Genomic DNA, 227,369 nt, shown 5'->3' with positions numbered 1-227,369 from the left:
GCCGTCGAGCTCCCACTTCTTGCGGCCGCCGTCGATCAGCTTGACGTCGCGGTGGCCGTAGAGCTTGAAGTACCAGTACGCGTACGCGGCGAACCAGTTGTTGTTGCCGCCGTAGAGGATCACGGTGTCGTCGTTGCTGATGCCGCGGGACGACAGCAGGGCCTCGAAACCGGCCTTGTCGACGAAGTCGCGGCGCAGCGGGTCCTGCAGGTCCTTCTTCCAGTCGAGCTTGACGGCACCCTCGAGGTGTCCGCCGTCGTAGGCGCTGGTGTCCTCGTCGACCTCGACGAAGACGAGACCGGGCTTGCCGAGGTTCTCCTCGGCCCAGTCTGCGGTGACGAGCACGTCGCTGCGGCTCATGGTGGTTCCTCCGGTGTGAGTGCGGGGTGTGCGGATGGTCAGGTGGCGCGGGCCGGCAGGGCCCGCCGGACGGTGAGGTAGAGCTCGCAGCCCAGACAGAAGCCGGTGGCCCCGTTGAGCAGGGCCGCGACGAGCGCGAGGCCGGTGGCGACGGCGCCGACGAGCGGCGCCCCCAGCAGGTAGCCCGCCGCCCCGACGACGGCGAACAGCAGGCCGACGAGCTGGGCGAACCGGACCGGGGCCTCGGGCTCCCGCTCGCGGGCCGGCCCCAGGCGAGGCGCGACGAGGCGCCGGAACAGCACGCCGTAGGGGGCGTACCGCAGGCCGGCGAACGCGCCGACCGCGAACACCGCCGCCTGGACGGCGACCAGCGCGCCGCTGCCGGCGAGCAGGGCGACGGCGAGGACGACGCTGGTGATCCCCGCGGAGAAGCGCGGGCCACGGACATCGATCAGCATGGAGCGAGAGACCTTCGGACGGCGGACAGGGCGCGTCTGGACGGTCGGGACCGTCCTCAGAAGGTCGGACAGAGGCAGCTGCCGACGCGGCACAGGTCAACTGTGCGGCGCGAGGTCAGCAGGGTGCCCACGAGGGAAGAGTAGCCGATCACGAGCCGACCCCGACGTGCGCGTCTATCAGGGCGGTCAGCTCGTCGGGGCGCGGCGCGCCGCTGCTCCGCCCGATCAGCCGCCCGTCCCGGCCCAGATAGAAGAGCGTGGGGGTCCGACGGACGTCGAGCTCGCGCACCTCGTCGAGGTGGCTCTCCGCGTCGACCTGGACCACCGCGAGGCCGGGGCGGGTGCTCTGCAGCTGCTGCAGCCGCGCCTTCGTCGCCCGGCAGGGGCCGCAGAACGCCGTCGAGAACTGGACGACGGTCAGGTCGGCCTCCGCGGGACGCACGCCGAGGCGGTGCAGAGCGGGCGGCAGGCCGCCGGGCTCCCCTGCCGCCGCGGGCGGGATGACGGCGCCGTTCCGCGCGCGCAGCCACCAGGCCGCGACGCCGGTCAGCACCAGCGCGGCGACGAGGACCACCGCACCCGTCCCGCTCATCCTCGGTCGAACCGGCCGCTGCCGAGCGGTATTCCTCAGCCCCCGATCACCGTGTCCCTCGCCTCGAGGCCCACGACGACGCCGTCGTCGGCCGGCATGACGCTGGTGAGCCGCAGGCCGAACGGCAGCGCCGGGACGGCGTAGCGCAGGTCGAGCAGATCGCCGGCCCGCTCCACCAGGAAGTCGGGCAGGTCCACGCCGGCGCCCGCCGCCGTCTCCACGTCGATCACCACGTCGCTCCCGTCGAGGGTCGCCTGCCCGACCGCGGTCAGGGGCACCGTCCGGCCGAACAGCTCGACCGTGCGGGTGATCCGCAGCCCGTCGCCCTCGCGGGCCAGGGTGGTGTCGGCGCCGAGGGCGGTCGCGAGCAGCTCGTAGGACAGCGTCGCCGTCCCGTCGACGCGTTCCACCGGGACCTCCTGCACGGAGCCCGCGAGAACTGCGGACAGCGGCACCTCCACCCCTCGCAGGGCGACGTCGGCCGCCGTTCCCTCCGGCTGCCCGAGCTGGTCGGCGCGCAGCGAGATCCGCACGTCGTCGTAGCGGCCGGCCAGCGCCTGGGTGAGGAACGGGAAACCGGTGATGTCCACCTCGGGCGTGCCGGCGAGCCCGGCCTCCGCCGCGATCTCGCTCGCCACCCGGTCCTCGGCGACGCCGACGGCGACCCGGTCGGCGAGGAAGGCCAGCCCGAGGAGCACGACCAGCACGATCACGAGCGCCGTCAGACGGCGAACCGTCACAGAACGGCCTGCAGCGCCAGGGCGACCGGTCCGCACGCGGCGATCGGGAGGGCCGCCTGCACGACCGCGAGCACCCACGGCGAGGGCACCCCGTCCCTCGAGCGGCTGCCGACCCGACCCTCGTCCGCACCGTCCGAGGTCGCCGCCACGACGACGTAGCTCGCCGCGACGGCCATCAGCCCCGCCACCAGGCCGAGCACGGCACCGTAGGCGAGGGCCGCCGGTCCCCCGGCCGGTTCGCCGAGCCCGCGGCCGAGGAACGTCACCGCCGCGCCGGCGAGCACCGACACGCCCAGGCCCGCGAGTCCACGGGGAACGCCGGGCGCCAGCTGCGGCCGGGGCAGCACCAGGTCCACGAGGTGGCCGGCGACGAGCGCGGCCCCGACGGCGAGGAGCACCACGAGGGCGCGGCCGGTGCCGCCGGGCGCGCGTCCCACCAGCAGCAGCGCCGCGAGGGCCCCGATCGCGCAGAAGAGCAGGACGCCCGCGGAGAGCGACGCGACCAGGTCGTGCCGTGGCCTGCGGAACATCTGCTGGAGGACCACCGCGAGGAAGCCGAGACCGAACACGGCGAGCAGGCCGCCCATGGCGCCACGCCCGGGGAGCACGAGGGCCAGGTCGGCCGCGACGGCGGCCGCCGACCCCACCGCCAGCGACCCGGTGAACCCCTGGATGCCGGTCGTCACCACCCACGCGAGCACCAGGCCCAGCTGCAGCACCAGCACCGCGGCCAGCCGCCCGACGTCGCCCAGGACCTCGGGAAGACCCACGAGCAGCGCGACCGCGAGGCCGGCGAGACCCGCCGCGGGCAGGTGGTGGACCCGGACCGGCAGCGCGGAATCCAGCACGGGGGGGCTCACGGGTCGATCGTCGCAGAACCGCGGCGCCCGATCCGCTCGACAAGCGGACGCGGGCTCTCCGGCGCAACGTCGGCTATCCTCGCCCCAACCTCGACAGTGCTGTCGTAGGTCCATCGACGACGCCGGTCGTCGAGGGCCCCGTGAGGAGACGACATGCGACTCGTACTCATGACCGCGGCACGACAGGCCACGACCGAGGTGTTGCCTGCCCTCGGGCTGCTGCCCCACCAGGTGCGGGTCGTGGCCCCTGAGCTGTCCAGCCTGCTCGACGGCGACTCCGGGGACGTCGTCCTCGTCGACGCCCGGCACGACCTGGTCCGGGCGCGCACCCTGTGCGGTCTGCTGTCCTCCACCGGCGTCGCCGCCTCGCTGATCGCCGTGCTGGCCGAGGGCGGGCTGGTCGCGCTGTCGGCCGACTGGGGTGTCGACGACGTGCTGCTCGACACCGCCGGCCCGGCCGAGGTCGACGCCCGGCTGAAGTGGGCCACCGCGCGCCGGATGGCCGCGACGACACCGGCCGACGGCGGCGACGGCGGCGTCACCCAGGCCGGCGAGCTGGTGATCGACGAGCACAGCTACTCCGCCAAGCTCCGCGGCCGGCCGCTCGACCTCACGTACAAGGAGTTCGAGCTGCTCAAGTACCTGGCCCAGCACCCGGGCCGGGTCTTCTCCCGCGCCCAGCTGCTGCAGGAGATCTGGGGCTACGACTACTTCGGCGGCACCCGCACGGTCGACGTCCACGTGCGCCGCCTGCGCGCCAAGCTCGGCATCGAGCACGAGGCCCTGATCGGCACCGTGCGCAACGTCGGCTACAAGCTGGACCAGCAGGTCGCCGACGCCACGGCCAAGGCTGCCGCCACCTCCAAGGACATCGCGTCCACCTCGGAGGACAGGGCCGACGCCGAGCTGGTCTGATGACCGGGTGAGCACCGACTACACCCTCGACGTCGCGGCCGTCCTCTCGCTGCTGCGCGCCGCCGCGGCCGCCGACGGCGTGCGCCCGCTGTCGGAGGAGAGCGAGCTCCGGCTGCAGCACGGGGGCCGCCCGGGCGGAGGCGACCTGGTGGTCCACGACGGCGACGAGCTCGCCGGGTACGCGCGCCACGACATCGGCACCGACGGCGGGATGGAGGCGGAGCTCGTCGTCCACCCGTCCTTCCGCCGGCGGGGCCACGGCCGCGCCCTGCTGGATCTCCTCGTCGAGCTGGCCGGTGCGCGCCCCCTGAGCCTCTGGGCGCACGGCGACCTGCCCGGCTCGGCCGAGCTGCTCGCGCCCCGGGGCTTCACCCGTGCCCGCGTGCTCCTGCAGATGCGGCGGGACCTCGCCGGCGTCGATCCCGACCCACGCACGCAGCTGCCCGACGGGGTGCACGTCGAGCCCTTCCGGCCCGGCCGGGACGAGCCGGCGTGGCTGCGCCAGAACGCCCGCGCCTTCGCCGCCCACCCCGAGCAGGGCAGCTGGACCCCCGACGACCTGCTGCTGCGGGAGAAGGAGCCGTGGTTCAACGCCGACGGTTTCCTGCTCGCCTGGCGGGGCGACCCCGATGCCGGCGGCGAGCTGCTCGGCTCGCACTGGACCAAGGTGCACCCACCGGGGGATGCCGGCGACGAGGCGGTCGGCGAGGTCTACGTGCTCGGGGTCGACCCCGATGCACAGGGCCTGCGCCTCGGCCGGGCGCTCACCGACCTCGGCCTCGCGCACCTGCGGGGACGCGGCCTCGGGCAGGTGCTCCTCTACGTCGAGGAGGACAACGTGCCGGCGGTCCGGCTGTACGAGAGCCGCGGCTTCGGCCGCTTCTCCGTCGACGTCTCCTGGCGCCGCGACCCGAGCTGATCCGGGGTGGCGCGGCCGCTCAGGCGTCACCCTTGCCCGGTGTCCGCCCGTGCTGTGCGGCCTCAGGCCGACCGGCTCTCCGTCCGGTCCGACTCGATGCCCGGCACGTCGAGCCGGTACCCGACGCGGCGGACGGCGACGATGTCGGCCACCCCGTGCAGCTGCCGTCGCAGGTGCCGGATGTGGACGGCGATCGTGTTCGCCGTGACCGTCTCGCCGCGGGACTCCCAGATCTCCGAACTGATCCGGCCCGGCGACACCACCCCTCCGACGTGCAGCATCAGCAGGCGGAGCAGCTCGAACTCCCGCAGGGGAAGGCGCAGCGGCCGACCCGCCGCCCGGGCCTCGAAGGCCGGCCCGTCGAGCTCGAGCGCCCCCGCGACGAGCACCGAGGCGTCCCGGCGGCGGCGTTCCAGGAGGGCCAGGTGCGCGCGCAGCAACGGCTCGATCTCCTTCCCCCGGTACGGCCGGGACACCACACCGCTCGCCCCCGCCGCGAGGACCGCCCCGGCCCGGTCGGCATCGCCGACGGCGACGCCGACGACGACGGAACCCGCGCCGTGACCGTGGCGGCAGAGGACCGCTGCGACATCGGCGGCCGACACCCCGGGAAGGGTCGCGCTGAGGATCGTCACCACCGGATCGGTCCGGCCCGCCTGCCACAGCGCCTCGGCGCCGTTGTCACAGACCGTCGTCCGAACCCCGGCGCCGACGACCGCCGTCAGGCTCGCGCGCGCCGCGGGGTCCTCGTCGGCCACCAGCACGTCGAGCGCGGCCGGCTCCAGCCAGGAGGCCACCGGACCCGGGAGGCGGCGCCGTTCCCGCCCCGTGCTGCCGCATCGATCCCGGGCCGTCACGGCGATCAGCCGAAGCGGCCGGAGATGTAGTCCTCGGTGCGACGGTCCGCCGGGTTGGAGAAGATCTTGGACGTCAGGTCGTACTCGACGAGCTGACCCGTCCGGTCGCCGGTCCCCTCGGCCGCCTTGGCGGTGAAGAACGCCGTGCGGTCGGCGACGCGGGCCGCCTGCTGCATGTTGTGGGTCACGATGATGATCGTGAAGTCCTTGCGCAGGTCCTCCATCAGGTCCTCGATGCGCGCGGTCGCGATCGGGTCCAGGGACGAGCACGGCTCGTCCATGAGGATCACCTCGGGACGGACAGCGATGGTCCGGGCGATGCACAGCCGCTGCTGCTGACCGCCGGAGAGCCCGTAGGCGGACTGCTTGAGCTTGTCCTTGACCTCGTCCCACAGCGCGGCACCGCGCAGCGACTCCTCCACCAGGTCGTCCATGGAAGACACCTTCATGCCGGTGACGCGGGGGCCGTAGGCGATGTTGTCGTAGATCGACTTCGGGAACGGGTTGGGCTTCTGGAACACCATGCCGATGCGCCGGCGGACCTCGATCGGGTCGACGTCCGAGCCGTAGATGTCCTGCCCGTGGTAGGTGATCTTCCCGGTGACGCGCGCCCCGGTGATGAGGTCGTTCATCCGGTTCAGGCTGCGGAGCACGGTCGACTTGCCGCAGCCGGAGGGCCCGATCATGGCGGTGATCTCGTTCTTCCCGTAGACCAGGGAGACGCCGTGCACGGCGCGGAACTGGCCGTAGAAGATGTCGACGTCCGTGCACTCGATCACCGGCGTCGGCACCTCGGGGAGGTACCGCCCCGAGGCTCGGTCGACCCGGACGTCGATCTCGCGAGCGGACGCGTCCTGCGGGGCTGCGGCAGCGGGCCGCTCGGTGGTGGGGGCGTCGGTGCTGGTCATGTCCGTCCAGTCCGTGGGGGTCGTGCTCCCGGAGGGAGCGGTGGTCACCACTGCCGCTGGTAGCGATTGCGGATGAGGATGGCGAGGGCGTTCATCAGCAGCAGCATCACCAGGAGCAGGATGATGGCCGCCGCCGCGAGCTGCTGGAAATCGGCCTCGGCTCGGCCGGCCCAGTTGAAGATCTGGATGGGCAGGGTCGTGAAGCCCGACAGCAGCCCGTTCGGGTCGAATCGGATCGTGACGAGGCCACCGAGCAGGAGCAGCGGGGCGGCCTCGCCCAGCGCGCGGGACAGCGCCAGGATCGTGCCCGTGGCGACGCCGGGGATCGCCGACGGGAGGGTCTGCCGCCAGACGGTCTGCAGCGGGGTCGCTCCCAGGGCGAGGGATCCCTGGCGGATCTCCGCGGGAACGGCGCGCAGGGCCTCCCGGGCGGTGATGATGATGACCGGCAGGATCAGCAGCGCGAGCGCGATGCCGCCGGCCAGCACGACGCCGCGGCGCAGCCCGATCGACAGGGCGAACCCGGCCGTCAGCAGGCCGTAGACGATGGCCGGCACGGCCGCGAGGTTCTGCAGGTTGACCTCGATGAGGCGGTTGTACCAGCGCCGGGGATCGGCGAACTCCTCGAGATAGACGGCCGCGGCGATCCCCAGCGGGATCGCCATGATCGCCGTGGCAGCGATGACCCACAGCGAGCCGATGATCGCGGCGCGCGCGCCGCCCCGCTCGGGGGCGATCTGGGACGTGTACTGCGTCAGCAGGTTCGAGTCCAGCCGGGGCAGCCCGTCCATCACCGAGGTGATCAGCAGGGTCAGCAGGCACAGGATCGAGAACCCCAGCGCGCACCACAGGGCCACGAGGAACGCGATCGACGCGGGGCTCTTGGCACCGTGCTTCCGCGCCTTGATGGGCTGCGTCGCGAGCTGGCCGATCGTCGCCATCAGTACGCCTCCCGGAACCTGCGGACCAGCCGGATGCTGATCATGTTGATGACGAAGGTGAGAACGAACAGCAGGAGACCCACCGCGAACAGGGTGTTGTAGCTCAAGGTCCCGGGGGTGCTCTCCCCGGTGGCCGTCTGGGCGATGAAGCCCGTCATGGTCTGCCCGGGCTGGGTCGCCCCCGTGACGACCCGGGCCTGGGTGCCGGCGGCCAGGGCCACGATCATCGTCTCGCCGACGGCCCGCGACAGGGCGAGCACGATCGAGGCGGCGATCCCCGACACCGCCGCGGGGAAGACCACCCGGAGGGTGGTGCGCATCTTGTTGGCCCCGAGTGCCAGCGATCCCTGCCGCAGCGACGACGGCACCGCCGACATCGCGTCCTCGGACAGCGAGGCGACCGTCGGGATGATCATGATGCCGAGCACGAGCCCCGCGGACAGGACGCTGAAGGTGCCGACCTCGATCCCCAGCAGGTCCTCGAGGACGAACGGGGCCACGAACGTCAGCGCGAAGAAGCCGTAGACGACGGACGGGACGCCGGCGAGGACCTCCAGGACGGGCTTGAGCACCTTCCGTACCCGCGGTGCCGCGTACTCCGCCAGGTAGATGGCCGCGCCGAGGCCGAAGGGGACGGCGATCAGCAGTGCGATGGCGGTCGTCCACGCCGTCCCGGTGATCAGCGGGACGACGCCGTAGGACTCCTGGCCGGGGAAGCGTGGCGTCCACCGGGTGCCGAAGAGGAACTCACCCACGCTCACCTCCCGGAAGAAGGACAGCGCCGGCAGCAGCAGGGAGACGACGATCCCGATGGTGACCAGCACGGACAGCATCGCCGCCCCCTGGAGGACGACCATCACCGCCCGCTCGCCGTAGCGCGGCGAATGCCGCGCCAGCGAGGAGGGGTCGAACGACTGGCCGCGTCGACCGCCCTGGGGGGCGCCCGCTGCCGGGGGCCCCCCTGCTGCCGTGATGCTGCTCACGACGCTCCTCTGCTCACTGCTTTCCTCCGACGGGCGACCGTGGTGCGCCGACTCAGCCCAGGGACGAGGCGGTCGACTCGAGCGCGCTGCGCTGCTCGTCGTTCAGCGGGATGAACTTCGCCGCCTCGGCGATGGGCGCATCGTTGGCCGCGAAGAAGTCGACGAACGCCTTCACCTGCGGCTTGTCGGTCACGGCAGCGTTGTTGACGTAGATGAACAGCGGGCGGGCGAGCGGGGTGTAGCTGCCGTCCTGGGCCGCCTCGGCGCTCGGGGCGACGCAGCCTTCGCCGCTGTCGATCTCGACCGCCTTGAGCGCCTCCGCGTTCTGCTCGAAGTACGTGAAGCCGAAGTACCCCAGGGCGTTCGGGGACCCGCTGACGCCCTGGACGATGACGTTGTCGTCCTCCGAGGCGTTGTAGTCGGTCCGGCTCACGCCCTCCTCACCGTTGATCTCGCCGGTGAAGTAGTCGAACGTGCCGGAGTCGGTGCCCGGGCCGAAGAGCTCGATCGGCTCCGCCGGGAACTCCGGGTTCACCTGGTTCCACGTGGTGATGGTGCCCTCCGCGGCGGGGCCCCACAGGGTGGCGAGCTCCTCGGTGGTGAGGCAGGTGATGAAGTCGTTCTCCGAGGAGGTGACGACGGTCAGCGCGTCGGTGGCGACCTGGAGCTCGGTGAACTCGATGCCCTCGGTCTCGCAGGCCGCGGCCTCTTCCTCCTTGATGGGACGGGAGGCGTTGGAGATGTCGGTCTGGCCCTGGCAGAACACCTCGAACCCACCACCGGTGCCGGACGTGCCGACGGAGACGTTGACGTCCGGCGCTTCCTCGAGGAAGAACTCGCCGGCGGCGGAGGTCAGGGGCTCCACGGTGGAGGAGCCGTCGACCAGCACCTCGCCGGAGACGCCGCCCTCACCGGTGGCCGAGCCCTCGGTCTGGCCGCCGCAGGCAGTGAGACCGAGAGCGATGAACAGCGTCGCCGGAAGAGCCGTCCGGCGCAGAGTGCGTCGATTCACTGAGGTCTTGCCTCTCTCATGGGGCCCGGAGAACGCGGCCGTGGAGTACCAACGCCGGTCAACCTAGGAAGCGCTCATGAATCGACGACCGAAGCAAGATGAACACCAGGCGAACGACGCCCGCACAGACGGCGCGCCCGAGATGACCCGGATCACCTTCGCGCCCACCCGGTCACCGCTGCGCTCAGCGGCGCCGGGAGCTCAGGTGCAGGTGACGGGGGCGGGCGCCGGCGCGGCCGGGGCCGGGGTCTCGGCCGGCGCGGCCTCCGCCGGGGCGCCGATCGTCACCGGGACCACGGTCGTGTAGCCGGGGCCGATGACGAGCTGGACGGTGTCGCCGATGGCGTCGCTGGGCTGGAGCACCGCCCCGGGCACCGCCGCGGCCACGGTGCGGGCGTGCTCCCCGGCGTTCGGTCCGTGGCGGACGACGCTCTGGTTCACGGTCCCCGGCTCGTTGCCGACCGTCCCGACCCCGAAGCCCTGCTGCTGGAGCGCCGCGGCCACCGTGGCGGCGAGCCCCGTCGTCCCGGTGCCGTTGAGGACGTTCACCGTCACCTGGGCCGGCGCGATGGTGAGCCCCTCTCCGCCGGCCGGGACCGGCTCGGGAGCGGGCGCGGGCTCGGCCTCGGGGGCCGCCTCGGACGCGGGCTCCCCCACCGCCGGCGCACTGCCGGTCAGGAACTCCTTCGGCACCTGCGCACCGGCGACCACCGCGTCGAACAGGCTGCGGGTGCCCGCGCCGTCGAGGAGCACGTAGGCCTGGTCGGTGCCGACCGGCAGGTAGCCGACCTGCGCCACCGGCAGCACCGCGCGCTGCACCGCGTCGCCGGAGAGGTCACCGAGGGAACCGGCCAGGACCCGCAGGTCCGCCAGCGTGGTCTGCGCGTCCACGGTCAGCGCGTCCGCGGCGCGGTTGAGGAACCGGGCGAGGGTCAGCGGGTCGGTCAGCGTGCCGGTCGACATCGCCGCCCGCAGGGTCGACGTGAGGAGCCGCTGCGCCCGCTCGGCCACGGCGGCCCCGGTGACGTCGGCCCCGGTGTCGCCCGGCTGCAGGAAGCCGGCCGCCGTCTCCCCGGACAGCTCGGCCGGACCGGGAGGCAGCGGCAGGGCCGCCGCCGACGTCGCCTCCGACGGGGTGATGCAGACCGCGACGCCACCGAGCGCGTCGACCATCCCGGGCAGCCGGGCGAGGTCGACGCCGAGGTAGTGGTCGATCCGCAGGCCGGAGAGCTGCTGGACCGCCCGCACCATGCAGGAGGGGCTGCCCTCCAGCAGCGACTCCGCGAAGGCCTCGGTGGTCGGGTTCCGCAGCGATCCGTCCAGCGAGCGGCATTCCGGGGTGTCCACCAGGGCGGTCGGGGGGAAGCTCACGAGGACCGCACGGTCCCCGTCGGCGGACACCGACGCGAGCAGGGTGGTCACCGACGAACCGCCGTCCTGGCCGGGCACGCCGGTCCCGACGACGAGGTAGGTCTCGGCGCCCGCCTGCAGCGCCGGGGCCAGGACCTCCGCGCCGTCGGTGGCCAGGGCCTCGACGCGGCCGATCTTCTGGTCGACGTAGAAGTACAGCCCCAGGTGGTAGAGGACGACGACACCGACGGCCAGGGCGAGCGCGGTCAGGAGCCGGCCGAGGCGACGTCGTCCCGGACTCGCGGGGGGCCGGCCCGGGCCGCGCGGCCGCGACTTACGGGGCGGGGCGGCGTCCTCGGGCGGCGGGAAGAGTCCGGGCAGCGGCGGGATCGGTCCGCTGCGCCTGGAGGGCCGGACGTCCGGTTCCCACACCGTGGCGCCCCGCTCGAGCACGGGGACGGGGGGCAGCCCGAGCTGCGGAGTGACCCTCGCCGCTCCGGGGACCGGCGGCAGACCGGCCTGCTGTGCGGGCGGCGGCGCGGCGAGACCCCCCGGCACGGGCGGGAGGCCGGCGCGGACCACGGGCACGTCCTCGGGACGTACCGGCACCGGCTCCTCGACGCGACGCTCCTCGACGCGACGGGCGGCCCGCCGTCGGCCGGTCGTCGGGCCGCCCTGACGGGCCACCAGCTGTTCGACGGTGACCGGGTCGGCGCCCGGAGCGGCGTCGTCATGGGACCGGCGGGTGCGTCCGGGGACGCCGCGGCTCCCCGAGCCGTCCCACGTCGGCTTTTCCCCCACCGGTGTCGACACCTTCTCGTCGTCCGAGCCCTCGTCGTGCCGTCGGTCCCCGCTTCCACCGGCGCGCAGACCGGCGGCCGCGCACGATCGCGGTACCTGGAGGATACGGGGGGAGGACCGGCGACCACGGCGACGCGCGGCAGAATCGACCCGCAGGGCGCAACCGAATAGTGAGCCATGCGGCTGGTGCGTAGCGTGGTGGGCGTGAGACTGCCCTCAGTGCCGGGACCCGCTGACGTCCTCTCCGCGATGGGAGGCGTGCGCGACGGGATCTCCGAAGCGCTCGCCCTGGTCCCCCGGGTCGGTGCGGCCGTCGGCCGGATGGAGGAGCTGCTCTCCCGGGTGGACGGGCTGCTGACCCGCGTGGAGAACGTGGTCGACCGCGCGGACGAGGCCATCGCCGCCGTGGCGGAGACCCGGGCCAAGGCCGACGACGCCATCGCCGGCGTCGCCCAGACCCGGGCCAAGGCCGACGACGCCATCGCCGGCGTCGCCCAGACCCGGGCCAAGGCCGACGACGCCATCGCCGGCGTCGCCGACACCCGGGCCAAGGCCGACGACGCCATCGCGGGCGTCGCCCAGACCCGGGCCAAGGCCGACGAGGCCATCGCCGCCGTTGCCCGGACCCGGGTCGCGGCGGACGAGGCGATCGCCGCCGTAGGGCTGACGACGAGCACCGCGGACACCCTGCTCGCTCGCGGCGACGCGCTGATCGGCCGGGTGGAACCCCTGGTGGGCGGCTACGTCCAGCCGCTCACCGACCTCACGCCGTCGGTCCGCCGGCTGGCCGAGACCCTGGAGCCGCACGAGGTCGAGGCGCTCGTCCGGCTCATCGACCAGCTGCCGCAGCTGGTCAGGCACCTGGACGAGGACATCTTCCCGGTCCTGGAGACCCTCGGGAGCGTCGGCACCGACGTCCACGATCTGGTCGACACCGTGCAGGACCTGCGGCAGGTCGTGAAGGGCTTCCCCGGGTCGCGGCTGTTCCGCCGCCGCGGCGCGGAGGAGATCGCCCAGGAGGAGGCCGACGAGGCCACCCAGGACGGGGCGCGCAGCCCCAGCGCGTGAGTTCCGCCGCCTGAGCGGCCCGCCCGACGTCAGCCGCCGAGGGCATCGGGTTCCCCAGCGGAGCTGTGTTCAGGTAGCCGCCGAAGGCGCCGGTTTCCCCAGCGGAGCTGTGATCAGGTCTCCGTCGGGTGCCCGAGCGCGCGGACGACGTCGCCGATGCGCTCGTAGGTCTCGCCGTCCGGCAGCTTCTCCAGCTCCGCCACGACGGCGTCCGGCGCCTGGTGGTCGCGGGCGGCCTCGACGAGTCCGGGGCCGGTGCTGGGATAGTCCGCGCGATCCAGCCAGCGGGCCAGCTCCGCGCGGACGACCACGGCGTCCGGGTCCATCCCGACCGGGGTGCCGCCCACGAGGGTGTCCGCCGGCGAGACGTCGAGATCCGGGTCGCCCTCGGCGACGGGCTCCGGCTCGGCCCATTCCTGCGCGTGGGTGGATCTGCCGGAGCGCACCATCCCCTCGACCTCGTGCTGCAGCTCCTCGTCGAGCCGGGGGCTGTGCTTGGTGCTCCGCTGGGACGTGCCCGCGAACTGGTCTCCGGTCTCGCTCACAGTGCCTCCTGGTGGCTCGGGGTCGGTCGGTACCGCCCCGTCGGTTCAGTCCTTGTGCAGGGCATCGGGCTTGTGGACCGCCGTGCCGCCGCTCTTCTCGCTCGTCACCTGGTACTGGGGGTCGTCGGGACTGGCCCGCACGGTCCGGCCCGCCGCTTCGGTGTCCGAGGTGATCTTCCGGTCCACCGTGCCCTCGGCCTGACCGCCATGGCTGTTCCAGCGAACGTGGTCGCCCTTCTTCAGGTTCTCGGCCACACGTGCTCCCTCGGTCGCGGACGGACGTCCCCTGCCCCTGCCCGGGGAGGCGGTCACACACACATGAGGTGCCAGCGGGAGAACGTCACCCGTTCGTGAGGACCTCACTCGCATGAGCAATGGCGCGGCCGATTTCGTCACGTAGCGTTGCCGTCGACGGGGTCCACCGCCCGTCCGTGCTGGTAGCGCGGACGTTCCGGTGACCGAGCGTGAGCTCGTACCCCGTCCTCGATCGCCGGCCCGGTCGACCCCATTCCCCCGGGGTCGGCCGGGTCGGCCCTTGTCCGGGGTCCGCCTAGGCTCGGCCGACGTGAGCGCCCTCCCCGACGATCCCGCCGTCGAACGGTCGCCGTCCGACGGTCCGGCCGGGGACGGACTCCGGCCGGTCCACGTGCTGACCGTGACCGGCGTGACCGCGGTGACGCCGGCGGTGCGGCGGGTCGTCCTGTCCGGCTCCCCCGCCGCCGTGGCCGCCGCCGGGCCCACCGTCTCCCTGCTGGTCCCCCGCGTCGGCGACGCCGTGCCGCGCTGGCCCCGGGTGGCCAAGGACGGCCGGATCGTCTGGCCCGACGGCGCCCACGGGGTGAGCCTGCGCAGCTACACCGCCCGTCGGCAGGACCCCGTCGCCGGCGAGGTGGAGATCGACTTCGTGCTGCACGGCGACGGCCCGGCCGCCGCGTGGGCAGCCGCGGCTCTCCCGGGCGCCCCGCTCGGCGTTGCCGGCGGCGGCTCCCTGGGCGATCGCCCCGCCGGTTCCCTGCTGCTCGTCGGCGACGAGACCGCGATCCCGGCGATCAGCCGCATCCTCGACACCGCCGCGCCCTCCACCCGGGGGGTGGTCCTGCTGGAGGTGGCCGGCACGGAAGAGGAGCAGCCGCTCGCCGTTCCGGACGGCATCTCCGTGCGCTGGCTGCACCGCGGCGGCCTGGCACCCGGGGAGAGCACCCTGCTGGCCGACGCGGTGGCGGAGCTCAGCCGGCCCGAGGGGGATGACGTCTTCGCGTGGGTGGCCGCCGAGTCGGCCACCGTCCGCGCGATCCGGGCCGACCTCCGCGCCCGATGGGGGCTCGGCCGGGCCCAGCACCACGCGATCGGCTACTGGCGGCGGGGCCGCGCGATGTCCCCCGCCGGCTGACAGCCCCGGGAGCATCGCAGCGAGCGCCGGCGAGCGAGGAGCGGACCGGGGCTCGGAAGCCGGCACGAGGGCACCGCCGGCTGACAGCACCGGGAGCATCGCAGCGAGCGACGGCGAGCGAGGAGCGGACCGGGGCGCGGAAGCCGGCACGAGGGCACCGCCGGCTGACAGCCCCGGGAGCATCGCAGCGAGCGCCGGCGAGCGAGGAGCGGACCGGGGCGCGGACGCCGGCCGGGGGGCACAACGGGATGCGCGATCTCCAGCCAGTTCACAGGTAGCGTCCAGACCGGCCGCAGCCGACGTGGTCATTCTCGGGGCATGACGACGGCATCCCCACGTGCTACCGGAGGACCCGTGACCGGCAGCTCCCAGAGCGCCCCCGAGGCCCGCCTGCTCGTGGTGGACGACGAGCCCAACATCCGCGAGCTGCTCTCGGCGAGCCTGCGATACGCCGGCTTCGAGGTGGCCACGGCGGCCGACGGGCAGCAGGCCCTGGCGCTGGCGGACTCGTTCCGGCCGGACCTGCTCGTCCTCGACGTCATGATGCCGGGGCTCGACGGCTTCGGCGTCGTCCGCCGGCTCCGGCAGGCGGGGCGGCACACGCCCGTGCTGTTCCTGACCGCCCGCGACGCGGCGGAGGACAAGGTGTCGGGTCTGACCCTCGGCGGCGACGACTACGTGACCAAGCCCTTCAGCCTCGACGAGGTCCTGGCCCGGATCCGGGCGGTGCTCCGGCGCAGCACCGGCGCCCAGCGGGCCGCCGAGGCGCCGCGGCTCTCCTTCGCCGACATCGAGCTCGACGAGGAGTCGCACGAGGTCATCAAGGCCGGCGAGGTCATCGGCCTGTCCCCGACCGAGTTCAAGCTGCTGCGCTACCTGATGGCCAACGCCGGGCGGGTGCTGTCCAAGGCGCAGATCCTCGACCACGTGTGGAACTACGACTTCAACGGCGAGGCGAACGTCGTGGAGTCCTACATCTCCTACCTGCGGCGCAAGATCGACACCACCGAGCCGCGCCTCCTGCACACGATCCGGGGGGTGGGCTACACGCTCCGGCTGCCGCGGGGAACGTGAACGGCGCCCCGGCCGACGTCGCCCCCGCGACCCGCCTGTCGCGGGTGCCGCTGCGGATCACGCTCGTCGCCCTGCTCGTGGTCCTCGTGGCCCTGGCCCTGGTCGCGACCGGCGCCGGGGCCACCGCCATGCTCCGCGGCTATCTCGTGGGCCAGCAGGACGCCGAGCTCCGCACCGTCCTCAAGCAGGCCGAGAACAACGGGAGCATCGTCGCCGCCTGTCTGGCCGAGGACGCGCAGTGGCTGCCCAGCTCGACCTATGTCGCCTGCCTGTCCCCCGACGGTGTGGTGACGGTGCTCGGCAGCCCGCCCGAACGCGGCGAGGACCTGCCCGACGTGCAGGACCTCGGCGAGGACCACTACGGCCGGGACGGCGGCGGGGGGCCCGCGCGTCCCCGCACGGTGCCGTCGGCGGGCGGCGGGGCGGACTGGCGGGTCGTCACCGCCGACCTGCAGGGCGGCCACACGCTCGTGGTCGGCACCGACCTCGGCCGCGACCAGGCCGCCATCGGCCAGCTGGTCGCGCTGCAGGTGGCCGTGGGCCTGATCGTGCTCGTCGTCCTCGGCATCGCCGGGTACCTCCTCGTGCGCAACAGCCTGCGGCCGCTGGCCGGGGTCGAGCGGACGGCCCGGGCGATCGCGGCGGGCGACCTGTCGCAGCGGGTGCCCGAGGGCGACGACCGGACCGAGGTGGGCCGGCTGTCGACGGCGCTCAACGGCATGCTCTCCCGGATCGAGCGGGCCTTCCGGGCCCAGCAGGCCTCCGAGGCGCAGGCTCGCGGCAGCGAGGACCGGATGCGCCGCTTCGTCGCCGACGCCAGCCACGAGCTGCGGACGCCGCTGACCTCCATCCGGGGCTTCGCCGAGCTCTACCGCCAGGGCGCCGTGCGCTCGGAGGACGACGTCCGGCGCCTGATGGGACGCATCGAGGCCGAGGGTGCCCGCATGGGCATGCTGGTCGAGGACCTGCTGCTGCTGGCCCGGCTGGATCAGCAGCGGCCGCTCACCATCGGCCCCGTGGACCTCGCCGAGATCGCCGGCGACGCCGTCCACGACGCCCGCGCCGTCCAGCCGGCCCGTCCCATCGCCCTGCACCTGGACGAGTCGCTCGTCGACGTCCCGGTCGTGCAGGGCGACGAGGCCCGGCTGCGGCAGGTCGTCGGGAACCTGGTCACCAACGCGCTCACCCACACCCCGGCCGACGCCCGGGTGACCGTGTCCGTGTCAGCGGCGGACGACGATCCGGGCGTCCTGGTGCTGCGGGTCGCCGACGAGGGCCCGGGCATGGACCCGGCCGACGCCGTCCGCGCCTTCGAGCGGTTCTACCGCGCGGACACGTCCCGGACGCGGGAGGCCGGCGGGACCGGGCTCGGCCTGGCCATCGTCGCCTCCCTGGTGGCGGCGCACGGCGGGACGGTCGACGTCGTCACCGCCCCCGGGGAGGGTGCCACGTTCGCCGTCCGGCTGCCGCGCAGCGGTCCGGCGGCGCGGCAGCCGGTCGGGGGTGGCGGCGACGCGGCCTAGCCGCCCTGTCACGATCCGGCGGTGACGACGACCGACGCGGGCCCCCCGTACGACGCCGAACTGATGGCCGCCGTCGCCGAGCTGGGCGGCGCGATGCGCGGGCTGGTCGAGGCCTCCGTGGCCACGACCGTGGACGCGGACGAGCTGCGAGCGGCGGCGGACGAGGTGCGCACGGTGACCGGGCGGCTGGCCGCGTCGCGGCGGCCGGCGACCCAGCTGCCCTCGCTGGACGACCCGGTGACCTTCCGGCGCGTCTACAACCCGGTGACCGGAGTCGGCAGTCCGCTGGCCCCGCCACTCGTCATCCGCGCCGCGGACGGCGGCGTGGTGGCCGAGGCGACCCTCGGGCTGCGCTACGAAGGTCCCCCGGGGTTCGTGCACGGCGGGGTCAGCGGGCTGCTCATGGACCAGATGCTCGGCGCGGCGACGATCGCCGCGGGCCTGTGGGGCATGACCGTGCACCTCGAGCTCGACTACCGCGGCCCCCTTCCGCTGCAGACACCCCTGGTGCTGCGGGCCCGGGTGGCGGAGGACGCCGGGCGCAAGACCCTGGTCGAGGGGGGCATCGCGCTCGCCTCCGCCCCCGGGCAGCCGCTCGTGGAGGCCCGCGGGGTCTTCGTGGTGCCCCGGTCCGACCGCCTGGAGGCCTACTTCGGCGCCATCACCGACGCGGCCGGCCGGCCCCGGCCGCCCGGTCGGCCCACCGACGCCACCGCCCTCGAGCGGGACTGACGTGCCATCGGACGACGTCGCGGTCGCGGCGGCCGCGGCCCGCGCGGCGGCCGGGGTGCTGCTCGGCCTGCGCGGCGGGGAGCTGACCGGCCGGGAACTCGGCGACGCCGGGGATGCCGCCGCCCAGCGCGCCGTCGTCGACGTGCTCACCCGCGAGCGGCCGCACGACATCGTCTTCAGCGAGGAGGCCGCCGACGACCCGCGCCGCCTCGACGCCGACCGCGTCTGGATCGTCGACCCGCTGGACGGGACCCGCGAGTACGGCGAGGGCGGCCGGCACGACTGGGCGGTGCACGTGGCGCTCTGGTCGGCCGGCGAGCGGGGGGTGGGTGGGGACCTGACAGCCGCCGCCGTGGCGCTGCCCGCCCTCGGCGAGGTGCTGGTGACCGAGCCGCCGGCCGCCGTCCCGCCGCGCGGGGAGGGACCGGTCCGGATCGGGGTCAGCCGCACCCGTCCCCCCGCCGTCGCCGGCGCCGTCGCGGCAGCCCTCGACGGGGTGCTCGTGCCGCTGGGTTCGGCCGGCTACAAGGCCGTGGCGGTCGCGCGCGGCGAGGTGGACGCCTACCTGCACGCCGGCGGCATGTACCAGTGGGACTCCGCCGCACCGGTCGCCGTGGCCCGGGCCGCGGGGCTGGCCACCTGCCGGATGGACGGCACGCCGCTGGTCTACAACGAGCCCGATCCCTCGCTGCCGGACCTCGTCGTGTGCCGTCCGGAACTGGCCGACCGCATCCTGGCTGCGGTGCGTTCCGCCCGATAGCGGACACTGGACCGGGAATCGGGGCCGCGGCGCGGCGGTTGCCCTTCTTTCGAGCCCCCTTGCTGTCGAGCCCCGGAGCATCTGCGTGACGACCCCCGACTACCGGCTGACCCAGCTGGAGACGCTGGAGGCCGAGTCCATCCACGTGATCCGCGAGGTGGTCGCCGAACTGGAGCGCCCGGTGCTGCTGTTCTCCGGTGGCAAGGACTCGATCGTGATGCTGGAGCTGGCCCGCAAGGCGTTCGCGCCGGCGCGGATCCCTTTCCCGGTCATGCACGTCGACACCGGGCTGAACTTCCCGGACGTGCTCGAGTTCCGCGACAAGCGGGTCGCCGAGCTCGGCGTCGAGCTGATCGTCGCGTCGGTGCCCGACGCGATCGCCGCCGGCACGGTGAAGGAGGAGCCCAACGGCTCCCGCAACCGCATCCAGACGCCGGTGCTGCTCGACGCGGTCGAGGAGCACGGCTTCACCGCGCTGTTCGGCGGCGCCCGCCGGGACGAGGACAAGGCGCGGGCCAAGGAGCGGGTGTTCTCCTTCCGCGACGAGTTCGGCCAGTGGGACCCCAAGAACCAGCGCCCCGAGATCTGGGACCTGTACAACGGCCGGATCCACCTGGGCGAGTCGATCCGCGTCTTCCCGCTGTCGAACTGGACCGAGCTCGACATCTGGCAGTACATCCTGCGCGAGAACATCGCGATCCCCCCGCTGTACCTCGCGGAGGAGCGGGAGGTCGTCGAGCGCCAGGGGATGCTCTACGCGGTCAACGAGTTCATCCGGCCCCGGGACGGCGAGCAGGTGCGCCGCGAGACGGTGCGCTACCGGACCGTCGGCGACGCCAACCTGACCGCCGCCGTCCTGTCGGAGGCGACCACGGTCGAGGAGGTCATCGCCGAGATCGCGGTGACCCGGATGACCGAGCGCGGCGCCACCCGCGGCGACGACAAGGTCAGCGAGGCCGCCATGGAGGACCGGAAGAAGGAGGGCTACTTCTGATGGGCGCCTCCCTCGCGGCCCTCCGGCCCCCGGCGCCACCGGCCGAGCAGCAGCCACACCACGACGGCGAGGAGCACCAGCCCCGTCGTCCAGCCGGCCACCTCCGGCGTGCGCGTCGCACCCACGCCGAGCAGGTCGCAGACCCACTGCGCGACCGCGTAGCCGGCCACGTAGCCGACGAGCACGACCAGCAGGGCGGGCACGGCGGCGACGAAGACGAACATGCGGTCCTTCCAGCCGGGGGGATCCGCTCCAGCGTCCGCCTCCGCCGCGCCGTCCGCCATCGAGCCGCCCGACCGGACAGGAAGGCCCCCTGATGGCTGTCGACCACAGCGCCGCCCGGTCCGGCATCCAGCCCGCGCCGGAGATCCACCCCGAGCCCCCGATCCCCGTGCACTCGCCGCTCGCCGAGAAGGCCCACGACATCGTCCTCGCGCGCAAGGACATCATCCGGATCGCCACAGCCGGATCCGTGGACGACGGCAAGAGCACGCTGATCGGCCGGTTGCTCTACGACAGCAAGGCCGTCTTCGTGGACCAGTACGAGGCGGTCGAGCGGGCCAGCAAGGGCGACTACGTCGATCTGGCGCTGCTCACCGACGGGCTGCGGGCCGAGCGCGAGCAGGGCATCACCATCGACGTCGCCTACCGGTACTTCAGCACCCCGCGGCGCACGTTCATCCTGGCCGACACCCCGGGTCACGTGCAGTACACCCGGAACATGGTCACCGGCGCCTCGACGGCGGACCTCGCGATCGTGCTGGTGGACGCCCGCAAGGGGATGCTCGAGCAGAGCCGCCGGCACGCCTTCCTCGCCTCGCTGCTGCGGGTGCCGCACCTCGTCGTCGCGGTCAACAAGATGGATCTCGTCGACTGGTCGGAGGAGGTCTACGAGGGGATCCGCGACGAGTTCACCGCGTTCGCGGCCAAGCTGAACGTGCCCGACCTGACCGTCGTCCCGATCTCCGCCCTGAACGGCGACAACGTCGTGACCCGGTCGGCGAACAGCCCGTGGTACGACGGGCCGTCGCTGCTGCACCACCTCGAGCACGTGCACGTCGCCAGCGACCGCAACCTGGTCGACGCCCGGTTCCCGGTGCAGTACGTGATCCGCCCGCAGTCCGACGCGTTCCACGACTACCGCGGCTACGCCGGCACCGTCGCCAGCGGGGTGCTGCGGCCGGGCGACGAGGTGCGGGTCCTGCCCAGCGGCCTGACGACGACGATCGCCGGCATCGACGGCCCCCGCGGCCCGGTGGAGGAGGCGTTCGCGCCGATGGCCGTGACCGTCCGGCTGGCCGACGACCTCGACGTCTCCCGCGGCGACCTGATCTGCCGGCCGGCGAACGCGCCGCACGCCACCCAGGACCTCGACGCCCTGGTCTGCTGGATGGCCGACGAGCCGCTGCGCCCGCGGCAGCGGATCGCGGTCAAGCACACGACCCGCACGGTGCGCGGCATGGTCAAGGAGCTGGCCTACCGGCTCGACGTGAACACGCTGCACCGCGATCCGGCGGCGACCGAGCTCGGCCTCAACGACATCGGCCGGGTGAAGCTGCGGACCACCCAGCCGCTGTTCGTCGACGACTACGCCCGCAACCGGGTCACGGGCCGGTTCATCCTGATCGACGAGGCGACCAACGCCACCGTCGGTGCGGGGATGCTGACGCCGGCGGGCTGACGGTGCCGCGCAGCCGCATCTCGGTCCTCCTGCTGGTCGCGGCGATCGTCGCCGTCGCCCTGAACCAGCGCCCGGCGGTGGTGGCCGTGGCCCCGGTGCTCGGGGACCTGCGCGCCGACACGGGGCTGTCCTCCGCGATGGGCGGCCTGCTCACCACCCTGCCCGTGCTCTGCTTCGGCGCGTTCGCCCCGATCGCACCGCGACTGGCGCGGCGGATCGGCCTCGAGACCGCGGTCGCGCTCTCCCTGCTGCTGCTGGCCGCGGGCATCGCGCTGCGACTGCTCCCGCCCGTCGCCCTGCTGTTCGCGGGCAGCCTCCTCGCCGGTGCCGCGATCGCGCTGGCGAACGTGCTGCTCCCGGCCTACGTGAAGCGGGAGTTCCGCCGCCCGGGGGCGGTGATGGGCCTGTACTCGGCCGCGTTGAACGTCGGCGCGGCGGCCGGCGCCGCCCTCACCATCCCGGTGGCCGCAGCCCTGGGGGTGGACTGGCGGTGGGCGCTGGGGTCGTGGCTCGTGCTAGCCCTCGCCGCGCTGGCCCTCTGGCTGCCGGTCGCGGGCACCGGCCATGCGCACCGAACGAGCGAACCGCTCCCCGAGGGAGCGGGCTCCTGGTCGCTGCTCCGCCAGCCGCTGGCCCGGCAGGTCACGGCCTACCTGGGGCTGCAGAGCGTGCAGTTCTACTCGCTCGCCGCCTGGCTGCCCACGCTGCTCGCCGACGCGGGCGTGCCGGTCAGCCAGGGCGGACTCTTCCTCGGGCTGGCCAACATCGTGGGGGCCGCCGGCGCACTGCTCATCCCGGCCCAGGCCGGCCGGATGCGCACCCAGCGTCCGCTGATCGTTCTCGTCGGGCTGGCCTACGTGCTCGGGCTCGGCGGGCTGCTGGTGTCGCCGACCGACGGCACCCTCGTCTGGGTCGCGGCCTTCGGGCTGGCCCAGGGCGGCGGATTCGCCCTCGCCCTGACGCTCATCGTGCTGCGCAGCCCCACCCCGCTGGTGGCCGCCCGGCTCGGGGGTGTCGCCCAGTGCCTGGGCTACCTGGTGGCGGCGGTCGGCCCGCTGGTCCTCGGTGCGCTGTACGACGGGACCCGCGGGTGGACGTGGCCGTTGCTCGTGCTGCTGGCCGCGGTGGCGCCGATGACGTGGGCCGGCTGGGGCGCGGCGCGCGACGTCGTCCTGGACGTCGTCAGCGAAGGGTCACCGGCAGGTGCGCGAACCCCCGCAGGGTCGTCAGGTCCCGCCGGACCGGCCGGCCGCTGACCCGGAGCGCCGGGAACCGCTCGTTCAGCGCGCGCAGCCCGACGACCCCCTCCAGCCGGGCCAGGCCCGCACCCAGGCAGTAGTGGATGCCGCCGGAGAAGGCGAGGTGGTCGCGGGCGTTGGCGCGCCGGATGTCGAACCGGGCCGGCTCGGGGAAGACCTCCGGATCGCGGTTCGCCGCACCCAGCAGGACGGTCACGTGGGTCCCGGCCGGCACCCTCCGGCCGCCGATGTCGACGTCGGTCCTCGGGGTGCGCCCGGTGATCTGGACCGGGCTGTCGTGGCGCAGGACCTCCTCGACCGCCCCGGCCCAGCCCGAGGGGTCGGCGCTCAGTGCGGCCCGCTGACCGGGGTGGGCGTCCAGCAGCACGACGGCGTTGCCGAGCAGGTTCATCGTCGTCTCGAACCCGGCCCCGAGGAGCAGCATCACCATGGCGTGCAGCTCCCGCTCGGTCAGGGCCTCCTCCTCCGGCAGGACCACCAGCCGGCTGACCAGGTCGTCCCCGGGCTCCCTCCGCAGCCGCGCGAAGTGCTCCCGCAGGAAGACGTGCATGGCCCGCAGCGAGCGCTCGGCGCCCGCGTACCGCCGGAACGGGAGTCCGGGATCGAGCGTGGCGGCCGCGGCCGCGCCCCACCGGAGGAACTCCGCTCGGCGCTCGACGGGCACCCCGAGCAGGTCCGCGATGACCAGGACGGGCAGCTGCGCGGCATAGGTCTCGACGAGGTCGACCGGCCCCCTGGTCCGCTCGAGCGCGTCGAGCAGCCCATCGGCGTTCCGCTGCACGGCCGGCTCGAGGTCCGCCGTCGCCCGCGGGGTGAACGACCTGCTCACCAGGCGGCGGAACCGGGTGTGGTCGGGTGGGTCCACGGCCAGCATGGAGGGCGGTTCGGCGACGCCCATGGCGTCCAGTTCGTCGCCGAACCGCAGGGCCCAGCGGATCAGGCCCGGGGCCGCCGACCGGTCCCAGCCCACACCGAAGTGCTCCGAGCGCAGGACCTCCGACGCGACGGCGTGCGAGGTGGTCACCAGCCCGAGGCTGCTCACCGTCAGCGGCCCGCGGGAGCGCAGCTGCTCGTAGAGGGCGTGCGGCTCGTCGCGGACCGCGCGGTCGCGCAGCAGCCGGCCGAGCGGATCACCGCGGCGGGCGCCCCGCGCGAGGTAGACGGCGGGCAGGCCGTGCCGGACGGCCCAGCGCGCGACGGTGCGGGCCGGGCGCAGAGCGGCGGTGGGAACGAGGGCCGTCCGCACCGCAGCCGCCGCCGTCGTCGTCAGCCCTGGTCCGTCGGTGCCGGGGCCGAGCCCGGGTCGCCGTCCCAGTCCTTGCCCGCCACGTCGGCGTTCTCCGATGCGCTGTCGGTCTGACCCGCGACGGTCTCGACCATCTCCTCGTCGGAGAGCCCCGCACCCGCGGGTTCGGTCGTGCTGTTCGGCTCGCTCATCGCGCTGACTCCTTCGTCGGGACGTCGTCACCTGCGCCCGTCCCCGCATCCCGGCGACGGCAAACCCGCCGATCGGTCACCCGGCCGTCGGGCGGAGCTCGAACCAGACCCGCTTGCCGCCGCGGTGGTCCTCGCTGCCCCAGCGGTCGGCGATCGCCTTCACGAGCAGGAGCCCGCGCCCCCGGGGCTGCTCGTGCTCCAGCTCGCGCACCACGGGACGGATCGAGGACCCGTCGGCGACGGAGATCCGGAGCCAGCCGTCGGACACCGCCAGCTCCAGGCTCAGGCTCGCCTCCCCCCGTACGTGGTCGATGACGTTCGCGACCAGTTCGGTCACCAGCAGGGCCGCGTCGTCGAGGTCCTGCGGCACGTCCCAGGCCCGGAGGATCTCGAGCAGGAGGTGCCGCGCGGCGGGAACGCTGCTCCGGGTCGGGGGCAGGTCGATGCTGGCGGTGAGGCTGGACATGCGGCGCTTCCGTTCTCCGGGATGCATGGGCAGCGGCCGTCCACGCCTTCGTGACGCGACCAGGGGCCGGCGCGTGGGACGCCGTTCCGTTGTGCACAATGAATCACGGGGTGCACTCGTTTGGCAACCCCCGTTGCGTGTCACCGGCGTTGCGCGTCATGGCCATTGCACGCAACACCCGTTTCCTGCGGTACCGTCGCAACTGACGGCGCCGTGCCGTCCGCCGAGGACGACGGGATCCACACGTGGCCGGTTCGCCGCAGGACGCCGCTGCCGACTCCGCGACCCGGGCCCTCGAGAGGCTCGTCACGGAACTGGACGCCTGCATCGCCGAGCTCCAGCGTGCGCGTGCCCGCTCGGAGAACCTGCTCGAGAAGCGGCGGGCGGGGCGACCGTGGCTGGAGATCGTGACCGGCGAGGCGCGTCCGCTGGTCGTGGAGAGCATCTCCACCGTGCTGGGCTCGCTGGCGACGGCCGGGCACGCGTGGCGGCTCGAGCAGGCCTCCGCCCTGCAGGGCGAGGACGTGAGCATCAACCGGATCGCCGCGTTGTTCGGCGTCACCCGTCAGCGGATCTCGGCCCTGCTCCGGGAACGGGACGCCGGGCGGTCCCCCGGCGCTCCGCCCGCCTGACCCTCGCCCGGTGACCGGGCGGTGAACAGCGCCCAGCCCACCCAGGCGTGGGCCGCGGCGAAGAGCAGCACCGACAGCGGGCCGAGGACGGGCACGAACGGCCCCTCGAAGGCGGCGAACGCGACCGCCGCGCCGGCGAGGAGCGCCCCGGCTCCACGCGGCAGCACACCGGCCCGCTCCACCGCCACGCCCACGAGCGCGAGGCCGACGAACCACAGCAGCGCGAGCCCGCCCACCGCCCGGACCGTGGCCGAGCCGAGGAGCGGGCCGTCGATGTCCAGCAGGGCGGGGGCCTCCCGGGCCAGCACGGGGAAGGCGAACGCCTCCAGCGCGGCGAGGGACGCGGTCACGACCAGTCCCACGACGGTCAGGATCAGGCCGCCGGCGCCGAGACGGCCCAGGCGCGTCCCGTGGCGGGCGGCCAGGCCCGCCAGTCCCAGGAGGGAGAGGACGGCGACCAGCAGCCCGGCCGCATGGCCGGGCATCCAGAACGCGCTCCTGGACGCTGCCACGAACCCGGTCTCGAAGATGTCCGGGTGCCCGACCACCGGCAGGATCAGCAGACCGGCCAGGACCAGGCCGGCGCCGGACCACCGGACGTAGCTCCGCACGGCTCCTCCCTCGACGCGGGGTGGACCCATGGTCGCGCCGTTCGGCCGGGGGGCACAGGGCTCAGGCGATGAGTGAGTCGATCAGCTTGTAGACGCGCTGCTCGGAGACCGGCCGCGGAGTGCCGACGACCTGGGCGAAGAGTCCGACGCGCAGCTCCTCGATCATCCAGCGCACCCGGGTGACCGGATCGTCGGGCGCACCCGTGGCCGGGACCCGCGCGCGGAGCTGGTCGTACTCCGCGGTCACCGCCGCGACCTGCGCCGTCCAGAGCTCGTCCCGTACCGCGTTGGCCGGCAGCTTCTCCAGCCGGTGCGCCATCCCACGCAGGTAGCGGACGACGTCGGTCAGCCGCCGCCGGCCGGTGGCGGCGACGAATCCGCGGTGCAGCAGCCCGCCCATCTGGCGGCGCAGGTCGGCGATCGCCGCCTCGGGCACCCGCCGCCCCGGCGCGGCCCCGATCGCCACGGCGACCTCGCGGGCCTGGGTCAGCACGTCCTCGACCTTGCGCACCGTGTCGACGGTCAGGGGCAGGAGCTGCGTCTTCGCCGTCGCCACGAGCGCGTCGAACGCGGCCCGGTCGCGCGGAGGGCCACCGGCCGCGGCGATCAGCTCGTCGGCGGCGGCGTCCACGCAGTCGGCGACCAGGTCGGGGATCTCGCCGTCGGGGTTGAACTGCAGGGCGAGCCGGGAGCGCGGGCCGAGCGACTTGACCACCTGCTTCGCCGGCGAGCCCGCCACCAGCACGAGCAGCCGCCGGGCACCGGCCCAGGTCAGCCGGCCGGCCTCGGTCCCGGTCGGGACGACGCGCACGCCGACCGTCGGTCCCTCGTCCACCAGGGCCGGGTAGGCGGTGACCAGATGCCCGCCCCGCCGCACCTCGACGGTGCGCGGCAGGTCCCCGAAGTCCCAGGAGGTCAGCCCGGTCCGCTCGACGTCCGCTGCGGCCCGGGCCAGGCTCGCCCGCGCCTTCGGGGCGACCTGCTCCCGCAACGCGTCGAGGTCCTTGCCGGTGGCCAGCGGGCGGTGGTGGTCGTCGAGGACCCGGTAGGTCGCCCGGAGGTGGTCGGGAACCTGCTCGGGGGCCCAGGCGTCGGGCGGGATCGTGACCGCGGTCGCCCGGCGCAGCTCGCGCTCGAGCGCGGGCAGCAGCGGCTCACCGGGGTCGATGTGCGGCAGCACCTCGCGCACCCGGTCGGGGATCGGCACCAGCCCCCGGCGCAGCTGCTTGGGCAGGGTGCGCAGCAGGGCGGTCACCAGCTCCTCCCGCAGCCCCGGGACCGTGAAGGCCAGCGACTCCGCCGACACGACGCCGTCCAGCATCGCGAGCGGGACGTCGACGGTCACGCCGTCCTCGGCCGTGCCGGGCGCGAAGGCGTAGGAGAGCGGCAGGGTCAGGCCCTGCGTCAGCCGCACCTCGTCGGGATAGTCCTCGACGCGCACCTGCCCGGCGGCCGCTGCGTTGGTGAGCATCGCGGGCGTGAACGTGAGCAGGTCCGGCTGCTGCCGGCGGGCGGACTTCCACCAGCGGTCGAAGTGCCGGGTGGAGACGACGTCGGCCGGGATCCGGGCGTCGTAGAGCTCGAACAGGGTCTCCTCGTCGACGCGGATGTCGCGCCGCCGCGCCCGCTCCTCCAACTCTGCGACCTGCTCGATCGCGCGCTGGTTCGCCGTCCAGAAGGCGTGGTGCGTCGTCCACTCCCCCTCGACGAGCGCGTGCCGGATGAACAACTCGCGGGAGACGACCGGATCGATCGAGCCGTACTGCACGCGCCGGCCGACGACGAGCGGCAGCCCGTACAGGGTGACCCGCTCGGTGGCGACGACGGAGCCCCGCTTCGCGTCCCACCGCGGCTCGGAGTACTGCCGCTTCACCAGGTGCGCCGCGAGCTTCTCGACCTCCTCGGGGTCGATGCGCGCCACGGTGCGGGCGAACAGCCGGCTGGTCTCGACCAGGTCGGCGGCGACCACCCAGCGCGGCGGCTTCTTCGCCAGCGGCGTGCCCGGCGCGATCACGAAGCGGGTGTTGCGGGTGCCCAGGTACTCGCGGCTCGGCCGCTTGTCACCCTTGGCCTGCTCGGCCTGGACGCCGACGTGGGACAGCAGGCCGGCGAGGAGGGCGGCGTGGATGCCGCGCTCGTCAGGTTCGGCCGCCGGCTCGCCGACCGTCATGCCGAGCCGGCGCGCGGTACCGCGCAGCTGGCCGTGCAGGTCCTGCCACTCCCGGATGCGCAGGTAGTGGAGGAACTCGCGCTTGACCGTGCGCCGGAACTGGTTGCCGGACAGGGCGTCCTGCTGCTCGCCGAGGTACCGCCACAGGTTGAGCAGGGCGAGGAAGTCGGAGTGCTCGTGCGCGAACCGGGCGTGGAACTGGTCGGCCGCCTGCTGGTGGTCGGTCGGGCGCTCGCGCGGGTCCTGGATGGTCAGGCCCGCGGCGATGACCAGCACCTCGTCCAGCACGCCCCGCTCGTCGGCCTCGACGACCATCCGCGCCATCCGCGGGTCCAGCGGGAGGGCGGCCAGGGCACGGCCGGTCGCGGTGAGCTTCCCGTGCTCGTCGAGGGCGTGCAGCTCCTCCAGCAGCGCGACCCCGTCGGCCACGGCGCGGCGGTCCGGCGGGTCGACGAACGGGAAGTCCTCGACCGCCCCCAGGTCGAGCGCGGCCATCTGCAGCAGGACCGAGGCGAGGTTGGTGCGCAGGATCTCGGGGTCGGTGAACTCGGGCCGGCTCTCGAAGTCGGCCTCGGTGTAGAGCCGGATCGCGATGCCGTCGGACGTGCGGCCGCACCGCCCGGACCGCTGCCGCGCCGAGGCCTGGCTGACCGGCTCGATGGGCAGCCGCTGCACCTTCGTGCGATGGCTGTACCGGGAGATCCGCGCCGTCCCCGGGTCGACGACGTACTTGATGCCGGGCACGGTGAGCGACGTCTCGGCGACGTTCGTGGCCAGGACGACCCGGCGCCCGCCGTGGGGGGCGAAGACCTTGTGCTGGTCGGCGGCCGACAGCCGTGAGTAGAGCTGCAGGATCTCCGTGTTCGGGAGCGCCCGCTCGGCCAGCGCGTCGGCGGTGTCGCGGATCTCCCGCTCGCCCGCCAGGAACACCAGGACGTCGCCCGGCCCCTCGGCCACCAGCTCGTCGACGGCGTCGACGATCGCGGTGACCTGGTCCCGGTCGGGATCGGCGTCCGGCTGGTCGGGATCGACCACCGGGCGGTAGCGGATCTCGACGGGATACGCCCGGCCGCTGACCTCGACGATCGGCGCACCCGCGAAGTGCGCGGCCACCCGCTCGACGTCGATGGTCGCCGAGGTGATGACGAGCTTGAGGTCCGGGCGCCTGGGCAGCAGCTGGGCGAGGTAGCCCAGCAGGAAGTCGATGTTGAGGCTCCGCTCGTGCGCCTCGTCGAGGATGATCGTGTCGTACTGACGCAGCATCCGGTCGTGCGCGATCTCGGCCAGCAGGACGCCGTCGGTCATCAGCTTGACCAGCGTGCGATCGCCGACCTGGTCGGTGAAGCGCACCTTCCAGCCCACGACCTCGCCCAGCGGGCTGTCCAGCTCCTCCGCGATCCGCTCGGCCACGCTGCGGGCGGCGATCCGGCGCGGCTGGGTGTGCCCGATCCGGCCGCGGATGCCGCGGCCCAGCTCGAGGGCGATCTTGGGCAGCTGGGTGGTCTTCCCGGAGCCGGTCTCGCCGGCGACGATCACCACCTGGGAGTCGCGCAGCGCGGCGGCGATGTCGTCGCGCCGCCGGCTGACCGGCAGCTCGTCGGGATAGCTGATCTCCGGGAGGGCGGCCCGGCGGCGCGCGATGCGCTCCTCGGCGGCGGCGACGTCCGCGGCGATGCGCTCGCGCTGCCGTTCCCGGGCCTGGGGATCCCGGGTGCGACGGAGTCCGTCGAGACGACGGCCGAGCCGGTGCTCGTCCACGAGGGTGAGCGCCGGGAGCCGTGCCCGGAGATCGTCCTGCGGGGCGCTCACGGGCGGACTCGCGTTCCTCTCGGGTGACGGGGGGTGACCGGGACGGGTGGCCGGCTTTCCCAGGATCCCACTGCGGCGGGGATCACCCCGGGATGTCCACCATCGGCGGCTGCCGATCGGTGTACGGTGCACGTAGTTGTTTGCAGCGCGCAACGAGTTGCAGCGTGCACATCATTCTCGGACCATCGGAGATCCCCATGCCCTCGGCGGCCCTGGAGCGGAGCGGCACCGCCGCCCGGCTCGAGCAGGTGCACACCCTCTCCGAGCAGCTCCCCCGGTTCATGCGGCTGGTGCACGCGGTCAAGACGCAGATGGCCACGACGGACAACCGCGACCGGGCGGCCCTCGTCCTGCTCTTCCCGCTGGCCCGCCTCGGCCCGCTGCGGCAGGGCGCCCTCGCCGACGTGGTGCACGCCGACCCGTCCACGGTGAGCAGGCACGTCGCCGTCCTGGTCGAGCAGGGACTCGTCCGGCGGGTGGCCGACGAGGCGGACGGCCGCGCCACCCGGCTGGTGGTCACCGATGCCGGCCACACCGCCCTCGACGCCCTGCGCGCCGAGCGCGAGGCCCATCTGGACCGGGTCACCGCCGGCTGGAGCGCCGACGACCTGGCCACGTTCACCGCCCTGTTCGGCCGCCTCCTCGACGACATCACCGCCACGCTGCCCGGCGGCGAGACCGCCCCCTTCGACCTTCCGAGAGAGAACCGATGAGCCAGAGCACCGCCCGCACGAGCTCGACCGAACGGCGGGACGCCCGAGCGGCGGCCGCCGCGCCGGACGCCAGCGGGGCCTTCACGCACCGCCAGATCGTCACGATCCTCGCCGGCCTCATGCTCGGCATGTTCCTGGCGGCGCTCGACCAGACCGTCGTGTCGACCGCGATCCGGGTCATCGCCGACGACCTGCAGGGCTTCGATCTGCAGGCCTGGGCGACGACGGCGTTCCTGATCACCTCGACGATCACCACGCCGCTCTACGGCAAGCTCTCCGACCTCTACGGACGGCGGCCGTTCTACCTCTTCGCCATCGGCGTCTTCGTCGTCGGCTCCGCGCTCTGCGGGCTCGCCGACTCGATGTACCAGCTCGCGGCGTTCCGGGCGATCCAGGGGATCGGCGCCGGCGGCCTCATGTCCCTGGCCCTGGCGATCATCGGCGACATCGTGCCGCCGCGGGAGCGCTCCCGGTACCAGGGTTTCTTCATGGCCGTGTTCGGCACCTCGAGCGTCCTGGGCCCGGTCATCGGCGGGTTCCTCGCCGGGCAGGACTCGCTGCTGGGGATCACCGGCTGGCGCTGGATCTTCTACGTCAACGTGCCGCTGGGCCTGCTCGCCTTCGTCGTGGTCATGCGGGTGCTGCACCTGCCCCACACGCGCCGCGACCACCGGATCGACTGGCCCGGCGCGCTCGCGCTCGTCACCTGCCTGGTGCCGCTGCTGATCGTCGCCGAGCAGGGCCGCATCTGGGGCTGGGACTCCGGGCGGGCGCTGCTCTGCTACGCGATCGGCGCCGTCGGCCTGGCCGTCTTCGTCCTCGCCGAGCGCGCCTACGGGGACGACGCCCTGCTGCCGCTCCGGCTCTTCCGGAACAGCAGCTTCGCGATCGGCAGCGCGAGCAGCGTCGTCCTCGGCGCCGGGATGTTCGGCGGGATCCTGCTGCTGCCGCTGTACCTGCAGATCGTCCAGGGCTCCAGCCCGACCGTCGCGGGCCTGCAGATGATCCCGCTGGTCGCCGGCATCATGACCGGCGCGATGAGCTCGGGCATCACGATCAGCAAGACGGGCAAGTACAAGGTCTTCCCGCTCGTCGGGACGCTGCTCATCGTCGCGGCGCTCGTCGCGATGTCGTTCATCGTCGGCCCCGACATCTCCGTGTGGGCGCTGGTGCCCTTCATGGTGCTGCTGGGCCTCGGGCTCGGCTTCAACTTCCAGCCGGTGATCCTGGCCGTGCAGAACGCCGTCCGCCCGCACGAGATGGGCGTCGCGACGTCGTCGGTGACCTTCTTCCGCCAGATGGGCGGCACGATCGGGGTCGCGGCCTTCCTGTCGATCATGTTCACCCGGCTGCCCACCGACATCGAGGACGCCGTGACGTCCGCGGCAGCCACGGACCCGCGGATCGGTGCCGCGCTGCAGAGCGGCCAGCTCCAGGGCGGCGCGGACCTGTCCGACACGTCGTTCATCCAGGAGCTGCCGGCGTTCCTCGCGCAGCCGTTCAAGCAGGGCTTCTCGAACACGATCGACCTGGTCTTCCTGGTCGCCGCGGCGGTCGTCGCGCTCGGCTTCTTCGTCCTCCTCTTCCTGCCGCAGGTCGCACTGAGCAACAAGTCGGGCATCCAGGCGCGACAGGACGCCGAGGACGGCGCGGGCGGGCCCGCGGCCGCGCCCGACGAGGCCGTCCAGGCGGTCGGTGCCGCCGCCCCGACCTCGACCGCCCCGCCGGTCGGGAGCCCGGGAGGACCCGCGGCCGAGCAGGGACACCGCCGGGAGGCCTGACGCCGAGGAGTACCGACGTGCGGCGGCGGCGGCACCGGGATGTCCGGTGCCACCGCCGCTGGTCGGTCAGGGCCCGGGCTCGGCGCCCGGGCCGTCGCTCACTCCACCTCGTAGGAGACCGTGCCGTCCTCGTCCACGGTCGCGGCGACCTCGACGCTGTCCGAGGCGTCCTCGGCGTTGCTCACGGTGCACGGGATCGGCGTCCCGACGCCGTCCACGAGGACGGAGTGGCCGTTGACGTGACACGTGCTGACGACCTCCACGCCGGCCACCTCGCCCAGCTGCTCGGTCAGCGACGCCTCGACGGTCGCGACGTCGACGAAGCTGTTCACGCTGGCGACCTCGACGTTGCCGTCGTCGTCGGTCTGGGTGACCGTGAAGGTGATCGGCTGGCCCTCCAGCGACGCCGTGCAGGAGAAGGTCGCCCCCGCCTCCGCCTCGATGTCCGACGGGCAGGAGACGTCGGTCGGCGCGACGCCGGCCTGGTCCTCGGTCGCCTGCGAGATCAGCTGCTCGGCCTCCGTCGAGTCCAAGATCTTGGTGCCGAACAGCATCACCGCACCGACGGCGAGCCCGCCGAGCAGGAAGACGGCGGCGACGATCGCGCCGATGACGGCGCCGGTGCGCCTGCGCGGTGCCGGCGGCTGCCCGAAGCCGGCGGGCGGCAGGCCGGGGCCGACAGGCGGCTGCCCGAAGCCGGAAGGCGGGGAGCCGTAGGCGGGGGCCGGCGGGCCGTAGGCGGGGGCCGGCGGGCCGTAGGCGGGGGCCGGCGGGCCGTAGGCGTGGGCCGGCGGGCCGTACTGCGGCGCGGCCGGGCCGGAGGACGGGCTGGGGTAGGTCTGCTGTGCCATCGTGGTTCTCCTCGTCGAGTGGGGCCGGGGAGACCATGACGGGCACCGCTTGGGGCCGACTTGCCACGCACTAGCGGCCCACTTGAATCGGCCCGCAGGGGCGGACGGATCTCGATCTCGGTGCCGTCGGGCGGTAGGTTCGCCATCGGCCGTCGGGCCGCCGAACGACGGCGGACCCCGTGCTCAATTGACGGCATTCGCGCAACGTCGGGCTGGCGGTGCGGACGCCGGACTGCCACCGTCGTCCCGTGCTCGACGACTTCCGCACCCTCGACGTCGCGGTGCGATCGGCGCACGGGGACGTCACGGTCCACGCGGCGGTCGGCGGCGATGGACCTCCGGTGCTCCTGCTGCACGGGTTCCCGCAGACGCACGTCATGTGGCACCGCGTCGCTCCCGCGCTGGCCCGGTCCCACACCGTCGTAGCCGCGGACCTCCGCGGCTACGGCGACTCGTCACGTCCCCCGGCGGGGGCCGACCACGCCGGCTACTCCTTCCGCGCCATGGCCGCCGACCAGCACGCGCTGATGACAGCACTCGGCCATGAGCGCTACGCCGTGGTCGGGCACGACCGGGGCGCCCGGGTGGCACACCGGCTGGCCCTCGACGAGCCGGACGCCGTCACCCATGTCGCCCTCCTCGACATCCTGCCGACGGCGCACGTCTACGACTCCGTCGACCGGCGGCTGGCCACCGCCTACTACCACTGGTTCTTCTTCATCCAGCCGGCCCCGGTGCCCGAGCGGCTGATCGCCGGCGACCCGATCGGTTACCTGCACAGCCTGCTGGGCGGATGGGGCAGCAGGCTGGACGCGCAGGACCCGGGCGCGCTGAAGGAGTACGAGCGCTGCTTCCTCGACGCCGACGCCCGCTCCGCGATGCTCGAGGACTATCGCGCCGGCGCATCGGTCGACTACGACCTGGACACCGCCGACGCCGCGGCCGGACGCCGGGTGGCAGCTCCCCTCCTGGTGCTCTGGGGATCGCGGAGCGTCGTCGGCAGGGGGCCGGACGACCCGCTGACGGTCTGGCGGACCCGGGCCGGCGAGGTCTCCGGCCACGCCGTCGACGCCGGGCACTTCCTCGCCGAGGAGCGGCCGGCCGAGACGGCGGCCGCTCTGGAGGAGTTCCTCGACTGAGGCGTCACACCAGTTGGCCGGCTGTGGCCGCCCGCGAACGCGCAGTCCTGGTCCCCGCAACCTCGGCCGCCTGGCACAGGTACTGAGGCGCGATCCGTTTGCGGCGACCAGGATCCGCGCCAGCCTGCCGAAGCGAGCCCGCGGACTTTGTCCCGAGCGGACCGACCCTTCCCGAGGCGTCGGCGCCCCTCCTCTGCCCTCGGCGAGCAGCGCAAGGTGACTCGTCCACCTCTGACGTGGAGTTTTGCCGGCTCGGGCCTTGTCTCTGGTCCGGCCACAGCGCGGCCCGTCCGGGCGCGGCCCGTCTCGGCGAGGCGACAGGCGGGCGCGTCGGGAGGCGACACCGTCCGGCTCAGAAGGGTGGTGGATCGTCGTCCGGCACCGCCGCTGTCGGCGGGGCAGCCACCTGCGCCGTCGGCCCGCGTTGGTCGGGTGATTCACGGCCGGGAGGTCGAGTAGTGCGGGTCACCCCAGATGGGGTGGTGACGTGCAGGACGCCGTCGCGATCCATCACGAAGCGCCAGCCCGGCGCGAACGTCTTGAGTCGGTGGTGGCTGCGGCACAGGCAGCAGAGGTTGGAACAGTCGGTCTGCCCGCCGCACCCGTGCGGGACGACGTGGTCGAGATCGGCCGAGCCCGCTCGCTGCCCGCAGTTGGGGAAACGGCAGGCCCGGTCACGGGTGCGGACAAACGCGTCCTGAGCGTCGGTGGGCCAGTAGGCGGTGGTCGCAGCCGGACGGCCGAGCACGGGGCAGCCGCAGTCGCTGTCCGGGTGCTCTCGGCACCCTGCGCGGGCCAGGCGCGCCAGCTTCGAGTGCGACGCGGTGGTCAGCAGGCGCCCCTGGGGGTCGGTGATCGCGAAGGTCAGCGAGCTGCAGTCGGGGGCCTGCAGCCCTAGGAAGCCGAGCTGGGCAATCAGTTCGCGCAGGTGGCCGGCGGTGATCGGCTGCCCGTTCACCGCTCCCGACTGGGCCGACTGCCCGGTGAGTGAGGGCAGCGGCACGGTGATGCTGAGTCGGGCGGTGACGGCAGGGAGGCGGGTATCCCAGGGACGGCGGATGAGATCGGCCAGCACCGCGGCGCGCAGTTCGCCGATCGGTCGAGGGTCACCGTCGCTCTTGAGCATCGCCGCCAACTGGTCGACCACGGCCAGACACTCGGCCGACACCGGGGTGGGCAGATCAGCGGCCAGCGTGCTCATGCCCTGCAGATGTGAGGGGTAGGAGCGCACGTCCGCCTGCCGCTGTGCGTCCTTGCGCCGCATATCGGCCGCATCGGCGTCGAGCTGGAGTACCAGCTCCAACGTCCGGGCCCTCAGCCGGCCGAGCGACAGGCCGGTCGCCTCGGACAGCACCTGGGCCTCGACCGCCCGTGCCATCGCCGGCGCGGTGTGGGCGAGCACGTCGGCAAGGACTTTCGCGCGCGGCTCGTCCAATGTGCCTTCAGCCAGCGCCGCCCAGGTGGCCGGCAGGCTCTGCCGGTAGATCCACGCCCGCCGCGCCAGGTGCGAAGCGCTGCCCCGGCCGCAGTTGAGCACCACCGCGAGTTCGGCCGTGAAGAACTCGGACACCCCCGGCAGCTCGGTGTCCGGAGCCCATGAGCCCCTCTTCGCGCCGGGGTGGTCGGCAGGCGGATCGAGGGTGTCGGGAGTGTCGTCAGCGAGACCCATGACGAGTTCGGCCTCGTAGGCGGCGTCCATCGCCCGACGCGCCTGCACCCGCTGCAACTCGGCGGCCTTCTGCGCCTTGGACAGCAGCGCGACCGGCAACCGGCGATCGGGCAGCGGCACCTCGATCGACCAGTCCAGCAGCAGCCCCTCCACCGACTGCCGACCCCGGATCCGACCCATGCAGCGAACATACGTTCGAGGTCTGACACTTTTCGGCCGGCGCGGGCGCGAACGTCCGCGTCGCAGCGACTGGAGGGAGTCCTCGTCCAACTGGTGGAGGACGGTCGTCGCGGCGTGGACCCGACGCCGTGGCGCAGCATCAGCCCGGCCAGGCGGAGGCGTCGAGCAGTCCGATACGCGAGTTGACCCGCTCGGCCTCCGTCCGGCGGCGGCTGGACGGCCTGGTCCGGCGCATCCTGCTTGGCCTGCGCATGGATGCGGCCAGCCGGAGCGGGTCCTGGTGCTCGACTGCGCCAGACCGGCCCGTAGCCGATCCGCTCCAGCAACCGGACGACCAGCCGGCCACACGGCTCGGGACCGGACCTGCTCGCGGCTTACGCTGGCGCGCGTGGGCTCCTCGCTGATCCTGTCCCGCCGCGACCTGGACTTCCTGCTGCACGAATGGCTCGACGTGGAGTCGCTGACCAAGCGCCCGCGGTTCGCCGAGCACTCGCGGGAGACCTTCGACGCGGCCCTCGACCTGGCCGAGGAGATCGCCACCGAGCACTTCGCGCCGCACAACCGCAAGGCCGACGAGAACGAGCCGCGGATGGTCGACGGCAAGGTCGAGATGATCCCGGAGGTGGGCCGGGCGCTGAAGGTCTTCGCCGAGGCGGGGCTGGTGGCCGGCGAGTTCGACGAGGAGTTCGGGGGCATGCAGCTGCCGCACGTGGTCGGTCAGGCCGTGTTCGCCTGGTTCAACGCGGCCAACGTCGGGACGGCGGCCTATCCGTTCCTCACCACGGCGAACGCGCGGCTGCTGCTGACCCACGGCAGCCGGGAGCAGATCGACACCTACGTGCGGCCCGAGCTCGAGGGCCGCTGGTTCGGCACGATGGCGCTGTCGGAGCCCCAGGCGGGCTCGTCGCTGGCCGACATCACCACGAGGGCCGAGCCCCAGGGCGACGGCACCTACCGGCTGACCGGCAACAAGATGTGGATCTCCGGCGGCGACCACGAGCTGACCGAGAACATCGTCCATCTGGTGCTGGCCAAGATCCCCGGCGGACCGCCCGGCGTGAAGGGCATCTCGCTGTTCGTCGTGCCGAAGTTCCTCGTGGAACACGACGGCTCACTGGGCGAGCGGAACGACGTGGTCCTGGCCGGGCTCAACCACAAGATGGGCTTCCGGGGGACGACGAACACGCTGCTCAACTTCGGCGAGGGCGTGCACACCCCGGGCGGGCGGGCCGGCGCCGTCGGCTACCTGGTCGGCGACCGGCACCGCGGCCTGACCTACATGTTCTCGATGATGAACGAGGCACGGATCGCCGTCGGCATGGGCGCGGCGGTGCTCGGCTACACCGGCTACCTGCACGCGCTCGACTACGCCCGCACCCGCACCCAGGGCCGGCCGGCGGGCGCCAAGTCCGGGCGGGCGGGCGAGGGTCTGTCGGCGCCGGTCCCGATCATCGAGCACGCCGACGTCCGCCGGATGCTGCTCGCCGCCAAGTCCTACTCGGAGGGTGGGCTGGCGCTCGTGCTCTACTGCGCGCGCCTCGTCGACGAGGAGCAGACGGCCGAGTCGCTCGAGGACCGCGCCCGCGCCCACCTGCTGCTGGAGATGCTCACCCCGATCGCGAAGGCGTGGCCGTCGCAGTGGGGCCCGGTCGCCGACGACCTGGCGATCCAGGTGCACGGCGGCTACGGCTACACCCGCGACTACCCGGTCGAGCAGTTCTACCGGGACAACCGGCTGAACCCGATCCACGAGGGCACGCAGGGCATCCAGTCCCTCGACCTGCTGGGCCGCAAGGTCGTCATGCAGGGCGGGGCCGGACTGGCGCTGCTGGCCGCGACCATCGGCGCGACGACGGCACGGGCCGCAGGCACCGAGTGGGCCGGGTTCGCCGCCGACCTCGACGCCGCGGTCGCCCGGCTGGGAGCGGTCACCGCGACGCTGTGGGGCGCCGGCGATCCCGACGTCACCCTGGCGAACTCGCACGTCTACCTGGAGGCGGCCGGCCACGTCGTCGTCGGCTGGCTGTGGCTCGAGCAGGCGATGGCCTGCGGGACGTCGAGGAGCGACTTCCACGACGGCAAGCGGCAGGCCGCGCGGTACTTCTGGCGGTGGGAGTTGCCACGGGTGCAGCACCGCTTCGACCTGCTCGGGGCGCTGGACCGGACGGTGCTGGACACCCCGCCGAACTGGCTCTGAGACGACGCCCGGCTCTGAAAGGCCGGCTCTGGAACGACCGAGCCCCGCTCGCTCCGTGAGGAGCGGCGGGGCTTCGGGCGTTCGGCGATCGTCCGATCAGGCGGCGACCGCACCCACCGGCTCGGCGATCGGGCTGCGCCCACCGCCGGGCTGCTCGGCCCGCAGTTCCTGCTCGTAGCGAGCCGTGGACCGCGTGCCCATGGCGATGACGAGGGCCGTCAGCACCAGGAACCCCAGCAGGAGCACGGCCGGCCACATCAACATCTGCACTTCTCCCCCACGCTGTCGGTGTGCCGCCGCCGGGTCAGGGGCGGCGGCACGTCGTCAGGGGTCTTCTTCCCCAGCCGAACAACGTCTCAATCGTCGATTCGTGATGTTCGCCTGACCGTGTGTGACCAGGTTCACTCCCATCGGCCGATCACACGCGTCTCTTGAGCACCTTCCGCACGTGATCTGATCGGGCCATGACCCCTGCGGCCCAGGCGACGCCGGGGCGCCCGGGTCTGCTGCTCCTGGCACTGTCGCTCGGGGTCACCACGCTGTCCCTGCTGCAGACCCTGGTCGTGCCCGTCCTCGGGGCGATCGCCGACCAGTTGCGCGTGTCCGCCGGCGCGGCCGGCTGGGTCCTGACGGCGAATCTGCTCGCGGCCGCCGTCCTCACCCCGGTGCTCGGCCGCCTCGGGGACCTCCGGGGCGAACGACCGGTGATCCTCGGCATCCTGCTCGCTGTCGCCGTCGGCACCCTGCTGTCCATCGTGGCGACGTCCCTGCCGCTGCTGCTCGTGGGCCGGATCCTCCAGGGCGCCTCCTACGGGCTGTTCCCGCTGTCGATGAGCGTGCTGCGCCGGGAGCTGCCGGCCGCCCGGCTGACCGTGGCCATGTCGGTGGTCAGCAGCACGCTGGCCGTGGGCGGCGTCATCGGGCTGGTCGGGACCGGCCTGCTCGCCGGCGACGGCGCCGACTACCGCCGTCCCTTCTGGATCGGGCTGGTCGTCACGCTGCTGTCGCTGGGGCTCAGCGCGCTGGTCGTGCCGAGGCGACCGGCGACCGGCTCCGGGCGGGTGGACTGGTGGGGGGCCCTCGTGCTCGGCGCCGGTCTGGTGCTGCTCCTGCTGCCGGTGTCGCAGGGCCACGCCTGGGGCTGGGCGTCCCCGGTGACGATCGGCTGCCTCGGCGGGGCGGTGCTCACGCTGGCCGGCTGGATCGTCCTCCAACGGCGGACGACGGATCCGCTCGTCCGGCCCGCGATGCTGGCCGACCGCCGCACCGTGGTCCCGAACGTCGCCGGTCTCATGACCGGGATCGCCCTCTTCGCGTCGTTCCTCGCCGTCCTCTCCTACGTGCAGGCCCCGCCGGAGGTGACCGGTTACGGGTTCGGCGCCTCGGTACTGGAGGCATCCGTGGTCTACCTGCTGCCCGGCGCGGTGGTCGGTTTCCTGGTGGCCCCGTTCGCCGGGAGGCTGGTCGGCCGGCTCGGTGCGCTGGCGACGCTGCTCGCGGGGGCCGCCTCGGGGGTGGCCGGCTTCGTCCTGCTGGCGGTGCTGCGCAGCACCCCCTGGGTCGTCATCGCCGCCGGCCTGCTCACGCAGATCGCGGTCACGGTCGCGTACGCCGCGCTGCCGACACTGATCGTCCAGGCGGTGCGGAAGGAGGAGACCGGCGTGGCCAACGCGGTCAACTCGATCGCCCGTTCGGTCGGGCAGGCCCTCGGGAGCACCCTCGCCGTCACGTTCATCGCGGCGAACCTCGATCCCGCGATCGGCTTTCCCCGCGACGTCGCCTTCACGCTCATCGTGCTGACGGGGGCGATCGCCTCGGCAGCGGTGATGGTGGTGGCCGCGGCCGGTCTGTGGGCCGACCGCCGCGGACCGAGGGCGGAACCTCCGGCCGGCGCCGGAACGACGGCGCCGGGCGGTGCCTGGTCGCCGGTGTCCGGCATTCGCTGAACCGTTACCGGCGCAGGGCATGGAACAGGATCGTCCGGGGCATCGGATGACGGACCGCGTCCCCCGCTCCCGACGGAGAACTTCCCATGGCCCGACCCCCCGGCTCCTCGAGCCACACCGCGGAGACGCACGTCAGCGGTGGAGACCCCGCGCCGGAGACCGACGAGATCAGCGGCACGCGCGCCGACTACGCCCCGACCGGGGCCGACCCCAAGCCCACCACCGGCGGCACGATCAAGCGGACGCTGAAGGAGTTCAGCGAGGACAACCTCACCGACTGGGCGGCCGCACTGACCTACTACGGCGTCCTGGCGCTGTTCCCGGCGCTGATCGCCCTGCTGTCCATCGTCGGCCTGCTCACCGACCCCAAGACGCTCACCGACGCGCTCACCGCCGTCGTCCCCGGGGAGGCCGCCGAGACCCTGAACCCGGTGGTGGAGGGGATCGCCGCCTCCGACAGCAAGGCCGGGTTCGGTCTGATCCTGGGTATCGCCGCCGCGGTCTGGTCCGCCTCGGGCTACGTCAGCGCCTTCACCCGCGCGGCCAACGTCGTCTACGAGACGCCCGAGGGCCGCAAGATCTGGAAGCTCAAGCCGCTGCAGTTGCTGGTCACCCTGATCGGCATCCTGTTCGCCGCCCTGATCCTGGCCATGCTGGTGCTGAGCGGACCCGTGGTGGACGCCGTGGCGCAGGCGATCGGTGTCGGTGACACCGGGCTGACGATCTGGAACGTCGTGAAGTGGCCGGTGATGCTGGTCATCCTCGCGCTGATGATCGCCGTCCTCTACTACTCGACGCCGAACGTGAAGCTGCGTGGCTTCAAGTGGGTGAGCCCCGGTGCCGGGGTCGCGATCCTCGTCGCCATCGTGGCGTCGGCCCTGTTCGCCTTCTACGTGGGCAACTTCGGCAGCTACGACAAGACCTACGGCGCCCTCGCCGGCGTCGTGATCTTCCTGATCTGGTTCTGGCTGATCAACGTGGCGTTGCTGTTCGGCATCGAGCTGGACGCCGAGATCGAGCGGACCAAGGAGCTGAAGGAGGGCGTGCCGCGGGCGGACAAGGAGATCCAGCTCGACGCCCGGGACGACCCGAAGCCCCAGCAGACGACCTGACCGACCACCTCCCTGCCGGTGTCCGGTTGGCTCCGGCACCGGCGGGTAGGGGCGGCGGCACGTCCCTGCTGCGAGGAGGCAGTCGTGCCGAGCACTCCCCCGCCCGTGACCTCCGATTTCTACGACCTGGAAGCTCTGCTCGACGACGACGACCGAGCGGTGCTGCACCGGGTCCGCGAGTTCATGGACACCGAGGTCCAGCCGATCATCAACGAGTACTGGACGAAGGCCCAGACGCCCCGGCACCTCATCCCGGGGATCGCGAAGCTGGGCATCGCGGGGACCCCGTACTCGGGCTACGGCTGCCCCGGGAAGTCCACGCTGCTGGACGGCATGATCGCCATGGAGCTCTCCCGCGGCGACCCGTCGATCTCCACGTTCATGGGCGTCCACGGCGGCCTCGCGATGGGCAGCATCTACCTCTGCGGTTCCGAGGAGCAGAAGGAACGCTGGCTGCCCGCGATGGCCCGGATGGAGCTGATCGGCGCGTTCGGCCTGACCGAGCCCGACTCCGGCTCCGACGTCGCCCGCGGCCTGCAGACCAGGGCCCGCCGGGACGGCGACACGTGGGTGCTGGACGGCCAGAAGAAGTGGATCGGCAACGCCAGCTTCGCCGACCTGGTCATCATCTGGGCGCAGGACGTCGAGACGCAGCGGGTGCTCGGCTTCGTCGTGGAGAAGGGCACCGAGGGCTTCTCCACCGTCGACCTCGAGGACAAGATCGCCCTGCGCGCGGTGCAGAACGCGCTGATCACGCTCGACGGCGTCCGTGTGCCGGAGGAGAACCGGCTGCAGGAGGCCAACGGCTTCAAGGACACCGCCAGGGTGCTGAAGATGACCCGCGCCGGTGTCGCGTGGTCGGCGGTCGGCTGCTCGCGCGGCGCCTACGAGCACGCCCTCCGGTACGCCAACGAGCGCACCCAGTTCGGCAGGCCGATCGCCGGCTTCCAGCTGGTCCAGGACCTGCTCGTGCGGATGCTCGGGAACATCACGGCGTCCGCGGCCCTGTGCATGCGGCTCTCGCAGCTGCAGGACGCCGGCCGGATGACCGACGAGCAGGCGTCGCTGGCCAAGGCGTTCAGCACCGTGCGGATGCGGGAGACCGTCGGCTGGGCCCGCGAGCTGATGGGCGGCAACGGCATCCTGCTGGAGCACAACGTGGGCCGGTTCGTCGCCGACGCCGAGGCGATCTACTCCTACGAGGGCACCCGGGAGGTCAACACCCTCATCGTCGGACGGGCGATCACCGGGCGCGGCGCCATCGTCTGAGCGGTCGTTCCGGCAGCTCGGGATCGGTCAGCGCGTCCCATGCGCCGGCCGACGGCCGGCGCCGCCCGAGGCCCCCTCCGGAGTCTCCTGATGGGGCTGCTCCTGCCCCTGACGCCCTGCCGGGTGGCCGACCCTATGGAACAGTGGACGCGGTTACACCGTGCCGGGGGCGGGGCACGACGACCTCCCCCACGCGCGCCGGCACCGCAGCGCACCGAGGAGATCCGGCATGACCCAGCTCGCATCCGGCCCCGCCGGCACCAAGGCCACGCGGTCCTCCGGACGGAAGCCGGCCGCCAAGAAGGCGGACCCGGGCACGCCGGCGCCGGGCACGCCGGCGACGGACAAGGCGGTATCCGACGAGGCCGCTCCGGACCAGGCGGCGTCGGACAAGGCGGCGTCCGACCAGGCGGTGTCGGACAAGGCGGCGTCGAACGGACAGAAGCGCGCCGACGCCCCGTCCCCGGCCGCCGCGGACGGGGCGTCCGAGGCGTCCGAGGCCGTCATGGGGCTGGACATGCTCCTGGTGGACGCCGCACAGGGGCCGCTGCGCCGGCTGATCCCGCCGGCCGGCACGGCCTTGCGCTTCGGGTCGGCACTCGCCCGGCAGCCGAAGACGGTGGCCGGCCGCGCCGGTGAACTGGCCCGCGAGGTCGCGCGCATCGCCAAGGGCAGCTCGGAGCTCGCACCCGCCAAGAAGGACCGTCGCTTCGCCGATCCCGCATGGTCGGGCAACGGGCTGCTCCGCCGCGCGATGCAGCTGCACCTGGCCACCGCGCGCACGGCCTGGGAGCTGATCGAGGACGCCGACCTCGACTGGCAGGACGACGAGCGGATCCGGTTCACGGCCACGAACCTCGTCGACGCCCTGGCCCCCAGCAACGTCCCGGTGCTCAACCCGCTGTCGCTGAAGGCGGCGATCGACACCGGCGGGAAGAGCGCCGTCCGCGGGGTGAAGCAGATGGTGTCGGACCTGGCGAAGCCCCCGCGGGTGCCGTCGATGGTCGACCCGGACGCGTTCTCGGTGGGCGAGGATCTCGCCAACACCCCGGGGGCCGTCGTCTTCCGGACCGAGGTCTTCGAGCTGATCCAGTACACGCCGACGACGGAGAAGGTCCGCGCCGTCCCGCTGGTCATGGTCCCGCCGACGATCAACAAGTTCTACGTCGCCGACCTCGCCCCCGGCCGCAGCATCGTCGAGCACTACGTCGCCAGCGGCCAGCAGGTCTTCATGATGTCCTGGCGCAACCCCGACGAGCGGCACGCCGAGTGGGACATGGACACCTACGGCCAGGCCGTCATCGACGCGATGGACGCCGTGGAGCAGGTCACCGGCAGCGACAAGGTGACGCTCCAGGGCTTCTGCTCCGGCGGGATCATCACCGCGATGGTGCTGGCCCACCTGGCTGCCACCGGACGCCAGGACCGGGTGGCCGCGTTCAGCCTGGCCGTCACCGTGCTGGACTGGGCGCGGGCGGGCACCATCGCCGCGCTCATGGACGAGGAGTCGGTCAAGGCCGCCACCGAGAAGTCCCGCAAGAAGGGCTACCTGGACGGCGCCCAGCTCGCCGAGGTCTTCGCCTGGCTGCGGCCCAACGACCTGGTGTGGAACTACTGGGTGAACAACTACCTGCAGGGCAAGCGGCCGCCGAACTTCGACATCCTGTTCTGGAACTCCGACACGACCCGGATGACCGCTGGCCTGCACCGCGACTTCATCGACATCTCGATCGGCAACACCCTCACCGAGCCGGGCCGGGCCACCATGCTCGGCACGCCGGTGGACCTGTCAACGGTGACCGTCGACTCCTACATCACCGCGGGGATCGCCGACCACATCTGCCCGTGGCAGGCCTGCTACCGCAGCACCCAGCTGCTCGGCGGGGAGAGCCGGTTCATCCTCTCGACCAACGGGCACATCGCCTCGCTGGTCAACCCGCCGGGCAACCCGAAGTCGACGTTCCAGGTCTCCGACTCGACGCCCGCGGAGCCGGCCGCCTGGCTGACGAGCGCGGAGACGGTGCAGGGCTCGTGGTGGCCGGACTTCATGGACTGGCTCGGGGACCGCAGCGGCGAGGAAGTGCCCGCACCGACGTCCCTCGGTGGCCCGCTCGACGTGCTGGCCGAGGCCCCGGGCACGTATGTCTTCGACAAGTAGGACCTTCCCGCCCGACCCCGGGCACGGGGAGGTCGTCCGGCAGGTGACCGCGGCCGGGCGGACCCTGCGGGTCTCGGTCCGGCGGGGGACGGACCCCTCCCTGCCCCCGTTCCTGCTGATGAACGGGATCGGCGCCAGCCTGGAGGTGCTGCAGCCGTTCGTCGACGCGCTCGACACCCGGCGGACGGTGATCCGGTTCGACGTCCCCGGGGTGGGTGGTTCGCCACGGCCCGTCGTCCCGTACGTGCTGGCGACCTTCACCCCGGTGGTGGCCGCCGTGCTGGACCGGCTCGGGTTCGAGGGGCAGGTCGACGTCCTCGGGCTGTCGTGGGGCGGTGGCCTGGCACAGCACTTCGCCGTCCAGCACCGGCGCCGGGTCCGCCGGCTGGTGCTCGTCGGGACCGGCACGGGCACCCTCATGGTGCCGGCCGACCCCCGGGTGCTGGCCAAGATGCTCACGCCCCGGCGGCACCGGGACCCGGACTACGCGCGCAGCATCGCCGGGGAGATCTACGGCGGCACGATGCGCACCCATCCCGAGCGGGCCGCGAAGGTGCTGCACTCGGCGACGCGGTTAGGCCCGCGGCGCGGCTACTACTACCAGCTGGCCGCGACCTCGGGCTGGAGCAGCCTGCCGTTCCTGCGCCTGATCCGGCAGCCGACGTTGATCGTCGCCGGGGACGACGACCCGATCATCCCGGTGATGAACGCGCGGATCATGGCCCGGCTGATCCCGGACGCCACGCTGCACGTGTACTCGGGCGGGCACATCGCGCTGGTCACCGAATCGCACGACCTCGCGCCGGTGATCGAGGAGTTCCTCGACAGCTGACCGCCGATGCACAGGCCGCTCAGGGCGAATTGTCATACCCGGCGGCCACGATCGGACTCCCACCGCAGCATCGAGGAGTCCCGTGACCGACCACACCGCTCATGGCAGTGACCGTTCCAGTTCCGCCCTCGGCAGGACCTCGGCCGCCGGCGCGCGCCTGCCCGCCCGGCTGCGCCGGCGGCGGGCACTGCTGGTCCCGCCGCCCCCGGTGCGGGCGGCTCGCGCCGCGTCCTGAGGCGTCGACGCGCAGGCGTGTCAAGGCGAGTTGCCCGTACGAGTGACACCGGCGGCGAGTTCGCCGCCCCCGCGTACAGCTTCTCCGGCCACCTGCCGAACACATGGGCAACGACCGGTTCGAGCAGACGGCAGGGCACAGACATGGCGAAGAGTTCGGCAGCGGGCACGGGAGTGCGACCGCTGCTGTCCCGGCTGAACGCCGGGGCTCGCGTGGGGCTGTTCGTCACGCTCCTGGGCGCCGCGGCAGTGGCCATGTTCGTCGCCGTCGTCCGTGATCTCCCGGGGCCGGACGCACCGCTCGACCTGCCGTGGCCGGCCTGGGTCGCCCTGTTCGCCGCCAGCGAGTTCCTGGTGGTCCACGTCCAGCTGCAGCGCGACTCCCACTCCCTCTCCCTCACCGACCTGGCGTTCGTCGCCGGCCTCTACCTGATCGAACCGGCCACCCTCGTGACGGCGCAGGTCGCCGGCGTGGGGTTGACCCTGCTCCTGCAGCGGCGCCAGTTCAGCGTCAAGTTCGCGTTCAACCTGGCGCAGTACGCCCTCGCCGGCTGCCTGGCCACCACCGTCTTCACCGTGCTTTCGCAGGACACCGTCCTGTCGGGCAGCTGGAGCTGGGTCGCCGCCCTGGCCGGCGTCACGGTCTCCACGCTCACCGTCTCCGCGTGCGTCTTCGCGGTGATGTGGCTGTCCGAGGGCGCGCAGGGCGTCGCCGGACTGCCCCGCATGCTGGGCCTGTCCATCGCGTTCGCCCTGGGGGTCGCGGCGGTCGGCCTGCTCGTGGCGACCACCGCCATGCAGAACCCGGCCTCGCTCGGGCTCCTGGCTCTGCCGTCCGTCCTGCTCATCGCCGCCTACCGCGCCTACACCCGGGCCCGCGAGCAGCAGAACAACCTGCGGCTCCTCCACGAGGTGACCTCGCTGCTGTACGACAGCGACGACGCACCCACCGCGCTCACCGACTTCCTCACCGCGGTCCGCGGCGCCTTCCGGGCGCACGGGGCGGAGCTCGTCCTCTTCGGCGAGGAGGACGCCGTCCCGACCCTCAGCCGCAGCCGCGACGGGGAGAAGCCGCTCGCCCTGCTGCCCCTGGAGCACCGCGAGGACGCCGACCGGCTCGTCACCTGGGCCGAGACGACCGGCGTGCCCACCACCCGCACCGGCCTCGATGCGGGCGCCGAGCTGGACCGGTACACCGCCCGGCACGCCCTCAAGGACGCCATGGTGTCGGTGCTCAGCACCGAGGGCCGCGTCCAGGGCCTGCTGCTGGTCTCCGGCCGCCTCGGCGACGTCGGAACGTTCACGAGCAGCGACCTCGAGCTGCTGGAGACCTTCGCCCGGCACGTGGCCACCTCGCTGGACCGGGGCCGCCTCGAGACCGACCTGCGGCGGATCATCGAGCTGCAGGAGGAACTCCGGCACGCGGCGATGCACGACCCGCTCACCCAGCTGCCCAACCGGACGCTGTTCCTCGACCGGACCGAGAACGGCCTCAACCTGGCCGGCCGCAACGGCCAGTGGCCCGCGGTGCTCTACCTCGACCTCGACGGCTTCAAGCCGGTGAACGACACCTACGGCCACCAGGCCGGCGACCTGCTGCTGAAGGTGTTCGCGCAGCGCCTGCACGAGGCGGTGCGCACCGCCGACACCGCCGCCCGCCTCGGTGGCGACGAGTTCGCGGTGCTGCTGCACGGCCCGATCGACGCGGTCGGGGTCGACCAGGTGCTCGCCCGCGTGCGGGAGCAGCTGGACCTGCCGATCGAGCTCGGGGGCGGACGCACCGCCAAGGTCGGCGCCAGCATCGGCATCTCCTTCGGCGGCCCCGACACCGACATCGACACGCTCATCCGGCGGGCCGACCTCGCGATGTACACCGCCAAGCGGAGCGGCCGCGGCAGGTCCGTGTTCTACGACGCCGGACTCGAGGCCCCGGAGGTCCAGCCGGCCGGCATCGAGCAGTGCGCCGCTGCCGACGGACCCGAGCCACGACCGGTTCCCGCCGCACCCTGACCCACCGGACACGTGGGCCGGATCCTCGGTCCGGAGCCGGACCCCTCGACGACTCCGCCGGTGGACGAGCACGATGACGTCTCGGCCGGAACGAGCGTGAGGGGAGCGACATGAAAGACGTCGCGCCGCCGCCGCTGACGATCGTGCGGCCGGGGGAAGGACGGGTTGAGGACCTCGGGGACGGCCTCGGGGTGGCGTTCAAGCTCTGGGGCGAGGACACCGGCGGGTCCATCGCCGTCGTCGAGCACCCGTTCGAGGTCGGCACGCTGGTCTCGGCGCACCTGCACACGCGCGAGGACGAGTACTCGATCGTCACCGAGGGCGAGATCGGCTTCCGGTCGGGCGATCGGGAGGTGGTTCTCGGTCCCGGCGGCTACATCACGAAGCCGCGCGGGGAGCTCCACGCCATGTGGAATGCCGGCCCGGTACCTGCGCGGATGATCGAGATCATCAGCCCGGCCGGGTTCGAGCTGTTCTTCCGTGACGTGGCCGAACTGGCGGCCACGGGCACGGCCGAGCTCCCCGACTTCATCGCCCTCGCGGATGCCTACGGGCTCCAGCTGGGGGAGCCGGACTGGATACCCGACGTCATCACGCGATACGGGCTGACCACGCCCTCCTGGTGAGGCGCGGGGTCGTCCGGCGGGGCGGCAGGAATGGAAGGTCAGTCCGCCAGGCGGATGACGTGGCCGCTCGCGCCACCGAACGCGTCGACGACGAAGCCTCGTGCCCGGAGCACCTCGGCCAGCGCCGTGTTCATCACCCGCTGCACCGCCGTGTCGGCCGCGGCGCCGTGGAGCTGATCGACGCTCATCCGGTCGTGCTGCCGCCAGGTGAGGACGATGCCCAGTCCGGTCTCGGGGGTCAGGCAGGCGCCCCCGGCCTCGCGGTCGGGTCCGGTCGAGTCGTGCAGCGGCAGGCCGGCCTCGGCCAGCGCCGCCGCGACCTCGACCACGAGGGTGGCCAGCGGGTCGTCGTCCGAGAGCCCGGTGTCCCAGTCCTCGGGCAGCCGGTCGAGCTGCCCGCCCAGGTGCGCGAGCCACGCCCATTCCTGCGGTGAGGGCCGGTGATGGAGCACGCCGTCGGCGCGGCGCACCCCGTAGACGGGCCGGACGCTGCCGGACCCGCGGTCCGCGTGCGCACCGGCGGCCCAGCTCGCGTCGGTGCGCTGCGGGAACGGCCCGCCGACGACCCGCCGGGAACCGTCGTCCTCCGAGGCGACCAACCACCAACCCTGGCCGACGCCATCCAGGACCACGCCACCGCTCGACACAGCACTCACGAACAACCACTCCTTGGAAACGGCCAGCACTGGGGAAGTGCGCCGGCCACCCACGCCCATCCATGTGCGCGGTGTGCAGGAAAGGTATGCGCTGAGGCCCCCGGTCCCGCGCTCCCGTCGCCGCGCCGGGACGCCGCGTTCCCGAATCGTTGCCTGGGCGCCGAACGGGGACGGTGACGACCTCGTTCCACAGCTACATGTCGACAGCAGCGACCATCGGCGAGCGTGAACGAGGCCGCGCAGCCCGCAGCGATCCCGTCCCGTGCGGCCGGCGACGGGCGTGTCGCCCGGCCGCCGGCACCGTCACGAAAGGGCCGGTCGCGGGGTGGGGAAGGATCGGTCCCCGAAGAGGATGCGGCGGGCCGCGGCCTGCCCGAACGGCGTGCGCAGCAGCGGAAACGCCGTCGCCGCTGCGGCGGGCGTGCGCACCTGGGCCAGCCCCCGGCGCAGCAGCAGCCTTCCCCGGAAGCGGGCACGGAGGGCGGCTCCGTCGTAGTGCTCCAACGCGTCCGGCCGCCCGGTTCGCAGGGCGTCGTCGAGGACGTCCGCGGCGAGCTCCGACAGCCGCAGGCACGGATCGAGGCCACCGGCGGTGAGCGGGGAGACCGCCCCCGCGGCGTCCCCCACGAGCAGCCCGTCGGCGCAGCTGATCCGGCGCAGCAGACCGCCGACGGGGATCGGTCCCCCGCGCCGCTCGACCTCGGCAGGACGGTCGACGGGGAGTCCGGGCGCCGACGCGCCGAACCTCTCCAAGGCCCGGCGCAGACCGTCGGGAAAGCGCTTGGCATAGCCGGCCACGCCGACGTGGGCATGCCGGCCGTCGTTGACCACCCAGGCCAGGTATCCGGGCGCCAGCGAGGGGTCGAGCACGCAGTGGAACGTCGGGGGCTCGTCGCTGCCGGGGACGTCGAAGACCTCTTCGGCGCCGATCAGCAGGTGGTGGTTGCGGTCCAGGGCGAGATCGCGGGCGACCCGCGAGCGGGCTCCGTCGGCGCCGACGACGAACCGTGCCCGCACCCTGGCCGGCCCGTTCCTCCCGACCAGGAGGACGTCGCCGCCCCGGCGACCGTCGTAGCGGGTGCCGAGCGCCACCCGGACGCCAGCCCCGACCGCGGCGCGTCCCGCTGCCACGTACAGCGGCCCCATGTCCCCCACCCGGAACTCGTCGCGCGCACTGTCCAGGGTCACCGGACGACGCAGGCTCGGCGGGTAGAGCATGACGCGCCGGATCGGCGGGCCGAGGCACTCGGGAGGCAACGGGAAGTCGTCGAGCGTCTTCCGCACGAAGATCCCGGTGGTGCGGACGGCGCCGGTGAGCGTGGGTCGCCGTTCGACCAGCAGGACGTCGTGGCCGCGCTTCGCGAGCAGCGTGGCGGTGTGCAGCCCCGCCAGTCCGGCACCCACGACCAGCACGTCGACGGTCTCGGCGCCCCGAGGCGATGCGTCCTCGCCGGATCCGGTCACCGGTTCGCGTCGTTGCGGATCAGCCGCACCCAGCCGAGCAGCAGCGCGCCGCCGGCCCAGGCGAGCAGGGCCGTGACGGACGACGCCTCCGTCATCCTCGGCACCTCCCCGAGCAGGAGGAACGCCGCGCCGGACCCGGGCAGGACCGAGGCGAACGAGGACATCCACTCGTAGCCGAACTGCGGGAGCAGCACCGGGAGGAGCAGCATCAGCAGGAACCCGGTGACCAGGGCGCCGGCGGTGTTGCGCAGCAGGAAGCCGAGCCCGACGGCGAGCGCCGTGCCGGCCGCGAACACGAAGGCGACGGTGCCGAGAACGTCGAGGCCGACGTCCCACGGGAGACCGAGTCCCGGAGCCGCCGCGAGAGCCGCGAGTGCGGAGCCGCACCCCAGCAGCACACCGAGGCCGGTGGCGAGGCCGACGGCCACGACCGTCCGGGCGAGGAAGAGGACGCCGCGACGCGGCGTCCACTGCAGCGCCGGGACGATCCCGCCCGTCGCGTAGTCGGCCGTCACCGCGAGGAGGGCCAGCGAGAGGAGCGCGAACTGGGCCGGCATGGCGGCGAAGGGCACCACTGCCCACGCCGGCTCCCCCTGGGGAGGAACCGGCTCAGCGGCGGCCTCGAAGCCGGCGATGGTGCCGATCCCGACCATCACCACGGCTGCCGCCGCCAGGAACCCCCAGGTGGTCCGGACCGTCCACAGCCGGGTCCACTCGGCAGCACAGGTGCGGACGAACACGCGTCCCCCGGAGACGTCGGCAGCCGATGGCCGCATGGCGGGGGCTGTCGGGAGAGCCGTCACAGCGCTGCCTCCGTCGTGTGCACAGGCTGCCGGACGCCGCCGTGGAACTCCACGCTGTCGCCGGTCAGCTCGAGGTAGGCGGCCTCCAGCGACTGCTGCACCTCGGACAGGTGGTGCAGCGGGATGGAGAACGCGTTCGCGAGCTCGCCGACGTCCTCGGCCGTGCCGCCTTCGACCTGCAGCTCGTGACCGTCGAGGCGCTGCGCCGTCAGGCCGTGTTCCCCGAGCCGGGCGAGGAGCTCATCCGGCTGCGACGTCCGGACGCGGACCTGGCGATGCCCGAGCCCGCGCAGGATCTCCCCCGTCGTCGCGTCGGCGATGAGCCGACCCCGGCCGATGACCACCAGACGGTCGGCGGTCTGCTCCATCTCGCTCATCAGGTGGCTGGATACCAGCACGGTGCGCCCCTCGTCGGCGAGGGAGCGCAGGAGTCCGCGGATCCAGCGGACGCCGTCCAGGTCCAGGCCGTTGATCGGTTCGTCGAAGAGCAGCACGCGGGGATCGCCCAGGAGTGCCGCCGCGATCCCGAGACGCTGGCGCATGCCGAGCGAGTAGCCCTTGATCCGTCGGCGCGCCGCGGAGCCGAGTCCGACCTGCTCGATGACCTCGTCGACGCGACGCTGCGGGATCCCGTTCGCCCGGGCGGCGACGCGGAGGTGGCTGCGGCCGGTGCGGCCCGGATGCAGCGAACCGGGGTCGAGGAGCGCGCCGACCTCGCGGAGGGGCTCCGCGAGCGTCGCGAACGACCGCCCGTTCACCAGTGCCCGTCCCGCGGTGGGCCGGTCGAGGCCGAGCATCATCCGCATCGTCGTGGACTTCCCGGCGCCGTTCGGCCCGAGGAAGCCGGTGACCTTGCCCGGCTCGACGTCGAAACTGAGGTCGTCGACGGCGAGGACGTCGCCGAAGCGTTTCGTCAGGCCCCGGACCTCGATCATCGGCTGACCCCGTGCGCCGCGGCCTGGTTGTCCTCGACCCACTCGAGCAGGTCGCCGGGCTGGCAGTCGAGCACCCGGCACATCGCCTCCAGGGTGCTGAAGCGGACGGCCTTGGCACGGCCGTTCTTCAGGACGGCGACGTTCGCCGGGGTGAGCCCGACCTGTTCGGCGAACTCGCCGACGCTCATCTTGCGCTTGGCGAGTTCCACGTCGATGCGCACGACGATGGCCATCAGATGACCGCTTCCATGTCGGCCCGCAGCGTCGTCGCCTGCCGCAGCAGGGCTCGCATGATGACCATGAGGAGCCCGAGGACGGCACCGACGAGCAGCAACAGCAGCAGGAGCGCCGGCAGCACCGGATCGTCGCTGACCTCGTCGATGATGAAGTAGTAGGCGCAGACGAGGGTGCCGAAGAGCATCGTCCAGCCCGCGGCGATCGCCCACACGATCGCGTTCACCCACGGCAGCGCGCTCGCGCTGAAGATCCGGTCCTGGGTGACCAGCGTGAGCAACGTCCAGGTGCACACGATGACGGCCTGGACGCACACCAGTCCCAGCACCGAGACCGCCAGCATCGTCCACCGCATGAGCTGCCGCTCCAGCGTCGGCTCCGCCAGGTCGGGCAACAGCCCGGGCACCGCCCAGATCTGGGCGACCAGCAGGGCTGCGAAGACGATCGCAAGCAGGATCCGGAGGGGGAGCACCACGCGGCGCAAGTGCGTCATGCGATCGACTCTCACGGGATGTCTATCGAAAGTCAATCGATACACGCCGAGTGTCGTGCAATCTCCCCCGAAGTGGTTGTCGTCGGTCAGACGGAGCGGACCGGAGCCCCCAGACGGATCTCCCCGTCGGTGAGGACGTCGGCCCGCAGCCCGCCGCGGTGGATCAGCGGCCGCAGGATCCCCGGTCCGCTGAGCCGGTCGAGGTGGACGCAGGGCTCGCACAGCCGGCGTCCCTCGCAGAGCACGTCCCCGATGCGAAAGCGCCGCCCGACGAGGGCGTTGACGTCGATGCCGCGGGTGAGGACGTTGCGGCGCGTGCCGGCGAACTCCAGCGGCTGCCCGGCCGTGGCCATCTCGTCGAGGACCTCGGCGGCGATCAGGGTCAGGTCGTAGCCGGGCCGCCGTCCGCCGCGGGAGCTGAACGTGCCGGCTCCCGCCGCGTAGCGGTCCCCCTCGAACCCGTGGCCCGCGCGGGCCTGCGCGACCTCGAGCAGCTGCATCGGCGCCTCCGCGGCAGGCGCCACGGCGAGGCCCTCGACGGTGCCGCGCAGCTCTGCTCCGGCCGGCTGCCGGTGCAGCACCGGGTCGAGGGAGGCGACGGCGTAGGCCTCGCGAATGCGCAGGTCCGCGGTGGCCCGACCCAGCAGCGCGGGCGCCTGCGGGCTGAGGACGACGCCCGGCGGTGTGCCGAACGCGAGCACGGCCACGTCCGTCCCGGGCGGGTTCGCCACGACGGCGATCCACCATCCGGCCCACTGGAAGTGCACGGGGTCGGCGATGGGCACCAGGCCCGATCCGTGCTCGGCCAGCCAGCTCCGCCAGGCGCCCAGGGCGTGCGTCAGGTCGTCGTCGGGCAGCGGCAGGTCGGCCACCGGCATCTCGGTGACCGACGCCAGGCACGTGGCGAACCCGCGGGCGAGCGCGCCCGCGGCGGGTCCGGGCGGGAGCTCGACGTCGATCACGGGTCCTCCCTCACGTTCGCGGGCTGCGACTGCGGCACCGGACTCTTGCATGCGAGCAGCAACGGCCGCTGCCGGATTCAGGCCCCGCCGACGCCGCGGACAGCCAGGGAGACGGCGAGGGCCGACATGACCGCGGCGATGCCGCCGTCGAGGATCCGCCAGGCCGCCGGCCGTGCGAACACCGGCCGGAGCAGGCGGGCGCCGTAGCCGAGGCCGGTGAACCACGCGGCGCTGCCGAGCGCGGCCCCGGCGGCGAACTGCCATCGGTGATCCCCGTAGGTCGAGGCCATGGAGCCGAGCAGGACCACCGTGTCCAGGTAGACGTGCGGGTTGAGCCAGGTCAGCGCCAGACAGGTGCCGACGGTGACCGCGAGACCCGTGCGTGCGCCGGCGGCGTCCGGCAGCAGCGCGGCCGGCTTCATTGCGCGGCGCGCCGCCAGCACGCCGTAGCAGAGCAGGAACGCCGCCCCGGCGAAGCACACCACCGGGACGAGCCACGGCAGCCGGGCCAGGGCCGCGCCGGCGCCCAGCACCCCGGCGGCGATCAGCGCGATGTCGGACAGGGCGCACACCGCGACCACCGCGGCCACGTGCTCGATTCGCAATCCCTGGCGCAGCACGAAGGCGTTCTGGGCGCCGATGGCCACGATGAGCCCCAGACCGAGCGCGAGCCCGGAGGCGGCGGCGAACAGGGCCGGGGTGGTCAGCACGCCGTCGACGGTAGGAAGTCGTTCTGCCAGGGTCCAGCTCATGATTCTGATGCGGCGTTAGCGTCGCTGTTCATGGACCTGGACCTGAGCCAGCTGCGGGCACTCGACGCGACCGTCCGCGGGGGCACGCTGGAGGCGGCCGCCCGGGCCCTGCATGTCACTCCATCGGCGATCAGCCAGCGGTTGCGGGCCCTGGAGGTCGCGACCGGCCGGATCCTGCTGATCCGGACCAAGCCGGTGCAGGTCACCGAGTCGGGACAGGCGGTGCTCCGACTCGCCCGGCAGGTCGATCTCCTCACCGCCGACGTCGCCCGCGAGCTCGGTGGGGAACCCTTCCCCGACCTCGTGCCCACTCTGCCGATCGCGGTCAACGCCGACTCGATGGCCACCTGGGTCCTGCCCGCACTGGCGCCATTGGCCGGCGACGTCTGCTTCGACCTGTACCGGGAGGACCAGGAGCACACGAGCGCCCTGCTGCGCGCGGGCACGGTCATGGCGGCGGTGACCGCGGAGGCCGACCCGGTGCCCGGCTGCTCCTCCACCCGCCTGGGCGGCATGCGCTACCGGCCGATGGCCACCCCCGCCTTTCGGCGGCGCTGGTTCCCCGCCGGCCCCACCCCGGAGGCGCTGGTCCGAGCCCCGGTCGTCGTCTTCGACCGCAAGGACGACCTGCAGCACCGCTACCTGCACGCGCGGGCCGGTTCCGACGCCGCCCCACCGGTGCACTACGTGCCCGCCTCGGCGGACTACGTTGCCGCCGTCACCCTGGGCCTGGGCTGGGGCATGGTGCCCGACCAGCAGGCACGCGGGGTCACGTCGGAGCTGGTCGGACTCGACCCGGCCTGCGCGGTGGACGTCGTCCTGTACTGGCAGCAGTGGCGGCTGCGCTCCGCCACGCTCGACCGCGTGCGCGAGGCCGTGCTCGAAGCCGCCGGCCGCGAGCTGGACCAGCCCGGTGAGGCTGCGCGCTGACCAAGGACTCACGGCGGTCGCAGTCCATCGGCTCCTGAAAGGGCGAAACCGCCGAGGGCTGCGCAGAGAGCGAGGATCAGCCTGACGGGAGTCGTCACGGAGCCCGGGCTTCAGCCCGGGCCGACGGGATGGACGAGGTCGTAGGCGGCGGAGACCTTCTTGGGGACGACCATGCGCCACGCATCGACGACGAGCTCGCGGGCTTCGGTGGGGTCCAGTGCAGCAAGGTGGGCGTGGACCCAGTTGAAGCGCAGGTCCGACGCCGCCGGCAGCTGGAACTTGTGCGGCTCGCTCAGGACGAGCGCCGCCCGCTCCTCCTTGGGGAACGCGAAGCCCATCACGCTCCCATCCAGGGAGAACGCCACGTAGACGATCTGCCCGACGCGGAACTTCAATCTGCCGTGTCCGTACACCTGGTACGAGCGCTCCAGTTCGGCGCCCAGCGGCCGAACGTCCTCGATCGCTGCCATGTCAGAAACCGTCCGTCACGGCCGACGGGCCGCCTGTCCGCACGCCGCCCATCACCCACGACCTGGTCAGCTTGGTCCGTCCATCGGAGTCCGCTCCTCCTGCGTCGCGCACACAGGATGGACTGCGACGGCGGGCCGGAGTCATCCGCTTGTCGCGTTCGCCGGTGTGTAGAGGCACGTCCTCTCGGCTCGGGGCCGGCGTGACCGGCCTCGGGCCGCGTCAGCGAAACACTGTCGCCACCGCCCGAAGCCGCAGGTCGAGCATCAGGCGGAGCAACACCACGTCGTGTAGGTCCAGCTCGGTGGGCCCCGTGGGGATCGAACCCACAACCCGCGGATTAAAAGTCCGCTGCTCTGCCAATTGAGCTAGAGGCCCCGGTGCGGCCCGAGTCTGGCAGACCGACGGCGGCCCCTCCTGTCACAGGACGTCGAGCACGAGGAGCAGCACGAGGGTCAGGATCGCGGACAGCGCGAGGGACCCGAGGCAGCCGAGCCGGTTCGAGAAGAGGAAGAACACCCGCTCTCGATGCCCGCTGCGGTAGCCCGGTGAACCCGCGGGCGTGTGCGCTGCGTCACGAAGCCGCGCGAATGTCCCCCGATCAGGGGATGCCTTAAGACTGTTGCCTTTACGTACGGTGATCATCGCTCCGGTCGGGGGGACCGGGCAATGTCGCCTGCCCCCACCGAAGATCTTCCGCCCGGCGCTGCAACGCCCCCGGCGGGTTGAACCCCGGCCCGGCCGACCCGTTCCCCCCGGGGCGGCCGGGCCGGCCCTCTTTCGCGGCCCTACCGGCTGCGGGCCGGCAGCCGCGCCATGACCCTGCCCGCCTCCATCCGGACCTCGAGCTTCTCCTGGCCGTTGGCGGCCGGTCCCCGCCGGGACGTTCCGCTGTCCAGGTCGAACGCCGAGCCGTGCCACGGGCAGACCAGGCACGCGTGGCCGTGCACGTCCTCCACCTTCCCTTCGTGCAGCGGCCCCGACAGGTGCGAGCAGGCGCCGACGAAGACGTCGACCCGGGCACCCCGGCGGACGACGGCCAGCGGGACGGCGACGCTGCTCCCCTTCCCCGTCCGCAGCGCGGGCCGGCCCTCGGGCAGGTCGTCCAGCGGACCCAGGTCCATCCAGTCCTTCGACAACGCCCGAGCCGCCGTCGTGGCGTGCGAGGCGCCCGATGACTGCGCGTAGGACATGTGCCCGCCGACCGCGGCCGATCCGCTCGCCACCCCCAGCCCCGCGTAGGACAGCACCAGCCCGAGCGCACCCCGGCCCCGCTTCCGTGCCATCAGCGACCCGACGTACAACCCCAGCGCGGCGGTGTTCGCCGCCGCGTGCAGGGCCCCGAGCCGCCGCACGCCGACGTCCTGCTCCGACCAGTCGGCCGCCCCCGACAGCGACGCCGGAACCGCTGCTGCGACGCCCGTCCCGATCAGGACCGTCGCCGCACGCCGGAACGGCGGGTACAGGTCGAGCAACCCGGCGGAGACCCACGTCCCCACCGGCACGTGGACGAGCACGGGGTGCACCGGATGCCCCAGCCAGGTGCCGTGGAGGAAGTCCTTCACCGGTTGCGGTAGGGCCGCCTGCACGGCGCGGCGCGCCGGGTCGATGACCTTGTCCAGGGCCGCCGCGTCCGCCACCCGGTCGAGAATGCCCATGAGGCTCATGGCCCGCCTCTACCCGGCGCAGGCCCGCCGAAAGCAGCCCACCAGAACACGGGCGATCCTGCGGAAATCCGGTGGGAATTCACAGGTAGCTCGGGCATGTTGACCGTGACAGAGGCTTTTTCGTAGAGGAACGTTGACCGTGCGACCGAAAGGAGTGGCGTCCCGTGACCTGCCCGTCCAGGACCCGCTGCCGGCCGGTCATCGAGTTCCTCGGCGGCCTGTCCCACGCACGGGTCGAGCACGGTCGGGACGTCGCGGCGCGGACGGCCACCCGGCTGCGGCAGGACGATGCGTGGGCGCAGTTCACCCGGTTCGTCCTGGTCGGCGGCACGTCGACCGCTCTGTACGCCGTCCTCTTCCTCTCCCTCCGGAGCCTCGGCTACCTGCCGGCGCACGTGGTCGCGACGGCGGCCTCCTCGATGCTGGCCAACGAACTGCACCGCCGGCTCACCTTTCGCGCCGATCGACGCGTCAGCTTCCTGACCGCCCAGGTCGAGGCCGGCGGGGTGTCGTTCGTGGGACTGGTCGCGACCAGCGCCGCTCTGGGCTGGCTGGACGCCGCCGTCGGTTCCGCCCACCCGTTCTGGCAGATCACCCTCGTCGCCACCGTGACCGCCGTCATCGGCCTCCTGCGGTTCGTGGCGCTGCGCTGGATCTTCCGTCCGGCCGTTCCCACCACCGCCTGACACACCGTCGCGGGACACCTCCGAAGACCGCCGCTCAGTAGCGTGGCGTAGGTGACCGAGCCGACCCTGCCCGCGCCGTCCCCCTGGGGGCCGAGGGTCCGCGTCGCCGCCCGGTGGGGGCTCCGCGCCGCGATCGCCGTCGCCGGAGCGCTGATCGCCGTCCTCCTCTTCGCCCGGATCTCGGCACCGATCGGGCCCTTCGACGCCACGCTCGCCTTCCAGCCGGCCGGCGGCGGCGCGCAGGTCGCGCTCCCGCCCCTGGGTGCCCTGACCGTCGACGTCTACGACGGGCCCCTCCAGCTGGAGATCCAGCTGCAGCGGGTGGACCAGGTCCGCGCGCAGGCGCTGGCCACGGACCCGGTGAAGCTGGCCGGGGTCGTCGACCAGGTGAGTGCCGATCTGCGCGACGCGGTGGTGGAGCTGGTCTGGCGGACCGCCCTCATCGCCCTCGCCGGGGCGGCGCTCACGTCGGCGGTGATCCTCCGGCGCCGCTGGGAACCGGCCATCGCCGCCGGCCTGGCCGGCGTCCTCCTGCTCGGGACGGCGGGCCTCGGCGCGGCCACCTGGCGGCCCGAAGCGCTGTCCCAGCCCACGTACACCGGGCTGCTGGTCAACGCCAACAGCCTGATCGGCAGCGCGGAGGACCTCGTCGCCCGCTTCGACGCCTACCGCGCCTCGCTGGAGGACCTGGTCGCCAACGTCGGATCGCTGTACTCGGCGATCTCCGCGCTGCCCGCGCCCGGTGGGACCGACGACACGGTCGCGCTGCTGCACGTCTCCGACCTGCACCTCAACCCCGCCGGGTTCGACCTGGTGCAGCAGGTGACCGGGCAGTTCGGTGTCGACGCCGTCCTCGACACCGGCGACATCACCGACTGGGGCAGCTCACCCGAGAACCGCCTGATCAACTCCGTGGGCACCCTCGGCGTCCCCTACGTATACATCCGGGGCAACCACGACTCCGCGGCCACGGCGGCGCTCATCGCCGCGCAGCCGAACGCCGTGGTGCTGAACGGCTCCGCCACGACGGTGGCCGGCCTGACCCTCGTCGGGACGCCGGATCCCCGCTTCACCCCGGACAAGAGCACCGGGGACGACGAGGCCGGCGAGGACGTGCTGGTGGAGAGCGGCCAGGACCTGGCGGAGTTCGCCGAGTCGCTGCCGGCGCCGCCGGCGATCGCCCTCGTGCACGATCCGCGGCAGGCGGCCCCGCTGGACGGCGTCGCCCCCGTCGTCCTGGCCGGTCACACCCACGAGCGGGAGGTGCGCGAGCTGGAGGAGGGCACCCTGCTGATGGTGCAGGGCTCCACCGGGGGCGCCGGCCTGCGCGGGCTGCAGGGCGAGTTCCCGGAACCGCTCACCTGCACCGTCCTCTACGTCGACCGGGAGACCGGCGAGCTCCGCGCCTACGACGAGATCACCCTCGCCGGACTCGGCGAGACCGAGGTGACGATGCAGCGCACCGTGCTGCCGCCGGCCGGCCCGCCGGTGCCGGACGCCGCGGACGACGGCGGCGTGGCCCCCGCGTCCCAGACCGGTTGACCGGGCGGCCCTACGCTCGGGGCATGTCCTCGATGCCGCGCACCGCCCGCCTCGCGGCGGGTCTCCTCGCCGGAGGCCTGGCCCTCGCCCCGCTGGCCGGCTGCTCCCTCAGCTCGAACAACGTCTCGTGCTCGACGAGCTCCTGCACCGCCACGCTGTCCGGCGACGGCGCCGAGGCCGAGATCCTCGGCCAGAAGGTGACGTTCGGCGGGGTCCAGGACGGCAAGGCGTCGCTGGGGGTCGCCGGGGCCAACGTCTCCTGCGCGGAGGGCGAGAGCGTCACGGCCGGGCCGCTCCAGCTCGAGTGCACCAGCGTCACCGAGGACGCCGTCGAGATCACGGCGTCCCTGGCCTGAGGCAATGGCTCAGTCGTCGTGCGCGACCTCGAGCACCACGCGCGCCGGGGACTCGAGCAGGTAGACCCGGAACGGCTCCTTGGCCGTCGTGCCCACGAACGCGACCGCCGTCCCCTCGAACATGCCGTCGTAGACCACCTCGGTGACCGCCTCCGTGCCCTCGGCGGCGACCCGCCTGCCCCAGGCGACCTCGTCGATGCCGGTGTCCATCGAGGGGCCCGCGCCGGTCAGGGTCACCTGCAGGACGGCGTCGCCGGCCACGCCGACGGGGTCCCCGCTGCCCTGTGAGCTGGCCTGGTCCACGTACCGCACGTCCCAGCCGGGCTCTCCCCGGCCGCCGGCCTCGAGGACGACGCGGTCGAACCCGTCGTGCCGGCCGATCCGGATGTCGGAAACGCTCACGAGCGCGTCGGAGGACTCCTCCGCGGTGTCGGCCTCGGTGTCCGCGGTGAACGGCGGCGTGCCGGTCGCCCCCTGGGCCCCGACGCCCTCCCCGGCCGGTTCCCCGGGAGCGGACGAGGGCGCGGAGCTCTCCGACGCGGACCCGCCCGGGGAGGGCAGGGTGGCCGCGGCGCCCTCTGCCGTGCAACCGGCCAGCAGGGACGTCGTCAGGGCCGCGGTCAGCAGTACCGCGGCCGGTACGGCGGGGGCGGCGGCCCGGGTCCGGAGGCTCACGGTCCCAAGTCTCGCACTTCCCGCCCCCCGCCGGACCGGACAGCGGCGGCATGTATTGTTTCTCCCGCCCCCGGCGAACACGAGCCCCTATCGTCTAGTGGTCCAGGACGCCGCCCTTTCAAGGCGGTAGCACGGGTTCGAACCCCGTTGGGGGCACGCACAGCACGACAGCAGTCGCACCACCAGAACGTGCAGCACCAGCAAGGCCCTGTAGCGCAGTTGGTTAGCGCGCCGCCCTGTCACGGCGGAGGTCGCGGGTTCGAGTCCCGTCAGGGTCGCTCCCCGGTGGAGACACCGGTGAGGGGCAGGTAGCTCAGTCGGTACGAGCGCTCGCCTGAAAAGCGAGAGGTCGGCGGTTCGACCCCGCCCCTGCCCACACACGCTGTTCCCCGGCCGCTGATCGGGCGCCCGCTCTCTCGTGCCCGGCCTATCGGGCCCAGGCACGATCTCCCGCGACCTGCCGGTACACCTCCGCGTGCACCCGCCGGACCGCTGCCCGCTGCTCCTCGCGCCACTCCCGGTCGGCGGGCCGGAGCATCGGGCGGGTGAGCGCGGCCGACACGGCCGCGTTGAGCGACACCGGGTCCACGGTGCCGCGGTCGTCCAGGCCGTAGGACACCACCTCGCCCCACTGGCCCGCGAACCAGCCGCAGCTCGGCGTCACCACCCGCGTCCCCACGTCACGGCAGATCTCCAGATCCCGTGAGTGGGACCCGCACGGCTCCGGCAGCACCGCGACGTGCAGCTGCTGGAACTGCGCTGCCCGCTGGTCCGCCCGGTGCACCACGAGTTCGCACGTCTCCCGTGCGGCGAGGTCGCGGACGGAGCGCACGACGTCCGTCCCCGCCTCCACCAGCACCCGGAGTCGCCCACCGCCCGACACGGCGCCGGACAGTGCGGCGCGCACCAGACCCTCCTGGTCCGGGGACGGCACCCCGCGGAGCCGCAGCCCGACCAGGCCGCGCTCGGCACCGAGGTCCGGGTCGGGGCTGGCGACGGAGGGGTGGGCGACCACGATCGCCGTCCGCCCGAACCGCTCCCCGATCGCGTCGGCCGCCCCCGAGGTCAGCGTGAGCACCACCTCGGCCGTGCTCAGGACCGCATCGAGATGGGCGTCCTCCGCCGCCGGCCGGGACGACGCCGCGGCCCGCACGCGGTGGACCGTGACCACCAGGGGGATCCCCGAGCGCCGCACCGTCTCGCTCCAGCACTGCACCGCGGCGTCCGTCACCGGCCCCGATCCCGTGTGCAGATGGAGGACGTCGGCCTCGGGGGCGTGCTCCGCCAGGTAGGTCGCGTCCAGCCACGGGCCGGGACCCCCGGTGGCACCCACGCGGACGACGTCGACCGGCAGCACGGCGTCGACGTAGAGCCCTGAGGCGGGAATGGTGGCGACGCGGATGCGGTCGGCCGCGGGCCCCGAGCTCGTCGGGACGGAAGGCTGTGCGCAGGTCACTCGGTGGTTGCGGCCCCTCGTGCGGTCGAGCGTGGCGACAGCACGACGGTGCCGCTCGACGGGTTCGGCGACGGCCCCCTGTTTCGAGGCGATCCCGTCCGGTCTACCCGGCGTCCCCCCTCCCGAACCAGTGACGAACCCCATCGGGTGAGCGGCCGGGGCCGCTCTCAGGCCCGGTGCGCGGCGCGGGCCCGGGCGTACGCCGGAGCCCGGAACCGGGCCATCGGACCGTCCGGGACCAGGCCGGGCGGCGGGTTGAGCACCGCGTCGAAGCGGACGCCGGGGTCCAACGGTTCCGCCGGGGCGCCCAGGACCAGCCGCCCGAACGGCACCCAGGGTCCCCGGCCGCGCGCGGCCGCCAGCGTGAAGGACAGGCCCTCCCGGGGCACCTCCTCGGCGAGCTGCTCGGGCTCCGAGGGGACGCCGTCCGACTCCGGCAGGGCCGCGATGCGCAGGGTGCCCACATCGGAGCGGTATCCCATGATCGAGGAGTACACGGCCGCGGCGTCCCGCCGCAGGGCCGGCAGCAGGCGGGTCAGCCGCCCTCGGCCCGTCGTCGACAGGAGCAGGTCGATCGGGGCGTCCGTCGCCGACGGGAGCCGGATCGCGAGCCCAAGCAGATCGGGCAGCGGAGCCGGCAGCCCGGCACCCCGGGAGAGCCGAACCACCCCGACGTCCGTCGCCGGGGCGTCGAGCCACGGCACGCCGACGGGGTCACCGGCTCCGTTCCCGTGCCGCTCGAGGACGGCCGAGAACACGGCACCCCGCGGGTGCATCGGCCTGCCGCCCCGCAGCCGCGCGAGCGCGCCGAGCACGAGGCCGACCAGCCGGCCGGCCGTACCGGGCAGATCGGCCACGACGGTCCCCTCTCTGTCGGTCCTGCATACCCCCGCGCCGCTCGGGGCGCTCTACAGTGACGACCACCCCGTGGGGCGGCCGGCCTCGGGGTAGAGCGCGGTCGCGCCGCCGTCAACCAGCGAAGTGTGGCAACCGGAACGGCGATCTTCGGGAACTATTGCCCCCTGCCGTTCGGTGACACGGACCGGTCCTCCGCTTACGTTCTGTACATGCTCTCGACGCTTCTGGTCATCGGCGGTGTCCTCGTCGGGCTGCTGGTTCTCCTCGCCCTCATCGTTCACCTCAGCGCCCGCCCCGAGACGTCTCGCCGCGGGAACTCCGGCGCGCCGGCCCGCTCGTGGGTCGTCGACGCCGGCCGGCCCCATCCCGACGCGTGGTCGCCGCTGACGACCACCAGCACCAGCGAGATCCCCGCGATCCGCTGAGCCCCTGAGCCCGGCGTCCCGGCGGCTGCGGACAGCGCGCCGCCGGGACAGCCCGGTGGGCCCGCCGGTCACGGGTGGATCTCGTCGCGGCCGACCATCTGTTCCGGAACGGGTTCGCGCGGCAGGCTGCCAATTGCGCCGTCCGGTGGTTCGGACACGGACGACGCGCAGGTCCGGCGCCGGACCGATCGCGACGGACCGGCCGGCAGGGGGCGAGGCGGCCGATGTCCAGGCGAGCTCATCCGCGGTGGCGGGCGCTCGGGCTGCTGCTGGTCGTGGGCTCGCCGCTCGCCGGTGCACTGACGGCGGCACTGATGCTGCCCTGGGTCGTCGGCCCCGGCCTGGCCGTGCGCTCCTCGGCGGACCTGCTCGCGCCCCTGCCGGGCGTGCTGAGTGACCATACCCCCGCCGGCAACACCGTCGTCCTGGCGGCCGACGGCTCGCCGATCACCTGGTTCTACCGGCACAACCGGGTGCCGGTGACGGCCGAGCAGATCGCGCCGGTGATGACACAGGCGCTGGTCGACATCGAGGACGCGCGGTTCTACGAGCACCGTGGCCTGGACGTGAAGGGCACGGCACGGGCCGCGGTCCGCAACGTCCTGGCCGGTGGGGTGGTCGAGGGCGGCTCCACAATCACCCAGCAACTGGTCAAGCAGACGCTGCTCCAGGCGGCGGCGACCGGTGAGGAGCGGCAGGCGGCGACCGAGGAGAGCATCGGCCGGAAACTGCGCGAGGCGCGCCTCGCGCTGGCCCTCGAGGAGCAGTACTCGAAGTCCGAGATCCTGACCCGCTACCTCAACATCGTCTACTTCGGCCGCGGCGCCTACGGCGTGCAGGCGGCGGCCCAGCGCTACTTCAGCGTGAACGCGGCCGACCTCACCCTCCCCCAGGCCGCGATGCTCGCCGGGCTGGTGCAGACGCCGGGGAACGACGACCCCATCGTCAATCCCGAGGCCGCCCTGGAGCGCCGGAACCAGGTGCTCGAGCGGATGCACGACCTCGGTCACGTCACCGACCAGGAGCTGGCCGAGAACACCGTGCAGCCGGTCGCCGTCGTCCCCTCGGAGCCGCCCCGCAACGGCTGCGCCAATGCGCTGATCGCGGGGTTCTTCTGCGACTACGTGCAGCGCACGCTCACCCAGGTGCTCGGCATCCCGCAGGCGGTGCTCGACAACGGAGGGCTGACCGTCCACACCACCCTGCGCCCCGACCTGCAGGCGACCGGGGACCGATCCGTCGCCGCCGACCTCCCCCTCGGCGACCCCCTGGCCGCCATGTTCACCGCGGTGGAACCGGGTACCGGGCACGTCCTGGCCATGAGCGTGAACCGGGTGTTCGGCCCCGATCCGAACGACCCCGCCCAGGAGTCGGTGAACCTCAACGTCGCGGCGAGCCAGGGCGCCGGGTCGACCTACAAGGTGTTCGTCGCGGCCTCCGCGCTGGAACGCGGTCTCCCGGCCTGGCACACGATCACCACCACCGACCCCTATGTGTCCCGCGTGTACAAGAACGGTCGCGACCCCTACATCGTGCAGAACGTCGGCCGCTATCCCGCGACGCTGACGATGACCGAGGCCCTGATCCGCTCGTCCAACACCTACTTCGTCGCGCTGGAGGACCGGCTGGGCAGCGTCGAGGGACCGGTGCGGATGGCCCAGCGGATGGGGCTGTTCTCCCTCGATCCGGTCGCCGACGCCGTCGTCGCCGAGAACCGCGGCTCGTTCACCCTCGGTGCCGAGGCGACCAGTCCCCTGGCGCTGGCCAGCGCTTACTCGACGCTGGCCGCGAACGGCACCCAGTGCGATCCCGTGGCGGTGACCGCCGTCCTGGACCGCACGGGGGCGCCGCTGACCGGCAGCGACGGGGTCCCGCTGAACACCGGGGACGTCTGCACCCCGGACGCCGTGCCCCGGGCGGTCGCGACCACGCTCAACCAGATCCTGGTCGGCGACACCGCCCTCCCCATCGGGACCGGCACGCGCGCCGCCATCCGCGGGCACCAGATCGCCGGCAAGACGGGCACCAGCCAGGACCGGTTCTCGGTCGCGTTCGTGGGCTACACGCCGCAGTACGCCGCCAGCGTCATGCTGCTCAACCCCAAGCAGAACCAGGACCTCGGCGGGTACGGCGGACGGCTGGCCGCGCCGATCTGGCGGGACGCGATGGAGCCGATCCTCTCCGGGCAGCCCGGCGTTCCCTTCCCGCCCGCGGGTCTGCGGCTGAATGCGCCGCCGCCACCGCCCCCACCACCCCGGCCGGCGCCCGCGGCACCGCCTCCGCCCGAGGCGCCGCCCCCGCCCGAGGTACCGCCGCCGTCCGAGCCGCCGCCTCCGCCGGAGACGCCGACCACGGTCGAGGCCTCGCCGCCGCCGGAGGAGCCGGCTCCCGACGAGGACTGACCGGGACGCTCGGCGCCGTCCCGGTCAGGCCAGGCGCACCGGTGCCGTCGCGCCGGGCTCGATGCCTCCCTCGACCCGCCCCTCGGCCCGCAGCTTCGCGAGCGTGGCGCGGGTGGACTGCGCGGCGGCCGGCCACAGGAGACGGGGCACCTCCGCGTAGACGACGGCGACCAGCTCGTCGACGGTCGCCGGCCCCCGTCCCAGGGCCTCGAGCAGCTGGCGCTCCCGGTAGGCCCGGTGGGCCAGATAGAAGTCGAGGACCGCGCCGGGGTCCTCCGTCAGTTCCGGCCCGTGACCGCAGTAGAGCGCCGCGGGACCGAGGGCGTGGACCCGTCGCAGCGACTCGAGATAGGCGGCGACGTCGCCCTCCGGGTGGGTGACCACCGACGTGCCGCGCCCCAGGACGTGGTCCCCGACGAGCACCGCGCCGGACTCCAGACGGAAGGCCAGGTGGTCGGCCGTGTGCCCCGGGGTCGGGACGACGTCGACCGCGGTGCCGGCCAGCACCAGCCGCTCCCCTGGCTCCAGCAGCCGCCCGTCCGCGCCGGCGACGGCGCGGCTCGCGGCCGCCACCGGTGCGCCGAACCGCCGTCCCCAGGGCAGCGCCGCCTCGGCGTGGTCCCCGTGGTGGTGGGTGACGAGGACGGCGACGCACCGGGCGTCCCGGGCGGCCAGCGCGGCCTCCACCGCGGCGAGGTGCGGGGCGTCGTCGGGGCCCGGGTCGACGACGACCGCCTGCCCGCTCCCCGGGGCGCCGACCACGTAGGTGTTGGTGCCGTCCAGGGTCATCGGAGAGGGATTGGGGGCGAGGACGCGCGTGACCAGCGGCTCCAGCTCGGCCACCGGGGGCAGCGCGCCCGGACCGGCGAGGCCCCACGCCCCGCGGGGATCGACCGGCACGTCCATTCCGTGGACGGTAGCGGCTCCGCTCAGCCGCCGACCTCCCCGGCCGGGCGGACGGGGTGCCCGGCGGGAGCAGCAACGGCCCGCCAGCCATCCCCGAGCTGGCGGGCCGTTGCCGGCCGGGCGGACGCCCCCGTGGCGTCAGCCCCCGCAACCACCCAGGAAGACGCCGCGCGCGTTGAGCCACGGCACCGGGTTGACCTGCCCGCCGTACATCTGGCCGCCGGGGTGCACCTCGAAGTGCAGGTGCGGGCCGGTGGACTGGCCCCGGTTGCCGACCTCGGCGATCTCCTCGCCGGCGGAGACCCGCTCGCCGACCGAGACGAAGTAGCGGTTGACGTGGCCGTAGACGGTCACCGCGCCGTCGTCACCGCGGATGTAGACGGCCTGGCCGAAGCCGGTCGCCGAGCCGGCACGCTGCACGACACCCGCGTGCGCCGCGTAGATCGACGTGCCGATCGGGGCGGCGATGTCCACGCCGAAGTGCGTGACGCCCCAGCGGGCGCCGTAGCAGCTGGAGACCCGGCCGGACGTCGGCGCGACGTAGGCGCCGTTGCCGCCGCTCGACCCGCCGCCCCCGGACGAGGCGGAGCTCCCCCGGGCCCGCTCCGCGGCTGCGGCTGCCTCTGCCGCGGCCCGCGCAGCGGCTGCGGCGGCCGCCGCTTCCTCGGCGGCCTTCTGGGCGACCCACTGGTCGTGGGCGTTCCGGGCGCCCTGGAGCTCCAGCAGATGGATCTGGGCGGCCTGCAGCTGCTCGTCGAGGGCGGCCTTCTCGGCCGCGACCTGCTCGTAGGCGGCCTGCTGCGCGTAGAGCTGGGCGTCGGCCTCCGCCTTGGCCGCCTCGGCGATCTCCTCGGCGGTCGCCATCTCGTCCCGCGCGGCGCGGGCGGCGGAGTCCGCGTTGGCCTGCGCGACCTTCGCCACCTCCAGCGCGCCGAGGACGTCGAGCTGGTTGTCGGCGACGTAGTCGAGCATGGCCGCGCGCTGGATCAGCTCGCCGGGGCCCTCGGCGTCGAGCAGCGCAGCGGAGCTGGTGAGCGATCCCCCGTTGATGTAGCTGTCGCGGGAGAACATCGCGATCCGCGCCTCCGACGCGGCGACGGCCTCCGCGGCGGCCCGCAGCTCCGCGGCGGTCTGCTCCGCCGCCAGCTGGGCCTGCAGGAGGGCCTCCTCGGCAGCCAGATAGGCGGTACCGGCGGCCTCGGCGAGGACGCCGACCCGCTCCAGGTCGGCCTCGGCCGCGGCGACGAGCCCCGAGATGCGCCCCACCTCGGCGGCGGCCGCGTCCTGCTGCGCGCGGGCGGACCCTAGTTCGCTGTCGGACGGGTTGGGCGGGGGCGGCGGGAGGGCGTAGGCCGGGTTCGCCGACCCGAGGAGCACGGCCCCGACCAGTGCACCGACCAGCACGGTCCGCATCGGCCGGCCCGCGATCGGCCGGCGACTGCCGGGACGCGCGGAGGCCGGTCCCGGAGGACGGCGGTGGGACATCTCGTGCTCCCTGGGGAAGAGGGCGGAGGGGTGGAGCCGCAGAAGAGTCGCACTGTCACCCCCAGTCACAAGCGCAACACGCAACACACTCGCCACGCTTGTTACCGAGTCGTGTCCTGCCGTTCCGCCGACGACCGCCCGCGCCCAGGTAGAGAGTCGACCGGCGCCTCGCCCACCGGGAGCACTCGAGCGCGACCCGCCGCTCGGCGACGACCTGGATCTAGGCTTTGCAGGTGGACGTTCTTAGCTCGGGTCACGAACAGGTCGTGTTCTGCACGGACGAGGAATCGGGCCTGCGCGCGATCATCGCGATCCACTCCACGGCCCTGGGGCCGGCACTCGGCGGTACGCGCTTCTACCCCTACGCCGGCGAGGAGGCCGCGGTCACCGACGCCCTGCGGCTGTCCCGGGCCATGTCCTACAAGAACAGCCTGGCCGGGCTCGACCTCGGCGGCGGCAAGGCCGTCATCATCGGGGACCCGCGGACCGGGAAGACCGAGGCGCTCCTGCGGGCCTACGGCCGGTTCGTCGAGGCCCTCGGCGGGCGCTACCTCACCGCCTGCGACGTCGGCACCTACAACGCCGACCTCGACGTCGTCGCACGCGAGACGCGGTTCGCCCACGGCCGCTCCGAGGCCTACGGCGGCTGCGGCGACTCCTCGGTGCTCACCGCCTACGGCGTCTTCCTGGGCATGCAGGCGGCCGCGCAGCACTGCTGGGGTTCCCGGTCGCTGGCCGGCCGCACCGTCGCCGTGGCCGGCGCCGGAAAGGTGGGGTCCCACCTGATCGGCCACCTGGTGGACGACGGCGCGGACGTCGTGGTCACCGACGTCGACCCGGCCGCCATCGAGCGCGTGCAGGCCCGCCACCCGCAGGTGAAGGCGGTGCCTGACACGGCGACGCTGGTGCGCACCCCGCACGACGTCTACTCCCCCAACGCGCTGGGGGGCGCCCTGGACGAGCAGACCGTCGAGGTACTGCCCTCCCGCATCGTCTGCGGCGGCGCCAACAACCAGCTCGCCACCGCGGCGATGGGCGACCGGCTGGTCGAGCGCGGCATCCTCTACGCGCCCGACTACCTGGTCAACGCGGGGGGCGTCATCCAGGTCGAGGACGAGCGGCACGGGTTCTCCTTCGCCCGTGCGCAGTCCAAGGCCAGCGGGATCTTCGACGTCGCTCTGCGGGTCTTCCGCGCCGCCGACGACGAGGGCGTCTCCCCCGCGGTGGCGGCCGACCGGCTGGCCGAAGAGCGCATCCGTTCGGTCGGCCGGCTGGCGACGATCCGGCTGCCGCGCTGAGGCGGCCGATGCGGCTTCCAGCGGCTTGACGAGGATGCGCTGCACCTGCCTCTGCGTCAGCTCAGGGCGGTGACGGTGGACGAGGCCACGAGGGCCTCAGACGAAGATCCGATGAGACGATCACGTCAGGCATCCGGCCGGCCGTGCGGTGACAGCTACCGGCCTGCCACCGCAAGGAGCACCAACTAGATGCGCGGCAGAATCACGAAAAAGAACAACAAGAGCACCGCGATCACCAGAGCCACGACAGCAATCGTTCTCGTATTCATGTGCGCATCCTCCGACTCATGACGTGGCGACGGACGAGGACCCCATCCGGGCGGCCCTCCCCAGTCACGGGGATTGGATTGTGCCTGGTCAGGAGGCTCGGCGCAGCATCGCGGCGGCCTGGCTGTTCGATTCGGCCAGCTCGGGGTTCTGGGCCGTCATGACATCTGGTCCGTCGGGACGGGCCTCGTCGGGCGCGGCTCGATCACTGCCCAGGTCGCGTACGCCCCGGCCGCACCTTCTGCCTCGACAACGGGGACATGCGAGTTGCCCTGAACCAGGGCTCCGCCGACCCCTCCCGCCCTCATGGGGGAGGGACGTATGCCCGCCGCGGATCCGTGTCGTAAGGTTGTCCGAGACACAGTCACTCAGTCGGGGTCGCCACGGGCCGTCCAGCCCGGAGCTGGGCTCCCGCACTCCGTAACGAGGGGGTCGAGCCAATGGGGCGCGGCCGAGCGAAGGCCAAGCAGACACGCGTGGCCCGTGAGCTCAAGTACAGCTCACCCAACACCGACCTCTCTGCCCTGCAGAAGGAACTCACCGGTGCACCGTCGTCGTACGTCGCCCCTCCGCGGGCGAAGGACGACGACGACGAGGACGACGAGTTCGCCGACCGCTGGGCGGACGACGACGCGGACGACGACTGGGCGCCCAGCCCGCGTTGACCGCGGCGGTCACTGAGCCGCAGCGTCCACCACGAGACCGCCGCCCTCCGGGGCAGTGGTCTCGTGGCGCGCGGTCTGGGTCCGGCCACGATGGCCACCTCGGTCGCCGGCCGGACCGGCCATTTTGGCCGTCGGGACGGCGGGACTCCGGGACGGCGGGACGTCAGCGGTAGGTGCCGACCAGGTGTGCGGCCGGGGCGGCGTCGTCCGTCCGGCGCCCGACTTGGCCGGCCACCCAGGACGGGATGCCGGCGGCGCTGAGCAGGTCCACGACGGCGTCGGCCACGTCCGCCGAGACGGCCGCGATCATGCCGACGCCGCAGTTGAACGCGCGTTCGGACTCTTCCCGCGGCACGCCGTGCTCCTCGAGCAGCCGCACGACGGCCGGCAGCTGCCAGGTCCCCCGGTCCAGCACCGCGGCCAGCCCCCCGGGGACGACGCGGGCCGTGTTCCCGGCCAGCCCGCCGCCGGTGATGTGGGCGTAGGCGTGCACGGCGTCCACACCGAACTCGCTCACCAGGGCGAGGCAGTCGCGGGCGTAGATGCGGGTCGGCTCGAGCAACTCCTCGCCCAGCGGCCGGTCGAGGCCGACCGGGGTGGCGTTCAGGTCCAGGCCGGCAGCGGCCACGACCCGGCGCACCAGCGAGTAGCCGTTGGAGTGCAGGCCCGAGGACGCCATGGCGATCACGGCGTCGCCGTCCCGAACGCGCTCCGGGCCCAGGACCGCGTCGGCCTCCACGACGCCGACCGCCGTCGCGGCCAGGTCGTACTCGTCGGCGTCCATCAGGTCGCCGTGCTCGGCGGTCTCACCGCCGACCAGGGCCGCGCCCGCCTGGGTGCAACCCGCCGCGATGCCGGTGACGATCGCCGCGATCCGCTCGGGCACCACCTTGCCGCAGGCCACGTAGTCCTGGAGGAACAGCGGCTCGGCTCCGCACGCGACGAGGTCGTCCACGACCATGGCGACCAGGTCGATGCCGACCGTGTCGTGCCGGTCCAGCATCCGCGCCAGCGCGATCTTGGTGCCGACGCCGTCGGTGGAGGACGCCAGCAGCGGGCGCCGGTACTTCGCGGTGTCGAGGGCGAACAGCCCGGCGAAGCCGCCGAGGCCGCCCACGACCTCGGGCCGGTTGGTCTTCTCGACCGCGGCCTTCATCAGGGTGACCGCCCGCTCGCCGGCGTCGATGTCGACGCCCGACGCCGCGTAGGTGAACTCGGTCATGGGCGCGCGAGCGCGTCCTCGGCCCCACCCGGGACGACGGCGCTCCCGGCCTGCTGACCGGTCCAGCCGCTGATGGCCCGGTGCTCGATGCCCTCGAGGACGTGCTTGCCGAGGATCTCGGACTCACCGAGCGGAATGGGGTACTGCCCCGTGAAGCAGGCCGTGCACAGCCGGTTGACCGGCTGCTCGGTGGCGGCGATCAGGCCCTGTTCGGAGACGTAGCCGAGCGAGTCGGCGTTGATCGAGGCGCGCACCCCGTCGATGTCCAGGCCGTTGGCGACCAGCTCGGCGCGGCTGGCGAAGTCGATCCCGTAGAAGCACGGCCACTTCACCGGCGGCGAGGCGATGCGGACGTGCACCTCGACGGCGCCGGCCTCGCGCAGCATGCGGATCAGCGCGCGCTGCGTGTTGCCACGGACGATCGAGTCGTCGACGACGACCAGCCGCTTGCCGCGGATGACGTCGCGCAGCGGGTTGAGCTTCAGCCGGATGCCCAGCTGCCGGATGGTCTGGCTCGGCTGGATGAAGGTGCGCCCGACATAGCTGTTCTTGACCAGGCCCAGGCCGTAGGGGATCCCGCTCGCCTCGGCGTACCCGACCGCGGCCGGCGTGCCGGACTCGGGCACCGGGATGACGAGGTCGGCGGCGGCCGGGTGCTCCTTGGCCAGCCGCCGGCCGATCTCGACGCGGGCGGCGTGCACGCCCCGGCCGGAGATCGTCGTGTCGGGCCGGGCGAGGTAGACGTACTCGAACACGCAGCCCTTGGGCTGTGCGACGGCGAAGTGCTGGCTGCGCAGCCCGTTCTCGTCGATCGCGATGAGTTCACCGGGTTCGACCTCGCGGACCACCGAGGCGCCGACGATGTCCAGCGCCGCCGTCTCGCTGGCGACCACCCACCCGCGCTCCAGCCGGCCCAGCACCAGCGGGCGGACGCCCTGCGGGTCACGGGCCGCGTAGAGGGTGTCCTCGTCCATGAACGTCAGGCTGAAGGCGCCGCGCAGCTGGGGCAGCACCTTCATGGCCGCCGCCTCGACCGAGAGATCGGGGTCCGCCGCGATCAGCGCGGTGATCAGGTCGGAGTCGTTCGTGGCGACGAACGCCCCGGCCACGCCGTCGTCGGCGGCCTTGCTGGCGAGCTCGGCGGTGTTGACCAGGTTGCCGTTGTGGCAGAGCGCCAGCCCGGTGCCGGCGGCCGTCGTCCGGAAGGTGGGCTGCGCGTTCTCCCACGTCGAGGCGCCGGTCGTGGAGTACCGGGTGTGGCCGACGGCGAGGTGGCCGCGCAGGCTGCCCAGGGTCGGCTCGTCGAAGACCTGGCTGACCAGCCCGAGGTCCTTGTAGACGACGACCGAGGCGCCGTCGGACACCGCGATCCCGGCCGCCTCCTGACCGCGGTGCTGGAGGGCGTACAGGCCGAAATAGGTCAGCTTCGCGACCTCCTCCCCCGGCGCCCAGACACCGAAGACGCCACAGGCGTCCTGGGGTCCGGGATCATGGGGGTCGAGGTCGTGCGTCAGCCGTCCATCACCGCGAGGCACCCCCCGAGACTACCGGCGCCCGTCCACCCCAGGCGCACGCGGCGGGATGTCCCCGCTCACCTCGCGCGTCCTCCACGACGGCACCGGCGCACGGGCTGGGCGCCCGCCCCTCGACAGTCCTGCCCGGCCGGCGCTTAGGGCCGTCCCGTTCTGGGCAGGGAGCGGCGAGGACACGGCGGGATCTCGATTGCGGGTTGGCCGCGCGCGATTTGATGCCGCGTCGTACTGTCCCACCGGCTGTGCACCGACTTTCCCGGTTCCCGGCCTGGCAGCGTCCGCCCGGCCGCGCCGATCCCCGCCCCCGGAGGTATCCGTCCGTGGCAGTACCCAGCTTCCTGGCCCGGGAGCGCATCGTCGCCAAGCCGGGCTTCAACCGGTGGCTCATCCCGCCGGCCGCTCTCGCCGTCCACCTGTGCATCGGCCAGGCGTACGCGACCAGCGTCTACAAGACCGCCCTGGTCCAGCACTTCGACACCTCGCTGACGGCGATCGGGATCATCTTCTCGATCGCCATCGTCATGCTCGGGCTCTCCGCGGCCCTCTTCGGCACCTGGGTGGACCGGAACGGCCCCCGTGCGGCCATGTTCACGTCCGCGGTCTTCTGGGTCTCGGGCTTCCTCGTCGGCTCGCTCGGCATCGCCACCGAGCAGCTGTGGCTGCTGTACCTCGGCTACGGCGTCCTCGGCGGCATCGGCCTCGGCATCGGCTACATCTCGCCGGTCTCGACGCTGATCAAGTGGTTCCCCGACCGTCCGGGCCTGGCCACGGGCATGGCCATCATGGGCTTCGGTGGCGGCGCCCTGATCGCCTCGCCGCTGTCCCGTCAGCTGATGAGCTTCTACGACCCGGCCTACGTGCCGACCGACACCACCTCGGTGGCCAGCGGCGACGCCGTCGCCAAGCTGTTCCTGACCCTGGGCCTGGTCTACCTGCTCTTCATGATGTTCGGCGCCTTCCTCGTGCGGGTGCCCGCCGCGGACTGGAAGCCGCAGGGCTTCGACCCGTCGACGGTGAAGAAGAAGGCGCTCGTCACGACGGAGAACGTGTCCGCGAACAACGCGATCAGGACGCCGCAGTTCTGGCTCTTGTGGACCGTCCTCTTCTGCAACGTCACCGCGGGGATCGGCATCCTCGAGCAGGCGTCGCCGATGATCCAGGACTTCTTCCGCACCGGTGACGGGTCCCTGGTCGCGGCGTCGGCCGCCGCGGGATTCGTCGGTGTGCTGTCGCTGTTCAACATGGCCGGCCGGTTCGTCTGGTCGTCCACGTCGGACTACATCGGCCGCAAGCCGATCTACATGGTCTACCTCGGCGTCGGCATCGTGCTCTACATCACGCTGGCGACGCTCGGCAGCAGCGCGACCTGGATCTTCGTGATCACCGCCGCGCTGATCATCAGCTTCTACGGCGGCGGGTTCGCCACGGTCCCGGCGTACCTGCGCGACCTGTTCGGCACCTTCCAGGTCGGGGCGATCCACGGCCGGCTGCTGACCGCGTGGGCGGCTGCGGGCGTGGCCGGGCCGCTGATCATCAACGGCGTGCTGGACGCGCGGGGCACGCCGGGTCAGCTGGTCGCCGGTGACTACCGTCCCGCGCTCTTCATCATGGTCGGCCTGCTCGCGGTCGGCTTCGTCGCGAACCTGCTCGTGAAGCCGGTGGCCGCCAAGTGGCACGAGTCCGCCGAGGCCGTCGAGGAGTTCACCCACGAGCACCACACCCCGGAACGGAGCGCCGCCCGATGAACTCGGCCACCTCGCACGACCAGCAGTCCACGCACACCCCGGCGGGGCTCATCGCCTTCGCCTGGACCCTGGTGGGGGTTCCGCTGGCCTACGGCCTGTTCCAGACCGTCAAGACCGCCCTCAACCTCTTCACCGGCTGACGCTCACCCGCACGCCCATCGGCCCCCGTTCGCGTCCTGCGAGCGGGGGCCGCTGCTTTCGGTACCGAGAGCGGAGCCGCCGGCTCCCGCTTCCGGTACCGAAAGCGGGAGTCAGGAGGGGCGGAGCGGGCGCAGGGGGAGGTGGGCCGAGAGGTCGGCGCGGTTGCCGCTGGCGGTGACGCGGCCCTCGGCGACGGCGGCGTCCCAGGTCAGCTCCCCCGTCGCGAGGCGCAGCCAGGTCGCGGCGTCGGTCTCGACGACGTTCGGCGGGGTCCCGCGGGTGTGCCGCGGCCCCTCGATGCACTGGACGGCGACGTGCGGCGGCACCCGCAGCTCCACCGAGCGGCCGGGTACGTGCTGGGCCAGCCAGCGGGCGGTCGTCTTCACCGCGGCGCCCAGGACCGCGCGCGGTGGCTGCTCGCTCTCCCCCGCCAGCCACGGTCGCACGGGGTCGACCGCGGCCCTCAGCGCCTCGGCCGGGATCGGGGCGGGCATCAGCTGCTGGGGACGGCGCCCGTCGGCACAGCGCCCACCGTGGCCTCGGGCGTCCCGAACAGCGCCGGGAGGGTGGCCGTCCACGCGGCCCGCAGCTCGGCGAGCCCCAGGTCCAGCAGCCCGTCGAGGACCAGCGCGTCGCCACCCGTCGTCCCGAGCTCGGTGACCGGGACGCCCGCGGCCTCGGCGGCCGCGCGCACGGCGGCGGGGTCGGCCGTCGTGACGACGGCGCGCGCGGCGGACTCGCTGAACAGCGCGGTGAACGGGTCGGCCTCGAGGTGCAGGGTGGCCCCGACGCCGTGGCGCAGCGCCGACTCGGCGAGCGTCTGCGCCAGGCCGCCGTCGGCGAGGTCGTGGGCGGAGCCGACCAGCCCGTCCCGGCCGAGGGCCGCGAGCAGCTCGCCCAGCGTGCGCTCGGCGGGCAGGTCCACCGCCGGGGGACGGCCGCCGAGGTGGCCGTGCACGACCGAGGCCCACGCCGAGCCGCCGAACTCCTCGCGGGTCGCCCCGAGGAGCAGGACCGTCTCCCCCGCCGTCCGCCAGCCGCTCGGCACCCGGCGCCGCACGTCCTCGTGCACCCCGAGCACGCCGATGACCGGCGTCGGGTTGATCGGGACGTCGCCGGTCTGGTTGTAGAGGCTCACGTTGCCGCCGGTGACCGGCAGGCCCAGCTCACGGCAGGCGTCGGCCAGGCCGCGGACGGCCTCCGCGAACTGCCACATGACCTCGGGCTCCTCGGGGGAGCCGAAGTTCAGGCAGTTGGTGACGGCCAGGGGCGTCGCGCCGGAGACCGCGACGTTGCGGTAGGCCTCGGCGAGGTTCAGCTGGGCCCCGGCGTAGGGGTCGAGCCGGGCGTAGCGGGCGTTGCCGTCGAGGGACAGCGCGATGCCGCGGTGCGTCTCCTCGTCGATGCGCACGACCCCGGCGTCCTCGGGCTGGGCCAGGACCGTGTTGCCCCGCACGTAGCGGTCGTACTGCTCGGTGACCCAGGTCTTGTCCGCGCCGTCCGGGCTGGCGAGGACGGCCAGCCAGTGCGCCTGCAGCTCGGCGCCGGTGGTGGGCCTGGGCAGGGTCGCGGCGTCGTCGGCCTGCAGGGCGTCGAGGTCGGCCGGGCGCCGCATCGGCCGGTCGTAGACCGGCCCCTCGTGGGCGACCGTGCGCGGCGGGACGTCGACGATCTGCTCGCCGTGCCAGTCGACGGTGAGCCGGTCACCGGCGGTGACCTCGCCGATGACCGTCGCCAGGACGTCCCACTTGCGGCAGACGGCGAGGAACGCCTCGACCTTGGCCGGCTCGACGATCGCGCACATGCGCTCCTGCGACTCGCTCATCAGGATCTCGGCCGGGGTGAGCGTGCTGTCCCGCAGCGGGACGGCGTCCAGGTCGACGTGCATGCCGCCCGTGCCGGCGCTGGCGAGCTCCGACGTCGCACAGGAGAGACCGGCACCGCCGAGGTCCTGGATGCCGGTGACGAGGTCGGCCGCGAAGATCTCCAGGCACGCCTCGATGAGCAGCTTCTCGGTGAACGGGTCGCCGACCTGGACGCTCGGGCGCTTGGCCGGGCCGTGCTCGTCGAAGGTCTCCGACGCCAGCACGGACACACCGCCGATGCCGTCCCCGCCGGTGCGCGCCCCGAAGAGGATGACCTTGTTGCCGACGCCCTCCGCCTTCGCGAGGCGGACGTCCTCGTGCCGCATGACGCCCACGCACAGGGCGTTGACCAGCGGGTTCCCCGCGTAGCAGTCGTCGAAGAGCAGCTCGCCGCCGATGTTGGGCAGACCCAGGCAGTTGCCGTACCCGCCGACCCCGGCGACGACGCCGGGCAGCACGCGCGCGGTGTCGGGGGCGTCGGCCCGGCCGAAGCGGAGCGAGTCCATGACCGCGATCGGGCGGGCGCCCATGGTCAGGATGTCCCGGACGATGCCGCCGACCCCCGTCGCCGCGCCCTGGTAGGGCTCCACGTAGCTCGGGTGGTTGTGCGACTCGACCTTGAAGGTCACCGCGTAGCCGTCGCCGACGTCGACCACCCCGGCGTTCTCGCCGATGCCGACCAGCAGGGCCTCGCTGTGCGGCAGGTCGCCGAACTGCCGCAGGTGCACCTTGCTCGACTTGTAGGAGCAGTGCTCGCTCCACATGACCGAGTACATGGCCAGCTCGGCCGTGGTCGGCCGGCGCCCGAGGATGTCGCGGATCCGCAGGTACTCGTCGGACTTCAGGCCGAGCTCGGCCCACGGCTGCTCGTCGTCCGGGGTCTTCGCGGCGATCTCGACGGTGTCGACGCTCATGCCGCCACCGCGGCCTTCAGCACGGACGTGAAGAACCCGAGGCCGTCGGTGCCGGGGCCCGTCAGGTCCTCGACCGCGTGCTCCGGGTGCGGCATGAGGCCGACGACCCGGCCGTTCGCGCTGGTCACGCCGGCGATGTCGCGGCTGCTGCCGTTCGGGTTGCCGTCGACGTACCGGACGACGACCCGGCCCTCGCCCTCGATGCGGTCCAGGTCGGCGTCCGCGGCCACGTACCGGCCCTCGCCGTTCTTGACCGGGACGACGATCCGCTGCCCGGTCGCGTAGGCGGACGTCCACGCGGTGTCGGCGCGCTCCACCTGCAGCACCTGGTCGCGGTTGCGGAAGTGCAGGTGACTGTTGCGGGTCAGCGCACCGGGCAGCAGGCCGGCCTCGCACAGCACCTGGAAGCCGTTGCAGATGCCGAGCACGGGCAGGCCCTGCCCGGCGCGCGCCACGACGTCCTGCATCAGCGGTGCGCGGGCCGCGATCGCGCCGGCCCGGAGGTAGTCGCCGTAGGAGAAGCCGCCGGGGAGGACGACGGCGTCGACGTCCTTGAGGTCGTGGTCGGCGTGCCACAGCGCGACCGGCTCACCACCGGCCAGGCGCACCGCGCGGGCGGCGTCGACGTCGTCCAGGGAGCCCGGGAAGGTCAGCACACCGATGCGCAAGGGAGAGCGTCCGTTCAGTCGGCGGAGAGGTGCAGTTCGACGTCCTCGATGACGGGGTTGGCCAGCAGCGTCTCGGCGATCTGCTTCAGCTCGGCCTCGTCCGGGGTGCCGTCGACCTCGAGCACGAAGTGCTTGCCCTGGCGGACGCTGGTCACGCTGTCGTGGCCGAGCCGGCCCAGGGCCCCGAGCACCGCCTGCCCCTGGGGGTCGGAGATCTCCGGCTTCAGGACGACGTCGACGACCACCCGTGCCACGCCGCCGAGGGTACCTGGGCGGTTTTTGCCGCCCCCGAGCACGCCGTGCCCCGCACACCGAGCCGCTGTGGTCGCGGAACCTGGACTGAGCTGGACATTTTCGGGCGCCTGCCGAGGAGATGGTGTGCGTTCACTGACCGCGGTGATGGCCGCTGCCCTGGTGCTCCTACCCGCCGCTCCCGCCTCGGCGGCCGGCCAGCCGCCAGTGGTCGTCGACGACGCGGTGACCTACCGGAACAACGGCGGCACCGACTACGTCGTCGACGCCCTCGCCAATGACAGCGACCCCGACGGCGACGCGCTCACTTACACCGCCGTCACCCCGGCCGCCAAGGGGGACGCCTACCTCCAGGGCGGTCAGCTGTATTACAAGCCCTTCCTGGCCGAGACGGGTACGGACTCGTTCACGTACAGCGTCTCCGACGGCGACGGGAACACCGCCACCGGCACCGTGACGGCGACACTGTGGGTCGACCCCGCCGCGCCCTCGGGTCTCACCATCAGCGGCTCGGGCACGGATTCGGCCACCCTGACGTGGTCCGCAGCGGCGCGCGCCGCGCAGTACCGGGTCTGGCGGAACGGGGTGCTGGTCCACACCACCTCAGCCCTCACGTGGACCGACACCGGTCTGCTCCCCTCCTCCGACAACCGGTACCAGGTCACCGCGGTGAACGGGGGCGGCTGGAGCGGACCGCTGTCGACGAACGTCTTCCGACGACCGCAGCAGGCGACGCCGACGGGCCTGGTCATCGATGCGACCGGGGACCCGACAGGATTGTCGCTGATCTGGAACGGCTCCTTCGGCCCGTGGAACGTGTACCGGGACGGGGCCTTGATCACCACGACGACCAGTCCCGAGTTCACCGACACGGGCCTGGTCACCGGCCGGACGTACGACTACCAGCTGCAGCTGGTCTTCCCCTCGAGCGCCACTGTGGTGTACCCGCCGAGTCCCCTGACGGACGCAGTCCAGGGCGTGCCGGGCCAGCCGACGCCCATCGCTGCGCGCTTCCGGGCCCTGGGTGGGGCAGCCGGAACCTTGGGGTGGGTCACCGTGTCGGAGCACGCCATCCCCGGCGGGCGCCGGCAGGACCACCAGGGAGGCGTCCTCCTGCAGCCTGATGGCCAGAGCGCTTACGCGGTGATGCAGGACTTCGCCGCCGCTCACGCCGCCGCCGGCGGTCCCTCCGGCGACCTGGGCTTCCCGCTCGAGGACCGGGAGTGCGGGTTGCCGAGCGGAGGCTGTGGCCAGCTCTTCGAGGGGGGCAGCATCTGGTACACCCAGTACACGGGCACCCACGTCGTTTCTCTGGCCATCGAGGACAACTGGGCGGCCGGCGGCTGGGAAGAGGGTCGGCTGGGCTACCCGACCACCGACGAGGAGTGCGGGCTGCGCGCCGATGGCGGCGGCTGCCGCCAGAACTTCGAGGGCGGCTCCATCTACTCGTCCACCGGCAACGGCGCCCACGCGGTCTTCACCCCCTACTACGACGCCTGGGGCCGTCACGGATGGGAGAGCGGTCGGCTCGGCTACCCCACTACCGAGGAGATCTGCGGCCGCGCCGGCGGTGGCTGCTACCAGGAGTTCGAGGGCGGCACCATCCACTGGTCCCCGGCGAGCGGTATGCGCGCCGTCTTCACCCCTTACGGCGACGTCTGGGCCCGCCACGGTGGCGAGGCCGGGCGCCTGGGCTACCCGACCACCGAGGAGATCTGCGGCCGGGCCGGTGGCGGCTGCTACCAGCAGTTCCAGGGCGGCACCATCCACTGGTCCGGGCCCAGCGGTATGCGCGCCGTCTTCGCCCCCTACCGCGACGCCTGGGCCCGCCACGGTGGCGAGGCCGGGCGCCTGGGCTACCCGACCACCGAGGAGATCTGCGGCCGGGCCGGCGGCGGCTGCTACCAGCAGTTCCAGGGCGGCACCATCCACTGGTCCGGACCCAGCGGTATGCGCGCCGTCTTCGCCCCCTACCGCGACGCCTGGGCCCGCCAGGGTGGCGAGGCCGGCCGCCTGGGCTACCCGACCACCGACGAGATCTGCGGCCGCGCCGGCGGCGGCTGCTACCAGCAGTTCCAGGGCGGCACCATCCACTGGTCCGGACCCAGCGGTATGCGCGCCGTCTTCGCCCCCTACCGCGACACCTGGGCCCGCCACGGCGCCGAGGCCGGCCGCCTGGGCTACCCGACCACCGACGAGATCTGCGGCCTGACCCGCGGCGGCTGCTACCAGCAGTTCCAGGGCGGCACCATCCACTGGTCCGGGCCCAGCGGAATGCGCGCCGTCTTCACCCCCTACCGCGACGCCTGGGCCCGCCACGGCGCCGAGGCCGGGCGCCTGGGCTACCCGACCACCGACGAGATCTGCGGCGGCGGCTGCTACCAGCAGTTCCAGGGTGGCTCCATCAACTGGTCCCCGGCGAGCGGTATGCGCGTCTTCTAGCACATCGTCCGGGCCGGCTCGGGGGTGTTCCAGGGTCGCCTGATCGGGTGTATCGCGCCCGGGAGCCTCAGGTGCCCGTCGCGGCCAGTCGATGCAGGAAGGGACGCCGGAGCACCGGCGAGGAACCGCGGACCGAGGAGGACGTCGTGGCCCTGCCCCAGCGACTCGGCTTCCTCGTGGCGGCCGTCGTCGCCCTCGTGGTGGCCACCTTCGGGGGCGGCAGCGCCATGGCCTCGTGGCTGTCCGGCGCCGGACCGGCCGGCACACCCGGCATCACCGTGACGGCCGGCGCCCCGACCGGCGCGCTGTACCCGGAGCCCCCGACCGGCTACTCGACCGCCGGCACCGGTGGGGTCAGCGTCCTGGTCACCAACACCGGCGGCACCGGGGTGCGGCTCACCACAGCCCGGATCGGCGCCGTCACGGTCGCACCCCTGCCAGGCAGGACCTGCGCGTCCGGCAGCGTGGTCCCGGTGACCGCCGGCGTGATGCCCCTCGCGGCCCCGGTGGAGCTGGCCGTGGGCGCGTCGGACGTGCCCGTGGAGCTGCCGGGCGCGCTGACGATGCTGGGCAGCGCGGAGGCCGGTTGCCAGGGCGCGACGATCACCGTCGAGGTCACGCTCTCCGCCTGATCCGGCGTCGTCACGGGTCGTGACGGAGGCCCGACATCGGTCGGCTGCGGCTTCCGCAAGGGTTCCCCCGGCTGTTCCGCAACGTTTGCGCAAGCCCCGCGTGGGACCTCTCCCTCGCCGGGGTGAAGTGCCCGTCCTGCCGTTCTCGGCCCGGTTCCTGCCGCGTATCACCGAAGGAGAGACGGCAGCACGCCGTCACACACGGTGATGGAAGGCAGAACCCATGAAGCTCGGCAAGCGCTCCGGCGTCATCGCGCTGTTCCTCGTTGCTCTGGTCGGCGGCGGCGTCGCGGCCGCCGCCTGGCTCGTCAGCGGCACCGGCGCAGCCACGTCCCAGGCAGCCTCGGCGGTCAGCCTGACCGTGACGGCCGGATCCCCGACCGCCTCGCTCTACCCCAAGCCCGTCGCCGGGTACGGCTCGACCTCGGTCGGCGCGGTCGTCGCCCTGGTGGACAACCCGAACCCCTTCCCGGTCCGGCTGACCAACGCCACCTTCGGCGCCGTGACGGCCACCCCGCTCGCCGGCCGGACCTGCGCCGCCGCCAACGTCATCGCCCCCGCGCCGGTCACCCTGGCGACGCCGGTGACGCTGCCGGCCAACTCGACCGACACCGCGGTCACCGTCCCCGGCGCCCTGGAGATGCTCCAGACCGCGGACAACGGCTGCCAGGGCGCGTCCTTCAGCGTCCAGGTCACGCTGACCGGCGCCTCCGCCTGACCGCTCGGAGGGGCGCCGCCGGGTGCGGCGCCCCTCCGCGGGTCGAGATTCTGTCCCCGCGTTCCATTCGCCGTGAGAGGAGGACCGACATGTTCCGACGACTCGCCATCCTGGCTCTCGTCCTCGTGCCGGTCCTCCTCGCGGCGCAACCGGCGTCGGCGGCCTGGGCCGTCTCCGGAACCGGACCTGCCCGCGGGCAGGCGGTCGTCGTCCCGCAGGGGGCGACCCCGAGCGCGACCAAGGCCACGCCGGCACCGACCTACCTGCCGGTCTACACGCTGACGTGGAGCACCGCGATGCTCCCCGGCGGCCGGGCCGTGACCGGGTACCAGGTGCAGCGGATCGTCTGGCCGAACACGGCCATCGCGCGCACCGAGGCGGTCGGCGCCGGCACGTGCACGGGCACGACGGTCAACGGGCTGCCCAACGTGTTCGTCCCGGCCAACCCCACGGCGCCGACCCAGTCCTGCACCGACACGAACGCCTACGCCTTGGGCGAGGTCCGGTACATCGTCACGCCGGTACTCAGCCGCTGGGTCGGCCCCACGTCGCCACCTTCGCCCGTCTACAGCTGACGCGTCGGTCCTCCTCAGCCGGCCCCGAGCAGCCGCCAGACCGCCTCCGGCGCCTCCCAGTGGGCGTTGTGGCCGGCGGCGTCGATCACCACCGCGTCGGGGTCCACCCGCTGCATCGTCCCGAGGCTCACCATCGGGTCGCCCGAGCCCGCGGCCAGCCGCAGGGGCGCCTCGCAGCGTGCCAGGACGGTCTCCACGGACGGGCCGACGGCGCCGAACGCCCGCGGGTCCAGTGCCGGGGCCCAACCACTGTCCGCAACGCGAACCCCGGCCCGCGCCACCGGGTCCGCCGGATCGACGAGCTCGCGCAGTCCCGCCAGCCGCAGGTGCCGGTCGGCCGCCTCGGCCGCGGTCGGGAACACCTGCGGGGACCGGGCCGCCATGCGCCGGGCGCCGGCCACCTCGTCGGGGGTCCAGTCGATCTTCACGCCCACGGCCACGACCCGGTCGACGTCGACCCCGAACCAGCCGCCGCCGAGCACCGCGCCGACCACCCCGCCGAAGGAGTGCCCCAGCACGGTCACCCGGGAGGCCCCCAGCTCGGTGGCGAGCGCCGCCATGTCGGCCGCGTGGACGCCGAAGCCGTACGGCTGCTCGGCCACCGAGAGGCCGTGCCCGCGCAGGTCGGGCGCGGCCCACCGGCCGTCCCACGACTCCTCGACCAGCGGGAGCAGCCGGCGCCACACGGCGGCCGTCGCGCCGAGTCCGTGCAGGAGCAGCAGCAGGGAGTCGCCCGTGCCGCCGGTGAAGTACGCGATGCCGCCGCGGGTCCGTCGCATCAGACGAACTCCTGCCCGGTGAGCTGCTCGTACGCGGTCACGTAGCGCTCGCGGGTGGCGGCGACCACGTCGGCCGGCAGCTCGGGCGGCGGCGAGACGCGGTCCCAGCCGGACGACGTCAGCCAGTCGCGCACGTACTGCTTGTCGTAGGACGGCTGGACGGAACCGGGCGACCAGCTCGCGGCCGGCCAGAACCGAGACGAGTCGGGGGTGAGCACCTCGTCGCCGAGCACGAGAGCGGCGCCGTCGAGGCCGAACTCGAACTTGGTGTCGGCCAGGATCAGGCCCGCCCCGGCGGCGATCCGCGCGGCCGTCGAGTACAGCGCCAGCGTCAGCTCCCGCAGCTCGGCAGCCCGCGCAGCCCCGACGGCAGTGACGACGGCGGCGAAGTCGATCGCCTCGTCGTGCTCTCCCACCTCCGCCTTCGTCGACGGCGTGAACACCGGCGACGGGAGCTGCGAGCCCTCCGTCAGGCCGGCCGGCAGGGGGACGTCGCGGATGGCGCCGGTGCGCGAGTACTCCACGGTCCCCGAGCCGGCCAGGTACCCCCGGGCCACGCACTCCACGGGCAGCATCTCCAGCCGCCGCACCAGCATCGCGCGGCCGGCCACCTGCGCGGGGACGTCCGACGCCGAGATCAGGTGGTGCGACGCCCCGTGCTCCGCGAGCACCGGGCCGAGCTGCTCGAACCACCACACCGACAGCTGGGTCAGCACCCGGCCCTTGTCGGGGATCGGCGTCGGCAGGACGTGGTCGTAGGCGGAAATCCGGTCCGACGCCACCAGCAGCAGCCGGTCGGGGGCGGCGGGGGAAGAGACATCGTAGATCTCGCGCACCTTGCCCCGCGCGACCAGCGGCAGGTCCAGCGTCACCACCTGTTCGCTCCCGCGGCTTGCTCCGCTCCTCTGGCGCTCACTGCGATGCTCACGCGCCTGTCCGCTCATGTGAGCGCAGCCAGCCGGTCGAACAGCGGCCCGAGGTTGGCCACGTACTGCTCCGGCCGGCAGATCTCGTCGAGCCGCGCCTCGTCGAGGGCCACCGACGAGGCCGCCGCCCGCTTCCGCAGCGTCTCCCGGAAGGGGGTTCCCGAGTTCCAGGTCTCCATCGCCGCCGCCTGCACCAGCGCGTACGCGTCCTCCCGGGAGGACCCGCCCTCGACCAGCTCCAGCAGCACCGACGACGTGTAGATCAGCCCGCCGGTGGACTCCAGGTTGGCCCGCATGCGGGCGGCGTCCACGACCAGGTTCTCGACCAGGCCCGTGGTCAGGTGCAGCAGGTAGTCGGTGGTGATCGCGGCGTCGGGCAGGAAGACCCGCTCGGTGGACGAGTGCGAGATGTCGCGCTCGTGCCAGAGCGGGATGCCCTCCATGACCGGCACGATCGCCGCCCGCACCACCCGCGCCAGCCCGGCGATGCGCTCGGAGCGGATCGGGTTCTTCTTGTGCGGCATCGCGCTCGAGCCCTTCTGGCCCGATCCGAACGCCTCCGACAGCTCGCGCACCTCGGTCCGCTGGCCGTGCCGCACCTCGAGGGCGATCGCCTCGCAGACGGTCGCGATGATCGCCAGCGCCGAGACCCACTCGCTGATCGAGTCGCGCAGCACCACCTGCGTGGAGGCGTCCGCCGGCTGCAGGTCCAGTGCCTCGGCGACGAACACCTCGACCGACGGGTCGATCAGCGAGTACGTGCCGACGGCGCCGGAGATCGCCACCACACCGACGCGCGAGCGCGCCTCCCGCAGCCGGTCCCGGGACCGGGCCATCGCGAAGGCGAGGTCGGCGACGCGATGTCCCCACACGTCCGGCTCGGCGTGCACGCCGTGCGTGCGGCCCACCTTGATCGTGTCCCGGTGGGCGAGCCCGTGGTCGCGCAGCGCGGCGACCAGCCGGTCCGCCTTGGCCAGCAGCACGTCGGTGGCGTCGGTGAGCTGGACGGCGAGCGCGGTGTCCAGCAGGTCCGACGACGTCATGCCGTGGTGCACGTAGGCCGCCGCCGACCGCGGCGAGGTGTTGTCGGCCCAGGCGGTCAGGAAGGCGATGACGTCGTGCTGCGTCGTCTCCTCGATCTCCGCGACGCGCTCGGGGGTCGGCGGCGGCGCGTTGCGCACCGGCTCGACGACGTCGGCCGGCACCCGCCCCGCCGCGGCGTGCGCCTCCAGCACGAGCGTCTCGACGCGGCACCAGAGCGCGTACTTGTGCTGGTCGCTCCAGACCCGCCCCATCTCCGGGAGCGTGTAGCGCTCGATCATTGGGGTATCGCCTGCCGCAGCTCAGCTCGTCGCACCACGAGGACATCCTCCCGCAGGGCTAGCGTGATCATGGACGACCCCCGGGGCCCGCAGGAGGGTGCGTGATGCTGCGACGCGCGAGCGACCTCGCGGCACGGGCCCGCGAGCGCATCCGGGCGGCCCGGGAGCACGACCCGCACGGCTGGCCGGAGCAGGACGACCACGCGCTCCTCACCCACGAGGACGTCTACCGCGCGGAGCCGATCGACTTCGTCGTCGTCCCCGACCAGGACGGGGACGACGGACGAGGGGACGCCGAACCCGGGGACGACGCCGGTTCCGCGCGGCCACCGCTCGGCAGCCCCGAGCCCGGCGCTCCTGACATCGACGGCGCCGTCGCGGCCGGTGGGGTCAGCGGCCCGCCCCGGGGCGGACGCCCCCATCGCCCCGCGGAGCGCTCGCGCCGGCTGATGGCGCCCGCCGACCGCAGGTCCCCCGCCGAGGAGGGCGTCCCCAACGGTCTGCGGACGGCGGCCGCGTGGTCGTGGCGGCTGATCGTGGTGATCGCCGGCTTCTACGTGCTCCTCTACGCCGCGGCCTACGTGGCGGTGGTCGTCGTCCCGGTCATCGTGGCACTGCTCCTGGCGGCACTCCTGCAGCCCGGCGCGGCCTGGCTGATGCGGCACGGCTGGCCGCGGTCGCTGGCCGCGGTCGCGATGCTGATCGTCGGGCTGGGCGTCGTCTCCGGGATCATCACCCTGGTCGTCGAGCGGTTCACCGCGGGCTTCGCCGACCTGGCCACCCAGGTCAGCGAGGGCATCGGCCAGGTCCAGACATTCGTCGTCCGCACCTTCCCGATCACCCGCGGACAGCTCGAGGACGCCGTCGCCCAGCTGCAGGAGACCCTGGTGAACAACCAGGACACCATCGCGTCGGGCGCCCTCACCACGGCCGCCACCGTCGGCGAGGTGTTCACCGGCATCGTGCTGGCGCTGTTCACGCTCTTCTTCTTCCTCAAGGACGGCCGGTCCATCTGGCTGTGGATCGTCGGCCTGTTCCCGGACGACGCACGCGCCTACATCGACGAGGCGGCCCGGCGCTCGTGGCGCACGCTGATCTCCTACGTCCGGGCGACCGCGGCCGTCGCGCTGGTCGACGCGATCGGCATCGGCATCGGCCTGGCGGTCCTCTCCGTGCCCCTGGTCATCCCGCTGGCCGCGCTGGTCTTCCTCGGGGCGTTCATCCCGATCATCGGCTCGTTCCTGGCCGGGACGGTGGCCGTGCTGGTCGCCCTCGTCTCCGAGGGGCCGATCACGGCGCTCATCGCCTTCGCCGTGGTCGTGCTGGTCATGCAGGTCGAGGGACACATCCTCCAGCCGCTGCTGCTCGGCCGCGCCGTGCGCGTGCACCCGCTGGCTATCGTGCTGGCGATCGCGGCGGGCCTGCTCATCGCCGGGATCTTCGGGGCGCTGATCGCCGTCCCGACGGTCGCCTGCGTGAACGTCGCCGGCACCTACCTCAGCCGCCGCCACGACGGGCCGCGTCCGCCGGAACCCCGGCCCGAGCGGGCCAGGCCCGCGGTCACCGCGAGCTGAGTGCCGAGCGTGAGCGAGGACGGCGCGGTCCCCCATCCGCTCGGCCGTCAGGATGCCGCCGCGCTGATCGGGGTGCTGGCCGTGCTCGAGGGCCAGCTGATCGCCGGTGACCTGGACCGGCACGTGATCGACCACCTGAACGGCCACCTGCGCGGCGCAGACCTCGTCGGACCCGGTGCCGGGCCGGCCGAGCTACGGGTGGCGCTGGCGACCCTCAACCAGCGGCTCCGGTACGTGCTCGGTGAGTACGCCGAGCCGCCGGCGCCCGACACCGGTGAGGTCGACCAGTACTTCGGGTTCGCCGCGGAGGCTCCTGCCCGGGCCTTCGTCGAGGCCGTTCGCGCGCGGGGCGGGACGCCGGCGGCCCCGGTCCCCGTCGACGGCCGGGCCTACGACGACGGGACGGTCCGCTGGCAGGTCGCCGTTCGCACGGCCGACCTGCCCCTGTCGGCCGCGTTCGCGGTCGACCAGCAGCAGCTGCTCGCGCTGGCCGCGCAGCACGGTGGCAGCCACGGCGGCTGGGGCAGCCCGCCCCCCTGAACTCAGCCGACGGTGATCCGCCCCTCGACGGCAGCGAGCGCGATGTCGGTGCGCCAGTGCGCGCCGGCGAGCCGGACGCCCGCCACCCGTTCGTAGGCAGCCTGCCGGGCCGCAGCGAGGTCGGGTCCGACCGCGGTCACGGCCAGGACCCGGCCGCCGGCCGCCACCACCGACCCGTCGGGTGCCAGCGAGGTGCCGGCGTGCAGGATGCCGTCGCCGTCGGCGCCGGTCACGGGTCCCCCGGTGCGCGGGGCCTCCGGGTAGCCGGGAGCGGCGACGACGACGGTCACGGCCGAACCCTCCCGCCAGCGCAGCGGGGGGACGTCGGCCAGCGTGCCGGTCGCCGCCGCGTGCAGCAGTCCGGCCAGCGGGGTCTCCAGCAGAGGCAGCACGACCTGGGTCTCCGGATCGCCGAAGCGGGCGTTGAACTCCACCACCCGGAGGCCTCGGGAGGTCAGCGCGAGCCCCGCGTAGAGCAGGCCGCTGAACGGCTCGCCACGCCGCGCCATCTCGTCGACCGTCGGCTGCAGGACGGTGGCCAGCACCTCGTCCACCAGTCCCGGCGGCGCCCAGGGCAGGGGCGCGTAGGCCCCCATGCCGCCGGTGTTGGGCCCGGCGTCGCCGTCGTCCCGGCGCTTGAAGTCCTGCGCGGGGACGAGCGGCAGGACGGTCGTACCGTCCGACAGCGCGAACAGCGAGACCTCGGGGCCGTCCAGGTACTCCTCGATCAGCACCGCTCCGCCGGCGTCGAGGACCGCGCGGCCGTGGGCCACCGCGGCGTCGCGGTCGGTCGTGACGATCACGCCCTTGCCCGCGGCCAGCCCGTCGTCCTTGACGACGTACGGGGCGCCGGGGTCGAGCTGGGCCACCTCGTCCAGCGCGGTCTCCAGCTCCGCCGGCCCGCCCACCGGCCAGGCCCGGGCCGTCGGCACTCCTGCCGCGGTCATCACGTGCTTGGCGAAGGACTTGCTGCCCTCGAGCTGGGCCGCCTCGGCCGACGGGCCAAAGCAGGCGATCCCGGCGTCCCGGACGGCGTCGGCGGCGCCCGCGACGAGCGGCACCTCCGGCCCGACGACGACGAGGTCGGCGCGCCAGGTCACCGCCAGGGCGGCGATCGCGTCGGGATCGGTGACGTCGACCGGCAGCGGTTCCGCGACCGAGCGGGTGCCCGCGTTGCCGGGTGCGCAGGCCAGCGCGCTCACCGCGGGGTCGGAGGAGAGCGCCACGCACAGGGCGTGCTCCCGGGCACCGGAACCGATCACGACCACGCGCACGGGGCGAAACTACCCAGGGCCCGGGTCAGCGCGGACGGTTGGGCTGCTCCCGCAGCGCGCGGGAGAAGGTGCGCAGCCGCGCGCGCTCCTGCGCCCGGGCCCGGGCGTCGACCCGGAGCAGCTGCCGGTGCGCCTCCGCCTGCAGCTTGCGCCAGGCGCGATAGCGGCCCGGGTCCAGCGAGCCGTCGTCCAGGGCGGCAGCGACGGCGCAGCCTGGTTCGGAGCGGTGCCCGCAGTCCCGGAACCGGCACTCCGCGGCGAGCGAGGCGACGTCGGCATAGGCGGTGTCGACGCCCTCGGCGTCGTCGTAGAGGCCGAGTTCCCGCATCCCCGGCGTGTCCACGAGCATTCCGCCGCCGGGCAGCAGGTGCAGCTCGCGCGCGGTGGTGGTGTGCCGGCCCCGGCCGTCGCTCTCGCGGATCTCCCGCGTCTCGGCCAGGGTCCGCCCGGCCAGGGCGTTGGCCAGGCTGGACTTGCCGACGCCGGACGGGCCGACCATGGCGCCCGTGCTGCCGGGCCCGAGCAGGGCGCGGACGGCGTCGAGGCCCGCACCGGTGACCGAGCTGACCGGGAGGACCGCGACCCCGAGCGCGTCCTCCGCCACCTCCGCCACGGCCGCGGGGACGTCGTCGCACAGGTCGGCCTTGGTGAGGACGACGACCGGCGTCGCACCGCTGCCCCAGGCCACCGCGAGATAGCGCTCCACGCGCCGCAGGCGGGTCTCGCCGACGAGCGCGTCGACGACCAGGACGACGTCGAGATTGGCCGCCACGACCTGCGCGGCCGACGTCCGGCCCGCCACCGAGCGGACGAAGGCACTCCTTCGAGGGAGGACGGCGACCGCGAGCTCGCCCCGCACCGCCACCCAGTCACCGACCGCCGGACCGCCCGTGCCGGCCTCGTCGTAGAGCACCGCGGCGGGATGGACGCGGGTCTCGCCGCAGGCGCCGAGCACGCGCAACCGGCCCCTGTCCACGCGCGACACCCGCGCGGGGGCGCTGTCCGGCGGCAGTTCGGCCAGCCGTTCGGCCGTCCAGCCCAGTGCTGAGAGATCGGTCACGTGACGCATGGTGCCGGGCTGGTCAGCGTTGTGTCTTCCGAATTGTGGGCGACTCGTTCGCTTCAGTTCGCCGTCCGGACATCCGAAACATGTGTTGTGAGGGACATGCACGCGACCGAGTCGCTGGCGACGCGACCAGCGACCCGCCCTTCCCTGCCCGTCGTCATCGGGCACCGCGGGGCACCGGCCTACCGGCCGGAGCACACGGCGGCCAGCTACGAGCTGGCCATCGACCTCGGGGCGGAGCTGATCGAGCCCGACGTGGTGATCAGCCGCGACGGCGTCCTGGTCGTCCGCCACGAGAGCGAGCTCTCCTGGTCCACCGATGTCGCCACCCGACCCGAGTTCGCCGGCCGCCGCACCACCAAGCTGGTCGACGACACGCCGTCGACCGGCTGGTTCGCCGAGGACTTCACCTATCCGGAGCTGCGCACGCTGCGCGCGATCGAGCGCATGCCCGAGCTCCGGCCCCTGAACACCGCCTACGACGGCCACTTCGGCATCCTCACCCTCGCCGAGGTGATCGATCTGGCGCGCACCCGGTCCACGGCTCAGCGGCAGGTGCGCGTGCTGGCCGAGCTCAAGCACGCCGCCTGGTCGACCGACCACGGGCTGCCGATGGCCGAACTGGTCAGCGCGGAACTGCGCCGGCTGGGTGCGGACGACGCGCAGGGCACGGTCCTGCTGCAGTCGTTCGAGCCGGCGGTGCTGCGCGACCTGCGCGCCCGCCTCGGTGCGAACGGGCCGCAGATGGTTCAGCTCGTCAACGACTTCGCCGCGGGCGACCTCATGGTGACGCCGTCCGGCCTGCGGGAGATCTCCACCTACGCCCAGGCCGTGGGCCCGAGCCGTGACCGCATCGTCGGGAAGGACGGGCAGGCGAACACCGGCACGTCCGACCTCGTCCAGGAGGCCCACCGTGCGGCGCTCGCCGTCTTCTGCTGGACCCTGCGCGCGGAGAACGCGTTCCTGCCGGCGCACCTGCGCCGCGGGAAGGCTCCCAGCGGGCTCGGCGACGCCCTCGGTGAGGCCCGCCAGCTGCTCGCGCTGGGCGTCGACGGCCTGATCACCGACTCACCCGAGTACGCCGTCCGCGCCGTCGCCGAGCTCTCTGACACTGCGGTCCTCCGGACCGCACGGCGGCCAGGTGCCGTCCCCAAGCCTCGTTGAGCCGCTGCGTCACGGCTGCCCGGACCCCTCCGGGGCCCACTCGCCGTGACAAGAACTAACCGATCAGGTCGTGGATCACCACGTTCTCGTCGCGGCCGGGCCCGACGCCGATCACGCTGATCCGGGCGCCGGAGAGCTCCTCGAGCCGGCGCACGTAGGCCTGCGCGGTGGCGGGCAGCTCGTCGAAGGTCCGGCAGTGCCGGATGTCCTCGGACCAGCCCGGCATCTCCTCGTAGACCGGCGTGGCGTGGTGGAACTCGGTCTGCGTCATCGGCATCTCGTCGTGCCGCACGCCGTCGACCTCGTAGGCGACGCAGATCGGCACCGACTCCAGGCCGGACAGCACGTCGAGCTTGGTCAGGAAGTAGTCGGTGATCCCGTTGACCCGGCTGGCGTAGCGGGCGACGACGGCGTCGAACCAGCCGCACCGCCGGTCGCGGCCGGTGGTCACGCCGACCTCGCCGCCCTGCTTGCGCAGGTACTCGCCGCTGGCGTCGAACAGTTCGGTCGGGAACGGGCCGGAGCCGACGCGGGTCGTGTACGCCTTCAGGATCCCGACCACCCGCTCGATGCGCGTGGGGCCGATCCCGGCGCCCACCGCCGCACCGCCGGCGGTCGGGTTGGACGACGTCACGAACGGATACGTGCCGTGGTCGACGTCGAGCAGCGTGCCCTGCGACCCCTCCAGCAGGATCCACTCCCCGCCGTCCAGCACCTTGCCCAGCAGCAGGCGGGTGTCGACGATGCGGTGCTTGATCGCCTCGGCGTACGCGGCGTACTCCTCGACGACCTCGTCGACGTCGATCGCCTTGCGGTTGTAGACCTTGACCAGGATCTGGTTCTTCTCCTGCAGGGTGCCCTCGAGCTTCTGGCGCAGGATCGACAGGTCCAGCAGGTCCTGCACCCGGATGCCGACGCGGGCCACCTTGTCGCCGTAGGCGGGGCCGATGCCCCGGCCGGTCGTACCGATCCGGCGCTTGCCCAGGAACCGCTCGGTGACCTTATCCAGGGCACGGTGGTGCGGCATGATCAGGTGGGCGTCCGAGGAGATGACCAGCCGCGAGGTGTCCACCCCGCGCTCCTCCAGGCCGGCCAACTCGCCGATCAGCACCTCGGGGTCGATGACGACGCCGTTGCCGATCACCGGCGTGCAGCCCGGCGTGAGGATGCCCGACGGGATCAGGTGCAGCGCGTACTTCTCGCCGTCCGGGGTGATCACCGTGTGCCCGGCGTTGTTGCCGCCCTGGTAGCGGACGACGTAGGGAACGCGGCCGCCGAGCAGGTCGGTGGCCTTTCCCTTGCCCTCGTCCCCCCATTGGGCGCCGATCAGCACGACAGCCGGCATCGGGTCCTGGTTCTCCTCGTGAGTCGGGGTGGCGGGTGGATCGGTTGCCTGCCACCCGGGCGGTTCCCGGCTGACCAGATGGCAGGGTATCCGCATGTCCTTCGTGGAGTTGGACCTCCGGCGCCTCGACCCCGGCGAGGCCCCTCGCCGGGGGGACGTCGCAGCCGCGGTCGAAGCGGACTCCGTACGGCTCCGGGGGCCCGTCCCGGCCCTCGCGGCGGTGCTGACCGCCCTGCTGAAGGCCGGCCGCACGTCCCTCGTGCCGGTGGCCTGGGAGCCCACCGCCGACAAGGCCTCGCTGTCCCTGGCCCGCGACCTGGAGATCGGCAGCGGCGAGCCGCGGGACCTCACGCTGGTGCGGGACGACCACGGCGGCGTGCTGCTGCACCACGGGCGGATCGAGGCGGCGGGGAACGGCCGGCGCTCGCTCAGCCGCCGGCTGGGGTGCCAGGCCCACCACGACGACATCCAGGTGGCCGACGGCGAGATCACGCGGATCGACGTGCGCCCGGACTGGCGGGCGGTGGACACGATCGGCGTGACGGTGATGACGCTGCCGCTGCGACCGACCCGTCAGACCAGCGGGCGCGCCCTCCAGGTGGCGTCGGACCCGGCGCGGGTCCTGCGCGACGGCGTGCCGTACCTGCGCCCGGTCGACCGCTGGACCTGGTACGCCGACGACCGGGTGCGGTGGCGGCTGCAGCCCTGAGGCACCCGGGCAGCGCTCCACGGAGTGGAACGCTGCCCGGGCCCGTCAGGTGAAGATGCTCACCCCGCCGGGGCCGACGAGCAGGCCCACGATGATCAGGACGATCCCCCAGAGCATCTGCCCTCGGAAGATCGCGAAGATCCCGGCAACAACGAGGATGACCGCGAGAATCCATAGAAGCGTCGCAGCGTCCATGACCTGCCCTCCCGACATCGCACGGCACCGGACTGGCACCGTTCACGGTCAGTAATGATCATCACGGACCGTGGCGAAACGTCAGGCGGCGAGCGTCGGGTCGCAGTCGCGCAGCAGCTGGGTGCAGCGTTCCTGCTCGTCGACCTCGCCGATCCTCTCGGCCGCCTTCGCGAGCTCGGTGACACAGCGCAGGAAGCCGCGGTTGGGCGCGTGCGACCACGGCACCGGGCCGAAGCCCTTCCAGCCGTTGCGGCGCAGCGCGTCCAGGCCGCGGTGGTAGCCGGTCCGGGCGTAGGCGTAGGCCTCGATGGTCCGGCCGCCCTCCAGCGCGTTCTCGGCCAGTGCCGCCCAGGCCGCGCTCACCGTCGGGTGCGCCGCCGCGACCTCCGCCGGGTCGGTCCCCGCGGCCAGCGCCTCGTCGGCCGCGGGAGAACCGGGGAGCAGGGTGGGGGGCGGCTCGCCGAGCAGGTTGTGGTGCGAGTGCGTCATGCTCAGCCGCCCGTCGACTGGCCGGCGGACAGCAGGTCCTCGCAGGACTGCACGATGCGCTCGGCCATGCCGACCTCGGCGGTCTTGAGGTAGCTGCGCGGGTCGTAGGTCTTCTTGTTGCCGACCTCGCCGTCGACCTTCAGGACGCCGTCGTAGTTGGTGAACATGTGGCCGGCGATCGGGCGGGTGAAGGCGTACTGGGTGTCGGTGTCGACGTTCATCTTCACGACGCCGTAGGACAGCGCCTCGCGGATCTCCTCCTGCGCCGAGCCGGAACCGCCGTGGAAGACCAGGTTGAACGGCTTGTCATCGCTCGTCCCGAACTCGCGGGCGACGATGTCCTGGCCCTGCTTGAGGATCTCCGGCCGCAGCTTGACGTTGCCCGGCTTGTAGACGCCGTGCACGTTGCCGAAGGTGGCCGCGAGCAGGTAGACGCCCTTCTCCCCCAGCCCCAGCGCCTTGGCGGTCGCGACGAAGTCCCCTTCGGCCGTGTAGAGCTTCTCGTTGATGTCGTGCGCGACGCCGTCCTCCTCGCCGCCGACGACGCCGATCTCCACCTCGAGGACGATCTTCGCGGCCGACGTCCGGGCGATCAGCTCCTCGGCGATCTGCAGGTTCTCCTCCAGGTCGATCGCCGAGCCGTCCCACATGTGCGACTGGAACAGCGGCTCCTGCCCGGCGTCGACGCGGTCCTGCGACAGCGCGATCAGGGGACGGACGTAGGCGTCCAGCTTGTCCTTGGGGCAGTGGTCGGTGTGCAGCGCGATGTTGACCGGGTACTTCTCGGCGACGACATGGGCGAACTCGGCCAGCGCCACCGCGCCGGTGACCATGTCCTTCACCTTGGTCCCGGAGGCGAACTCCGCCCCGCCGGTGGAGAACTGGATGATGCCGTCACTTCCGGCGTCGGCGAAGCCGCGCAGCGCCGCGTTGACGGTCTCCGACGACGTGCAGTTGATCGCCGGATAGGCGAAGCCGCCCTCCTTTGCCCGGCGGATCATGTCGGCGTAGACCTCGGGGGTCGCGATGGGCATGCGGGCACTCCTGTCGTCGCGGTCCGGTGTGGGCGCTGCTCCCGTGCAGTATCGCGCCGCGAGGGTCAGTCCGGGGCGTCGGGGCGGACGCACATGCCCAGTGCGGTCACCAGCACCACCGCCTGGGGGACGTCTATCTGCGCTCCGGTGAGCTCGACGGTGCGCGGGTCCACCGCCGAGAGGTCCGACCCGCGCAGGTCGGCGCCGCTCAGGTCGGCGTCGTGCAGCTCCGCGGCGGACAGGTCCAGCCCCCGGAGGGTGGCCCCGGCGCCGCGCAGACCCCTGAGCTCGGCCTCGCGCAGCCGCACCCCGGTCAGCGTCGCGCGGGTGAGGTCGGCTCCCGCCAGCCCGACGAAGGACCAGTCGCCGCCGCTCACGGTGAGCAGGTCGAAGGTGCACCGCTCGAACCTGCTGCCGACCAGCTTGCAGTCGGTGAACGTCGCCGAGAAGAACGAGCAGCCGGTGAACGTGCAGTTGAGGAAGGCGGCGTCGGCGTGCGTCGAGAGGTTGAACCGGCAGTCGCGGAAGGTGCAGTCGGAAAAGACGGCCCCGTCGTCCGTCGCCTCGGTGAGATCCACGCCGACGAAGGCGACGCCCGTGTGCTCCTGACCGGAGAGGTCCTCGCCGTACCAGTCGGCCTGGCGGACCTCGGTCTGGGTCACGCTCAGCCCTGCTCGACGCGGCTGGCCACCCGTGCGGCCACGATCACCGGGTCGTAGGTCGGCGAGAACGGCGGCGCGTAGGAGAGGTCCGAGCCGGCGAATTCCTCGGCCGTCATCCCGGCCCAGATCGCCGTGGCCAGCACGTCGATCCGTTTCCCGCTGCCCGGGCCGCCCACCACCTGGGCGCCCAGCAGCAGCCCCGAGCCGCGATCGCTGAGCAGCTTGACGGTCATCGGCTCCGCGCCCGGGTAGTAGCCGGCGCGCGTCGTCCCCTCGATGATCTCGCTGCGGTACTCGTACCCCGCCTTCTCGGCCTGGGTGGTGCAGAGCCCCGTGCGCGCGATCTCCAGGTCGCCCACCTTGGTCAGCGCCGTCCCGAGGACCCCGGCGAAGCGGGCTGCCCGGCCGCCGATCACCGCGCCCGCGACCCGGCCCTGCTTGTTGGCGTGCGTTCCCAGCGCGACGTGCAGCGCCTCGCCGGTGATCCGGGAGTACGTCTGGGAGCAGTCGCCGGCGGCGAAGACCTCCGGGTGGGACCGGCTGCGCTGCGTGCGGTCCACCTCGATCGCGCCGGTCTCGCCCAGGCGCAGGCCCGCCTCGCGCGCGAGCGTCACCTCCGGGCCCATCCCCAGCCCGAGGACGACGAGGTCGGCCGGGTAGCGGCCGGCGTCGGTGCGCACCGCGGCCACCACGCCGTCGGCGTCGACCTCGATCTCCCGCACCGGCTGCTCGGTCTGCATGTCGATGCCCATGTCGCCGATGGCCTTGCACACCCGCTCGGCCATCTCGACGTCGAGCTGCGACATGGGCATCGGGTCGGCCAGGACGACCGTGACGTCCAGCCCGCGCGCGTGCAGCACGTCGGCCATCTCGAGGCCGATGTATCCCCCGCCGAGGACGACGGCCCGCTTCGCACCCGCCGCCACGGCGGCGCGGATGTCGGCGCCGTCGGCCAGCCGGTGCACCCCGTGCACCCCGGGGGCGTCCAGCCCGGGCACGGGGGGCCGCAGCGGCCGTCCGCCGGTCGCGACCAGGAGGTTGTCGTAGCCGAGCCTGTCACCCGAGCTCGTCGTGACGGTGCCGGCGTCGAGGTCGACCGCTTCGGCGCGGGTCCCGGTCCGGACCTCGATGTCCCGGGCGGCGAACTGGGCGGGCGTGCGGGCGATGAGCTTGTCGCGATCGGAGACCAGGCCGCCGACCCAGTAGGGGATGCCGCAGGCGGAGTAGGACACGTCGGGGCCCTGCTCGAGGACGACGATCTCCAGGTCGCCTGCCTCGCGCAGCCGCCGGGCCTGCGCGGCCGCGGACATGCCCGCGGCGTCTCCGCCGATGACGACCAGCCGATCGGTGCTCACGCCGCCCAGGGTGTCACTCCCCCGGCGCCTGCGCGCCCCGTTCGCGCAGCCCGTCCACCGCTCGGGTGGCGGCCGCGATCTGGGTACGGTCCTGCCCGACCGCCCACCGGCGCGTCGCCCGCTCCACGGCGAGCGCGTTCCAGCCCTCGCCGTCCTCGTCGGAGAGGTGGACGAGCAGGATCCGGTCGTCGTGCTCGACGCGGCACCGGTGAACCGGGTTGCCGGCCTCGTGGACGACGTGGGCGCCCTCGGCGTCGGCGACGAACGACCCCCACCGGCCCGGCACGGGTCAGTCCCCGGCGAGCCCGGCGACGGCGGCGAGGTCGCCGGACCCGGCCCCGCGGAAGATCTTGCCGGGGTTGAGCAGGCCGGCCGGGTCGAGCGCGTCCTTGATCGCCCGGTGCACCGACAGCGACACCGGGCCGATCTCACGCTCCAGCCAGTCGAGCTTGAGCGTCCCGACGCCGTGCTCGCCGGCGATCGTGCCGCCGAGGGAGAGGCCCAGCTCGAGGATGTCGTCGAACGCGGCGAAGGCCCGCACCCGCTGGTCCGGGTCGGTGGGGTCGAACACGATCGTGGGGTGCATGTTGCCGTCCCCGGCGTGGCCCACGACCCCGATGACCAGGCCGCATTCCCGGGCGACCGCGTCGCAGCCGTCTATGAAGGCGGCGATCCGGGACCGGGGCACCGCGACGTCGTCCAGCAGCACGCTGCCCAGCCGCTCCAGCGCCGGCAGCGCCATCCGCCGGGCGGCGAGCAGCAGATCACCCTCGGCCGGGTCGTCCGTCGAGTGCACGAAATCCGCCCCGGCCTCCTCGCAGATCCGGGTCAGCAGGGCGATCTCCTCGACCGCGGCCTCCCCGCCCGCGTCCGAGCGGGCGACGAGCAGGGCCTGGGCGTCCCGGTCGAGGTCGGCCTTGAGCAGGTCGTCGACCGCGCGGATGCAGGTGTTGTCCATGACCTCCATCAGGCTGGGGATCAGCCCGGAGGTCACCACCCGCTCCACGACCTGGCCGGTCTGCGCCGTCGTCGCGAACGTGGCCGCGAGCGTGAGCGCCGGCCGCGGCGCGGGGCGCAGCGCGAGCGTCGCCTCGGTGATGACGCCGAGGGTGCCCTCCGAGCCGACGAACAACCGGGTCAGGTCGTAGCCGGCGACGCCCTTGACCGTGCGGCGGCCGGTGCGCAGCACCCGCCCGTCCGCGAGCACGACCTCCAGGCCGAGGACGTAGTCGGTGGTGACGCCGTACTTGACGCAGCACAGGCCGCCGGAGTTGACCGCCAGGTTGCCGCCGATGGTGCACCAGTCGTAGCTGGCCGGGTCGGGCGGATAGAACAGGCCGGCACCGGCGACCGCGTCGCGCAGCGACTTGTTCACCACACCGGGCTGGACGACGGCGAGCCGGTCCGCCGGCGCGACCTCCAGGACGGCGTCCATCCGCGTCAGGACGAGGGTGATGCAGCCGTCGATGGCGTTCGCGCCGCCGACCAGGCCCGAGCCGGCGCCGCGCGGGACGACGGGGACGCCGTGCCGCGCGGCCACCTGCATCACGGCGACGACCTCGGCGGTGCTGCGCGGGAAGACGACGGCCGCCGGGAGCCCCGCATCGGCGAGCATCGCCTGGTCGCGGGCGTACGCGGCGGTGACGTCGGGGTCGGTGAGGACCCCGTCGGCGCCGAGCGCGTCCCGCAGGTCCGACACCCACGCCGTCGCCACTGTGGTCATCGGAACACGGTACGACGGCTTCCGCCGTGCGGCTCAGGCCAGGCCGAGGTCGGAGAGCTCGTAGGCCGCCCGGTACTCGAAGCCGGCGGCCTCGACCGCGGACCGGGCACCGCGGTCGACGATGACCGCGACGGCGATCACCTCCGCGCCGGCCTCCTGGAGCGCCTCGGCCGCGGTGAGCGGGCTGCCCCCGGTGGTGGAGACGTCCTCCACGACGAGGACGGCGCGGCCTTCGACGTCGGGGCCCTCGATCCGCCGCTGGAGTCCGTGCGCCTTGCCCGCCTTGCGGACCACGCAGGCGTCCAGGTAGCCCTCGCCGGCCGCCGCCGCGTGCAACATCGCCGTCGCCACCGGGTCGGCGCCGAGGGTCAGCCCGCCGACGACGTCGTAGCGCAGGTCGCCCGTCAGCTGCCGCATCACCCGGCCGACCAGCGGTCCGCCCTCGTGGTGCAGCGTGAGCCGGCGCATGTCGATGTACCAGTCGGCCTCGAGGCCCGAGGCGAGCGTGACCTTCCCGTGCACGACGGCCAGCTCGACGATGAGCTTCAGCAGGCGGTCACGGTCGGGCAGCGTCGCGGGGGCCGTCATGCACCCGACCCTAGACATGCGGCAGGGCCGCTGCCCGACCCCCGTGAGGTCGGGCAGCGGCCCTGTGCGTCCGGCCCTCCGGCCGGTCCGATCACATGCCGGCGGGCTTGAGCACCTGGTCGATGATGTAGACGGTGGCGTTGGCGGTCTGCACGTTCCCGCAGATCACCGAGGCCTCCATGGCGACGACGGTGCCGTCCATGGCGATGGAGAAGTTCTCACCCTCGCCCTCGATGGTCACCTCGTCGTTGTTCAGCGTCTTGTGCGTGCCGGCCAGCTCCTCGGGGGTGAGCCGGCCCGGGATGACGTGGTGGGTGAGCACCGTGGTCAGCGCCGGGGTGTCGGCCAGCAGGCCGTTGAGCGCGTCGGCCGGGACCGCCTCGAACGCCGGGTTGGCCGGGGCCAGCACGGTGATGTCGTCGGTGGTGTTGAGCGTGTCGCCGAGGTTGGCGGCGGTCACGGCGGCGACCAGCGTGCTCAGGGCGGGGTTGTTGCTCGCGGCGGTGGCGACCGGGTCGTCGGTCATCCCGGTGAAGCTGCCCTCGCCCTCGGCGGGAACCGCGGAGCAGCCGGCGCCGAACGGCTCGTCCGACATCGGCTCCGCGCTGGGCTCGCTGGTCTCCATCTCGCTGGTGCTGGTGTCGGCGGCGGCACTGGTGTCGGCCGGCTCCTCCGAGCCGCCGCAGGCGCTCAGCGTGATGGCGAGGGTGGAGGCGGCGGTGATGAGGACGCCGCGGGTGAGGAGGTTGTTCTTCACAGGGATGGTGCTCCTTGTCCTGTCCGTGCGACCACAGTGTCGCGGGCGGGTCGTGCGCCGGCCGCGGGAGCGGTCCGGAGTCGCGTCGCCGGCGGCTGCCGGGACGAGTCGTGGGCCGGCCGGGCGGCCGGCGGGGGCGGTCACGCGGCGACCACCTGGATGGAGTGCCAGCCGGTGGAACCGGAGGGGAAGGGCGTGGCGCGGGCCTCGACCTGCTCCTCGCCGTCGGCGCTGGTGGCGCGGACGGTGATCGAGTGCCGGCCGGCGGGGAAGTCGTAGGGCAGGACCCACTGGCGCCACACGTCGGCGTCGACCTCCGGGGACAGCTCGGCCTCGGCCCAGTCCTCCTCGTCGACCCGTACCTCGACCTTGGCGATGCCCCGGGTCTGCGCCCAGGCGACCCCGGCGATGGCGCGGCGGCCGGCCGGGAACTCGCGCAGCGGGGCCGGGGTGTCGATCCGTGAGGCGACCTTGATCGGCCCCTCGGCGGCCCAGTCGCGCTCGACCCAGTAGGCGTCGAACGCGTCGAACGTGGTGGCCTCGATGCCGGTCAGCCACTTGCAGGCCGAGACGTAGCCGTAGAGCCCGGGGATGAGCATCCGGACCGGGAAGCCGTGCTCGACCGGCAGCGGCTCGCCGTTCATCCCGAACGCGAGCATCGCGTCCTCGACGTCGAGGGCGGAGCGGGTCGGCGCGCCGATGGTCATGCCGTTGACGTCGCGGCAGGCCAGCTGGTCGCTGCCCGACTGCACGCCGTTCTCCCGCAGGAAGGCGCCGAGGGGGATCCCGATCCACCGGGCGGTGCCGGCCAGCTGCCCGCCGACCTCGTTGGAGACGCAGGTGATCGTGATGTCGCGCTCGATGACGTCGTCGCGCTCGAACAGCTCGGGCAGCGTGTAGCTGCGCGGCGAGTCGAACATCCCGGTCAGCGACAGCTTGTAGTCGCTGGGCCGGATCTGCGGCACGCTGATCGCGGTGTCGACGCGGTAGAACTCGCGGTTGTCGGTGAACAGCGGCGTCAGGCCGTCGATCTCGCCGGAGAGGTCGGCGCCGCGGGGCAACGCAGCGGCAGCGGAGGCCGGCTTCGGCAGGCTGAGATCGGCGCGCGCCTCGGCGACGTCGAAGCGCCGCTGGAGCAGCCGGCCCCCGCCGCCGGCGACCGCGGCCACGCCGAGGGCCACCCCGCCGGTGAGGAAGAAGCGCCGCCGGTCGAGCGCGGCACCCTTGCGGTCGCCGGAGCCGAGGATCTCGCGGAGCCGTTCCACCATGCGCTCGTCGGCGTGGGCGGGATCGGCGGACCCGGCGGCCGGGGCCTCGCGGCCGTGCCGAGCGGGAGCCGCGGCCGCGCCGGATGGGGCGGTCAGCGGGACAAGCAGGGCGAGCAGCGCGAGGATCCCGGCGCCGGCGCCGACGATCGAGGGCAGGACGTCGAGCAGGCTGCCGGCCGGCCGGGTGAACGCGGCGAGCGCGCCCACGAAGCCGAACAGCGCGATCCCGAGGATCCCGAGGGGCCGGCTGCGCAGCGCGACGAGCCCGAGCAGCAGCGCGTAGACCGCGATGACGACCAGCGTCCCGGCGACGAGCACGATCTTGTCGTTCTCGCCGAAGTTCCGGATCGCGAACTCCTTGACCGGCTCCGGCGTCAGCGTGATGACGGCGTCCCCCACCGCGATGACCGGGGAGGACGCGGGTCCCACCAGCGCGGCGGTCAGCTCGGCGAAGCCGAGGGCGACTGCGGCGGACAGCAGACCGGCCAGGGCGGCGAGGGCGTTGCGCAGGCCGCGCGGAGCGCCCGGAGAGTCCGGGGCGGCTACGGGGGCCTGCGCCGAGGTGGTCACGCTCTGTCTTCGAACCGAGCCCGCCATCTGGATTCATTGCGTACGACATTTCTTGCCGACGCCACCGGGAGGGCATCGCAGATCCCGCGGTCTGCGAGGCTGGCGGGGTGACCGGTGCCGTCCCCACCCCCGACGGCGCAGCCCCGCTGATGCCGGTCAGCGCCCGCGTCGCGGTGGGCCTGATGGGGGTCCTCGCGGCGATGCTGCTGCTCTACGCCGCCATCACCTGGCTGGGGCGGGAGGGGCTGGCCGAGGCGGTGGGGCGTGCGCGGCCGGACTACTCGGAGGCGGAGGCCGCGCGGTACGTCCTGGTCAGTGCCTCTCCCTACCTCGTCGTCGGGGTCGTGCTCGCCGTCTCCGCCTGGTTCCTGCCCCGGCGGCGCCCCTGGGCGCGCTGGACCGGGCTGGCCGCGTCGTTCCTGCTGGCCGGGCTGATGCTGCTCGGAATGGCCTCGATCGGCGGCGTGACCCCGATCTCGCTGTTCGTGCTGGTGCTGTCCGTCGCGGCCGTCACCAGCCTGCTCGCCCGACCGACCGTCGGATGGATCGGGCGGCCCGGCGTCGGGGCCTGACCCCCGCCGGCCGGGTCAGCCGGGCTGGCCGGTGGCGCGCAACCACCCGCGGTAGCGGTACCACTCGCTCGACGGCTTGAGCGCCAGCAGCACGATCGCGACCGCGTCGAGGAGCATCTCGACCCAGCCCAGGAAGGTGAGGACGGGAAGGGTCGCCACGCCGAAGGACGAGCTCAACCCGGCCCCGAGGAGACCGAAGACGAGCCCCAGTCCCGCCAGGACCCACAGGACGATCCGTGCCCAGTTGTGCCCGCGCCAGGCGAACCAGACGAACATCGCGAAGAGAGCGGTGAAGAGCAGGCCGATCAGGACTCCGAAGGTGCCGAACGTCTCGGCCATCCCCGCGGCCATCTCGGCCTCTTCGGGGGACAGCTCGCCGAGCCCGGCCTCCGTCGTGGCGAGGTCGGTCAGCGTGTCCATGTTGAGCACGGCGATGAGCTGGCTCACGAGGCTGATCACGACGGACGCCACGAACGCCCCGATGCCGGCGCGCACGGTGACGGGCCGCTCCACCGGCGTCGGTGCCCCGTAACCGCTCGGGGCCGTGGGCGCCGCGCCGTACCCCGGATAGGGCGACTGGCCGTACGGCTGCTGACCGTACGGCGGCTGGCCATAGGGCGGCGGGCCCTGCGGGGCACCCCAGCCCTGGGGTTCCGGCTGACCCGGCGCGCCGCTCTCGCCCGCCGGGTTGCCGTAGGGGCCCTGTCCTGCCGTCATTCCGCGACTCCTCGTCGTTCCGTATTCCCGACGATCATGCTGGACCGGCAGGGTGGAGGCCAGGATCCGTCGTCCGTGTCGGCCGTTCGAGGGAGACGTGACCAGCGCCTTCCCGGGCTGCGCTCTCAGCCGCGGCGGACCGTGAGGCCGACCTCCTCCGGCCCGGCGAAGTCGACGTTCGCGTCCACGACCACCTCGTCGCCGTCCCGGATGTCGCCGGACAGCAGCGCCCTGGCCAGCTGGTCGCCGATCGCCGACTGCACCAGCCGGCGCAGCGGGCGGGCCCCGTAGACCGGGTCGAACCCGTTCAGCGCCAGCCACTCGCGCGCGGCGTCGGTGACGCGGAGGGTGAGCCGGCGGGCGGCCAGCCGGCGGGCGAGCACGCCGACCTGGATGTCGACGATCCCGGCCAGCTCCTCGCTGCCCAGCGCGCGGAAGACGACGACGTCGTCGAGCCGGTTGAGGAACTCCGGCTTGAAGTGCGTGCGGACGACCTCCATCACCGCGCCCCGGCGCTGCTCCTCGGGGACCGATTGGTCGGCGATCAGCTGCGACCCCAGGTTCGACGTCAGCACCAGGATCGTGTTCCGGAAGTCGACCGTCCGGCCCTGCCCGTCGGTCAGGCGGCCGTCGTCCAGGACCTGCAGCAGGACGTCGAAGACGTCGGGGTGCGCCTTCTCCACCTCGTCGAGGAGGACGACCGTGTACGGGCGACGGCGCACCGCCTCGGTGAGCTGGCCGCCGGCCTCGTACCCGACGTAGCCGGGCGGTGCCCCGACCAGGCGGGCCACCGAGTGCTTCTCCGAGTACTCGCTCATGTCGACCCGGACCATCGCCCGCTCGTCGTCGAAGAGGAACTCCGCCAGCGCCTTGGCCAGTTCGGTCTTGCCGACACCGGTCGGGCCCAGGAAGAGGAAGGAGCCGGTCGGGCGGTCCGGGTCGGAGACGCCGGACCGCGCACGACGGACGGCGTCGGAGACCGCGCGGACCGCCTCGGGCTGACCGACCACCCGCGCCGCGAGGCCCTCCTCCATCCGCAGCAGCTTCTGCGTCTCGCCCTCGAGCAGCCGGCCGGCGGGGATGCCGGTCCAGGCCTGGACGACCTCGGCGATGTCGTCGGGGCCGACCTCCTCCTTGAGCATCGACTCCCCGGACTTCACCGACTCCTCCGCGGAGGTCAGCGCCTTCTCCAGCTCGGGCAGCCGGCCGTAGCGGAGCTCCGCGGCCCGGGCGAGGTCGCCGTCCCGCTCGGCACGCTCGGCCTCGAGCCGGACGTGCTCCAGCTCCTCCTTGATGTGCTGGAGCCGGCTGATGGCGGTCTTGTCCTGCTGCCAGCGGAAGGTCAGCTCGGCCAGCTCCTGACGCCGGTTGGCCAGCTCCTCGCGGAGCGTCGCCAGCCGCTGGAGGGACGACTCGTCGTCCTCCTTGGCCAGGGCCATCTCCTCGATCTCCATGCGGCGGACGGCGCGCTCGACCTCGTCCACCTCGACGGGGCGGCTGTCGATCTCCATGCGCAGCCGGCTGGCGGCCTCGTCGACGAGGTCGATCGCCTTGTCCGGCAGGAAGCGGGCCGTGACGTACCGGTCCGACAGGGTCGCGGCCGCGACGATCGCGGTGTCGGTGATCCGGACGCCGTGGTGCACCTCGTAGCGCTCCTTGAGCCCCCGCAGGATGCCGATCGTGTCCTCGACGCTCGGCTCGCCCACGAAGACCTGCTGGAAGCGCCGCTCCAGCGCCGGGTCCTTCTCGATGTGCTCGCGGAACTCGTCGAGCGTGGTGGCGCCCACCATCCGCAGCTCGCCACGGGCGAGCATCGGCTTGATCATGTTCCCGGCGTCCATCGCGGAGTCCCCGGTCGCACCGGCCCCGACGATCGTGTGCAGCTCGTCGATGAACGTGACGATCTGGCCCTCGGCGTCGGTGATCTCCTGGAGGACGGCCTTGAGCCGCTCCTCGAACTCCCCCCGGTACTTGGCGCCGGCGACCATCGAGCTCAGGTCCAGCGCCATGAGTCGCTTGCCCTTCAGGCTCTCCGGCACGTCACCGGCCACCATCCGCTGCGCGAGCCCCTCGACGATCGCGGTCTTGCCGACGCCGGGCTCCCCGATCAGGACCGGGTTGTTCTTGGTGCGGCGGGACAGCACCTGGACGACGCGGCGGATCTCGGTGTCCCTGCCGATGACGGGATCGATCTTCCCCTCACGGGCCCGCTGGGTGAGGTCGACGGCGTACTTCTCCAGGGCCTGGAAGGTGCCCTCGGGATCCGGCGTGGTGACCTTGCGGGTGCCCCGGACCGTCCGGAAGGCGGCCAGCAGGGCGTCGCGGGTCGCGCCGGTGCTGCTCAGCACCGTGCCGGCCTCGCCGTCGGAGCCGGCCAGGCCCACGAGCAGGTGCTCGGTCGAGACGTACTCGTCACCGAGGGCGCTCGCCTGCTCCCCGGCGGCGTTGATCACGCGCAGGAGTTCCCGGGACGGCGACGGCGCGGACACCGTCGCGCCACTGACGCTGGGCATGCGGCGCAGGGCCGCCTCCGTCTTGGCGCGGACGTCGACGGGATCGGCGCCGACCGCCTTCAGGAGCGGTCCCGCGATGCCGTCGGCCTGCTCCACCAGGGCGGCGAGCAGGTGCAGAGGTTCGAGTGCTGCCTGGCCCCGGCTGACGGCCAGCCGCTGGGCGGCGGCGAAGGCTTCCTGCGATCGGGTGGTGAGCTTGCTCTCCATGATGGCTGCGGTGCGTCCTTCCGAGTGGAGCTGTTCGGGAGCTGCGGTGGACCGTCGTCCTCAGCCGACGGGATTCACCGGGGACAACGACCATAGAGTTGAGTCTGTTCCGCTCAACCCCCGGCGTCCAGCGGCCCCTCGCCTCCGCCGATGCGGCGGCCCAACCGATGGCACAAAACCATCTGCGCCCTAGACTTGTGCGATGACCGCTCTGCCCGCGCCGAGCGTGGCGCTCGACGATCAGCTGTGCTTCGCGCTGTACGCCGCCTCGCGGGCCGTGACCGCGCGGTACCGCCCGATGCTCGACGAGCTCGGTCTGACGTATCCCCAGTACCTGGTCATGATGCTGCTCTGGGAGTCCGACCACCAGACCGTGGGGCAGCTGGGATCCCGGCTCGCGCTCGACAGCGGCACGCTGTCGCCCCTCCTGAAGCGGCTCACGGCCGCCGGGCTGGTCACCCGCCACCGCCGGGTCGAGGACGAGCGCTCCGTGTCCATCGCCCTGACCGACGAGGGCCGGGCGCTGCGCGACCGGGCCTTCCGCATCTCCGAGTCCATGATCGGGACCATCGGCTTCGACGCCGACGAGTTCGGCGACCTCATGCAGCGCCTCCGCCTGCTCACCGACCGGGTGAACCGGGGCGAGGCGTTCTGCGCCTGACGGCTCCCGCCGCGACGACGGTTGTGCGCAACAGGTCCGGGTAACGGGACGGCGACGCCGTCCACCCCTGAGGCGGCCCGGCCCGCAGGAGGCGCCATGCCCACCCGCACTGCACACACCGCCTGGACCGGATCGCTCCAGGAGGGCTCCGGCCAGGTGGAGCTCTCCAGCTCGAAGGTCGGCACCTACCAGGTCTCCTTCCCCAAGCGGGCCGCGGACGACGCCGGCGGCACGACCAGTCCCGAGGAGCTCGTCGCCGCGGCCCACTCGGCCTGCTTCGCGATGCAGTTGTCCGCCAACGTGGCGGAGGCCGGCGGCACGCCGGGATCCCTGGACGTCACCGCGGAGGTCACCCTCGGCCCGGACAAGGACAACGGCGGGTTCCGGCTGACCGGGATCCTGCTGACCGTGCGCGGGCAGGTCGAGGGGCTGGACGCTGCGGGATTCGAGAAGGCCGCCCAGGAGGCCAAGGCCGGCTGCCCGGTCAGCAAGGCACTGACCGGCGTCGAGATCCGCCTGGACGCGGCACTGGGCGGCTGAGCGCTCCCCGCCAGTTCCGGTAACGGAACTTTGCACCCGCGGAGGTGCCCTGGGCGCCGAGCGGTGCGACGATGCGAGACCTGTTCACCGGACGGCTCCGGCCCACGCGCACCCGCTTCTCCCCGGCGTGCGGGTGGCAGCCGGAGCCGGCCGGGCAGGGCATCCACGGCTTCCCGAGAGGCACACGACGATGACCGGCACGCACGGAACGACGGAAACGGCCGGACCCGTCCCCGGGCCCGTGCCACCGGAGGAGACGGAGGCGACCGGTCGCGCCGACGCCGATCCGGCCGCCGTCGCCGCGGTGACGCGTGCCGTCCGCGCGGCGCTGCCGCCCGACAGCGTGATCGACGACCACCTCCGGCTGCGCACGTACGAGTGCGACGGGCTGGCCCACTACAAGGTCATCCCCTCGCTCGTGGTGCTGCCGGAGACCGCGGAACAGGTCGCCGCCGTCGTCCGCGCGTGCTCGGAGCACGGCGTGCCGTTCGTGGCTCGCGGCTCGGGGACCGGACTGTCCGGCGGCGCCCTCCCCCGGGCCGACGGCGTGCTGATCGTGACGTCACGGATGCGCGCCGTCCGCGAGGTCCGGCGGGAGGACCAGCGAGCCGTCGTCGAGCCCGGCGTCATCAATCTCGACATCACGAAGGCGACCACCGGGGGCGGCTACTACTTCGCGCCCGACCCCAGCAGCCAGCAGATCTGCTCGATCGGCGGCAACCTCGCCGAGAACTCCGGCGGCGCGCACTGCCTGAAGTACGGCTTCACCACCAACCACGTCCTCGGCGCCGAGTTCGTCACGCCGCAGGGCGAGATCGTGCAGCTCGGCGGCCTGGCACCCGACGCGCCGGGCTACGACCTCCTCGGCGCGGTCGTGGGCTCGGAAGGCACGCTGGGAGTGGCGACGTCGGTGACCGTCCGCCTGGTGCGGCTTCCGGAGGACGTCCGCACCCTGCTGGCCGGCTTCGCGTCCACGGACGACGCCGGCGCCGCGACGTCGGCCATCATCGGCGCCGGCATCGTCCCGGCCGCCATCGAGATGATGGACGCGCTGGCGATCGAGGCGGCCGAGGCGGCGACGCACTGCGGTTATCCGGCCGGTGCCGGCGCGGTGCTGGTCATCGAGCTCGACGGGGCGACGGCCGAGGTCGACCACGAGTTCGCCGAGGTGGAGCGGCTCTGCGGCGAGCACGGCAGCTTCGAGCTGCGGGTGGCGGTCGATCCCGCGGAGCGGGCGCTGATCTGGAAGGGCCGCAAGTCGGCGTTCGCCGCGGTCGGGCGGATCAGCCCGGACTACATCGTCCAGGACGGCGTGATCCCGCGGACCTCGCTGCCCCAGGTGCTGCGCGCGATCGCCGACCTCTCCTCGTCCTCCGGCGTCCGGGTCGCCAACGTGTTCCACGCCGGCGACGGCAACCTGCACCCCCTGGTGCTGTTCGACGACGCGATCGAGGGTGCGGGGAAGGCGGCCGAGAAGGTCAGCGGGGCCATCCTCGACCTCTGCATCTCCTCCGGCGGGTCGATCACCGGAGAGCACGGGGTGGGCATCGACAAGGCCGCGTACATGCCGCGGATGTTCTCGGAGGACGACCTGGACACGATGCAGCTGGTCCGCTGTGCCTTCGACCCGGACAACATCGCCAACCCCGGGAAGGTCTTCCCGACGCCGCGACTGTGCGGCGAGGTTCCCGGCCGGCACCGGGGCGCGCACCCACTGGTCGAGGCCGGTCTGGCGGAGCAGTTCTGATGAGCGCTCCCACGATCGACCTCGACGCCGCCCGCTCCGCGCTCGGATCCGCCTGCGGGGACGTCACCGACGCCGGGCCGGACGACGCCGTCGACGGCGTGCCCCCCGCTCTCGTCGCCCGCCCGGCCTCGACCGCGGAGGTGGCCGAGGTGCTGCGTGCCGCCGATGCCGCGGGGCTCACCGTCGTGCCCCGGGGGCGGGGCACGAAGATGACCTGGGGCAGGCCCCCGGAGCGGGTCGACCTCGTCGTGGACCTCAGCCGCATGGACGCCGTCGTCGACCACGCGGCCGGCGACCTCATCGTGGAGGCCCAGGCGGGGGCGCCCCTCGCCGCCGTCCAGGAGACCGTGGCCGGCGCCGGCCAGCGGTTCGCCCTCGACGACCCGGTCGGCGACTCCAGCGTCGGCGGGGCGCTCGCCACGAACCTCAGCGGCCCCGGGCGGGTGGCCACCGGCACCGCGCGCGACCTCCTCATCGGGGTCACGGTCGTCCGTAGCGACGGGGTGATCGCCAAGGCCGGGGGCCGGGTCGTCAAGAACGTCGCGGGCTACGACATCGGCAAGCTCTTCATCGGGTCCTTCGGCACCCTGGCCGTCCTCACCCAGGCGGTGTTCCGCCTGCACCCCCTGCCGGCGGCGCGGCGCGTGGTCACCGTCGGCTTCGACCGTCCGGAGGAGGCGCAGCGGTTGGTGCAGCAGGTGATCCACGCGCAGGTGGTGCCCGGAGCCATCGAGGTCGACCGGCCCGCCGAGGGGCAGGGCACCGTCGCCGTCCTCCTCGACGGCATCGAGGCGGGGGTCGCGGGGCGCACCGCCACCACGCTGCGGCTGCTCGGGTCCGACGCCCGCGAGGACGCCGACCTCCCCCCGGGCTGGGGCACCTTCCCCTGGGCCGCCGCCGCTCCGGCCGAGAGGCAGACGGCACTCAAGGCCACCTTCGCCCTGTCCGGCCTGGCCCGGGTGCTCGACGTCGCGCGCACCGCGTCCGCCGCCGCCGGCGTGCGGCTGGACCTGCGCGGTTCCGGCGGCGCCGGCGTCCTCTACGGCGCGGTGTCCGCCGACGCAGACCCGGGCGCCGTCGGCTCGGTCGTCGACCGGCTGCGCGCCGAGTGCACCGCGCTCGGCGGCGCGCTCGTCGTCCTCGACGGACCGCCCGCGGTCAAGGCCGCGGTGGACACCTGGGGGCCGGTCCCGGCGATCGACCTCATGCAGCGGGTGAAGGACCGCTTCGACCCGGAGCGCCGCCTGGCACCCGGCCGCTTCGTGGGAGGGATCTGATGACCAGCTCGACCGACCGGACCCGGCCGGCTGCCGAGGGGGCGGTCCCCCTCGGGCTGCCGGCTCTCCGCGGCGCCTTCGACGACCACCGGCCGCCCCCGCCGGAGCTGGTCAGCGACTGCGTGCACTGCGGGTTCTGCCTGCCCACCTGCCCCACGTACAACCTGTGGGGCGAGGAGATGGACTCGCCCCGCGGCCGGATCTACCTGATGAAGTCGGGGCTCGAGGGCGAGCCCATGACCGATTCCATGGTGCAGCACTACGACGCCTGCCTCGGCTGCATGGCCTGCGTGACCGCCTGCCCCTCCGGCGTGCAGTACGACAAGCTCATCGAGGCGACGCGGGCCCAGGTCGAGCGGAACCACGACCGGACGCCCGGGGACCGGGCCCTGCGCGGCGCCATCTTCGCGCTCTTCCCGTACAAGCGGCGCCTTCGTCTCCTCCGGGGCCCCCTGCGCGCCTACCAGCACAGCGGCCTGCCGCAGCTGCTCCGCCGCAGCCGCCTGCTGGAGCGGCTGGCCCCGAAGCTGGCCGCCATGGAGAGCCTGGCGCCACCGCTCCGCAAGCGTGAGCGGGTCCCGGCGCGGGTGCCCGCCGTCGGGCCCCGGCGCGCCGTCGTCGGCCTGCTCACCGGCTGCGTGCAGGGTGAGTTCTTCCCCGGGGTGAACGCCGCGACCGCACGGGTCCTGGCCGCCGAGGGCTGCGACGTCATCGTTCCGCCGTCGCAGGGCTGCTGCGGGGCCCTCTCGGTGCACAACGGCCGCGAGCCGGAGGCCCAGCGCTTCGCCCGGGCGACCATCGACGTGTTCGAGAAGGAGGGCGTGGACACCGTCGTGGTGAACGCCGCGGGCTGCGGATCGAGCATGAAGGAGTACGCCGACCTCCTCTCCGACGATCCGGACTACGCCGAGCGGGCGAAGGGGTTCTCGGACCGGGTCCGGGACATCTCGGAGTTCCTCGCCGAGCTCGGGCCGGTGGCGGAGCGCCACCCCCTCGAGGTCAGCGTCGCCTATCACGACGCCTGCCACCTGGCGCACGCCCAAGGCGTCCGGGCCCAGCCCCGGGCGCTGCTCGGCGCGATCCCCGGCCTCGAGGTGCGCGAGATCGCCGACGCCGCCATCTGCTGCGGCTCGGCCGGCATCTGGAACGTCCTGAACCCCGAGCCGGCGCGCGAGCTCGGCGACCGCAAGGCCCAGAACATCGTCGCGACGGGCGCCGCGCTGCTGGTCACGGCGAATCCGGGCTGTCTCATGCAGGTCGCGGCGTCCCTGGACCGGCAGGGCGCGCGCGTGGGCATGGCGCACACCATCGAGGTCCTCGACGCCTCCATCCGCGGGCTGCCGGTCTCGGCTCTCCTCGGCGACTCGAAGTAGCACTCCCCTCCCCTTCCGCTCCGGACGAAGTGAGATGCCGATGTTCCAGCAGGTCCTCGACCCGGTAGCCGGATCGCTCGGGCTCAGCGCCCTGTGCGCGGCGATCCCGCTCGTCACCCTCTTCGTGCTGCTAGGGGCGCTGAAGGTCAAAGCCTGGATCGCCGGGTTGGTCTCCCTGCTGGTCTCCATGGTCGTGGCGGTGGTGTTCTTCTCGATGCCCGTCGGCCAGACCCTGCTGTCGGCCACGGAGGGCGCCGCGTTCGGGTTCTTCCCGATCCTCTGGATCGTCATCAACGCGATCTGGGTCTACAACCTGACGGTCGCCAGCGGCCACTTCGACGTCCTGCGCCGCTCGTTCGCGAAGGTCAGCCCCGACCAGCGGATCCAGGCGATCATCATCGCCTTCTGCTTCGGCGCCCTGCTCGAGGCACTCGCCGGTTTCGGCACCCCGGTGGCCATCACCGTCGTCATGCTCATGGCGATGGGCTTCCAGCCGATCAAGGCGGCGGCGGTGGCCCTGATCGCCAACACCGCACCGGTCGCCTTCGGCGCCCTGGCCACGCCGATCGTCACGCTCGCGACGGTGACCTCCGGTGTGAACGACGACGCGCGCCTGACCGTGGACACCCTCGGCGCGATGGTCGGCCGGCAGACGCCGATCCTCGCGGTCATCGTCCCGCTGGTGCTCGTCTTCGTGGTCGACGGGAAGCGCGGTGTGCGGCAGACCTGGCTGCCGGCGATCGTTTCGGGGATCTCCTTCGCCATCGCCCAGTTCATCGCCGCCAACTACATCTCCGTGCCGCTCGCCGACATCATCGCGGCGCTCGTGTCCGCGGCCGCCGTCGTGGGGCTGCTGCGCGTGTGGCAGCCGTCGGAGTCCCCGGATCTCTCCGAGCAGGCGCACGCCACCGCCGCCATGGGCGGCGGCGGGGCGACCGCCGGGGAGACGCTGGGCGACGAGCCGGGTGAGCAGCGGGCGCACGACCGGAACGCGCCGCGTACCGGCGGAGGCGGGGCCGCCGACGGGCACCTGTCCGACCACGGTGGCGACGTCGCCAAGGCCTACGCCCCGTACCTGATCATCATCGTGATCTTCGCGCTGGCCAATCTCGCCCCCGTGAAGGCGTTCTTCGCCGAGGCGCCGTGGACGGTCAAGTTCCCGTGGCCCGGGCTGAACGTGCTCGCCCCCGGCGCCGACGAACCGCTCGCGTCCACCACGTTCACGTTCAACTGGTTCGCCGCTGCGGGCACGCTGATGATCTTCGCGGGGATCCTCACCGCGATCGTGCTGAAGGTGTCCCCGGCTCGTGCCCTCAAGGCCTACGTCGACACCTACAAAGAACTCAAGTGGGCGATCGTCACCGTCATGGCGGTCCTCGCCCTGGCCTACGTGATGAACCAGTCGGGCCAGACGACCACCCTCGGCGCCTTCCTCGCCCAGACCGGCAGCTTCTTCGTCTTCCTCTCCCCCATCCTCGGCTGGATCGGGGTGGCGGTGACCGGCTCGGACACCTCGGCCAACGCGCTGTTCGGTGCCCTGCAGGTGCAGACCGCGGCTCAGGCCGGGTTGGACCCGGTGCTGCTCGCCGCCGCCAACACCTCCGGTGGCGTCCTGGGCAAGATGGTCAGCCCGCAGAACCTCGCCATCGCGGCGGCCGCCGTGGGCATGGCGGGCAAGGAAGGGGAGCTGTTCCGCAAGGTGTTCGGTTGGAGCATCCTGCTCCTGCTGTTCATGTGCGCGATCGTGGTCCTGCAGGCCAGCCCGGTGCTCAGCTGGATGGTGCCCGGCTAAGGGCTCTGGGGGCGCTCCCCCGGCCGGACGTCGTCGCGCGCCTCGCCGAGCCGGTTGAGCCGGGCCAGCAGCTCACCCAGCGTCGCGACGTCGTCGGCCGGCCAGTCGGCGAGGTCGGCCTCCCAGCGCGCGCGGCGGGCCGCCCGGATCCGCTCGAGGCGGGCCGAGCCATCCGGTGACGGGGCGAGCACCTGCGCACGTCCGTCGACGGGGTCCGCCGTCCGGTCGACCAGGCCCAGCTCGACCAGCTTGGTGACCTGCCGGCTCACGGTGCTCTTGTCCTGGCCGAGCCGCGCGACCAGGTCGCCGGCCCGGAGCGGGCCGAGGTCCTGCAGCAGCGCCAGCAGGCCGTAGGCGGATCCGTCCAGATCGGGGTGCAGCTCCCCGGAGAGACGCTGCGAGATCACACGCGCGCGGCGCAGCAGCAGGGCGATCTCCCGCTCCAGCCGGCCGAATCCCTCCTGCGGGGCGTTCGGCCCGGCGGGCGGGGAGGTCGGCTGCCGATCGCCGTTCACCGGCCGGTCCGGGGCCGCCAGACGACGAGCGCCGAGCTGGGCGCCCGCAGCGGGACGAGGTCGCGGCGGTACCCGGCCGGCACCGCCGCCTCCGCCGCCATCCGCCGGCCCTCCGAGAGCTCCAGCTCCTCGAGCAGCTCGTGCACCCGGGACTGCAGCGCCTCGACCCGGGACTCGAGCTCGATGATCCGCTTGATGCCGGCCAGGTTGACGCCGTCCTCCTGCGACAGCCGCTGCACCTCACGGAGCAGGGCCACGTCGCGGGGGCTGTAGCGGCGTCCCCCGCCCTGGGTGCGGCCCGGGCTGACCAGACCGAGCCGGTCGTACTGGCGCAGCGTCTGGGCGTGCATGCCGGCCAGTTCGGCCGCCACCGAGATGACGAAGACGGGTGCGTCCTCGGCCATCGCGCCGGCGAAGTCCTGCGCGGCCGCCCGGCCGGTCGGGCTGGTCATCCCTGCGCTCCCTCCCGCACGGCCGCGGTGATCTGCGGCCGCGGGTCCTCGTCCATCTCCTCGGCGAGGTTCTCGATCACCTTGCGCTGCGCGGGTGTGAGCCGGACCGGCACCGCCACCTCGAGCGTGACCAGCAGGTCTCCGGTCCTGCCCTTGCCCGGTACACCGTGACCGCGCACGCGGAGGGTCCGGCCGCTCGCCGTCCCGGCCGGCACCTTGAGCGAGACGCTGCCGTCCAGCGTGGGCACCGTCAGCGTCGTCCCGAGGGATGCCTCGGCGAACGTGATCGGCACGGTCAGCGTGAGGTCCTCGCCCTTGCGGCCGAACAGGGTGTGCTCAGCGACGTGGACGACGACGAACAGGTCGCCGGCCGGGCCGCCGCGCCTGCCCGGGGCCCCCTTGCCGGCCAGCCGGATGCGCTGGCCGTCCTTGACGCCGGCCGGGATGCGAACCGTGATCGTCCGGGTCTGGGAGGTGATCCCGCTGCCGGCACACGTCGGGCAGGGGTCGTCGATGACCGAACCGGTGCCACGGCAGGCGCGGCACGGCTCGGAGAACGCGAACGCGCCCTGGCTCCGGCTGGTGACCCCCGCGCCCTGGCAGACGGTGCAGGTGTGCGGCGAGGTCCCCGGCTTGGCGCCGCTGCCCGAGCAGGTCGGGCACGTGCCGGGGCTCTGCATCCGCAGCGGCACGGTCACACCCAGGACGGCCTCGTCGAACGAGAGCGTCGCCTCGGTCTCCACGTCCTGGCCACGGGCCGGCCCGGACGCCGCCTGGCTCCGGCCGCGCGCCGTGCCCTGGCCGGCGCCGCCGAAGAGACCGCCGAACAGGTCGCCGAGACCACCGGCGCGCCCGCCGCCCGCACCACCGAGCAGGTCGCCGAGGTCGAACGGCTGCCCACCGCCCGCACCGGGGAATCCGCCGGGGAACCCTCCAGCACGGCCACCGGCTCCGAACAGCCGGCGAGCCTCGTCGTACTCACCGCGCCGCTTCGGGTCGGAGAGGACGTCGTAGGCCTCGGAGACCTCCTTGAAGCGGGTCTCCGCCGCGTCGTTCCCCGGGTTCTTGTCCGGGTGCAGATCACGCGCCAGCTGCCGGTAGGCCTTCTTGATCGCCGCGGCGTCGGCGTCCTTGGGGACGCCCAGCGCGGCGTAGTAGTCCTTCTCGATGAAGTCCCGGGTGCTCATCGACACACCTCCGGTGGGGAACCAGAAGCCTGCGGCTCCACCATTCCGCCCCCTCTCCGTCTCGTGCGGGCGCCGGTCAGCCGGCGGCCGGGTCGGCGGCCGGCTGCTGCGGCGCTGCGGCGTCCGTGGCCTCCGGCTGGGCCGCCGGGGACTCGGGATCGGTCACGGCGACCATCGCCGTCCGCAGGACGCGGTCGCCCCGCCGGAAGCCCTGCCGCAGGACGGTGGTGGCCGTCGGGACGGACACCTCCGGCGACGTGTCGTGCATGACCGCCTCGTGCAGGGCCGGGTCGAAGACGTCGCCCGCCTGCCCGAACGCGGTCACGCCGAGGCCGTCGACCAGGCCGAGGACCCGGTCCGCGACCACCTTGAAGGCACCGGTCAGGTCACCGTGGTCACGGGCGCGCTCGATGTCGTCGATGATCGGGAACAGTTGCAGTGCGAACCGCTCGGCCGCCTGGTCGACGACCAGCGAGCGGTCGCGGTCCACCCGGCGCCGGTAGTTGGCGTACTCCGCGCTGACCCGCTGGAGGTCCTCGGTGCGCTCCGCCAGCTGGCTCGCCAGATCACCGCCCCCGCTGTCGCCCGTCGTCGGGGCCGCCGTCGGCTGCTCGGCGACCGGGCTCTCCTGCTCGCTCATCTGCTCCCCTGGGACGGCTGCGTTGGCCGGGCGGTCGGGGGCGGGGGTGCCGGCCGGCTGCTCGCCGGCCGGCACCCGCCGCGCACCCGTGACCGGGTCGATGCGCCGCCTGTCGTTGATGACGACGCGCGGCTCCTGCGGCTCTGTCATGACCGCTTGTCGTCGCTCTCGTCGACGATCTCGGCGTCGACGACGTCGTCGTCCTGGGAGCTGCCCGGCGTCCCGGCGGTGCCGGTGCCCTCGCTCGCCCCGGTGTCAGCGGCCTCGTGCTGGGCGTACATGGCCCCGCCGATCTCCTGCGAGACCCGCGCGACCTTCTCCTGCGCGGACTTGATCGCGTCGATGTCGGAGCCGCCGAGGGACGAGCGCAGCTCGGTCAGCGCCTCGCCGAGCTCCTCCTTCTTCTCCGCGGGGATCTTGTCGCCGTTCTCCGCGAGGAACTTCTCGGTCTGGTACTGCAGCGACTCGGCCAGGTTGCGGGTCTCGGCCTCCTCGCGGCGCTTCTTGTCCTCCTCGGCGTGGGCCTCGGCGTCCTTCATCATCCGCTCGATGTCGTCCTTCGGGAGGGCCGAGCCGCCGGTGATCGTCATCGACTGCTCCTTGCCCGTGCCGAGGTCCTTCGCGTGGACGTGGACGATGCCGTTGGCATCGATGTCGAAGGCGACCTCGATCTGCGGGACGCCGCGCGGCGCCGGGGGCAGGCCGGTCAGCTCGAACATGCCGAGCTTCTTGTTGTAGGCCGCCATCTCGCGCTCGCCCTGGAAGACCTGGATCTGCACGGACGGCTGGTTGTCGTCGGCCGTCGTGAAGATCTCGGAGCGCTTGGTCGGGATCGTGGTGTTCCGCTCGATGAGCTTGGTCATGATCCCGCCCTTCGTCTCGATGCCCAGGGACAGCGGGGTGACGTCGAGGAGCAGCACGTCCTTGACCTCGCCGCGGAGGACACCGGCCTGGAGCGCGGCGCCGATGGCCACGACCTCGTCCGGGTTGACGCCCTTGTTGGGCTCCTTGCCACCGGTCATCTCACGGACCAGGTCCGTGACGGCGGGCATGCGGGTCGAGCCACCGACGAGGACGACGTGGTCGATCTGGCCGACGGAGATGCCGGCGTCGCGGATCGCCTGGTTGAACGGCGCGCGGGTGCGCTCGAGCAGGTCCTGGGTGAGCCGCTGGAACTCGGCGCGGGTGATCGTGACGTCGAGGTGCAGCGGACCCTCGGCCCCGGCGGTGATGTAGGGCAGGTTGATGTTGGTCGACTGCGCCTGGGACAGCTCGATCTTGGCCTTCTCGGCGGCCTCCCGGAGGCGCTGCATGGCCAGCTTGTCCTTGGACAGGTCGATGCCGTTGGACGCGTTGAAGGTCTTGACCAGGTGGGTCATGACCTTCTCGTCCCAGTCGTCGCCGCCGAGGTGGTTGTCACCGGCGGTGGCCTTGACCTCGATGACGCCGTCCCCGATCTCGAGGAGGGACACGTCGAACGTGCCGCCACCGAGGTCGAAGACGAGGATCGTCTGCTCGGTCTCGCCCTTGTCCAGGCCGTAGGCCAGCGCGGCCGCGGTCGGCTCGTTGACGATGCGCAGGACGTTGAGGCCCGCGATCTCACCGGCCTCCTTGGTGGCCTGGCGCTGCGCGTCCTCGAAGTAGGCCGGCACGGTGATGACGGCGTCGGTCACCGGCTCGCCCAGGTAGGTCTCGGCGTCGCGCTTGAGCTTCTGCAGGATCCGGGCGCTGATCTCCTGCGGGGTGTACTTCTTGCCGTCGATCTCGCTGGTCTTCCAGTCGGTGCCCATGTGCCGCTTGACGGAGCGGATGGTGCGGTCGACGTTGGTGACCGCCTGGTTCTTGGCCGACTGACCGACGAGGACCTCGCCGTTCTTGGCGAAGGCGACGACCGACGGGGTGGTGCGTGAACCCTCGGAGTTCGCGATGACCGTCGGCTCACCGCCCTCGAGGACGGTGACGACGGAGTTGGTGGTGCCGAGGTCGATGCCGACCGCTCGAGCCATGGGGGTGGACCTCTCTCATCTGTGCCGGGGTGGTGCTGGTCTCGGAGCCTGGCGGAACACTCTTGCGTGGGGTCCGCTCAACTTTCCTGCCCACCATAACGGCATGGATTCGAGTCGTGTTCCCGGGGGCGGGTCGTCGCCGTCCTCGGTGCCGCGGTGTCGTCGTCAGTCCCGGGCTACAGCGCGGACTTCTCCACCACATGACGGCACTCGCGGATGGCGCCGTCCACAGGATCCTCGTCGAGCACGCGGCCCCGCCCGTCGCTCGCTCAGACTTCGGCGGTGCATCCGCTCCTTCGTTCCGTAGCGCAGCGCCACAGCGGGGTCTTCACCGCCTCCGACGCCCGGCGCGCGGGGTACGCGCACCCCGAGATCCGGCAGCTGTGCGCATCCGGCCGGTGGCAGCGGCTCCGCCGGGGCGTCTACATCGCGGCCGACGACCTGGCGCGCGCCGCGGAGCAGGGGCGACGACACCAGCTCGACTGCCTGGCGGTACTCCTGGCGGTGGACCGTCCGTCGGCGGCCGTCAGCCACCGGTCGGCGGCGCGGCTGTGGGGATTTCCGCAGCTGCGGAGGCCCGCGGACGTCGTCCGTCTCACCGACCCCACGCATGGTCATGACGGACGCGGGTTCCACGTCACGCGCGCCCCGCTCGATCCCCGCGAGGTGAGCATCCGCGGCCCGTTCCGCCTGACCACGGCCGCCCGCACGCTCGTCGACGTCGCCAGGGAGGAACCGCTCGAGGACGCCGTCGTCGCCATGGACGGCGGCCTGCTCGCGGGCAGAGTCACCCGGCAGGAGTTGCGTAACGCGGCGGAACGAGCCGCGACCTGGCGGGGCGGGCGCAGGGCCGCCCGGGCGGTCGCGCTCGCCGACGGACGCGCCGAGTCGCCACTGGAGACGCGTGGCCGGCTCCGCATCGTCGGCGCGGAGCTGCCCTCGCCCGAGCTCCAGGTCGAGATCCGGGCCGGCAGTCGGCTCGTGGGCGTGGTCGACGCCTGGTTCGAGGCGGCTGCCGTCGCCGTGGAGTTCGACGGCCGCGTCAAGTACACCGACCCGTGGCGCGACCGGACCCCCGAACGCGTGCTGTGGGAGGAGAAACGCCGCGAGGACGAGCTGCGGGCGCTCGACGTCCGCGTGGTCCGGGTCGCCGACGCGGATCTGGTCACGGCTCGCTGGGCGGCCGTGGAGGGACGGCTGCGCGAGCTCCTGGCGGCGCCCGGACCCCGGATCCGCCGGTTCACGTCGACGCCCCGCTCCGCCGGCCTCCCGCGCACCGGCTGACGTCCGCGGTGTGGACGTCCGCGGTGTGGACGTCCGCGGTGTGGACGTCCGCGGTGTCGATGTCCGCGGTGTCGATGTCCGCGGTGTGGACGTCCGCGGAGTGGATGACAGTGCGGCAGCACAGCGCGGACATGTCCACCACACCGCGGACGTCGCGAAGGCGACCGCCGTGCCCCTTGCACGGGAACGGCGACCACCGCCGCAGACCGCTTGGATTACCAGCGAGTAGCCCTGCGGTCGGGGAGCTATCGTGCGAGGCAGTCAGAGCCTCGTCGTCGCACGGCGGACGGGAGTCGGCCGACGCCGCCAGGCGTACGCGGGAGGAAGAAGATGACGGGCCCGTTGCAGATCGTCCTGGGGACGATCAGCGTCCTGTTCCTGATCGTCGCCTCGGTCATGGCCTACCGGGCGGTCCGGGCGATGGTGCGGATCATCCGCACGGGCCAGCCGGACGCCACCCGCTCCGGCCCGGTCAAGACCCGCCTCAAGACGCTGGCGATCGAGTCGCTGGGCCACACCCGGATGCTCAAGTGGTCGACCATCGGGATCGCCCACTGGTTCGTCTTCGTCGGCTTCTACGGCCTGTTCCTCACGCTGGTCGAGGCCTTCGGCGAGGTCTGGAACCCGGCGTTCCACCTGCCGCTGATCGGCGAGTTCTTCCTGTGGAACCTGTTCGCCGACCTGATCGGCACCGGCACCATCCTCGGCATCCTCTACCTGATCTACCGGCGCCAGAAGGACCACCCGCGCCGGCAGGGCCGGAAGAGCCGCTTCGCCGGCACCAACGAGGGGCGCGGCTACTTCGTCGAGGCCGTCGTCCTCACCGTCGGCACCTGCATCCTGCTGATCCGCGCCCTGAAGGTCTCCTCCGGCCTCACCGACACACCTGCCTGGTCGCACCCGGTCTCCAGCGCGCTGGCCACCGTGCTGCCCGACAGCCCCGACCTGCTGACCGTCGTCGCCTTCGTCAAGATCGTGGTGAGCCTCGTCTGGCTCGTCGTCATCAGCCGGATCCTGAACATGGGTGTCGCCTGGCACCGGTTCAGCGCCTTCTTCAACATCTACTTCAAGCGTGAGGACGACGGCGCCGTCGCCCTCGGCCCGCTGCAGCCGATGACCAGCGGCGGCAAGCCCATCGACTTCGAGGATCCCGGCGAGGACGACGTCTTCGGCCGCGGGAAGATCGAGGACTTCACCTGGAAGGGGATGCTCGACTTCACCACCTGCACCGAGTGCGGGCGGTGCCAGAGCCAGTGCCCGGCGTGGAACACGGGCAAGCCGCTCAGCCCGAAGATGGTGATCATGGACCTCCGCGATCATCTCTACGCGAAGGCGCCCTACCTGCTCGGCGAGAAGACCGCGAGCGAGACCGCCCCCGACTACGACGTCCTCGAGCCCAGCGACGAGCAGGCCTGGGCCTCCGGATACGCCCGCATCGAGGGCACGAACGACGCCCAGGCGCACCGCCCGCTGGTCGGCACGCTGGAGGAGGGCGGGGTCATCGACCCCGACGTCCTGTGGAGCTGCACGAGCTGCGGGGCATGCGTGGAGCAGTGCCCGGTCGACATCGAGCACGTCGACCACATCATGGACATGCGGCGCTACCAGACCCTGATCGAGTCGAGCTTCCCCTCCGAGGCCGGCGTGATGATGCGGAACCTCGAGAACCGCGGCAATCCGTGGGGCGTGGGCGGCAACGTCCGAGAGGAGTGGATGAAGGACCTCGACTTCGAGGTGCGCCAGGTCGACGGCCCGATCCCCTACGAGGTCGAGTACCTGTTCTGGGTGGGGTGTGCCGGCGCCATCGACGACCGGGCCAAGAAGGTCACCAAGGCCGTCGCCGAGCTGCTGCACCTGGCCGACGTCGAGTTCGCCGTCCTCGGCTCCGGCGAGACCTGCTCGGGCGACCCGGCCCGCCGGATGGGCAACGAGTTCCTCTTCCAGCAGCTGGCGATGGAGAACGTCGAGACGCTCAACGCCGCCTTCGAGGGCCGGGTGCCGGGGATGCGCAAGATCGTGGCCACCTGCCCGCACTGCTTCAACTCGCTCGGCCGCGAGTACCCCCAGCTCGGCGGCGACTACGAGGTCGTCCACCACACCCAGCTGCTGGGCAAGCTGGTGGAGGAGGGCCGGCTGACCCCGGTCACGCCGGTCGACCGCAAGGTCACCTACCACGACCCGTGCTTCCTGGGCCGGCACAACAAGGTCTACACGCCCCCGCGCGAGATCCTGGACTCCGTCCAGGGTCTGTCCACGCAGGAGATGCACCGCTGCAAGGACCGCGGCTTCTGCTGCGGCGCCGGCGGGGCGCGCATGTGGATGGAGGAGAAGATCGGCAAGCGGATCAACATGGAGCGGACCGAGGAGGCGCTCGAGCTCGATCCCGACGTCATCTCCACGGCCTGCCCGTTCTGCATCACCATGCTCAGCGACGCGCTCAACACCAAGAAGCAGAACGGGGAGGCCAAGGACCACGTCGAGGTCCTCGACGTCAGCCAGATCCTGCTGCGGTCGATGGCCCCGGTCGGTGCGCCCGGCGCGGCGTCCGGTCCCGAGGTCGGCACCGTCTCCGACGACCCGGCCGGCGCCGGTTCCCCCGCCACGGAGCACGGCCCCCAGGCCTGAGCACCGACACTGGACGGCGGCGCGCGGCACCCCGGGTGCCGCGCGCCGCCCCGCGATAGGACTTCCCCGTGCTGCTGCACCTCCGGATCACCGTGCCCGAGGCGAGTTCCGCCGAGGTGCTCGACCTGCTCGGCCGGCACGTCGGGGTCACGCACCTCGTGCACTTCCCCGGCGCGGTGCGGCGCCCGTCGGGCGACCTGGTGCTCTGCGACGTCGCCCGCGAGTCCGTGGACGCCCTCGTCGACGACCTGCAGGAGCTCGGCGTCGTGCGGGACGGCGGGATCGCCATCGAGGCGGTGGACACCTCGCTCTCCCGGGCGAGCGACCGCGCCGTGCGGGCCGCCCCGGGCGACGGGGCGGACGCCGTCGTCTGGGAGCAGGTCATCCGGACGGCCGGAGGAGAATCCCGGCTGACGTTCACCTTCGTCACCTTCCTGACCATCGCGAGCCTGCTCGCCGCGCTGGCGATCGTCACGGACTCGGCGGTCCTGCTGATCGGCGGCATGGTGATGGGCCCCGAGTTCAGCCCGCTGGCCGGGCTGGCGCTGGGCCTGGTGCACCGCCGGGCGTCGCTGTTCCGGCGCTCCCTCCGCACGCTGGGCATCGGCTTCGCCATCGCCACGGCCCTCACCATCGTGGGCGCCGTCGCGCTGCGCGCCGCCGGCTGGGCGGGCATCGAGGATCTCCTGGCCGAACGGCCCGAGACCGGGTTCATCACCCGCCCCGACCGCTGGTCCTTCCCCGTGGCGTTCATCGCCGGCGCCGCCGGGATGCTCTCCCTCACCTCGGCCAAGTCCAGCAGCCTGGTCGGTGTCTTCATCTCGGTCACGACCGTGCCGGCCACCGCGGCCTTCGCCCTCGGCGTCGCCTTCGGGGACTGGACCGACGCGGGCCGGTCCCTCCTGCAGCTGGCGATCAACGTCGGCGGCATCCTGCTGGCCGCGCTGGTGACGCTGCTCGTCCTCAAGGGCATCTGGCGGCGGGTGCCCAGTGCCCTGCCCCGCGCGGTCCGCGGCGGGGTCGTCGGGCAGGAGACATGACGGCGCCCGGCTCCCGGCGCGGCCTGGTGCTGATCGGTGCGGCGATCGTGCTCACCGGGCTGAACCTGCGGACGGCGGTGAACAGCGTCGGCCCGGTCCTCCAGGAGCTGCAGACCGGTCTGGGCCTGTCCAGCGGTCAGGCCGGCCTGATCACCACGATGCCACTGATCTGCTTCGCGGCACTGGGGTTCGCCGGTCCGCCGCTGTCCGCGCGCTTCCGCGACTCCTCCGTGCTCGCAGGGGCGCTGCTGGCCATGGCGGCCGGGACCGTGGTGCGCGCGGCCGCCGGCTCGCTCTGGCTGTTCCTCGGCGGCACCGTGCTGGCGATGGTCGGCGGCGCGCTCGGGAACGTGCTGCTGCCCAGCCTGGTGAAGCGGTACTTCCCCGATCGGACCGGGCTCCTCGTCGGCGCATACGGCACCGCCATGACCGTGGGCGGTGCGATCGCCTCCGTCTCGACCGCCCCTATCGCCGCCGCGACGGGCGCGGAGGGGTGGCGATGGGGGCTCGGCTGCTGGGCGGTGTTCGCCGCGCTCGCGGCGATCCCCTGGCTCGCCGTCCCCGCCAGGCCGGGCGCCTCTCGCGGAAGCCATGCCGCCGTCCGGATGCGCGCGCTCGTGCACAGCCGGCTCGCGATCGCCCTCACGGTCTTCCTCGGGCTGCAGGCGATGCAGGCCTACATCCTGGTCGGGTGGCTGGCGCAGTACCTGCGGGACGCCGGCTTGAGCCCCGCCGGGGCCGGTCTGCTGCTCGGTCTGAATCTGCTGGTCGCCATCCCCCTCAACGCCGTCGTCCCGGGCCTCACGGTCCGCGCGCACCTCCAGCGACCGCTGCTCGTCACGTTCGTGGCCAGCTACATCGCCGGCTGGGTGGGCCTGCGGGTGGCCCCGCTGGCGGTGTCCTGGCTGTGGATGGCGCTGCTGGCCATCGGCATGGCCAGCTTCTCGATGGTCCTGACTCTCATCGGGTTGCGCGCCCGGACGCCGGAGACCACGGCAGCCCTGTCCACCGTCGCCCAGGGCTGGGGCTACCTGCTGGCCGGGGCGGGGCCGCTGCTCGTGGGGGTCCTGAGGGGCCTCACCGGGAACTACGACGGCATGTTCGTGCTGCTGCTGGTCGGGATCGCCGGCCTGATGGTCAGTGGCTGGCTGGCGACGCGGCAGGAGTACGTCGACGACGAGGTGGGCCGCGCCGTCCCGGGCTGGTCTGCGGCCGGGAGGGGCGACGACGTCGAGGCCGGCCGGCAGGTCGTGTGACCGGCGTCCCGCCGCGCCTGCGGGGCGGTCCCAGCAGACTGGGCGCTGTGCGGGCGGACGGGACACGGTGGTGGGCCGGCCCCCTCGACCTCCTCCTCGTCGCCCTCCTCGCCCTGGCGGGCGCGGCCGCCCTCGAGGCCGTCTCCGTCCCCTCGGCAGCCCTCTTCGCCGGACTGGCGGTGGGGCTCGTCCGGGCGCTGTACCTGCCGCGGCGGATCGTCGTGCCCCGGCCCGCGCTGACCGCGGCGCACATCGTGATCGGGGTCATGGTGGGCACCCTCGTCCAGCTCGACACGCTCGCGGCCATCGCCCGGGACTGGGTGCCGGTCGTTCTCGTCACCGCGACGACGCTCGTGCTGAGCCTGGCGGCCGGTCAGCTCATGGCGCTCCGGCGCGGGATCACCCCGGACACGGGGGCGTTCGCCATGATCGCCGGCGGGGCGACCGGCATCACCGCGATGGCCCGTGACCTCGGTGCGGACGAAAGGATGGTCGCCGTCCTGCAGTACCTGCGGGTGCTGCTGATCGTCCTGGCCATGCCCTTGGTGGCGCTCCTGGTCTACGGAGCCGAGCCCGGATCGGGAGGCGGGGCGGACCCCGGCGACGGTCCCGGCTGGTGGGCGGAGCTGGGATTCACGATCGGGTGCGGGCTGGTGGGCACGCTGCTCGCCGGGCTGCTCCGGGTGCCGGTCGCCTCCCTCCTGGGCCCGATGCTGGTGGCGGCCGCCCTGGACCTGGGTGGGCTGTCCGGCGGAGCGGGCGTGCCGGTCCCGCTGGAGAGCCTCGCCTTCCTCCTCGTCGGACTGCAGGTCGGGGTCAACTTCACCCGTTCCAGCCTGCGGATGGTCGGCCGCGCCCTCCCGCTGGCCCTGCTGGTCATCGTGCTGCTCGGGTGCGCCTGCGCGGGCCTGGGCGCCCTCCTCGCCGGCACGACCGGCGTCAGCCCGCTGGACGGGTACCTCGCCACCACGCCGGGCGGGATGAACGCGGTCCTCGTGACGGCCACCGACAGCGGGGCTGACACCACGTTCGTGCTCGCCGTACAGGTCCTGCGGCTGTTCGCGATGCTGCTCAGCGCCCCGCTGGTGGCCCGCCTGCTGAGGCGGCGGACGTGAGGCACCCTATTGCCCGCCTCCCGGTCAGTCCTCCGCGGGACGGGTCTCCGTCCGCGTGAAGTTGCGGTAGGAGCGGGACGGCGTCGGACCGCGCTGGTCCTGGTAGCGCGAGCCGTAGACCGCCGAGCCGTAGGGGTGCTCGGCCGGGGTGGACAGCCGGAACATGCACAGCTGGCCGATCTTCATGCCCGGCCACAGGGTGATCGGCAGGTTCGCGACGTTGGACAGCTCCAGCGTGATGTGCCCGGAGAAGCCGGGGTCGACGAAACCCGCGGTCGAGTGCGTGAGCAATCCGAGACGCCCGAGACTCGATTTCCCCTCCAGCCGTGCTGCGAGGTCGTCGGGGATGCTGACCACCTCGAGGGTGGAACCGAGCACGAACTCGCCCGGGTGCAGCACGAACGGCTCGTCCCCCTCCGGCTCGACCAGCGTGGTCAGGTCGTCCTGCTGCAGGGCCGGGTCGATGTGGGTGTACCGGGCGTTGTTGAACACGCGGAAGAACCGGTCGAGCCGCACGTCGACGCTCGAGGGCTGCACCAGCCCCGCGTCGTAGGGCTCGATGCCGAGCCGCCCCTCGGCGATCGCAGCCTTGATGTCGCGGTCGGACAGCAGCATGGCGCGGAGTCTAGGGAACCGGCCCGCTCACCCCTCCGGGCGAACCATGGAGCCGCCGCTCAAGCGGTCCGCTCGAACCGCCGTTGACGTCCCGGAAGACGCCTGTCTGCTGCCTGCACCCCGGGGAGCGACCTCGCCGGACGTACCGGAGGGGGCGTCCCGGAGGACACACGGATGAAGAGCATGCGGGCCCAGGCTGCCGTCCTGGTCACGGCTGTCGTCGCCGGCTACGCCGGCGCGGCCGCGTTCTCCGCCTGGGGACAGCCGGCCGTGCCGATCGCCACCGGCTTCGGCCCGGACGACGGGCTGACCCGCTACGTGCTCACGGCCACCTCGGGCACCGCCTCCGACGAGCTCCTGGCGGCCCTCGAGAACCTCGACGGCGTGGTCCACGCCCAGCGGCTGAGCGACGGCCGGGCGATGGTGGCCACCGAGGGCCTCGCCCCGCAGCACCTCGAGGCACTGCCCGGCGTCGCGGACGCCGACTTCTCCACCTCGGTGCCCGTGCTCGGCACGGTCAGCGACCCGTACTTCCGGAACTACGGCTACAACCTGGACAACACCGGCGGCAACGCCTACGGGCAGACCGCGGTCGCGGACGCCGACGTCGACGCGCCCGAGGGCTGGGACGGCGGAACCGGCGCGGGCGCGATCGTCGCCGTCGTCGACACCGGATACGACTCCGACCACCCCGAGCTCGCGGGTGCCCTGTGGACCAACCCGCTCGAGTCCTGCGGCTCAGCGGACGGGGCCGACAGCTGGAACAAGGCCGGCGACTGCCACGGCTGGAACTTCGTCACCAACAGCCCGGACGTGGACAACGGCAGCTACGGCACGCACGGCGCGAGCGTCTCCGGCGTCATCGGCGGGCGGGCCGGCAACGGCGCGGGCACCGCCGGCGTGGCTCCCGACGTCACGATCATGCCGCTGGTCATCGGCAGCGGTTCCTCGGTCGACATGAACCTCGGCGCCGAGGCGATCCGCTACGCCGTCGACCACGGCGCCGACGTCATCAACGCCTCCTGGGGCGGTGGCGGCCGGCCCTGGGAACTGGAGAACCTCCGCTCGGCGATCGCCTACGCCGGCGAGCACGGGGTGCTCGTGGTCGCGGCGGCCGGGAACGACTCGCTCAACCGCGACGTCTCGCCCATGTACCCGGCCAGCTTCGCCGAGCCCGCGCTGGTGACCGTCGGCAACTCCGACGCCGCCGACCGGATCAGCCGCAGCTCGGCCTACGGCGCGGCGTCGGTCGACCTGTTCGCCCCCGGCGAGCTCGTCTTCACCACCTGGAACGACGGCACCTACCGCCTCGTCTCGGGCACGTCGATCGCATCTCCGCAGGTCGCGGCGGCGTACGCGCTGTACCGCGCGGCGTGGCCGGAGGCCACGACGGCCGAGCTCCGGCAGGCGCTGCTCGACGACGTCGACCCCGTCGGTGCCTTCGCCGGGAAGTCGGTGACCGGCGGCCGCCTGTCCATCGCCTCGCTGCCCGAGGCCGCCCTGGGCGCGGTCCGTTACACCTTCACGTCCCTGTCCGGGCTCGCCGGCGTCGTCTCGCCGGGGATCACCGCGGCCGGTGAGGACGCCGTCGGCGACTACGCCGTCACCGTGGGCCTCGGCATGGCCCACCAGGGCGAGATCTGGGCCGTCGCGGACAAGGCCATCACGCTCGGGTCCGCGACCGGGACGACGGACGACGCCGGTGAGGTGCAGTTCGATCTCGGCACCGCCGGTTCGCTCTCTGAACTCGCCCTCTCCCCCACGCTCGCGCTCGGCGACGGCCGCTACGTGCTGACCGTCCAGCTGCACCGCGACGGCGCCCCGCTCGGACGCACCTTCGCTGCTCCGCTGCTGGTCGGCTCGCCTCCCGCGGACGGCCCGGACGAGCTCGACGGCTCGGACGGCTCCGGGTCCGACGGCTCCGGGTCCGACGGCTCCGGGTCCGACGGCTCCGGGTCCGACGGTTCCGGGTCCGACGGCTCGGGCGGCTCGGGATCCGACGGCTCCGACGGTTCTGGTCCGGGCGGGTCCGGACCCGGGGACGCCGGCAACCCAGGCTCCGGCGACTCGGGCTCCGGTACGGAAGGCCCGGATGGCTCGGGCCGCTCCGACGGTCCTGGCGACTCCGGCTCGGGGGACGGCGGCGGAGGCGACTCCGGCCCCGACAACGGCTCCGGCGACGGCTCCGGCTCCGGCTCCGGCTCGGACAACGGCCCCGGCTCGGACAACGGCTCCGGCCCGGACAACGGCTCGGGCACCGACAACGGGTCCGGCTCGGACTCCGGCTCGGGCACCGACAGCGGCTCCGGCCCGGACTCCGGCTCGGGCACCGACAGCGGCTCCGGGTCGGACAGCGGTTCGGGCGGCGGCGGTGCCGGCGACGGCGACGCTCCGGACAGCGGTTCCGGCCCCGACGACGGCGGTGAGACCGTCTACCCGGGTGTCGGGCCGTTCGCGATCACCTCGATCAGCCCCACGCGGGTGGACGTTGCCGGCGGAACGCTGGTGACCATCACCGGCAACGCGCTGCCGGTGGACCCGTCCGTGCGGATCGGGGCTGCCGCGGCCGCCTCGGTGGTGCGGTCCACCGCGACCGAGCTGGTGTTCCGGGTGCCGGCTCGCGTCGAAGGCAGCTACGACGTCCACGTCTTCGCTCGCGACGGCCGGCAGTGGACGCTGAGTGGCGCCCTCGCGTACGTCAGTGACGCCGCCGATGGCGGCGACTCGGATGGGGGCGACGACGGTCCCAACGCCCCGAGCGGGGTCGGCGACGGGAACGACGGGACCGGGGACGACTCCGACGGCTCGGACGGTTCCGACGGTTCGGACAGCGACTCCGGGGACTCCGGCGCCTCCGCCGGACCGGTCGTCACGACCGGCCCCAACGGAGAGCGGCTCGTCCGGACGGCGAAGTTCGCCGGCCTGGGGTCGATCTGGTCGATGAACTGCGCGGTGTCCTGCACCGGGGTCGCGCTCTGACCTGACCGCACCGCTCCACCGTGCCCCGTCCGGGTCCGCTCGGACGGGGCACGGCGGCGTCCCGACCCGGTCGGCCCCCGGACCGACGTGCCTCCGCGGACGAGTCGTCCCCGAAAGGCAGCACGAGCCACGAGACTGGCCCGGTGCGAGGAGGCCGAAGGCTCCGGCGACGGGTCGCGTCTGCGGCCTTCCTAGCCCTGGTGGCCACCGGCTGCTCCGGAACGGGATCCGTGCAGCCCGTCCCGGCGGACCCCTACCCCCACCTGCGGGGCCTCCTGCTCGATGAGATCGACCTGGCGCCCCGGGTCGTCGACCTGGGCGAGCCGCTGATGGTCCCGCAGACCGGCCCGGTCTATTCGGTCGAACCCGGGAGCGTCGCGGACCTCCGTGCGCTGGCCGAGCGGTACGCCGGGACGACAGTCACGGAGGGACGCGGCCCGAACTTCAGCCCGGAGCTGACCAGCTTCGACACCGGAGACGGCTGGTTCTTGGCCCCGACCGACTCCCTGGACGGCGAAGCGGGGAACGGCGGCGGCTGGAGTTGGTATGAGGCCGCCTGGCGCAACCAGACGGTCTACCACCCGGTGCCGGTGATCCAAGGGCCGTGCGCTGCGCCCCCGAACGCGCGCACCGAACGGGCGGCGCTGGCGTTCTTCGAGCGGATCGGCGTACCGGTCCGGCTCGATCCGCCGACGAACGACTGCATCGGCGACCTCACCCGGGTCGACGTGTCGGTGCTGGTGGATGACCTCCCGCTGATCGGGCTGAGCGGGATCGCCTGGGTGGACGGCAGCGGCACGGTCGTGGAGGCAGGCGGGCCGCTGCTGCACCTGGAGTCGCTCGGCGACGTCGAACTCGCCCCCGCCACCGAGGTGCTCCGCCGTCTGGTCCACGGACCCGGCCTGGTGCCCGGGGACTGCGTCGCCCCCTGCGCCCTGAGCACCGATGGCGCCACGCTCGGCCTTGCGTACGCGACGAACGGGGGCTGGGGCGGCCACGACCACACGCCCGGTGGCGTCGTCGACGCCCCGGCCGGCCGGCTGCTCGTCCCGGCCGTGCTCGTCCCCGCGGTCGGCGAGTACCCGCAAGGCTCAGATCAAGGGGTGCTGGCGGTCTCGTCGGCGCTGCTGGTCGACGACCCCGCGCAGGCCGGGGCGGCCCGCCGTGCCGACGCGACGTCGACGGACCCCACGGCCGCCGGCCCCGCCTGCGCCTCCGACCCAGCCGCCTGGCCGGTCATCGCGGTCTGCGCGTCGCGGCCGCACCCCGCCGCGGGGAACCCGGTCCTGCTGACCGCCTACGGCGAGCGCTACGAACCGGTCGGCGCCTCCGGCTGCCGGCCCCTGTTCACCCTGGACCCGGGGGACGGCAGCGGCGCCCAGTCCTTCCTGCCCCGGTCGGGCACCCTTCTCACGGCGCGGGTGGCGCACGTCTACGCCGCCCCCGGCACCTACACGGCCGTGGTGCGCTCGGTGTCGCGCTGCTCGTCTCCGGCGCCACCGGGCGGCACGGAGCCGGAGTTCGACGAGTCCGCGCAGACCCTGGTCACCGTGACGGGATAGTCCCCCGGTCAGGCGCCGACGTAGGCCGCCAGGTGCTCGCCGGTGAGGGTGGAGCGCTCGGCGACGAGGTCGGCGGGGGTGCCCTCGAAGACCACCCGGCCACCGTCGTGGCCGGCGCCGGGGCCGAGGTCGAGAATCCAGTCGGCGTGTGCCATGACCGCCTGGTGGTGCTCGATGACGATCACCGACTTGCCCCTGTCGACCAGCCGGTCGAGCAGGCCGAGCAGGTTCTCGACGTCGGCGAGGTGCAGGCCCGTCGTCGGCTCGTCGAGGATGTAGACGTCCCCCTTCTCGGCCATCTGGGTCGCCAGCTTGACCCGCTGCCGTTCGCCGCCGGACAGGGTGGTGAGCGGCTGGCCGAGGGTCAGGTAGCCGAGTCCGACGTCGGCGAGCCGGTCGAGGATCGCGTGGGCGGCCGGCGTGCGGGCCTCGCCGTCGCCGAAGAAGTGCTCGGCCTCGGCCACCGACATCGCGAGCACCTCGGCGATGTTCCGACCGCCGAGCGTGTACTCCAGCACCGACGCCTGGAATCGCTTCCCCTCGCACTCCTCGCAAGGGGATTCCACGGTGGCCATGACGCCCAGCTCGGTGAAGATCACGCCGGCGCCGTTGCACGTGGGGCAGGCGCCCTCGGAGTTGGAGCTGAAGAGCGCCGGCTTCACGCCGTTGGCCTTCGCGAACGCCTTGCGGATCGGCTCCAGCAGTCCGGTGTACGTCGCGGGGTTGCTCCGCCGCGAGCCGCGGATCGCACCCTGGTCGATCACCACCACGCCCTCGCGGCCGGCGACCGAGCCGTGGATCAGGGAGCTCTTGCCGGAGCCGGCGACGCCCGTGAGCACGCAGAGCACGCCGAGCGGGATGTCGACGTCGACGTCCTGCAGGTTGTTCGTCGACGCGCCGCGGACCTCCAGCGAGCGGGACGACGAGCGCACCGCGTCCTTGAGGGTCGCCCGGTCGTCGAGATGACGTCCGGTGATGGTGTCGCTGGCCCGCAGCCCCTCCACCGTGCCCTCGAACACCACCTCGCCACCACCCCTGCCGGCGCCGGGGCCGAGGTCGACGACGTGGTCGCCGATCGCGATCGTCTCGGGCTTGTGCTCGACGACGAGCACGGTGTTGCCCTTGTCCCGCAGCTGCAGCAGCAGGCCGTTCATCCGCTGGATGTCGTGGGGGTGCAGGCCGATCGTGGGCTCGTCGAAGACGTAGGTGACGTCGGTGAGCGACGAGCCGAGGTGGCGGATCATCTTGGTGCGCTGCGCCTCGCCCCCCGACAACGTGCCCGCCGGCCGGTCGAGCGAGAGGTAGCCGAGCCCGATCTCGGCGAACGAGTCGAGGAGGTGCTGCAGCCCGGTGAGGAGCGGGGCCACGGACGGCTCGCGGAGGTCCCGGACCCAGTCGGCGAGGTCGCTGATCTGCATCTCGCAGAGGTCGGCGATGTTCTTGCCCTCGATCTTCGACGACCGCGCCTCCGGGGTGAGCCGGGTGCCGTCGCACTCGGGGCACTTCTGGAACGTGATCGCGCGCTCCACGAAGGCGCGGATGTGGGGCTGCATCGCGTCGACGTCCTTGGCGAGCATCGACTTCTGGATCTTCGGGATGACGCCCTCGTAGGTGAGGTTGATGCCCTCGACCTTGATCTTGGTCGGCTCCTTGTAGAGGAGGTCGTGCATCTCCTTCTTGGTGAACTTCGCGATCGGCTTGTCCATGTCGAAGCCGGCGCCGCTGAAGATCCGGCCGTACCAGCCGTCCATGCTGTAGCCGGGGATCGTCAGCGCACCCTCCCCGAGCGACTTGCTCTCGTCGTACAACGCGGTGAGGTCGAAGTCGGAGACCGAGCCCATGCCCTCGCAGCGCGGACACATGCCGCCCATGTAGACCACGTCGCGCACCACGGCCTTCTCGACCCGGCCGCCGGCCTTCTCCGTGCTCATGACCCCGCTCGCCTTCCGCGTCGGGACGTTGAACGAGAACGCCGTAGGGGGACCGATGTGCGGCGTGCCGAGCCGGCTGAACAGGATCCGGAGCATCGCGTTGGCGTCGGTCGCGGTGCCGACGGTGGAGCGGGGATTGGCGCCCATCCGCTCCTGGTCGACGATGATCGCCGTGGTCAGCCCCTCGAGCCGGTCGACCTCGGGCCGCGACAGCGTCGGCATGAAGCCCTGCACGAAGGCGCTGTAGGTCTCGTTGATCAGCCGCTGCGACTCCGCGGCGATGGTGCCGAAGACCAGCGAGCTCTTGCCCGAGCCGGAGACACCGGTGAACACCGTCAGCCGGCGCTTCGGGATCTCGACGGAAACGTCCTTGAGGTTGTTCACGCGCGCGCCCTGGACGCGGATCAGGTCGTGACTGTCGGCAGCCCGTGTCGCAGGTGCCGTACTCGTGGCCGTGCTCATCGGTTCTCCATCCGTCGGGCGCGGTCGCGGCAACGCAGGCTGTCTACCTGATCGGCGGCGCGCCCGGAGCGGCGCGTCGCCCGTCCGGCTGACGTCAGCGCAGCTCCTGGATGCGGATCAGATTGCCCGCCGGGTCGCGGAACGCGCAGTCGCGGACGCCGTACGGCTGCTCCGTCGGCTCCTGCACGACCTCGGCGCCACCGGCCACCAGCCGCTCGAAGGTGCCGTCGAGGTCCTTGCTGGCCAGGTTGACGCCGAAGTAGCTGCCCTTGGCCATCAGCTCGAGGAGAGTGCGCTTCTCCTCCTCGGTGAGGCCGGGAGTGGCGGTCGGTGGATGCAGGACGACGGCCGTGTCCGGCTGGTCGGCCGGGCCGACGGTGACCCAGCGCATGCCCCCGTAGCCCACGTCCAGGCGGACCTCGAAGCCGAGGACGTCGCGGTAGAAGGCCAGCGAGGCGTCCGGGTCGGTGTGCGGGAGGAAACTCGAGTGAATGGTGATCGTCATGGCCGTCACGCTAGGGACGGCTCGGGGGCGGGCGCTTCTCGATTCCTGACCGGTCTCGTGACCTGTTTCGCCACGCACGAGGGCATCCCCGCCGTCGCGTCCGCGGCCGTCCGGCGGTAGACGCTGGGCGGCACCCCCACCAGCTCGGTGAAGCGCGTGCTGAAGGTGCCCAGTGACGAGCAGCCGACCGCGAAGCACACATCGGTGACGCTGAGGCCCCCGCGGCGCAGCAGCGCCATCGCGCGCTCGATGCGCCGCGTCATCAGATAGGCGTACGGCGACTCGCCGAACGCGGCCCGGAACTCGCGGCTGAGGTGGCCGGCCGACATGTGCGCACCCCGGGCGAGCGCCTCGACGTCGAGCGGCTGCGCGTACTCCCGGTCGATCCGGTCGCGGACGCGGCGCAACCGCGCGAGGTCGCGCAGGTGCTGCTCGGCGGCGGGTCCGCTGGTCACCTGCGGGATCGTGCCACTCGCGCCGGAGGCCGGGACCACCTGCGGGCCTCCCTCGCGCCGTCCCGATCGGCGAGCCGTGTACGCTTTCCGCGGTGCTCGTCCGGTCCCGGCCGTGTTCTGCGAGAACGTTTACGCAGGTCAGAGCGCCACGCGGGTGTAGTTCAATGGTAGAACATCAGCTTCCCAAGCTGACAGTGCGAGTTCGATTCTCGTCACCCGCTCGCCGTTCGACGCGACGAGGCCCAGGTCAGCCGACCTGGGCCTCGTCGCGTTTCCGGTGCTGCACACCGATCAGGAGCCGGCGCGCAGCCGCTCGTCGTGCATCGTGCCCACCCGGGCCAGCAGCACGGTCATCGACTCGGCCGCCATCGGGCGGGCGTAGTGGTAGCCCTGGGCGATGTCGCAGCCGAGCTCGCGGAGCGCGTCGACCTGCTCGGCGAGCTCGACGCCCTCCGCGACGACCGTGAGGCCCAGGTTGTGGCCCAGGTCGATGGCCGTCCGCACCAGCACGAGGTCCTGTGCCGTGGTGGTCATGCCCAGGACGAAGGAACGGTCGATCTTCAGCTCGTCCACCGGCAGCCGCCGGAGGTAGGCCATGGAGCTGTACCCCGTGCCGAAGTCGTCGATCGAGAGGTGGACGCCGAGGTCGCGCAGCCGCTGGAGCACGTCCATGCACCGGGCCGCGTCACCCATGACGGCGCTCTCGGTGACCTCGAGCCGCAGCAGGGCCGCGGGCACCCGGTGCTCGGTGAGCAGCCGCTCGACGAGCTCGGGCAGGTCGGCGTCGAGCAGGCATCGGGTGGACAGGTTGACCGCCACCGGGACGGCGAGCCCCGCCTCCAGCCAGCACCGCTGCTGGGCGAGCGCCAGGTTCAGCACCCGCTCCGTGAGCCGCAGGATGATGCCGGTGCCCTCGGCGACCGGGATGAACTCGCCCGGCGGGATGAGCCCCTGGGTCGGGTGCTGCCAGCGCAGCAGCGCCTCCAGCCCCTCGATCCGCCCGCCGTCCAGGGTGATCTTGGGCTGGTAGTTGAGGAACAGCTCGTCCGCGCCGTCGAGCGCGCGACGGAGGTCGCCGAGGACCGAGAGCCGGACCGGGGTGGTGGCGTGCGCCTCGGGCTGGAACACGACCGCGCCGCCCTTCAGCTCCTTCGCCGCATACATCGCGATGTCGGCGTTGCGGCGCAGTTCCTCGCTGTCGGTGCCGTGCCACGGCGACAGGACGATGCCGATGCTCGCCTCCACGTCGAGGATCACGCCGTCGACGTCGAACGGCTGGTGCAGGGCCTGGCGGAGCCGCTCCGCCACCGCCTCCGCCTCGCCGACGCCGTCCACCGACGGCAGCAGGACGGCGAACTCGTCGCCGCCCAGGCGACCGACGGTGTCCGCGTCCCGCAGGGCGGACCGGAGCCGCGGACCCACCTGGCAGAGGAGCTTGTCCCCGTAGGAGTGCCCGAGGCTGTCGTTGATCTCCTTGAAGCGGTCCAGGTCGATGAGCAGGAGGGCGACCTCCGCGTCGGACCGGCCGGCGGCGGCGAGCCCCTGGTCGAGGCGGTCACGGACCAGGACCCAGTTCGGCAGGCCGGTCAGCGCGTCGTGGGTGGACTGGTGGCGGTCGCGGTCGGCGGAGGCCTGCAACGCCTCGCTCTGCCGGCGCATCCGCCGGGAGGCCGACGCGATCACCCGGAGGACGACGAGGCAGAAGACGGCGAGACTGATCCCCAGGGCGACGGTCATGGTGCGGACGTCGTCGCGCACGGCGGCCGCCACGGGGGCGTACGGGAGGTAGAGCTCGATGGCGCCGCCGGGACGGGCGGCCCCGTCGAACTGCAGCGGGACGTAGACCTCGAGCAACTGGTGCGCCCCGTCCTCGCTGCCGGCGCCGTCGTCGGCGGAGTGCGCGAAACCGGAGACCACGTAGCCGTCGAGGGCGGCGCCCAACTCCCCCGACTGCGAGGTCTCGCCGACCAGTTCGGGGTGCTCGGAGTGGTAGAGGATCGTCCGGTCGGCGCCGAAGACCTTCAGCTCGATCGGATCGAACGCGGCCAGCGGCGTGCCCTCCGTCCCGAACTGGTCGGAGGCGTCGTCGACGGCCTTCTCCACTCCCGCGAGGCGCTCGACGTCGAAGCCGCGGGTGAGATCGGTCCGCGTGAACTGCGGCTGGAGGCCGAGGCGCACCGCCATCAGCGCGGCGTCCTCCGCCTGCTGACGGGCCCGGTCCTCGATGACGGTGGTGAGCACGGAGGAGAGGACGACCCCGACCGCGACGGTCAGCAGCAGGCTGAGCGTCGCGAAGCGCGTCAGCAGGCTGGTGCTGCGCAGCCGGCGGAGAAGCCTCACGGTTCCACCATCGGAACGAAATCGTCCATCTTGAGTCGGGCGAGACTCGACGCGCCTCACTCAGCGAGACGGGGTGACGGACTGTGACGCCCGATGACCTTCGGTGTGCGCGATGCCGGTCCTGCCCTGTATACGGACCGAAATCGGCCGACTGGTTCGGTGGCCGGGTCTTTGGTCCCTGTAGTTGCTCCACCGAGCCCGCGACGATCGAGTCATGAGCGACATCCGGGCGTCCAGGGAGCCCGAGCCGTCACCGGAGACGGAGCCCCGCCCGGTCGTCCCGCCCATGCCCGCTCCACGGGAGTCCGGCGCCCCCGCGCCGCTCCGTCTTCCGCCCCTGCTCCCCCGCCGGCAGAGCCCCTGGCTGATCGTCGAGGTGGACGGCTCGCCGGGCGCGCACCAGGGCCTCGTCTGGGCCCTCCGGGAGGCGGCTCGTCGTGAGGCGACCGTCGTCGCCGTGACGGTTCTCGACGCCCCCGCGGGCGACCCGCTCGAGGGCTCCACCCGGGTCCTGATCCGGGCCCAGCTCGCCGCGCACGACCGCCTGGAGGCGCAGGTCCTGCGGGCGATCGCCGAGACCGGCGTCCACGGCCGCACCCGGACGGCCGTGCTGGACCGGCCGGTGTACGAGGCCCTCACCGCCGCGACCCGCGGCGCGGACCTCGTCGTGGTCGGGCGCCAGGGAAAGAGCCTCCTGCGTCAGGCCGTACCTCGGCCGCCCGCCCGACGGCTGGCGCACGGCGCCTGACCGGCCCGCCACCGTCGTCGCTCCCTCCGTCCTCGACCAGCGGGCACACGCCGGGACCGCTTCCCTCTCCTGGCCGGGACTCCTACCGTCGGGCCGTGACCCCGCCCGACGGCCCCGCCGCTGAGGTAGCCGGCCGTCCCGCGGAGGGGATGCCCGGCGACCTGCCCGTGCTGGCCGCGGCCGTCGTCGCCGTGGCCTCGGTCGGGCACGGCGAGGCGACGCTGCACGACATCGCGCGCGCCGCGGTCCGGCACGTCGATGCCACCTACGGCGCACTCGGCGTGCTCACCCCGGACGGCAGCAAGCTGGACCGGTTCATCGTCGTGGGCATGGACGACGCGGATGCCGAGCGCATCGGCCGGCTGCCGACCGGCCAGGGCATCCTGGGTCTGCTGGTCGACGACCCGACCCCGCTCCGCCTCGACGACCTGGGGCAGCACCCCGCCGCCACCGGTTTCCCGCCGGGACACCCGCCGATGCGGTCCTTCCTCGGCGTCCCGATCCGTGTCGGAGCGACGGTGTTCGGCAACCTCTACCTGACCGAGAAACGGGGCGGCGGCCCGTTCACCGAGGCGGACACCGAGGTGGCGCGGGCCCTGGCCGCCGTGGCCGGCCTGGCCATCACGAATGCGCGGCTGGCCGAGCGCTCCGAGACCCGCCACCGCTGGGGCCAGGCCGGGACGGAGATGGCCACCGCGTTGCTGTCCGGCGCCGATCCCGACGACGTGCTCCGGGCGGTCACCTCCCAGGTCTCGGCGCTCACCACCGCCGACATGGCCGGCGTGCTGTTGCCCAGTGTCGACGGCGACAAGTCGCTGACGATCGTGTCCGCGGTGGGCGCCCTGGCCGACGACTACGAGGGCGTCCGGTTGCCCTTGGACGGGACCTACCTCGGCGCCCTCTACGAGAGCGGCCTACCGCGGGTCATGCAGGACATCAGCACCATGCCCGTGATCGGCCGGCGCGCAGCGGCAGTCGTGGAGCTGACCGCCACCTTCGGCCCGGGGATGATCGCGCCGCTGGGCAGCGGCCCCGACCGGGGTTTCCTCGCGGTGTTGCGGTCCTCGGGCCGCGAGCCGTTCTCCTCCGACGACCTGGACCTGCTCGCCACGTTCGCTGCCCGGGCCTCGATCGTCCTGGAGCTGGCCCGCACGCAGCAGCGCGAGCGCCGGCTCCAGGTGCAGGCCGACCGCGACCGCATCGCCCGGGACCTGCACGACCACGTCGTCCAGCGGATCTTCGCCACGGCGCTGTCCCTCGACCGCCTGAGCCGCGCTCTGCAGCCGGACCACCCGGAGGCGGCCGAGCGGCTGTCCCGCAGCGTCGACGAGCTCGACGGGACGATGGCCGAGATCCGGGCGGCGATCTTCGAGCTGCACCAGGGCGAGGGGCCCGAGCCCGCGACCGTGCGCAGCCAGCTCGCCGACGTGGTCCGCCAGGTCACCGAGGGCCACGACCTCCAGCGCGACGTCCGGTTCCGGGGCTCGGTCGACGACCTCCCCCGGGCGCTCGTGCCGGATCTCGTCGCGGTCGTGCGCGAGCTCGTGACCAACGTCGTGCGGCATGCGGCCGCGTCCCGGGTGACCGTCACGGTCGCCGTCGGGGACCAGGTGACGGTGGCGGTGGCCGACGACGGGACCGGGCTGCCGGAGGTCACCGCGCGCAGCGGGCTCGCCAACCTGGCGGACCGCGCCGAACGGCGCGGCGGCGCGCTCACCACGTTCGCAGGCCCGGCCGGGACGCAGGTCTGCTGGGCCGTGCCGGCCCCCGCAGGCTGAGCGGGTCAGCCGTCCGGGTGGTCCCGCAGCTCCGTCGCGAGGATCGCCGCCTGGGTGCGCCGCTCCAGCCCCAGCTTGGCCAGCAGGTGGCTGGTGTAGTTCTTCACGGTCTTCTCCGCCAGGCCCATCCGCTCACCGATCTGCCGGTTGGTGAGGCCCTGCCCGATCAGGAGCAGGACGGTGCGCTCCTGATCGGTGAGCAGCGCCAGCCGGTCACCGCCCGTCGCGCCGGGCCGGCGGCGGCGCCCGCCCGGCCCGACGTCGTCGAAGAACGTCCCCCCGGTCGCCACGGTGCGCACCGCGGAGACCAGAGCCGGCCCACGGACCTTCTTCAGCAGGAAGCCGGAGGCACCGGCGCGGACCGCGGCGTCGAGCGCGTCCTGCTCCGAGTAGCTGGTCAGCACCAGGCAGCGCAGCCCTGGGACCCGCTCCCGCAGCCCGCGGCAGAGCTCCGCTCCGTCGCCGTCGGGCAGGCGCATGTCGACCACCACCAGGTCGGGCCGAACGGCGGGCACGCGGACCAGCGCCTCGGCCATCGAGCTCGCCTCGCCGGCCACGGTGATCCCCGGGTCGTCCTCCAGCACTTCGGCGACCCCGCGACGGACGACCTCGTGGTCGTCGACCAGGAAGACCCGGACCGCGGCGTTCGGCGACTCCACCGGCAGTCCCCTTCCGGACGCTGGGATCTCGTATCCGCAGCGTAGGGCGCGAGGGGCCCCGGCGGCACGATTCAGGTCGGGAGGAGGAGAGCCGCGTAGAGAGTGAGCCCCGGGCCGAACGCCATGGCGACCACCGGACCGTCGACGTCGGCCAGTTCCTCCAGCACGAGCAGGACGGTCGCCGACGAGCAGTTGCCGTGCTCGGCGAGCACACGGCGCGACGCCGACAGCTGCTCCTCCACGAGACCGAGCTGGTCGCGGACGACGTCCAGGATCCGCGGGCCCCCCGGGTGCACCGCCCAGCCGGCGACGTCCTCGATCCGCAGCCCGGCCACCGCCAGCAGCTCGTCGACCACACCACCCACGTGCCGGCCCAGGACGTCGGGCACCCGCGCGGAGAGGCCCATGCGGAATCCGAGGTCGGTGACGTCCCAGGTCATGTGGTCGGCCGTCGACGGGTCGGTCCGTGCCACGATCCCGGCCACCCGGCGCCCCCGGGACGCCCCGGGTTCGAGCACGACGGCGGCCGCGGCGTCGGAGAACAGCGCGTGGGAGACGACCTGCTCGAGGTCGTCCTGCGCGGGCTGGACGTGCAGGCTGGTGAGCTCGCAGCAGAGCATCACCGCCGGACGGGACCGCGCGGTGACGAAGTCACTGACCGCAGCGAGGCCGGGGATCGCGGCGTAGCAGCCCATGTGGCCGACGAGCAGTCGCTGCAGTCCCGGCGGCATGCCGAGGTCGCTGGCCAGCCGGATGTCCAGTCCGGGGGTGGCGTAGCCGGTGCAGGTGACGACGGCGAACAGCCCGACGTCCCCCGGCGCCAGGCCGGCCGCGTCCAGCGCCCCGGCCACCGCCTGCTTGCCCAGCGGCAGCGCCTCCTGGACATAGCGCTCCATGCGTGCGCCCGTGCTCCACCGGCTGAGGTCCTCGTCGAGCGGGCTCGCCACCGCGTGCCGGCGGCGCACGCCGGACCCCGCGAAGATCCGGCGGGCGGCCCGCACGCCCTCGTAGTGCCGGGCGAAGTAGCCGTCCCAGACCGCGTCCTGCTCGATCGTCGCCGGGAGGGCCGAGCCGGCTCCGGTCACGACGGCGGCACTCACCTGCGGGTCTCCGGGGCGCGCGGGCTCGGCGTCATCTGTCCGACGGTACGACGCTGCTCCGCCACCCGCCCGTTCCCGCCCATGCGCGGCCCGTCAGCGTTTGCGCCCGTAGCCGGCGAACAGGACCGCGGACGTGAACACCGGCTTCATCCGCACGCCCGGTCGACGGCCCCGCCGCCAGGCCACGACGTCCCGCACCGAGGGGCGGATCCCGACCAGCCGCAGATCCAGACCCAGCCCGTCGGCGGCGGCCAGCAACCGCCTCCGGTCGACGAAGAGAGCGGGATCGTGGATGCCGGGAGGCGCCCCGTGGGGGATCCGCTCGAAGAGCTCGACGGCGATCAGCCGGGCCAGCAGCGTGGCCGCGATCGCGTCGATGACCAGCGTGCCGCCCGGCTTCAGCAGCCGGGCGCACTCGGCCAGCACCCCGACGTCGTCCTCGACGTGCTCCAGGATCTCGCCCGCGACCACCACGTCGGCGCAGCCGTCGGCCAGCGGCACCGCCAGGACCGACGCGCGGACCGCGAGCACGCCGTGGTCGGCGGCGGCCCGTACCGCGAGCAGGTTCAGGTCGACGCCGACGTGGCGGTACCCGAGAGCGGCGGCGTGCGGGGCCATGAGACCCCCGCCGCAGGCCAGGTCCACCAGGACGGCGTCCGGGTGCGGTGCCGGCGGGATGTGCTCCGTCCGGGACGCCGCGAGCCAGTGGAGCATCGCGAAGTCCCCGGCGGGTTCCCACCACTGATCGGCGAGCTCGTCGTACTGGGCGGGATCGTTGCGCAGCACCCGCGCAACCTACGTCTTCAGCGGGTCGTGGCCCCAGTTCATCAGCGAGTACCGCCAGCGCGACGTCTCGACGTCATCCTTCGCCGGCTCCTGGGCCAGGTGCCGCTGCACGTAACCGTGGACCTTGCGCATGTGCGCGATGTCGTCGTCGGTGAGGTCGTCCTTCTTCGTGCGCAGCAGCTCGACGATGCGGCGTCCCGACTCGTGGCCGGTGGACTCGTCGGACCCGCCGTTCTTCTGTCCCATCGCCTGCGACTCCTCGGTCTGCAGCCACTTCTCCAGCTCCGCGGCGGTCATGTTGACCGCCTGGGCGAATTCGCGCCGCACGTCGGCAGCGTCGTCCTGGGCCACGGGTCCTCCTGAGATCGGCCTGCTCGGAGGGCCGTACCTTTCCCGGCTGAAGGGGAAACCCCTTCCGCCCGCACCGGAGGTCCCGCGTGTCCGTCACCGTCGTCGGCAGCCTGAACGAGGACGTGCTCGTGGCCGTGGGCCGGCTTCCCGCGCGGGGCGAGACGGTGATCGGGCGGACGGCCACCCGCGCGCCCGGCGGGAAGGGCGCCAACCAGGCGGCCGCCGCCGGCATCCTGGGAGTCGGCGTCCACATGGTGGGACGGGTCGGCCAGGACCCGGCCGGCGACCGGCAGCTGGCCGCGCTGGCGGACTCCCGCGTGGACGTGGGCCGGGTGCGCCGCACCCCCGGCGTCCCCACCGGATCGGCGACGATCCCGGTGGAGGACGGCACCGGCGAGAACCTGATCGTGGTGGTGCCCGGCGCCAACGCCGCGCTCACCCCCGAGGACGTCGACGTCGACTCGGTGCGGCGCGCGCGGGTGGTCCTGCTCCAGCTGGAGGTGCCCATGCCCACGGTGGTGGCGGCGGCCCGGGCGGCGACCGGCACCGTCGTCCTCACCCCGGCGCCCGCACAGCCACTGCCGGCCGACCTGCTCGGGCGGGTGGACGTGCTGGTGCCCAACGAGCACGAGCTCGCGCAGCTGGCCGGCGTCGCGCCGGGCGAGCGCAGCGCCGCGGAGCTGGCGTCGCTCGCCCGGTCGGTCGCGTCCTGCGCCGTCGTGGTCACCCTCGGCGCGCGCGGTGCGCTGGTGGTGCCGGCGCACGGCGGGACGCCCGAGCTGCAGGCGCCCCCACCGGTGACACCGGTGGACACCACCGGCGCCGGGGACTGCTTCTGCGGCGCGCTCGCGCAGGCGCTGGCCTGCGGCGCGGGCCTGACCGAGGCGGTGCGGCACGCGGTGACCGCCGCGGCCCTGTCCACCACGGGGCCGGGCGCCCGGGGCGCGCTGCCGGACGACGCCGCCGTCCGGGCGCTGCTGCCCCGGGTGCCGGACGCCGTCGACGTCGGCTGACGGTTTCCCGGCAGCAACCGCGGGCACAGGAACGCCGACCGCGACCTCCGGAGGCGAACCGCCATGACCGACCCCGACCGCCAGCACTCGACCGAGCCCGCCGAGGGCGAGGACCCCGGGGAACACGGCGCCGGCGGCCGGACGCCGCATCCCCAGGACCCGGCGGAGGGCGCCGAGACCAGCGGAGACGCCGACACCCCGGACGCCTGACCCTTTCCCGGCGGCCACAATGGCCATGTCGGCCGGGCGGGCCGATCGGGGCCGCCGTCAGGCGGCCGTTCCGGAGGCGGCCCGCCCGGCGCCCGGCGGGCCGGCGAACGCCTGGGCGATGTCCAGCCAGCGGTCCGCGTCGTCCCCAGTGGCGCTCAGCGCGAGATCGGCACGGTGCCGGCGCTGCGTCACCCGCGAACAGAAGTCCACCACGGGCCCGGCGATCCGCTGTGCAGCGTCCTCGGGACCCCAGCTCCACGTGCCGCCGTCCGGCGCCGTCAGCTCGACCCGGAAGGGCTCCTCGGGAACGGGCAGCCCGTGCTGGGCGAAGGCGAAGTCCCGGGTCCGGACGCCGATGTGCGCGATGTGCCGCAGCCGGTCCGACACCGACGGCGGCTGCCCCAGCGCATCGGTGACGTCGAGACCGTGGGCCCAGGTCTCCATCAGCCGGGCGGTCGTCATCGAGGCGGCGCTCATCGGCGGACCGAACCAGGGCAGCTTCGTCCCGTCCGGCAGGGCGGCGAGCCGGTCGGCCAGCGCGCGGCGCCCCGCCCGCCAGCGGTCGAGCAGGTCCGCGGGCGGCCGGGTCGCGCCGGCCTCGGCGGCGTCGTCGACGTGGGCCCCCAGCCGGGGCCCCGCGTCGGTGACGGCCCGCCGGAAGCCCTCGGGGTCGGTGGCCGCGAGCAGCGCCTGACCGTCGGTCCAGGCGAGGTGGGCGATCTGGTGCGCCACCGTCCAGCCCGCGGCGGGCGTGGGCCGGCGCCACTCCGAGTCCTCGAGCCGGGCCAGCACGGCGTCCAGGGCGGCCGACTCGGCCTCGAGATCCGCGAGCAGCCCGGCGAGCAACGCACTCCGGTCCGCCATGCCCACCTCCGCGACGCCGGGACGCTGCCGACCCTCGCGGGAACCGTACTGGTCGGGCAGGCTCGCGAACCGTGCTCCTCGATGCCGCGCTGCTGTCCACCGGGATCGACGACGTCCCGGGCACCGCCCGAGACCTGGAGGCCCGCGGCTACGCCGGGGTGTGGGCGTCGGAGGCCGACCACGACCCGTTCCTGCCGCTGCTGACCGCCGGGCTGGCGACCGACCGGCTGCAGGTCGGGACGGCGATCGCCGTGGCCTTCGCCCGGTCCCCCATGACCCTGGCGATGACGGCGCACGACCTGCTGCGCTACACCCGCGGCCGGTTCGTGCTCGGGCTGGGCAGCCAGGTGAAGCCGCACATCGAACGCCGCTTCTCCATGCCGTGGAGCCCTCCGGTCGAGCGGATGCGCGAGTACATCGCCGCTCTGCGGGCCATCTGGGCCGCCTGGCAGGACGGCACCCGGCTCCGCTTCCAGGGGGAGCACTACCGGCACACGCTGATGACGCCGATGTTCTCGCCCCCGCCCCACGAGTGGGGCGCGCCGCCGGTTCACCTGGCCGCCGTCGGGCCCGGGATGACCCGCCTGGCCGGCGAGGTGGCCGACGGCCTCCTGGCCCACGGGTTCACCACCGCCCGCTACCTGCGCGAGCGCACCCTGCCCGTCCTCGCCGAGGGGCTCGAGGCGGCGGGGCGCTCGCGGGGGGAGGTGACGGTCAGCCTGCCGGGCTTCGTCGTCACCGGGTGGACCGAGGCCGAGCGCGCCGAGGCTGCCGCGGCGGTGAAGGCGACCATCGCCTTCTACGGCAGCACGCCCGCCTACCGGCCGGTGCTGGAACTGCACGGCTGGGACTCCCTCGCCGACGAGCTGCACGCGCTGTCGGTCTCCCGGCGCGAGGACAAGTGGTCGGCGATGCGCGACCTCGTCGACGACCAGGTGCTGGGCACGTTCGCGGTGGTCGGGGAGCCGGGTGACGTGGGCCCGGCCGTCCGCGCGCGGTTCGACGGCCTGGTCGACCGGTTCAGCGTCTACGCGTCCTACCCCGCGCCGCTGGACCTGTGGGATCCGCTGACCGAGGCGTTCCGCTGACCTCCCGCCGTCGCCTGCACCGGCGTCCGGCATACTGGTTATGAGAATCATTGTCAGTAACTGGAGAGTTCCCCACCATGCAGCACGTCCGCACGACCGTCGCACTGGCCGCGCTCGGGGCGCTGGTCCTGACCGGGTGCTCCGAGGGTGGGAGCGCCGGCAACGATGCGGCGGTGCGGGCCGGGGATCCTGACGCCTGCCCCGGGAAGATCGTGGACGTGGTCGTGTCGGTCGGGCAGTGGGCCGACCTGGTCGAGAGCCTCGGCGGCGCGTGCGCGACGGTCACCACCGTCGTGGCGTCGTCCGCCGTCGACCCGCACAGCTTCGAGCCCGACACCGCCGACATCGCCGCGTTCTCGGACGCCGAGCTGGTCGTGGTGAACGGCGCGGGTTACGACGGCTGGGCCGAGGCCGCGGTGGAGAACCTCGACCCGGCCCCCGCACTGGTGGACGTGGCGGACCTGGCCGGCCTGGAGGGTGGTGGCCACGCCGGCGAGGACGAGCGCGCCGAGGACGGCGGGCACGGCGGCGCAGACCCGCATCTCTGGTACGAACCCGACGTCCTCCCGGACGTGGCCGCGGCCGTGACCGAGGAGCTCGGCGCCCTCTCCCCCGACGCGGCCGGCTACTTCGACGAGCAGGCCGCCGCGTGGGCCCAGGACCTGCAGCCCTACCTCGACGCGGTCGAGTCGTTGCGCGCCGAGGCCGACGGGCGCACCTACGCCGCGACCGAGACCGTCTTCGACCGGATGGCCGCGGCCCTGGGGCTCGAGGACGTCACGCCGGAGGGCTACCGTCGCGCGGCCGGGAACGAGAGCGAGCCGACACCCGGCGACCTGACGGCGTTCGAGGCGGCTCTGAGCGACGGATCGGTGGACGTCCTGATCTACAACGCCCAGACCCGCGGCACCATCCCGGAGCAGTTGCGGGCCGCCGCCGAGGACGCCGGCGTCCCCGTGGTCGAGGTGACGGAATCGCCGTCGGACGCCGACGGTTCCTTCGTCGCGTGGCAGCTCGCCCAGCTCTCGGCCCTCTCCGACGCCCTCCCCGCGACCCCGTGACGTCCTCCGGCGTCCCGACCGCCGACCGGAGCGCGGGCGGCAGCCGCCCGCCGGCTCTGGTGCTGGACGGCGTCAGCGTCGCCCGCGGCGGGCAGACCGTCTGGTCCCACGGCACGTTCACCGTCCGCGCGGGCGCGGTCGTCGGCGTGATCGGTCCGAACGGCGCCGGGAAGACGACGATGTTCCAGGTCGCCCTCGGCCTGCTGCCGGTCACGGCCGGCCGCGTCGAGGTCCTGGGCGCCGCGCCGCGCCGCGGCAACCGTCGGATCGGGTACGTACCGCAGAACTACACCGCGGCCCTGGGGGACGCCATACGCGCCCGCGACCTGGTCACCCTCGGTCTCACCGGGAGCCGATTCGGCCTGCGGCGGACGTCGCCGGCCGAGCGGGCGCGGGTCGACCAGGCACTGGCCTGGGTGGGTGCCGAGGCGTTCGCCGAGCGCCGCATGTCGGAGCTGTCGGGCGGCCAGCAGCAGCGGGTCGCGATCGCCCAGGCCATCGTGGACGACGCCGAACTGCTGCTGCTCGACGAGCCGCTGGCCAACCTCGACCTGCGCAACCAGCAGGAGATCGTCCGGCTGCTCGGCGACCTGCGCCGGGAGCGGGACGTGACGATCATGGTCGTCGCCCACGACCTCAACCCGCTGCTGCCGGTGCTGACCGACGCCGTGTACCTGCTCGACGGGCACCCGCACCACGACGAGATCGGCCAGGTGGTGCAGGAGGAGCTGCTGACCCACCTCTACGGCACCCCGGTCGGCGTCGTCCGCACGGCCCAGGGCGACCTGTTCACCCGCGCCGCGTGGCGGGAGCCGCAGGCGTGACCCTCCTCGCGGTCGAGTTCCAGTCGAACTGGCTCGACGTCCTGCAGACCACCTTCATGCGCAACGCGCTCATCGGCGGCTCGCTGGTCGCCGTCGCCGCCGGGCTGCTCGGCTACTTCGTCATCACCCGGCAGAACGCGTTCGCGGCCCATGCCCTGGCCCACATCGGCTTCCCCGGCGCCACGGGCGCGATCCTCCTCGGCGTCCCGGTCACTCTCGGGCTCGCCGTCTTCTGCGTCGGCGGCGGGCTGCTGATCGGCCTGTTCGGCCGGCGGGTCGCCGACCGGGAGATGGCCACCGGCACGATCCTGGCGCTGGCCACCGCGGTCGGGGTCCTGTTCGCGTCCCTGGCCAGCGCGAACGCCGGTACGACGACGTCGGTCCTCTTCGGCAACCTGCTGGCGATCTCGGAGGACCAGCTCCTCGTCTTCGCCGCCTTCACCGCGGCGGTCGTGGGGACGCTCGCCGTCCTCGCCCGGCCGCTGGTCTTCGCGTCGGTGGACCCGGCGGTGGCCGAGGCCCGGGGCGTCCCGGTGCGGGCCCTGGGGATCGCCTTCGTCGTCCTCCTGGCCCTGACCATCACGATGGCAGTGCAGGTCGTCGGCACGCTGCTGCTGTTCGCGCTGGTCGTGACGCCGGCCGCCACCGCTCTGCGGATCACCGCCCGTCCCGTCCGCGTCGCGGCGCTCGCCGTGGCCATCGCCCTCGGGTCGGTGTGGGGCGGGCTGGTCCTCTCGGCGATGGTCGACCTGCCGCCCAGCTTCTTCATCGTGTCCCTCGCCGTGCTGGCCTGGCTCGCCGTCCTGCTGGTTCCGGGTGGCCGGCGCGCGACGCCCGCGCGGGCCCCCGTCGACAACCATCACCCGCACTGACCTGCGCCTGCGTGAGCGGGATCTCACCCCCTACGGTGTGGATCACCCCGTCAGGTCTGTTTCTGCGGGGAGAGGCGAGGGCAGGCTGTCCGCATGGCCGACTCGCAGCACGACGCCCGGCTGGGCGAGGACTCCTCCACTCCGCAGACCGAGGAGTCCCGCAGCCCTGATGCATCGGCGATGACCACGGCGCGGCTGCTGGCCAACCCCCGGCGGATCCGCCGCGCCTGAGCTCCACTCGAAACGGAGATCATCACTCTCCGTAGCCACACCGGTCTCAGCGACCCCCGCCGTCCCGCTCAGCCCGCGCGTCTCTCGTCACCCAGCGCAACCATCCCGGCGTGCCGCGAACTGCTCCGTCACGCGGGTGGTGCACGATCGGCCCGTGACCGCCGCCCTCAGCCTCGCCCCCGCCGACGCCGCCGCAGACGCCGGGGCCCCGGTGCGCCGCAGCCGCGCCGAGCGGCAGGCCATCGTCCTCGACACCGCCGAGCGGCTCTTCGCCGGGCGCAGCTCGCGCAGCGTCGGCATGGACGAGCTCGTCCGCGAGACCGGCCTCGGCAAGATGACCGTCTACCGGCTCTTCAAGAGCAAGGACGACCTGGTCGGCGCCTACCTCGCCCGCAAGGCCGCCACGGTGCTCGCCTTCATCGACGCCGAGCTCGTCCGGCTCGAGGGGAACCCGCGCGCCGCGCTCCTGTCGGTGGTGGACGCCGTCGAGCGGGACGTCACCCGGACCGGCTTCCGCGGCTGCCCCTTCACCAACGTCAGCAGCGAGTACGACGACCCGCAGCACCCCGCGCGCAGCGCCGCCGCCGACTACAAGTTCGAGCTGCACCTGCGGCTGGAGCGCCTGGCCGACCAGATCGTGCCGCGCGGCGGCGAGGACCTCGCCGCGCAGATCCACCTGATCATCGACGGCATGTACCTCTCCGGCGGCCTGCTCGGCCCGGACGGCCCCGCGTCGCACGGTCGCCAGCTGGCCGAGCGCCTGATCACCATCGCCGAGACCCGGGCCTGAGCTCGCGGCGGTCCGGCACCACCCGCACGATGGGCCGGTGACGACCGACCGCAGCCGCCCCGACCTCGACGACACGACCGTGGAGGGCCTCGGCAAGCTGTCCGAGGCGCTCGAGACGGTGGACCAGGCCCGCGGGCTGCTCTACGGCTTCCACCAGCTGACCGGCAAGGCCGACCTCCTGCTGCAGGACGCCGTCGAGCTGCTGCGGAAAGCCGGCCACGACGCCCTCGCCGGCGACCTCGAGCGCGACCTCGTCGGCCGCAACGTGATCGCCGACCGGTGGACCTTCCAGATCGTCGAGGACTACGACGCGAACTACTGGGCCACCTTCCGCGACTTCGAGGAGCGCGCCCGGACCGAGCTGGCCGACGGCGACCGGCACGTCCACGAGGCGCGGATGAAGCAGCGCGAGCGCACGCAGGGCCATCCCCGCCACGAGGCCGGGCCCGCGCTGTCCGACTGACACCCGTCGCCCCAGACACGATCAGCGCCTCCTGAGCGCCCTCTCCCGCTCCACGAGAGGGCGCTGGACGGGCGTTGATCACGGGCAGCCCGTTCGCTCGCCCTGGGTCGCCGTTGCTGCCGAGGCGTTCCACCCTCGGGCGCATGACCATGCCGGCACCGGACGACGACGAGCGCGAAGCGCGTCCCCTCGGCAGCGACGTCGCCCCGACCGGGGACGGCGACGTCGACGCGGACGGCGACGCGGACGGCGTTGCGGGCGGCGACGCGGGCGGCGACGCGGGACCGAGCTACCCGCCCGAGGCGACCGAGCCCGACGCGCACTGAGCGCCGACAGGGCAGGTCACCGTCCGTCCGTCGCCGGCCCGCGCGACGACGTCCGGCGCGCTGGCCTGCACGCGGCCGCGCCGCCCAGGACACTGGTGACGTGACCGCTCCCGATCCGCGCCCGGCAGGCTCCCCCGTCGACCCGCTCCCGGCCGGCCCGCCGTACAGCTCGCCGTCCCCACCGCCCGTCGGGGGACCGGCCGGTCCGACCCCCGCGCCGGCCTCCGCCCCACCCGTGTCCGCCCCACCCGTGTCCGGCCCGCCGCCGGCCGCACCCGCACCGCGGCACACCGGGCGGACCATCGGGCGCACCCTCGCCGCGGCGCTCCTGGTGTTCGTGACCGTCCTCCTCGTCCTGTTCGTCGTGTTCAACACCCAGACCGTGGGCATCAGCCTCGTCTTCACCGACATCGAGGCGCCGCTGGTGGTTGCCCTCCTGGTGGCCGCCCTCCTCGGCGGGCTCGTGGTGGCGCTGGCCTCCCTGCTGCGGCGGGCGCGGCGCCACCGCTGAGCTTTCTCACTCCCGTGGGCGTGTCCGGTGCCCGAACTTGCCCGAGGTCTACCCGTCGGTAATATTCTTGTTACCGGCGAGTAGGACGTCGCCGCCGGACCGCACGGGGAGCCCAGCGCCATGAGCCACTACACCGCCAACCTCCGGGACCTCGAGTTCAACCTCTTCGAGTTCCTGGACACGAAGGACCGCTTCGGCACGGGCCCGTTCGAGCAGATGGACGCCGAGACCGCCCGCGGGGTGCTCGGCGAGGTGCGCCGGCTGGCGGAGGGCCCCGTGGCGGCCTCCTTCGCCGACGCCGACCGGAACCCGCCGGTCTTCGACCCCTCGACGCACTCGGTGACGCTCCCCGAGTCGTTCAAGAAGTCGGTCAAGGCCATCGAGGACGGCGAGTGGTACCGGCTCGACCTGCCCGAGCACCTCGGCGGCTTCGGCGCACCGCACGCCCTGACCTGGGGCGCGTTCGAGATGATCCTCGGCGCCAACCCGGCCGCGTTCATGTACGGGTCCGGCTCCGCCTTCGCCGCCATCCTCGACGAGCTCGGCACCCCCGACCAGAAGCGCATGGCCGAGCTGATGCTGGAGAAGGGCTGGGGAGCCACGATGGTGCTCACCGAGCCCGACGCGGGCTCAGACGTCGGCGCCGGCACCACCAAGGCCGTCCAGCAGCCCGACGGCACGTGGCACATCCACGGCGTGAAGCGGTTCATCACCTCCGCCGAGCACGACCTGAGCGACAACATCATCCACCTGGTCCTGGCCCGCCCCGAGGGCGCGAAGGCCGGCACCAAGGGGCTGTCGCTGTTCGTCGTCCCCAAGTTCCACGTCGACCTCGGGACCGGCGAGCTGGGCGAACGCAACGGCGCCTACGTCACCAACGTCGAGAAGAAGATGGGCCTCAAGGTCTCGACCACCTGCGAGCTCACCTTCGGCGACGGCCCCGTGCCCGCCCAGGGCTGGCTGGTCGGCGAGGTGCACGACGGCATCGCGCAGATGTTCAAGGTCATCGAGCACGCCCGGATGTTCGTCGGCGCCAAGGCGATCGCGACCCTCTCGGCCGGCTACATGGTCGCCCTCGACTACGCGAAGACCCGCATCCAGGGCGCCGACCTCACCGCGACGACCAAGGACGCCCCGCGGGTGACCATCACCCACCACCCCGACGTCCGACGGTCGCTGATGGTCCAGAAGGCCTACGCCGAGGGCATGCGGGCGCTCTACCTCTACGCCGCGAGCTTCCGCGACCGGGTCACCGCGGCCGAGGCGGCAGGCGAAGGGCACGGCGAGGAGGCGCAGCTGGCGGAGCGGGTCAACGACCTGCTGCTGCCGATCGTGAAGGGCTTCGGCTCGGAGCGGGCCACCCAGCTGCTCACCGCCGAGTCGCTGCAGACGCTCGGCGGTTCCGGGTACCTGCAGGACTATCCGATCGAGCAGTACATCCGCGACTCCAAGATCGACACGCTCTACGAGGGCACGACGGCGATCCAGGGTCAGGACTTCTTCTTCCGGAAGATCGTCAAGGACGGCGGCGTGGCGCTGACCTGGCTGGCCGGGCAGATCCAGGCCACCGTCGACGGTGAGGCCGGCAACGGCCGGCTCAAGGAGGAGCGCGGGCTGCTCGGCGCCGCTCTCGCCGACGTCCAGGGCATGCTCACCGCGATGTTCGGCCACCTCACGGCCGCGCAGGAGGACATGACCTCGCTGTACAAGGTCGCGCAGAGCACCAGCCGCCTGCTGCTGGCCACCGGCGACCTGATCACCGGCTGGCTGCTGATCCGCCAGTCGGAGGTCGCCCTGGCGGCGCTGTCCGGCGAGGTGAGCGAGAAGGACCGGTACTTCTACGAGGGCAAGCTGGCCGCCACCCGGTTCTTCGCCACCCAGGTGCTGCCGCGTCTCTCCTCGGAGCGGGCGATCGTCGAGAACACCGACAACGCGCTCATGGAGGTCCCCGAGGCCGCGTTCTGAGCTGTGCACTTCGTCGTCCTCCGGACGACACCGCGGCCAGGAGCCGTGCCCGACCGACGTGGAGCCGCTGACCATGTCCCGGTCGGGGACCCTCCGGGCCCCGCGACCGGCCCACCCACGGCTCCGCCCCGTACGCGCCGGCCGTTTCCGACCGGCGACGGCGGGCACAGGGAAGGCCATGACCGACCCGGCGGGCAGCGACCGCATCCAGGAGGACATCCCCACGGCCTCGGGCACCGGCGACAACAGCTCGACGGGCACCGGGTTCGACGACGTGCCGCTGACCCGCGACGAGGCCGTCGAGCGGGACTCCGCGCACGGCGACGACCAGCCGGCCGCCCCGGGCAGCGACCTCGGCCTGCTCGACCGAGCGGACCCCGACGGCAGCGCGTGACCGACCGATCCTGAACAGGAGACCGATGAGCGAGTCAGACAGCACCGGCTACGGGGACTCCCCGGACACCAGCGACGGTCCGGTCGAGAACGACCAGCAGGACGGCGCGCAGGACGCCGGGGGCTCCGGGGACGCCACGCTGACCACCGACAGCGAGGCCCAACGCGACGACTCGGTGATGCGCCCCGGCAACGAGCCCGACTGACGGTTCACCCGCCGACGAGGGAGGTGTGCCGCGGGCCCACATCACCCGGCCGGGTCGTGTGCTCCCCCGCCGTACAGGCGTCGTGACCGGGGCCACTACCGTGCCCTCATGGCGAACGATCTGGCGGGACGTCGGGCACTGGTCACCGGTGGCGCATCGGGCATCGGGCGGGCCTGCGCCGTCCGCCTGGCCGCAGGCGGCGCCGAGGTGGTGGTGGTCGACCGGGACGCCGAGGCGGCGAAGGCCGTCGCCGAACTCGTCGGTGGCACCGCGGTCGCCGTCGACCTGTCCGACCTCGAGGCCGTCGACGCCCTGGACCTCGCGGTCGACATCCTGGTCAACAACGCCGGATTGCAGCACGTGGCGCCGATCCACGAGTTCCCCGTCGACCGGTTCTCCTACATCCTCCGGCTGATGCTCGAGGCGCCCTTCCGGCTGGTCCGCGGCGCGCTTCCGCACATGTACGAGCGGGGCTGGGGGCGGGTCGTCAACATCAGTTCCATCCACGGGCTGTACGCCTCCCCGTACAAGTCCGCCTACGTGACCGCCAAGCACGGGCTCGAGGGGCTCTCGAAGGTCATCGCGCTCGAGGGCGCCCCGCACGGGGTGACCTCCAACTGCGTCAACCCGGCCTACGTGCGCACTCCGCTGGTGGAGGGCCAGATCGCCGACCAGGCCAAGGCCCACGGATTGAGCGAGGAGGACGTCGTCGCGAAGGTGATGCTCGCGCCCGCGGCGATCAAGCGCCTTCTCGAGCCCGAGGAGGTTGCCGAGGCGGTGGCCTACCTCTGCTCCCCCGTCGCCATGTCGGTCACCGGCACCAACCTCGTCATGGACGGCGGGTGGAGCGCCCACTGAGCGCGCGCCCGCCCAGAGCGCGGCTCGGGAACCCCCCGGCCGGCCCCGCGACGGGCGGCGCCGGCTCCCCCGCCGGCCGCGCGGCGGAGTTCTTCGAGCTGCTCCTCTCGGACGCGCCCGCGATCGAGTTCGAGCGTCCCCTGGTGCGGGCGCGGGCCGGCGGTGCCGACGGTGCCGAGCTCGTGGAGCTCGAACGGGTCAAGGCGCTGGCCCTGGCCGTCCGGGAGGCCTTCGCCGCCCGGCGTCGCCGGGAGACGGAGCTGACCGCACTGTTCGACACGGCCAGCGACCTGGCGGCGCTCCGCGGGGTGGACTCGGTCCTGCTGGCCATCGTGCGCCGCGCCCGTCAATTGCTCGGCACCGACACCTCCTACCTGACCCTCAACGACGACGCGCGCGGCCACACCTACATGCGGGTCACCGACGGCACGGTGTCGGCCCGCTTCCAGGCGCTGCAGCTGCCGATGGGCGCCGGGCTCGGGGGCCTGGTCGCCCAGACGGCCGCCCCGTACGCGACGGCGGACTACTTCGCCGACGGGCGCTTCCGGCACACCGCCGAGATCAACGACGGCGTCCGCGACGAGGGGCTCGTCGCCATCCTCGGCGTGCCCCTCATCCGCGGGTCCCAGGTGATCGGCGTGCTGTACGCCGCCGACCGCAGCGAGCGCTCCTTCGACCGCTCCGAGGTGGCCCTGCTCGGCTCGCTCGCCGCCCACGCCGCGATCGCCCTGGACAACGCCCGTCTGCTCGAGGAGACCCGCACGGCGCTGGACGAGCTGTCCGCGGCGACGCGGGAGCTGCAGGCGCACTCCTCGTCGGTGGAGCGGGCCGCCGGTGCGCACGACCGGTTCATCGACGTCGTCCTGCGCGGCGGCGGTGTCGAGGACGTCGCCGCCGCGGTGACCGACGCGCTCGGCAGCTGCATCACCGTCCTCGACGAGGAGGGCCGGGTGATCCCCGCGGACGCGCGGCCGACCGAGGCGGGTCTGCCCCCGGACCCGGCGGCTGCGCTCACCCGCGCCCGGGCGACGGGCCACACGGTGCGTGACGGCAGCTGGTGGACCGCCGCCGTCACGGTCGACAGCGAGCTGCTGGGCGGGCTCGTCCTGCACCGGGACGACGAGCTGCCGGAGTCCGACCAGCGCATCCTCGAGCGCGCCGCCCTGGTCACGGCGCTGCTCCTGCTGATCCGCCGCACGGCCGGCGAGGCGGAGAACCGGGTCCGGGGGGAGCTGCTCGGCGAGCTCCTCACCTCCTCGGCCCGCGACCCCGACGGCCTGCGCGAGCGCGCCCGACGCCTGGGCGCCGACCTCGACCGCCCGCTGGCCGTCGCGGTGGCCCGGGTGGAGGAACGTTCCCGGGCGCGCGCCCTGGCCGCGGCCACCCACCTGGCCGCCACGCGCGGCGGGCTCGCCGGCATGCACGACGGCTGCGTCGTCCTCTGCCTGCCCGACCTCACCCCGGGCGCGGCGGCGGCGACGGTGCACCGGGAGCTGACGCAGGCCGGTGCCGGGCCGGTGACGGTCGGCGGGAGCGGCCCGGCGCACGGGCCCGCGGCCATCGCACCGGCGCACGCCGAGGCGGCCCGGTGCGCGACGACCCTGGAGGCCCTCGGGCGGAGCGACAGCGCGGGCAGCGCGGACGAGCTCGGCTTCTTCGGCCTGCTCGTCGGCGAGGGACGGGACGTGCGCGGTTTCGTCGCCTCGACCCTCGCGCCCGTCCTGGAGTACGACGCGAGGCGGGGGACCGACCTCGCGTCCACACTGCAGGCCTACTTCGCCACCGGCGGATCCCCCGCCCGGGCGGCCGAGGCACTGCGCGTGCACGTCAACACCGTCACCCAGCGACTGGAGCGGGTGGGCCGGCTGCTCGGCAAGGACTGGTCCTCGCCCGACCGGGCGCTGGAGGTGCAGCTCGCCCTGCGACTGCAGCGCCTCGCCGGCGCGGCGGAGGACTGACCGCCTCCTACCCTGGCGTCGTGCCCTCCGTCGCCGCGTCTCCCTCGGTGCTGGCGGCGGAGGAGTGGGCCGCACTGGCCGATGCCCACGCGGCGCGGGTCGAGCGCTGGACCGCACCGCACCGGGAGCGCCGTCGTCGCGGCGAGACGCACCCCGTCCTCGACTTCCTGTTCACCTACTACTCGGAGACGCCCGGCCGGCTCGGCCGCTGGCACCCCGGCCCGGGCACGACGCTGGCGCCGTGCCCGGCCGGTCCCCCGCCGCACGCGGCGTGGCGCTGGTACGCGACCGGTCCCGACGGATCCGTGCGTCTCGATTCCGAGGCCTTCCTGGCGGAGCGGGGGGACACCGTCCGGTTCGTCCGCCAACTGCTGGCCGCCACCGCGGGACGACCGGCCTTCAGCGGCTGCTTCGGCCTGCACGAGTGGGCCATGGTCTACCGCGACACCACCACCCGGCACCCGGTCCCGCTCCGTCTCGGCCGGGCGGGCACGGACGCGGTCGTGGAGGCGCACCCGATCCGCTGCACGCACTTCGACGCCTTCCGGTTCTTCACGCCCCCGGCCGTCGGCCTCAACCGCCTCCGCCCGACACGGGAGTCGCAGGTGGACCTGGAGCAGCCGGGCTGCCTGCACGCCGGGATGGACCTCTACAAGTGGGCCTACAAGCTCAGCCCGGCCACCCCCGGCGAGCTGGTGGCCGACTGCTTCGAGCTGGCCGTCGAGATCCGCGAGCTCGACATGCGGGCCTCGCCCTACGACCTCCGCGCGCACGGCTACGAGCCCGTCGCGATCGAGACCCCCGAGGGGAAGGCGGCCTACGCCGCTGCCCAGCGCGGGTTCGCCCGGCGCGGCGCCGAGCTCCGGGAGCGCCTGATGGACGTCTGTGACCAGCTCACCGGGACGCCCTGACGCACGCTTTGCGGGTGCTGTGCCGACATTGGCAGTGCTGCAACGCACGCAATGTTTGAACAACACCCGCAAAGCAGTCGCCGGCGGGCGTCGTACGGTCGTCGGGTGACCGATACGCGCACCGGCCGCTGGGTGCGGCTCGACGGGACGACGAACACCCGCGACCTGGGCGGACTGCCCACCACGGACGGCGGCGTCACCGTGGCCGGCCGCGTCCTGCGCAGCGACAACCTGCAGACCCTCAGCGAGGACGACGTCCGCCGACTGGTGCAGGAGATCGGCCTGCGCGAGGTGATCGACCTGCGCACCACCGCGGAGATCCTGCTGGAGGGCCGCGGGCCGCTGCGCGCCGTCCCCGAGGTGACCCACCGGCACTTCAGCCTGATCCCCGAGCGGGGCCACTACACCGACGTCTTCGCGGTTGAGGAGGACGAGGTGGTCGAGGGGCTGCCGGCGGACTGGGTCGAGTCGCTGCTGCCGCGGCAGGCGGCGGCGCACGACCAGGAGGAGCCGCCGGCCGTGCGCGCCTACCTCGGGTACCTCGGTGACCGGTCCGGTGCCGTCGTGGATGCGGTGCGGGCCCTCGCCACCGGGGGGCCGGGGGCGTCGGTGGTGCACTGCGCGGCGGGGAAGGACCGGACGGGTGTCGTCGTCGCGCTCGCCCTGGCGGTCGCCGGGGTCGGACACGACGACATCGTCGCCGACTACGCGATGACGGCCGACGTCATCGAGGCGCTCGTCGCCAAGCTGGCGGCGTCCCCCACCTACGCCGGGGACATGGAGCGCCGCGACGTCGCCAGCCACACGCCGCGCGCGGAGACGATGGACCGGGTGCTCACGCTGCTCGACGAGCGCCACGGGGGCGCGGCGGGGTGGCTCGAGGCACACGGGTTCGGCGCCCGCGAGCAGGCGGCGCTCCGCGCCCGGCTGCGCGACTGAGGCGCCGGCCCGCCGGCGTCAGCGGGGCTGGGGGCTCCGGCGGGTCTGCTTGTTCCGGTACATGGCCGCGTCGGCCTCGCGCAGGAGCTGTTCGGCCGCGCGCTCGGAGTCGGCGAGGTGCACGGCGACGCCCACGCTCGTGCCGACCGCCACATCGGTCCCCTCGAGCCGGAAGGGCTCGGCGAAGCAGGCGGTCACCCGCGCGGCCAGGCCGTGCGCGTCGGCCGGCTCGACCAGCCCCGGCAGGATGATCGCGAACTCGTCGCCACTGAGCCGGCCGACGGTGTCGCCGGGCCGGACGGCGCCACGGATCCGCGCGCCCACCTGCCGGAGCAGCTCGTCCCCCGCCGCGTGGCCCAGCGTGTCGTTGACCTCCTTGAACCGGTCCAGGTCGCAGAAGAGGACGCCGAGACGCGCTCCGCGGCCCGAGCCCGCGAGGGCGCCCTCGAGGCGGTCCAGGAACAGGACCCGGTTCGGCAGTCCGGTCAGGGCGTCGTGCGTCGCCTGGTGGCGGACCGTCTCGAGCAGGCGCGCCTTCTGGAGCGCGGTCGAGGCCTGGTCACCCACGCCGCGGAGGCGGTCGAGGACGTCTCCGGCGAGCGAGGCGGGCGCCTCCCCGGCCTCGAAGCCGGCGGTCGCGACACCCAGGAACGTTGTGCCCGCCAGCAGCGGCACCGCGACGACGTCGGCGCTGCCGATGCCGCGCAGGATGCCCTGCAGCACCGGGCTGCTGCTGGAGTCGTCGATCACCAGCGGCGCGGGGTCGGTCAGCATCCCGACGAGTTCCGGAGTGTCCTCGGGACGGAGGGCGGCACCGCGGAGCAGTGCTTCCTGCTCGGGTGTCATCCCCACCGCCGCCGAGGTGCGCAGGACACCGGCACCCGGATCCCAGAGCATCATGCTGGCCCGGCTGCAGCCGACGATGCGCGGCAGCGCCGAGGCCACCACGTCGGTCACCGACTGTGCGTCGGGCGCGGCCGCCAGCTCGTGTGCGAGCTCGAGCAGCGCGCTCGCGCGGTTGGCCTCCAGCCGGGCCTCCTCCAGCGCGATGAGCAGGTCGAGGGCCGCCGCGGCATGGCCGGCGTAGGCGGCGAGCATCGAGGCCTCGTCACCAATGGCCCCGTAGCCCGGTCCGTACAGCGCGGCGAGCCGCCCGTGCGAGCGGCGGGCGGAGGCGACGTCGACCACCACTGCGCGCGATCCCAGGTCCCCGCCGCCCAGCAGGGCCGCCGCCAGACCGGCCACCTCGTGCTCGGGCACGCCGGCGCTGTGCACGAGCGGCGAGCCGCCCGCCGGCGCCGCGACGGCCAGGAGGTAGGAGGGGGCGAGAACGGCCTCGGCAGCGCGCGCCACGATGCGGTGCAGCACCGTCTCCACGTCGTCGGAGCCGACCAGGTCGGTGCTGGCCGACTGCAGAATGCGCAGCTGCCCGCGCAGCGCCGTCAGTTCCAGGTCCGCCGCGCGGGAACGACGGCGGGGCAGGCGGCTCCGCCGGTCCCAGCGGAGCTCGTAGATGCAGGCGGAGAAGCCGTCGGACTCGCACTCGCCGTGCACGATCTGGGCGGGGGGAAGGTCGAAGATCGTCGGAACCGTGCTGAGCAGGCCCCGCGCGTAGTCACAGTCCAGGCGGGAGTGCACGTAGCCGTCGCGCAGCCGGAAGCGGACCGTCGCCGCGGTCGCACCGGACTCGAGGACCTCCATGGTCGAGGTCGTCGAGAACTTCGCGACGGCGCGCGGCAGCTGCCGGATGACCTGTCGGGGCGTGCCCGTGGCGCGCAGCAGCAGCACCATCGAGTGGGTCAGTCCGCTGTGCAGAGCCGCGGAGCCGACCTTGAACATGGTGTCCCGGTCCCCGAGGACCTCGGTGGCCGCGGCGAAGAGCCGGATCCGGGTGTCGTAGCTCCACCAGCGGGACTGGTCGTCGAGCTCCTCGGCGGTGTACGGGAGGCCGGCCAGTGCGAGCAGCTGCGTGACGGCGTCGTTGCCACCGTGGGCGCGGACGTAGCGGAGCAGCCCGCCCGTGGTGGCGCCCGACGTCTCTCGGGCCTCGCTGTCCCGAAGGGCGGTCATCGAGCGCACCCCGGGGACGGAGGAACTGCCCCGGGGCTCCGCCGCGTGGCGGAGAGCCCGGGCCGGCCCGGTGTCCCTTCGTCGTTCACGAGGATTGCATCGGCAGGAACGGCGCGGTGCCTGAGGCGGGGAGCCACCCGTCCGGGGGGTCCCCCGACCGCTGTCGGCCTGCCCTGTGGGTGCCGCTGCCCAGCCGGAGGGGCTCTCGACGGTCCCGGAAGAGCGAACGACCCCGGTCCCACCGGGACCGGGGTCGTGCATGTCAGGAGCGCCCCCTCGGGAGGCGCGGGCGGATCAGCGACCGACGATCCGGTCGGCGTTCGCCAGGGCCAGGAGCTCGTTGCGCATCCCGGGGCTGCTCGTCCGCGACAGGGCGCGGTCGATCGCTCGCCGGGTACGCGCGGCCTGACGACGCTGCCGCCACGTGGACGTCACGGTGCTCATGTCTGGTGCCTTTCATCGACGCTTCATGGGGTACATCCGTAGCAAAGCAGGCGTACACCACTATATTCCGACGAAACGCAGGTGAGCCTGAGATCCGCCTGAAGGTTCCTCACTCAGACGGGTGACGGCCAGCCGTTGATCACTCGGCCGCGGCGAGCACCGCCCGGACCGCCGCACGGGCCTCGGCCGGGCCGTCGGCGGCCAGCGCGGCCCGGGCGGCCTCCTGGCAGGTGGCGAGCTCCACCGTGCCCAGCTTGGAGCCGACCCCCGGCACGGCCGACGCGGCGCACGAGAGCGAGCTGATGCCGAGGCCCACCAGGACGCAGGCCAGCAGAGGGTCGGCGGCCGCCTCCCCGCAGACCCCGACCGGCTTGCCCCGGCGCCGGCCGGCCTCCGCCGTCATGGAGACGAGCAGCAGGAGTGCCGGCTGCCACGGGTCGGTGAGGTCCGCCAGGTCGGCGGAGAGCCGGTCGGCCGCCAGCGTGTACTGCGACAGGTCGTTGGTGCCGATCGACAGGAAGTCGACGTGCTCGAGCAGCCGGTCGGCGAGCAGCGCCGCGGACGGCACCTCGATCATGACGCCAGGCACGAGGCCTCTGGCGCGGACCTGCGTCGCGAAGTCGGCCGCCTCCGCGACGGTCGCCACCATGGGGGCCATGACCCACGGGGTCGAGCTCGTGGTCCGTGCGGCCTCGGCCACCGCGTCGAGCTGGCGCTCCAGCAGGCCGGGGTCCAGGCGTGCGATGCGCAGCCCGCGAACCCCGAGGGCGGGATTGGCCTCGTCGGGCAGGGTCGCGAAGGCCAGCGGCTTGTCCGATCCGGCGTCCAGGGTGCGCAGCACCACCTTCCGCCCGGCGAAGGCCTCGAAGACGGCGGCGTACCCCTTCGCCTGCTCCTCGACGGAGGGCTCCTCGGCGTGGCCGAGGAAGGCGAGCTCGGTCCGCAGCAGGCCGACGCCTTCCGCATGCACCGCCGCGGCGGCCTGCGCCCCGGCGCCGTCCTGCACGTTGGCCAGCACCTGGACGGCGTGCCCGTCCTTGGTGGTGGCCGGCCCCTCGTACCCCGAGAGCGCCTCGGCGGCGGCGCGCGCGGCGTCGACCCGGGCCAGCGCCTCGAACTCCTCGGGATCGACGGTCACCGTGCCCTGCTCGCCGTCGAGCAGCACGGTGGCGCCCGCCGGGACGTCGTCCAGCCCGCCCACCGCGACGACGCAGGGCAGCCCGAGCTGGCGGGCGATGATCGCGGTGTGGCTGGTCGTGCCGCCGAGCCGGGTGGCCAGACCGATCACCCGTGCCGGGTCGAGCCCCGCGGTGTCGGCCGGGGCGAGGTCGTCCGCGAGCAGGACCGACGGCACGTCGGGGCTCGGCACGCCCGGCTCCCCCTGGCCGGTCAGCTCGGCGACGATCCGGTCACGGACGTCCCGCACGTCGGTCACCCGCTCGGCCATGAGCCCGCCCAGGGCCGTGAACATGTCCATGAACTGCTGCGCGGCCTGGACCGTCGCGACGGCGGCCGGGGACCCGCTGTCGATCCGCTGCTCGACCGCCGAGAGCAGGCCCCGGTCCCGGGCCAGCCCGGCGGTCGTGGACAGCACCTCGGCGCTCACGCCGGTGGCGGCCGCGGCCCGCTGGGCCAGGCGTCCCGCCACGACCTCGGCGGCCGCGACGAAACGCTGCTTCTCGGCGGGACGGGCACCCTCCTCGACGTCCGGCTCCCCGTCGCCGGGCAGACGCACGGCGCCGGACGGCCGGATCACGGGACCGAGCGCCACTCCCGGCACCACGGGGGTGCCGGTGAGCACCGTGGGCCCGGACGCCTGGGGGAGGTACGCGGTTCCGGTGGAGGTGGTCGACATGGAGGGCCTCACTGTGGGAGAGCGGGTCGGCGGCCATTCTGTGGCGCGGTGACCAGAGTCACGAACAGCTCTTGACTTGTCAACGGAACGGACGTAAAACAACGTAAGCGCAATCACAAACCCACACGATCGGGCATCCGGGGTGGGGAACGGTCACGAAGGAGGTGGACCCGTGTATCCGGAGGAACGGCAGCACGCGATCGCCACCCTGGTGAGCGAGCGGGGCCGGCTGGCCGTCACCGCGGTCGCCGAGCAGTTCGGCGTCACCACGGAGACCGTCCGGCGCGACCTCGCCCTCCTGGAGCGGGCCGGGATGCTCCGCCGCGTGCACGGCGGCGCCGTACCGCTCGGCGCGCTGACGCTCGTGGAGACCGGGCTCGGCGAGCGGCACGGCACACGGACCGAGGCCAAGCGGGCGATCGCCACGGCGGCCCTCGAGCTCCTGCCCGGCATGAACGGCAGCGTGATCCTCGACGGCGGCACCTCCACGGCCGCGCTGGCCGACGTGCTGCCGCCTGACCGCCGGCTCTACGTCGCCACCAACTCGGTGCCCATCGCCGCCCGCCTCTCGGCCTCGCCCGGCATCACCCTGCACGTCCTCGGCGGACGCGTGCGCGGCCTGACCCAGACCGCCGTCGGCGACGCGACGATCCGCGCGCTGGCGGACCTCCGCGTCGATGTCGTCTTCCTCGGCTCCAACGGGATCAGCCCCGGGCACGGCTTCAGCACCCCGGACGAGGCCGAGGCGGCCACGAAGCGGGCCATGGCCCGTGCCGCCCAGCGGGTCATCGTGCTCGCCGACAGCAGCAAGCTGGGTCGCGAGCACCTCGTGCGCTTCGCCGCAGTGGAGGACGTCGACGTCCTCGTCACCGACGGCGACGCCGATCCCGGCGTCGTGGCAGAGCTCGAGACGATGGGGATCGAGGTCCTGGTCGCATGACCCACACCACGGCCGGCCGGGTGGTCACGCTGACGGCGAACCCGAGCCTGGACCGCACGCTCACCGTCCCGGCCCCGCTCGAGCGCGGCGGCGTCGTCCGGCTCGGTCCCAGCTCCACCGAGCCCGGCGGCAAGGGCGTCAACGTGGCCCGTGCGATCGCGGCGGCCGGCGGGGACGTCGTCTGCGTGCTGCCCGCGGCCCACGACGACCCGATCGTCCGTGCGCTGCACGACCTGGGGCTGGACCTGGCCACGGTGCCGGTCGCGGCCGCCGTCCGCACCAACTACACGCTCACCGAGCCCGACGGCACCACCACGAAGCTCAACGAGCCCGGCACCCCGCTGGACGACGACACCCGCGCGACCCTGGCCGCCGTCCTCCACCAGCACGCCGACGGCGCCCGCTGGGTCGCGCTGTCGGGCTCGTTGCCTCCCGGCACCCCGGTGGACTGGTACGGCACGCTCGTGGCCTCGCTGCGGAACACCGGCGCGGGCGTCGCCGTCGACACCTCGGAGGCGCCGCTCCTGGCGCTCCTGGCCGCCGGCCCCGAGGCGGCGCCGGACCTGCTCAAGCCCAACACCGAGGAGCTCGCCCAGCTGGCCGGCGTGTCCGAGGAGGAGATCCTCGGCGATCCCGCGGTGGCACTGGCGGCGGTCCGGACGCTGCACGACCGGGGCGTCGCCGAGGTGCTGCTCACCCTCGGCGGCGACGGCGCGGTGCTGTCCACGGCGGACGGCGGCCTCTGGTCGGCGCTCCCGCCCCGGATCACGGTGCGCAGCACCGTCGGCGCCGGCGACAGCAGCCTGGCCGGCTACCTGCTCGCCCACCTCGCCGGCGCCCCGCCGGCCGAGCGGCTGCGGACCGCGGTCGCCTACGGCTCCGCCGCTGCCTCCATGCCCGGCTCCGCACTTCCCACCCCCGCACAGGTCGACGTCTCGGCCGTCTGCGTCACCGCCGGAATGCCCGACCGCACCGCCTCCACCAGCACCGACTCCGTCCCGGCCGCCGGCCGGGACGCCCACTGACCCTCCCGGGAGAGGTCCCATGACCGCACTCATCACCACCGACCTGGTCCGCCTCGACGCCGACCTCGGCGCCGACAAGGGCACGGTCGTGCGCCGGCTGGCCGAGCTGGTCGCCGGCGCCGGCCGGGCCACCGCGGCCGACTCCCTGCACGGGGACGCCATGGCCCGTGAGGCACAGGCGCCGACCGGCCTCCCCGGCGGGATCGCGATCCCGCACTGCCGTTCCGCGGCCGTGACCCAGCCCTCCCTGGCGTTCGCGCGGCTGGCCCCGAAGGTCGACTTCGGCGCACCGGACGGCCCGGCCGACCTCGTCTTCCTGATCGCCGCGCCCGCCCACGGCGACGCCGACCACCTCACCCTGCTGACCGCGCTCGCCCGGGCGCTGGTCCGGCCGGAGTTCGTCGCGTCGCTGCGCGCCGCCGCGTCGGACGAGGACGTCGTGCGACTCGTGGACGAGGTCGTCTCCCCCGCCCCCGCACCGCCCGCAGCCGCTGCCGCGCCCGCCGCGACGGAGCCCGCCGCGACGGCGGGAGCCAGCGCTACCGCGGGCGACGGGGCCGGGCCCGGGGCCGGGCGGAAGAGCATCGTCGTCGTCAGCGCCTGCCCGACCGGCATCGCGCACACCTACATGGCCGCCGACAAGCTCACCGCCGCAGGGAAGGCGGCCGGCGTCGACGTCCACGTCGAGACGCAGGGCTCGTCCGGCTCCACCCCGCTCGACCCGTCGCTGATCCGCGCGGCCGACGCCGTGATCTTCGCGGTCGACGTCGGCGTGCGGGACCAGCACCGGTTCGCCGGCATGCCGCTCGTGCAGTCCGGCACCAAACGGGCCATCAACGAGCCCGACGTGATGCTCCGCGAGGCGCTGGCCGCCGCAGACGACCCCAACGCCCGCCGCGTGTCCGGTACCGCCGGAGGAGGCGACGCGACGGCCGCCGCCTCGTCCGCCGGCGGCGCACGCACCGCCTCGGAGGTCCGTCGCTGGCTGCTCACCGGCGTCAGCTACATGATCCCGTTCGTCGCCGCGGGCGGCCTGCTCATCGCGCTGGGCTTCCTCTTCGGCGGCTACAAGATCGTCACCGGCAACCCCGACGTCGAGGGCCAGAGCTACGCCCTCAGCTGGGTGCTCAACAACACGTTCCTGAACCTGCCGACCGCGTCGGGGATCGAGGGTCTCAACGACGGCTTCCTGGGCTACCTCGGAGCGGTCTTCACCGTGCTCGGCCAGGCCGCCTTCGGCTTCCTGGTGCCGGCCCTTGCCGGCTACATCGCCTTCGCGATCGCCGACCGCCCGGGCATCGTTCCCGGCTTCGTCGTCGGCGCCGTGTCGGTCACCGTGGGGGCCGGCTTCCTGGGTGGCCTCATCGGCGGCATCATCGCCGGCCTGGCCGCGCTCTGGATCAGCCGCTGGAAGCTGCCCACCGGTGTGCGCGGCCTGCAGCCGGTCGTGATCATCCCGCTGCTGGCCACGCTGATCTCCAGCGGCATCATGGTCGTGCTGCTCGGCCGGCCGCTGGCCGCGGCCCTCACCGGACTCGGCAACTGGCTCAACGGCCTGAGCGGGTCGTCGGCGATCCTGCTGGGGATCATCCTCGGCCTGATGATGTGCTTCGACCTGGGTGGACCGGTGAACAAGGCGGCCTACGTCTTCGCCACCACCGGGCTGGCAGCCGGCAGCGGTGCCCCCTTGGTCATCATGGCCACCGTCATGGCGGCCGGCATGGTCCCCCCGCTCGCGATGGCGCTGAGCACGGTGATCCGCCCGAAGCTCTACACGCCCGCCGAGCGGGACAACGGCAAGGCGGCGTGGCTGCTCGGGCTGTCCTTCATCTCCGAGGGTGCCATCCCGTTCGCGGCGGCCGACCCGCTGCGGGTGATCCCGTCGATGATGCTCGGCGGCGCCACCACCGGCGCGATCGTCGCGGCCGCGGGCGTCGAGCTCCGCGCTCCCCACGGCGGCGTCTTCGTCTTCTTCGCGATCAGCAACTTCCTGGTGTTCCTGCTGGCGCTCGCCATCGGCATGGTCGTCGGGGCCGCCGCGGTCACGATCGCCAAGAGCATCGGCCGCACCGACGCCGAGGAAGCCCCCGAGGACGCCGTCGACCTGGAGCACGCGCATGCCCCCGTCCACGCTCCGGCGCGCGCGGCGAGCACCTGACCGGCAAGCTCACTCCCACCCGTCCCCAGCACCGAGGAAGAGGATCGATGCCCAGTCAGACCGTCACCGTCGGCTCCCGGGTCGGGCTGCACGCCCGGCCGGCCGCGCTCATCGCCGAGGCCGTCGGCAAGGCCGGCGTCCCCGTCACGCTGGCCACGCCGGGCGGCAACCCGATCGACGCGGGGTCCCCGCTGATGATCATGACGCTCGGCGCCAAGCAGGGCACCGAGGTCATCGTCACCAGCGACGACCAGGCGGCGCTCGACCAGATCGCCGGCATGGTCGCCCAGGACCTCGACGCCGAGTAGACCGAGAGCTGTTCTCCGGCTCTCCCACGACGACGGCGCCCGCCCCCTGCAGAAGGGGACGGGCGCCGTCTTGTGTCGCAGCCGTCAGCTGGGACGCTCGACGTCCCCCCGCCACGCGCCGGTCTCGGTGCCGCGGCTCTCGATGAACTCCTTGAACCGCTTGGCGTCGGCCTTCACCTGGCGATCGTCGATCCCGACGGCCGCACCGACCTTCTCGACGACGCCCTCGGGCTCCCAGTCGATCTGGATCATCACGCGGGTCTTGGCGTCGTCCAGACGGTGGAAGGTGACGACCCCGGCGTGCTTCGCCTCCCCGGTGGTGCTGGTCCAGGCGATGCGCTCCTCGGGGTGCTGCTCGGTGATCTCGGCGTCGAACTCGCGCTCGACGCCCCCGATCTTGGTCACCCAGTGGGTGTGGGTGTCGTCGAGCTGCGTGATGCGCTCGACGCCGCCCATGAACTGGGGAAAGGACTCGAACTGGGTCCACTGGTCGTAGGCGACGCGGATCGGGACGTCGACGTCGACGGACTCCTGGACGCTGGCCATCAGAATGGGCTCCTCTGCTTCGATCTGGACGCTTGTCCCGGAACCCCTACCCAGGCCCCGACCGGCTGATTCCCCGGTCCCCCTCCCGGGCGACCGGGAGCCGGAAGACGAACCGGGCCCCTGCCGAGTCCGTCGGTTCCAGCGTCAGCGTGCCCCCGTGCCGTTCGGCGATGTCGCGGGCGATGGCCAGGCCCAGACCCGCGCCCCCGCTGCCGGCCGACCGCGCGTCGTCGAGCCGGGTGAAGCGCTCGAACACCCGGTCCCGCTCGGCGGGAGGTACCCCGGGGCCGTCGTCGGCCACCGTGAGTTCGGCACTCCCGTCGCGCGCCGGAGCCAGGGTCACGACGATCCGGTCGCGGGCATGGCGGACGGCGTTGTCGAGCAGGTTGCCGACCAGTCGCTCGAGCTGGGGCCGGTCCGCGGACACCTGGACCGGGTGGACGTCGCGGGTGTCGATGCGCCGCTCCCCCGCCCGCCGGAGACTGCCGGCCACGGTCCCGACCACGTCGTCGAGGTCCACCGGCTCCCGGTGCAGCGCCGCCGGTGCCCCCGCGTCGCCGCGAGCCAGCAGGAGCAGGTCGTCGACCAGTCGCTGCACACCGACGGTCTCGGCCAGGACGCTGGCGGCGGTCGCCGCGGGGTCGGCCGACGCCGGGTGGGCCGCGTCGACCTCCAGCTCCGCGCGCATCCGCGCGAGCGGACTGCGCAATTCGTGGGAGGCGTCGGCGACGAAGCGGCGCTGCTGCTCGGCGGACCGTTCGAGGCGGCCGAGCATCCCGTTCATGGTGCGCGCGAGCCGGCCGATCTCGCTCGGGGTGTCCGGCTCGGGCACCCGCTGATGGAGGCTGGATCCCGAGATCGAGTCCACCCGCGCCCGGATGTCCTCGACCGGGCGGAGGGCGCGACCGACCGCCAACCACACCACGCCTGCCAGGACGGCACCGGTCAGGGGCACGGCGACGACGAGTGTTCCGGCCAGCGCCGCCGTGCTGTCCGTCAGGTCGTCGAGGCGGTTCGCGACCAGCACGGTGGTGCCCTCGACGTCGCGCTCGAGCAGCCGGACCGGCTCACCGTCGTCCAGTTCCACGGTGATCTCGCCGTCGGACGCCACTCCCCGGGGCAGCCGCTCGTCCAGCCCCTCGGACGCCGCGAGCAGGGTCCCGTCGGCCGCGACCACCTCGACCACGAGGTCCTCGGACGGGAGGTCGCCGCCGCGGACCGGCCGGCCCGCCTCGAGCTCGGACGCCACGGCCTCGGCCTGCTGGTCCAGGTGCTCGTCCACCGCGTCCAGCAGGGCGGCGCGCTGTCCCAGCACGAGGCCGGTACCCGCCACGGTCAGCACGGCGAGCACCGCGAGCGCGGCGACCGCGGTGACCCGGGCACGCAGGGTGGCCGGGACGAACCCGCGGTTCCGGGACGGCGTCACGGCGGTGGGACCCGGTAACCGGCACCGCGGACGGTCTCGATGCTCCGCCGGCCGAAGGGCTCGTCGAGCTTGCGCCGCAGCCGGGCCACGTACACCTCGACCACGTTCGGATCACCCTCGAACTCGTCGTCCCAGACACCGGCGAGGATCCGCTGCTTGGAGACGACGGACCCGGCCCGGCGCACGAGGTAGACGAGCAGGTCGAACTCGCGGGCGGTGAGCGCGATCTCCGTCCCGCTCCGGTGGACCCGGCGGCCCCGGAGATCGAGTGTCAGGTCCCCGACCGCGAGCGGAGGCGGCTCGCCGAGCGCCGCCCGGCGCAGCAGCGCGTGGACGCGCGCGACCAGGACCGGGAACGAGAAGGGCTTGCGCAGGTAGTCGTCGGCCCCGGTGTCCAGGCCCTCGGCCTCGTCGAGGTCACCGTCCTTGGCGGTCAGCATCAGGATCGGCGTCGGGTCCCCGGCGCGGCGCAGGTCGGCACAGACGCGGTAGCCGTTGCGGCCGGGCAGCATCACGTCCAGCACGATCAGGTCGTAGCTGCCCTCCCGAGCGCGCCACAGGCCCTCGACGCCGTCCTCCGCCACCTCGACCGAGAAGCCCTCCGCGGTCAGGCCCCGGCGCAGTGCGCCCGCGATCTTGGCGTCGTCCTCGACGACCAGCAGCTTCATCCGCCTCGGCCTCCCGCAGCCTTGGCCGCCCATGATCACCCGAAGAACCTGATCGGAGACTGAATTCGTCAGCCCCGGATCTGTCAGCCCCGGTTCAGCAAGGCGGGGAACCATCGGCGGAACGCGTATCCATCCGTTCTGCGAGGAGACCGTCATGAACCGTCGCGTGAAGATCGTCATCGGTACGGCTGCCGCCGCCGTCATCGCCGGGGTGGCCGCTGCGGGGGTCGCCGGCGCGGCCGACTCGGGCAGCGACGACGTCGCCGACGTCGCCGACGTCTCGATCAGCGGCACGGATCTGGAGCGGGCCAGCGAGGCCGCGCTCGACGAGACCGGCGGCGGCGAGGTCGTCGACAGCGAGGTCGAGGACGAGGAGAACGGCTACGAGGTCGAGGTCAACCTCGACGACGGCCGCCAGATCGAGGTCCAGCTGGACGCGGACTTCGCCGTCGTCAGCTCGGACGAGAACGAAGAGGGCGACGACGGGGACGCCGACTGATCCAGCGGCTCGCGGGGGCGGCTACCCAGCGCGCCCGCTGCTCGGCGCGTCGGGACGGCTGAGGACCATGGCAGACGCATTCGGCGGGTCGACGCTGAGTGATTCGGTCGTCACCCGGGTAGTGACGCACGCGGACACAACGGGGGTCACACACCCAGATGACGGGCGCCTGGCAGGCGCGCGTGGCACCGAGGAGGTCCGATGTTCCGGGCCCGCAGGACGTCGATCCTGATCGTGATCGTCGGGACTCTCGCCATGGTCTTCGCCGGAGGCGCCAGCAGCCTGACCGCCACGGGCAGCCCTGCTGTCCGCGTCGACGACGCCGAACCGGCCCTCTCCGGCGACCTCCTGACGCGGGCCCGGGAGGCCGCGCTGGCCGTGACCGGTGGCGGCCGGGTGACCGACTCGGAGGCCGGTGACGAGGACAGCTTCTACGAGGTCCAGGTCACGCTGCAGGACGGCCGGCACGTCGACGTCCAGCTGGACACGGCCTTCCGTGTCGTGAGCAGGTCGAACGACGCCCGGCGCGACGACGGCTAGGCGACCAGCCAGCTCTCCGGGAGGTTCCCATGGCGATGTTCAGGTCGGCCACGGTGGCGGCCGCTGCCACGGCCGTCGTCCTCGGCGGCGGGATCGTCGCCGCTGCCACCGCAGCGGGCGGCTCCGACTCCCTGCAGGGACCCGACGTCGCGATTACCGACGCCTCCCTCCAGCGGGCCGGCGAGGCCGCGCTCGCCGAGACCGGCGGTGGCCGGGTCACGGACACCGAGGTCCGCGACGAGGAGAGCTTCTACGAGGTCGAGGTGACCATGCCGGACGGCCGCCAGCTCGATGTGCAGCTCGACGAGAGCTTCGCCGTGGTGAGGAACTCGCCCGATGGCGAGAAGTCGGATGCCGGCGGCTGACCGTGAGTGATCTGCACGCGGTCGACGGGGTCGGCGTGGAGGACACCTAGGACTGATTCGACCAGGGATTCCTGGTCGAGACGACCCGGGTGGGTTGACGAAGGCGTCAGCGGAGTGCGGCGGCGACGCTCCCACGCACCGGGCGGCCGTCGAGGAGCAGCATCTGGGCAAGGTGGTACGCGTCGGGCTGCCCCGACCAGGTGCCGGTGGCGACGGCGCCGTCCGGGGTGAGCTCGTGGCGCCAGCTCCCGGTCGTCGGGTCGGCGAAGCGCATCTCGCCGTGCTGCCGCCAGCGGTCGGCGAGGTCGCGGTAGCGCGGTTCCCCGGTCACCGCGTCGAGGACCGTCGCCGCCGCGACCGCCTCGCAGAGCACCCAGTGCATGCGCGCCCCGACGACCGGCCGGTCGTCCCAGTCCAGCGTGTACGGAAAGCCGTCCCGCCCGTCGGCGGCCCAGCCGCGGTCCGCGGCGGCATCGAAGAGCGCGAGGGCGTCGTCGAGCAGCCAGTCCGGGCCAGAATGGCCCTTTCGGCCGTTCTGGCCGTGGAGGGCGGCGCGGAGGTGCAGCGCGAGGCGGGCCCATTCGAACTGGTGCCCGATCGTCACGCCGTACGGCCGGAACGGGTCCGCCGGACGGTCGCGGTTGTAGTCGGGCAGCGGCGTCCAGTGGTGGGTGAAGTGCTCGGGCAGCCGCCAGTTCCGTTCCCGCGCCCAGCCGTGCACGGCGCGCTCGGTGCTGCGCAGCGCCTGGTCCCGGAGCCTGGCCGCCGTGGCCGGGTCGTCCACCGCGTCGGCGGCGGCGAGCGTGGCCTCGACGCCGTGCATGTTGGCGTTCAGCCCGCGGTAGTCCGCGCAGTGCGTCCAGCCGCCGTCCCACTGCTCGACCGCCAGTCCGGCGTCGTCGTCCCAGAAACGGGTCTGCCAGACGACGAGCGCGTCGTCCAGCAGGGCCCGGCCGCCGTCCACGCCGGCTGCCGTGGCCGTCGAACCCGCGAGGACGACGAAGGCGTGCACGTAGGCGGCCTTCGTGTCGTCGTCCGTGCTCGCCCGCCAGCCCCCGTGCTCGGCGTCGTGCAGCGGCCCGTCGGCCAGCGCGGCGACGCCGGAACGGACCAGTTCGTCCGCGCCCGGGCGGCCCAGCAGGGATGCCAGCCCGAAGACGTGGGTCATCCGGGCGACGATCCACGTCTCGACCGGCCGGTCCGGCACCACCGTCCCGTCGGACCCGAGGTAGCCGAAGCCACCCTCGGGGAGCCGGGACCGGGCGGCGAAGGCCAGCAGCCGGTCGAGATCGGTCACCGTGCTCGACTGGCCCGGGCGACACCGAGGGCGAGGCGCACGGTCGCCACCAGGATCACCACTTCACCGATGAGCTGCACCAGGCCGGCCCCGAAGTTGGGTCCGTCCGCGGCCACGAGATCCAGGAGCACGAGGACGACCACGGCCCCCAGCACCATGAGGCCGAGCGTCCTGCTTCCGTCCGGCGCCTCGGCCCCCGGGGAGGTCAGCAGCACGGCCGCCACGAGTGCGAACAGGTAGCCCACGAAGGCGGCGACCGTCGGCGCGATGCCCTGCTGCAGGCCCGGCCGGCTGCCGCTCACCACCGTCGCGACGCCGATGCACAGCACGAACAGCAGGAGCAGGACGAGAGCGACCCGACGCCGATCCACAGCATTCCCTCCCTCAGGACGGCGGATGGTCAGAACGCCAGCGCAGCCCCCGGATCGTGCAGTATCGCGCCGACATCGGCCAGGAACCGCGAGCCCAACTCGCCGTCGATGATCCGGTGGTCGAAGGACAGCGACAGCTGGGTCACCTGCCGCGGCACGATTTTCGGCTTGCCCCCGCCCGACCCACCCCGGTGCACCCAGGGCAGTTCGCGGATCGCCCCGAAGCACAGGATCGCCGACTCCCCCGGGTTGAGGATCGGCGTCCCGGTGTCGACGCCGAAGACGCCCACGTTGGTGATCGTGATCGTTCCGCCGGACATGTCGGCCGGACTGGTCTTCCCGGCGCGCGCCGTCTCGGTCAGCTCGCCGATCGCCGCGGCGAGCTCGGCCAGGGAGAGCCGGCCGGCGTCCTTGATGTTGGGGACGACGAGGCCGCGGGGCGTGGCCGCGGCGATGCCGAGGTTCACGTACTCCTTGATCACGATCTCCTGGGCCGCCTCGTCCCAGGAGCTGTTGACCATCGGGTGCCGGCGAGCCGCGAGCAGCAGCGCCCTGGCCACGAAGAGCAGCGGGCTCACCTTGACGCCGGCGAGCTCCGGCCGGGCGGCCAGGCGCGTGCGCAGCTTCATCATCCGGGTCACGTCGACGGCGAGGAACTCGGTCACGTGCGGGGCGGTGAAGGCGCTGGCCACCATCGCGGCCGCGGTGTGCTTGCGCACGCCCTTGATCGGGATCCGCTCCTCGCCGCCCGCCCCACTCCCGCTTTCGGTACCGAAAGCGCGCCCCGGCTCGCCGCTTTCGGTACCGGAAGCGGGCCGCGGGGCCAGGGCTGACGCGGTTCCGGAGGCGGCGGCGTCGACATCGGCGCGGGTGATGACGCCGCCGTCCCCGCTGCCGGTCACCATGGCGAGGTCGACGCCGAGGTCCTTGGCGTACTTGCGGACGGGCGGCTTGGCCAGCGGCCGCAGCCGGCCGCGGCCGTGCGCGACCCCGTGCGAGGTCGCCGCGTCGCCGCGCAGCGCGTGTGCCTCGGCCTGCCGGCCGACCTCGAGCCCGCCGTGGCGGACCGGCTTGGTGCGGGCGTCGGGTGCGGTGGGCAGGAGTGGCGCCACCTCCGGGTCCGGCCGGCCGGCCGGGCCGTCGGCCGCGTCCGGCACGTCGGTCGCGCCCTCCGCGACCGGAACGCGGCGCGGACGGCGCTTCGCGTCGGTGTTGCGGGGGCCGTAGCCGACCAGGACCGAGGTCCGGCCGCCCGGCGCGGGCCCGCCGATCAGACCGGCGGCGGGCTCGGCCTCGGCCGCGGAGGGCCCAGCCGGCGGCGGGACGGCCCCACCGGAGACGTCGATCGTGATGATCGGGGCGCCGACGTCGACCATCGTGCCGGCCTCGAAGAGCAGCTCGACGACGGTTCCCGCGTAGGGCGAGGGCAGCTCGACGGCGGCCTTGGCGGTCTCCACCTCGCAGAGCGGCTGGTTGACCGTGACGGTGTCACCGACGGCGACCAGCCACTGGAGGATCTCGCCCTCGGTGAGGCCCTCACCGACGTCGGGGAGCTTGAACTGGCGCAGCGTCGCGCTGGGGGACGTCATGAGGGTCAGAACTCCATGGAGCGGTCGACGGCGTCGAGCACCCGGTCCAGGTCGGGCAGGTACTCCTCTTCCAGCTTCGACGGCGGGTAGGGGGTGTCGTAGCCGCCGACGCGCAGCACCGGCGCCTCCAGCGAGTGGAAGCAGGTCTCGGTGACCCGCGCGGCGATCTCCGCGCCGATCCCGAGCGTGACCGCCGCCTCGTGCACGACGATGCAGCGCCCGGTGCGGCGCACGGACTCGAACACCGGGTCGAGGTCGAGCGGCGAGACGGTGCGCAAGTCGATCACCTCGAGCGAGCGGCCCTCCTCGGCCGCCGCCTCGGCGGCCTGCAGCGCCGTCTTCACCATGGGGCCGTAGGCCAGCACCGTGACGTCGTCGCCACCCCGGACCACCCGCGAGCTGAACAGCGGGCCCGGAGTCGCGTCCGTGTCGACCGACGCCTTCTCCCAGTACCGCCGCTTGGGCTCCAGGAAGACGATCGGGTCGGGATGGGCGATGGCCTGCTGGATGCCCCAGTAGGCGTCGACCGGGTTGCTGACCGCGACCACCTTGAGGCCGGGGGTGTGCGCGAAGTAGGCCTCGGGGCTCTCGCTGTGGTGCTCGACCGCGCCGATGCCGCCACCGAACGGGATGCGGATGACGATCGGCATCTTCAGCTTGCCCTTGGAGCGGGCGTGGATCTTGGCGACCTGGGTGACGATCTGGTTGTAGGCGGGGAAGACGAACCCGTCGAACTGGATCTCGCACACCGGCCGGTAGCCGCGCATCGCCAGGCCGACGGCGGTGCCGAGGATGCCGGCCTCCGCGAGCGGGGTGTCGACGACGCGGTCCTCGCCGAAGTCCTTCTGCAGGCCGTCGGTGATCCGGAAGACCCCGCCGAGCTTGCCGATGTCCTCACCCATGAGCACGACCTTGGCGTCGTCCTCCATGGCCCGGCGCAGGCCGAGGTTGAGCGCCTTGCCGATCGTCAGCGTCTCGGTGCTCATGACTCGACTCCGCCTTCGTTCCGCTCCTCGGTCGACGACATGGGTCGCCTCCGCGGTCGCTCCGCTCCTCGCTCGCTGGCGCTCGCTGCGATGCTCACTCCCTGTCGGCTCCCGGCATCTCCCTGCGATGCTCGCTCAGGCCTCGTTCTCGTGGCGGGCATCAGTGCTCGCCCCCCTCGAACGACGCGTGGTACTCGACGAACTCGGCCCGCTGGGCGGCCAGCGTCGGCGTCTGCTCCTCGTAGACGTGGTCGAACATCCCCGCGGGATCCGGGTCGGGCATGTCGACGGTGCCACTGCGGATCCGGGCGGCGAGCTCGTCGCCCTCGGCGTCCACGGAGTCGAAGAAGGCGGCGTCGGCGATGCCGCTGCGCGACAGGTGGGCCTTCAGCCGGGCGATCGGGTCGCGCAGCTTCCACTCCTCCAGCTCGCTGGCCAGCCGGTAGCGGGTCGGGTCGTCGGAGGTGGTGTGCGCGCCCATCCGGTAGGTGAACGCCTCGATGAACGTCGGCCCCTGGCCCTCGCGCGCGGCGGCGAGCGCCGCCCGGGTCACCGCGAGGACGGCGAGGACGTCGTTGCCGTCGACCCGGACGCCCGGGAAGCCGAACCCGGCCGCCCGCTGGAACAGCGGCACCTTCGACTGCCGCTCCAGCGGCACGCTGATCGCGTACTGGTTGTTCTGGCAGAAGAAGACGACCGGCGCAGAGAAGCTGGCGGCGAAGATCATCGCCTCGTTGACCTCACCCTGGCTGGTCGCGCCGTCGCCGAGGAAGGCGAGGACGGCGCTCTCGGCGCCGTCGCGCTGCACACCCATCGCATAGCCGGTGGCGTGCAGGCACTGCGCACCGATGACGATCGTGTACAGGTTGAAGCCGAGGGCGAGCGGATCCCAGCCGCCGCTGTCCACGCCGCGGAACAGCCCCATGACCTGCAGCGGGTCCACCCCGCGGGTCCAGGCCACGCCGTGCTCGCGGTAGGTCGGGAAGGCCATGTCGCCGTCGGCCATCGCCCGGCCGGCCCCGACCTGGGCGGCCTCCTGGCCCAGCAGCGACGCCCAGATGCCGAGCTCGCCCTGGCGCTGCAGGGCCGTCGCCTCGATGTCCCAGCGGCGGACCAGCGCGAGGTCGCGGTACAGCGCGCGCAGCTCGTCGTCGCCGATGTCGAGGGAGTAGTCGGGGTGCTCGACCCGCTCGCCCTCGGGCGAGAGCAGCTGCACCAGGTCGGGCTGCTGCGGCAGATGGGGGGCGCCGGCCCCGGGTACCGGGTCGACCACCTCGGTGGCCTGTCGCAACGCGGTCATGGGGCTCTCCTCGCCGTCTCCCCGCCTGCCGGGGTCACCGGCCCGCTGGGCATGCTGGACGTGTCTGCGCGACGCCGGGGTGTGGCGCCGTTCACACATCCTGGCACGAGCTCCGGGTGGATGACCAACCCTCCCCACGTAACGATCTGCGCAAGACCGCTCGAATTGATTGCGCAGAGCAGGCACCACGAGGGCGTCGCGGGTGTCAGACTGCCCAACATGCCGGACATGGACGCAACCGATGCGCGGCTCCTGCTGGCCCTCGCCGAGGACCCGCGGGCCAGTGTCATGGCCCTGTCGCAGCGGCTGGGGCTCGCCCGCAACACCGTGCAGGCCCGGCTGGCCCGTCTCGAGGGCAGTGGTGCGCTCGCACCGCTCGACCGTCGCGTCCGTCCCGAGGCGCTCGGCTACCGGCTCGGCGCCTACGTGACCGTGCAGGTGGCCCAGCGGAGCCTCGCCGAGGTCAGCGACGGTCTGGCGCGGATCCCAGAGGTCCTCGAGGTGACCGGCCTGTCCGGGGTCGCCGACCTGCTCGTCCAGGTGGCGGCGAAGGACGCCGACGACCTCTGGCGCATCACCGAGCAGGTCCTCGCCATCCCCGGCGTGCAGCGGATCGACACCGCCCTGGCCATGCGGCGCTTCGTCGACCACCGGCTGGCACCGCTGCTCGAGCGAGCGGCCGGCGAGGTGCCCGGCGACTGACCGCGCTTCCGGTACCGGAAGCGGGGAAGGGACGCCGCTCAGCGCGGCCGGCGGACCCGGACCGGCCCGCGGGCGGTCGCGACGTCCACGACCTCGCCGCCCTGGGTCACCTCCGCCTCCCCGGCGGCCGCCAGCCGCCCCGCCGCGGCCCGCGCGGCAGGCATCAGCTCCCGCCAGCCCTCGGGGTCGACGGCGCGCGCCGCCTCGGACGGGCAGATCGAGGCGTCGGGACGGCGCTGGTCCAGCAGGGCACCGATCGTGCGCTCCAGCACCTCGTCGACGTCGGCCACGCCCCCAGGGTGCGGCTCTCGGCGGACGTGCGCCAGCAGACGGGACCTTTCCCCGTCGCGGCCGGGAGAGGAAGCTCCGCTCATGCGCCGGACGACGGTGACCCTGCTGTTCAGCGGCCTGCTGCTGGCCGCCGGACTGCTGGTCGCGACGCCGGCGTCGGCGTGCAGTTGCGTCGGCGGGACGACCCAGGAGTTCTTCGACCGGGCGGATGCGGTGTTCACCGCCCGGCTGGTCTCCCGCGAGGAGCCTCGGGGGAGGCTCACCAGCAGTGCCGACCCGGCGCTGCACGTCTTCGCCGTCGACACCGTGTTCAAGGGGACCGCGCACGAGCAGCAGGGGGTCGTGTCCCCCGTGTCCGGGGCCACCTGCGGGCTGGAGCTGTCCGGCGAGGGGCCGTTCGTCGTGTTCGCCACGCGCTCGGCGGACCTCGGCGGAATGCTGTTCACCACCCTCGCCGACGATCAGTACGCCGCGTTCCTCTGCGGCGGCACAGCATCGTCGACGCCGGCCCTCGAGGCGGAACTCGCCGCGCTGGCCGGCTCCCCGTCCGGACCGACGGCCGCTCCCCTGCCCGGTGCCGCCGGGACCGTTCCGCCCGGACCGGATCTGCTCGCCCCCCGCGTGCTGGGGACGGGGGCGCTCGTGCTCGCCCTCGTCGGCCTGCTGGTCCTGCGTCGCCGCCGGCGGGGCCGATGACCGGCGACCACGACGCCCGGCGGGCGAACTCCGGTTGCTCCGCGCCGAGTGGGGTCCGCCGATCGAGGCGACCCTGACGGTCACCGGACGACGGCAGGCCGTGGTGTCGATCGACGGGGCGGAGCACCGGTTCCGCGCGTCCGGGCGGCAGGCGCTGGACGGTCAGGTGCACGCCTTCCTGCACGAGGAGGTCGCCCGCCCGCAGCTGCGTCCGGTCGTCCTCACCGAGGCGGGGGTCACGGACGGCCCGGTGCGCTGGACGGTCTGGCCCGACGGCTCGGGCTCGGCCGAGGACGCCGGCGACGCCCACGACACGGCCGTCCAGGTTGCCCCTGCCGGCCCGGGGTAGGGCCGCGCCCGTGACGACGACCTCGCGACGCTCGTTCCCCCCGGGCACGCGGGGCATCACCGCGCTCGGCTGGCTCCTGCGCGGAGCGGCTGCGGGAGCCGCGGCCACCACGGCGCTCAACGCCGTCACCTACCTGGACATGGCCGTGCGCGGCCGCCCTCCCAGCTCCACGCCGGAGCGGTCGGTCGAGAAGCTGGCCGAGGTCGCGCACGTTCCCATCCCTGGGCGGGGCGAGGTCCGGGAGAACCGCCTGCAGGGGCTCGGTCCGCTCACCGGACTGGCGGCCGGGACAGGCGTCGGCGTGCTGGCCGGACTGGCCCGCGCCACAGGCCTCCGGTTCGCGGCACCGGCAGGGACGGCGCTGACGACGGTGGCGGTCCTGGTCGCGGCCAACGGACCGATGACCGTCCTCGGCATCACCGACCCGCGCACCTGGTCGGCAGCGGACTGGCTGAGCGACCTCGTGCCCCACGTGGCCTATGCCCTGGTCATGACGAAGACGATGGACGCGTTCGACCGGTACTGACCGGTCCGGGGCACACGTCGCACGCGACGAGACCTGGTTGCCCCCAGCGGCGAGGACGGCTCGTGCGGTGTTTCGCCGGCATTCACGCCCCGATCAGCGCCAGCCGCGGTCGTCCACGCCCCCGGGCACCGGCGCGTCGGGGTCGTACGGGCTGCGGGTGAAGATGAAGGTGTCCAGGTCGAGATGATCCTCGGCGATGCGCAGGGTCTCCCCCGCGAAGTAGCCGTCCAGCCCCACCCAGGCGCCGTCCCGCTGCAGGAATCGGCTGGCCCGGCCGGTGCGCCCCGGGAGCGGCCCGAGGTGCAGCATCCCTCCGCCGACGGCGCGCAGCACGTAGGGCGACGGGCCCCAGAACCACGTCCCGAGGCAGTCGAGCGGCACGGGGCAGGGCGAGGGCGCCCACGCGTCGACGACGCGCGGCTCGTGCGTGCGCAGATCGGCCAGCAGCCCGAAGACGAGCGGGTCGAGCCCGGACGTCGTGTTGGCGAGGGAGACCGCACCCGTCTGCTCGTCCCGGTCGACGAAGACGCCGGCGAGGAACCCCGGCATCGACCCGCCGTGGCCGACCAGCGTGTGCCCGTCGACGCGGAGCACCTGCACGCCGAGCCCGTAGGCGGACCAGCCGGGCGCGGAGGAGTCCACCCCGGCCGGCACCGTCATCTCCTCGAGCGTGGCGGGGTCCAGGACGTCGCCGGTGTCGCCGAGCAGGAAGGCCGCGAACCGGCCGAGGTCCGCAAGGCCGGCCCAGAGCTGCCCGGCCGCGGCCATCACACCGGCGTGGTGCTCCGGCTCGTGCAGGACGACGTCCGCCCACGGATGCACCGCGAGCCCCTGCGCGGCGGGCGGCACCGGCCGGGGGGTCGTCCGGCGCATGCCGAGCGGCGCCAGCACCTCGGCGGCGACGGCGTCCTCCCACGACGTCCCGCGCAGCCGCGCCACCAGCTCGCCGAGCAGGCCGAAGCCCAGGTTCGAGTAGTGGAACCGCCGCGCCGCGCCGAGGACGACGTCGTCGGGGCCGAGGTCCAGGTCGGCCAGCGAGCCGCCGGGCACCCGCTCCCACCAGCCGCCCGGGCTCTCCGCCGACGCCCCGGCGAGGTGGGAGAGCAGCTGGCCGACCGTGCGGTCGCCGAGCGGAGTACCGGGCAGGTGGCGGTCGAGCGGGTCGTCGAGATGCAGCAGCCCCTCGTCGCGCAGGCGCATCACCACGACCGCGGTCACCGTCTTGCTGATCGAGCCGAGCCGGTACTGGACGTCGGTGTGCGGCTCGGGGACGTCACCCCGCCCGGTCGACCAGGCCAGCCCGCCGTCGCGGACGACGCCGGCGACGAGACTCGGCGCGCGCCCCTCGCGCTGGACGCGGGCGGTCCGCGCCAGGAGGGCGCGGGCGGTGGTCGGCAGGACGGGTTCCGGCATGCCCGGGACCGTATCGAGCCGCCCCAGTGCCCGCCGATCAGGCGGCGACGGCCTCGCCGACGGGAAGGCGCCCGGTGCGAACGGCCCAGCGCTCGAACAGCACCGTCGCCAGCGGCGGCACCGACGCGGCGAGGGCCAGCAGCGTCGTCGGCACGTCCCACCGCAGCACCCGGCTCGCGACGAGCGAGACGACGACGTAGGCCACGAAGATCCCGCCGTGGATCGGGCCGAAGATCTGGACGCCGGCCTCGGATGCCTGCGGCACGTACTTGACGTACATCCCGGCGAGCAGGCCGAGCCATGAGAGGGCTTCGGCGACGGCGACGATCCGGAAGGCGGCGACGGCGGTACGCGGGTTCACGTCCCGATCGTCCCCGACCGGTCAGCCGAGACAGGCCCGGCCACGGTGTGAGATCTCGTACCCCACGGGAAGGCTGCAGGTGAGTCCGAGCTCCTTGAGCTTCCGGACGTCGCGCTTGAACGGCAGCGTCTCCCGCCCCAGCGACGCGGCGAGGTCGGGCGCCCGGACGCCCGGGTTCTTCTCGATCAGCCGCAGCAGGTCCCGGGTCCACGGGCCGTCGGCCCGGGCGGCGTCCCAGCGGTCCAGCCGCTGGTCGAGAGCCCGCCGGTCCTCGTCGGACAGCTCGGACTGCTCGCGCAGGGCCACCCGCGGGTCCGGACCCGCGGCGCACACGCGCATCCGGTAGACGCGCGCTCCCGAGCGGCGCTCCAGCAGCCGGCGGAGCTCGGCCAGCGAACGGACGCCGCTGCGCAGGGCGTCGTCCTCGGTGAGCGTGTCCGGATCCACCTCCTCGACCGACTCGACCCGGATCACGCCGGCGCCCGTCCGCTGGGTGCCTCCGGGGCGCACGCGCGGCCGGTCCCACCGGCGGAAGGCCAGCGTCACCGTCCCGTCGGCGATCCCCGCGGCGGTGGCCGGGCTGATCAGCACTGTCCGATCCTGGCAGGTCGCCCGAGGAGTCCCCGCCGCATGGTGACAGGGTCGGCCCCGTGCGGGGGCTGGCGCGGCGCGAGTTCTGCCTGGTCCTGCTGCGCCGGATGGCCGACGTCCGCCCGGATCTGGTGGCCGGGGCACTCCCCCGGCTGGGCGCGACGCGGGCGGAGGCGCACGCGGCGCACACCCGATGGCAGGCGCTGCAGCACTCGCCCCGCGGGCCCCGTGGGCTGGGGCTGCGGACGGCGGTCCTCGGCCCGCCGGCGGAGCTCGAGGACCGGCGGTTCGGCGACTTCGACGTCCAGGTCCGCCGCTGGCCGCTGCCGCTGTGGCCGCACCTCTACTGGGAGGTGCTCAGCGGCCCGGGTGGATCGGTGCTGAACGAGCACCTCGTGCGGGCGCCCGGCTCACCGATCCCCCCGGCGGACGCCGAGAACCTGCTCGTCTGGGAGCACGTGCTGGACGACGTCGTCGGCCTGCCGGGCGCGGCAAACGCCGACCCCGGCGTCGTGACCCGCTGGGAGTTGCACCTACCGGGCGGCGTGCGGGCGGTGTTCGTCTGGGGACTGCTCCAGCGGGTGGATCAGGCGATGCGCCGCGCGCCGCTGTAGCCGCCCATGAGCGGGGCGACCTTCACCACGTCGCCGGAGGTGGGCGCGTGGACCATCTGCCCGTTGCCGATGTAGATGCCGACGTGACTGACCGGGCTGTAGAAGAAGACCAGGTCGCCGGGCTGCAGCTGATCGCGGGACACCGGCTGCCCGATCTGGGCCTGCAACCGGCTGGAGTGCGGCAGGGAGATGCCGGCGGCGCGGTAGGCGTAGGAGGTCAACCCGGAGCAGTCGAAGGAACCGGGGCCGGAGGCGGCCCAGACGTAGGACTTGCCGCGCTGCGCCATGGCGGTGTCGACGGCGGTCTGCGCAGCGGCGGAGTCGGCGACGACGGGGCCCACGGCTGCCAGCGGCGCACGCTCGGCCCGGCTGGCGCGGTCGCCGCCGTGGTGAGCGGCGACGGCGGCCCGCTGCTCCTGGGCGCTGAGCGCATCGAACGCGGCCTGGTACCCGGCGACCTCGGCCTGCAGCGCCGTCTGCTTCGCGGCGACGGCGTCGAACTGGGCCTGGGCCTCGGTGGCGGCCTGCCCGGCGACGGCCTGGGCCTGGGCGGCCGCGACGTTGGCGACGGCGGCCTGCTGGAGGATCTCGTTCTGGTGGCCGGCGATGGACTGCAGGGTGGCCATCCGGCCGACGAACTCGTCGGCGGAGTCGCTCGTCATGAGCGCCCGGAAGGACCCGATGCCCTCGCCGGTGTACGCGGTCCGGGCGATGCCGCGAACCTGCTCCTGGGCGCCGCCGAGGGCGGCGGTGGCCTGCGCGAGCTGGGCCGCGGCCGCCTCGGCGGCCGAGCGCTGGGCGCGCAGCGCCTCCCGGGCCTCGTTGAACTCCTCCGTCACGACCTCGAGCTCGTGCCCCCGGGCCGCCACCAGCTCCGCGGCCGCGGCCGAGGTGGTCGGCGTGGCCTGCGCCGGCGCCGGGACGAACAGGACGCCCAGGACCGCCGCGGCGGCGATCAGGGCACGTCCCCGAGCGGCGGGACGACGGGAGGGCGCGGGGGGAGCCGCGTCGAGGGGGGTCGCCATGGGGCCGGCGGCACTCCGTTTCTCTGCGCAGCCGCCTGTCCGGGACCGGATGCGGACGTGCTTCCTCGGCGCGGGGGCTGCGGGCCTCCGCGCTGCACCTTCCTGGGTCCCGGTCCGGCACCAGTGGGCCGGCTCGGCGGCGTCCCGCGGGTCGTCACTGCTGCAGTGACTGACAGCCCCGAAGAACACACTCACCGTAAGGGCTGTTACCGGGGCGTGACAATGACAGAGATGTTATTTGTGGACTTTCCCGCATCCGGGCGGCGTCCCGGTACCTGCCGTCACTCCCGCCCCACGCAACGACCACCCCGATCGCCCGGCACCCTGGATGCCCTCGCGAAGGGCCGCTGACCTGCGGCTACTACCGTCCGCGGCGTGATCCGCAGCAGCTACGACGTCGTGGTCGTCGGAGGTGGCCACAACGGACTGGTGGCCGCCGCCTACCTCGCCCGCGCGGGCCGGTCGGTCCTGGTCCTCGAACGGCTGGCGCAGGTCGGCGGAGCGGCCGTCAGCCAGCAGGTCTTCGAGGGCATCGACGTGCGGCTGTCCGCCTACTCGTACCTGGTCAGCCTGCTGCCGGACCGGATCGTCGACGACCTCGGCCTCGAGGTGCGGCTGAGCGACCGGGCCGTCGCCTCGTACACCGCCACGCTGCGCGACGGCCGGCCGGCCGGCCTGCTGGTCGAGCGGGACGAGGGGCCCGCGACCGCCACGTCCTTCCGGCAGCTCACCGGCTCCGACGCGGAGTTCGCCGGCTGGCAGCGCTTCTACGCGCGGCTGGCCACCCTGGCCGAGGACCTCGCCCCGACGCTCACCGAGCGGCTGCTCTCCCCGGCGCAGCTGGCGGCCCGTCTCCGCGAACCGCAGCTGTGGCACGACCTGCGGGAGCGGCCGCTGGCCGACGTCGTCGCCGACCACCTCAACGACGACGTCGTCCGCGGCGTGGCCCTCACCGACGGCCTGATCGGCACGTTCGCCGACGTGCACGCGGCCGACGGCCTCGCCGGCCGCTGCTTCCTGTACCACCTGGTCGGCAACGGGACGGGCCGCTGGCGCGTACCGGTGGGCGGCATGGGCGCGGTGTCCGGGGCGATGGCGGCCGCCGCGCGGCGGGGCGGGGCCGAACTGGTCACCCGGGCGACGGTCACCGCGCTGGAACCGCGGGCCGACGGCGTCACCGTGCACTGGACCGACGACGACGGCCGCAGCGCCGCCGTCGACGCCGGACACGTGGTCGGCGGTGTGGCCCCGACCGTGCTGGCCGGACTCACCGGAGCCGACCCCGGGCCGCGCCCGTCCGGGTCGCAGCTGAAGGTGAACATGGTGCTGGCGCGGCTGCCCCGGCTGCGCTCGGGTGCCGACCCGGCCGTCGCGCTGGCCGGCACCGTGCACGTGGACGAGGCCGCGGGGCAGCTGGACGCGGCGTACGCGCAGGCGGCGGCCGGGCAGCTGCCCGACGTGATCCCGTTCGAGGTCTACTGCCACTCGCTGACCGACCCGTCGATCCTCGGCCCGGTCGAGCGGGCCGGCGGCGCCCACACGCTGACCCTGTTCGGCCTGCACACCCCGGCCGAACTCTTCCGCGGCGACCCGGTGGGCGTGCGGCGCGAGGCCGTCCGCCGGGTGGTGGCCCAGCTCGACGCGCACCTCGAGGAGCCCCTGCTCGACTGCCTGGCGCGCGACGCCTCGGGCGATCCCTGCCTGCAGGCCGCCTCGCCGCTGGACGTCGAGGCGTCGCTGGCCATGCCGGGCGGGCACATCTTCCACGGCGACCTCGCCTGGCCGGTCGCCGCCGACGACGAGCAGGTCGGTACCTGGGGCGTGGCCACCGACCACCCGCGGATCGTCGCGGCGTCCTCGGGCGGGACCGTCCGCGGTGGGGCCGTGAGCGGGCTCGGCGGCTTCGCGGCCGCCCAGCACCTGCTCGGCGGCTGACGCCCGCAATCCCCGCTCGCCGGGCGGCGCGGCCCCGGGCCTGGTGACATGGACGCCGATGACCAACGACGGCTCGGTCCGCCCGGGCCGCGCGGCGGCCGCGCGCGGCGCCGTCCCCGAGCTCGTGGCCGGGGTGCGGCGCCGCCTCGAGGGTCGCGACCTCGCCCTGATCGCGGCCGGGCTCACGTTCTATGCCGGGATCGCCGTCGTCCCGCTGCTGGTGCTGGCGTTCGGGCTGACCGCCCGCCTGACGTCCCCCCGCCGCGTGTCGGAGCTGGGCGACCGGCTGGCCGAGCTCCTCCCGGCCGAGCTGGGCGCACCGGACGCCGTCATGCGCCTGGTGGAGGCCGGCATCGGCCTGGGGCTGCTGAGCGGGCTGCTCGCGCTCCTGCCGATGACCTTCTACGGCGAGGGGCTGCGGCGGGCCCTGCTCCGGTTCAGCGGCCGGCGCGAGGGGATGACCGGCTGGCGCGGGCGGCTGGCGGCGCTGCCGGTCCTCGTGGTGGCCCCCGTGCTCCTGTACCCGCTGCTGCTCACCGTCCCGGTGATGGCCGACCTGGCCCGGGACGGCGGCGCGCTCGCCACCGTGGGTCGCGTCGCGGTGGGCTTCTACGGGGTGCTGGCCGCGCTCACCCTTCCGCTCGCGTGGGGGTTCCGGGTCGTCGGCGCCGGGCGGGTCCGCTGGTCCGCGCTGGCGATCGGCGCGGCGTTCACGGCCGCCTGCCTCTCCGGCTTCCTCCAGGGCTTCGTGCTGTTCCTCGCCCTGCCGCTGGACCTCGGGGCGCCCTTCGGTGGCCTGACCGTGGTCGGCGGCGTCGTCGCCGTGGGCCTGTGGCTGTTCCTGCTGCACCTGGTCGTGCTCGTCGGGTGGCTGCTCACGCAGTCGCTCGACGACCTCCTCGCCCGGAGGTCGGCCGCCGCGCCGGGCGGGGCGCACCCGGGAGGGGCGCGCCCGGGCGGGGTGCGCCCGCTCCGCTGAGCCCTCGCCGGCCGGGACCGGCACGCGCTAGGCGGGAGGCGTCACGGGTGGCTCGGTCACCGGCGGCGGCTCGGGAGCGGGCGGCTCGGGAGCAGGCGCCGGCGCCGGGGTCGGCGTGGGGGCTGGCCGCGGCGCGGATCCCGAGCCGTTGCTCACCAGGATCGAGACCAGCTGCCCGGGCACGGCGCGGCCGCCGCGGGACGGGCTGGTGCCCACCAGCGATCCCGCCGCCTTGCTGCTGTTGGTCCGCACCGTGGTGTGCCGGAAACCGGCATCCGTGAGCACCGTGCGGCAGTCGCTGACCGAGCTGCAGCCCGGCACAGTCACGGTGTTGCCGCGGACGACGGTCGGGTCCGCCGGCGGGAAGTCGCCGCTCCCGCGCGCGGTCAGGATCGGCGCCATGGCGTCCCGCCAGATGGTCGCGCCCTTGCCACCGCCGTAGCCCCCGACGTCCTCCTCCTCCTTGGGGTTGAAGACCATCACGCTGGCGGCGATCTCGGGGGTGTAGCCGACGAAGGCCACCGAGTTGGTGTTCTGCGTCGTCCCCGTCTTGCCGGCGATCTGGTGGCCGGGGACGTAGGCGCGCGATCCGGTCTGCCCCCGGTTCCCGGGTTCGACGTCCTTGCGCAGCATCTGGTTCAGCGTGTTCGCGACGCCCGACGGGATGGCCTCGGGCGTGCACGTGTTCCCGACAGGCAGGGGCTCGCCGTCGTCGCCGGCCAGCGGCTTCCCGAAGCGGTCGAGGACGGCGGTCACCGGGACGACGTCGCAGTGCGTACCGGAGGCCGCCAGCGTCGAGTAGGCGTTGGCCAGCCCGAGGGGACTGGTGGCGTCGGGGCCGAAGGTGAAGGAGCCGCGGTTCTCGGCGATGACCGTCTCGGCCAGGTCGGCCGGCCCGAAGTCGTAGAGCCCCATCGCCTTCGCCATGCGCACCGGCTCCTCGACGCTGCCGAGCGCGTCCTCCAAGGCGAGGAAGTAGGTGTTGGAGGACTGGTAGAGCGCGGTCGTGAGGTCCAGCGTCGCGCGGTACCCGTTGGTGGCGTTGCGGACGTCGTAGCGCCCGCCGTTCTTCTTGAAGACCTTCGAGTAGTACGGGCTCGGCGCCGTCAGCGTGTAGGTGGACGAGTAGCCCCGGGCGAGCGCGGCCGCGGCCACGAAGACCTTGTACGTGGACCCGGCGCCGCGGCTGGGGGCCTCGTTGAGGTTGAACGACTCCTGCGTGGGGTCGCTCAGGTCGTAGCCGAAGGTCCGGTTGACGCTCATCGCCAGCAGGTGCCCGGTGCCCGGCTGCACGGCGGTGAACGTGCCGGCCACGGACTGACCCAGATCGAGGGTGTTCAGGACGGCGGAGTCACCGGCGCGCTGCAGGTCGGCGTCCAGGGTGGTCTGGATGACGAGGCCGCCGCGCTCGAGCTGCTGCTGGGTGATCCCGAGGGTCGTGGTCAGGTACTTCTGCGCGAAGTCGCAGACGTAGGCGCCGACGCTGGCCTGCACGCACCCGCGGCGCGGCGCGGGTGCCGGCGCCAGCCCGAGCGGCGCCGCCGTCGCCTCGGCCTCCTCGGCCGGGGTGATGTAGCCCTGCGCGGCCATCCGGGTGAGCACCTGGTTGCGCCGGACGGTGGCGGCCTCGGGGTTGGTGAAGGGGTCGTCGTCGACCGGGCTGCGCACCAGCCCGGCCAGCAGGGCGGCCTGGGTCAGGGTGAGGTCGGCGGCGTCGACGCCGAAGAAGGCGCGGGCCGCGGGCTGGATCCCGTAGGCGTTCTGCCCGTAGTAGACGATGTTGAGGTACCGGGTGAGCAGCTCGTCCTTGCCGTAGGTGTCCTCGAGCGCCAGGGCCAGCCGTGCCTCGCGCAGCTTGCGGCCGAGCGTCTTGTCGGTGGCGGCCACGCGCTCTTCCTCGGACTGCCCGGCCTGGAGCAGCGTCTGCTTGACCAGCTGCTGGGTGAGCGTCGAGCCACCCTCCTGGACCTCCCCGGCCACCACGTTCTTGACCAGCGCGCGCAGGGTGCCCTGCACGTCCACGCCGCCGTGCTCGTGGAAGCGGGCGTCCTCGATGGCGACCAGCGCCTGCTTCATGATCTCGGCGATCTGGTCCGGCTCGACGGGGTCCCGGTTCTCCGCGTAGAAGGACGTGATCACCTCACCGTTGGCGGCGAGCATGACGGTGTTGCCGGGCGGGGGTGCGTCGGTCAGCTCGATCGGCGGATCGCCGAGCAGGCCCGTCGTCTGCTGGGCGGCCAGCGCGGGGCCGCCCACCCACGGGAGCAGGAGCCCGGCGAGCAGGGTTCCGGCGAGCACGATGGTGAGGACGAGCGTGCACAGCGTGCGGACGCGTCCCGTACGCGAATCCATGGCCCTCCCCCTCCGATGCGAGCCTCACCACAACAGAGACGCGCCCGGGTCACAACCTCCCGCGCCGCACCGGAGGCCGGCCGTGCCGTCCGCGCGAATCTCCGGTCACACCTGTCCCAGGGCCTCCGCCACCGGGACGGCGAGGGGCGCGGGGAGGTCGCCGCGGTGCAGCACCACGAGCGTGCTCACCGCCCGCGTGAGGACGACGTAGAGGCGGTGCAGCCCGCGGGGTTCCGCGGCGACGATCGCGGCCGGGTCCACCACCACGACGGCGTCGAACTCGAGCCCCTTGGCCAGGGTCGCCGGCACGACCGCCACCCGGGCCGCCGCATCGTCGTCGTCGGTGAGTGCGGCCGCGGGCAGCCCGGCCCCGGCCAGCAGCCCGACCACCTCGGCCACCGCGCCGTCCGCGCAGACCACGCCGATCGAGCCCGGCGAGCCGACTAGCCCGGCGACGACCTCGGGCAGCGGGCCCGCGAGCGCCGACACCGGCCGGACGGTGAGCGAGCCGGGCTCCGAGCGGATCGCCGTGGCGGCCGGCAGGTCCGGCGCGATCAGCGGCAGCAGGCGGTTGGCGAAGTCCAGCACCTCGCCGGGCACCCGGTAGCCGCGGGTCAGCGGACGGACGACGGTGGCCGGCCGGCCGAGACCCGCCAGCGTCTCCTGCCAGTCCGACGGCGACCACGGGCTCGTCGCCTGCGCGAGGTCGCCCAGCACGGTGAGCGAGCCGGCCGCCAGCCGCCGGGCCACCGCGCGGCACTGCATCGGCGAGAGGTCCTGCGCCTCGTCCACCACCACGTGCCCGTAGCCCGGCGTGCGCTCCAGCAGGCCGGCGACCTCGTCCACGAGCACGGCATCGGCGTCCGTCCACGCCGCGGCGCGGATCGACCGGGCGGGCCGGTGCAGCAGCGCCTGCTCCTTCTCGTCGAGGATGCCGCGCGCCGCCCGGGCCAGCCGCGCCGGATCGGTCCACAGGTCGTGCACCACCCCGGCCGCGTCACGGGCCGGCCACACGTCGTCGCAGAACGCGCGCACCTCGGCGCTGCGCGCTGCCCGGGCGGTCTCGGCGTCGGTGGGGCTGCCCCCGGCCTCCTCCTTCTGCCGGCGGGCGTCCTCCGCGAGGAGCGTGGCCACCCGCTCCCGGCCGGCGGCGTAGTGCAGCAGCTGCTGGTCGTCGTCCCCGCGCCCGCGGCGGCGGACGTCGTCGACGTACCGCTTGAGCCGCTCGACCGGGATGCGGTACCGCCGGCCGGAGAGCGGAACCTGGATCGACTCGGCCGGCTTGGCGATCTCGCCCCACAGCGCCCGGCGCAGCACCTCGGCCAGGCGGGCGTCGCCCTTGAGGACGGCGACGTCGGGCCGGTCCACCCCACGGACCGGCACCCGCGCGGTGAGCGCGGCGACCGTCGTCTGGTCGACGTCGACCTCGCCGAGGGTGGGCAGCACCTGCTCGATGTAGCGGAGGAACGCGCGGTTGGGTCCCAGCACCAGCACGCCGGTCTGGGCGAGCTGGCCGCCGTGCGTGTAGAGCAGGTAGGCCGCGCGGTGCAGCCCGACCGCCGTCTTGCCGGTGCCCGGCGCCCCCTGCACGCAGATCGACTCGCTCAGCGGGGCCCGCACGATGTCGTCCTGGTCGGGCTGGATCGTGGCGACGATGTCGCGCATCGGGCCGCTCCGGGGGCGCTCGATCTCCTCCCGGAGGAACGTCCCCGGCCCGTCGTCGGCGGCGAGCCGCTCGTCCTCGTAGCCGGTCAGCTCGCCGTCGGCGAAGCCGTAGCGGCGGCGGCGCACCAGGCCCTGGGGATCGGCGGCGCTGGCCTGGTAGAACGGCCGGCTCATGGGGGCGCGCCAGTCGATGACCACCGGGTCGCCGGCGGCGTCGCGGACGTGCCGGCGGCCGATGTGGAAGGCCTCGGAGTCGGTGTCGGTGCGGCCGAAGAACGGCGGGACACCGGGGTCGGCGGCCAGGGCGCGGAGCCGTTCTGCGCGGGCGGCGCCGAGCCGCTCGGCGGCCCAGGCGTCCACGCCGGCATCGGTGATCGCCGCGGCGGCGGACCGCATCTCGGTCAGGCAGTGGGCCGCCCGCGCCAGGTGGGCGCGCTCGGCGGCGAGGACGGGATCGGGGGCGGGGGTCACCGTGACACTGTCGTCCTCCGGACGACACCGCCGCCAGGCGTCGTCCCCCGGGCGCGTTGAGCCGTTTCGTCGCGCCTGCGCGGAGCCCTCCGGACCCCACTCGGCACGACCTTCCCAGTCAGGTCCGATCCTCAGGCTCCAGGATGTGGACGTCGATGGCGCGGAACTGCTTCGGGGTCTCGAGCAGCACCGCCTTGGTCGGCTCCCCCACGTCGAGGGCCGGCTCGCGGCGGAGTGCCGCCAGCGGCCGCAGCCGGGGATCGGCGAGGACGTCGTCGATCAGGCCGCGGTCACCGCCGGTGAACAGCGCGGCCACGCCGCTCGTGTGCGGGAGAAGCACCCGGACCGCCGTCTCGACGGCGTGCGCGACGACCGCGTCGGTCTGGTTGCCGCGGCGGCGGGCGTAGCGCTGCTGCGACGTGCCACCGGCCGCCGTGCGTCCCTGGACGAGCCGGGCGTCCACCTTGGAGACGACGAGGTCCGAGCCGTCGAAGATCCCGACCGCCCAGCGCCCCCGCCGGACGAGCAGCACCGCGGCCCGGTGCGGGATGCGGGCGGCAGCGGTGAATCCGGACAGCAGCGCCGGCTCGGGTTCCCAGTCGAACGGCGCCCGGAGCGTGACCGCCGTGGTGTCCGCGCAGGTGAGGTGCACCGCCCCGTCCGCGGTCGACACCTCGGTGAACGCACCGTGCCGCTCCGCGACGCCGTCCAGCCAGCGGCCGAGGCGCTCGGGCGCCACGCCCAGCCGGCGGCCACCGCCCGCGGCGGGACGGGCGCGGGTCACCGGCTCCCGGTCCGGCTCAGGCCGCCGCCTCCGAGGCGCGGCCGCCGGTCGTGGGCAACCCCGCGGCCGCCCAGGCGACGAAACCGCCGATGACGTCGACGGCACGGGTCAGCCCGAGGGTCCGCAGCGTGTCCGCTACGAGGCTCGAGCTGTAGCCCTCGTTGCAGAGGACGAGGACCTCGAGGTCGTAGCCGGTCACCTCCGGCAGCCGGTCGGGGCCGGCCGGGTCGAGCCGCCACTCCAGGACGTTGCGGTCGATCACCACGGCGCCCGGCACCTCGCCGTCCCGGTCCCGTTGCTCGGACGGCCGGGTGTCGACCAGCAGCGCCCCGGCGGCAAGGCGGCTCCAGGCCACCGCCGGCTCGACCCGCTCGATCCGGCCGCGCACCCGGGCGAGCAGCTCGTCGACCGTGCAGGAACCGGCCGGCCGGTCGGGAGCGCCCGCCTCGGCCGGCCAGTGCGGAGCGGCCCCGGCCATGCCGGCCACCTTAGCCGCGGCCGCCGCTCAGGACCTGTCGGTCAGGAGCCCGGTCAGAAGCTCTCGGTGACGAGCGTCTGGAACTCCTCGGGCGATTCGAGGACCTCGGCGACCAGGGCCGCCGTCTCCTCGCCACCCAGCGGGTCGACGGGCCGCTGCTGCTCCTCGAGCTCGCTGAGGAGTTGCTCGTCCTCCATCACGCAGGTGAAGGCCTCGCGGAGCGCCTCGACGCTCGCCTCGGGCATCTCGGGGGAGGCGATCAGTGCGCGGCCGGTCTGCCCCAGGGCCACCAGGTTGTCGATGATCTCCTTCGCGTCGCCCTCGGGGGCTGCGGCGTCGTAGATGGTCGGCACGTCGGGCAGCAGTGGGTCGGCCTCCTCGTCGATGGTGACCAGCGGCTGCACCTCCCCCGCCTCGATGGCGCTCAGCTGGCTGTCGACCGGGAGGATGTGCGCGTCGGCGTCCCCGGCGATCACGGCGCCGCGCGCCTCGGGCGCGCCCGCGAAGCCGGTGACGACCTCGAACGGGAACTCGTACGCGGCCCCCACGATGTTCGGGGCGAGGTAGTCGTTGGCCCCGGGGCCCTGCGCGACGAAGCGCACGGCCTCCTCAGCGGCGACGACGTCCTCGAAGGACTCGAAGCCGCTGTCGTTGCCGACGACCAGGACGTTCGGCGGAGCGGAGACCCGGCCGATCCAGTTCAGGTCGTTGAGGTCGAAGTTGGCCCCTTCCTCCCCGGCGATCTGGGCGGAGACCAGGCCGACGGTGTTCACGATCTGGAAGCGGTTCTCGTCCGCAGGGGAGATCGCGGTCTTGTTGGTCGCCACGAGGCCACCGGCGCCGGCCTCGTTCTGGACGGTGACCGTCGCGTCGAGGCACTCCTCGAAGTAGGGCGCCAGGCTGCGGGCGTACACGTCGTAGCCGCCACCGGGCTCGTAGGGGACGACGAAGTCGAGGCGGGCCCCGGCGAAGGGGGCCTCCTCGCCGCCACCGCCACCACCGCCGCCGCCTCCGGCACCGCCGCCGGCACCGCCGCATGCGGTCAGCGCGCCCCCGAGCAGGACGGTCAGCGTGGCCCGCCCGTAGGTACGAGATCGGGTGCGGCTCCGGTTGACTGCCACGGCGGGCTCCTCTCCTCCCCCGGCGTCGCCGCCGCGGGGTTCACACCACGACGCCCCCCTGCGGCGTAATGGCCCGACCATTAGACCATCAGATTCCCTCTGTCGGGAATTGCGAGCTGCGCGGAGCGTGCGGACACCGGGGGCCGGCTCAGCGGGCGAGGGCGGGGATGACCGCGTGCTCGGCCGGCACGCGCAGCATCCGGTTGCACACGGCGACGACGACCGCCGCCACCGCCGCGGCCACCGTGGCCACGACGAAGGACGTGTTCGCGCCGGCCACGTCGACCAGCTTGCCCGCGACGGAGGAGCCGACCGCCACGCCCAGCCCCAGGGCGGTGCCGATCCAGGTGAACGCCTCCGTGACCGACGCCCGGGGCACGAGCACCTCCGCGAGGGTGAACGAGCTGATGAGGGCCGGCGACACGGCCACGCCCGCGATCACGACGAACGGGACCATCAGCCAGACGTCGCGCACCACCAGCAGCGGGAGGCTCAGCAGGGTCATGAGCACCAGGACCGCGGTCAGCCGGTGCCGCAGCGGGAGCCGCCAGTGGACGGCGCCCCAGCCGATGCCGCTGGCCATCGAGCCGAGCGCCAGCCCGGCGATCAGCACGCCGGCCATCGGCTTGACCCCCACCTCGTCGGCGAAGGCGACCAGGGCGATCTCCAGCGCGCCGAGGATGGTGCCCACGGCGGCGCCCACCACGAACAGCACCCGCAGCCCGCGGACCCGCATCGCGGACGGCCCGTTGCGGTGCTCGTGCGGAGCCGGGGGCGGCTCGGTGCGGGCCTGGGCGGCGAAGAGCAGGCTGCCCACCGCGGCCAGGGCGAAGGCGGTGACGACGCCGCTGGTCGCGTGGCCGGTCGTGGACAGGAAGGTGACCAGGACGGGCCCGACGATGAACACGAACTCGTCGACCACCGACTCCATCGCCAGCGCAGTGGGCAGGCGGTGGCTGCCGCGCAGCAGATGGGTCCAGCGCACCCGGATCATCGAGGAGACCGGCGGGATGCAGGCGCCCGCCAGCCCCGCCGAGAGGAAGACGATCGACAGGTGCCAGTCCTGGCGGACCGCGAAGAGGAACGTCACCCCGGACGGCACGAACACGGCGAGCACGGGCAGCAGCACCCGGCGCTGCCCGTGGGTGTCGGCGAGGCGGCCGAGCACCGGCCCGGCCAGGGCCGTGGTGACCGCACCGACGGCGGCGACGGCGCCGCCGAGCCCGTAGGACCCCGTCTCGGCCGCGACCAGGAGCACGCACCCGAGACCGACCATCGACAACGGCAGCCGCCCGATGAACGCGGCCAGCACCATCGGCAGGGCGTGCGGGGTCCGCAGCACCTGGAGGTAGGGATTGGCCACGGGCGGGGAAGCCTGACGTCCGACGAAGTGGGGCGCCCGTCACGCTACCGACCCGGGACCCCGTCGGCCTGGGAAGGGCCGGGCGGCCCCGGGACGGCCGAGGCCCAGAACCGGATCGGCTCTGGGCCTCGGGCGTTCAGCGCCGGGTCAGTGGAGCCGGCTCTTCAGGATCTCCAACTCGTCCCACATCGTGCTGGGGAGCTTGTCGCCGAACTTCTCGAACCATTCGGTGATCTGCGGGATCTCCTCGCGCCACTCCTCGGGCTTGACCGCGAGGGCCTGCTCGACCTGCTCCCGCGTCATGTCCAGGCCGGACACGTCGAGCGAGTCCACGGTCGGCACGTGGCCGACCGGGGTCTCGACGGCGGCCGCGGTGCCCTCGAGGCGCTCGACGACCCACTTGAGCACGCGGCTGTTCTCACCGAAGCCCGGCCACAGGAAGCCGCCGTCCTCGTCCCGGCGGAACCAGTTCACGTAGAAGATCCGGGGCAGCTTGGTGGAGTCGTGCTGCTTGCCGGTGTTCACCCAGTGGGAGACGTAGTCGCCGGCGTTGTAGCCGATGAACGGCAGCATGGCGAAGGGGTCGCGGCGGACGACGCCGACCGCACCGGTGGCCGCGGCGGTGGTCTCCGAGGAGAGCGTCGCGCCCATGAACACGCCGTGGTTCCAGTCCCGGGCCTCGCTGACCAGCGGGATCGTGGTCTTGCGGCGGCCGCCGAAGAGGATCGCCGAGATCGGCACGCCCTTCGGGTCGTCGTACTCCGGCGCGAGGATGGGGCACTGGGTGATCGGCGTGCAGAACCGGCTGTTCGCGTGGCTGGAGGGCTCGTCGCTCTCCGGCGTCCAGTCCCGGCCCTTCCAGTCGATCAGGTGGGCGGGGGGCTCCTCGGTCATGCCCTCCCACCAGACGTCGCCGTCGTCGGTGAGCCCGACGTTGGTGAAGACCGAGTTGCCCTTGTCGATCGCGCGCATGGCGTTCGGGTTGGTGTCCCACCCGGTGCCCGGGGCGACGCCGAACAGGCCGTACTCGGGGTTGAGGGCGTAGAGGCGGCCGTCCTCGCCGAAGCGCATCCAGGCGATGTCGTCGCCGAGGGTCTCGACCTTCCAGCCCGGGATGGTCGGCTCGAGCATGGCCAGGTTCGTCTTGCCGCAGGCCGACGGGAAGGCGGCGGCGACGTAGTACACCTTCTGCTGCGGGCTGATCAGCTTGAGGATGAGCATGTGCTCGGCCAGCCAGCCCTCGTCGCGGGCCATGACCGAGGCGATCCGCAGGGAGTAGCACTTCTTGCCCAGCAGGGCGTTGCCGCCGTAGCCCGAGCCGTAGGACCAGATGGTCCGCTCCTCGGGGAACTGCACGATGTACTTCGTGTCGTTGCAGGGCCAGGGCACGTCCTGCTGGCCCTCGTCGAGCGGGGCGCCGACCGAGTGCATGGCCGGCACGAACGGCCGGTCCTCGCCCATCGCCTCGAGGATGTGGCTGCCGATCCGGGCCATGACCCGCATCGAGACGACGACGTACTCGGAGTCGGTGAGCTCCACGCCGAACATGGGGTTCTCGGCCTCGACCGGGCCCATGCAGAACGGGATGACGTACATCGTCCGGCCGCGCATGCACCCCCGGTACAGCTCGGTCATGACCGACTTCATCTCGGTCGGGTCCATCCAGTTGTTGGTCGGACCGGCGTCGGCCTCGTCGACCGAGCAGATGTAGGTGCGGTCCTCGACGCGCGCCACGTCGCGGGGGTCGGAGGCGCACCAGAAGGAGTTGGCCTTCTTCTCCAGGCGGGTGAAGGTGCCCGCCGCGACCAGCTTCTCGGTGAGCCGGTTCCACTCCGCGTCGCTGCCGTCGACCCAGACCACCTCGTCGGGTGTCGTCAGCTCGGCCATCTCACGCACCCAGGCCAGCAGGCGGGCGTGGGTAGTGGGGGCGTTGTCGAGACCGGGGGTGGCCACGGAAGTCACGGCGTCTCCATCCTGTGGGTAGCCGGGGCTGGGTCGTGCGCCGGCAGAAGTGCTGTTCGTTCAGGACGTCGCCGCGGTGCGCACGACGTCCGGGTCGGGTAAGCGTAGCGAGTGTTCACAGTCCTGTAATCGTGAGAGACGTTACGTCTAGGACGTCTGCTTTCACCCCGGAAGAGGGAGACGGGGACCGGCGTTGGCACCCTCCCGTGAGCACCCCCGCCCTCTTCGCGCCCCTGACCCTCCGCGGCCTGACGCTGCCCAACCGCCTGGTGGTGGCCCCCATGTGCCAGTACTCGGTGAGCGACGGCCTCGTCGGCGACTACCACCTGGTGCACCTGGGACGGTTCGCGCTGGGCGGGTTCGGCCTCGTCCTGGTGGAGGCGACCGCCGTGACCCCCGAGGGGCGGATCAGTCACGGCGACGTCGGGCTGTGGTCCGACGAGCACGTCCCCGGCCTCGCGCGGGTGGCCGACTTCCTGCACGCGCACGGGTCCGCCGCCGGGATCCAGCTGGCCCATGCCGGCGCCAAGGCCAGCAGCCTGCGCCCCTGGGAGGGCAGCGGTTCGGTGCGGCCCGGGAAGTCCCGGCCGGGCGAGGAGCCGTGGCCGACGGTGTCGGCCAGCGCCGTCCCGGCCGGGCCGGGCTACTCGACGCCGTCCGCGGTTACGGCGGACGAGCTGGCCGGGATCCGGGACGCGTTCGTCGCTGCCACGGCGCGGTCCCTGGCCGCCGGTTTCGACGTCGTCGAGATCCACGCGGCGCACGGCTACCTGCTGCACCAGTTCCTCTCCCCGCTGTCGAACCGCCGGGACGACGGGTACGGCGGTTCGCTCGAGAACCGGATGCGCTTCCCGCTCGAGATCGTCGACGCCGTCCGCGCCGCCTGGCCGGCCGACAAGCCGCTGTTCGTCCGCGTCTCCTCCGTCGACGGCTCGCGGGACGGCCTGACGGTCGAGGACACCGTGGCCTTCGCACGGGAGCTCAAGGCGCGTGGCGTCGACGCCGTCGACACCTCCGGCGGTGGGCTGGGCGGTGGCTGGGAACACCCGATCGGCTACGGCTACCAGGTGCCCTTCGCGGCGAAGGTGCGCGCCGAGGCGGAGATCGCCACGGTCGCCGTCGGCCTGATCGTCGACGCCCGCCAGGCCGAGGCGATCGTGAGCTCCGGCTCGGCCGACCTGGTGGCCATCGCCCGGGAGGCGCAGGACGACCCGAACTTCGCCCTCCACGCCCACCGCGAGCTGACCGACGGATACGACGTCTACCCGGTGCAGGCGGGGCCACGGCTGGCCTCGCGCTCGCAGCTGCTCGGCACGCTCGGCCCGTGGACCGGCCCCGACCCCGTGCAGGTCGGGCTGCCCTCCTGACCCGCGCTCCCCGGTCGTCGTCCGCACTCCCGGAGTTCGGCAGCTCTCCTGGGGCGCGGGAAGGGCTCCGGTAGCGGCCCGGGAGCTCTACCGTGCGGCGCCATGGCGAATCGATCGGCGCTCGCTGCCGTCTCCGCGGCTCAGCTCGCCGCCCAGCTGGCCGGGCACGTCGTCGCCGTGCGCCGGGGGCGCCACTTCGACGTGCCGTTCATGACGGGCAGCCCCGAGCACATCACCCGTGACTGGCTCTGGTTCGGCACGGCCTACAGCGCCCCGCCCTACCTGCTCGCGCCCCAGCTCTGGGCCACCGCCCGGCTGCTCCGCGCGCCCGACGAGCGCGCCCGCTGGGTGCTCCGGTGGCTGGGCACCGGGCTGATGTCGGGCTATCTGTGCGAGCGGTCGAGCCGGGCGCGGATCCGCCCGGGCGGATTCGACCCGATCGAGACGCCGATCGTCGTCGTCGGGTGGGGCGGGGTGATCGCGATGGCGCTCCTGAGTCGCCGCGCCGGCTGAGCGAGTGAGCGCGCACGAGGGCCCCGAACGGGCCTTCCCGCGGCCTGGCGTGCTCGGCATGTCGAGCCGGGGACTGCTCGTCGCGACCTCGACGGCCCAGCTGGGCGCTCAGCTGGCCGGCCTGGCGGTCGCCGTCGGTCGCAAGCGGTACTTCGACGTCGGGTTCATGCGCGGCTCCCCCGAGCACATCGGGCGCGACGCGGTGTGGAACGGCACGGCGTACAGCGCCCCGGTCACGATGCTGATCACCCAGCTGTGGGCGGTGCGGCGCCTCGCCGCCGGGCCGGACGATCTCGCCCGGCGGGTGCTCGGCCTCCTCGGCACCGTCAACGTTCCCGGCTACCTCTCCGAACGGTTCTTCCGACAGCACCTGCGGCCGGGCGGATGGGACCCCGTCGAGACGCCGGTGCTCGCCGCGAGCATCGCCCTGGCCGCCGGGATGGCCGTGCTCGGGCACCGCGCTCAGGCGGGGCGGTAGCCGGGGCCCACCTCGGCCCAGAACGAGTCCCAGTCGGTCGGCTGCGGCCGGCCGCTCAGCTCGGCGCCGAGCTTGTCCAGATACCAGTGCCAGCCGCCCGCGAAGTCGGCGACGTCGGCGCCGGCCGGGAAGAACTGCACGAAGCGCAGCACCGTGCGGCCGCCCTCCACCCACAGGTCGAGATCGATCCGCCAGGCGTCCGTGTCCTGCTGCACCCACTCGATCACCAGCCGGCGCGGCGGATCGCACTCGACGATCGTGGTCGGCTCACCGGCAGGCTCGCCCCCCTCGTGCGTCATCGCGAAGGTGCCGGTGCCACCCGCCCGCCGTTCGCCGTCGTACCTGCCGATCCAGCGGGCCAGGCGGTCGGGCTCGGTCAGCGCCGACCAGACGTCCTCGATCGGGTCGGGCCACGAGCGCCGGAACTCCAGCCGCTGCCGGCCGTCGTCCTCCCGGGTCACCACGCCGCGCCGGGTCTCGAGGTCTTCTGTCATCGGGAGTCTCCTGTCGTCCGTTCCCGCCGGCCGCGGGCGATCTCGGTGTCCAGTGCGTCGAGCCGCTGCGCCCACAGGTCGCGGTAGGGCTCCAGCCAGTCGTCGAGCTCCCGCAACGGCGCCGGGTCAAGCGTGTAGAACCGCCGCTTCCCGTCGACCCGCGCCCGGACCAGCCCGGCCGCCCGGAGCACGCGCAGGTGCCGGCTGATCGCCGGACGGCTCACCGGGAAGCCCTCGGCCAGCTCACCGGCGGCCCGCTCGCCGTGCGCGAGCAGCGCCACGATCTCCCGGCGGGTGGGATCCGCCAGTGCGGTCAGCGCCTCCACGGCGTATGCGTAACACGTCGGTTACGCGTTGGCCAGGCATTCGGACCCGGGACGCCGGGGCATGCGCCTCGGATGACCGTCACCGATCCCGACGTCCCCGATCCGCGGGGCGACCCCCGTACCGCGCAGGCCGATCCCGGCGCCTACGGCCAGGGCGCCGACCTCGCCTCCGCCGAGGACGACCCCGCGGCCACCGGCGAGGAGGAACTCGCGGCGGGTGGGACCGAGGCCGACGACGCCGGCGGGCTGCCGGTCATGGGCGGCATCCCCGACTCGGGTGGCCCGGAGCACGAGCCCGACGTCGACACCGGCGGGCCGTTCACCCAGGCCGCACCGCCCACCTGACCGGTGGAGGGGTCGCCCGGGCCCGTGCGGTGCCCGGGTGACCGCCCCGGGACGGACCGGTCCGCTCGTTTTCCGACCCACCGTCACGGGAATGCCCACGTCGTCCGGCGGCTCTCCGGCACCGAACAGGGCGGTCCGGCGACGCAGTAGCCGCACGGCGAGGTCGGCGGCAGGATGACCGCGTGATCAAGACCCCGCTGACCCGCTGGTTCGACCTGACGACCCCGGTCATCGGGGCCCCGATGGCGGGGGTGTCCGGCGGCGAGCTCGCGCGTGCCGTCTCGCTGGCCGGTGGGCTGGGGATGATCGGGATCAGCGGGTCCCACCGTGCGGAGTTCGTGACCGAGCAGTGCGCGATCCCGGCGGAGGCGCAGGTGCCGTTCGGCGTCGGGCTGATGATCTGGGTCCTGGAGACCAGGCCCGACCTGTTCGAGGCGACGGTCGCGGCGCAGCCCAGCCTGGTCTCCGTCTCCTTCGGCGATCCCGCGCCCTACGTGGGACCGCTGCACGACGCCGGGATCGCCGTCTGCACGCAGGTCAACACCACCGCCGACGCCCACCGCGCCCTCGACGCCGGCGTCGACATGCTGGTGGCCCAGGGCACCGAGGCCGGCGGGCACACCGGCCGGCGGGCCACCCTCCCGCTGCTGCAGGAGGTGCTCACGCTGACCGATCGCCCGGTGGTGGCGGCGGGCGGCATCGCGACGGGGCGCGGGATGGCCGCGGCCCTCGTCGCGGGCGCCGCCGCCGTATGGGTCGGGACGCCGCTGCTGTCCTGCGTGGAGGGCCTCAACTCGCCCGCCGCCCGCGAGCGGATCCGCGCGGCCACCGGGGACGAGACCGTCCTGACCCGCGCCTTCGACGTCGCGGAGGGCATCGCCTGGCCGGAGCGCTGGCCGGGGCGGGCCCTGGTCAACGACTTCAGCCGCACATGGCACGGCCGGGAGGACGAGCTGCAGGACGACGCGGACGCGCGCCGCCTCGTGGTCGAGGGACGGCGCACCGGAGATCCGGACAACGCCCCCCTCTACGCCGGGGAGTCCGTCGGCCTGGTGACGAGCGAGCGCTCGGCCACCGACGTGATCCGCGAACTCGACGCGGAGGCGGAGAAGGCGCTGCGGGCCGTTCCGCGTCTGCTCAGCTGATTCAGACGGCGCAGCTGCCGTCCTCGCAGCCTTCGGCGGCCGGAACCGTCACGAGCGGGTGGGCGTCGGCCCAGGCCCGCTCGAGGATCTGCAGCAGCAGGTCGGCCGGCTGCGCGCCGGCGGCGCCGTACTTCCGGTCGACCACGAAGAACGGGACCCCGGTGGCGCCCAGCGCCTGCGCGGTGGCGCCGTCCGCACGGACGGCCGCCAGGTAGCGGCGGTCGGCGAGCGCCTCGCGCACCTCGGCCTCGTCCAGCCCCACCTCGACGGCGAAGGGGACCAGCGAGTCGACGTCGAAGACCGGGCGCCCCTCCTCGAAGTAGGCGTGCAGCAGCCGCTCCTTGAGCTCGTTGCGCTTCCCGTGCTCGTCGGCCAGGTGCAGCAGCTCGTGGGCGAGCAGCGTGTTGCCGCTGAGGCTGTCGGCCAGGCGGTACTCCAGGCCCTCGTCGGCGGCGACCCGCTCCACGTGCTGCTGCATGCCCCGCATCTCCTCCTCGCTGCGGCCGTACTTGGCGGCGAGCGCGGGGAGGGTCGGGTGCGTCGTCCCCTCGGGGACGCTCGGGTCGAGCTGGAACGACCGCCAGACGACCTCGACCTCGTCGCGGTGCGGGAACCGCTCGAGCGCTGCCTCCAGCCGGCGCTTCCCGATGTAGCACCACGGACACACGACGTCGGACCAGACCTCTACCTGCATGCCCGGCCCAACTTCGTTGCGTCTTCAAGCATTCCGTGAGGGGCCGGGTCGAGCCGAGCGGGGCCCGGAGGGTCCCGCGCAATGACACTGCGGTCCTCCGGACCGCACCGCGGCCACGTGCCGTCCCCCGCTGGGCAGAGCCGTTGCGTCGCGCCTGCGCGGAGCCCTCCGGGCCCCACTCGGCACGACAGTGCAACTACCTCACGCCGACGAGGTCGACGACGAAGACCAGGGTCGCGCCCGGCTTGATGACGCCGCCCGCGCCGCGCTCGCCGTAGGCCTTGTGCGCGGGGATGGTCAGCCGGCGGCGACCGCCGACCTTCATCCCGGCGATGCCCTCGTCCCAGCCCTGGATGACCATGCCGACGCCGAGGCGGAACTCCAGCGGGTCGCCGCGGTCCCAGGAGGCGTCGAACTGCTCGCCACCGTCGTGCGTGACGCCGACGTAGTGGGCGCTGACCAGGCTGCCGTTCGTCGCCTCGGGCCCGTCGCCGACGGTGATGTCCTCGATGACGAGGTCGTCCGGTGCCGGCCCGGTGGGCGGCTCGACGTCCGGTCGGCTCAGCTCGGCCACGGTGCTCCCTCCTGCGCCGGGAACCTCCCGACACCGCCCACCATCCAAGCAGCGGCCGCCCGGCGGCGCAGGAACCGGGAGGTCAGACGCGGTCGAGCTCGCCGGCCGGAGACTCCTCCGTGCCCGGCTCCGCCCCTGCGTCCAGGGGATGCGCGATCTCGTCGGCCGGCATCCGGGCGGCGAGGATCGCCACCACCGCGAGGACCGGCGGAGCCAGGCCCGCGACGAGGAACGCTCCGGTCAGGCCGATCAACTCGCTGACCGGCCCGGCGAGCGCGAGGGACACCGGCATGAACGCCAGCGACACGAAGAAGTCCAGGCTCGAGACGCGGCCCAGCATCGCCGGGGGCACCCGCCGCTGCAGCAGCGTGCCCCAGATGACCATGCCGACCTGGAAGGACGCCCCGGTGACGGCGCCGGCCGCCACCATGGCCCAGATGTTCGAGCTCAGCCCGAAGACGACCAGCGGCACGCAGCCCAGGCCCCACACCAGGTTCATGACGGTCAGGTAGCGCCGGGGCAGCCGCAGCGAGGCGATCACCAGCGAGCTGAGCGCCCCGCCGATGCCGAAGGCGGCCAGCACGTACGCGTGCTGCGCCGGGCCTCCGCCGGCGTCGCGGACGGCGAAGGGCATGAGCACCTCGAGCGGGCCGATCATCGCCAGGACCATCAGCGAGGCGAAGGCCAGCGTGGCGAACAGCCACGGCGTCCGCACCAGGTACCGGAACCCGTCGCGGACGTCGCCGAACAGCCCGCCGACCGGCGCCTCGGGGTCGCGGCGGACCGGCGTCGGCGGCAGCGCGAGGACGCACCCGGCGGCGCCGGACGCGGCCAGCGCGGTCGCGGCCAGCGCCGCCCCCGGGGAGAACGCCGACACCAGCGCCGCGGCGGCGGCCGGCCCGGCGGCGTCCACCAGCACCGGACGCAGCACGCCCTCCAGCCCGTTGGCGGGCAGCAGGTCCTCGGCGGGGAGCAGCGCCGGCACCAGCGCGGAGTACGCCGGGTAGTACAGGCCGGCCGCGAGCCCACCGGCCAGCGACACCGCGGCGAGGTGCCACACCGCGATGAGCCCGGTCAGGGACAGGGCCGCGACCAGCGCGATGGTCGCCGTCTGCACGAGCGCGACCGCCACCAGGATGTGCCGCTGCGGGATCCGGTCGGCGAGGGCTCCACCGAACAGCGTGCTGCCCAGCATGCCGACCGCGGAGAGGCCGCTGACCAGCGACAGTTGCGCCGGTCCGCCGTCGAGGGCGACCACCTGCCAGACGAGCGAGACGATCCACAGCCCCGAGCTGAGCAGCGACAGTGCCATCGACGCCGCGAGCAACCGGTAGGCAGGGTGCCGCAGCGGCGCGAGTGCGCGCGGCAGCGATGCCATGGGAAGCCTCCTCGGGGGTGGGGTGTCCATGGTGACCGACGGCAGTGCCAGGACGCAGCCGCTTTACGGGACGCCCGCGGAGGGCGGAACGGCCGGCGGACCCTGCCGCGGCTAGTGTCCCGACGCATGCTGGATCACCTCTCGCTGCAGGTCGCGGACGTGGACGCCGCGGCGACGTTCTACACGCGGGTGTTCGCCCCCTGCGGCGTCCGCGAGCTCATGCGGCACGAGAGCCCCGGCGGCGCCGTCGTCGGGCTCTGCGGCCCCGACAACTACCCGAAGCTGTGGCTCGGCTCGCTGGTCGACGACGGCGTCCGCCCCGTGCACCTGGCGATCGCCGCCCCCTCGCGGGATGCCGTCGACGCGGTGTTCACGGCCGCCCGGGACGCCGGGGCCGAGATCCTGCACGAGCCGCGGGTCTGGCCGGAGTACCACCCCGGCTACTACGGCGTCTTCGTGCGCGATCCCGACGGCAACAACGTCGAGGCCGTGCACCACACCTGGCCATCGGCGTGACCCCTGAGGACGCCCCCTGGTGGACCCGGGCCGTCGTCTACCAGATCTACCCGCGCTCGTTCCAGGACTCCGACGGCGACGGGATCGGGGACCTCGGCGGCGTCCTGCAGCGGCTGGACCACCTGAGCGACCTCGGCGTCGACGTCCTGTGGCTCTCACCGGTCTACCCCTCGCCGCAGGCCGACAACGGCTACGACATCAGCGACTACCAGGACATCGACCCCCTGTTCGGCACGCTCGAGCAGCTGGACGAGCTGATCGCAGAGCTGCACCGCCGCGGGATGCGGCTGGTCATGGACCTGGTCGTCAACCACACCAGCGACGAGCACCCGTGGTTCGTGGAGTCCCGGTCGTCCCCCGACTCACCCAAGCGCGACTGGTACTGGTGGCGCCCGCCGCGCCACGGCATGGCGGTGGGCGACCCCGGCGCGGAGCCGACGAACTGGCAGGCGTTCTTCTCGGGCTCCACGTGGGAGCTCGACGAGGCCAGCGGCGAGTACTACCTGCACCTCTTCGACCGCAAGCAGCCCGACCTCAACTGGGAGAACCCCGAGGTCCGGCAGGCGGTGTACGGGATGATGCGCTGGTGGCTCGACCGGGGGGTCGACGGCTTCCGCATGGACGTCATCAACATGATCTCCAAGGACGTCGCGCCCGACGGCCACCTGCACGACGGTCCGCCGCTGCCCGGTTCGGCGCTCGGCGACGGGTCGGCGTCCTACCTCTGCGGTCCCCGGATCCACGAGTTCCTCGCCGAGATGCACCGCGAGGTCTTCGCCGGCCGCGAGGACAGCTTCCTCACGGTGGGCGAGATGCCCGGGGTCACAGTCGAGGAGGCGGCCCTGTTCACCGACCCCGCGCGGGCCGAGGTGGACATGGTGTTCCAGTTCGAGCACGTGGGGCTCGATCACGGGACGTCGAAGTGGGACATCCAGCCGCTGCGGATGCGGGACCTGAAGGCGTCCTTCGGGCGGTGGCAGAACGGGCTGGCCGACGTCGGCTGGAACTCGCTCTACTGGGACAACCACGACCAGCCGCGCGCCGTCTCCCGGTTCGGCGACGACAGCCCCGAGTTCCGGCGCGACTCCGCCACCTGCCTGGCCACGCTGCTGCACCTGCACCGGGGGACGCCGTACGTCTACCAGGGGCAGGAGTTCGGGATGGCCAACTACCCGTTCGGCACCCTGGACGACTTCTCCGACCTCGAGTCGCTCAACCACTACGTGCACGCGGTGTCCATGGGCGCGGACCCGGCGCACGTGCTGGCCGCGCTGCGCCGGATGAGCCGGGACAACGCCCGGACGCCGGTGCAGTGGGACGACTCGCCGTCCGCCGGGTTCACCACCGGGACCCCGTGGCTGGCGGTGAACCCCGACCACGTCGACTGGAACGCCGCCCGGCAGCGGCAGGACCCGCAGTCGGTGCTCGCCCACTACCGCCGGCTGATCGCGCTGCGGCACGAGGAACCGGTGGTCGCGATCGGCGACTTCGCGATGCTGCTCCCGGACCATCCCGAGGTCTACGCGTTCACCCGCTCGCTGGACGACGTGGTGCTGCTCGTCGTCTGCAATCTCAGCCGGACGCTCCAGCCGCTGGCCGAGCAGCTGCCGGAGGCACGGGACGCCGATCTCGTGCTGGGGAACCTGCAGGGCGTGGATCCGGCGGTGCTGCGGCCGTGGGAGGCCCGGGTCCTGCGGGTGCGGTGAGGGCCTGCTCAGTCGTCGTCGTGGTCGTCGTCGTGGTCGTGCCAGCCGTCCCCGCTGTGCCCGCCGTACCCACCGTGCCCGTCGTCGTCGAATCCCCCGCCCGACGTCGCCGCCACGAGCGACAGCAGGGCCAGCAGCGCGACCGTGGCGACGGCGAGGCGGGGCCGGGAGCGGACGCCGCCGCGGAAGCGCCGCCAGAGGCCGGCGACGGCGGTGCGCACCTGAAGCCAGACCAGGAGCGCGAGGGCGCGCCACCCGGGCGCGACCGGTGCGGACACGGCGGCGGGTGGCAGGTCGGCCGTCAGCCGCGGGAGCTCGTCCCGGAAGCGCGCGCCGTAGGCGGCGGCCACGCGCTCATCCCCTTCCTCCAGGGTCAGGAGTCCGCGGGCGATCGCATCGAGCAGCGTCCGCACGGCCGCCTCCCGGTCGGCATCGGATGCCCGCAGCCGGGGCGGCGGTTCCTGCTGCGGCGGGAACGGCTCGGTGGCCAGGGACTCCAGCAACGGGGCCATGGATCTCCTCCTCCACACGGGGCACGGCGGGTCCGACGAGCATCCTTCCGATTCCCGGTGACGAACAGTGGGTTCCGCCGGGTTCGGGTGGCGACGAGCGGGAAATGTCGCTCAGCTCAGCGGGCTCCTCGGCAGCAGGCGGTCGCTGATGATCCGCTTCTGGATCTCGCTGGTGCCCTCGAAGATCGTGGTCAGGCGAGCGTCCCGCCAGTGCCGCTCCACCTGCCGCTCGGTGGTGTAGCCGTTCCCGCCGTGCAGCTGCATGGCCTGGTTGGTCACCCGCACGGACATCTCGGTGGCCTCGAGCTTGACCATCGACGCCTCCTTCTCGCAGGGGACGCCGAGGTCGAGCAGGTGGGCGACCTGGCGGTAGAAGGCGCGCGACTGCTCGATCTGCGCGGCCATCTCCGCCACGTTGAACCGCAGCGCCTGGAAGTCGCCGATCGGATGGCCGAACTGCTCGCGCTCCTGCAGGTAGAGGATCGAGTCCTCGAGCGCGGCGCGGGCCAGGCCGACGGCGCGGGCGGCGGTGTGCACCCGCGCGGTGTTGAGGAACTTCTGCGCCTCGGCGAAGCCCGCCCGCGCGGCGGCGTCCCCCACCTCGTCGCTGGCCGACGCCTCGTCGATGACGTTGTCCCTCGGGATCCGGACGCCGTCGAACCTGAGGTCCCAGGTCAGGAAGCCGTGATAGCCGACCTTGTCGATCGGGTAGCCGGACAACCCCTCCGGGAACTCGCCGCGCTTCTTCTCCAGCAGCAGGTTCACCAGGCCCTTCGACCGCGACTCGCCCTCCTCGGGATCACGCTCGCGGACCAGCACCTGGATGAAGTCGGCGGCCTTGGCGTTGCCGCACCAGCGCTTCCGGCCGGTGACCACCCACTCGTCCCCGTCGAGGACGGCGCGGGTGGTCACGCCCGCCAGGTCGGAGCCGGCGTCGGGCTCGGACAGCGCGATCGCACCGATCCACTCGCCGCGGGCGCTGCGGGTCAGCAGCTCCGTCCTCCGGTCGGCGTCGGGCACCGCCGTCCCCAGGCCCTGGGAGCGGGCCAGGATGCTGGCCGTCGACATCCACGCGCGGGCGAGCTCCTCGCTGACCATGCAGTACTCGAAGACGCCGTGGCCGAGGCCGCCCTGCGCGGCCGGCACGGTGATGCCGAACCAGCCGAGCTCCGCCAGCCGGTCCAGCAGGGACGCCGGGATCTCGCCCTTCTGCGGGTCGAGCTCGTTGGCGACGGGCAGCACCTCGTCCATCGCGAACCGGCGGGCCTGGAACTGGAGTTCCTCCCGCTCGGGGGTGTGCCACGGGGGCAGCAGCTCCGGCGGCTTCGGCTGCCACGTCTCTGAGGCGGTCTCGTTCTCGCGCGACGTCATCGTCGGTGGTCACTCCTCGGCGCTGCGGATGATCCCGTTCACCTTGGGGGCTCCCCGCTCCCCCCGCACACCGCGCCATCCCTCCGCGTGACCAGCCGCACGCCCGCTTCCGGTACCGGAAGCGGGCCGGTCCGGCCGCGCTTTCGGTACCGGAAGCGGGATCAGCGGGTGGCGCGGTCCCGGGCGAGGGCGATGTAGTGCTCGACCGCGGACGCGTCGTCCACCGCGCCGATGTTGACCGCCTTCGCCGGGTCGACGCCCTGGAACAGCCGCTTCAGCGGCACCTCCAGCCGCTTGCCGGTCCGGGTGTGCGGCACGCCTGGGACGGCGATGATCTCGTCGGGCACGTGCCGCGGTGAGGCCTGCGTCCGGATGGCCGCCTTCAGGTCGGCCTGCAGCTCGTCGGTGAGCTCCTCCCCCGGCGCCAGCTGCACGAACAGCGGCATCCAGTAGCCGCCGTCGGGCTGCTCGACGCCGAGGACGACGCAGTCCACGACGGCCGGGATCGACTCGACGGCCGCGTAGATGTCCGCCGTCCCCATCCGGACGCCGCCGCGGTTCAGCGTGGAGTCCGACCGCCCGGTGATGAGGCACGTCCCCCGAGGAGTGATCTCCAGCCAGTCGCCGTGCCGCCACACGCCGGGCCACGGCTCGAAGTAGGCCTCGCGGTAGCGCGTGCCGTCGGGGTCGTTCCAGAAGTACAGCGGCATCGACGGCATCGGCTCGGTGATCACGAGCTCGCCGAGCTCCCCGATGACCGGTTCGCCGTCCTCGTTCCAGGACGCCGCCGCGACGGCGAGCATCGGCCGCTGCAGCTCGCCCACCGTCACCGGCAGCAGGGGCGTGCTGCCGATGAACCCGGTGGCGACGTCGGTGCCCCCGGACAGCGAGCCGAGGAAGAGGTCGCGGCCGACCGCGTCGTAGACCCAGCGGAAGGTCGACGACGGCAGCGGCGACCCGGTCACGCCGACCATCCGCACCGCGGACAGGTCGTGCCGCTCGCCCGGTCGCTCGCCGGCCTTCTCGCACGCCCCGAGGTAGCCGGGGCTCGTGCCGAAGAACGTCATGCCCGTGCGGGCGGCGAGGGTGAAGAGGGCGTCGACGGATGGGTAGGTGGGTGCGCCGTCGTAGACCACCACCGTGGCGCCGACGAGCAGCGCCGAGGCGGAGATGTTCCACATGATCCAGGCGGTCGAGGCGTACCAGAAGAACCGGTCCCCCACGCCCAGGTCCATGTGCAGCGTCGACTGCTTGTGCTGCTCGAGCACCACGCCGCCGTGCCCGTGCACGATCCCCTTGGGCAGTCCCGTCGTCCCGGACGAGTAGACGATCCACAGCGGGTGGTCGAAGGGCAGCGGGGTGAACTCCGGCTCCTGCTCGTCGCGCACCGCCTCCGCCCACGGCACGGAGTCGCCGGGCAGCTCGTCCGGGAACAGCCGGGGGACGGCGATCGTCGTCCGGACGCTGGGCATCGCGGCGCGCAGCTCGGCGACGACGTCCCGGCGGTCGTACTCCTTGCCGTTGAAGCGGTACCCGTCGACGGCGACCAGGACGGTCGGCTCGATCTGGACGAACCGGTCGAGCACCGCCCGGGTGCCGAAGTCGGGCGCGCAGGAGGACCACACCGCCCCGATCGAGGCGGCGCCGAGGAACGCGACGATCGCCTCGGGCACGTTCGGCAGGTAGCCCGCGACCCGGTCACCGGGCCGGACGCCGAGCCGCCGGAGCGTGGCGGCGAACGCGCCGACCTGCCCGCGCAGCGACGCCCACGAGATCTCCACCGGGTCGCCGTCCTCGGCCACGGCGATCAGCGCCGGGTGCTCACGGGTCTCGTGCCGCAGCGCCTGCTCGGCGAAGTTCAGCGTCGTCCCCGGGAACCACTCGGCGCCCGGCATCTCGCGGCGGGTCAGCACCCGGTCGTCGGGGACGCCGGGCAGCACGCCGGACCAGCCGGCGACGTCGGCCCAGAACTCCGCCAGGTGCTCCACCGACCAGCGCCACACCGCGTCGTAGTCGACGGGGTCCCCGAAGGAGATCCCGCGCTTCTCCGTCACCCAGGCGGCGAACTCCGCGAGGCGGGTCGCGCCGATGGTGTCGGGGGTCGGGCGCCAGAGGACGTCGGGCGAGGTCTGTTCGGCGTTCACGGGCGCACGATGCCATCCTGGGGCCGCGCCGGCCACGGTGCCTCCGATCCATGCCGCCCGAGGAGCATCCGTGCAGCCCGAGCCCGCCGACGAGCGCAACGTGCTGGGCGGCCCGCTGGAGCCCTGCGGCGTCGACCCGGTCACCGGCTTCTACCGCGACGGGCACTGCACGAGCGGGCCGGAGGACCTGGGCAGCCACACCGTCTGCTCCGTCGTCTCCGCGGAGTTCCTCGCGCTGCAGCGGGAACTCGGCAACGACCTCGTCACCCCGCGCCCGGAATACGGCTTCCCCGGCCTGAAGCCGGGCGACCGCTGGTGCGTCGTCGCGATCCGGTGGTTGCAGGCCTACCAGGCCGGGACGGCGACCGGCGTCGTGCTGGCCGCCACCAACGCCCGCGCGCTGGACATCGTGCCGCTCGAGGCCCTGCGGCAGCACGCCGTCGACGTCCCGGACGACGTGAGCGGCCTGGAATGAATCGTCCGGAATGAACGACGGCGACGCGACGCTGCCGCCCGCATGAGCGACCTCCTCCAATTGCCGGTCACCACGCTGCAGGGCGAGCCGACGACGCTCGGCGCCCTGACCGCCGGGAGGACCGCCCTCGTGGTGAACGTCGCCAGCCGCTGCGGGCTGACCCCGCAGTACGGTGCGCTCGAGGCGCTGCACGAGGAGTACGCGGGCCGCGGCTTCACCGTGGTCGGCGTGCCGTGCAACCAGTTCGCGGGCCAGGAGCCCGGCACGGCGGAGGAGATCGCCGAGTTCTGCTCGGCCACGTACGGCGTCACCTTCCCGATGACGGGCAAGGTCGACGTCAACGGCGCCGACGCCCACCCGGTGTTCCGGCAGCTCACCGAGGCGCCCGACGCCGCCGGGGAGGCCGGGCCGGTCCAGTGGAACTTCGAGAAGTGGCTCGTCGCGCCCGACGGTGCCGTCGCCGCCCGCTTCCGGCCGAACGTCGCGCCCGACGCCCCCGAGGTGCGCAGCGCGGTCGAGGCGCTCCTGCCCCGGTGACCTCCGGCGCCTAGCGTGGGGCGCATGGCCGACCTGCACTTCTACTTCGACCCGGTCTGTCCCTTCGCCTGGATGACCAGCAAGTGGGTCCGGCAGGTCGCCGAGCAGCGGGACTACGACGTCGAGTGGCGCTTCATCTCGCTGCGCCTCGTGAACGCCGACGTCGACTACGGCGCCCACTTCCCGGCCGACTACGAGGCGGGGCACACCGCGGGGCTCCGGCTGCTCCGGGTCGCCGCCCGCGTGCGGGACATGCGCGGCGACGAGGCGGTCGGTCGGCTGTACGAGGCGCTCGGCCGCTACATCTTCGAGGTCGACGAGCCGCCCGGGCGGGCCGACCGCGGCACGCGGGAGTTCGTCGAGCCGATCCTCGCCGAGATCGGCCTGCCCTCCGACCTGGCCGACGCGCTCGACGACGAGAGCGCCGACGCGCAGATCCGCGCCGAGACCGAGGAGGCGCTGGCCCTGACCGGCAAGGACGTCGGGACGCCGATCCTGCACTTCCGGCCCGCCGACGGCGGCATCGCCTTCTTCGGCCCCGTGATCAGCCGGCTGCCCAGCAAGGAGGAGTCGGTCGAGCTCTGGGAGCACGTCGTCGCGCTGGCCTCGTTCCCCGGGTTCGCCGAGCTCAAGCGGAGCATGCGCGAGCGTCCCCAGCTGCCGGCGTTCGGTGTCCGGCCGGGCGAGACGGGCCGGCAGGAGGACTGGCACGGCGGGAGCCGCCGCCTCAAGAAGTAGCCGCCACGAGCGGCCCCAGGGGCCACAAGCGTGCTTCTGGCCCTAGCTGGACAGGGCGGCGGGGGTCTCCGGGAGCGGGGTGGGCACCGGGGTGGCGCGCGCCGTCTGCGCCAGGACGATGCCGGTGAGGACGACGAGCCCACCCGCGACCTGCCACCCGCTGAGCACCTGCTCGAGCCAGAGCCAGGCGACGATCGAGGCGAACACGGGCTCCACGGTCGCGACGAGGCCGGCGGTGGTCGGCGCGAGGTGCGACAGCGCGGCGATCGACAGCCAGAACGGCACGATCGCCCCGAGGACGACGATCCAGCCGACCAGGACGCCGAGCGGCAGCTCGACCGACCCGACCGAGATCGGCACCCCCTCGGCCAGCAGCCCTGCGTCGAACTCCCACCAGGGCGCCACGACCGACCAGAACACCGCCGCCGCCACGAAGCTCCAGCAGGTGAGCGTGACCGGGTCGCGGGTGACCGAGCCCCGCTCGCCGAGCAGGTAGTACGAGGCCAGGCAGAGCGCCGCCAGCAGCGCCGCCACGACCCCGACCGCGTCGAGCGAGCCGCCGCCCTGCCAGACCTCGGCCACCAGCACCAGCCCCGACAGCGACAGCAGCAGCGCCGCCCAGAGCCGGCTGCGCACCTTCTCGTGCCGCACCAGCCACACGTAGAGGGCGATGAACACCGGGGCGGTCATCTCGAAGACCAGCGCGATGCCGACCGGCATGCGCCCGATCGCCACGTAGTAGAGGAACTGGGTCAGCGCCACGCCGACCACGCCGAAGACGGCGAGGAACGGGACCTCGCGCCAGGTGATCCGCAGCCTGCCCGGGGCCATCACGGCCAGGACCAGGACCAGGACCAGCGCGGCCCCGGTGCAGCGCAGCGCGGTCAGCCGGATCGGGCCCATGCCGTCGATACCGGCCTGCAGCACCAGCGTGGAGACCGTGCCGTTGACCGCGAAGAAGGCGGCCGCCGCCAGGGTGAGGGCGTAGCCGAGCGGGGGGTGGGCGACGCGGGGCACATCGGCAATGTAGTCCCCGTCCCGCGTCGAGCCACCTACCGGTCGGCGCGAGCGGATACGCCGTCCGCCGGCCTGCTCCCCCGCTCGACAGCGACCTCGTCAGCCGGGGATCCGGATCACTACTCTTCTGTTCCCGGGAACAGAAGAGACGGCGGGATCGGTGGATGAGCACGACCGAGCAGGACGTCAACGCGCACGCCGCCCCGACGGGCGCGGACGCAACCAGGAACCTCTGGCTGCACTTCGCCCGGATGGGGAACTACACCGAGAACCCCCCGCCGGTCATCGTCCGCGGGGAGGGCGCCCGCATCTACGACGACCGCGGCCGGAGCTACCTCGACGGGCTGGCCGGACTGTTCGTCGTCCAGGTCGGGCACGGACGCCGCGTGCTGGCCGAGGCCGCCGCCCGCCAGGCCGAGCAGCTGGCCTTCTTCCCGCTGTGGTCCTACGCGCACCCCGCGGCCATCGAGCTGTCCCAGCGGCTGGCGGCCGCCGCACCGGGCGACCTCAACCGGGTCTTCTTCACCACCGGCGGCAGCGAGGCCGTCGAGACCGCGTGGAAGGTGGCCAAGCAGTACTTCAAGCTGGTGGGCAAGCCGCTGAAGACCAAGGTCATCAGCCGGGCGGTCTCCTACCACGGCACGACCCAGGGGGCCCTGGCCATCACCGGGGTCCCGGTGCTCAAGCAGGCCTTCGAGCCGCTGGTCCCCGGCACGTTCCGGGTGCCCAACACCAACCTCTACCGCGCGCCGGTCTTCGCAGACGACCCGAAGGCCTTCGGCCGGTGGGCGGCCGACCAGATCGAGCAGCAGATCCTCGTCGAGGGTCCGGACACGGTGGCCGCCGTCTTCCTCGAGCCGGTGCAGAACGCCGGCGGCTGCTTCCCGCCGCCGCCCGGCTACTTCGACCGCGTGCGGGAGATCTGCGACCGGCACGACGTCCTGCTGGTCAGCGACGAGGTCATCTGCGCCTTCGGCCGGCTGGGGACGACGTTCGGCTGCGAGAAGTTCGGCTACGTGCCCGACCTGATCACCTGCGCCAAGGGCGTGACGTCGGGCTACTCGCCGATGGGCGCGATGATCGCCTCCGACCGCGTGATGGAGCCGTTCCTCCGGGGGACGACGAGCTTCGCGCACGGCTACACGTTCGGCGGCCACCCGGTGAGCTCCGCCGTCGCCCTGGCCAACCTGGACCTGTTCGAGGAGGAGGGCCTCAACCAGCACGTCCTGGAGACCGAGGGCGCGTTCCGGTCGACCCTCGAGCGGCTGCTGGACCTGCCCATCGTCGGCGACGTCCGCGGCGACGGCTACTTCCTCGCGCTCGAGCTGGTCAAGGACAAGGCCACCAAGGAGACCTTCGACGCCGCGGAGCGCGAGCGCCTGCTGCGGGGCCGTCTCGCCGGTGCGCTGTTCGAGGCCGGCCTCTACTGCCGGCCGGACGACCGGGGCGACTCGGTGATCCACCTCGCGCCCCCGCTGATCTGCGGGCAGGCCGAGTTCGACGAGATGGAGCAGATCCTCCGCGACGTGCTCACGGACACCTGGGCGAAGCTGTAGCGATCCCTCCGCCCTGACGAGCGGGCCCGCCACGCCGCGCCGGGCGTGGACCACGCGGCGCCGGGGCACAGCGAGACGGTGGAGAACCGGGTGCCGTGGTCCGGCCGTCGCCGGAAGACCCTGCTCGGGCTCGGTGCGGGGGCCCTCGTCCTGGGCCTGGCCGCGCTCCTGCTGCCCGACGAGTACGGCGCCACGTCCGCGGTCCTCGCCGCCCTGTGCGCGTTCCTCTTCGTCACCGCGCTCGTGGTCTTCGTCGCCGTCCCCGGCCCCGGCACGCTCGAGACGCTCTCGCGGTCGGTGCCGCTGGCCGGGGCGGTGCTGGTGGTCGCCGTCCTCCTGCTGCTGTCGACGGATGCCGGGCTCCGCTGGCTCTGGGTGCTCATCGCCGTGGCTGCGGCCGCCTGGACCGCGTGGGCCGTCTGGCAGACCCGGCGATCGGAGCCCTGACCCGGACGACAGACTGCGGGGCATGGATCTGCCCCGGGCCCTGTACGTGCCCACCGACGACGGCTACGAGGCGACCGCCCTGACCATCGGCCCCTGGGATCCCGGCTTGCAGCATGCGGGGCCACCGGCCGCGCTGCTGGCCCGGGAGGTGGAGCGGACCGGGGGCATCGAGGGCGGGCAGGCCGTCCGGCTGGCCTACGACATCCTCGGCCCTGTGCCGGTCGGACCGGTCACCGTGCGGGCGTCCGTCGTCCGGCCCGGCCGGCGCATCGAGCTGGTGGAGGCCGTCCTGTCCGGCGCCGACGAGCGGCCGCTGATGCGGCTGACGGCGTGGCGCATGCGGGTCCGGGAGGACGGCGTCGTCCCCCCGCCCGCTGTGGCGGCGCACCCGGCACCGGCGGGGCCGGAGGAGAGCCGGCAGGAGGACGCCGGGTTCTTCGCCACCGACGTCGCCTACCACCGGGCGCTCGACTGGCGGTTCGCCGCCGGCAGCTTCAACTCCCCGGGCCCGGCGACGGCCTGGACCAGCCCCCGCTGCGAGCTGGTCGAGGGCGAGCCGATCACCGCGCTGGAGCACCTGCTGGTCATGACCGACGCGGCCAGCGGGATCTCCGCAGCGCTCGACTGGACCCGCGCGACGTTCGCCAACGTCGACCTCACCGTCGCCCTGCACCGGCCGCCCCGCGGCGACTGGCTGGGCATGGACGCGACCACGGTCCTCGGCGACACCGGCGCCGGCCAGTGCTTCGCCGTCCTCTTCGACGCCGAGGGACCCGTGGGCCGCTCCGCCCAGGCGCTGTTCGTCGAACCCCGCTGAGCCGACCTGCTGGTTTGGCATCCCGCCGCCGAGCCAGCATGGTGGGACGAACGTCCGCAGCGCCCCGGCAACCGGAAGACAGGTGACATGAGCCCGATGCGAGAACTGGTGGACTGGCTGTCCAGCCGAGGGCTGGAGGTCGTCCTCATCGTCCTGGGCTCCATCCTGCTGGCGCGCTTCGTGGCCTGGGTGGGCCGGCGCATCACCGACCGCATCGACAACCGCTTCACCGGCGGCGACGTGCTGGTGCGCTCCGAGGCGGCCAAGCACCGGCACTCGCTCACCCAGGTGCTCACCTGGGCCGCGATCGTGCTCATCTACTCGATCTCGGTGTTCTTCGTCCTCGACCGGCTCGGCGTCCCGGTGACCGGCCTGGTGGCGCCGGCGACGGTCCTCGGCGTCGGCCTCGGCTTCGGCGCGCAGCGGATCGTCGGCGACGTGCTGGCCGGGTTCTTCATCATCACCGAGCGGCAGTACGGGTTCGGCGACGTCGTCTCGATCAGCGTCACCGGGGCACCCGAGCCCGCCAGCGGGACGGTCGAGGACGTGACACTGCGGGTCACGCGGATGCGGTCGTCCAACGGGGAGGTGGTCACCATCCCCAACGGGGCCATCTCCAAGGTGGTGAACCTGTCCCGCGACTGGGCCCGGGCCGTCGTCGACGTGCCGATCCCGACCAGCGTGGACGTCAACCTGGTCAACGACATCCTCCGCGACGTCGGCCGGGACGCGTTCCGCGACCCGGACCTGCGGCCGCTGCTGCTCGACCCGCCCAGCGTCATGGGCGTGGAGAGCCTCGACCTCGAGCAGGTGAACGTGCGCATGGTGGCCCGCACGCTGCCGGGCAAGCAGTTCGAGGTCGGCCGTGACCTCCGGGCCCGGGTCGTGCTGGCGTTCCGCTCCGAGGGCATCAACGTGCCGCCCCCGACGGCCGTCGACGGCGTCGCCAGCGGCGAGGTCGCGCACGGAGGGAACCGATGACCGAGCCCACCGCCGAGCAGCCGCAGGTCACCGCCACGGTCAGCCCCGCAACCCCGCCGCGCTCCCGCTGGGACGCGATCCCGCACCACCTGGGGCGGGCCCGGACGTCCACGGTCATCCTGTCGCTGCTGTTCCTGGCGGTCGGCGCCCTCTGGCTGAACATCCGCCCGGACCCCGTCGCCCCTGCCACGACCGGGACCGGGACCGGCGCCGTCGTCGAGCAGCCGAGCGCGCCCACGACGGCGGCACCGACGGTCCCCGAGCCGACGACCGAACCGGTGCCGACGACGACGTCCGAGGCGCCGACCACGTCCGAGGGCGCGACGACGTCGAGCTCCGCGGTGACCACCCCGCCGGAGACGAGCACCCGCTTCCCGTCGCCCACCACGGAGCCGACGACGTCGCTCCCCGTCCCCACCAGCACGCCGACCGGCTGACCTGCGTGTGACGACCGGGCGGGTTGCGTCCTAGAATCCCGACTGGCTCCTGAGAGGCAGCGCGAAGCACCTGGCTGGCTGCCCGGCAACCTCTACTCCGTCTGAGGTGCTCCAGGGGAAGAGCCGGCTCCCACGGCGCCCGCCGTGGGGGCAAGGACGGAGTTCCTGCGCGCCGTAGGTCTCCGCGAGTGAAGAGGAGACGGCGCATGACCGACCCCGCAGCATGGAGCTTCGAGACCCGGCAGATCCACGCCGGCACGAGCCCCGACCCCACCACCGGCGCCCGCGCGCTGCCGATCTACGCCACGACCGCCTACCAGTTCCGCGACAGCAAGCACGCCGCCGACCTGTTCGCCCTGGCGGAGATGGGCAACATCTACACGCGGATCATGAACCCGACCCAGGACGCGCTCGAGCAGCGCGTGGCGTCCCTGGAGGGCGGCGTCGCGGCGCTGGCGGTGTCCAGCGGCCAGTCCGCGACGACGCTGGCGCTGCTGAACATCGCCGAGGCCGGTGACCACGTCGTCGCCTCGGCCTCGCTGTACGGCGGCACCTACAACCTGCTGCACCACTCGCTGCCCAAGCTCGGCATCACGGTCTCCTTCGTCGAGAACCCCGACGACCCGGAGAACTGGCAGTCGCTGGTGCAGGACAACACCAAGGCCTTCTTCGCCGAGACGATCGGCAACCCGAAGGGCGACGTCCTCGACATCGAGGCCGTGGCCGGGGCGGCCCACCGCAACGGCGTCCCGCTGATCGTCGACAACACCATCGCCACGCCGTACCTGATCCGGCCTTTCGAGTTCGGCGCCGACGTCGTCGTGCACTCGGCGACCAAGTACCTCGGCGGGCACGGGACGGCGATCGCCGGTCTGATCGTGGACGGCGGCGGCTTCGACTGGCGCAGCGGCAAGTTCCCGGGCTTCACCACGCCCGACCCGACCTACAACGGCGTGGTCTACGCCGACCTCGGTGCGCCGGCCTACGCGCTGAAGGCCCGGGTGCAGCTGCTCCGCGACCTCGGGCCGGCGATCTCCCCGTTCAACGCCTTCCTCGTCGTCCAGGGCATCGAGACGCTGTCGCTGCGGCTGGAGCGGCACGTGGCCAACGCCCAGCGGGTGGCGGAGTGGCTGGAGGCCCACGACGAGGTGGACCGGGTGAACTACCCGGGCCTGGCCTCGTCCCCCTGGCACGCGGCGCAGCAGAAGTACGCGCCCAAGGGCGCGGGGGCCGTGCTCACCTTCGAGCTGCACGGCGGCAAGGAGGCCGGCCAGAAGTTCGTCGAGGCGCTGGAGCTGCACAGCCACGTGGCCAACATCGGCGACGTGCGCAGCCTGGTGATCCACCCGGCCTCGACCACCCACTCGCAGCTGACGCCGGAGGAGCAGCTCACCACCGGCGTCACGCCCGGTCTGGTGCGCCTCGCGGTCGGGCTCGAGGGGATCGAGGACATCCTGGCGGACCTGGAGGCGGGCTTCCGCGCCGCCAAGAGCGCCTGACGATGGGCGGGTGGGTCGAGGGGGATCCGGTCGGGAACCGGGTCTTCCTCGACCTGCCCGCCTTCCGGCCCGAGCGCGGCGGGGTCCTGCCGTCGGTCCGGGTCGCCTACGAGACGTGGGGAACGCTCGCGGCCGACGGCTCGAACGCGGTACTGGTGGAGCACGCGCTCACCGGGGACAGCCACGTCGTCGGCCCGGCCGGCCCCGGGCACGCGACGGCGGGATGGTGGGACGGGCTGATCGGGCCGGGCGCGCCCCTGGACACCGGCCGCTTCTTCGTCGTCTGCGCCAACGTGCTCGGCGGCTGCCAGGGGACGACGGGACCGTCGACCCTCGCCCCGGACGACGGCCCCTGGGGTTCGCGGTTCCCGGAGGTGACCGTCGGTGACCAGGTCCGGGTAGAGGCGGCTGTCGCCGACGCCCTCGGCATCTCGCGCTGGGCGTGCGTGGTGGGCGGCTCGATGGGCGGCATGCGGGCGCTGGAGTGGGCGGTCGCGATGCCCGACCGGGTGGCGACGCTGTTCTTCCTGGCCTCCGGCGCCGTCGCGAGCGCCGACCAGATCGGCACCCAGACGACGCAGCAGACGGCGATCCGGGCCGATCCGCGCTGGGCCGGTGGCGATTTCGACCGCGCCGACCCGCCGGTCGACGGTCTCGGCATCGCCCGCCGGATCGCGCACCTGACCTACCGGAGCGCCTTCGAGCTGGGCGAGCGGTTCGGCACCGTCGTCCAGGACGACGGTCGCTACGCCGTCTCCTCCTACCTCGACCACCACGCCCACAAGCTGGCCCGCCGGTTCGACGCCGGCAGCTACGTGCTGCTCACCGAGGCGATGAACAGCTGGGACGTCGGCCGCGGGCGGGGCGGCGTCGAGGCGGCGCTGGCCACGGTGACGGCGCGCGCGGTCGTGGCCGGCGTCGACTCCGACCGGCTGTACCCGATCGAGCAGCAGCGGCAGGTCGCCGATGCCCTCGGCGTCCCGCTGCACGTGATCGCGTCGCCGTACGGCCACGACGGCTTCCTCATCGAGACCGAGGCGGTCGGCCGCCTGCTGCGCGGCCTGCTCGACGGGAGTTGATCATCGACGGGTGGCTGCCCCCGCCGGCGTGGCGATCAGCCAGGTGCCGATGATCGACTCGGCCCGAGCCCTACATGTCGTCGCCGGGCACCAGGCCGGCCGGGGGCAGCGGACGGCGCACGATCGGGCGGACCCGCCGCGCCGACGCCAGCCGGTCGAAGTAGCTCGCCGCATTCCCGCGGATGTGGGCGAGGTCGTCGTCGGTCGCCTGACGCACGACGCGGGCCGGGATGCCCGCGATCACCGAGCCGGCCGGGAACTGCTTGCCCTGGGTGACGACGGCGCCGGCGGCCACGATCGAGCCCGAGCCGATGTGCGCGCCGTTCATCACGACGCTGCCCATGCCGACGAGGACGTCGTCGTCGATCCGCGCCCCGTGCAGGACCACGCGGTGCCCGACGGTCACGCCCCGCCCGAGCACCAGCGGGAAGCCGGGATCGGAGTGCAGCGTGCAGCCGTCCTGCACGTTGGTGTCCTCGCCGATCTCGATGGTCTCCATGTCCGCCCGGGCGACGGCGGAGTACCAGATGCTCGAGCGGGACCGCATGGTCACCGCCCCGACGACGACCGCGGTGGGCGCGACGAAGGCGTTGTCGTCGATCTTCGGGCTGCCGAAATCGAGCTCGGCGATGTAGTTGTTCTCGGCCACGCAGTCCTCCTCGTACGCACGTTTCCGCGCAGTCTGGCAGGCCGACGCCCCGTCCGGGGACCTAGTTCGTGATCTCCGCGAGCGCTCGCGGAACCTCGGCGGGCAGCTCCCGGGCGAGGAAGCCGAGCCGGCCCACGGAGGAGGACAGGCGCTCCCCCGTCCGGCCGTGCAGGTAGGCGGCCCAGACGGCGGCCTGGGCCGGGTCGGCCCCGCGGGCGAGCAGGCCCGCGGTGATCCCGGCGCGGACGTCCCCCGAGCCCGAGACGCCGAGGCCGGCACCCCCGCTGTCGTCCTGCCAGAGCCGGTCGTCGGGGGCGGCGATCCACGACCGTGCCCCGCCGAGCCCGACCACCGCCTGGGCGCGGTGCGCCAGTTCCACCGCGGCGCCGGCGGGGTCGTCCTCGATCTCGCTCTCGTCGACGTGCAGGCAGTAGGCGATCTCGGTCGGGTTCGGCGTCAGGACGACGTTGCCGCCGAGATGCCCCACGCAGGTGTCGTCGGCGGTGACCGCGGCGAGTGCGAGGGCGTCCAGCGCGACCGGACCCCCCAGCCCGGGCAGCAGGCGCTCCCCGAACGCCTGGGTCTCCTCCTTGTCGGCCATCCCGGGGCCGATCAGCACGGCGTCGGCCGCCTCCGCGAGCTCGCGCACCGTGTCGGCGGCCGCCGCCGCGATGGCGCCGCCGTCGGTCTCCGGCAGCGCCCGCACGAGGGCCTCCGGCAGGGTCTGCGCGGCGAAGCCGGCCATCGACCCGACCGTCGCCACCTGGAGCTTCCCCGCCCCCGCACGCATGGCCGCCTCGGCCGCGAGCAGCACGGCACCGAGGGTCTCGGTGCTGCCACCGATCACCAAAACCGAGCCGCGCGCGTTCTTGCCCCCCTCCGGCTCCGGCAGCTGCCAGGCGCGCAGCACCTCCGGGGTGACAATGGTGGGGTCAGGGCGGTGCTTCTCATGGGCCGGGCGCGGCATCGGGCTCCCTCGTGACGTCCTCGGCCTCGGCGACGATGTGCTCGACCTCGTTGAAGGAGATCAGCTCGAAGCCGCCGTCGTCGGTGCGCTCGTAGCGGGTGAGCGACGCGTTCGCGACCTGCTCCTCCTTGTCGATCGTCAGCAGCTCCTGCTCGGTGAGGTTCTCGAGGACGTACCGGAACACCATGATCACGGCCTGGTGGGCGACGACGACCAGCCGCTCGCAGTCGTGCCGCAGGCCCTCGGTCGCCAGCAGGCTGCGGATCCGCAGAGCGACGTCGGCCCAGCTCTCCCCGCCCGGCGGCCGGTAGTAGAACTTCCCGAGCAGATCGCGGCGCTCGGCCTCCTCGGGGTACTGCTCCCGGATGCCGGCGCCCGTCATCCGGTCGAAGGCGCCGAAGTCGCGCTCCCGCAGCCGCTCGTCGGTGCGCACGCGAAGGCCGAGATTCTCGGTCGCGAGCTGGGCCGTGGTCAGCGCCCGGTTGAACGGCGAGCTGAGCGCGGCAGTCGGCCGCTCGTCCTCGGGCAGGTCCGCGAGCCACTTGCCCAGCGCCTCGGCCTGCGAACGGCCGGTGTCGGACAGCTCGACGTCGGGGTCGCGGACGTCGAGCTTCAGCCGCCCGGCGCCGGACTTCTGCGCCTGCGCATCGGCGACGTTGCCCATGCTCTCGCCGTGGCGCACCAGCCAGATGACCGACGGACCAGGTTGCCGCTCGCCCACGTGCCACTCCCGCCGTCGGGGCCGCCCGGTGCGGCCGTCCCGGACGCCGGTAGCCCCTGCGCGCCCTCGCGAAACCGCCAGGCCCTGGACGGGCGAGCCGCGCGCTGCCCAGGATGGCGCCGTGACCCTGCCGACCGACCTGCCCGTGCTGTCCTTTCCCGACCAGGCCGCGTTCGAGGCGTGGCTCGAGGCCGAGGGCGCGACGGCGCCCGGCGTGTACGTGAAGCTGGCCAAGAAGGGCGCCGGGGTGCCCTCGGTGACCTACGCCGAGGTGGTGGAGTCGGCGTTGTGCTTCGGCTGGATCGACGGGCGGTCGAACCGGCTGGACGACCGCTTCTACCTGCAGCGGATGACGCCGCGGCGGGCGAAGAGCGTGTGGTCGCAGAAGAACGTGAACGCCGTCGAGGCGCTGACGCTCGCCGGCCGGATGCGTCCCGCCGGCCTGGCGGCGGTGGAGGCGGCCCGGGCCGACGGCCGCTGGGAGCGCGCCTACGCCGGCTCGGCGACGATCACAGTGCCCGACGACCTCGCGGCAGCGCTGGCCGCCGAGTCCGCCGCGCAGAAGGAGTTCGATGCGCTGGACGGCGCCAACCGCTACGCCGTCCTCTGGCGGGTGCACACCGCGAACAACCCCGCCCTGCGGGCCAAGCGGATCGCCGGCCTCGTGCAGATGCTCGCGGAAGGCCGCCGCATCCACTGACTTCTGACAGTGCCCACGGGTGCACCGTTGCGATCCGTTGGTTCAGCACCGCTCGATTTGCAGGACGAAATGCTGCCAACTTGAGCTCTGAGCTTGAGGCTTAGTAGCCACACCGAGATCGCGTACATTTTCCGCGATACTCACCGAATCACCGACAACGTAATCCCTCGTGGGGGCACCACCACGCGCTGGCCGCAGCGCCCGACGCAGAGCCTCCTTAGCGTTTCGAATGGTCCCGACCCGCTTCCCCGCATAAGAGTCCAATCGCCGCCACTTGGAGTTAACCTTCGCCACGGCATCTGGAAACAAAAACCACCAAGTCTCCAGTTCCCAAGCCGGAACCACCGCAATTACGGGCGCGCTCAAGCCGGAGTATGTCTGTTCAATTCTTTTCGCTAGAGACTCGTGTGCGGGCTCTACATCATCGGCGTCCTCGCTGATCACTACGCATGCGACGGGCTCTTTGACGTTCATACCTCGCACAAGAGGTCCGAGCCTGTCCGCTCGGGCCCGCCGCTTCGCTTCGGATAAATCCTTTATCAGAGTCAGGGGCTCTCGGAGGGGCTTGAGAGTCCGCTTCGCCAGCTCCGGACGCAGCGCAAGCATGAGCGAACGCAAAGCCGACCTGTCGTTGGCGTCCTCGCCAAAGATAAGGATTTGGCCACTCAAGACTCCGGCACCCCGCCCAATGCGCCAGTGAACCAGAGCTCGCCCAGGCCTAGTTCTCCTTCCATCGCCGCCTCCATCTCCCGGACCAACGCGGGGTCGATGGCGGGGATGCGCGAAGACCCGTCGGTGTCGCGTTCGCAGACAACCAGTTCGTGAGCTGATAGCCGATTTACTAGTGGTGGCGAGTGCGTCGCCACGACTAGTTGTGTCCGGCGTGAGGCCTCGCGCAACAGCTCGACGAGCCGGTCGAGAACGTGAGGATGCAGCCCATGGTCGATCTCTTCGATGCATGTCAGTTTTGGCGGGTTGGGGTCATATAGCAGTGCCAACAGTGCCAGGCTTCGAACAGATCCATAGGATGCATCAGCCAGGTCGGTTAGACCATCCAAGCCTTGTTCGCGGAGTCGCAATACTGTTGCTGCACGAGAACCGCCGATATCCTCGAAGACTAGCTCGATCAGGCCAGGAATAAATGCTTGAGCATCCTTCTCGAGACTGGCGAACGCGCTGGGATGCTTCTCGGAGAGGAATCGAAGAAACGGTGCAAGGTTCGTTCCGTCGTCCGCGAGCACTTCAGACCGAATGTCCTGGCTCGGACGCCTTACGCCTTCGACGTCAACATCGAAGACCCGGAAGCTCGCGAAAAGGCTCCCCAGGGCTTCCACCTGCTCGCCACCTTCCTCTGGACCAAGGCGGGGCAGTGTGGCGAGGCCAAGACTGTCAGGACGGACGCTCGTGGTGCGCTCCTGAGCAGCACGCTTAGGCTCGTCACCCTTGTAGAACGAGATACGACGACCACTGACCGTAATCCTCCGACCTGGCCCAGTTGTCCGCTTGAATAGAAAGGACTCCGAGCGCCGCAAGACCTGCGCTCCGCGAGATCCGGATCGCTGGCTCAGCGTGCCGACGTCAAACTCCAGAGAGTAGTTATCGGTAGCTCGCTCGTTGCTGTTCTTGGTGACGGCAGCCTCTACCTGCAAGACGACTTTCGAGCCAGTGCTCTTTCGATTCCCTCTGAATCGAATTTGATCGAACCCTCCACGGGCCACGATCGCTGGAGCCAGATCCTCCCGTACTGCATCCCCCAGGAACGCGAAGATATCGAGCAGGTTAGATTTGCCGGCACCGTTGGGACCGACTAGCACATTTAGCGCGCTTAGTCGCAGATCGACATCCTTCAGGCTACGAAAGTTCTTGGCTGCAACTCGCAACAGGAACGGGGGTTGGCGGACGGGCATGTAGAAAGACTAACGCCGGACTTGGGTTCAGCGGGCGGAGGCTGCCAAGTCACCCTCTACCGGGCGAGTTCGCGGAAAGGCAAGAAGAGCAGTTCGGTTGCAAACGGCGCGCCATGGTCATGCCTGGCTAGGATCCCCCGCGCGCTGTCATCATGTCGCTGTTGGCGCCGTCTCAACTCGCGGCGACGCTCGGCCGCTCGCGCCAGAAGGTGGCGTCGCGGTGCCGCCACCACAGCATCAGCAGGACACCGGCCGCCAGCACGCCCAGGCCGATCACCAGCGGCGGCCCCACGCCCAGCCACGCCTGCCCGGTGTAGGAGTTCGCCGGGTCCGCGAGGTCGCGCACGGAGAGCACCAGCAGCCAGAGCAGGAGACCCGCGCCGACCACGGGCCCGACGCCGAGCAGCAGCAGGTCGCGCACGCTGCGGGTCAGCCGCCGCCGGAAGTACACCGCGCACGCGATGCCGGTCAGCGAGTAGTAGAGCGCGATCAGCAGGGACAGCCCGGTGATCGAGTCGTACAGCGCGTTCTCGCTGACCAGCCCCACCCCCAGGTACCAGGCGATGCCCACGCCCGCGACCCACCAGGTGGACACGTCGGGGGTGCGGCGCCGGGGATCGATCGCGGCGAACCGGCGGGGCAGCGCGGCGCGGCGGGCCATCGACAGCGCGGTCCGTGAGGCGGGGATGATCGTCGTCTGCGTGGAGGCGACCGCGGAGGTGGCGACCGCCAGCAGGACCACCCAGTCCCAGCCGCCCATCGCCGAGGTGGACAGCAGCGCGAAGACCGCCTCCTCCTCGTCGGCGTTGCCGGCCAGCCACTCCGTGCCCGCGAAGGAGACGACCGCCGTGGCGACGGCGAGGTAGGTGAGCAGCAGGACGACCGTGGAGAGCACCGCGGCCCGGCCGGGTGCGCGACGCGAGTCGGCGGTCTCCTCGGTGAGGTTGACCGCCGACTCCCAGCCCCAGTACGCGAACACCCCGAGCAGCAGGCCGCCGGTCAGCGCCGCCCCGCCGGCGCCGAAGGGATCCAGCCAGTCCCAGGAAGGGGAGAGCCCGCCGAACGGGCTGGTCCCCCCGATCCCCCGGGTGAGAGCGACGGCGGCGAAGACGGCCAGCGCGAGGGTCTGGGCCACGATGAGCCCGTTCTGGAGCCTGGCGGAGAGCTCCGTCCCGAGCACGCAGACGGCGGCCATGGTCAGGATGAGCGCCACCGTGAGCGCCGGGACGACGACCGGCGACTCGTCCCAGCCGTCCAGGCCCACCGCCAGCAGGGTGAACCGGACGCCCACCTCGGCCAGCGACCCCAGCACGAGGACGCCGGTCATCGTGATCGCCCACCCGCCGATCCACCCGGCCCAGGGCCCCAGCGCCCGGGTGACCCAGGAGAACGTCGTCCCGCAGTCGGGGTCGGTGCGGTTGAGCGCGGCGAACGCCCCGGCGATGAGCAGCATCGGCACGAACGAGGCCAGCAGGACACCCGGCGCGTGCACGCCGACCAGGGCCACGATCGGGCCGAGCACCGCGGCCAGGGAGTAGGCCGGTGACGTCGACGCCAGGCCGATGACCAGCGCGTCGCCGAAGCCGACGGCGTCCGGCCAGAGGGTCGCCTCAGGCGGGTGTTCGACGGACGTGCCCGCGGCGCTCACCCGGACGGTTCTGCCAGCCGGGGAGCCGAAGAGCAAGTTCGCCGGTCAGCGCGGCGTCAGCCGGTGATGCGCTTGGCGAACCGGTAGCCCCGCTGGTCCACGCTGGTGACGGCGACGGGCTGTCCGAAGGTGCGGGCGTGGACGATCATCCCGTTGCCGATGTAGAGGGCCACGTGACTGATCGGCGTGTAGTAGAAGACGAGGTCGCCGGGCTGCAGGTCCGAGCGGGCGACCTCGACGCCGAGCTGGGACTGCGCCGCGCTCGAGTGCGGCAGCGAGACACCCGCGGCCGCGTAGGCGTAGGACGTCAGCCCCGAGCAGTCGAACCCGTTGGGCCCGGAGGAGCCCCACACGTACGGATCGCCGACCTGGCCGAGGCCGGTCCGCACCGCTACCCCGGCGGCCTCGCTGGGCGCGAGCGGCAGGCTGCTCGTCGACGGGGTGCGGAGCGTGGGGCCGGCCAGCGCGGCGGTGACGGTCGCCTGCTCGGCCTCCGTCAGCCGCGCGAAGTCGGCCTCGTACTCGGTGACCTTCTTCTGGACCTCGGCCTGCTGTGCCTCGAGCTGGTCGAGGGCCGCCTGAGCCTGTGCGGCGGCCTGGTCGGCCACGGCCTGCGCCTCCGCCGCCACCGCCTGGGCCGCGGCGACGTCGCCGATCACGGTGTTGGTGTAGTGGGCGATCATGTCCAGCGTCAACATCTGCTGGACGAGGTCGTCGGCCGACTCGCTGGTGAGGAACGCGGCCACGCCGGTCTGGGTCTGGCCCTTGAAGCCGCTCTGCGCGATGGCCCGCAGCTGGGGCTCGTAGACGGCGAGCGCGGCGTTCGCGGCGGCGGCCTGCCCGGCCGCGGCGGTCGCCGTGTCCTGCAATCCGGCGACGGTGACCTGGGCCGCGTGCACCTGCTCGTCGATGACGGTCAGTTCCTGGGCCGCCTGCTGCACCAGCCGGGACGCCTCCGCGGCGTCCGCGGGAGTGGCGCCGGCGGTCGAGGGGGCCAGCAGTCCGGAACAGGTCACGACCATGGCCAGACCCAGGACGCTGCCCAGGATCTGGACGCGCGGACGGCGCCGGGTGGTCGTGCGCTGGGAATGCACCGTCGGCCTCCGTCTAGCTGCGCCGAGACCCGGGAAGTGGGCCTCAACCATGCGCTTGGGTACGGACGGTAGGGATCCGATATCGACAAGTAGTGGACGGCGCGCTGGTCAGAGTCTGCGGTGCCGCAACGCGTGTCACATGCGACCCAGGAGACTTCATGCGCCACGCGGGTTGCGTTCCCCACGCTCAGAATTGCCCGGGCG

At 73.4% G+C, this 227,369-nt stretch carries 222 protein-coding genes, 5 tRNA genes and 1 riboswitch (1 of these 228 running past the window's edge); of the genes, 112 read left to right on the top strand and 115 right to left on the bottom strand.

All coding sequences use genetic code 11. The features are described 5' to 3' along the window. The 5 genes from E4P39_RS07975 to E4P39_RS07955 all read right to left on the bottom strand — a co-directional run. Positions 1-360: the 5' portion of a sulfurtransferase gene (locus tag E4P39_RS07975; protein ID WP_135135857.1), read on the bottom strand. Its footprint begins 468 nt before the window's first position; the window shows 360 of its 828 coding nt (coding positions 1-360); the start codon lies at positions 358-360; its stop codon lies beyond the left edge, outside the window. 38 nt (positions 361-398) lie between these two features. Continuing rightward, a complete protein-coding gene (locus tag E4P39_RS07970; RefSeq protein WP_135135856.1) occupies positions 399-818 on the bottom strand; it encodes a DUF4395 domain-containing protein in 420 nt (139 codons plus the stop codon). A gap of 148 nt (positions 819-966) precedes the next feature. Further along, entirely contained in the window at positions 967-1,410 is a 444-nt protein-coding gene (locus tag E4P39_RS07965; RefSeq protein ID WP_135135855.1) for a thioredoxin family protein, read from the bottom strand. 35 nt (positions 1,411-1,445) lie between these two features. Then, the gene (locus tag E4P39_RS07960) at positions 1,446-2,150 is read right to left on the bottom strand and encodes a DUF2993 domain-containing protein (protein WP_245159705.1); all 705 of its coding nucleotides are present in this window, start codon (positions 2,148-2,150) and stop codon (positions 1,446-1,448) included. Further along, positions 2,147-3,010, bottom strand: a complete 864-nt coding sequence (locus E4P39_RS07955) for a hypothetical protein (protein ID WP_135135854.1) — start codon at positions 3,008-3,010, stop codon at positions 2,147-2,149. The genes E4P39_RS07960 and E4P39_RS07955 overlap by 4 nt, the downstream gene beginning before the upstream one ends. A gap of 153 nt (positions 3,011-3,163) precedes the next feature. Here E4P39_RS07955 and E4P39_RS07950 point away from each other — a divergent pair, with 153 nt between their 5' ends. Both E4P39_RS07950 and mshD read left to right on the top strand, forming a co-directional pair. Next, complete coding sequence (locus E4P39_RS07950; RefSeq protein WP_135135853.1) at positions 3,164-3,925, top strand: response regulator transcription factor; 762 nt, start codon at positions 3,164-3,166, stop codon at positions 3,923-3,925. 7 nt (positions 3,926-3,932) lie between these two features. After that, positions 3,933-4,844: a mycothiol synthase gene (gene mshD, locus E4P39_RS07945; protein WP_135135852.1), complete on the top strand. Its 912-nt coding sequence runs from the start codon at positions 3,933-3,935 to the stop codon at positions 4,842-4,844. 62 nt (positions 4,845-4,906) lie between these two features. On the opposite strand, the gene E4P39_RS07940 is transcribed toward mshD, so the two are convergent. From E4P39_RS07940 to E4P39_RS07915, 6 genes are all read right to left on the bottom strand, one after another. Then, positions 4,907-5,641: a winged helix-turn-helix domain-containing protein gene (locus E4P39_RS07940; RefSeq protein WP_167761688.1), complete on the bottom strand. Its 735-nt coding sequence runs from the start codon at positions 5,639-5,641 to the stop codon at positions 4,907-4,909. A 65-nt stretch (positions 5,642-5,706) separates the two neighbouring features. After that, the gene (gene pstB, locus E4P39_RS07935) at positions 5,707-6,609 is read right to left on the bottom strand and encodes a phosphate ABC transporter ATP-binding protein PstB (RefSeq protein ID WP_135135850.1); all 903 of its coding nucleotides are present in this window, start codon (positions 6,607-6,609) and stop codon (positions 5,707-5,709) included. A gap of 44 nt (positions 6,610-6,653) precedes the next feature. Continuing rightward, positions 6,654-7,550 (bottom strand): phosphate ABC transporter permease PstA, encoded by an 897-nt coding sequence (gene pstA / locus E4P39_RS07930; RefSeq protein ID WP_135135849.1) that lies wholly within the window; start codon positions 7,548-7,550, stop codon positions 6,654-6,656. After that, entirely contained in the window at positions 7,550-8,533 is a 984-nt protein-coding gene (pstC, locus tag E4P39_RS07925; RefSeq protein ID WP_245159704.1) for a phosphate ABC transporter permease subunit PstC, read from the bottom strand. Before pstC ends, pstA begins: the two co-directional genes overlap by 1 nt. A 52-nt stretch (positions 8,534-8,585) precedes the next feature. Then, positions 8,586-9,545 (bottom strand): PstS family phosphate ABC transporter substrate-binding protein, encoded by a 960-nt coding sequence (locus tag E4P39_RS07920; protein WP_135135848.1) that lies wholly within the window; start codon positions 9,543-9,545, stop codon positions 8,586-8,588. A gap of 201 nt (positions 9,546-9,746) precedes the next feature. Then, positions 9,747-11,696 carry an LCP family protein gene (locus tag E4P39_RS07915; protein WP_135135988.1) on the bottom strand — a complete coding sequence of 650 codons (1,950 nt, stop codon included), beginning with the start codon at positions 11,694-11,696 and terminating at the stop codon, positions 9,747-9,749. 204 nt (positions 11,697-11,900) lie between these two features. Here E4P39_RS07915 and E4P39_RS22270 point away from each other — a divergent pair, with 204 nt between their 5' ends. Then, positions 11,901-12,764: a hypothetical protein gene (locus E4P39_RS22270; protein ID WP_167761686.1), complete on the top strand. Its 864-nt coding sequence runs from the start codon at positions 11,901-11,903 to the stop codon at positions 12,762-12,764. 113 nt (positions 12,765-12,877) lie between these two features. Here E4P39_RS22270 and E4P39_RS07900 read toward each other — a convergent pair whose 3' ends face one another. Both E4P39_RS07900 and E4P39_RS07895 read right to left on the bottom strand, forming a co-directional pair. After that, entirely contained in the window at positions 12,878-13,309 is a 432-nt protein-coding gene (locus E4P39_RS07900; protein WP_135135846.1) for a DUF2795 domain-containing protein, read from the bottom strand. A gap of 45 nt (positions 13,310-13,354) precedes the next feature. Next, the gene (locus tag E4P39_RS07895; protein WP_135135845.1) at positions 13,355-13,564 is read right to left on the bottom strand and encodes a DUF2945 domain-containing protein; all 210 of its coding nucleotides are present in this window, start codon (positions 13,562-13,564) and stop codon (positions 13,355-13,357) included. A 310-nt stretch (positions 13,565-13,874) separates the two neighbouring features. Between E4P39_RS07895 and E4P39_RS07890 the strand changes: the two genes are divergently transcribed. From E4P39_RS07890 to cysD, 6 genes are all read left to right on the top strand, one after another. Next, positions 13,875-14,699 (top strand): siderophore-interacting protein, encoded by an 825-nt coding sequence (locus tag E4P39_RS07890; protein ID WP_135135844.1) that lies wholly within the window; start codon positions 13,875-13,877, stop codon positions 14,697-14,699. A 354-nt stretch (positions 14,700-15,053) separates the two neighbouring features. Beyond that, the gene (locus E4P39_RS07885; RefSeq protein ID WP_135135843.1) at positions 15,054-15,773 is read left to right on the top strand and encodes a response regulator transcription factor; all 720 of its coding nucleotides are present in this window, start codon (positions 15,054-15,056) and stop codon (positions 15,771-15,773) included. Next, complete coding sequence (locus E4P39_RS07880) at positions 15,770-17,296, top strand: HAMP domain-containing sensor histidine kinase (protein ID WP_135135842.1); 1,527 nt, start codon at positions 15,770-15,772, stop codon at positions 17,294-17,296. Before E4P39_RS07885 ends, E4P39_RS07880 begins: the two co-directional genes overlap by 4 nt. 21 nt (positions 17,297-17,317) lie before the next feature. Next, positions 17,318-18,028 (top strand): PaaI family thioesterase, encoded by a 711-nt coding sequence (locus E4P39_RS07875; protein WP_135135841.1) that lies wholly within the window; start codon positions 17,318-17,320, stop codon positions 18,026-18,028. Position 18,029: 1 nt separating this feature from the next. Beyond that, positions 18,030-18,788 carry an inositol monophosphatase family protein gene (locus E4P39_RS07870; RefSeq protein ID WP_135135840.1) on the top strand — a complete coding sequence of 253 codons (759 nt, stop codon included), beginning with the start codon at positions 18,030-18,032 and terminating at the stop codon, positions 18,786-18,788. Between the two features lie 85 nt (positions 18,789-18,873). Continuing rightward, positions 18,874-19,782, top strand: a complete 909-nt coding sequence (gene cysD / locus E4P39_RS07865) for a sulfate adenylyltransferase subunit CysD (protein WP_135135839.1) — start codon at positions 18,874-18,876, stop codon at positions 19,780-19,782. On the opposite strand, the gene E4P39_RS07860 is transcribed toward cysD, so the two are convergent. Beyond that, positions 19,773-20,006, bottom strand: coding sequence for a hypothetical protein (locus E4P39_RS07860; RefSeq protein WP_135135838.1), 234 nt, complete (start codon positions 20,004-20,006; stop codon positions 19,773-19,775). The genes cysD and E4P39_RS07860 overlap by 10 nt on opposite strands. A 167-nt stretch (positions 20,007-20,173) precedes the next feature. Here E4P39_RS07860 and E4P39_RS07855 point away from each other — a divergent pair, with 167 nt between their 5' ends. Continuing rightward, a complete protein-coding gene (locus E4P39_RS07855) occupies positions 20,174-21,463 on the top strand; it encodes a GTP-binding protein (protein WP_348633810.1) in 1,290 nt (429 codons plus the stop codon). Between the two features lie 2 nt (positions 21,464-21,465). Then, positions 21,466-22,719 carry an MFS transporter gene (locus tag E4P39_RS07850; protein ID WP_167761684.1) on the top strand — a complete coding sequence of 418 codons (1,254 nt, stop codon included), beginning with the start codon at positions 21,466-21,468 and terminating at the stop codon, positions 22,717-22,719. Here E4P39_RS07850 and E4P39_RS07845 read toward each other — a convergent pair. The 3 genes from E4P39_RS07845 to E4P39_RS07840 form a co-directional block, all read right to left on the bottom strand. Further along, the gene (locus E4P39_RS07845) at positions 22,646-23,968 is read right to left on the bottom strand and encodes a cytochrome P450 (RefSeq protein ID WP_245159703.1); all 1,323 of its coding nucleotides are present in this window, start codon (positions 23,966-23,968) and stop codon (positions 22,646-22,648) included. The two genes, E4P39_RS07850 and E4P39_RS07845, sit on opposite strands and share 74 nt — an antisense overlap. 20 nt (positions 23,969-23,988) lie before the next feature. Beyond that, on the bottom strand, positions 23,989-24,159 hold the full coding sequence (locus E4P39_RS22265) for a hypothetical protein (RefSeq protein WP_167761703.1): 171 nt from the start codon (positions 24,157-24,159) through the stop codon (positions 23,989-23,991). 76 nt (positions 24,160-24,235) lie between these two features. Continuing rightward, complete coding sequence (locus E4P39_RS07840) at positions 24,236-24,625, bottom strand: ATP-binding protein (protein WP_135135836.1); 390 nt, start codon at positions 24,623-24,625, stop codon at positions 24,236-24,238. Positions 24,626-24,870: 245 nt separating this feature from the next. On the opposite strand from E4P39_RS07840, the gene E4P39_RS07835 reads away from it, so the two are divergent. Then, complete coding sequence (locus E4P39_RS07835) at positions 24,871-25,257, top strand: hypothetical protein (RefSeq protein WP_135135835.1); 387 nt, start codon at positions 24,871-24,873, stop codon at positions 25,255-25,257. Here the strand turns inward: E4P39_RS07835 and E4P39_RS07830 are convergent. Both E4P39_RS07830 and hrpA read right to left on the bottom strand, forming a co-directional pair. Beyond that, complete coding sequence (locus E4P39_RS07830; RefSeq protein ID WP_135135834.1) at positions 25,191-25,868, bottom strand: hypothetical protein; 678 nt, start codon at positions 25,866-25,868, stop codon at positions 25,191-25,193. The two genes, E4P39_RS07835 and E4P39_RS07830, sit on opposite strands and share 67 nt — an antisense overlap. Before the next feature lie 61 nt (positions 25,869-25,929). Beyond that, positions 25,930-29,847 (bottom strand): ATP-dependent RNA helicase HrpA, encoded by a 3,918-nt coding sequence (hrpA, locus tag E4P39_RS07825; RefSeq protein WP_135135833.1) that lies wholly within the window; start codon positions 29,845-29,847, stop codon positions 25,930-25,932. 197 nt (positions 29,848-30,044) lie between these two features. On the opposite strand from hrpA, the gene E4P39_RS07820 reads away from it, so the two are divergent. Continuing rightward, positions 30,045-30,560: a MarR family transcriptional regulator gene (locus E4P39_RS07820; protein WP_135135832.1), complete on the top strand. Its 516-nt coding sequence runs from the start codon at positions 30,045-30,047 to the stop codon at positions 30,558-30,560. Beyond that, the gene (locus E4P39_RS07815; protein WP_135135831.1) at positions 30,557-32,341 is read left to right on the top strand and encodes an MDR family MFS transporter; all 1,785 of its coding nucleotides are present in this window, start codon (positions 30,557-30,559) and stop codon (positions 32,339-32,341) included. Before E4P39_RS07820 ends, E4P39_RS07815 begins: the two co-directional genes overlap by 4 nt. A 98-nt stretch (positions 32,342-32,439) precedes the next feature. Here the strand turns inward: E4P39_RS07815 and E4P39_RS22260 are convergent, their stop codons facing one another. Then, positions 32,440-33,192, bottom strand: a complete 753-nt coding sequence (locus tag E4P39_RS22260) for a DUF4333 domain-containing protein (RefSeq protein WP_167761683.1) — start codon at positions 33,190-33,192, stop codon at positions 32,440-32,442. 248 nt (positions 33,193-33,440) lie between these two features. On the opposite strand from E4P39_RS22260, the gene E4P39_RS07800 reads away from it, so the two are divergent. After that, complete coding sequence (locus E4P39_RS07800) at positions 33,441-34,331, top strand: alpha/beta hydrolase (RefSeq protein ID WP_135135828.1); 891 nt, start codon at positions 33,441-33,443, stop codon at positions 34,329-34,331. Between the two features lie 352 nt (positions 34,332-34,683). Here the strand turns inward: E4P39_RS07800 and E4P39_RS07795 are convergent, their stop codons facing one another. Next, on the bottom strand, positions 34,684-36,153 hold the full coding sequence (locus tag E4P39_RS07795) for an HNH endonuclease signature motif containing protein (RefSeq protein ID WP_245159702.1): 1,470 nt from the start codon (positions 36,151-36,153) through the stop codon (positions 34,684-34,686). 415 nt (positions 36,154-36,568) lie between these two features. Between E4P39_RS07795 and E4P39_RS07790 the strand changes: the two genes are divergently transcribed. Beyond that, entirely contained in the window at positions 36,569-38,377 is a 1,809-nt protein-coding gene (locus E4P39_RS07790) for an acyl-CoA dehydrogenase (protein WP_135135827.1), read from the top strand. A 96-nt stretch (positions 38,378-38,473) separates the two neighbouring features. Here the strand turns inward: E4P39_RS07790 and E4P39_RS22255 are convergent, their stop codons facing one another. Further along, positions 38,474-38,641, bottom strand: a complete 168-nt coding sequence (locus tag E4P39_RS22255; RefSeq protein ID WP_167761681.1) for a hypothetical protein — start codon at positions 38,639-38,641, stop codon at positions 38,474-38,476. Positions 38,642-38,841: 200 nt separating this feature from the next. Here E4P39_RS22255 and E4P39_RS07785 point away from each other — a divergent pair, with 200 nt between their 5' ends. From E4P39_RS07785 to E4P39_RS07755, 8 genes are all read left to right on the top strand, one after another. Then, complete coding sequence (locus E4P39_RS07785) at positions 38,842-40,323, top strand: MFS transporter (protein ID WP_135135826.1); 1,482 nt, start codon at positions 38,842-38,844, stop codon at positions 40,321-40,323. 86 nt (positions 40,324-40,409) lie between these two features. Then, positions 40,410-41,435, top strand: coding sequence for a YihY/virulence factor BrkB family protein (locus E4P39_RS07780; protein ID WP_135135825.1), 1,026 nt, complete (start codon positions 40,410-40,412; stop codon positions 41,433-41,435). An 84-nt stretch (positions 41,436-41,519) separates the two neighbouring features. Continuing rightward, positions 41,520-42,704, top strand: a complete 1,185-nt coding sequence (locus E4P39_RS07775; protein WP_135135824.1) for an acyl-CoA dehydrogenase family protein — start codon at positions 41,520-41,522, stop codon at positions 42,702-42,704. Positions 42,705-42,933: 229 nt separating this feature from the next. Next, on the top strand, positions 42,934-44,862 hold the full coding sequence (locus tag E4P39_RS07770; protein WP_245159701.1) for an alpha/beta fold hydrolase: 1,929 nt from the start codon (positions 42,934-42,936) through the stop codon (positions 44,860-44,862). Positions 44,863-44,905: 43 nt separating this feature from the next. Beyond that, on the top strand, positions 44,906-45,694 hold the full coding sequence (gene phaZ, locus E4P39_RS07765) for a poly(3-hydroxyalkanoate) depolymerase (protein ID WP_135135823.1): 789 nt from the start codon (positions 44,906-44,908) through the stop codon (positions 45,692-45,694). Positions 45,695-45,776: 82 nt separating this feature from the next. After that, a complete protein-coding gene (locus E4P39_RS22250) occupies positions 45,777-45,929 on the top strand; it encodes a hypothetical protein (RefSeq protein WP_167761675.1) in 153 nt (50 codons plus the stop codon). A gap of 143 nt (positions 45,930-46,072) precedes the next feature. Continuing rightward, positions 46,073-47,938 carry a sensor domain-containing diguanylate cyclase gene (locus E4P39_RS07760; RefSeq protein ID WP_135135822.1) on the top strand — a complete coding sequence of 622 codons (1,866 nt, stop codon included), beginning with the start codon at positions 46,073-46,075 and terminating at the stop codon, positions 47,936-47,938. A 110-nt stretch (positions 47,939-48,048) separates the two neighbouring features. After that, entirely contained in the window at positions 48,049-48,564 is a 516-nt protein-coding gene (locus tag E4P39_RS07755) for a cupin domain-containing protein (protein ID WP_135135821.1), read from the top strand. Between the two features lie 38 nt (positions 48,565-48,602). On the opposite strand, the gene E4P39_RS07750 is transcribed toward E4P39_RS07755, so the two are convergent. From E4P39_RS07750 to E4P39_RS07715, 8 genes are all read right to left on the bottom strand, one after another. Beyond that, entirely contained in the window at positions 48,603-49,220 is a 618-nt protein-coding gene (locus E4P39_RS07750) for a hypothetical protein (protein ID WP_135135820.1), read from the bottom strand. A 303-nt stretch (positions 49,221-49,523) separates the two neighbouring features. Next, complete coding sequence (locus E4P39_RS07745) at positions 49,524-50,684, bottom strand: NAD(P)/FAD-dependent oxidoreductase (protein WP_135135819.1); 1,161 nt, start codon at positions 50,682-50,684, stop codon at positions 49,524-49,526. After that, the gene (locus E4P39_RS07740; RefSeq protein ID WP_135135818.1) at positions 50,681-51,460 is read right to left on the bottom strand and encodes a hypothetical protein; all 780 of its coding nucleotides are present in this window, start codon (positions 51,458-51,460) and stop codon (positions 50,681-50,683) included. The genes E4P39_RS07745 and E4P39_RS07740 overlap by 4 nt, the downstream gene beginning before the upstream one ends. Positions 51,461-51,483: 23 nt before the next feature. Further along, complete coding sequence (locus E4P39_RS07735) at positions 51,484-52,422, bottom strand: ABC transporter ATP-binding protein (RefSeq protein WP_135135817.1); 939 nt, start codon at positions 52,420-52,422, stop codon at positions 51,484-51,486. Beyond that, on the bottom strand, positions 52,419-52,655 hold the full coding sequence (locus tag E4P39_RS07730) for a helix-turn-helix transcriptional regulator (protein ID WP_135135816.1): 237 nt from the start codon (positions 52,653-52,655) through the stop codon (positions 52,419-52,421). The genes E4P39_RS07735 and E4P39_RS07730 overlap by 4 nt, the downstream gene beginning before the upstream one ends. Beyond that, a complete protein-coding gene (locus E4P39_RS07725; RefSeq protein WP_135135815.1) occupies positions 52,655-53,149 on the bottom strand; it encodes a DUF2975 domain-containing protein in 495 nt (164 codons plus the stop codon). The genes E4P39_RS07730 and E4P39_RS07725 overlap by 1 nt, the downstream gene beginning before the upstream one ends. 86 nt (positions 53,150-53,235) lie before the next feature. After that, a complete protein-coding gene (locus E4P39_RS22615; RefSeq protein ID WP_209306420.1) occupies positions 53,236-54,111 on the bottom strand; it encodes an MOSC domain-containing protein in 876 nt (291 codons plus the stop codon). Positions 54,112-54,188: 77 nt separating this feature from the next. After that, complete coding sequence (locus E4P39_RS07715) at positions 54,189-54,821, bottom strand: LysE family transporter (protein ID WP_245159700.1); 633 nt, start codon at positions 54,819-54,821, stop codon at positions 54,189-54,191. A gap of 72 nt (positions 54,822-54,893) precedes the next feature. Between E4P39_RS07715 and E4P39_RS07710 the strand changes: the two genes are divergently transcribed. Beyond that, the gene (locus E4P39_RS07710; RefSeq protein WP_135135813.1) at positions 54,894-55,793 is read left to right on the top strand and encodes a LysR family transcriptional regulator ArgP; all 900 of its coding nucleotides are present in this window, start codon (positions 54,894-54,896) and stop codon (positions 55,791-55,793) included. 110 nt (positions 55,794-55,903) lie between these two features. On the opposite strand, the gene E4P39_RS07705 is transcribed toward E4P39_RS07710, so the two are convergent. The 3 genes from E4P39_RS07705 to E4P39_RS07695 form a co-directional block, all read right to left on the bottom strand. Next, positions 55,904-56,263, bottom strand: coding sequence for an MmcQ/YjbR family DNA-binding protein (locus tag E4P39_RS07705; protein WP_135135812.1), 360 nt, complete (start codon positions 56,261-56,263; stop codon positions 55,904-55,906). Positions 56,264-56,566: 303 nt separating this feature from the next. Next, positions 56,567-56,639: transfer RNA gene (locus tag E4P39_RS07700), tRNA-Lys, on the bottom strand. 410 nt (positions 56,640-57,049) lie between these two features. Next, the gene (locus E4P39_RS07695) at positions 57,050-57,928 is read right to left on the bottom strand and encodes a Rieske (2Fe-2S) protein (RefSeq protein WP_135135811.1); all 879 of its coding nucleotides are present in this window, start codon (positions 57,926-57,928) and stop codon (positions 57,050-57,052) included. Positions 57,929-58,092: 164 nt separating this feature from the next. On the opposite strand from E4P39_RS07695, the gene E4P39_RS07690 reads away from it, so the two are divergent. From E4P39_RS07690 to E4P39_RS07680, 3 genes are read left to right on the top strand one after another with little or no spacing between them, the layout of a single operon-like run. After that, positions 58,093-58,614: a GtrA family protein gene (locus tag E4P39_RS07690; protein ID WP_245159699.1), complete on the top strand. Its 522-nt coding sequence runs from the start codon at positions 58,093-58,095 to the stop codon at positions 58,612-58,614. Positions 58,615-58,665: 51 nt separating this feature from the next. Continuing rightward, positions 58,666-60,156 carry a metallophosphoesterase gene (locus E4P39_RS07685; RefSeq protein WP_135135810.1) on the top strand — a complete coding sequence of 497 codons (1,491 nt, stop codon included), beginning with the start codon at positions 58,666-58,668 and terminating at the stop codon, positions 60,154-60,156. A gap of 23 nt (positions 60,157-60,179) precedes the next feature. Further along, positions 60,180-60,512, top strand: a complete 333-nt coding sequence (locus E4P39_RS07680; protein ID WP_135135809.1) for a hypothetical protein — start codon at positions 60,180-60,182, stop codon at positions 60,510-60,512. 9 nt (positions 60,513-60,521) lie between these two features. Here the strand turns inward: E4P39_RS07680 and E4P39_RS07675 are convergent, their stop codons facing one another. Beyond that, entirely contained in the window at positions 60,522-61,187 is a 666-nt protein-coding gene (locus E4P39_RS07675) for a hypothetical protein (protein ID WP_135135808.1), read from the bottom strand. 83 nt (positions 61,188-61,270) lie between these two features. Between E4P39_RS07675 and E4P39_RS07670 the strand changes: the two genes are divergently transcribed. The 3 genes from E4P39_RS07670 to E4P39_RS07660 all read left to right on the top strand — a co-directional run bounded on the left by E4P39_RS07670 (position 61,271) and on the right by E4P39_RS07660 (position 61,563). Then, positions 61,271-61,343 (top strand) — tRNA-Glu (locus E4P39_RS07670). Between the two features lie 48 nt (positions 61,344-61,391). After that, positions 61,392-61,465, top strand: a tRNA-Asp gene (locus E4P39_RS07665). 24 nt (positions 61,466-61,489) lie between these two features. After that, positions 61,490-61,563, top strand: a tRNA-Phe gene (locus E4P39_RS07660). A 51-nt stretch (positions 61,564-61,614) separates the two neighbouring features. On the opposite strand, the gene E4P39_RS07655 is transcribed toward E4P39_RS07660, so the two are convergent. Further along, a complete protein-coding gene (locus tag E4P39_RS07655; protein ID WP_245159698.1) occupies positions 61,615-62,544 on the bottom strand; it encodes a hypothetical protein in 930 nt (309 codons plus the stop codon). A 266-nt stretch (positions 62,545-62,810) separates the two neighbouring features. Beyond that, positions 62,811-63,500, bottom strand: coding sequence for a phosphodiesterase (locus E4P39_RS07650; protein WP_135135807.1), 690 nt, complete (start codon positions 63,498-63,500; stop codon positions 62,811-62,813). Between the two features lie 210 nt (positions 63,501-63,710). Here E4P39_RS07650 and E4P39_RS07645 point away from each other — a divergent pair, with 210 nt between their 5' ends. Together E4P39_RS07645 and E4P39_RS07640 are read left to right on the top strand one after the other, a co-directional pair. Beyond that, a complete protein-coding gene (locus tag E4P39_RS07645) occupies positions 63,711-63,926 on the top strand; it encodes a hypothetical protein (protein ID WP_135135806.1) in 216 nt (71 codons plus the stop codon). A gap of 224 nt (positions 63,927-64,150) precedes the next feature. Continuing rightward, the gene (locus E4P39_RS07640) at positions 64,151-66,328 is read left to right on the top strand and encodes a transglycosylase domain-containing protein (protein WP_135135805.1); all 2,178 of its coding nucleotides are present in this window, start codon (positions 64,151-64,153) and stop codon (positions 66,326-66,328) included. A 24-nt stretch (positions 66,329-66,352) separates the two neighbouring features. Here the strand turns inward: E4P39_RS07640 and E4P39_RS07635 are convergent, their stop codons facing one another. Both E4P39_RS07635 and E4P39_RS07630 read right to left on the bottom strand, forming a co-directional pair. Beyond that, on the bottom strand, positions 66,353-67,234 hold the full coding sequence (locus E4P39_RS07635) for an MBL fold metallo-hydrolase (protein ID WP_135135804.1): 882 nt from the start codon (positions 67,232-67,234) through the stop codon (positions 66,353-66,355). A 138-nt stretch (positions 67,235-67,372) separates the two neighbouring features. Further along, positions 67,373-68,647, bottom strand: coding sequence for a M23 family metallopeptidase (locus tag E4P39_RS07630; RefSeq protein WP_135135803.1), 1,275 nt, complete (start codon positions 68,645-68,647; stop codon positions 67,373-67,375). Positions 68,648-68,952: 305 nt separating this feature from the next. Here E4P39_RS07630 and E4P39_RS07625 point away from each other — a divergent pair, with 305 nt between their 5' ends. Together E4P39_RS07625 and E4P39_RS07620 are read left to right on the top strand one after the other, a co-directional pair. Further along, positions 68,953-70,017, top strand: coding sequence for a Glu/Leu/Phe/Val dehydrogenase dimerization domain-containing protein (locus E4P39_RS07625; RefSeq protein WP_135135802.1), 1,065 nt, complete (start codon positions 68,953-68,955; stop codon positions 70,015-70,017). A gap of 707 nt (positions 70,018-70,724) precedes the next feature. Further along, on the top strand, positions 70,725-70,949 hold the full coding sequence (locus E4P39_RS07620) for a DUF3073 domain-containing protein (RefSeq protein ID WP_135135801.1): 225 nt from the start codon (positions 70,725-70,727) through the stop codon (positions 70,947-70,949). 163 nt (positions 70,950-71,112) lie between these two features. On the opposite strand, the gene purM is transcribed toward E4P39_RS07620, so the two are convergent. Beyond that, positions 71,113-72,171 (bottom strand): phosphoribosylformylglycinamidine cyclo-ligase, encoded by a 1,059-nt coding sequence (gene purM, locus E4P39_RS07615; RefSeq protein ID WP_135135800.1) that lies wholly within the window; start codon positions 72,169-72,171, stop codon positions 71,113-71,115. Next, positions 72,168-73,706: an amidophosphoribosyltransferase gene (gene purF, locus E4P39_RS07610; RefSeq protein ID WP_135135799.1), complete on the bottom strand. Its 1,539-nt coding sequence runs from the start codon at positions 73,704-73,706 to the stop codon at positions 72,168-72,170. Before purF ends, purM begins: the two co-directional genes overlap by 4 nt. A 317-nt stretch (positions 73,707-74,023) precedes the next feature. Between purF and E4P39_RS07605 the strand changes: the two genes are divergently transcribed. Next, on the top strand, positions 74,024-75,448 hold the full coding sequence (locus E4P39_RS07605) for an OFA family MFS transporter (protein ID WP_209306419.1): 1,425 nt from the start codon (positions 74,024-74,026) through the stop codon (positions 75,446-75,448). Further along, entirely contained in the window at positions 75,445-75,588 is a 144-nt protein-coding gene (locus E4P39_RS22245) for a hypothetical protein (RefSeq protein ID WP_167761674.1), read from the top strand. The genes E4P39_RS07605 and E4P39_RS22245 overlap by 4 nt, the downstream gene beginning before the upstream one ends. Positions 75,589-75,699: 111 nt before the next feature. On the opposite strand, the gene E4P39_RS07600 is transcribed toward E4P39_RS22245, so the two are convergent. Genes E4P39_RS07600 through purS form a run of 4 tightly spaced genes read right to left on the bottom strand, consistent with a single transcriptional unit; the run spans position 75,700 to position 79,290 of the window. Continuing rightward, positions 75,700-76,083: a sterol carrier family protein gene (locus tag E4P39_RS07600; protein ID WP_135135797.1), complete on the bottom strand. Its 384-nt coding sequence runs from the start codon at positions 76,081-76,083 to the stop codon at positions 75,700-75,702. Then, on the bottom strand, positions 76,083-78,368 hold the full coding sequence (gene purL, locus E4P39_RS07595) for a phosphoribosylformylglycinamidine synthase subunit PurL (protein WP_135135796.1): 2,286 nt from the start codon (positions 78,366-78,368) through the stop codon (positions 76,083-76,085). Before purL ends, E4P39_RS07600 begins: the two co-directional genes overlap by 1 nt. Beyond that, positions 78,365-79,036: a phosphoribosylformylglycinamidine synthase subunit PurQ gene (gene purQ, locus E4P39_RS07590; protein ID WP_135135795.1), complete on the bottom strand. Its 672-nt coding sequence runs from the start codon at positions 79,034-79,036 to the stop codon at positions 78,365-78,367. Before purQ ends, purL begins: the two co-directional genes overlap by 4 nt. A gap of 14 nt (positions 79,037-79,050) precedes the next feature. Next, a complete protein-coding gene (gene purS / locus E4P39_RS07585; protein ID WP_135135794.1) occupies positions 79,051-79,290 on the bottom strand; it encodes a phosphoribosylformylglycinamidine synthase subunit PurS in 240 nt (79 codons plus the stop codon). Positions 79,291-79,414: 124 nt separating this feature from the next. On the opposite strand from purS, the gene E4P39_RS07580 reads away from it, so the two are divergent. The 4 genes from E4P39_RS07580 to E4P39_RS07565 all read left to right on the top strand — a co-directional run bounded on the left by E4P39_RS07580 (position 79,415) and on the right by E4P39_RS07565 (position 83,655). Next, entirely contained in the window at positions 79,415-81,730 is a 2,316-nt protein-coding gene (locus E4P39_RS07580) for an Ig-like domain-containing protein (protein WP_209306418.1), read from the top strand. 146 nt (positions 81,731-81,876) lie between these two features. Then, positions 81,877-82,362 (top strand): hypothetical protein, encoded by a 486-nt coding sequence (locus tag E4P39_RS07575; protein WP_135135792.1) that lies wholly within the window; start codon positions 81,877-81,879, stop codon positions 82,360-82,362. A 223-nt stretch (positions 82,363-82,585) separates the two neighbouring features. Continuing rightward, positions 82,586-83,080: a hypothetical protein gene (locus tag E4P39_RS07570; RefSeq protein WP_135135791.1), complete on the top strand. Its 495-nt coding sequence runs from the start codon at positions 82,586-82,588 to the stop codon at positions 83,078-83,080. 89 nt (positions 83,081-83,169) lie between these two features. Beyond that, a complete protein-coding gene (locus E4P39_RS07565) occupies positions 83,170-83,655 on the top strand; it encodes a hypothetical protein (protein ID WP_135135790.1) in 486 nt (161 codons plus the stop codon). A 14-nt stretch (positions 83,656-83,669) separates the two neighbouring features. On the opposite strand, the gene E4P39_RS07560 is transcribed toward E4P39_RS07565, so the two are convergent. The 3 genes from E4P39_RS07560 to purB form a co-directional block, all read right to left on the bottom strand. Then, positions 83,670-84,434, bottom strand: a complete 765-nt coding sequence (locus E4P39_RS07560; protein WP_135135789.1) for an alpha/beta hydrolase — start codon at positions 84,432-84,434, stop codon at positions 83,670-83,672. Further along, a complete protein-coding gene (locus tag E4P39_RS07555) occupies positions 84,434-85,309 on the bottom strand; it encodes a phosphoribosylaminoimidazolesuccinocarboxamide synthase (protein ID WP_245159697.1) in 876 nt (291 codons plus the stop codon). Before E4P39_RS07555 ends, E4P39_RS07560 begins: the two co-directional genes overlap by 1 nt. 65 nt (positions 85,310-85,374) lie before the next feature. Next, positions 85,375-86,682 carry an adenylosuccinate lyase gene (purB, locus tag E4P39_RS07550; protein WP_135135787.1) on the bottom strand — a complete coding sequence of 436 codons (1,308 nt, stop codon included), beginning with the start codon at positions 86,680-86,682 and terminating at the stop codon, positions 85,375-85,377. 104 nt (positions 86,683-86,786) lie between these two features. On the opposite strand from purB, the gene E4P39_RS07545 reads away from it, so the two are divergent. Both E4P39_RS07545 and E4P39_RS07540 read left to right on the top strand, forming a co-directional pair. After that, positions 86,787-88,256 carry an AI-2E family transporter gene (locus E4P39_RS07545; protein ID WP_135135786.1) on the top strand — a complete coding sequence of 490 codons (1,470 nt, stop codon included), beginning with the start codon at positions 86,787-86,789 and terminating at the stop codon, positions 88,254-88,256. A gap of 9 nt (positions 88,257-88,265) precedes the next feature. Further along, positions 88,266-88,796: a ribonuclease E inhibitor RraB gene (locus E4P39_RS07540; RefSeq protein WP_167761672.1), complete on the top strand. Its 531-nt coding sequence runs from the start codon at positions 88,266-88,268 to the stop codon at positions 88,794-88,796. Positions 88,797-88,798: 2 nt separating this feature from the next. Here E4P39_RS07540 and purD read toward each other — a convergent pair whose 3' ends face one another. Together purD and rsgA are read right to left on the bottom strand one after the other, a co-directional pair. Further along, on the bottom strand, positions 88,799-90,070 hold the full coding sequence (purD, locus tag E4P39_RS07535) for a phosphoribosylamine--glycine ligase (RefSeq protein ID WP_135135784.1): 1,272 nt from the start codon (positions 90,068-90,070) through the stop codon (positions 88,799-88,801). Between the two features lie 25 nt (positions 90,071-90,095). Further along, positions 90,096-91,139 carry a ribosome small subunit-dependent GTPase A gene (gene rsgA / locus E4P39_RS07530; RefSeq protein WP_167761671.1) on the bottom strand — a complete coding sequence of 348 codons (1,044 nt, stop codon included), beginning with the start codon at positions 91,137-91,139 and terminating at the stop codon, positions 90,096-90,098. A 96-nt stretch (positions 91,140-91,235) separates the two neighbouring features. Here rsgA and E4P39_RS07525 point away from each other — a divergent pair, with 96 nt between their 5' ends. Next, positions 91,236-92,300: a glycerophosphodiester phosphodiesterase family protein gene (locus tag E4P39_RS07525; protein ID WP_135135782.1), complete on the top strand. Its 1,065-nt coding sequence runs from the start codon at positions 91,236-91,238 to the stop codon at positions 92,298-92,300. A 55-nt stretch (positions 92,301-92,355) separates the two neighbouring features. On the opposite strand, the gene E4P39_RS07520 is transcribed toward E4P39_RS07525, so the two are convergent. After that, positions 92,356-93,645, bottom strand: coding sequence for an adenylosuccinate synthase (locus E4P39_RS07520; RefSeq protein WP_135135781.1), 1,290 nt, complete (start codon positions 93,643-93,645; stop codon positions 92,356-92,358). A gap of 94 nt (positions 93,646-93,739) precedes the next feature. Here E4P39_RS07520 and E4P39_RS07515 point away from each other — a divergent pair, with 94 nt between their 5' ends. Then, positions 93,740-94,354, top strand: coding sequence for a hypothetical protein (locus tag E4P39_RS07515; protein ID WP_135135780.1), 615 nt, complete (start codon positions 93,740-93,742; stop codon positions 94,352-94,354). Between the two features lie 45 nt (positions 94,355-94,399). Here the strand turns inward: E4P39_RS07515 and E4P39_RS22240 are convergent, their stop codons facing one another. From E4P39_RS22240 to E4P39_RS07470, 10 genes are all read right to left on the bottom strand, one after another. Continuing rightward, on the bottom strand, positions 94,400-94,549 hold the full coding sequence (locus tag E4P39_RS22240) for a GPGG-motif small membrane protein (protein ID WP_167761670.1): 150 nt from the start codon (positions 94,547-94,549) through the stop codon (positions 94,400-94,402). Positions 94,550-94,630: 81 nt separating this feature from the next. Further along, positions 94,631-95,038: a DUF3151 domain-containing protein gene (locus E4P39_RS07510; protein WP_135135779.1), complete on the bottom strand. Its 408-nt coding sequence runs from the start codon at positions 95,036-95,038 to the stop codon at positions 94,631-94,633. Between the two features lie 2 nt (positions 95,039-95,040). Further along, complete coding sequence (gene fbaA, locus E4P39_RS07505) at positions 95,041-96,072, bottom strand: class II fructose-bisphosphate aldolase (protein WP_135135778.1); 1,032 nt, start codon at positions 96,070-96,072, stop codon at positions 95,041-95,043. Positions 96,073-96,137: 65 nt separating this feature from the next. Beyond that, positions 96,138-96,734: a pentapeptide repeat-containing protein gene (locus tag E4P39_RS07500; RefSeq protein WP_135135777.1), complete on the bottom strand. Its 597-nt coding sequence runs from the start codon at positions 96,732-96,734 to the stop codon at positions 96,138-96,140. A gap of 2 nt (positions 96,735-96,736) precedes the next feature. Further along, positions 96,737-98,089, bottom strand: a complete 1,353-nt coding sequence (locus E4P39_RS07495) for an FAD-dependent oxidoreductase (protein ID WP_135135776.1) — start codon at positions 98,087-98,089, stop codon at positions 96,737-96,739. A gap of 13 nt (positions 98,090-98,102) precedes the next feature. Further along, the gene (locus E4P39_RS07490; RefSeq protein ID WP_135135775.1) at positions 98,103-98,375 is read right to left on the bottom strand and encodes a hypothetical protein; all 273 of its coding nucleotides are present in this window, start codon (positions 98,373-98,375) and stop codon (positions 98,103-98,105) included. A gap of 3 nt (positions 98,376-98,378) precedes the next feature. Next, complete coding sequence (locus tag E4P39_RS07485) at positions 98,379-99,812, bottom strand: FAD-linked oxidase C-terminal domain-containing protein (RefSeq protein WP_209306417.1); 1,434 nt, start codon at positions 99,810-99,812, stop codon at positions 98,379-98,381. A gap of 33 nt (positions 99,813-99,845) precedes the next feature. Further along, positions 99,846-100,400, bottom strand: a complete 555-nt coding sequence (gene pyrE / locus E4P39_RS07480) for an orotate phosphoribosyltransferase (RefSeq protein ID WP_209306416.1) — start codon at positions 100,398-100,400, stop codon at positions 99,846-99,848. Positions 100,401-100,491: 91 nt separating this feature from the next. Further along, positions 100,492-101,157, bottom strand: coding sequence for a fasciclin domain-containing protein (locus E4P39_RS07475; RefSeq protein WP_135135774.1), 666 nt, complete (start codon positions 101,155-101,157; stop codon positions 100,492-100,494). A gap of 140 nt (positions 101,158-101,297) precedes the next feature. Then, a complete protein-coding gene (locus E4P39_RS07470) occupies positions 101,298-102,995 on the bottom strand; it encodes a molybdopterin-dependent oxidoreductase (RefSeq protein WP_209306415.1) in 1,698 nt (565 codons plus the stop codon). 107 nt (positions 102,996-103,102) lie between these two features. Between E4P39_RS07470 and E4P39_RS07465 the strand changes: the two genes are divergently transcribed. After that, positions 103,103-103,567, top strand: coding sequence for a hypothetical protein (locus E4P39_RS07465; protein ID WP_135135772.1), 465 nt, complete (start codon positions 103,103-103,105; stop codon positions 103,565-103,567). 15 nt (positions 103,568-103,582) lie between these two features. On the opposite strand, the gene E4P39_RS07460 is transcribed toward E4P39_RS07465, so the two are convergent. Further along, entirely contained in the window at positions 103,583-104,284 is a 702-nt protein-coding gene (locus E4P39_RS07460; protein WP_135135771.1) for a hypothetical protein, read from the bottom strand. Between the two features lie 125 nt (positions 104,285-104,409). Continuing rightward, positions 104,410-107,004, bottom strand: coding sequence for an ATP-dependent chaperone ClpB (gene clpB, locus E4P39_RS07455; protein ID WP_135135770.1), 2,595 nt, complete (start codon positions 107,002-107,004; stop codon positions 104,410-104,412). Positions 107,005-107,206: 202 nt separating this feature from the next. Here clpB and E4P39_RS07450 point away from each other — a divergent pair, with 202 nt between their 5' ends. From E4P39_RS07450 to E4P39_RS07425, 6 genes are all read left to right on the top strand, one after another. After that, positions 107,207-107,665 carry a MarR family transcriptional regulator gene (locus tag E4P39_RS07450; RefSeq protein WP_135135769.1) on the top strand — a complete coding sequence of 153 codons (459 nt, stop codon included), beginning with the start codon at positions 107,207-107,209 and terminating at the stop codon, positions 107,663-107,665. Between the two features lie 96 nt (positions 107,666-107,761). Then, on the top strand, positions 107,762-108,205 hold the full coding sequence (locus E4P39_RS07445) for an OsmC family protein (protein WP_135135768.1): 444 nt from the start codon (positions 107,762-107,764) through the stop codon (positions 108,203-108,205). A 190-nt stretch (positions 108,206-108,395) separates the two neighbouring features. Continuing rightward, positions 108,396-109,952 (top strand): FAD-linked oxidase C-terminal domain-containing protein, encoded by a 1,557-nt coding sequence (locus E4P39_RS07440; protein WP_135135767.1) that lies wholly within the window; start codon positions 108,396-108,398, stop codon positions 109,950-109,952. Next, positions 109,952-111,229 carry an FAD-binding oxidoreductase gene (locus tag E4P39_RS07435; protein WP_209306414.1) on the top strand — a complete coding sequence of 426 codons (1,278 nt, stop codon included), beginning with the start codon at positions 109,952-109,954 and terminating at the stop codon, positions 111,227-111,229. The genes E4P39_RS07440 and E4P39_RS07435 overlap by 1 nt, the downstream gene beginning before the upstream one ends. After that, positions 111,229-112,602, top strand: a complete 1,374-nt coding sequence (locus tag E4P39_RS07430) for a heterodisulfide reductase-related iron-sulfur binding cluster (protein ID WP_135135766.1) — start codon at positions 111,229-111,231, stop codon at positions 112,600-112,602. Before E4P39_RS07435 ends, E4P39_RS07430 begins: the two co-directional genes overlap by 1 nt. Before the next feature lie 40 nt (positions 112,603-112,642). After that, positions 112,643-114,394 (top strand): L-lactate permease, encoded by a 1,752-nt coding sequence (locus tag E4P39_RS07425; RefSeq protein ID WP_135135765.1) that lies wholly within the window; start codon positions 112,643-112,645, stop codon positions 114,392-114,394. Here the strand turns inward: E4P39_RS07425 and E4P39_RS07420 are convergent. The 5 genes from E4P39_RS07420 to dnaK form a co-directional block, all read right to left on the bottom strand. Continuing rightward, entirely contained in the window at positions 114,391-114,909 is a 519-nt protein-coding gene (locus E4P39_RS07420) for a helix-turn-helix domain-containing protein (RefSeq protein WP_135135764.1), read from the bottom strand. The genes E4P39_RS07425 and E4P39_RS07420 overlap by 4 nt on opposite strands. After that, positions 114,906-115,361 (bottom strand): helix-turn-helix transcriptional regulator, encoded by a 456-nt coding sequence (locus E4P39_RS07415; protein WP_135135763.1) that lies wholly within the window; start codon positions 115,359-115,361, stop codon positions 114,906-114,908. Before E4P39_RS07415 ends, E4P39_RS07420 begins: the two co-directional genes overlap by 4 nt. Beyond that, positions 115,358-116,548, bottom strand: coding sequence for a molecular chaperone DnaJ (gene dnaJ / locus E4P39_RS07410; RefSeq protein WP_135135762.1), 1,191 nt, complete (start codon positions 116,546-116,548; stop codon positions 115,358-115,360). Before dnaJ ends, E4P39_RS07415 begins: the two co-directional genes overlap by 4 nt. Before the next feature lie 76 nt (positions 116,549-116,624). Then, on the bottom strand, positions 116,625-117,338 hold the full coding sequence (gene grpE, locus E4P39_RS07405) for a nucleotide exchange factor GrpE (protein WP_135135761.1): 714 nt from the start codon (positions 117,336-117,338) through the stop codon (positions 116,625-116,627). Beyond that, the gene (gene dnaK / locus E4P39_RS07400; protein WP_135135760.1) at positions 117,335-119,194 is read right to left on the bottom strand and encodes a molecular chaperone DnaK; all 1,860 of its coding nucleotides are present in this window, start codon (positions 119,192-119,194) and stop codon (positions 117,335-117,337) included. The genes grpE and dnaK overlap by 4 nt, the downstream gene beginning before the upstream one ends. A gap of 282 nt (positions 119,195-119,476) precedes the next feature. Between dnaK and E4P39_RS07395 the strand changes: the two genes are divergently transcribed. From E4P39_RS07395 to E4P39_RS07370, 5 genes are all read left to right on the top strand, one after another. Then, complete coding sequence (locus tag E4P39_RS07395) at positions 119,477-120,478, top strand: type IV toxin-antitoxin system AbiEi family antitoxin domain-containing protein (RefSeq protein WP_135135759.1); 1,002 nt, start codon at positions 119,477-119,479, stop codon at positions 120,476-120,478. Between the two features lie 330 nt (positions 120,479-120,808). Next, complete coding sequence (locus E4P39_RS07385) at positions 120,809-123,103, top strand: (Fe-S)-binding protein (protein ID WP_135135758.1); 2,295 nt, start codon at positions 120,809-120,811, stop codon at positions 123,101-123,103. 68 nt (positions 123,104-123,171) lie between these two features. Beyond that, complete coding sequence (locus E4P39_RS07380; RefSeq protein WP_135135757.1) at positions 123,172-124,143, top strand: DUF389 domain-containing protein; 972 nt, start codon at positions 123,172-123,174, stop codon at positions 124,141-124,143. Beyond that, a complete protein-coding gene (locus E4P39_RS07375; protein ID WP_135135756.1) occupies positions 124,140-125,399 on the top strand; it encodes an MFS transporter in 1,260 nt (419 codons plus the stop codon). Before E4P39_RS07380 ends, E4P39_RS07375 begins: the two co-directional genes overlap by 4 nt. 47 nt (positions 125,400-125,446) lie before the next feature. After that, complete coding sequence (locus tag E4P39_RS07370) at positions 125,447-126,514, top strand: AbrB family transcriptional regulator (RefSeq protein WP_135135755.1); 1,068 nt, start codon at positions 125,447-125,449, stop codon at positions 126,512-126,514. Between the two features lie 24 nt (positions 126,515-126,538). Here the strand turns inward: E4P39_RS07370 and dcd are convergent, their stop codons facing one another. Further along, positions 126,539-127,129 carry a dCTP deaminase gene (gene dcd / locus E4P39_RS07365; RefSeq protein ID WP_135135754.1) on the bottom strand — a complete coding sequence of 197 codons (591 nt, stop codon included), beginning with the start codon at positions 127,127-127,129 and terminating at the stop codon, positions 126,539-126,541. Positions 127,130-127,303: 174 nt separating this feature from the next. Here dcd and E4P39_RS07360 point away from each other — a divergent pair, with 174 nt between their 5' ends. Further along, positions 127,304-130,108, top strand: a complete 2,805-nt coding sequence (locus E4P39_RS07360) for a S8 family serine peptidase (protein ID WP_135135753.1) — start codon at positions 127,304-127,306, stop codon at positions 130,106-130,108. Between the two features lie 230 nt (positions 130,109-130,338). Beyond that, positions 130,339-131,670, top strand: a complete 1,332-nt coding sequence (locus E4P39_RS07355) for a hypothetical protein (protein WP_135135752.1) — start codon at positions 130,339-130,341, stop codon at positions 131,668-131,670. 8 nt (positions 131,671-131,678) lie between these two features. Here the strand turns inward: E4P39_RS07355 and E4P39_RS07350 are convergent, their stop codons facing one another. The 3 genes from E4P39_RS07350 to E4P39_RS07340 all read right to left on the bottom strand — a co-directional run bounded on the left by E4P39_RS07350 (position 131,679) and on the right by E4P39_RS07340 (position 135,023). Continuing rightward, positions 131,679-134,063 (bottom strand): excinuclease ABC subunit UvrA, encoded by a 2,385-nt coding sequence (locus E4P39_RS07350; protein WP_135135751.1) that lies wholly within the window; start codon positions 134,061-134,063, stop codon positions 131,679-131,681. Positions 134,064-134,157: 94 nt separating this feature from the next. Next, positions 134,158-134,568 carry a VOC family protein gene (locus E4P39_RS07345; RefSeq protein ID WP_135135750.1) on the bottom strand — a complete coding sequence of 137 codons (411 nt, stop codon included), beginning with the start codon at positions 134,566-134,568 and terminating at the stop codon, positions 134,158-134,160. A gap of 5 nt (positions 134,569-134,573) precedes the next feature. Further along, entirely contained in the window at positions 134,574-135,023 is a 450-nt protein-coding gene (locus E4P39_RS07340) for a helix-turn-helix transcriptional regulator (protein WP_135135749.1), read from the bottom strand. A 150-nt stretch (positions 135,024-135,173) separates the two neighbouring features. Here E4P39_RS07340 and E4P39_RS07335 point away from each other — a divergent pair. Then, a tRNA-Gly gene (locus tag E4P39_RS07335) sits at positions 135,174-135,244 on the top strand. 70 nt (positions 135,245-135,314) lie between these two features. On the opposite strand, the gene E4P39_RS07330 is transcribed toward E4P39_RS07335, so the two are convergent. Continuing rightward, positions 135,315-137,363: an EAL domain-containing protein gene (locus E4P39_RS07330; RefSeq protein ID WP_135135748.1), complete on the bottom strand. Its 2,049-nt coding sequence runs from the start codon at positions 137,361-137,363 to the stop codon at positions 135,315-135,317. 214 nt (positions 137,364-137,577) lie between these two features. Between E4P39_RS07330 and E4P39_RS07325 the strand changes: the two genes are divergently transcribed. Together E4P39_RS07325 and E4P39_RS07320 are read left to right on the top strand one after the other, a co-directional pair. Further along, entirely contained in the window at positions 137,578-138,111 is a 534-nt protein-coding gene (locus E4P39_RS07325; protein WP_135135747.1) for a universal stress protein, read from the top strand. Between the two features lie 95 nt (positions 138,112-138,206). After that, a complete protein-coding gene (locus E4P39_RS07320) occupies positions 138,207-139,889 on the top strand; it encodes a GAF domain-containing protein (RefSeq protein WP_245159696.1) in 1,683 nt (560 codons plus the stop codon). Positions 139,890-139,894: 5 nt separating this feature from the next. Here E4P39_RS07320 and E4P39_RS07315 read toward each other — a convergent pair whose 3' ends face one another. The 4 genes from E4P39_RS07315 to E4P39_RS07300 all read right to left on the bottom strand — a co-directional run bounded on the left by E4P39_RS07315 (position 139,895) and on the right by E4P39_RS07300 (position 142,785). Further along, a complete protein-coding gene (locus tag E4P39_RS07315) occupies positions 139,895-140,548 on the bottom strand; it encodes a response regulator transcription factor (protein WP_209306413.1) in 654 nt (217 codons plus the stop codon). Positions 140,549-140,619: 71 nt separating this feature from the next. Next, the gene (locus E4P39_RS07310; RefSeq protein WP_135135745.1) at positions 140,620-141,648 is read right to left on the bottom strand and encodes a type III polyketide synthase; all 1,029 of its coding nucleotides are present in this window, start codon (positions 141,646-141,648) and stop codon (positions 140,620-140,622) included. A gap of 93 nt (positions 141,649-141,741) precedes the next feature. After that, entirely contained in the window at positions 141,742-142,434 is a 693-nt protein-coding gene (locus tag E4P39_RS07305; protein WP_245159695.1) for a methyltransferase domain-containing protein, read from the bottom strand. A 9-nt stretch (positions 142,435-142,443) separates the two neighbouring features. Continuing rightward, positions 142,444-142,785 (bottom strand): DUF3140 domain-containing protein, encoded by a 342-nt coding sequence (locus E4P39_RS07300; RefSeq protein WP_135135744.1) that lies wholly within the window; start codon positions 142,783-142,785, stop codon positions 142,444-142,446. 86 nt (positions 142,786-142,871) lie between these two features. Here E4P39_RS07300 and E4P39_RS07295 point away from each other — a divergent pair, with 86 nt between their 5' ends. Both E4P39_RS07295 and E4P39_RS22235 read left to right on the top strand, forming a co-directional pair. Then, positions 142,872-143,798 carry a ribokinase gene (locus tag E4P39_RS07295; protein ID WP_135135743.1) on the top strand — a complete coding sequence of 309 codons (927 nt, stop codon included), beginning with the start codon at positions 142,872-142,874 and terminating at the stop codon, positions 143,796-143,798. A gap of 63 nt (positions 143,799-143,861) precedes the next feature. Next, the gene (locus E4P39_RS22235; RefSeq protein WP_167761668.1) at positions 143,862-144,008 is read left to right on the top strand and encodes a hypothetical protein; all 147 of its coding nucleotides are present in this window, start codon (positions 143,862-143,864) and stop codon (positions 144,006-144,008) included. 57 nt (positions 144,009-144,065) lie between these two features. Here E4P39_RS22235 and E4P39_RS07290 read toward each other — a convergent pair whose 3' ends face one another. Continuing rightward, positions 144,066-144,872 carry a TIGR03084 family metal-binding protein gene (locus E4P39_RS07290; RefSeq protein ID WP_135135742.1) on the bottom strand — a complete coding sequence of 269 codons (807 nt, stop codon included), beginning with the start codon at positions 144,870-144,872 and terminating at the stop codon, positions 144,066-144,068. A 71-nt stretch (positions 144,873-144,943) separates the two neighbouring features. On the opposite strand from E4P39_RS07290, the gene E4P39_RS07285 reads away from it, so the two are divergent. The 16 genes from E4P39_RS07285 to E4P39_RS07215 all read left to right on the top strand — a co-directional run bounded on the left by E4P39_RS07285 (position 144,944) and on the right by E4P39_RS07215 (position 158,268). Further along, positions 144,944-145,960: a TIGR03617 family F420-dependent LLM class oxidoreductase gene (locus E4P39_RS07285; protein ID WP_135135741.1), complete on the top strand. Its 1,017-nt coding sequence runs from the start codon at positions 144,944-144,946 to the stop codon at positions 145,958-145,960. Positions 145,961-146,037: 77 nt separating this feature from the next. Then, positions 146,038-147,021: a zinc ABC transporter substrate-binding protein gene (locus tag E4P39_RS07280; protein ID WP_135135740.1), complete on the top strand. Its 984-nt coding sequence runs from the start codon at positions 146,038-146,040 to the stop codon at positions 147,019-147,021. After that, positions 147,018-147,845 (top strand): ABC transporter ATP-binding protein, encoded by an 828-nt coding sequence (locus E4P39_RS07275; protein ID WP_135135739.1) that lies wholly within the window; start codon positions 147,018-147,020, stop codon positions 147,843-147,845. Before E4P39_RS07280 ends, E4P39_RS07275 begins: the two co-directional genes overlap by 4 nt. After that, positions 147,842-148,717 carry a metal ABC transporter permease gene (locus E4P39_RS07270; protein WP_245159694.1) on the top strand — a complete coding sequence of 292 codons (876 nt, stop codon included), beginning with the start codon at positions 147,842-147,844 and terminating at the stop codon, positions 148,715-148,717. The genes E4P39_RS07275 and E4P39_RS07270 overlap by 4 nt, the downstream gene beginning before the upstream one ends. A 93-nt stretch (positions 148,718-148,810) precedes the next feature. After that, positions 148,811-148,948, top strand: coding sequence for a hypothetical protein (locus E4P39_RS22230; protein ID WP_167761667.1), 138 nt, complete (start codon positions 148,811-148,813; stop codon positions 148,946-148,948). A gap of 154 nt (positions 148,949-149,102) precedes the next feature. After that, positions 149,103-149,738, top strand: a complete 636-nt coding sequence (locus E4P39_RS07265; protein ID WP_135135738.1) for a TetR/AcrR family transcriptional regulator — start codon at positions 149,103-149,105, stop codon at positions 149,736-149,738. A gap of 37 nt (positions 149,739-149,775) precedes the next feature. After that, the gene (locus E4P39_RS07260; protein ID WP_135135737.1) at positions 149,776-150,201 is read left to right on the top strand and encodes a hypothetical protein; all 426 of its coding nucleotides are present in this window, start codon (positions 149,776-149,778) and stop codon (positions 150,199-150,201) included. Between the two features lie 143 nt (positions 150,202-150,344). Next, entirely contained in the window at positions 150,345-150,527 is a 183-nt protein-coding gene (locus E4P39_RS07255) for a hypothetical protein (protein ID WP_135135736.1), read from the top strand. A gap of 235 nt (positions 150,528-150,762) precedes the next feature. Continuing rightward, entirely contained in the window at positions 150,763-151,038 is a 276-nt protein-coding gene (locus tag E4P39_RS07250) for a lipopolysaccharide assembly protein LapA domain-containing protein (protein ID WP_245159693.1), read from the top strand. Between the two features lie 120 nt (positions 151,039-151,158). Next, the gene (locus tag E4P39_RS07245; protein WP_135135734.1) at positions 151,159-153,003 is read left to right on the top strand and encodes an acyl-CoA dehydrogenase; all 1,845 of its coding nucleotides are present in this window, start codon (positions 151,159-151,161) and stop codon (positions 153,001-153,003) included. Positions 153,004-153,181: 178 nt separating this feature from the next. Further along, positions 153,182-153,397 (top strand): hypothetical protein, encoded by a 216-nt coding sequence (locus tag E4P39_RS07240; RefSeq protein WP_135135733.1) that lies wholly within the window; start codon positions 153,182-153,184, stop codon positions 153,395-153,397. Between the two features lie 25 nt (positions 153,398-153,422). Then, the gene (locus tag E4P39_RS07235; RefSeq protein WP_135135732.1) at positions 153,423-153,602 is read left to right on the top strand and encodes a hypothetical protein; all 180 of its coding nucleotides are present in this window, start codon (positions 153,423-153,425) and stop codon (positions 153,600-153,602) included. Between the two features lie 108 nt (positions 153,603-153,710). Continuing rightward, positions 153,711-154,460 carry a 3-hydroxybutyrate dehydrogenase gene (locus E4P39_RS07230; protein ID WP_135135731.1) on the top strand — a complete coding sequence of 250 codons (750 nt, stop codon included), beginning with the start codon at positions 153,711-153,713 and terminating at the stop codon, positions 154,458-154,460. Then, a complete protein-coding gene (locus E4P39_RS07225; protein WP_245159692.1) occupies positions 154,445-156,418 on the top strand; it encodes a GAF domain-containing protein in 1,974 nt (657 codons plus the stop codon). The genes E4P39_RS07230 and E4P39_RS07225 overlap by 16 nt, the downstream gene beginning before the upstream one ends. A gap of 20 nt (positions 156,419-156,438) precedes the next feature. Further along, on the top strand, positions 156,439-157,329 hold the full coding sequence (locus E4P39_RS07220; protein ID WP_135135730.1) for a 3-methyladenine DNA glycosylase: 891 nt from the start codon (positions 156,439-156,441) through the stop codon (positions 157,327-157,329). Between the two features lie 105 nt (positions 157,330-157,434). Next, on the top strand, positions 157,435-158,268 hold the full coding sequence (locus tag E4P39_RS07215) for a tyrosine-protein phosphatase (protein ID WP_245159691.1): 834 nt from the start codon (positions 157,435-157,437) through the stop codon (positions 158,266-158,268). Positions 158,269-158,286: 18 nt separating this feature from the next. On the opposite strand, the gene E4P39_RS07210 is transcribed toward E4P39_RS07215, so the two are convergent. The 3 genes from E4P39_RS07210 to E4P39_RS07205 form a co-directional block, all read right to left on the bottom strand. Continuing rightward, positions 158,287-160,338, bottom strand: a complete 2,052-nt coding sequence (locus tag E4P39_RS07210) for a sensor domain-containing diguanylate cyclase (protein WP_135135728.1) — start codon at positions 160,336-160,338, stop codon at positions 158,287-158,289. Between the two features lie 294 nt (positions 160,339-160,632). After that, entirely contained in the window at positions 160,633-160,782 is a 150-nt protein-coding gene (locus tag E4P39_RS22225; protein WP_167761666.1) for a hypothetical protein, read from the bottom strand. Between the two features lie 139 nt (positions 160,783-160,921). Next, the gene (locus tag E4P39_RS07205) at positions 160,922-162,637 is read right to left on the bottom strand and encodes a putative PEP-binding protein (protein WP_135135727.1); all 1,716 of its coding nucleotides are present in this window, start codon (positions 162,635-162,637) and stop codon (positions 160,922-160,924) included. Between the two features lie 172 nt (positions 162,638-162,809). On the opposite strand from E4P39_RS07205, the gene E4P39_RS07200 reads away from it, so the two are divergent. From E4P39_RS07200 to E4P39_RS07185, 4 genes are read left to right on the top strand one after another with little or no spacing between them, the layout of a single operon-like run. Next, positions 162,810-163,577: a DeoR/GlpR family DNA-binding transcription regulator gene (locus E4P39_RS07200; protein ID WP_135135726.1), complete on the top strand. Its 768-nt coding sequence runs from the start codon at positions 162,810-162,812 to the stop codon at positions 163,575-163,577. Continuing rightward, the gene (locus E4P39_RS07195) at positions 163,574-164,602 is read left to right on the top strand and encodes a 1-phosphofructokinase family hexose kinase (protein WP_135135725.1); all 1,029 of its coding nucleotides are present in this window, start codon (positions 163,574-163,576) and stop codon (positions 164,600-164,602) included. The genes E4P39_RS07200 and E4P39_RS07195 overlap by 4 nt, the downstream gene beginning before the upstream one ends. Positions 164,603-164,621: 19 nt before the next feature. After that, positions 164,622-166,760, top strand: a complete 2,139-nt coding sequence (locus E4P39_RS07190) for a fructose-specific PTS transporter subunit EIIC (RefSeq protein WP_135135724.1) — start codon at positions 164,622-164,624, stop codon at positions 166,758-166,760. 47 nt (positions 166,761-166,807) lie between these two features. Continuing rightward, positions 166,808-167,068, top strand: coding sequence for an HPr family phosphocarrier protein (locus E4P39_RS07185; protein WP_135135723.1), 261 nt, complete (start codon positions 166,808-166,810; stop codon positions 167,066-167,068). A gap of 84 nt (positions 167,069-167,152) precedes the next feature. Here the strand turns inward: E4P39_RS07185 and E4P39_RS07180 are convergent, their stop codons facing one another. From E4P39_RS07180 to E4P39_RS07170, 3 genes are read right to left on the bottom strand one after another with little or no spacing between them, the layout of a single operon-like run. Next, a complete protein-coding gene (locus E4P39_RS07180) occupies positions 167,153-167,614 on the bottom strand; it encodes an SRPBCC family protein (RefSeq protein WP_209306412.1) in 462 nt (153 codons plus the stop codon). Positions 167,615-167,660: 46 nt separating this feature from the next. Beyond that, positions 167,661-169,040: a HAMP domain-containing sensor histidine kinase gene (locus tag E4P39_RS07175; RefSeq protein ID WP_135135721.1), complete on the bottom strand. Its 1,380-nt coding sequence runs from the start codon at positions 169,038-169,040 to the stop codon at positions 167,661-167,663. After that, positions 169,037-169,708 carry a response regulator transcription factor gene (locus tag E4P39_RS07170; RefSeq protein WP_135135720.1) on the bottom strand — a complete coding sequence of 224 codons (672 nt, stop codon included), beginning with the start codon at positions 169,706-169,708 and terminating at the stop codon, positions 169,037-169,039. Before E4P39_RS07170 ends, E4P39_RS07175 begins: the two co-directional genes overlap by 4 nt. 154 nt (positions 169,709-169,862) lie before the next feature. On the opposite strand from E4P39_RS07170, the gene E4P39_RS07165 reads away from it, so the two are divergent. From E4P39_RS07165 to E4P39_RS07155, 3 genes are all read left to right on the top strand, one after another. Then, positions 169,863-170,207 (top strand): PepSY domain-containing protein, encoded by a 345-nt coding sequence (locus tag E4P39_RS07165; RefSeq protein WP_135135719.1) that lies wholly within the window; start codon positions 169,863-169,865, stop codon positions 170,205-170,207. A 201-nt stretch (positions 170,208-170,408) separates the two neighbouring features. Further along, a complete protein-coding gene (locus tag E4P39_RS07160) occupies positions 170,409-170,747 on the top strand; it encodes a PepSY domain-containing protein (protein ID WP_209306411.1) in 339 nt (112 codons plus the stop codon). 29 nt (positions 170,748-170,776) lie between these two features. Continuing rightward, complete coding sequence (locus tag E4P39_RS07155) at positions 170,777-171,112, top strand: PepSY domain-containing protein (protein ID WP_209306410.1); 336 nt, start codon at positions 170,777-170,779, stop codon at positions 171,110-171,112. 106 nt (positions 171,113-171,218) lie between these two features. Here the strand turns inward: E4P39_RS07155 and E4P39_RS07150 are convergent, their stop codons facing one another. From E4P39_RS07150 to pdhA, 5 genes are all read right to left on the bottom strand, one after another. Continuing rightward, positions 171,219-172,409 carry an AGE family epimerase/isomerase gene (locus E4P39_RS07150; protein WP_135135718.1) on the bottom strand — a complete coding sequence of 397 codons (1,191 nt, stop codon included), beginning with the start codon at positions 172,407-172,409 and terminating at the stop codon, positions 171,219-171,221. Next, the gene (locus E4P39_RS07145; RefSeq protein ID WP_135135717.1) at positions 172,406-172,780 is read right to left on the bottom strand and encodes a hypothetical protein; all 375 of its coding nucleotides are present in this window, start codon (positions 172,778-172,780) and stop codon (positions 172,406-172,408) included. The genes E4P39_RS07150 and E4P39_RS07145 overlap by 4 nt, the downstream gene beginning before the upstream one ends. A 29-nt stretch (positions 172,781-172,809) precedes the next feature. Further along, entirely contained in the window at positions 172,810-174,369 is a 1,560-nt protein-coding gene (locus E4P39_RS07140) for a dihydrolipoamide acetyltransferase family protein (protein ID WP_135135716.1), read from the bottom strand. A 5-nt stretch (positions 174,370-174,374) separates the two neighbouring features. After that, complete coding sequence (locus E4P39_RS07135) at positions 174,375-175,355, bottom strand: alpha-ketoacid dehydrogenase subunit beta (protein WP_135135715.1); 981 nt, start codon at positions 175,353-175,355, stop codon at positions 174,375-174,377. Positions 175,356-175,515: 160 nt separating this feature from the next. Further along, positions 175,516-176,655, bottom strand: coding sequence for a pyruvate dehydrogenase (acetyl-transferring) E1 component subunit alpha (gene pdhA, locus E4P39_RS07130; RefSeq protein WP_135135714.1), 1,140 nt, complete (start codon positions 176,653-176,655; stop codon positions 175,516-175,518). A 228-nt stretch (positions 176,656-176,883) separates the two neighbouring features. Here pdhA and E4P39_RS07125 point away from each other — a divergent pair, with 228 nt between their 5' ends. After that, positions 176,884-177,357: an Lrp/AsnC family transcriptional regulator gene (locus E4P39_RS07125; protein WP_245159690.1), complete on the top strand. Its 474-nt coding sequence runs from the start codon at positions 176,884-176,886 to the stop codon at positions 177,355-177,357. A gap of 38 nt (positions 177,358-177,395) precedes the next feature. On the opposite strand, the gene E4P39_RS07120 is transcribed toward E4P39_RS07125, so the two are convergent. Continuing rightward, the gene (locus tag E4P39_RS07120; protein ID WP_209306409.1) at positions 177,396-177,647 is read right to left on the bottom strand and encodes a DUF3253 domain-containing protein; all 252 of its coding nucleotides are present in this window, start codon (positions 177,645-177,647) and stop codon (positions 177,396-177,398) included. An 82-nt stretch (positions 177,648-177,729) separates the two neighbouring features. On the opposite strand from E4P39_RS07120, the gene E4P39_RS07115 reads away from it, so the two are divergent. From E4P39_RS07115 to E4P39_RS07105, 3 genes are read left to right on the top strand one after another with little or no spacing between them, the layout of a single operon-like run. Beyond that, a complete protein-coding gene (locus tag E4P39_RS07115) occupies positions 177,730-178,344 on the top strand; it encodes a hypothetical protein (protein ID WP_135135711.1) in 615 nt (204 codons plus the stop codon). Between the two features lie 34 nt (positions 178,345-178,378). Then, a complete protein-coding gene (locus E4P39_RS07110; RefSeq protein WP_135135710.1) occupies positions 178,379-178,693 on the top strand; it encodes a hypothetical protein in 315 nt (104 codons plus the stop codon). A 10-nt stretch (positions 178,694-178,703) separates the two neighbouring features. Beyond that, a complete protein-coding gene (locus tag E4P39_RS07105) occupies positions 178,704-179,219 on the top strand; it encodes a hypothetical protein (RefSeq protein WP_209306408.1) in 516 nt (171 codons plus the stop codon). Positions 179,220-179,312: 93 nt separating this feature from the next. Here E4P39_RS07105 and E4P39_RS07100 read toward each other — a convergent pair whose 3' ends face one another. Genes E4P39_RS07100 through E4P39_RS07090 form a run of 3 tightly spaced genes read right to left on the bottom strand, consistent with a single transcriptional unit; the run spans position 179,313 to position 181,584 of the window. Beyond that, the gene (locus E4P39_RS07100; protein ID WP_135135709.1) at positions 179,313-180,632 is read right to left on the bottom strand and encodes a serine hydrolase domain-containing protein; all 1,320 of its coding nucleotides are present in this window, start codon (positions 180,630-180,632) and stop codon (positions 179,313-179,315) included. A gap of 37 nt (positions 180,633-180,669) precedes the next feature. After that, entirely contained in the window at positions 180,670-180,993 is a 324-nt protein-coding gene (locus tag E4P39_RS07095; protein WP_135135708.1) for a DUF3817 domain-containing protein, read from the bottom strand. 21 nt (positions 180,994-181,014) lie between these two features. Next, positions 181,015-181,584 (bottom strand): ASCH domain-containing protein, encoded by a 570-nt coding sequence (locus tag E4P39_RS07090; protein WP_135135707.1) that lies wholly within the window; start codon positions 181,582-181,584, stop codon positions 181,015-181,017. Positions 181,585-181,643: 59 nt separating this feature from the next. Here E4P39_RS07090 and E4P39_RS07085 point away from each other — a divergent pair, with 59 nt between their 5' ends. Further along, positions 181,644-182,198, top strand: a complete 555-nt coding sequence (locus tag E4P39_RS07085; RefSeq protein WP_135135706.1) for a hypothetical protein — start codon at positions 181,644-181,646, stop codon at positions 182,196-182,198. Here E4P39_RS07085 and E4P39_RS07080 read toward each other — a convergent pair. Continuing rightward, positions 182,171-183,223 (bottom strand): C40 family peptidase, encoded by a 1,053-nt coding sequence (locus E4P39_RS07080; RefSeq protein ID WP_135135705.1) that lies wholly within the window; start codon positions 183,221-183,223, stop codon positions 182,171-182,173. The two genes, E4P39_RS07085 and E4P39_RS07080, sit on opposite strands and share 28 nt — an antisense overlap. 375 nt (positions 183,224-183,598) lie before the next feature. On the opposite strand from E4P39_RS07080, the gene E4P39_RS07075 reads away from it, so the two are divergent. Together E4P39_RS07075 and E4P39_RS07070 are read left to right on the top strand one after the other, a co-directional pair. Further along, positions 183,599-185,158: an NAD(P)/FAD-dependent oxidoreductase gene (locus E4P39_RS07075; RefSeq protein WP_135135704.1), complete on the top strand. Its 1,560-nt coding sequence runs from the start codon at positions 183,599-183,601 to the stop codon at positions 185,156-185,158. 58 nt (positions 185,159-185,216) lie between these two features. After that, positions 185,217-186,137: a YhjD/YihY/BrkB family envelope integrity protein gene (locus E4P39_RS07070; RefSeq protein ID WP_135135703.1), complete on the top strand. Its 921-nt coding sequence runs from the start codon at positions 185,217-185,219 to the stop codon at positions 186,135-186,137. 27 nt (positions 186,138-186,164) lie between these two features. On the opposite strand, the gene E4P39_RS07065 is transcribed toward E4P39_RS07070, so the two are convergent. The 7 genes from E4P39_RS07065 to E4P39_RS07035 all read right to left on the bottom strand — a co-directional run bounded on the left by E4P39_RS07065 (position 186,165) and on the right by E4P39_RS07035 (position 196,333). Next, a complete protein-coding gene (locus E4P39_RS07065; protein ID WP_135135702.1) occupies positions 186,165-188,489 on the bottom strand; it encodes a transglycosylase domain-containing protein in 2,325 nt (774 codons plus the stop codon). A gap of 105 nt (positions 188,490-188,594) precedes the next feature. Further along, positions 188,595-190,625: an AAA family ATPase gene (locus tag E4P39_RS07060; RefSeq protein WP_135135701.1), complete on the bottom strand. Its 2,031-nt coding sequence runs from the start codon at positions 190,623-190,625 to the stop codon at positions 188,595-188,597. Between the two features lie 118 nt (positions 190,626-190,743). Further along, positions 190,744-191,409: an acVLRF1 family peptidyl-tRNA hydrolase gene (locus tag E4P39_RS07055; protein ID WP_135135700.1), complete on the bottom strand. Its 666-nt coding sequence runs from the start codon at positions 191,407-191,409 to the stop codon at positions 190,744-190,746. 16 nt (positions 191,410-191,425) lie between these two features. Then, complete coding sequence (locus tag E4P39_RS07050) at positions 191,426-191,887, bottom strand: rhodanese-like domain-containing protein (protein WP_135135699.1); 462 nt, start codon at positions 191,885-191,887, stop codon at positions 191,426-191,428. Between the two features lie 53 nt (positions 191,888-191,940). Beyond that, positions 191,941-193,008, bottom strand: coding sequence for a tripartite tricarboxylate transporter substrate-binding protein (locus E4P39_RS07045; RefSeq protein WP_135135698.1), 1,068 nt, complete (start codon positions 193,006-193,008; stop codon positions 191,941-191,943). Positions 193,009-193,156: 148 nt separating this feature from the next. Next, positions 193,157-194,371, bottom strand: coding sequence for an MFS transporter (locus E4P39_RS07040; protein ID WP_135135697.1), 1,215 nt, complete (start codon positions 194,369-194,371; stop codon positions 193,157-193,159). Between the two features lie 147 nt (positions 194,372-194,518). Continuing rightward, complete coding sequence (locus E4P39_RS07035; RefSeq protein WP_135135696.1) at positions 194,519-196,333, bottom strand: phosphoenolpyruvate carboxykinase (GTP); 1,815 nt, start codon at positions 196,331-196,333, stop codon at positions 194,519-194,521. Positions 196,334-196,539: 206 nt separating this feature from the next. Here E4P39_RS07035 and E4P39_RS07030 point away from each other — a divergent pair, with 206 nt between their 5' ends. The 3 genes from E4P39_RS07030 to E4P39_RS07020 all read left to right on the top strand — a co-directional run bounded on the left by E4P39_RS07030 (position 196,540) and on the right by E4P39_RS07020 (position 198,691). After that, a complete protein-coding gene (locus E4P39_RS07030) occupies positions 196,540-197,700 on the top strand; it encodes an NADH:flavin oxidoreductase/NADH oxidase (protein ID WP_135135695.1) in 1,161 nt (386 codons plus the stop codon). Between the two features lie 102 nt (positions 197,701-197,802). Further along, on the top strand, positions 197,803-198,213 hold the full coding sequence (locus tag E4P39_RS07025) for a hypothetical protein (RefSeq protein ID WP_135135694.1): 411 nt from the start codon (positions 197,803-197,805) through the stop codon (positions 198,211-198,213). Between the two features lie 4 nt (positions 198,214-198,217). After that, on the top strand, positions 198,218-198,691 hold the full coding sequence (locus tag E4P39_RS07020; RefSeq protein ID WP_245159689.1) for a hypothetical protein: 474 nt from the start codon (positions 198,218-198,220) through the stop codon (positions 198,689-198,691). Here the strand turns inward: E4P39_RS07020 and E4P39_RS07015 are convergent. Both E4P39_RS07015 and E4P39_RS07010 read right to left on the bottom strand, forming a co-directional pair. Then, a complete protein-coding gene (locus tag E4P39_RS07015) occupies positions 198,676-199,185 on the bottom strand; it encodes an SRPBCC family protein (RefSeq protein WP_135135693.1) in 510 nt (169 codons plus the stop codon). The genes E4P39_RS07020 and E4P39_RS07015 overlap by 16 nt on opposite strands. Beyond that, entirely contained in the window at positions 199,182-199,511 is a 330-nt protein-coding gene (locus E4P39_RS07010; protein WP_135135692.1) for a metalloregulator ArsR/SmtB family transcription factor, read from the bottom strand. Before E4P39_RS07010 ends, E4P39_RS07015 begins: the two co-directional genes overlap by 4 nt. A 72-nt stretch (positions 199,512-199,583) precedes the next feature. Here E4P39_RS07010 and E4P39_RS07005 point away from each other — a divergent pair, with 72 nt between their 5' ends. After that, positions 199,584-199,856: a hypothetical protein gene (locus E4P39_RS07005; protein ID WP_245159688.1), complete on the top strand. Its 273-nt coding sequence runs from the start codon at positions 199,584-199,586 to the stop codon at positions 199,854-199,856. A 182-nt stretch (positions 199,857-200,038) separates the two neighbouring features. Next, positions 200,039-201,001: a nitronate monooxygenase gene (locus tag E4P39_RS07000; protein ID WP_135135691.1), complete on the top strand. Its 963-nt coding sequence runs from the start codon at positions 200,039-200,041 to the stop codon at positions 200,999-201,001. Between the two features lies 1 nt (position 201,002). Here the strand turns inward: E4P39_RS07000 and E4P39_RS06995 are convergent, their stop codons facing one another. The 3 genes from E4P39_RS06995 to E4P39_RS06985 form a co-directional block, all read right to left on the bottom strand. Further along, complete coding sequence (locus E4P39_RS06995; RefSeq protein WP_135135690.1) at positions 201,003-201,695, bottom strand: DsbA family oxidoreductase; 693 nt, start codon at positions 201,693-201,695, stop codon at positions 201,003-201,005. Positions 201,696-201,891: 196 nt separating this feature from the next. Continuing rightward, the gene (locus tag E4P39_RS06990) at positions 201,892-202,269 is read right to left on the bottom strand and encodes an FKBP-type peptidyl-prolyl cis-trans isomerase (protein WP_135135689.1); all 378 of its coding nucleotides are present in this window, start codon (positions 202,267-202,269) and stop codon (positions 201,892-201,894) included. 82 nt (positions 202,270-202,351) lie between these two features. Beyond that, on the bottom strand, positions 202,352-203,647 hold the full coding sequence (locus E4P39_RS06985) for an MFS transporter (protein ID WP_135135688.1): 1,296 nt from the start codon (positions 203,645-203,647) through the stop codon (positions 202,352-202,354). A 126-nt stretch (positions 203,648-203,773) separates the two neighbouring features. On the opposite strand from E4P39_RS06985, the gene E4P39_RS06980 reads away from it, so the two are divergent. Both E4P39_RS06980 and E4P39_RS06975 read left to right on the top strand, forming a co-directional pair. Then, positions 203,774-204,163: a VOC family protein gene (locus tag E4P39_RS06980; RefSeq protein ID WP_135135687.1), complete on the top strand. Its 390-nt coding sequence runs from the start codon at positions 203,774-203,776 to the stop codon at positions 204,161-204,163. After that, positions 204,160-205,869: an alpha-glucosidase gene (locus E4P39_RS06975; RefSeq protein WP_209306407.1), complete on the top strand. Its 1,710-nt coding sequence runs from the start codon at positions 204,160-204,162 to the stop codon at positions 205,867-205,869. The genes E4P39_RS06980 and E4P39_RS06975 overlap by 4 nt, the downstream gene beginning before the upstream one ends. An 8-nt stretch (positions 205,870-205,877) precedes the next feature. On the opposite strand, the gene E4P39_RS22610 is transcribed toward E4P39_RS06975, so the two are convergent. The 3 genes from E4P39_RS22610 to E4P39_RS06960 all read right to left on the bottom strand — a co-directional run bounded on the left by E4P39_RS22610 (position 205,878) and on the right by E4P39_RS06960 (position 209,896). Continuing rightward, entirely contained in the window at positions 205,878-206,381 is a 504-nt protein-coding gene (locus E4P39_RS22610) for a DUF1707 domain-containing protein (RefSeq protein ID WP_209306406.1), read from the bottom strand. A gap of 111 nt (positions 206,382-206,492) precedes the next feature. Continuing rightward, on the bottom strand, positions 206,493-207,752 hold the full coding sequence (locus E4P39_RS06965; RefSeq protein ID WP_135135686.1) for an acyl-CoA dehydrogenase family protein: 1,260 nt from the start codon (positions 207,750-207,752) through the stop codon (positions 206,493-206,495). A gap of 161 nt (positions 207,753-207,913) precedes the next feature. Beyond that, entirely contained in the window at positions 207,914-209,896 is a 1,983-nt protein-coding gene (locus E4P39_RS06960) for an acetoacetate--CoA ligase (protein WP_135135685.1), read from the bottom strand. A 70-nt stretch (positions 209,897-209,966) separates the two neighbouring features. Between E4P39_RS06960 and E4P39_RS06955 the strand changes: the two genes are divergently transcribed. The 3 genes from E4P39_RS06955 to E4P39_RS06945 are packed head-to-tail and all read left to right on the top strand — an operon-like array spanning position 209,967 to position 211,646. Continuing rightward, complete coding sequence (locus E4P39_RS06955; protein ID WP_245159687.1) at positions 209,967-210,371, top strand: DUF2237 domain-containing protein; 405 nt, start codon at positions 209,967-209,969, stop codon at positions 210,369-210,371. A gap of 42 nt (positions 210,372-210,413) precedes the next feature. Further along, positions 210,414-210,908: a glutathione peroxidase gene (locus tag E4P39_RS06950; RefSeq protein WP_135135683.1), complete on the top strand. Its 495-nt coding sequence runs from the start codon at positions 210,414-210,416 to the stop codon at positions 210,906-210,908. Between the two features lie 24 nt (positions 210,909-210,932). Beyond that, a complete protein-coding gene (locus tag E4P39_RS06945) occupies positions 210,933-211,646 on the top strand; it encodes a hypothetical protein (RefSeq protein WP_135135682.1) in 714 nt (237 codons plus the stop codon). A 42-nt stretch (positions 211,647-211,688) separates the two neighbouring features. On the opposite strand, the gene E4P39_RS06940 is transcribed toward E4P39_RS06945, so the two are convergent. Beyond that, positions 211,689-212,663: an EamA family transporter gene (locus E4P39_RS06940; RefSeq protein ID WP_135135681.1), complete on the bottom strand. Its 975-nt coding sequence runs from the start codon at positions 212,661-212,663 to the stop codon at positions 211,689-211,691. A gap of 164 nt (positions 212,664-212,827) precedes the next feature. On the opposite strand from E4P39_RS06940, the gene E4P39_RS06935 reads away from it, so the two are divergent. The 7 genes from E4P39_RS06935 (at position 212,828) to E4P39_RS06905 (ending at position 219,479) form a co-directional block, all read left to right on the top strand. Next, positions 212,828-214,219 carry an aspartate aminotransferase family protein gene (locus E4P39_RS06935; RefSeq protein ID WP_135135680.1) on the top strand — a complete coding sequence of 464 codons (1,392 nt, stop codon included), beginning with the start codon at positions 212,828-212,830 and terminating at the stop codon, positions 214,217-214,219. Positions 214,220-214,264: 45 nt separating this feature from the next. Continuing rightward, entirely contained in the window at positions 214,265-214,666 is a 402-nt protein-coding gene (locus tag E4P39_RS06930) for a hypothetical protein (protein ID WP_135135679.1), read from the top strand. A gap of 22 nt (positions 214,667-214,688) precedes the next feature. Then, complete coding sequence (locus tag E4P39_RS06925) at positions 214,689-215,483, top strand: thioesterase family protein (protein WP_135135678.1); 795 nt, start codon at positions 214,689-214,691, stop codon at positions 215,481-215,483. An 87-nt stretch (positions 215,484-215,570) separates the two neighbouring features. After that, entirely contained in the window at positions 215,571-216,464 is an 894-nt protein-coding gene (locus tag E4P39_RS06920) for a mechanosensitive ion channel family protein (protein ID WP_135135677.1), read from the top strand. Beyond that, a complete protein-coding gene (locus E4P39_RS06915; RefSeq protein ID WP_135135676.1) occupies positions 216,461-216,901 on the top strand; it encodes a hypothetical protein in 441 nt (146 codons plus the stop codon). Before E4P39_RS06920 ends, E4P39_RS06915 begins: the two co-directional genes overlap by 4 nt. Before the next feature lie 45 nt (positions 216,902-216,946). Further along, positions 216,947-217,064, top strand: a riboswitch (SAM riboswitch). A gap of 43 nt (positions 217,065-217,107) precedes the next feature. Beyond that, complete coding sequence (locus E4P39_RS06910) at positions 217,108-218,400, top strand: bifunctional o-acetylhomoserine/o-acetylserine sulfhydrylase (RefSeq protein WP_135135675.1); 1,293 nt, start codon at positions 217,108-217,110, stop codon at positions 218,398-218,400. Between the two features lie 2 nt (positions 218,401-218,402). After that, positions 218,403-219,479 (top strand): homoserine O-acetyltransferase, encoded by a 1,077-nt coding sequence (locus E4P39_RS06905; RefSeq protein WP_135135674.1) that lies wholly within the window; start codon positions 218,403-218,405, stop codon positions 219,477-219,479. 70 nt (positions 219,480-219,549) lie between these two features. Here E4P39_RS06905 and E4P39_RS06900 read toward each other — a convergent pair whose 3' ends face one another. The 3 genes from E4P39_RS06900 to E4P39_RS06890 all read right to left on the bottom strand — a co-directional run bounded on the left by E4P39_RS06900 (position 219,550) and on the right by E4P39_RS06890 (position 221,816). After that, complete coding sequence (locus E4P39_RS06900) at positions 219,550-220,128, bottom strand: gamma carbonic anhydrase family protein (RefSeq protein ID WP_135135673.1); 579 nt, start codon at positions 220,126-220,128, stop codon at positions 219,550-219,552. 61 nt (positions 220,129-220,189) lie between these two features. Then, positions 220,190-221,095 (bottom strand): NAD(P)H-hydrate dehydratase, encoded by a 906-nt coding sequence (locus E4P39_RS06895; protein WP_135135672.1) that lies wholly within the window; start codon positions 221,093-221,095, stop codon positions 220,190-220,192. Then, positions 221,076-221,816, bottom strand: coding sequence for a histidine phosphatase family protein (locus tag E4P39_RS06890; protein ID WP_245159686.1), 741 nt, complete (start codon positions 221,814-221,816; stop codon positions 221,076-221,078). Before E4P39_RS06890 ends, E4P39_RS06895 begins: the two co-directional genes overlap by 20 nt. A 121-nt stretch (positions 221,817-221,937) precedes the next feature. Between E4P39_RS06890 and E4P39_RS06885 the strand changes: the two genes are divergently transcribed. Further along, complete coding sequence (locus E4P39_RS06885; protein WP_209306405.1) at positions 221,938-222,516, top strand: YdeI/OmpD-associated family protein; 579 nt, start codon at positions 221,938-221,940, stop codon at positions 222,514-222,516. 665 nt (positions 222,517-223,181) lie between these two features. Here E4P39_RS06885 and E4P39_RS06880 read toward each other — a convergent pair. From E4P39_RS06880 to E4P39_RS06870, 3 genes are all read right to left on the bottom strand, one after another. Beyond that, positions 223,182-224,423, bottom strand: a complete 1,242-nt coding sequence (locus E4P39_RS06880; protein ID WP_135135671.1) for an AAA family ATPase — start codon at positions 224,421-224,423, stop codon at positions 223,182-223,184. Between the two features lie 172 nt (positions 224,424-224,595). After that, positions 224,596-226,071 carry an APC family permease gene (locus tag E4P39_RS06875; protein WP_135135670.1) on the bottom strand — a complete coding sequence of 492 codons (1,476 nt, stop codon included), beginning with the start codon at positions 226,069-226,071 and terminating at the stop codon, positions 224,596-224,598. Positions 226,072-226,127: 56 nt separating this feature from the next. Next, positions 226,128-227,165 carry a C40 family peptidase gene (locus E4P39_RS06870; RefSeq protein WP_245159685.1) on the bottom strand — a complete coding sequence of 346 codons (1,038 nt, stop codon included), beginning with the start codon at positions 227,163-227,165 and terminating at the stop codon, positions 226,128-226,130. Positions 227,166-227,369: the final 204 nt, after the last annotated feature.

It is taken from the genome of Blastococcus sp. CT_GayMR19 (genome assembly GCF_004570385.1).
GTDB lineage: Bacteria > Actinomycetota > Actinomycetes > Mycobacteriales > Geodermatophilaceae > Blastococcus_B.
The sequence above is the reverse complement of the archived record's forward strand: the minus strand, read 5'-3'. Positions and strand labels throughout refer to the sequence as shown.

Bases quoted from the DNA above. Each gene is read 5' to 3' on its own strand.
- E4P39_RS07255 (WP_135135736.1), top strand. From the start codon at position 150,345: ATGACCATGCCGGCACCGGACGACGACGAGCGCGAAGCGCGTCCCCTC.
- pdhA (WP_135135714.1), bottom strand. From the start codon at position 176,655: ATGACCGCGTTGCGACAGGCCACCGAGGTGGTCGACCCGGTACCCGGG.
- E4P39_RS07620 (WP_135135801.1), top strand. From the start codon at position 70,725: ATGGGGCGCGGCCGAGCGAAGGCCAAGCAGACACGCGTGGCCCGTGAG.
- E4P39_RS07435 (WP_209306414.1), top strand. From the start codon at position 109,952: ATGAGCGCTCCCACGATCGACCTCGACGCCGCCCGCTCCGCGCTCGGA.
- E4P39_RS22225 (WP_167761666.1), bottom strand. From the start codon at position 160,782: ATGAGCACCGTGACGTCCACGTGGCGGCAGCGTCGTCAGGCCGCGCGT.
- E4P39_RS07755 (WP_135135821.1), top strand. From the start codon at position 48,049: ATGAAAGACGTCGCGCCGCCGCCGCTGACGATCGTGCGGCCGGGGGAA.
- E4P39_RS22260 (WP_167761683.1), bottom strand. From the start codon at position 33,192: ATGGCACAGCAGACCTACCCCAGCCCGTCCTCCGGCCCGGCCGCGCCG.
- E4P39_RS07965 (WP_135135855.1), bottom strand. From the start codon at position 1,410: ATGAGCGGGACGGGTGCGGTGGTCCTCGTCGCCGCGCTGGTGCTGACC.
- E4P39_RS07680 (WP_135135809.1), top strand. From the start codon at position 60,180: ATGTCCTCGATGCCGCGCACCGCCCGCCTCGCGGCGGGTCTCCTCGCC.
- E4P39_RS07740 (WP_135135818.1), bottom strand. From the start codon at position 51,460: ATGCGGCCATCGGCTGCCGACGTCTCCGGGGGACGCGTGTTCGTCCGC.
- purB (WP_135135787.1), bottom strand. From the start codon at position 86,682: ATGATCGAGCGCTACACGCTCCCGGAGATGGGGCGGGTCTGGAGCGAC.
- E4P39_RS07570 (WP_135135791.1), top strand. From the start codon at position 82,586: ATGAAGCTCGGCAAGCGCTCCGGCGTCATCGCGCTGTTCCTCGTTGCT.
- E4P39_RS22265 (WP_167761703.1), bottom strand. From the start codon at position 24,159: ATGAGCGAGCCGAACAGCACGACCGAACCCGCGGGTGCGGGGCTCTCC.
- E4P39_RS07135 (WP_135135715.1), bottom strand. From the start codon at position 175,355: ATGAGCACCGAGACGCTGACGATCGGCAAGGCGCTCAACCTCGGCCTG.
- E4P39_RS07560 (WP_135135789.1), bottom strand. From the start codon at position 84,434: ATGCGACGGACCCGCGGCGGCATCGCGTACTTCACCGGCGGCACGGGC.
- E4P39_RS07180 (WP_209306412.1), bottom strand. From the start codon at position 167,614: ATGGCCAGCGTCCAGGAGTCCGTCGACGTCGACGTCCCGATCCGCGTC.
- E4P39_RS07970 (WP_135135856.1), bottom strand. From the start codon at position 818: ATGCTGATCGATGTCCGTGGCCCGCGCTTCTCCGCGGGGATCACCAGC.
- E4P39_RS07115 (WP_135135711.1), top strand. From the start codon at position 177,730: ATGCGCCGGACGACGGTGACCCTGCTGTTCAGCGGCCTGCTGCTGGCC.
- E4P39_RS07840 (WP_135135836.1), bottom strand. From the start codon at position 24,625: ATGTCCAGCCTCACCGCCAGCATCGACCTGCCCCCGACCCGGAGCAGC.
- E4P39_RS07190 (WP_135135724.1), top strand. From the start codon at position 164,622: ATGACCGCACTCATCACCACCGACCTGGTCCGCCTCGACGCCGACCTC.
- E4P39_RS07705 (WP_135135812.1), bottom strand. From the start codon at position 56,263: ATGGCAGCGATCGAGGACGTTCGGCCGCTGGGCGCCGAACTGGAGCGC.
- E4P39_RS07710 (WP_135135813.1), top strand. From the start codon at position 54,894: ATGGACCTGGACCTGAGCCAGCTGCGGGCACTCGACGCGACCGTCCGC.
- E4P39_RS07450 (WP_135135769.1), top strand. From the start codon at position 107,207: ATGACCGCTCTGCCCGCGCCGAGCGTGGCGCTCGACGATCAGCTGTGC.
- E4P39_RS07860 (WP_135135838.1), bottom strand. From the start codon at position 20,006: ATGTTCGTCTTCGTCGCCGCCGTGCCCGCCCTGCTGGTCGTGCTCGTC.
- E4P39_RS07695 (WP_135135811.1), bottom strand. From the start codon at position 57,928: ATGAGCCTCATGGGCATTCTCGACCGGGTGGCGGACGCGGCGGCCCTG.
- E4P39_RS07375 (WP_135135756.1), top strand. From the start codon at position 124,140: ATGACGGCGCCCGGCTCCCGGCGCGGCCTGGTGCTGATCGGTGCGGCG.
- rsgA (WP_167761671.1), bottom strand. From the start codon at position 91,139: ATGCGTCACGTGACCGATCTCTCAGCACTGGGCTGGACGGCCGAACGG.
- E4P39_RS07235 (WP_135135732.1), top strand. From the start codon at position 153,423: ATGAGCGAGTCAGACAGCACCGGCTACGGGGACTCCCCGGACACCAGC.
- E4P39_RS22235 (WP_167761668.1), top strand. From the start codon at position 143,862: ATGACCGACCCCGACCGCCAGCACTCGACCGAGCCCGCCGAGGGCGAG.
- E4P39_RS07735 (WP_135135817.1), bottom strand. From the start codon at position 52,422: ATGATCGAGGTCCGGGGCCTGACGAAACGCTTCGGCGACGTCCTCGCC.
- E4P39_RS07070 (WP_135135703.1), top strand. From the start codon at position 185,217: ATGACCAACGACGGCTCGGTCCGCCCGGGCCGCGCGGCGGCCGCGCGC.
- E4P39_RS06935 (WP_135135680.1), top strand. From the start codon at position 212,828: ATGAGCACGACCGAGCAGGACGTCAACGCGCACGCCGCCCCGACGGGC.
- E4P39_RS06950 (WP_135135683.1), top strand. From the start codon at position 210,414: ATGAGCGACCTCCTCCAATTGCCGGTCACCACGCTGCAGGGCGAGCCG.
- purM (WP_135135800.1), bottom strand. From the start codon at position 72,171: ATGACCGAGTTCACCTACGCGGCGTCGGGCGTCGACATCGACGCCGGC.
- E4P39_RS07780 (WP_135135825.1), top strand. From the start codon at position 40,410: ATGGCCCGACCCCCCGGCTCCTCGAGCCACACCGCGGAGACGCACGTC.
- E4P39_RS06980 (WP_135135687.1), top strand. From the start codon at position 203,774: ATGCTGGATCACCTCTCGCTGCAGGTCGCGGACGTGGACGCCGCGGCG.
- E4P39_RS07770 (WP_245159701.1), top strand. From the start codon at position 42,934: ATGACCCAGCTCGCATCCGGCCCCGCCGGCACCAAGGCCACGCGGTCC.
- E4P39_RS07100 (WP_135135709.1), bottom strand. From the start codon at position 180,632: ATGCCGGAACCCGTCCTGCCGACCACCGCCCGCGCCCTCCTGGCGCGG.
- E4P39_RS07240 (WP_135135733.1), top strand. From the start codon at position 153,182: ATGACCGACCCGGCGGGCAGCGACCGCATCCAGGAGGACATCCCCACG.
- E4P39_RS22255 (WP_167761681.1), bottom strand. From the start codon at position 38,641: ATGTTGATGTGGCCGGCCGTGCTCCTGCTGGGGTTCCTGGTGCTGACG.
- pstB (WP_135135850.1), bottom strand. From the start codon at position 6,609: ATGACCAGCACCGACGCCCCCACCACCGAGCGGCCCGCTGCCGCAGCC.
- E4P39_RS07015 (WP_135135693.1), bottom strand. From the start codon at position 199,185: ATGACAGAAGACCTCGAGACCCGGCGCGGCGTGGTGACCCGGGAGGAC.
- E4P39_RS07140 (WP_135135716.1), bottom strand. From the start codon at position 174,369: ATGACGTCCCCCAGCGCGACGCTGCGCCAGTTCAAGCTCCCCGACGTC.
- E4P39_RS07565 (WP_135135790.1), top strand. From the start codon at position 83,170: ATGTTCCGACGACTCGCCATCCTGGCTCTCGTCCTCGTGCCGGTCCTC.
- E4P39_RS07050 (WP_135135699.1), bottom strand. From the start codon at position 191,887: ATGGCCGGGGCCGCTCCGCACTGGCCGGCCGAGGCGGGCGCTCCCGAC.
- E4P39_RS07245 (WP_135135734.1), top strand. From the start codon at position 151,159: ATGAGCCACTACACCGCCAACCTCCGGGACCTCGAGTTCAACCTCTTC.
- E4P39_RS07600 (WP_135135797.1), bottom strand. From the start codon at position 76,083: ATGCCCGCCCCGATCCCGGCCGAGGCGCTGAGGGCCGCGGTCGACCCC.
- grpE (WP_135135761.1), bottom strand. From the start codon at position 117,338: ATGACAGAGCCGCAGGAGCCGCGCGTCGTCATCAACGACAGGCGGCGC.
- E4P39_RS06985 (WP_135135688.1), bottom strand. From the start codon at position 203,647: ATGGCATCGCTGCCGCGCGCACTCGCGCCGCTGCGGCACCCTGCCTAC.
- E4P39_RS06925 (WP_135135678.1), top strand. From the start codon at position 214,689: ATGGATCTGCCCCGGGCCCTGTACGTGCCCACCGACGACGGCTACGAG.
- E4P39_RS07125 (WP_245159690.1), top strand. From the start codon at position 176,884: ATGGACGCAACCGATGCGCGGCTCCTGCTGGCCCTCGCCGAGGACCCG.
- clpB (WP_135135770.1), bottom strand. From the start codon at position 107,004: ATGGAGAGCAAGCTCACCACCCGATCGCAGGAAGCCTTCGCCGCCGCC.
- E4P39_RS06945 (WP_135135682.1), top strand. From the start codon at position 210,933: ATGGCCGACCTGCACTTCTACTTCGACCCGGTCTGTCCCTTCGCCTGG.
- E4P39_RS07160 (WP_209306411.1), top strand. From the start codon at position 170,409: ATGTTCCGGGCCCGCAGGACGTCGATCCTGATCGTGATCGTCGGGACT.
- E4P39_RS07290 (WP_135135742.1), bottom strand. From the start codon at position 144,872: ATGGCGGACCGGAGTGCGTTGCTCGCCGGGCTGCTCGCGGATCTCGAG.
- E4P39_RS07415 (WP_135135763.1), bottom strand. From the start codon at position 115,361: ATGACCAGCCCGACCGGCCGGGCGGCCGCGCAGGACTTCGCCGGCGCG.
- E4P39_RS07280 (WP_135135740.1), top strand. From the start codon at position 146,038: ATGCAGCACGTCCGCACGACCGTCGCACTGGCCGCGCTCGGGGCGCTG.
- E4P39_RS07210 (WP_135135728.1), bottom strand. From the start codon at position 160,338: ATGACCGCCCTTCGGGACAGCGAGGCCCGAGAGACGTCGGGCGCCACC.
- E4P39_RS07725 (WP_135135815.1), bottom strand. From the start codon at position 53,149: ATGACGCACTTGCGCCGCGTGGTGCTCCCCCTCCGGATCCTGCTTGCG.
- fbaA (WP_135135778.1), bottom strand. From the start codon at position 96,072: ATGCCCATCGCGACCCCCGAGGTCTACGCCGACATGATCCGCCGGGCA.
- E4P39_RS07230 (WP_135135731.1), top strand. From the start codon at position 153,711: ATGGCGAACGATCTGGCGGGACGTCGGGCACTGGTCACCGGTGGCGCA.
- E4P39_RS07360 (WP_135135753.1), top strand. From the start codon at position 127,304: ATGAAGAGCATGCGGGCCCAGGCTGCCGTCCTGGTCACGGCTGTCGTC.
- pstA (WP_135135849.1), bottom strand. From the start codon at position 7,550: ATGGCGACGATCGGCCAGCTCGCGACGCAGCCCATCAAGGCGCGGAAG.
- E4P39_RS07515 (WP_135135780.1), top strand. From the start codon at position 93,740: ATGTCCTTCGTGGAGTTGGACCTCCGGCGCCTCGACCCCGGCGAGGCC.
- E4P39_RS07005 (WP_245159688.1), top strand. From the start codon at position 199,584: ATGACCGTCACCGATCCCGACGTCCCCGATCCGCGGGGCGACCCCCGT.
- E4P39_RS07325 (WP_135135747.1), top strand. From the start codon at position 137,578: ATGAGCGACATCCGGGCGTCCAGGGAGCCCGAGCCGTCACCGGAGACG.
- E4P39_RS07815 (WP_135135831.1), top strand. From the start codon at position 30,557: ATGAGCCAGAGCACCGCCCGCACGAGCTCGACCGAACGGCGGGACGCC.
- E4P39_RS07630 (WP_135135803.1), bottom strand. From the start codon at position 68,647: ATGCGGACCGTGCTGGTCGGTGCACTGGTCGGGGCCGTGCTCCTCGGG.
- E4P39_RS07525 (WP_135135782.1), top strand. From the start codon at position 91,236: ATGCACGCGACCGAGTCGCTGGCGACGCGACCAGCGACCCGCCCTTCC.
- E4P39_RS07155 (WP_209306410.1), top strand. From the start codon at position 170,777: ATGGCGATGTTCAGGTCGGCCACGGTGGCGGCCGCTGCCACGGCCGTC.
- E4P39_RS07165 (WP_135135719.1), top strand. From the start codon at position 169,863: ATGAACCGTCGCGTGAAGATCGTCATCGGTACGGCTGCCGCCGCCGTC.
- E4P39_RS06920 (WP_135135677.1), top strand. From the start codon at position 215,571: ATGAGCCCGATGCGAGAACTGGTGGACTGGCTGTCCAGCCGAGGGCTG.
- E4P39_RS07195 (WP_135135725.1), top strand. From the start codon at position 163,574: ATGACCCACACCACGGCCGGCCGGGTGGTCACGCTGACGGCGAACCCG.
- E4P39_RS07635 (WP_135135804.1), bottom strand. From the start codon at position 67,234: ATGGACGTGCCGGTCGATCCCCGCGGGGCGTGGGGCCTCGCCGGTCCG.
- E4P39_RS07545 (WP_135135786.1), top strand. From the start codon at position 86,787: ATGCTGCGACGCGCGAGCGACCTCGCGGCACGGGCCCGCGAGCGCATC.
- E4P39_RS07785 (WP_135135826.1), top strand. From the start codon at position 38,842: ATGACCCCTGCGGCCCAGGCGACGCCGGGGCGCCCGGGTCTGCTGCTC.
- E4P39_RS06965 (WP_135135686.1), bottom strand. From the start codon at position 207,752: ATGACGTCGCGCGAGAACGAGACCGCCTCAGAGACGTGGCAGCCGAAG.
- E4P39_RS07645 (WP_135135806.1), top strand. From the start codon at position 63,711: ATGCTCTCGACGCTTCTGGTCATCGGCGGTGTCCTCGTCGGGCTGCTG.
- E4P39_RS07510 (WP_135135779.1), bottom strand. From the start codon at position 95,038: ATGACGCACTCGCACCACAACCTGCTCGGCGAGCCGCCCCCCACCCTG.
- E4P39_RS07485 (WP_209306417.1), bottom strand. From the start codon at position 99,812: ATGACCACAGTGGCGACGGCGTGGGTGTCGGACCTGCGGGACGCGCTC.
- E4P39_RS07950 (WP_135135853.1), top strand. From the start codon at position 3,164: ATGCGACTCGTACTCATGACCGCGGCACGACAGGCCACGACCGAGGTG.
- E4P39_RS22230 (WP_167761667.1), top strand. From the start codon at position 148,811: ATGGCCGACTCGCAGCACGACGCCCGGCTGGGCGAGGACTCCTCCACT.
- E4P39_RS06880 (WP_135135671.1), bottom strand. From the start codon at position 224,423: ATGCCCGTCCGCCAACCCCCGTTCCTGTTGCGAGTTGCAGCCAAGAAC.
- pyrE (WP_209306416.1), bottom strand. From the start codon at position 100,400: ATGACGGCCCCCGCGACGCTGCCCGACCGTGACCGCCTGCTGAAGCTC.
- purL (WP_135135796.1), bottom strand. From the start codon at position 78,368: ATGAGCGTCGACACCGTCGAGATCGCCGCGAAGACCCCGGACGACGAG.
- E4P39_RS06895 (WP_135135672.1), bottom strand. From the start codon at position 221,095: ATGCCGCGCCCGGCCCATGAGAAGCACCGCCCTGACCCCACCATTGTC.
- E4P39_RS22245 (WP_167761674.1), top strand. From the start codon at position 75,445: ATGAACTCGGCCACCTCGCACGACCAGCAGTCCACGCACACCCCGGCG.
- E4P39_RS07170 (WP_135135720.1), bottom strand. From the start codon at position 169,708: ATGAAGCTGCTGGTCGTCGAGGACGACGCCAAGATCGCGGGCGCACTG.
- E4P39_RS07730 (WP_135135816.1), bottom strand. From the start codon at position 52,655: ATGGCCATCGTCGTGCGCATCGACGTGGAACTCGCCAAGCGCAAGATG.
- E4P39_RS07760 (WP_135135822.1), top strand. From the start codon at position 46,073: ATGGCGAAGAGTTCGGCAGCGGGCACGGGAGTGCGACCGCTGCTGTCC.
- E4P39_RS07345 (WP_135135750.1), bottom strand. From the start codon at position 134,568: ATGACGATCACCATTCACTCGAGTTTCCTCCCGCACACCGACCCGGAC.
- E4P39_RS07385 (WP_135135758.1), top strand. From the start codon at position 120,809: ATGACGGGCCCGTTGCAGATCGTCCTGGGGACGATCAGCGTCCTGTTC.
- E4P39_RS07205 (WP_135135727.1), bottom strand. From the start codon at position 162,637: ATGTCGACCACCTCCACCGGAACCGCGTACCTCCCCCAGGCGTCCGGG.
- E4P39_RS07430 (WP_135135766.1), top strand. From the start codon at position 111,229: ATGACCAGCTCGACCGACCGGACCCGGCCGGCTGCCGAGGGGGCGGTC.
- dcd (WP_135135754.1), bottom strand. From the start codon at position 127,129: ATGCTGCTGTCCGACCGCGACATCAAGGCTGCGATCGCCGAGGGGCGG.
- E4P39_RS07350 (WP_135135751.1), bottom strand. From the start codon at position 134,063: ATGAGCACGGCCACGAGTACGGCACCTGCGACACGGGCTGCCGACAGT.
- E4P39_RS07445 (WP_135135768.1), top strand. From the start codon at position 107,762: ATGCCCACCCGCACTGCACACACCGCCTGGACCGGATCGCTCCAGGAG.
- E4P39_RS07025 (WP_135135694.1), top strand. From the start codon at position 197,803: ATGGCGAATCGATCGGCGCTCGCTGCCGTCTCCGCGGCTCAGCTCGCC.
- dnaJ (WP_135135762.1), bottom strand. From the start codon at position 116,548: ATGAGCACCCGGGACTTCATCGAGAAGGACTACTACGCCGCGCTGGGC.
- E4P39_RS07520 (WP_135135781.1), bottom strand. From the start codon at position 93,645: ATGCCGGCTGTCGTGCTGATCGGCGCCCAATGGGGGGACGAGGGCAAG.
- E4P39_RS06915 (WP_135135676.1), top strand. From the start codon at position 216,461: ATGACCGAGCCCACCGCCGAGCAGCCGCAGGTCACCGCCACGGTCAGC.
- dnaK (WP_135135760.1), bottom strand. From the start codon at position 119,194: ATGGCTCGAGCGGTCGGCATCGACCTCGGCACCACCAACTCCGTCGTC.
- E4P39_RS07440 (WP_135135767.1), top strand. From the start codon at position 108,396: ATGACCGGCACGCACGGAACGACGGAAACGGCCGGACCCGTCCCCGGG.
- E4P39_RS06910 (WP_135135675.1), top strand. From the start codon at position 217,108: ATGACCGACCCCGCAGCATGGAGCTTCGAGACCCGGCAGATCCACGCC.
- E4P39_RS07640 (WP_135135805.1), top strand. From the start codon at position 64,151: ATGTCCAGGCGAGCTCATCCGCGGTGGCGGGCGCTCGGGCTGCTGCTG.
- E4P39_RS06995 (WP_135135690.1), bottom strand. From the start codon at position 201,695: ATGCAGGTAGAGGTCTGGTCCGACGTCGTGTGTCCGTGGTGCTACATC.
- E4P39_RS22610 (WP_209306406.1), bottom strand. From the start codon at position 206,381: ATGGCCCCGTTGCTGGAGTCCCTGGCCACCGAGCCGTTCCCGCCGCAG.
- E4P39_RS07460 (WP_135135771.1), bottom strand. From the start codon at position 104,284: ATGACGGCAGGACAGGGCCCCTACGGCAACCCGGCGGGCGAGAGCGGC.
- E4P39_RS22240 (WP_167761670.1), bottom strand. From the start codon at position 94,549: ATGGACGCTGCGACGCTTCTATGGATTCTCGCGGTCATCCTCGTTGTT.
- E4P39_RS07080 (WP_135135705.1), bottom strand. From the start codon at position 183,223: ATGGCGACCCCCCTCGACGCGGCTCCCCCCGCGCCCTCCCGTCGTCCC.
- E4P39_RS07425 (WP_135135765.1), top strand. From the start codon at position 112,643: ATGTTCCAGCAGGTCCTCGACCCGGTAGCCGGATCGCTCGGGCTCAGC.
- E4P39_RS07820 (WP_135135832.1), top strand. From the start codon at position 30,045: ATGCCCTCGGCGGCCCTGGAGCGGAGCGGCACCGCCGCCCGGCTCGAG.
- E4P39_RS06905 (WP_135135674.1), top strand. From the start codon at position 218,403: ATGGGCGGGTGGGTCGAGGGGGATCCGGTCGGGAACCGGGTCTTCCTC.
- E4P39_RS07065 (WP_135135702.1), bottom strand. From the start codon at position 188,489: ATGGATTCGCGTACGGGACGCGTCCGCACGCTGTGCACGCTCGTCCTC.
- E4P39_RS07185 (WP_135135723.1), top strand. From the start codon at position 166,808: ATGCCCAGTCAGACCGTCACCGTCGGCTCCCGGGTCGGGCTGCACGCC.